The organism is Pontibacter sp. FD36 (assembly GCF_015686655.1).
Taxonomy (GTDB): domain Bacteria; phylum Bacteroidota; class Bacteroidia; order Cytophagales; family Hymenobacteraceae; genus Pontibacter.
On record NZ_JADPMP010000002.1, the window covers coordinates 230,687 to 461,372 of the forward strand.

The 230,686-nt window shown below is 47.9% G+C and carries 203 protein-coding genes, 2 tRNA genes and 1 pseudogene (2 of these 206 cut by a window edge); 112 read left to right on the forward strand and 94 right to left on the reverse strand.

Features of this window, described 5'->3' with window-relative positions; translation table 11 throughout:
• The 5 genes from I0P70_RS03435 to I0P70_RS03455 form a co-directional block, all read left to right on the forward strand.
• Positions 1-115, forward strand: partial view of a 2-dehydro-3-deoxyphosphooctonate aldolase gene (locus tag I0P70_RS03435; protein ID WP_196114790.1) — the final stretch only. The gene continues 371 nt to the left of window position 1, outside the view; only the last 115 of its 486 coding nucleotides appear in the window; its start codon lies beyond the left edge, outside the window; the stop codon is at positions 113-115.
• Between the two features lie 19 nt (positions 116-134).
• Complete coding sequence (locus I0P70_RS03440) at positions 135-698, forward strand: DUF4256 domain-containing protein (RefSeq protein WP_230391965.1); 564 nt, start codon at positions 135-137, stop codon at positions 696-698.
• A gap of 73 nt (positions 699-771) precedes the next feature.
• Positions 772-1,506 carry an acetolactate decarboxylase gene (locus I0P70_RS03445; protein ID WP_196114791.1) on the forward strand — a complete coding sequence of 245 codons (735 nt, stop codon included), beginning with the start codon at positions 772-774 and terminating at the stop codon, positions 1,504-1,506.
• 368 nt (positions 1,507-1,874) lie between these two features.
• The gene (locus I0P70_RS03450) at positions 1,875-4,460 is read left to right on the forward strand and encodes a DUF5686 and carboxypeptidase regulatory-like domain-containing protein (protein WP_230391966.1); all 2,586 of its coding nucleotides are present in this window, start codon (positions 1,875-1,877) and stop codon (positions 4,458-4,460) included.
• Positions 4,461-4,700: 240 nt separating this feature from the next.
• A complete protein-coding gene (locus I0P70_RS03455) occupies positions 4,701-5,948 on the forward strand; it encodes an aspartyl protease family protein (RefSeq protein WP_196114793.1) in 1,248 nt (415 codons plus the stop codon).
• Between the two features lies 1 nt (position 5,949).
• Here I0P70_RS03455 and I0P70_RS03460 read toward each other — a convergent pair whose 3' ends face one another.
• Positions 5,950-6,228, reverse strand: a complete 279-nt coding sequence (locus I0P70_RS03460) for a hypothetical protein (protein ID WP_196114794.1) — start codon at positions 6,226-6,228, stop codon at positions 5,950-5,952.
• A gap of 551 nt (positions 6,229-6,779) precedes the next feature.
• On the opposite strand from I0P70_RS03460, the gene I0P70_RS03465 reads away from it, so the two are divergent.
• The 8 genes from I0P70_RS03465 (at position 6,780) to argH (ending at position 15,712) form a co-directional block, all read left to right on the forward strand.
• Positions 6,780-7,448, forward strand: a complete 669-nt coding sequence (locus tag I0P70_RS03465; protein ID WP_196114795.1) for a GNAT family N-acetyltransferase — start codon at positions 6,780-6,782, stop codon at positions 7,446-7,448.
• A 6-nt stretch (positions 7,449-7,454) separates the two neighbouring features.
• Complete coding sequence (argG, locus tag I0P70_RS03470) at positions 7,455-8,651, forward strand: argininosuccinate synthase (protein WP_196114796.1); 1,197 nt, start codon at positions 7,455-7,457, stop codon at positions 8,649-8,651.
• Positions 8,651-9,652 carry an N-acetyl-gamma-glutamyl-phosphate reductase gene (gene argC / locus I0P70_RS03475; protein WP_196114797.1) on the forward strand — a complete coding sequence of 334 codons (1,002 nt, stop codon included), beginning with the start codon at positions 8,651-8,653 and terminating at the stop codon, positions 9,650-9,652. The genes argG and argC overlap by 1 nt, the downstream gene beginning before the upstream one ends.
• Positions 9,653-9,960: 308 nt before the next feature.
• Entirely contained in the window at positions 9,961-11,109 is a 1,149-nt protein-coding gene (locus I0P70_RS03480) for an aspartate aminotransferase family protein (RefSeq protein WP_196114798.1), read from the forward strand.
• A complete protein-coding gene (locus I0P70_RS03485) occupies positions 11,109-12,059 on the forward strand; it encodes an acetylornithine carbamoyltransferase (RefSeq protein ID WP_196114799.1) in 951 nt (316 codons plus the stop codon). The genes I0P70_RS03480 and I0P70_RS03485 overlap by 1 nt, the downstream gene beginning before the upstream one ends.
• 299 nt (positions 12,060-12,358) lie before the next feature.
• Complete coding sequence (argB, locus tag I0P70_RS03490) at positions 12,359-13,156, forward strand: acetylglutamate kinase (RefSeq protein WP_196114800.1); 798 nt, start codon at positions 12,359-12,361, stop codon at positions 13,154-13,156.
• Positions 13,149-14,213, forward strand: coding sequence for a M20 family metallo-hydrolase (locus I0P70_RS03495; protein ID WP_196114801.1), 1,065 nt, complete (start codon positions 13,149-13,151; stop codon positions 14,211-14,213). The genes argB and I0P70_RS03495 overlap by 8 nt, the downstream gene beginning before the upstream one ends.
• A gap of 167 nt (positions 14,214-14,380) precedes the next feature.
• Positions 14,381-15,712, forward strand: a complete 1,332-nt coding sequence (gene argH / locus I0P70_RS03500; protein ID WP_196114802.1) for an argininosuccinate lyase — start codon at positions 14,381-14,383, stop codon at positions 15,710-15,712.
• 88 nt (positions 15,713-15,800) lie between these two features.
• On the opposite strand, the gene I0P70_RS03505 is transcribed toward argH, so the two are convergent.
• Positions 15,801-16,487 carry an MCP four helix bundle domain-containing protein gene (locus tag I0P70_RS03505; RefSeq protein WP_196114803.1) on the reverse strand — a complete coding sequence of 229 codons (687 nt, stop codon included), beginning with the start codon at positions 16,485-16,487 and terminating at the stop codon, positions 15,801-15,803.
• A gap of 198 nt (positions 16,488-16,685) precedes the next feature.
• Here I0P70_RS03505 and I0P70_RS03510 point away from each other — a divergent pair, with 198 nt between their 5' ends.
• The 5 genes from I0P70_RS03510 to I0P70_RS21305 all read left to right on the forward strand — a co-directional run bounded on the left by I0P70_RS03510 (position 16,686) and on the right by I0P70_RS21305 (position 21,606).
• Positions 16,686-17,408 (forward strand): peptidase-C39 like family protein, encoded by a 723-nt coding sequence (locus I0P70_RS03510; protein ID WP_196114804.1) that lies wholly within the window; start codon positions 16,686-16,688, stop codon positions 17,406-17,408.
• Between the two features lie 3 nt (positions 17,409-17,411).
• Positions 17,412-18,890 carry a RimK family protein gene (locus I0P70_RS03515; RefSeq protein ID WP_196114805.1) on the forward strand — a complete coding sequence of 493 codons (1,479 nt, stop codon included), beginning with the start codon at positions 17,412-17,414 and terminating at the stop codon, positions 18,888-18,890.
• Positions 18,880-20,136 carry a glutamate-cysteine ligase family protein gene (locus I0P70_RS03520; protein WP_196114806.1) on the forward strand — a complete coding sequence of 419 codons (1,257 nt, stop codon included), beginning with the start codon at positions 18,880-18,882 and terminating at the stop codon, positions 20,134-20,136. The genes I0P70_RS03515 and I0P70_RS03520 overlap by 11 nt, the downstream gene beginning before the upstream one ends.
• Positions 20,130-20,855: an N-formylglutamate amidohydrolase gene (locus I0P70_RS03525; RefSeq protein WP_196114807.1), complete on the forward strand. Its 726-nt coding sequence runs from the start codon at positions 20,130-20,132 to the stop codon at positions 20,853-20,855. The genes I0P70_RS03520 and I0P70_RS03525 overlap by 7 nt, the downstream gene beginning before the upstream one ends.
• Positions 20,856-20,997: 142 nt before the next feature.
• Complete coding sequence (locus I0P70_RS21305; protein ID WP_230391967.1) at positions 20,998-21,606, forward strand: YqaE/Pmp3 family membrane protein; 609 nt, start codon at positions 20,998-21,000, stop codon at positions 21,604-21,606.
• A gap of 458 nt (positions 21,607-22,064) precedes the next feature.
• On the opposite strand, the gene I0P70_RS03535 is transcribed toward I0P70_RS21305, so the two are convergent.
• Together I0P70_RS03535 and I0P70_RS03540 are read right to left on the reverse strand one after the other, a co-directional pair.
• Positions 22,065-23,447 carry a hypothetical protein gene (locus I0P70_RS03535; RefSeq protein WP_196114808.1) on the reverse strand — a complete coding sequence of 461 codons (1,383 nt, stop codon included), beginning with the start codon at positions 23,445-23,447 and terminating at the stop codon, positions 22,065-22,067.
• Entirely contained in the window at positions 23,437-23,625 is a 189-nt protein-coding gene (locus I0P70_RS03540; protein ID WP_196114809.1) for a hypothetical protein, read from the reverse strand. The genes I0P70_RS03535 and I0P70_RS03540 overlap by 11 nt, the downstream gene beginning before the upstream one ends.
• A 431-nt stretch (positions 23,626-24,056) precedes the next feature.
• On the opposite strand from I0P70_RS03540, the gene I0P70_RS03545 reads away from it, so the two are divergent.
• The 3 genes from I0P70_RS03545 to I0P70_RS03555 all read left to right on the forward strand — a co-directional run bounded on the left by I0P70_RS03545 (position 24,057) and on the right by I0P70_RS03555 (position 26,388).
• Positions 24,057-24,368, forward strand: a complete 312-nt coding sequence (locus I0P70_RS03545) for a hypothetical protein (protein ID WP_196114810.1) — start codon at positions 24,057-24,059, stop codon at positions 24,366-24,368.
• 170 nt (positions 24,369-24,538) lie between these two features.
• Positions 24,539-25,657 (forward strand): three-Cys-motif partner protein TcmP, encoded by a 1,119-nt coding sequence (gene tcmP / locus I0P70_RS03550; RefSeq protein WP_196114811.1) that lies wholly within the window; start codon positions 24,539-24,541, stop codon positions 25,655-25,657.
• Positions 25,654-26,388 carry a DUF5131 family protein gene (locus I0P70_RS03555; RefSeq protein WP_196114812.1) on the forward strand — a complete coding sequence of 245 codons (735 nt, stop codon included), beginning with the start codon at positions 25,654-25,656 and terminating at the stop codon, positions 26,386-26,388. Before tcmP ends, I0P70_RS03555 begins: the two co-directional genes overlap by 4 nt.
• A 116-nt stretch (positions 26,389-26,504) precedes the next feature.
• Here the strand turns inward: I0P70_RS03555 and I0P70_RS03560 are convergent, their stop codons facing one another.
• Entirely contained in the window at positions 26,505-26,795 is a 291-nt protein-coding gene (locus tag I0P70_RS03560; RefSeq protein WP_196114813.1) for a hypothetical protein, read from the reverse strand.
• Positions 26,796-26,900: 105 nt separating this feature from the next.
• Between I0P70_RS03560 and I0P70_RS03565 the strand changes: the two genes are divergently transcribed.
• From I0P70_RS03565 to I0P70_RS03580, 4 genes are all read left to right on the forward strand, one after another.
• Positions 26,901-27,119, forward strand: coding sequence for a hypothetical protein (locus I0P70_RS03565; RefSeq protein ID WP_196114814.1), 219 nt, complete (start codon positions 26,901-26,903; stop codon positions 27,117-27,119).
• A 259-nt stretch (positions 27,120-27,378) separates the two neighbouring features.
• Positions 27,379-28,539 (forward strand): RES domain-containing protein, encoded by a 1,161-nt coding sequence (locus tag I0P70_RS03570; protein WP_196114815.1) that lies wholly within the window; start codon positions 27,379-27,381, stop codon positions 28,537-28,539.
• Positions 28,540-28,636: 97 nt separating this feature from the next.
• On the forward strand, positions 28,637-29,467 hold the full coding sequence (locus I0P70_RS03575; RefSeq protein ID WP_196114816.1) for a DUF6602 domain-containing protein: 831 nt from the start codon (positions 28,637-28,639) through the stop codon (positions 29,465-29,467).
• Between the two features lie 65 nt (positions 29,468-29,532).
• Positions 29,533-30,468, forward strand: coding sequence for a DUF2971 domain-containing protein (locus I0P70_RS03580; protein WP_196114817.1), 936 nt, complete (start codon positions 29,533-29,535; stop codon positions 30,466-30,468).
• Between the two features lie 57 nt (positions 30,469-30,525).
• Here the strand turns inward: I0P70_RS03580 and I0P70_RS03585 are convergent, their stop codons facing one another.
• Entirely contained in the window at positions 30,526-31,236 is a 711-nt protein-coding gene (locus I0P70_RS03585; protein ID WP_196114818.1) for a hypothetical protein, read from the reverse strand.
• A 95-nt stretch (positions 31,237-31,331) separates the two neighbouring features.
• Between I0P70_RS03585 and I0P70_RS03590 the strand changes: the two genes are divergently transcribed.
• On the forward strand, positions 31,332-31,496 hold the full coding sequence (locus I0P70_RS03590; protein ID WP_196114819.1) for a hypothetical protein: 165 nt from the start codon (positions 31,332-31,334) through the stop codon (positions 31,494-31,496).
• Positions 31,477-31,827: a hypothetical protein gene (locus tag I0P70_RS03595; RefSeq protein WP_196114820.1), complete on the forward strand. Its 351-nt coding sequence runs from the start codon at positions 31,477-31,479 to the stop codon at positions 31,825-31,827. Before I0P70_RS03590 ends, I0P70_RS03595 begins: the two co-directional genes overlap by 20 nt.
• Before the next feature lie 134 nt (positions 31,828-31,961).
• Here I0P70_RS03595 and I0P70_RS03600 read toward each other — a convergent pair whose 3' ends face one another.
• Genes I0P70_RS03600 through I0P70_RS03610 form a run of 3 tightly spaced genes read right to left on the reverse strand, consistent with a single transcriptional unit; the run spans position 31,962 to position 34,873 of the window.
• Complete coding sequence (locus tag I0P70_RS03600) at positions 31,962-32,735, reverse strand: hypothetical protein (protein WP_196114821.1); 774 nt, start codon at positions 32,733-32,735, stop codon at positions 31,962-31,964.
• A gap of 18 nt (positions 32,736-32,753) precedes the next feature.
• Positions 32,754-33,836: a DUF262 domain-containing protein gene (locus I0P70_RS03605; protein ID WP_196114822.1), complete on the reverse strand. Its 1,083-nt coding sequence runs from the start codon at positions 33,834-33,836 to the stop codon at positions 32,754-32,756.
• Positions 33,836-34,873, reverse strand: a complete 1,038-nt coding sequence (locus I0P70_RS03610) for an adenine-specific methyltransferase EcoRI family protein (RefSeq protein WP_196114823.1) — start codon at positions 34,871-34,873, stop codon at positions 33,836-33,838. Before I0P70_RS03610 ends, I0P70_RS03605 begins: the two co-directional genes overlap by 1 nt.
• Before the next feature lie 510 nt (positions 34,874-35,383).
• Here I0P70_RS03610 and I0P70_RS03615 point away from each other — a divergent pair.
• Together I0P70_RS03615 and I0P70_RS03620 are read left to right on the forward strand one after the other, a co-directional pair.
• Positions 35,384-35,749, forward strand: a complete 366-nt coding sequence (locus I0P70_RS03615; protein WP_196114824.1) for a DUF3846 domain-containing protein — start codon at positions 35,384-35,386, stop codon at positions 35,747-35,749.
• A gap of 11 nt (positions 35,750-35,760) precedes the next feature.
• Entirely contained in the window at positions 35,761-36,288 is a 528-nt protein-coding gene (locus I0P70_RS03620; protein WP_196114825.1) for a hypothetical protein, read from the forward strand.
• Between the two features lie 30 nt (positions 36,289-36,318).
• Here I0P70_RS03620 and I0P70_RS03625 read toward each other — a convergent pair whose 3' ends face one another.
• Complete coding sequence (locus I0P70_RS03625) at positions 36,319-36,846, reverse strand: hypothetical protein (RefSeq protein WP_196114826.1); 528 nt, start codon at positions 36,844-36,846, stop codon at positions 36,319-36,321.
• Positions 36,825-38,192, reverse strand: a complete 1,368-nt coding sequence (locus I0P70_RS03630) for a tyrosine-type recombinase/integrase (RefSeq protein ID WP_196114827.1) — start codon at positions 38,190-38,192, stop codon at positions 36,825-36,827. The genes I0P70_RS03625 and I0P70_RS03630 overlap by 22 nt, the downstream gene beginning before the upstream one ends.
• Positions 38,193-38,368: 176 nt before the next feature.
• Between I0P70_RS03630 and I0P70_RS03635 the strand changes: the two genes are divergently transcribed.
• Positions 38,369-39,316 carry a DnaJ C-terminal domain-containing protein gene (locus tag I0P70_RS03635; protein ID WP_230391968.1) on the forward strand — a complete coding sequence of 316 codons (948 nt, stop codon included), beginning with the start codon at positions 38,369-38,371 and terminating at the stop codon, positions 39,314-39,316.
• A gap of 32 nt (positions 39,317-39,348) precedes the next feature.
• Complete coding sequence (locus tag I0P70_RS03640; RefSeq protein WP_230391969.1) at positions 39,349-39,705, forward strand: hypothetical protein; 357 nt, start codon at positions 39,349-39,351, stop codon at positions 39,703-39,705.
• Here I0P70_RS03640 and I0P70_RS03645 read toward each other — a convergent pair.
• Positions 39,691-40,440, reverse strand: coding sequence for a pseudouridine synthase (locus I0P70_RS03645; RefSeq protein WP_196114828.1), 750 nt, complete (start codon positions 40,438-40,440; stop codon positions 39,691-39,693). The genes I0P70_RS03640 and I0P70_RS03645 overlap by 15 nt on opposite strands.
• A 94-nt stretch (positions 40,441-40,534) precedes the next feature.
• Here I0P70_RS03645 and I0P70_RS03650 point away from each other — a divergent pair, with 94 nt between their 5' ends.
• Entirely contained in the window at positions 40,535-40,735 is a 201-nt protein-coding gene (locus I0P70_RS03650) for a hypothetical protein (RefSeq protein WP_007656593.1), read from the forward strand.
• Between the two features lie 2 nt (positions 40,736-40,737).
• Here the strand turns inward: I0P70_RS03650 and I0P70_RS03655 are convergent, their stop codons facing one another.
• Both I0P70_RS03655 and I0P70_RS03660 read right to left on the reverse strand, forming a co-directional pair.
• A complete protein-coding gene (locus I0P70_RS03655) occupies positions 40,738-41,001 on the reverse strand; it encodes a hypothetical protein (RefSeq protein WP_196114829.1) in 264 nt (87 codons plus the stop codon).
• Positions 41,002-41,032: 31 nt separating this feature from the next.
• The gene (locus tag I0P70_RS03660) at positions 41,033-41,221 is read right to left on the reverse strand and encodes a hypothetical protein (protein ID WP_196114830.1); all 189 of its coding nucleotides are present in this window, start codon (positions 41,219-41,221) and stop codon (positions 41,033-41,035) included.
• Between the two features lie 409 nt (positions 41,222-41,630).
• Here I0P70_RS03660 and I0P70_RS03665 point away from each other — a divergent pair, with 409 nt between their 5' ends.
• The 5 genes from I0P70_RS03665 (at position 41,631) to I0P70_RS03685 (ending at position 44,801) form a co-directional block, all read left to right on the forward strand.
• On the forward strand, positions 41,631-42,041 hold the full coding sequence (locus I0P70_RS03665) for a hypothetical protein (protein ID WP_196114831.1): 411 nt from the start codon (positions 41,631-41,633) through the stop codon (positions 42,039-42,041).
• 47 nt (positions 42,042-42,088) lie between these two features.
• Entirely contained in the window at positions 42,089-42,370 is a 282-nt protein-coding gene (locus I0P70_RS03670) for an excinuclease ABC subunit C (protein ID WP_196114832.1), read from the forward strand.
• 117 nt (positions 42,371-42,487) lie between these two features.
• Positions 42,488-43,507: a cation diffusion facilitator family transporter gene (locus tag I0P70_RS03675; protein WP_196114833.1), complete on the forward strand. Its 1,020-nt coding sequence runs from the start codon at positions 42,488-42,490 to the stop codon at positions 43,505-43,507.
• A gap of 82 nt (positions 43,508-43,589) precedes the next feature.
• Entirely contained in the window at positions 43,590-44,270 is a 681-nt protein-coding gene (gene msrA / locus I0P70_RS03680; protein ID WP_196114834.1) for a peptide-methionine (S)-S-oxide reductase MsrA, read from the forward strand.
• A 96-nt stretch (positions 44,271-44,366) separates the two neighbouring features.
• Positions 44,367-44,801, forward strand: coding sequence for a phage holin family protein (locus I0P70_RS03685; protein ID WP_196114835.1), 435 nt, complete (start codon positions 44,367-44,369; stop codon positions 44,799-44,801).
• A 107-nt stretch (positions 44,802-44,908) separates the two neighbouring features.
• Here I0P70_RS03685 and I0P70_RS03690 read toward each other — a convergent pair whose 3' ends face one another.
• Positions 44,909-45,271 carry a DUF779 domain-containing protein gene (locus tag I0P70_RS03690; protein ID WP_196114836.1) on the reverse strand — a complete coding sequence of 121 codons (363 nt, stop codon included), beginning with the start codon at positions 45,269-45,271 and terminating at the stop codon, positions 44,909-44,911.
• A 62-nt stretch (positions 45,272-45,333) separates the two neighbouring features.
• Positions 45,334-46,866 (reverse strand): aldehyde dehydrogenase family protein, encoded by a 1,533-nt coding sequence (locus tag I0P70_RS03695; RefSeq protein WP_196114837.1) that lies wholly within the window; start codon positions 46,864-46,866, stop codon positions 45,334-45,336.
• A gap of 122 nt (positions 46,867-46,988) precedes the next feature.
• On the opposite strand from I0P70_RS03695, the gene I0P70_RS03700 reads away from it, so the two are divergent.
• Positions 46,989-47,912: an AraC family transcriptional regulator gene (locus I0P70_RS03700; protein ID WP_196114838.1), complete on the forward strand. Its 924-nt coding sequence runs from the start codon at positions 46,989-46,991 to the stop codon at positions 47,910-47,912.
• Positions 47,913-48,093: 181 nt separating this feature from the next.
• Here I0P70_RS03700 and I0P70_RS03705 read toward each other — a convergent pair whose 3' ends face one another.
• The 10 genes from I0P70_RS03705 to I0P70_RS03750 all read right to left on the reverse strand — a co-directional run bounded on the left by I0P70_RS03705 (position 48,094) and on the right by I0P70_RS03750 (position 58,517).
• A complete protein-coding gene (locus tag I0P70_RS03705) occupies positions 48,094-49,227 on the reverse strand; it encodes a lipopolysaccharide assembly protein LapB (RefSeq protein WP_196114839.1) in 1,134 nt (377 codons plus the stop codon).
• Positions 49,228-49,297: 70 nt separating this feature from the next.
• Positions 49,298-51,850 carry a DNA gyrase subunit A gene (gene gyrA / locus I0P70_RS03710; RefSeq protein ID WP_196114840.1) on the reverse strand — a complete coding sequence of 851 codons (2,553 nt, stop codon included), beginning with the start codon at positions 51,848-51,850 and terminating at the stop codon, positions 49,298-49,300.
• 67 nt (positions 51,851-51,917) lie between these two features.
• Positions 51,918-52,160, reverse strand: a complete 243-nt coding sequence (locus tag I0P70_RS03715; protein ID WP_196114841.1) for a hypothetical protein — start codon at positions 52,158-52,160, stop codon at positions 51,918-51,920.
• 147 nt (positions 52,161-52,307) lie between these two features.
• The gene (locus I0P70_RS03720) at positions 52,308-53,078 is read right to left on the reverse strand and encodes an SDR family oxidoreductase (RefSeq protein ID WP_196114842.1); all 771 of its coding nucleotides are present in this window, start codon (positions 53,076-53,078) and stop codon (positions 52,308-52,310) included.
• A 10-nt stretch (positions 53,079-53,088) separates the two neighbouring features.
• On the reverse strand, positions 53,089-54,108 hold the full coding sequence (locus I0P70_RS03725) for a metal-dependent hydrolase (RefSeq protein ID WP_196114843.1): 1,020 nt from the start codon (positions 54,106-54,108) through the stop codon (positions 53,089-53,091).
• Between the two features lie 6 nt (positions 54,109-54,114).
• Entirely contained in the window at positions 54,115-55,281 is a 1,167-nt protein-coding gene (locus I0P70_RS03730) for a hypothetical protein (protein ID WP_196114844.1), read from the reverse strand.
• Positions 55,282-55,448: 167 nt separating this feature from the next.
• Positions 55,449-55,521: transfer RNA gene (locus I0P70_RS03735), tRNA-Thr, on the reverse strand.
• Positions 55,522-55,543: 22 nt separating this feature from the next.
• Positions 55,544-55,616, reverse strand: a tRNA-Thr gene (locus tag I0P70_RS03740).
• A 130-nt stretch (positions 55,617-55,746) separates the two neighbouring features.
• Entirely contained in the window at positions 55,747-57,921 is a 2,175-nt protein-coding gene (locus I0P70_RS03745; protein WP_196114845.1) for a DUF349 domain-containing protein, read from the reverse strand.
• A gap of 26 nt (positions 57,922-57,947) precedes the next feature.
• Complete coding sequence (locus I0P70_RS03750; RefSeq protein ID WP_076421796.1) at positions 57,948-58,517, reverse strand: YqgE/AlgH family protein; 570 nt, start codon at positions 58,515-58,517, stop codon at positions 57,948-57,950.
• 275 nt (positions 58,518-58,792) lie between these two features.
• Here I0P70_RS03750 and pdxH point away from each other — a divergent pair, with 275 nt between their 5' ends.
• The 4 genes from pdxH (at position 58,793) to I0P70_RS03770 (ending at position 62,701) form a co-directional block, all read left to right on the forward strand.
• Positions 58,793-59,443, forward strand: coding sequence for a pyridoxamine 5'-phosphate oxidase (pdxH, locus tag I0P70_RS03755; RefSeq protein WP_196114846.1), 651 nt, complete (start codon positions 58,793-58,795; stop codon positions 59,441-59,443).
• 29 nt (positions 59,444-59,472) lie between these two features.
• On the forward strand, positions 59,473-60,771 hold the full coding sequence (locus I0P70_RS03760) for a DUF1015 domain-containing protein (RefSeq protein WP_196114847.1): 1,299 nt from the start codon (positions 59,473-59,475) through the stop codon (positions 60,769-60,771).
• Positions 60,737-61,318, forward strand: a complete 582-nt coding sequence (locus I0P70_RS03765; protein WP_196114848.1) for a Maf-like protein — start codon at positions 60,737-60,739, stop codon at positions 61,316-61,318. The genes I0P70_RS03760 and I0P70_RS03765 overlap by 35 nt, the downstream gene beginning before the upstream one ends.
• Before the next feature lie 195 nt (positions 61,319-61,513).
• A complete protein-coding gene (locus I0P70_RS03770) occupies positions 61,514-62,701 on the forward strand; it encodes a class I SAM-dependent rRNA methyltransferase (protein ID WP_196114849.1) in 1,188 nt (395 codons plus the stop codon).
• A 320-nt stretch (positions 62,702-63,021) separates the two neighbouring features.
• Here the strand turns inward: I0P70_RS03770 and I0P70_RS03775 are convergent, their stop codons facing one another.
• The 7 genes from I0P70_RS03775 to sdaAB form a co-directional block, all read right to left on the reverse strand.
• Complete coding sequence (locus I0P70_RS03775) at positions 63,022-64,413, reverse strand: rRNA methyltransferase (protein ID WP_196114850.1); 1,392 nt, start codon at positions 64,411-64,413, stop codon at positions 63,022-63,024.
• Positions 64,414-64,465: 52 nt separating this feature from the next.
• The gene (locus I0P70_RS03780) at positions 64,466-64,867 is read right to left on the reverse strand and encodes a (deoxy)nucleoside triphosphate pyrophosphohydrolase (protein ID WP_196114851.1); all 402 of its coding nucleotides are present in this window, start codon (positions 64,865-64,867) and stop codon (positions 64,466-64,468) included.
• Between the two features lie 37 nt (positions 64,868-64,904).
• Positions 64,905-65,897: an acyltransferase gene (locus I0P70_RS03785; RefSeq protein WP_196114852.1), complete on the reverse strand. Its 993-nt coding sequence runs from the start codon at positions 65,895-65,897 to the stop codon at positions 64,905-64,907.
• 87 nt (positions 65,898-65,984) lie between these two features.
• Entirely contained in the window at positions 65,985-66,974 is a 990-nt protein-coding gene (locus I0P70_RS03790; RefSeq protein ID WP_196114853.1) for an NAD(P)H-dependent glycerol-3-phosphate dehydrogenase, read from the reverse strand.
• A gap of 16 nt (positions 66,975-66,990) precedes the next feature.
• Positions 66,991-68,391 (reverse strand): efflux RND transporter periplasmic adaptor subunit, encoded by a 1,401-nt coding sequence (locus I0P70_RS03795; protein WP_076421803.1) that lies wholly within the window; start codon positions 68,389-68,391, stop codon positions 66,991-66,993.
• Positions 68,392-68,400: 9 nt separating this feature from the next.
• Positions 68,401-69,879, reverse strand: a complete 1,479-nt coding sequence (locus I0P70_RS03800) for a TolC family protein (protein ID WP_196114854.1) — start codon at positions 69,877-69,879, stop codon at positions 68,401-68,403.
• 14 nt (positions 69,880-69,893) lie between these two features.
• Positions 69,894-70,571, reverse strand: coding sequence for an L-serine ammonia-lyase, iron-sulfur-dependent subunit beta (gene sdaAB / locus I0P70_RS03805; protein WP_196114855.1), 678 nt, complete (start codon positions 70,569-70,571; stop codon positions 69,894-69,896).
• Positions 70,572-70,914: 343 nt separating this feature from the next.
• Here sdaAB and I0P70_RS03810 point away from each other — a divergent pair, with 343 nt between their 5' ends.
• The 3 genes from I0P70_RS03810 to I0P70_RS03820 all read left to right on the forward strand — a co-directional run bounded on the left by I0P70_RS03810 (position 70,915) and on the right by I0P70_RS03820 (position 74,085).
• Positions 70,915-71,883, forward strand: a complete 969-nt coding sequence (locus tag I0P70_RS03810; RefSeq protein WP_196114856.1) for a tryptophan 2,3-dioxygenase family protein — start codon at positions 70,915-70,917, stop codon at positions 71,881-71,883.
• 171 nt (positions 71,884-72,054) lie between these two features.
• Positions 72,055-73,632 (forward strand): NAD(P)/FAD-dependent oxidoreductase, encoded by a 1,578-nt coding sequence (locus I0P70_RS03815; RefSeq protein WP_196114857.1) that lies wholly within the window; start codon positions 72,055-72,057, stop codon positions 73,630-73,632.
• Positions 73,633-73,722: 90 nt separating this feature from the next.
• Positions 73,723-74,085 carry a CoA-binding protein gene (locus I0P70_RS03820; protein WP_196114858.1) on the forward strand — a complete coding sequence of 121 codons (363 nt, stop codon included), beginning with the start codon at positions 73,723-73,725 and terminating at the stop codon, positions 74,083-74,085.
• Between the two features lie 143 nt (positions 74,086-74,228).
• On the opposite strand, the gene I0P70_RS03825 is transcribed toward I0P70_RS03820, so the two are convergent.
• Both I0P70_RS03825 and I0P70_RS03830 read right to left on the reverse strand, forming a co-directional pair.
• Complete coding sequence (locus I0P70_RS03825) at positions 74,229-76,739, reverse strand: ABC transporter permease (protein ID WP_230391992.1); 2,511 nt, start codon at positions 76,737-76,739, stop codon at positions 74,229-74,231.
• A gap of 112 nt (positions 76,740-76,851) precedes the next feature.
• Complete coding sequence (locus I0P70_RS03830; protein ID WP_196114860.1) at positions 76,852-77,571, reverse strand: ABC transporter ATP-binding protein; 720 nt, start codon at positions 77,569-77,571, stop codon at positions 76,852-76,854.
• Positions 77,572-77,715: 144 nt separating this feature from the next.
• Here I0P70_RS03830 and I0P70_RS03835 point away from each other — a divergent pair, with 144 nt between their 5' ends.
• Complete coding sequence (locus tag I0P70_RS03835) at positions 77,716-78,435, forward strand: arylesterase (protein ID WP_196114861.1); 720 nt, start codon at positions 77,716-77,718, stop codon at positions 78,433-78,435.
• A 184-nt stretch (positions 78,436-78,619) separates the two neighbouring features.
• Here the strand turns inward: I0P70_RS03835 and I0P70_RS03840 are convergent, their stop codons facing one another.
• From I0P70_RS03840 to I0P70_RS03850, 3 genes are all read right to left on the reverse strand, one after another.
• Positions 78,620-79,792: an efflux RND transporter periplasmic adaptor subunit gene (locus tag I0P70_RS03840; RefSeq protein ID WP_196114862.1), complete on the reverse strand. Its 1,173-nt coding sequence runs from the start codon at positions 79,790-79,792 to the stop codon at positions 78,620-78,622.
• 1 nt (position 79,793) lies between these two features.
• Positions 79,794-84,191, reverse strand: coding sequence for a CusA/CzcA family heavy metal efflux RND transporter (locus tag I0P70_RS03845; protein ID WP_196114863.1), 4,398 nt, complete (start codon positions 84,189-84,191; stop codon positions 79,794-79,796).
• A 103-nt stretch (positions 84,192-84,294) separates the two neighbouring features.
• Entirely contained in the window at positions 84,295-84,618 is a 324-nt protein-coding gene (locus I0P70_RS03850) for a DUF6660 family protein (protein WP_196114864.1), read from the reverse strand.
• A 291-nt stretch (positions 84,619-84,909) separates the two neighbouring features.
• Here I0P70_RS03850 and I0P70_RS03855 point away from each other — a divergent pair, with 291 nt between their 5' ends.
• From I0P70_RS03855 to I0P70_RS03865, 3 genes are read left to right on the forward strand one after another with little or no spacing between them, the layout of a single operon-like run.
• The gene (locus tag I0P70_RS03855; RefSeq protein WP_196114865.1) at positions 84,910-85,443 is read left to right on the forward strand and encodes a sigma-70 family RNA polymerase sigma factor; all 534 of its coding nucleotides are present in this window, start codon (positions 84,910-84,912) and stop codon (positions 85,441-85,443) included.
• A 19-nt stretch (positions 85,444-85,462) separates the two neighbouring features.
• A complete protein-coding gene (locus I0P70_RS03860; protein WP_196114866.1) occupies positions 85,463-86,347 on the forward strand; it encodes a hypothetical protein in 885 nt (294 codons plus the stop codon).
• A 12-nt stretch (positions 86,348-86,359) separates the two neighbouring features.
• Positions 86,360-87,487, forward strand: a complete 1,128-nt coding sequence (locus tag I0P70_RS03865; RefSeq protein WP_196114867.1) for an outer membrane beta-barrel protein — start codon at positions 86,360-86,362, stop codon at positions 87,485-87,487.
• Positions 87,488-87,552: 65 nt separating this feature from the next.
• Here I0P70_RS03865 and I0P70_RS03870 read toward each other — a convergent pair whose 3' ends face one another.
• Positions 87,553-88,305 (reverse strand): RNA methyltransferase, encoded by a 753-nt coding sequence (locus tag I0P70_RS03870; RefSeq protein WP_196114868.1) that lies wholly within the window; start codon positions 88,303-88,305, stop codon positions 87,553-87,555.
• 75 nt (positions 88,306-88,380) lie between these two features.
• On the opposite strand from I0P70_RS03870, the gene I0P70_RS03875 reads away from it, so the two are divergent.
• Positions 88,381-90,765 carry a BamA/TamA family outer membrane protein gene (locus I0P70_RS03875; protein WP_196114869.1) on the forward strand — a complete coding sequence of 795 codons (2,385 nt, stop codon included), beginning with the start codon at positions 88,381-88,383 and terminating at the stop codon, positions 90,763-90,765.
• A 98-nt stretch (positions 90,766-90,863) separates the two neighbouring features.
• On the opposite strand, the gene I0P70_RS03880 is transcribed toward I0P70_RS03875, so the two are convergent.
• Positions 90,864-92,942, reverse strand: a complete 2,079-nt coding sequence (locus tag I0P70_RS03880; RefSeq protein ID WP_196114870.1) for a thiamine pyrophosphate-dependent enzyme — start codon at positions 92,940-92,942, stop codon at positions 90,864-90,866.
• A gap of 207 nt (positions 92,943-93,149) precedes the next feature.
• On the opposite strand from I0P70_RS03880, the gene hemF reads away from it, so the two are divergent.
• Genes hemF through I0P70_RS03900 form a run of 4 tightly spaced genes read left to right on the forward strand, consistent with a single transcriptional unit; the run spans position 93,150 to position 97,992 of the window.
• A complete protein-coding gene (gene hemF / locus I0P70_RS03885; protein WP_196114871.1) occupies positions 93,150-94,049 on the forward strand; it encodes an oxygen-dependent coproporphyrinogen oxidase in 900 nt (299 codons plus the stop codon).
• A 2-nt stretch (positions 94,050-94,051) separates the two neighbouring features.
• Entirely contained in the window at positions 94,052-94,639 is a 588-nt protein-coding gene (locus I0P70_RS03890; RefSeq protein WP_196114872.1) for a phosphatase PAP2 family protein, read from the forward strand.
• 43 nt (positions 94,640-94,682) lie between these two features.
• Complete coding sequence (locus I0P70_RS03895) at positions 94,683-97,055, forward strand: TonB-dependent receptor (RefSeq protein ID WP_196114873.1); 2,373 nt, start codon at positions 94,683-94,685, stop codon at positions 97,053-97,055.
• 4 nt (positions 97,056-97,059) lie between these two features.
• The gene (locus I0P70_RS03900) at positions 97,060-97,992 is read left to right on the forward strand and encodes a DUF4249 family protein (protein ID WP_196114874.1); all 933 of its coding nucleotides are present in this window, start codon (positions 97,060-97,062) and stop codon (positions 97,990-97,992) included.
• Positions 97,993-98,063: 71 nt separating this feature from the next.
• On the opposite strand, the gene I0P70_RS03905 is transcribed toward I0P70_RS03900, so the two are convergent.
• Positions 98,064-98,651 carry a riboflavin synthase gene (locus I0P70_RS03905; RefSeq protein ID WP_196114875.1) on the reverse strand — a complete coding sequence of 196 codons (588 nt, stop codon included), beginning with the start codon at positions 98,649-98,651 and terminating at the stop codon, positions 98,064-98,066.
• 242 nt (positions 98,652-98,893) lie between these two features.
• Here I0P70_RS03905 and I0P70_RS03910 point away from each other — a divergent pair, with 242 nt between their 5' ends.
• From I0P70_RS03910 to I0P70_RS03920, 3 genes are all read left to right on the forward strand, one after another.
• Positions 98,894-99,556: a protein-L-isoaspartate(D-aspartate) O-methyltransferase gene (locus I0P70_RS03910; RefSeq protein ID WP_007652520.1), complete on the forward strand. Its 663-nt coding sequence runs from the start codon at positions 98,894-98,896 to the stop codon at positions 99,554-99,556.
• A 189-nt stretch (positions 99,557-99,745) separates the two neighbouring features.
• Positions 99,746-100,276, forward strand: coding sequence for an acyl-CoA thioesterase (locus tag I0P70_RS03915; protein ID WP_007652522.1), 531 nt, complete (start codon positions 99,746-99,748; stop codon positions 100,274-100,276).
• A 15-nt stretch (positions 100,277-100,291) separates the two neighbouring features.
• Positions 100,292-100,945 (forward strand): hypothetical protein, encoded by a 654-nt coding sequence (locus I0P70_RS03920; protein WP_196114876.1) that lies wholly within the window; start codon positions 100,292-100,294, stop codon positions 100,943-100,945.
• A gap of 82 nt (positions 100,946-101,027) precedes the next feature.
• On the opposite strand, the gene I0P70_RS03925 is transcribed toward I0P70_RS03920, so the two are convergent.
• From I0P70_RS03925 to alaS, 4 genes are all read right to left on the reverse strand, one after another.
• On the reverse strand, positions 101,028-102,137 hold the full coding sequence (locus I0P70_RS03925) for a TlpA disulfide reductase family protein (RefSeq protein ID WP_196114877.1): 1,110 nt from the start codon (positions 102,135-102,137) through the stop codon (positions 101,028-101,030).
• Between the two features lie 79 nt (positions 102,138-102,216).
• Positions 102,217-103,674, reverse strand: a complete 1,458-nt coding sequence (gene gatB, locus I0P70_RS03930; protein WP_196114878.1) for an Asp-tRNA(Asn)/Glu-tRNA(Gln) amidotransferase subunit GatB — start codon at positions 103,672-103,674, stop codon at positions 102,217-102,219.
• A gap of 146 nt (positions 103,675-103,820) precedes the next feature.
• Positions 103,821-104,054: a hypothetical protein gene (locus I0P70_RS03935; RefSeq protein WP_196114879.1), complete on the reverse strand. Its 234-nt coding sequence runs from the start codon at positions 104,052-104,054 to the stop codon at positions 103,821-103,823.
• A gap of 4 nt (positions 104,055-104,058) precedes the next feature.
• Positions 104,059-106,692 carry an alanine--tRNA ligase gene (alaS, locus tag I0P70_RS03940; RefSeq protein ID WP_196114880.1) on the reverse strand — a complete coding sequence of 878 codons (2,634 nt, stop codon included), beginning with the start codon at positions 106,690-106,692 and terminating at the stop codon, positions 104,059-104,061.
• A 203-nt stretch (positions 106,693-106,895) separates the two neighbouring features.
• On the opposite strand from alaS, the gene I0P70_RS03945 reads away from it, so the two are divergent.
• The 3 genes from I0P70_RS03945 to I0P70_RS03955 all read left to right on the forward strand — a co-directional run bounded on the left by I0P70_RS03945 (position 106,896) and on the right by I0P70_RS03955 (position 109,391).
• Entirely contained in the window at positions 106,896-107,243 is a 348-nt protein-coding gene (locus I0P70_RS03945; RefSeq protein ID WP_196114881.1) for a MerR family transcriptional regulator, read from the forward strand.
• Positions 107,244-107,261: 18 nt separating this feature from the next.
• Positions 107,262-108,383 carry a DNA-processing protein DprA gene (gene dprA / locus I0P70_RS03950; RefSeq protein ID WP_196114882.1) on the forward strand — a complete coding sequence of 374 codons (1,122 nt, stop codon included), beginning with the start codon at positions 107,262-107,264 and terminating at the stop codon, positions 108,381-108,383.
• A gap of 231 nt (positions 108,384-108,614) precedes the next feature.
• A complete protein-coding gene (locus I0P70_RS03955; RefSeq protein WP_196114883.1) occupies positions 108,615-109,391 on the forward strand; it encodes an aminotransferase class IV in 777 nt (258 codons plus the stop codon).
• Positions 109,392-109,460: 69 nt separating this feature from the next.
• Here I0P70_RS03955 and I0P70_RS03960 read toward each other — a convergent pair whose 3' ends face one another.
• Positions 109,461-112,103, reverse strand: a complete 2,643-nt coding sequence (locus I0P70_RS03960) for a SusC/RagA family TonB-linked outer membrane protein (RefSeq protein WP_196114884.1) — start codon at positions 112,101-112,103, stop codon at positions 109,461-109,463.
• Between the two features lie 125 nt (positions 112,104-112,228).
• Here I0P70_RS03960 and I0P70_RS03965 point away from each other — a divergent pair, with 125 nt between their 5' ends.
• Together I0P70_RS03965 and I0P70_RS03970 are read left to right on the forward strand one after the other, a co-directional pair.
• The gene (locus I0P70_RS03965; protein WP_230391970.1) at positions 112,229-113,296 is read left to right on the forward strand and encodes an oxidoreductase; all 1,068 of its coding nucleotides are present in this window, start codon (positions 112,229-112,231) and stop codon (positions 113,294-113,296) included.
• Between the two features lie 85 nt (positions 113,297-113,381).
• Positions 113,382-114,098, forward strand: coding sequence for a 3-ketoacyl-ACP reductase (locus I0P70_RS03970; protein ID WP_196114885.1), 717 nt, complete (start codon positions 113,382-113,384; stop codon positions 114,096-114,098).
• A gap of 60 nt (positions 114,099-114,158) precedes the next feature.
• Here the strand turns inward: I0P70_RS03970 and I0P70_RS03975 are convergent, their stop codons facing one another.
• A complete protein-coding gene (locus tag I0P70_RS03975; RefSeq protein WP_196114886.1) occupies positions 114,159-114,953 on the reverse strand; it encodes a thymidylate synthase in 795 nt (264 codons plus the stop codon).
• 217 nt (positions 114,954-115,170) lie between these two features.
• On the opposite strand from I0P70_RS03975, the gene I0P70_RS03980 reads away from it, so the two are divergent.
• Positions 115,171-117,165 carry a monovalent cation:proton antiporter family protein gene (locus tag I0P70_RS03980; RefSeq protein WP_196114887.1) on the forward strand — a complete coding sequence of 665 codons (1,995 nt, stop codon included), beginning with the start codon at positions 115,171-115,173 and terminating at the stop codon, positions 117,163-117,165.
• Between the two features lie 41 nt (positions 117,166-117,206).
• Here I0P70_RS03980 and I0P70_RS03985 read toward each other — a convergent pair whose 3' ends face one another.
• Positions 117,207-117,806 (reverse strand): DUF4136 domain-containing protein, encoded by a 600-nt coding sequence (locus I0P70_RS03985; protein ID WP_196114888.1) that lies wholly within the window; start codon positions 117,804-117,806, stop codon positions 117,207-117,209.
• Positions 117,807-118,043: 237 nt separating this feature from the next.
• On the opposite strand from I0P70_RS03985, the gene I0P70_RS03990 reads away from it, so the two are divergent.
• Positions 118,044-119,333 carry an acetyl-CoA hydrolase/transferase family protein gene (locus tag I0P70_RS03990; RefSeq protein ID WP_196114889.1) on the forward strand — a complete coding sequence of 430 codons (1,290 nt, stop codon included), beginning with the start codon at positions 118,044-118,046 and terminating at the stop codon, positions 119,331-119,333.
• Positions 119,334-119,393: 60 nt separating this feature from the next.
• A complete protein-coding gene (locus I0P70_RS03995) occupies positions 119,394-120,239 on the forward strand; it encodes a DUF1206 domain-containing protein (RefSeq protein ID WP_196114890.1) in 846 nt (281 codons plus the stop codon).
• 10 nt (positions 120,240-120,249) lie between these two features.
• Here I0P70_RS03995 and I0P70_RS04000 read toward each other — a convergent pair whose 3' ends face one another.
• Together I0P70_RS04000 and I0P70_RS04005 are read right to left on the reverse strand one after the other, a co-directional pair.
• Positions 120,250-120,438 (reverse strand): hypothetical protein, encoded by a 189-nt coding sequence (locus I0P70_RS04000; protein ID WP_196114891.1) that lies wholly within the window; start codon positions 120,436-120,438, stop codon positions 120,250-120,252.
• 82 nt (positions 120,439-120,520) lie between these two features.
• Positions 120,521-120,688, reverse strand: coding sequence for a hypothetical protein (locus I0P70_RS04005; RefSeq protein ID WP_196114892.1), 168 nt, complete (start codon positions 120,686-120,688; stop codon positions 120,521-120,523).
• 302 nt (positions 120,689-120,990) lie between these two features.
• On the opposite strand from I0P70_RS04005, the gene I0P70_RS04010 reads away from it, so the two are divergent.
• Positions 120,991-122,349, forward strand: coding sequence for a sigma-54 dependent transcriptional regulator (locus tag I0P70_RS04010; protein ID WP_196115033.1), 1,359 nt, complete (start codon positions 120,991-120,993; stop codon positions 122,347-122,349).
• Positions 122,350-122,411: 62 nt separating this feature from the next.
• Here the strand turns inward: I0P70_RS04010 and I0P70_RS04015 are convergent, their stop codons facing one another.
• A complete protein-coding gene (locus tag I0P70_RS04015) occupies positions 122,412-123,509 on the reverse strand; it encodes a PAS domain S-box protein (protein ID WP_196114893.1) in 1,098 nt (365 codons plus the stop codon).
• A 531-nt stretch (positions 123,510-124,040) separates the two neighbouring features.
• On the opposite strand from I0P70_RS04015, the gene I0P70_RS04020 reads away from it, so the two are divergent.
• The 3 genes from I0P70_RS04020 to alr all read left to right on the forward strand — a co-directional run bounded on the left by I0P70_RS04020 (position 124,041) and on the right by alr (position 130,458).
• Positions 124,041-128,000 carry a PAS domain-containing hybrid sensor histidine kinase/response regulator gene (locus tag I0P70_RS04020; RefSeq protein WP_196114894.1) on the forward strand — a complete coding sequence of 1,320 codons (3,960 nt, stop codon included), beginning with the start codon at positions 124,041-124,043 and terminating at the stop codon, positions 127,998-128,000.
• A 126-nt stretch (positions 128,001-128,126) separates the two neighbouring features.
• On the forward strand, positions 128,127-129,299 hold the full coding sequence (locus I0P70_RS04025; RefSeq protein ID WP_196114895.1) for an amidohydrolase: 1,173 nt from the start codon (positions 128,127-128,129) through the stop codon (positions 129,297-129,299).
• A gap of 7 nt (positions 129,300-129,306) precedes the next feature.
• Positions 129,307-130,458 (forward strand): alanine racemase, encoded by a 1,152-nt coding sequence (gene alr / locus I0P70_RS04030; protein WP_196114896.1) that lies wholly within the window; start codon positions 129,307-129,309, stop codon positions 130,456-130,458.
• Here the strand turns inward: alr and I0P70_RS04035 are convergent.
• From I0P70_RS04035 to I0P70_RS04110, 16 genes are all read right to left on the reverse strand, one after another.
• Positions 130,455-131,300, reverse strand: a complete 846-nt coding sequence (locus tag I0P70_RS04035; protein ID WP_196114897.1) for an ion transporter — start codon at positions 131,298-131,300, stop codon at positions 130,455-130,457. The genes alr and I0P70_RS04035 overlap by 4 nt on opposite strands.
• 9 nt (positions 131,301-131,309) lie before the next feature.
• Positions 131,310-132,698, reverse strand: a complete 1,389-nt coding sequence (locus tag I0P70_RS04040) for a TIGR00341 family protein (protein ID WP_196114898.1) — start codon at positions 132,696-132,698, stop codon at positions 131,310-131,312.
• Positions 132,699-132,740: 42 nt separating this feature from the next.
• Positions 132,741-134,087, reverse strand: coding sequence for a DUF2254 domain-containing protein (locus tag I0P70_RS04045; RefSeq protein ID WP_196114899.1), 1,347 nt, complete (start codon positions 134,085-134,087; stop codon positions 132,741-132,743).
• 114 nt (positions 134,088-134,201) lie between these two features.
• Positions 134,202-134,576, reverse strand: a complete 375-nt coding sequence (locus I0P70_RS04050; RefSeq protein ID WP_196114900.1) for a Crp/Fnr family transcriptional regulator — start codon at positions 134,574-134,576, stop codon at positions 134,202-134,204.
• A 13-nt stretch (positions 134,577-134,589) separates the two neighbouring features.
• On the reverse strand, positions 134,590-135,498 hold the full coding sequence (locus I0P70_RS04055) for a universal stress protein (RefSeq protein ID WP_230391971.1): 909 nt from the start codon (positions 135,496-135,498) through the stop codon (positions 134,590-134,592).
• A gap of 100 nt (positions 135,499-135,598) precedes the next feature.
• Positions 135,599-136,315, reverse strand: coding sequence for a sulfite exporter TauE/SafE family protein (locus I0P70_RS04060; RefSeq protein WP_255530906.1), 717 nt, complete (start codon positions 136,313-136,315; stop codon positions 135,599-135,601).
• A gap of 4 nt (positions 136,316-136,319) precedes the next feature.
• Positions 136,320-136,781, reverse strand: a complete 462-nt coding sequence (locus tag I0P70_RS04065; protein ID WP_196114902.1) for a FixH family protein — start codon at positions 136,779-136,781, stop codon at positions 136,320-136,322.
• 41 nt (positions 136,782-136,822) lie between these two features.
• Positions 136,823-138,229 carry a cytochrome c oxidase accessory protein CcoG gene (gene ccoG / locus I0P70_RS04070; RefSeq protein ID WP_196114903.1) on the reverse strand — a complete coding sequence of 469 codons (1,407 nt, stop codon included), beginning with the start codon at positions 138,227-138,229 and terminating at the stop codon, positions 136,823-136,825.
• A 221-nt stretch (positions 138,230-138,450) separates the two neighbouring features.
• Positions 138,451-139,635, reverse strand: a complete 1,185-nt coding sequence (locus I0P70_RS04075; RefSeq protein WP_230391973.1) for a c-type cytochrome — start codon at positions 139,633-139,635, stop codon at positions 138,451-138,453.
• 8 nt (positions 139,636-139,643) lie between these two features.
• Positions 139,644-139,838: a hypothetical protein gene (locus I0P70_RS04080; protein ID WP_196114905.1), complete on the reverse strand. Its 195-nt coding sequence runs from the start codon at positions 139,836-139,838 to the stop codon at positions 139,644-139,646.
• A 90-nt stretch (positions 139,839-139,928) separates the two neighbouring features.
• Positions 139,929-142,115, reverse strand: a complete 2,187-nt coding sequence (ccoN, locus tag I0P70_RS04085; protein ID WP_230391974.1) for a cytochrome-c oxidase, cbb3-type subunit I — start codon at positions 142,113-142,115, stop codon at positions 139,929-139,931.
• 144 nt (positions 142,116-142,259) lie between these two features.
• Positions 142,260-142,445, reverse strand: coding sequence for a cbb3-type cytochrome oxidase assembly protein CcoS (gene ccoS, locus I0P70_RS04090; protein ID WP_196114906.1), 186 nt, complete (start codon positions 142,443-142,445; stop codon positions 142,260-142,262).
• A gap of 135 nt (positions 142,446-142,580) precedes the next feature.
• Entirely contained in the window at positions 142,581-144,989 is a 2,409-nt protein-coding gene (locus tag I0P70_RS04095; protein WP_196114907.1) for a heavy metal translocating P-type ATPase metal-binding domain-containing protein, read from the reverse strand.
• Between the two features lie 315 nt (positions 144,990-145,304).
• Positions 145,305-146,009: a Crp/Fnr family transcriptional regulator gene (locus I0P70_RS04100; protein ID WP_196114908.1), complete on the reverse strand. Its 705-nt coding sequence runs from the start codon at positions 146,007-146,009 to the stop codon at positions 145,305-145,307.
• Between the two features lie 173 nt (positions 146,010-146,182).
• Positions 146,183-146,713: a plastocyanin/azurin family copper-binding protein gene (locus tag I0P70_RS04105; RefSeq protein WP_196114909.1), complete on the reverse strand. Its 531-nt coding sequence runs from the start codon at positions 146,711-146,713 to the stop codon at positions 146,183-146,185.
• Between the two features lie 37 nt (positions 146,714-146,750).
• Complete coding sequence (locus tag I0P70_RS04110; protein ID WP_196114910.1) at positions 146,751-148,496, reverse strand: murein L,D-transpeptidase; 1,746 nt, start codon at positions 148,494-148,496, stop codon at positions 146,751-146,753.
• A gap of 323 nt (positions 148,497-148,819) precedes the next feature.
• Between I0P70_RS04110 and I0P70_RS04115 the strand changes: the two genes are divergently transcribed.
• The gene (locus tag I0P70_RS04115) at positions 148,820-150,727 is read left to right on the forward strand and encodes a M1 family metallopeptidase (RefSeq protein WP_230391975.1); all 1,908 of its coding nucleotides are present in this window, start codon (positions 148,820-148,822) and stop codon (positions 150,725-150,727) included.
• 145 nt (positions 150,728-150,872) lie between these two features.
• Here the strand turns inward: I0P70_RS04115 and I0P70_RS04120 are convergent, their stop codons facing one another.
• Positions 150,873-151,376, reverse strand: coding sequence for a ferritin-like domain-containing protein (locus tag I0P70_RS04120; RefSeq protein ID WP_007660101.1), 504 nt, complete (start codon positions 151,374-151,376; stop codon positions 150,873-150,875).
• Positions 151,377-151,726: 350 nt separating this feature from the next.
• Between I0P70_RS04120 and I0P70_RS04125 the strand changes: the two genes are divergently transcribed.
• Positions 151,727-152,626, forward strand: a complete 900-nt coding sequence (locus I0P70_RS04125) for a cyanophycinase (protein ID WP_196114911.1) — start codon at positions 151,727-151,729, stop codon at positions 152,624-152,626.
• Here the strand turns inward: I0P70_RS04125 and I0P70_RS04130 are convergent.
• A complete protein-coding gene (locus I0P70_RS04130) occupies positions 152,623-153,552 on the reverse strand; it encodes an isoaspartyl peptidase/L-asparaginase family protein (RefSeq protein ID WP_196114912.1) in 930 nt (309 codons plus the stop codon). The genes I0P70_RS04125 and I0P70_RS04130 overlap by 4 nt on opposite strands.
• A 168-nt stretch (positions 153,553-153,720) precedes the next feature.
• Between I0P70_RS04130 and I0P70_RS04135 the strand changes: the two genes are divergently transcribed.
• The gene (locus I0P70_RS04135; RefSeq protein WP_196114913.1) at positions 153,721-154,098 is read left to right on the forward strand and encodes a DUF3127 domain-containing protein; all 378 of its coding nucleotides are present in this window, start codon (positions 153,721-153,723) and stop codon (positions 154,096-154,098) included.
• A gap of 154 nt (positions 154,099-154,252) precedes the next feature.
• On the forward strand, positions 154,253-154,873 hold the full coding sequence (locus tag I0P70_RS04140) for a helix-turn-helix domain-containing protein (protein WP_196114914.1): 621 nt from the start codon (positions 154,253-154,255) through the stop codon (positions 154,871-154,873).
• A 451-nt stretch (positions 154,874-155,324) separates the two neighbouring features.
• Here I0P70_RS04140 and I0P70_RS04145 read toward each other — a convergent pair whose 3' ends face one another.
• The gene (locus I0P70_RS04145) at positions 155,325-155,795 is read right to left on the reverse strand and encodes a toxin-antitoxin system YwqK family antitoxin (RefSeq protein WP_230391976.1); all 471 of its coding nucleotides are present in this window, start codon (positions 155,793-155,795) and stop codon (positions 155,325-155,327) included.
• Between the two features lie 270 nt (positions 155,796-156,065).
• On the opposite strand from I0P70_RS04145, the gene I0P70_RS04150 reads away from it, so the two are divergent.
• Positions 156,066-157,481, forward strand: coding sequence for a PhoH family protein (locus I0P70_RS04150; RefSeq protein ID WP_230391977.1), 1,416 nt, complete (start codon positions 156,066-156,068; stop codon positions 157,479-157,481).
• A 36-nt stretch (positions 157,482-157,517) separates the two neighbouring features.
• On the opposite strand, the gene I0P70_RS04155 is transcribed toward I0P70_RS04150, so the two are convergent.
• Positions 157,518-158,099, reverse strand: a complete 582-nt coding sequence (locus I0P70_RS04155; protein WP_196114915.1) for an SRPBCC family protein — start codon at positions 158,097-158,099, stop codon at positions 157,518-157,520.
• Between the two features lie 198 nt (positions 158,100-158,297).
• On the opposite strand from I0P70_RS04155, the gene I0P70_RS21565 reads away from it, so the two are divergent.
• The 4 genes from I0P70_RS21565 (at position 158,298) to I0P70_RS04175 (ending at position 165,728) form a co-directional block, all read left to right on the forward strand.
• Positions 158,298-158,747 carry a YkvA family protein gene (locus I0P70_RS21565; RefSeq protein ID WP_370583174.1) on the forward strand — a complete coding sequence of 150 codons (450 nt, stop codon included), beginning with the start codon at positions 158,298-158,300 and terminating at the stop codon, positions 158,745-158,747.
• A 352-nt stretch (positions 158,748-159,099) separates the two neighbouring features.
• On the forward strand, positions 159,100-161,427 hold the full coding sequence (locus I0P70_RS04165) for a S46 family peptidase (RefSeq protein WP_196114917.1): 2,328 nt from the start codon (positions 159,100-159,102) through the stop codon (positions 161,425-161,427).
• Between the two features lie 364 nt (positions 161,428-161,791).
• Positions 161,792-164,125 carry an FtsX-like permease family protein gene (locus tag I0P70_RS04170; RefSeq protein WP_196114918.1) on the forward strand — a complete coding sequence of 778 codons (2,334 nt, stop codon included), beginning with the start codon at positions 161,792-161,794 and terminating at the stop codon, positions 164,123-164,125.
• Between the two features lie 109 nt (positions 164,126-164,234).
• Complete coding sequence (locus I0P70_RS04175) at positions 164,235-165,728, forward strand: S41 family peptidase (protein WP_196114919.1); 1,494 nt, start codon at positions 164,235-164,237, stop codon at positions 165,726-165,728.
• 6 nt (positions 165,729-165,734) lie between these two features.
• Here the strand turns inward: I0P70_RS04175 and I0P70_RS04180 are convergent, their stop codons facing one another.
• Together I0P70_RS04180 and I0P70_RS04185 are read right to left on the reverse strand one after the other, a co-directional pair.
• Positions 165,735-166,589: an SDR family oxidoreductase gene (locus tag I0P70_RS04180; protein WP_196114920.1), complete on the reverse strand. Its 855-nt coding sequence runs from the start codon at positions 166,587-166,589 to the stop codon at positions 165,735-165,737.
• Entirely contained in the window at positions 166,586-167,572 is a 987-nt protein-coding gene (locus I0P70_RS04185; RefSeq protein WP_196114921.1) for an SDR family oxidoreductase, read from the reverse strand. The genes I0P70_RS04180 and I0P70_RS04185 overlap by 4 nt, the downstream gene beginning before the upstream one ends.
• A gap of 139 nt (positions 167,573-167,711) precedes the next feature.
• On the opposite strand from I0P70_RS04185, the gene gndA reads away from it, so the two are divergent.
• The 4 genes from gndA (at position 167,712) to I0P70_RS04205 (ending at position 172,726) form a co-directional block, all read left to right on the forward strand.
• A complete protein-coding gene (gene gndA, locus I0P70_RS04190; RefSeq protein WP_196114922.1) occupies positions 167,712-169,604 on the forward strand; it encodes an NADP-dependent phosphogluconate dehydrogenase in 1,893 nt (630 codons plus the stop codon).
• A gap of 149 nt (positions 169,605-169,753) precedes the next feature.
• Positions 169,754-171,232, forward strand: a complete 1,479-nt coding sequence (gene nirK, locus I0P70_RS04195) for a copper-containing nitrite reductase (protein ID WP_230391978.1) — start codon at positions 169,754-169,756, stop codon at positions 171,230-171,232.
• A gap of 20 nt (positions 171,233-171,252) precedes the next feature.
• Positions 171,253-172,056 carry a formylglycine-generating enzyme family protein gene (locus I0P70_RS04200; RefSeq protein WP_230391979.1) on the forward strand — a complete coding sequence of 268 codons (804 nt, stop codon included), beginning with the start codon at positions 171,253-171,255 and terminating at the stop codon, positions 172,054-172,056.
• Between the two features lie 10 nt (positions 172,057-172,066).
• A complete protein-coding gene (locus tag I0P70_RS04205; protein ID WP_196114923.1) occupies positions 172,067-172,726 on the forward strand; it encodes an SCO family protein in 660 nt (219 codons plus the stop codon).
• Between the two features lie 287 nt (positions 172,727-173,013).
• On the opposite strand, the gene I0P70_RS04210 is transcribed toward I0P70_RS04205, so the two are convergent.
• Positions 173,014-173,886: an SDR family oxidoreductase gene (locus I0P70_RS04210; protein WP_196114924.1), complete on the reverse strand. Its 873-nt coding sequence runs from the start codon at positions 173,884-173,886 to the stop codon at positions 173,014-173,016.
• Positions 173,887-174,007: 121 nt separating this feature from the next.
• On the opposite strand from I0P70_RS04210, the gene I0P70_RS04215 reads away from it, so the two are divergent.
• Entirely contained in the window at positions 174,008-174,412 is a 405-nt protein-coding gene (locus tag I0P70_RS04215; protein WP_196114925.1) for a nuclease A inhibitor family protein, read from the forward strand.
• An 88-nt stretch (positions 174,413-174,500) separates the two neighbouring features.
• Here the strand turns inward: I0P70_RS04215 and I0P70_RS04220 are convergent, their stop codons facing one another.
• Positions 174,501-175,955: an NAD(P)/FAD-dependent oxidoreductase gene (locus tag I0P70_RS04220; RefSeq protein WP_196114926.1), complete on the reverse strand. Its 1,455-nt coding sequence runs from the start codon at positions 175,953-175,955 to the stop codon at positions 174,501-174,503.
• Positions 175,956-176,036: 81 nt separating this feature from the next.
• Here I0P70_RS04220 and I0P70_RS04225 point away from each other — a divergent pair, with 81 nt between their 5' ends.
• The 3 genes from I0P70_RS04225 (at position 176,037) to I0P70_RS04235 (ending at position 178,714) form a co-directional block, all read left to right on the forward strand.
• Positions 176,037-176,864 carry an SDR family oxidoreductase gene (locus I0P70_RS04225; protein WP_196114927.1) on the forward strand — a complete coding sequence of 276 codons (828 nt, stop codon included), beginning with the start codon at positions 176,037-176,039 and terminating at the stop codon, positions 176,862-176,864.
• A 96-nt stretch (positions 176,865-176,960) separates the two neighbouring features.
• Positions 176,961-178,190, forward strand: a complete 1,230-nt coding sequence (locus I0P70_RS04230; RefSeq protein ID WP_196114928.1) for an NAD(P)/FAD-dependent oxidoreductase — start codon at positions 176,961-176,963, stop codon at positions 178,188-178,190.
• Positions 178,191-178,270: 80 nt separating this feature from the next.
• Entirely contained in the window at positions 178,271-178,714 is a 444-nt protein-coding gene (locus I0P70_RS04235; RefSeq protein ID WP_196114929.1) for a PA2169 family four-helix-bundle protein, read from the forward strand.
• A 338-nt stretch (positions 178,715-179,052) separates the two neighbouring features.
• Here I0P70_RS04235 and I0P70_RS04240 read toward each other — a convergent pair whose 3' ends face one another.
• Positions 179,053-180,909 (reverse strand): DEAD/DEAH box helicase, encoded by a 1,857-nt coding sequence (locus tag I0P70_RS04240; protein WP_196114930.1) that lies wholly within the window; start codon positions 180,907-180,909, stop codon positions 179,053-179,055.
• Between the two features lie 660 nt (positions 180,910-181,569).
• Here I0P70_RS04240 and I0P70_RS04245 point away from each other — a divergent pair.
• The 5 genes from I0P70_RS04245 to I0P70_RS21570 all read left to right on the forward strand — a co-directional run bounded on the left by I0P70_RS04245 (position 181,570) and on the right by I0P70_RS21570 (position 189,851).
• Positions 181,570-182,106, forward strand: coding sequence for a hypothetical protein (locus I0P70_RS04245; protein ID WP_196114931.1), 537 nt, complete (start codon positions 181,570-181,572; stop codon positions 182,104-182,106).
• Between the two features lie 176 nt (positions 182,107-182,282).
• Entirely contained in the window at positions 182,283-185,681 is a 3,399-nt protein-coding gene (locus I0P70_RS04250) for an exodeoxyribonuclease V subunit beta (RefSeq protein ID WP_196114932.1), read from the forward strand.
• A gap of 85 nt (positions 185,682-185,766) precedes the next feature.
• Positions 185,767-186,321 carry a DUF4287 domain-containing protein gene (locus I0P70_RS04255; protein WP_196114933.1) on the forward strand — a complete coding sequence of 185 codons (555 nt, stop codon included), beginning with the start codon at positions 185,767-185,769 and terminating at the stop codon, positions 186,319-186,321.
• Between the two features lie 55 nt (positions 186,322-186,376).
• Complete coding sequence (locus I0P70_RS04260) at positions 186,377-186,799, forward strand: VOC family protein (RefSeq protein WP_196114934.1); 423 nt, start codon at positions 186,377-186,379, stop codon at positions 186,797-186,799.
• 151 nt (positions 186,800-186,950) lie between these two features.
• Positions 186,951-189,851, forward strand: a complete 2,901-nt coding sequence (locus I0P70_RS21570) for a PD-(D/E)XK nuclease family protein (protein WP_196114935.1) — start codon at positions 186,951-186,953, stop codon at positions 189,849-189,851.
• Between the two features lie 97 nt (positions 189,852-189,948).
• Here the strand turns inward: I0P70_RS21570 and I0P70_RS04270 are convergent, their stop codons facing one another.
• Positions 189,949-190,167, reverse strand: coding sequence for a hypothetical protein (locus I0P70_RS04270; protein ID WP_196114936.1), 219 nt, complete (start codon positions 190,165-190,167; stop codon positions 189,949-189,951).
• A gap of 30 nt (positions 190,168-190,197) precedes the next feature.
• Complete coding sequence (locus I0P70_RS04275) at positions 190,198-190,704, reverse strand: PKD domain-containing protein (protein WP_196114937.1); 507 nt, start codon at positions 190,702-190,704, stop codon at positions 190,198-190,200.
• A gap of 215 nt (positions 190,705-190,919) precedes the next feature.
• Between I0P70_RS04275 and I0P70_RS04280 the strand changes: the two genes are divergently transcribed.
• The 4 genes from I0P70_RS04280 (at position 190,920) to I0P70_RS04295 (ending at position 195,198) form a co-directional block, all read left to right on the forward strand.
• The gene (locus tag I0P70_RS04280) at positions 190,920-191,972 is read left to right on the forward strand and encodes an aromatic acid exporter family protein (protein WP_196114938.1); all 1,053 of its coding nucleotides are present in this window, start codon (positions 190,920-190,922) and stop codon (positions 191,970-191,972) included.
• 232 nt (positions 191,973-192,204) lie between these two features.
• Positions 192,205-192,822, forward strand: a complete 618-nt coding sequence (locus I0P70_RS04285) for a hypothetical protein (protein WP_196114939.1) — start codon at positions 192,205-192,207, stop codon at positions 192,820-192,822.
• A 148-nt stretch (positions 192,823-192,970) separates the two neighbouring features.
• A complete protein-coding gene (locus I0P70_RS04290) occupies positions 192,971-194,068 on the forward strand; it encodes an N-acetylmuramoyl-L-alanine amidase (RefSeq protein WP_196114940.1) in 1,098 nt (365 codons plus the stop codon).
• 533 nt (positions 194,069-194,601) lie between these two features.
• Entirely contained in the window at positions 194,602-195,198 is a 597-nt protein-coding gene (locus I0P70_RS04295) for a hypothetical protein (RefSeq protein WP_196114941.1), read from the forward strand.
• A gap of 77 nt (positions 195,199-195,275) precedes the next feature.
• Here the strand turns inward: I0P70_RS04295 and I0P70_RS04300 are convergent, their stop codons facing one another.
• Positions 195,276-196,535 (reverse strand): ectonucleotide pyrophosphatase/phosphodiesterase, encoded by a 1,260-nt coding sequence (locus I0P70_RS04300; RefSeq protein WP_196114942.1) that lies wholly within the window; start codon positions 196,533-196,535, stop codon positions 195,276-195,278.
• Between the two features lie 172 nt (positions 196,536-196,707).
• On the opposite strand from I0P70_RS04300, the gene I0P70_RS04305 reads away from it, so the two are divergent.
• Positions 196,708-198,087: an MBL fold metallo-hydrolase RNA specificity domain-containing protein gene (locus I0P70_RS04305; RefSeq protein ID WP_196114943.1), complete on the forward strand. Its 1,380-nt coding sequence runs from the start codon at positions 196,708-196,710 to the stop codon at positions 198,085-198,087.
• 7 nt (positions 198,088-198,094) lie between these two features.
• On the opposite strand, the gene I0P70_RS04310 is transcribed toward I0P70_RS04305, so the two are convergent.
• Together I0P70_RS04310 and I0P70_RS04315 are read right to left on the reverse strand one after the other, a co-directional pair.
• Complete coding sequence (locus tag I0P70_RS04310; protein ID WP_196114944.1) at positions 198,095-198,556, reverse strand: RES family NAD+ phosphorylase; 462 nt, start codon at positions 198,554-198,556, stop codon at positions 198,095-198,097.
• Positions 198,553-198,981 (reverse strand): antitoxin Xre-like helix-turn-helix domain-containing protein, encoded by a 429-nt coding sequence (locus I0P70_RS04315; protein ID WP_196114945.1) that lies wholly within the window; start codon positions 198,979-198,981, stop codon positions 198,553-198,555. Before I0P70_RS04315 ends, I0P70_RS04310 begins: the two co-directional genes overlap by 4 nt.
• Positions 198,982-199,212: 231 nt before the next feature.
• Here I0P70_RS04315 and I0P70_RS04320 point away from each other — a divergent pair, with 231 nt between their 5' ends.
• The 3 genes from I0P70_RS04320 to I0P70_RS04330 all read left to right on the forward strand — a co-directional run bounded on the left by I0P70_RS04320 (position 199,213) and on the right by I0P70_RS04330 (position 201,645).
• On the forward strand, positions 199,213-199,926 hold the full coding sequence (locus I0P70_RS04320; RefSeq protein WP_196114946.1) for a hypothetical protein: 714 nt from the start codon (positions 199,213-199,215) through the stop codon (positions 199,924-199,926).
• An 85-nt stretch (positions 199,927-200,011) separates the two neighbouring features.
• Positions 200,012-200,728 (forward strand): tetratricopeptide repeat protein, encoded by a 717-nt coding sequence (locus tag I0P70_RS04325; protein WP_196114947.1) that lies wholly within the window; start codon positions 200,012-200,014, stop codon positions 200,726-200,728.
• A gap of 38 nt (positions 200,729-200,766) precedes the next feature.
• Complete coding sequence (locus tag I0P70_RS04330) at positions 200,767-201,645, forward strand: OmpA family protein (RefSeq protein WP_196114948.1); 879 nt, start codon at positions 200,767-200,769, stop codon at positions 201,643-201,645.
• Positions 201,646-201,740: 95 nt separating this feature from the next.
• On the opposite strand, the gene I0P70_RS04335 is transcribed toward I0P70_RS04330, so the two are convergent.
• Positions 201,741-202,313 (reverse strand): cupin domain-containing protein, encoded by a 573-nt coding sequence (locus I0P70_RS04335; RefSeq protein WP_196114949.1) that lies wholly within the window; start codon positions 202,311-202,313, stop codon positions 201,741-201,743.
• Positions 202,314-202,456: 143 nt separating this feature from the next.
• Here I0P70_RS04335 and I0P70_RS04340 point away from each other — a divergent pair, with 143 nt between their 5' ends.
• A complete protein-coding gene (locus tag I0P70_RS04340) occupies positions 202,457-203,437 on the forward strand; it encodes an AraC family transcriptional regulator (RefSeq protein WP_196114950.1) in 981 nt (326 codons plus the stop codon).
• Here I0P70_RS04340 and I0P70_RS04345 read toward each other — a convergent pair whose 3' ends face one another.
• Positions 203,438-203,980 carry a DUF2062 domain-containing protein gene (locus tag I0P70_RS04345; RefSeq protein ID WP_196114951.1) on the reverse strand — a complete coding sequence of 181 codons (543 nt, stop codon included), beginning with the start codon at positions 203,978-203,980 and terminating at the stop codon, positions 203,438-203,440.
• Between the two features lie 205 nt (positions 203,981-204,185).
• On the reverse strand, positions 204,186-205,289 hold the full coding sequence (locus I0P70_RS04350) for an AI-2E family transporter (protein ID WP_196114952.1): 1,104 nt from the start codon (positions 205,287-205,289) through the stop codon (positions 204,186-204,188).
• A 25-nt stretch (positions 205,290-205,314) separates the two neighbouring features.
• On the opposite strand from I0P70_RS04350, the gene I0P70_RS04355 reads away from it, so the two are divergent.
• Positions 205,315-206,742 (forward strand): DEAD/DEAH box helicase, encoded by a 1,428-nt coding sequence (locus I0P70_RS04355; protein WP_196114953.1) that lies wholly within the window; start codon positions 205,315-205,317, stop codon positions 206,740-206,742.
• A 405-nt stretch (positions 206,743-207,147) separates the two neighbouring features.
• Here the strand turns inward: I0P70_RS04355 and I0P70_RS04360 are convergent, their stop codons facing one another.
• Positions 207,148-207,432, reverse strand: a complete 285-nt coding sequence (locus tag I0P70_RS04360; RefSeq protein WP_196114954.1) for a hypothetical protein — start codon at positions 207,430-207,432, stop codon at positions 207,148-207,150.
• 110 nt (positions 207,433-207,542) lie between these two features.
• Here I0P70_RS04360 and I0P70_RS04365 point away from each other — a divergent pair, with 110 nt between their 5' ends.
• The 4 genes from I0P70_RS04365 (at position 207,543) to I0P70_RS04380 (ending at position 213,184) form a co-directional block, all read left to right on the forward strand.
• A complete protein-coding gene (locus I0P70_RS04365) occupies positions 207,543-209,798 on the forward strand; it encodes an RND family transporter (RefSeq protein ID WP_196114955.1) in 2,256 nt (751 codons plus the stop codon).
• A 60-nt stretch (positions 209,799-209,858) separates the two neighbouring features.
• Positions 209,859-210,443 carry a hypothetical protein gene (locus I0P70_RS04370; protein WP_196114956.1) on the forward strand — a complete coding sequence of 195 codons (585 nt, stop codon included), beginning with the start codon at positions 209,859-209,861 and terminating at the stop codon, positions 210,441-210,443.
• A 162-nt stretch (positions 210,444-210,605) separates the two neighbouring features.
• Positions 210,606-212,546, forward strand: coding sequence for an AAA domain-containing protein (locus I0P70_RS04375; protein ID WP_196114957.1), 1,941 nt, complete (start codon positions 210,606-210,608; stop codon positions 212,544-212,546).
• 122 nt (positions 212,547-212,668) lie between these two features.
• A complete protein-coding gene (locus I0P70_RS04380; RefSeq protein WP_196114958.1) occupies positions 212,669-213,184 on the forward strand; it encodes a peptidylprolyl isomerase in 516 nt (171 codons plus the stop codon).
• Positions 213,185-213,259: 75 nt separating this feature from the next.
• Here I0P70_RS04380 and I0P70_RS04385 read toward each other — a convergent pair whose 3' ends face one another.
• Positions 213,260-213,847, reverse strand: a complete 588-nt coding sequence (locus I0P70_RS04385) for an ACP phosphodiesterase (protein ID WP_196114959.1) — start codon at positions 213,845-213,847, stop codon at positions 213,260-213,262.
• 131 nt (positions 213,848-213,978) lie between these two features.
• Between I0P70_RS04385 and I0P70_RS04390 the strand changes: the two genes are divergently transcribed.
• Positions 213,979-214,473 carry a pyridoxamine 5'-phosphate oxidase family protein gene (locus I0P70_RS04390; protein WP_007658579.1) on the forward strand — a complete coding sequence of 165 codons (495 nt, stop codon included), beginning with the start codon at positions 213,979-213,981 and terminating at the stop codon, positions 214,471-214,473.
• A 138-nt stretch (positions 214,474-214,611) separates the two neighbouring features.
• Positions 214,612-215,349, forward strand: coding sequence for a spheroidene monooxygenase (locus I0P70_RS04395; RefSeq protein WP_196114960.1), 738 nt, complete (start codon positions 214,612-214,614; stop codon positions 215,347-215,349).
• A gap of 1 nt (position 215,350) precedes the next feature.
• Here the strand turns inward: I0P70_RS04395 and I0P70_RS04400 are convergent, their stop codons facing one another.
• The 3 genes from I0P70_RS04400 to I0P70_RS04410 form a co-directional block, all read right to left on the reverse strand.
• Positions 215,351-215,968, reverse strand: a complete 618-nt coding sequence (locus I0P70_RS04400) for a LysE family translocator (RefSeq protein ID WP_196114961.1) — start codon at positions 215,966-215,968, stop codon at positions 215,351-215,353.
• Positions 215,969-216,033: 65 nt separating this feature from the next.
• Positions 216,034-216,729 carry a DUF1003 domain-containing protein gene (locus I0P70_RS04405; RefSeq protein ID WP_196114962.1) on the reverse strand — a complete coding sequence of 232 codons (696 nt, stop codon included), beginning with the start codon at positions 216,727-216,729 and terminating at the stop codon, positions 216,034-216,036.
• Positions 216,730-216,838: 109 nt separating this feature from the next.
• A complete protein-coding gene (locus tag I0P70_RS04410; RefSeq protein WP_196114963.1) occupies positions 216,839-217,492 on the reverse strand; it encodes a DsbA family protein in 654 nt (217 codons plus the stop codon).
• Between the two features lie 292 nt (positions 217,493-217,784).
• Here I0P70_RS04410 and leuS point away from each other — a divergent pair, with 292 nt between their 5' ends.
• The 3 genes from leuS to I0P70_RS04425 all read left to right on the forward strand — a co-directional run bounded on the left by leuS (position 217,785) and on the right by I0P70_RS04425 (position 223,182).
• Positions 217,785-220,556: a leucine--tRNA ligase gene (gene leuS, locus I0P70_RS04415; RefSeq protein ID WP_196114964.1), complete on the forward strand. Its 2,772-nt coding sequence runs from the start codon at positions 217,785-217,787 to the stop codon at positions 220,554-220,556.
• A gap of 123 nt (positions 220,557-220,679) precedes the next feature.
• The gene (locus I0P70_RS04420) at positions 220,680-221,528 is read left to right on the forward strand and encodes a universal stress protein (RefSeq protein WP_196114965.1); all 849 of its coding nucleotides are present in this window, start codon (positions 220,680-220,682) and stop codon (positions 221,526-221,528) included.
• Between the two features lie 4 nt (positions 221,529-221,532).
• Positions 221,533-223,182 carry a cation:proton antiporter gene (locus I0P70_RS04425; protein WP_196114966.1) on the forward strand — a complete coding sequence of 550 codons (1,650 nt, stop codon included), beginning with the start codon at positions 221,533-221,535 and terminating at the stop codon, positions 223,180-223,182.
• A gap of 41 nt (positions 223,183-223,223) precedes the next feature.
• On the opposite strand, the gene I0P70_RS04430 is transcribed toward I0P70_RS04425, so the two are convergent.
• From I0P70_RS04430 to ispG, 4 genes and pseudogenes are all read right to left on the reverse strand, one after another.
• Complete coding sequence (locus tag I0P70_RS04430; RefSeq protein WP_196114967.1) at positions 223,224-223,730, reverse strand: MarR family winged helix-turn-helix transcriptional regulator; 507 nt, start codon at positions 223,728-223,730, stop codon at positions 223,224-223,226.
• 268 nt (positions 223,731-223,998) lie between these two features.
• Positions 223,999-224,343 (reverse strand): annotated as a pseudogene (locus I0P70_RS04435) (MmcQ/YjbR family DNA-binding protein).
• A 10-nt stretch (positions 224,344-224,353) separates the two neighbouring features.
• A complete protein-coding gene (locus tag I0P70_RS04440) occupies positions 224,354-224,518 on the reverse strand; it encodes a DUF6728 family protein (protein WP_007658564.1) in 165 nt (54 codons plus the stop codon).
• Positions 224,519-224,630: 112 nt separating this feature from the next.
• Positions 224,631-226,604, reverse strand: a complete 1,974-nt coding sequence (gene ispG, locus I0P70_RS04445) for a (E)-4-hydroxy-3-methylbut-2-enyl-diphosphate synthase (RefSeq protein ID WP_196114968.1) — start codon at positions 226,602-226,604, stop codon at positions 224,631-224,633.
• A gap of 265 nt (positions 226,605-226,869) precedes the next feature.
• Here ispG and I0P70_RS04450 point away from each other — a divergent pair, with 265 nt between their 5' ends.
• Entirely contained in the window at positions 226,870-227,241 is a 372-nt protein-coding gene (locus I0P70_RS04450; protein WP_196114969.1) for a hypothetical protein, read from the forward strand.
• Between the two features lie 52 nt (positions 227,242-227,293).
• Here I0P70_RS04450 and I0P70_RS04455 read toward each other — a convergent pair whose 3' ends face one another.
• The gene (locus I0P70_RS04455) at positions 227,294-229,486 is read right to left on the reverse strand and encodes a glutamine synthetase III (RefSeq protein ID WP_196114970.1); all 2,193 of its coding nucleotides are present in this window, start codon (positions 229,484-229,486) and stop codon (positions 227,294-227,296) included.
• Between the two features lie 268 nt (positions 229,487-229,754).
• Between I0P70_RS04455 and I0P70_RS21575 the strand changes: the two genes are divergently transcribed.
• A protein-coding gene (locus I0P70_RS21575) for an alkaline phosphatase family protein (RefSeq protein ID WP_196114971.1) crosses the window boundary here: on the forward strand, positions 229,755-230,686 show its 5' portion. 907 nt of this gene lie beyond the right edge of the window; 932 of the gene's 1,839 nt are visible here — the first part of the coding sequence; it begins with the start codon at positions 229,755-229,757; its stop codon lies beyond the right edge, outside the window.

Consider the following 230,686-nt stretch of genomic DNA (forward strand, 5'->3'; position numbering starts at 1 on the left):
CGACAAGTACAGCATCACCTACGAAGGACTGGCTGAGCCAATCATACTGTACATCAACATGTATGATTCTGACAAACTGAAAGTACCGGTTGGTTTTACCTTGAAAAGTAAGTAATAATCAAGTAGATATAACCATGGCAAATACAAAAGAATTATCACCCGAACAACAGGAGGGATTGCTCAGCACCCTGAAAGCTCGCTTTGAAAAGAACATGCAACGCCATGCAGAGATAGCCTGGAACGATGTGCTAGCCAGACTGGAGGCGAATCCCGCTAAACTATGGTCGCTGCACGAAATGGAGCGCACAGGAGGTGAGCCGGATGTGGTAGGGCACGATCAGCAGACTGGAGAGTACATCTTTTACGACTGCGCAGCGGAGAGTCCCAAAGGGCGCAGAAGCGTGTGCTACGACCGCGAAGGACTGGAGTCGAGAAAGGAGCACCGGCCAGAAAACAACGCCGTAGACATAGCGTCAGACATGGGTATTGAACTGTTAACAGAAGCTCAATACCAGGAATTGCAAAAGCTTGGGAAATTCGATCTAAAGACGTCGAGCTGGATCCAAACGCCCACTGAGATCAGAAAGCTAGGAGGTGCTCTTTTTTGCGACCGACGCTATGATCAAGTTTTCGTGTATCACAACGGAGCACAATCGTACTATGCCGCCCGGGCTTTTCGGGGCTCCCTAAGAGTTTGATCCGAAAATTTGAGAACAGATAGCTGAACTGCCCATTCTGAGAATTACCCGCTATTATATGCTATATTTGAACATGAAACAGCTACTTCTTCCAACGATCAGCCTGCTGGCCATGCTATACCTGAGCAGCTGCACGACTGATGCTGCCCAGCATGATGCAACTACCACAAGTGACGTGCAGGTAGTGGGTGCCATGCGCAACGTCATGTGGAAAGGCGAACTGGCCGGAACCATTGACTTGGACTCCCTCTCAGACAAAACACACCTGTACGGACTGGGGCCGGTAGAATATCTCGCCGGTGAACTCCTGATACTGGATGGCAAATCTTATAAATCGGTGGCGACGAGCGATACAAGTATGCGGGTAGAGGAGACCTTTGACGTTAAAGCCCCGTTTTTTGTCTATGCGCAGGTACCAAGTTGGCGGGAGCGCATGCTGCCGGACTCCATCCGTACGCTTCAACAGCTGGAGCTATACCTGGACAGCGAGACGCAGCACAGCACGCGGCCATTTGCATTCAGAGTAAGCGGCGAAGTAGAACAGGCTACCATCCACATCGTGAATTTGCCGGCTGGCTCAACGGTCAGTTCACCAGACGAAGCGCACCAGGGACAGGTAAATTATGAACTGCACCAGGTGGAGGCGGATCTGGTGGGCTTTTTCTCCACAGAGCACAAAGCCGTCTTCACACACCACGATACCTACATGCACCTGCATCTGATCACAAAAGACCGTTCCCAAATGGGGCACCTGGATGCAGTGACATTCAAGCCCGGAACGCTGAAGCTATACCTGCCGGAGGTATAACAAGACACACCATTCCAAAGCATTCATAACAGCTGCTATACCTGGAAAACTTCTCAGGTATAGCAGCTGTTATTTTTATGTGTTTTCTCAATTTTTTTCAGAAAATCATGCAACCAGTTGGGGTTAAATAGCATCTTAACTATATATTGCAGTAAGTATTCTTTTATGCGCTGCTTCTACTTTAATCCCTTTTTATGAAAACTAACTCTACGACCTTTCTGCGTTATTCTCTTTCCAAAGCCTGTATTCTAATCTGTTCCGGTTGCTGTACGCGGTGCTAGATTCCAATCTGTCTCTTCTAAATCAAACTTATTTATTTGACCGTCATTCCTATGCGTTTATTTTCCTGTTGGCTTACCCTCTTCTTTTTGCTGTCACAACTTTCGCTTTCTGCCCAGGGTATACGCGGCAGCATTAAGAACCAGCAAGGCGAGGCGCTGCCTTTTGCCTCGGTTTATATCACTAACCTCAACAACGGTTCCTCGAGTAATGCTAATGGTGACTTTGAGATCAAGCTGCCCGCAGGAAAGCATACCGTGGTAGTGAAGTACATCGGTTATGAAGCACAACAGGTGCAGGTCGAAATCTCGGATAGTTGGGTGCAGCGAGACTTTCGCTTAGGAGAGCAGTCCTTTGCGCTGAAAGAAGTGCAGGTGAAGGGCAAAGGGGAAGACCCGGCCTACACCATCATGCGTAAGGCCATCGCCAAGAAGAAATACCACCAGCTGCAGTACGACAGTTACAAGATGAAGGTATACGTGAAGGGTACGGGCGAACTAACCAATGCGCCTTTCTTCCTCAAGAACAAGCTCAAAGAAGAAGGCGTGAAGCTGAACGAAGCTTATACTATGGAATCGGTGAGCGAGATCAAGTTTGCGCAGCCGAACAAGTTTGAAGAGAAGGTGATTTCCATCCGAACATCCGGCGACAATAAAGGCACCATTTCGCCGATGTCGTTTGTGAGTGCGAGTTTCTATGATGATAAAGTAGTAGAGATGGTGTCACCGTTGTCGCGTTCTGCTTTTGCCTATTACAAGTTTCAGTACGAGGGCAGTTTTCAGGAAGGCAACATTGATGTCAACAAGATCAAGGTAACCCCGCGTTCACGTGGTGACAATGTGTTCGAAGGTTATATCTACATTATCGAGGGTTACTGGGCCATTCACAGCCTCGACCTAAAAACCAGCATGATGGGCTTCCCGATCAAGGTGAAGCAAAACTATGCCGAAGTGGCTCCGACCGTCTGGATGCCGACCACGCACCAGTTTCATTTCTCGGGCAAAGTGATGGGCTTCGGAGGAGAGTTCCGCTACCTGGCTTCCATCTCTGATTACCAGGTGGCGCTAAACAAAAAACTAGTGGCACCAAAAGAGATCATAGACGAGAAAGTAGAGGAAGTGCCGGAGGTGATTGCCGCTATCAAGTCAAACAACAGAAACCCAAACCTGGAAGCATTGGCTAACCAGGACAAACTGACGCGCAAGCAGTTCCGGCAGCTGATCGTGGAGCAGGAAAAGGAGGCCCTGAAAGAGCGTAAAGACCCGGAAGTGGTATCGGAGCGCAGGTATACGGTTGACAAGCTGGCTACCAAGCGCGACTCCGCCTACTGGGACTCCGTGCGTCCGGTACCCTTGAGTGAAAAGGAACTCAGAGGTTACCAGCGCGACGACTCACTCGCCCAGATCAGGTCGGCTGAGCTAACGGGAAAGGACTCCACCAAAGTGATCAAGAAGCGGAAATTCAAGCCGCTGGACCTCGTGACAGGTGGCGGTTACAGGCTTTCGCCGCGCACGCGCCTCAACATCGATCCGACGTTTACCAACGTGTATTACAACACCGTGGAGGGATGGAACGTGAACCTGAGTGGCAAACTGCGTCACCAGTACGATAGTTTGCGCCGCAGCTTTGAGGTGGCACCAACCCTCCGGTATGGCTTCGACAGCGAAACGTTCTATGCCAAGACAAGGCTGACGCATACAGTCAGGACTAAAGGTAAATCGCACCTGCTATACCTGGAAGGCGGTCAGTTTGTGGAGCAGTTCAACAGCGAGAACCCGATCCACCCGCACATCAACACACTCAGCACGCTGCTATTCCGCCGCAATTACATGAAGATCTACGAGAAGAGTTTTGTGGAGACCGGCTTTGAGTACAAGCCTTCGGTATGGCTGAAAGTAAGCGGCAACATGGAGTGGTCGCAGCGCAACCAGCTCTACAACAACACTGACCGCAGCTTCTTCTATTCAGATGCCGACAGGTTCTTTACACCCAGCACACCAGACAACATTGAGCTGGAAAGTACCGAGTTTCCGAAGCACGAGGCACTGGTGCTGCAGGCAAATGTGAGCTACCGTCCTGTGCAGCGTTACCGTCTGTACAACGGCCGCAAAATTCCAATCATGGAGCGATCGCCGGAGCTGTTGCTGATGTACCGCAAGGGCGTGTCAGGAGTGTTGGGGAGTGATGTGAACTTTGACCAGGTGCAGTTAGGCATCAACCATGCGCTGGCCTTTGGGGTACGGGGCAAGCTGGAGTTTGAGCTGCGCGGGGGCACGTTCCTCAACAGCAAGAGCATGTACTTCATGGACTACAACCACTTCGACGGCAACCGCACCATCCTGAGTAGCCTCAAGCCGGCCGGTTCTTTCCGCCTGCTCTACTACTACCAGTACAGCACTAACGGCAGCTACCTTTCGGCGCACACGCACTACCAGTTCCGCAAGTTCCTGCTCACCCAGATACCGGAGGTGCGTTTCACAGGTATAAAAGAGAACATCTTCTTTAACTACCTCAAAGCGCAGCACTCTCCGCACTACTATGAAGTTGGCTATTCGCTGGATAATGTGTTCCGAGTGTTCCGCATCGAAACGGCGGCCTCTTTCAATGACCGCAGCTTCCAGGAAATGGGTTTCAGGATAGGTATAGCCACGCTTCTGAAGTTTAATCAAAATTAAGCAACGTAATAGGAACTGAAGCGCTGGCTATACCTGTAAAGTGACAGCTAACACCACTTGTCAACTTCAGCTATAACAGCGCTTCTCTGTTACGTTCTGTACCATAAAAGTGCTTTCAGGAAAGAAAAAAATCTACGTCATGTTGCACTAAAGCAATATTATTCAGTATCCATGCCATCTTGATCTAAAATCTACGTATACTAATATGACTGATTGTCTGTGTCTTATGTAGATTTTATCATGACAAGGTTTTCCCGCTTCATCCTGCTTTGTCTTTGCTTCTGTCTGTTGTTTTCCGAAGCAATAGGGCAGGCCTTTGCCAGCGATACGGTTTACTTTACATCAAAGCGAAAGAGCATTACCATTCCCTTCAAGCTGGTTCACAATCTGATCATCATCCCGGTGCAGATCAACGACTCCAAACAGCTCAACTTCATACTGGACTCCGGTGTGAAAAATACACTGATTACCCGCCTGCATTACTCTGATTCCCTCAGCCTGCATGAAGCCGGTCGTATTACGATACAGGGTCTGGGCACCGGGCACGAAATAGAAGCGCTTTACTCAAAAGGAAATTTCATGCGCATGCCGGGCATCGTGGGAATGAACCACGAGGTGTATGTGCTGATGGAAGATGTTTTCAATCTGTCGACCCGTATGGGAATGTCCATACACGGTATCATCGGTTATGATATCTTCCGCAATTTTATTGTTAAGATCAACTACAGCAGCAAAACACTAACGCTCTACCGACCCGATATTAAACTCAAAATTCCGAAAAAAGGGGAAGTATACCCGCTTTACATCGAAAATACCAAAGCCTATGTGGAGGCGGGAGTGCGACAGCACAACGGTGATTCGATTAAAGTGAAGCTGGTGATCGATACGGGGGCAAGCCATTCGGTTTCGCTCTACCTACCCACGAACGATCGCCTGCAGTTGCCGCCCAAAGTGATGGAGGCCTATCTGGGGCGAGGATTAAGCGGCGACATCAACGGTAAGATCGGGCGGATCAACAGCTTTTCACTTGGAAAGTATGAGCTGCAGGATTTGCCTGCTTCCTTTCCGGACGAGGAGTCGATCAAAGTAGCGCTCAACCTGGCGAACCGTAACGGCAACTTGGGTTCCGATATACTGAAAAGATTCACCGTGATTTTTGACTATCCGCACGAGCGCATGATACTCGTTCCTAACCGCAAATATCGCGACCCGTTCTACTACAACATGACAGGTTTCGAGATTAGTACACCCTTGCCTGGTGCTAACTTTTACATTGTGTCGCATGTGATAGACGACTCCCCGGCTAAGGAGAGCGGACTGCTGCCCGGTGATCAGCTCATTAACATCAACGGCCGCGATTGCAAGGAACTGGCGCTGGATGAACTGCTCGAACTCTTTGACACCAAGCCAGGCCGCAAGCTGAGAATGAGGCTGAAGCGTGACTCTAAATTAGTTAACGTGGAAATGGTTTTGCAGAGCAGGATCTGATTTAGGCCTGCTGCATATCCGTGTATACCTGCACCCCCAGCAACACCACAGCCATCACGATCAGGGCAATGCCTACATAGAACCTTACCTTAGGGACAGGTGCTGCTACCATGTTTCCGGCTGCATCAGGTTTGCTAAAGCGCAGATTCGACAAGATAAGTCCGTTTCCGAAGCTGAGCCAGATGGCAGCCATGAGCGGGTCACGGGTCAGGAAAAGGGAGGCAGTGCCAATAGCAGAGAAAAGGATGCCGATGATGACACTTAAAGACAGATTTTTCATGGTGCCGCAAGATACACAAAACCCGTCTTTTCAAAGGTGCCCTTACCTCACTGTTGATTGAATAATCCGGATTTAAGGTGAAGTCTAAGTAGTACGGGAGGTAAATGTTGTAACATTTTATCAGATTGTGTAAATTTTACAATAAACTACAACTCTTTGTTGTTTAATTCGATATTATTTCAAAACCTTTGCTTTCCATAACAGGCAGAGGCCTGTTTAACAGATCGAACCGAATTTTTAAAATGAAAAAAAAGCCGACTTTATCATCAGCGATGGTAAATCACCTTTCTCCGAAGGGTGCGTCTTTTTCTATCCTGTCTGCCAGGATAGTTTTGAGGGCCATTAACGCCGTGGTCCGCTACAGGCCCTAGGCCGACGTGCTTCCCGACTGCTTACGTGGTGGTCATTCTTCCCCATTTCTTATAGTGATAACATGTTGCCTGACAAAGGTATGCGTAGCTGCATAACCTTTCCACAGCATTGTTTCCGATTGTTTTAGTTCTGTATCAGCTGGTTATGCACAGCCATAGCCGGGGTATATATTTTCCAAAATGAATCCATCACCTTTTATCATTACCGTTGCCGATGTGCAACACACAGGCTACGCGGCGCAGATCTGCGACGAAATGGAGTCATCTGCCAAAGCCAGAGGGACAGGTATAGCCAAGCGTACCTCGGAATACATTGCCCAGAAAATGCTGGAAGGCAAAGCCGTGATCGCCCTGGACATGAACGGTGTTTGGGCGGGCTTCTGCTACATCGAAACCTGGAGCCATGGCAAGTATGTGGCTAACTCTGGCCTGATTGTGTCGCCGGAGCTACGTAAAAGCGGACTGGCCAAACTGATCAAACAGAAAATATTCGAACTGTCACGCACCAAGTACCCGGATGCCAAGATCTTCGGTCTGACCACGGGCTTGGCCGTGATGAAGATCAACTCTGACTTGGGCTATCGTCCGGTTACCTACTCCGAACTGACTGACGACGACGCTTTCTGGAGTGGTTGCAAAAGCTGCATTAACTACGAGATTCTGATGATGAAGAACCGCAGCAACTGCCTCTGTACCGCCATGCTCTACGATCCGGCGCGTGAGCAGAAGCCAATTGCGCGTGAGCAACTACAGATACTGACGCCGATCGATGAACCGGCTATACCTGTTGGTTACGGCACTTTTGCGCAAGGCCACACAAATCCAAATACTAACCCGACAAGCATTTAAGATAGCATGAAAAAGAAAGTTGTTTTAGCCTTCAGTGGCGGTCTCGACACCTCTTACTGTGTGAAGTACCTGAAAGAGGAAAAGGGCTTGGAAGTACATTCTGTTTTGGTAAACACCGGCGGCTTTTCAGAAGAGGAATTGCAGCAGACCGAGCAGCGTGCCTATGACCTAGGCGTAACGCAGCACACGAATCTGGACGAGACAGAGTACTACTACCAGAGCTGTATCAAGTACCTGATCTTTGGGAACGTACTGAAGAACAACACCTATCCGCTGTCGGTGAGCGCGGAACGTGTGACCCAGGCCATGGCCATTGCACGTCACGCCAAAGCCCTGGGAGCTGATTACGTGGCGCATGGCAGCACAGGAGCCGGCAACGATCAGGTGCGCTTCGACATGATCTTTCATGTGATGATCCCGGAAATTGAGATCATCACGCCGATCCGTGACATGAAACTTTCCCGTGAGGAGGAAATAGAGTACTTGAAGCAGCACGGTGTAGAATATGACTTTGTGAAAGCGCAGTATTCGATCAACAAAGGTATCTGGGGCACATCGGTTGGTGGCAAAGAGACACTGACTTCGCATCAGCCATTGCCTGAATCAGCCTATCCAACGCAGCTGACCAAGGAGCAGCCGGAGCGTGTGACCCTGCATTTTGAGAAGGGTGAGCTGACAGGTATAAACGACAAGGTATACGACAGTCCAGTACAGGCAATTCAGGCGCTGCAAAGTATAGCCGGCCCATTTGCCATTGGCCGTGACATCCACGTGGGTGACACCATCATCGGTATAAAGGGCAGAGTTGGTTTTGAGGCTGCGGCCCCAATGGTGATCATCAAGGCCCACCATACCTTGGAGAAGCATGTGCTCACCAAATGGCAGCTTTACTGGAAAGATCAATTGGCGACCTGGTACGGCAACTGGCTGCACGAGGGGCAGTTCATCGACCCGACCATGCGCAATATCGAAACCTTCCTACAGGAAACGCAGGAGAATGTAACTGGCAAGGTACACGTGCTGCTGGCACCATACCGCTTCCAGGTGGAAGGTATAGAGTCAGAGCATGACCTGATGTCATTGAAGTTCGGTAGCTATGGCGAAATGAACAATGCATGGTCGGGTGAGGACGTGAAAGGTTTCTCGAAGATTTTCGGTAACCAGGCCATGATGTACCACAAGATCAACAACACAGAACTATAATGAACGTGATAATAAAAGCAGGTATAGTAGGCGGGGCGGGTTACGCCGGAGGCGAGCTGTTGCGTCTGCTCTTGCTGCATCCGAACGTGGAACTGGCTTTTGTGCAGAGCCGCAGTCAGGCGGGTAAGTCGGTATACGCCGCACACCCCGATCTGCTGGGCGAAACCGAAATGAAGTTCTCGGCTGATGCGGCTATACCTGTCGACGTGCTTTTCTTGTGCGCCGGTCACGGGGAGGCTGCTAAGTTTCTGGCCGAAAACGAGATACCTGCCGATACCAAGATCATTGATTTAAGTCAGGATTTCCGCTGGAATGAAAGTACTTCAAGTGATTTGATTGAGGCCGGAGAAAGAAGCTTTGTGTACGGCTTGCCGGAATTGCAGCGCGAGCAGATACAGCAGGCGCAGCACATTGCCAATCCGGGTTGCTTTGCCACAGGTATACAACTGGCTTTGCTGCCGCTTGCCAAGCAAAACCTGCTGAACGCTGATGTACATGTAAGTGGCATTACGGGCTCAACGGGTGCCGGACAGAGCCTGAGCGCGACGTCACATTTCAGCTGGCGCACCGAGAATGTCTCGACCTATAAAGTGATGGAGCACCAGCACCTGCGCGAGATCAAGCGCAGTTTGCAAAGCCTTCAGGGAGAAGCCCAGCCAGAGATTCACTTTGTCCCTTACCGCGGCCCTTTTGCAAGAGGCATTTTTATCACGGCCTATTTGCAGACGGACCTATCGCTAGAGGAAGCCCAGGCTTTATACAAGGACTATTACAAAGGGCATCCTTTCACGCTAGTCACCGACCAGAACCCAGACCTGAAGCAGGTAGTGAACACGAACAAATGTGTGCTATACCTGCAGAAGCATGGCCAAATGCTCGTCATCACGAGCCTGATCGACAACCTGCTGAAAGGAGCTGCTGGTCAGGCCGTGCAGAACATGAATCTGGTTTTCGGGCTGGAGGAAACGACGGGATTGAAGCTGAAAGCAACTGCGTTTTAAATTAAAATTTATTGCGCGAGCGTCTTCGCTCGTGCTCTCTATAATACCCTCGCTCGCCTCTGGCGAGTGTGAGCTATCCGGCGGACTCTGGCCGCTTTTATCTGTGCCCGAAGGCACATGTGGAGAGACGCCACTGAATAACTCACACTCGCCAGAGGCGAGCGAGGGGCTGAACTTAAGAGAGCTGATTTTAAAAGCACCCTTTAACAATAAAAAATAACCATCAACATTTTAAGCAACCATGCTACAATACCCAAGAACCCTGTTTTACATCTATTTTCTAACCTCTTACATCTAATTCCATAGCCATGAACCTCTTTGATGTTTACCCGCTCTTCGATATCGAACCTGTAAGAGCCGCCGGTCTTTCTGTTTGGGACAAAGAAGGCCGCAAATACCTCGACCTTTACGGCGGTCACGCTGTTATCTCCATCGGTCACTCTCACCCGCACTATGTCAAGCGCATCGCGCGTCAGCTATACGATATTGGTTTCTACTCCAACGCTGTTCAGAATCCGCTGCAGGTAGAACTGGCAGAGAAACTGGGCAAACTCAGCGGCTACGTAGACTATAGCCTTTTCCTGTGCAATTCCGGCGCCGAAGCGAATGAAAATGCCCTGAAGCTGGCCTCCTTCCAGACAGGTCGCAAAAAGGTCATCTCCTTTAAGGCATCTTTCCATGGCCGCACCTCAGCTGCTGTTGCTGCCACTGATGACCCGAGCATCGTAGCGCCGATCAACCAGACCGAAAATATCATTTTCCTTCCTTTCAATGATGTGACTGCCTTTAATGAGGCCTTGCAGCAGCATGGACAGGAACTGGCTGCCGTGATTGTGGAAGGTATACAGGGTGTAGGTGGGGTAAACATCCCAAGTGTGGAATTTCTAAAAGCATTGGAGGCTGGCTGCAAGCAGGTGGGCGCATTGCTTATTCTGGATGAAGTACAGTCAGGTTACGGACGCTCCGGTAAATTCTTCGCGCACCAGCACGCCGGTATTACTCCAGACCTGATCACCGTTGCCAAAGGTATGGGCAATGGTTTCCCGGTGGGAGGCGTACTGATTAGCCTGGAAATAGAGGCGCGTCATGGATTGCTGGGTACCACTTTTGGAGGCAACTACCTGGCCTGTGCAGCGGCTATTGCGGTGTTGGAAGTGATCGAAAAGGAAGAGTTACTATACAACACCACCATTATGGGGCATTACCTGCGTGAGAAACTCGAAGGTATGCCGGGCGTAAAAGAAGTGCGTGCAATGGGTCTGATGATTGGCATAGAACTGCACGAGCCGTGCGCAGGTATACGCAAGCTGTTGCTTAACGAGTATGGCATCTTCACGGGCAGTTCTTCTAATAAGAATACACTACGCTTGTTGCCGGCACTCACCATTAGCAAATCAGAAGCTGATCAATTTTTGAAAGCATTTTCCACGATCCTCAGCAAAAAAGTAACCGCCTAATGAAGCAATTTACTTCCGTACACGATGTGCAGGACGTAGCCGCCTTGGTGAACGAAGCACTCGAACTCAAAAAGAATCCTTACGCACATAAAACGCTAGGCCAGGACAAAACCCTTGGACTGATCTTCATGAATCCAAGTCTGCGCACTCGCCTGAGTACCCAAAAGGCAGGTATGAACCTGGGAATGAATGTGATGGTGATGAACCTCGACAAAGAAGGCTGGGCACTGGAAACCCGCGATGGCGTGATCATGGACGGCACTACGGTGGAGCACATCCGGGAGGCCGCCGCTGTGATGGGGCAGTACTGCGACATCATCGGCATCCGTTCTTTCCCAAAGCTACAGGATAGAGAAGAGGACTACAGCGAAGACTTGCTGAACAAATTCATCGAGCTGACCGGCGTTCCGATCGTGAGTCTGGAGTCTGCTACCCGACACCCACTGCAAAGTCTGGCCGACTTGGTGACCATCAAAGAGCAGGCGGCTGCCGGTAAGAGACCGAAGGTAGTATTGAGCTGGGCTCCACACATTAAGCCTATTCCGCATTGCGTGGCCAACTCCTTTGCGGAGTGGATGCAGCAGGCGGATGTGGAACTTGTGATCACAAACCCGGAAGGCTACGATTTGGCAGATGAGTTTACAAAAGGCGCACAGGTGCTACACAATCAAGATGAAGCGCTGCAAGGTGCGGACTTTGTGTATGTGAAAAACTGGTCAAGCTACGAGCAGTATGGCAAAGTGCTGACAGACGGCGAAGGCTGGATGATCACCAACGAAAAGCTGGCCCTGACGAACAACGGTAAAGTAATGCATTGTCTGCCGGTGCGCCGCGGTTTGGAATTAAGCCACGAAGTGCTGGACGGACCGAACTCACTGGTGATCGAGCAGGCGAACAACCGATTATATGCGGCGCAGGCTGTATTGAAGCGGATGCTGGAAGGGAAATGATTTAGTGGTTTTTGCTTGAGTGGTTGAGTGATTATAGGCTTTACACTCACCCTATAGCCCTCGCTCGCCTCTGGCGAGTCTGAGCTATAGGGCGGACTCTGGCCGCTATACCTTATACCGCAGGCACAAGTGGCGGGACGCCACCGGATAGCTCACACTCGCGGGACGCGAGCGAGGGTATAAGGTAATACACGGCTTTATTCCATGAACAGATTGGAAACCCTTCAATCACTAACTCGCCGAATCACTCATACACTAAATCACAAACTCACTCATTCACCAAATCACTCAATTACAATATGTACATCATAAAAATTGGCGGAAATGTTTTGGATAACCCGGAGCGGCTGCAACGTTTTTTGATTGATTTCGCTGCGCTGCCTGGTCCAAAATTACTGGTGCATGGTGGCGGCAAAATTGCCTCTACGATTGGACTGCAGCTGGGTATACAGCCCGCATACGTAGAGGGCCGCCGCCTGACCGACGCGGGAACACTCAAGCTGGTGACGATGGTTTATGCTGGACTCATTAATAAAAACGTGGTAGCCCAACTGCAGGCGCTCGGCTGTAACGCTATCGGTATGACCGGGGCCGATGCCAATGCTATACCTGCCACCAGGCGCCCTGTTAAGAAAGTTGACTATGGTTTTGCCGGTGACATAGCAGGACCGGAGACTGTAAACGCAAATGCAATAAAAGCGCTTTTACAGGCTGGTCTCACGCCTGCGTTTGCTCCACTCACACATGACGGTCAAGGCAGTTTGCTCAACACCAATGCCGATACCATCGCCTCGGTGTTAGCTACGGCACTGGCCCCACACTACGAGGTGAAGCTGGTATATTGCTTTGAGAAAAAGGGTGTGTTGGCTGATGCAGAAGATGATGATGCTGTTATTCCACACATCGATCAGCACAGGTATAGCAGCCTGAAGGCCGATGGTGTAGTGAAAGATGGGATGATCCCAAAACTCGACAACGCTTTTGCTGCCTTGCAACATGGCGTCAGTGCGGTACTGATCGGGGAGGCAGAGGCTTTACCTTCTCTTGCTACAGCGCAGGGATTCTCAGGCACGACTATCGCTTTGAAACATGGATAAGAAGAACCTATACCTAGAGGCACTGGACCTATTGCAGCAGCTGATCGTTATACCTTCTTTTAGTAGAGAAGAAGACAAAACAGCTAATGCAATTACTTCTTTCATGGAATCAAGAGGAGTGGAGGTGCACCGGAAGCTCAACAATGTATGGGCTTTTAACAAACATTTCAATCCGGTACTGCCTACGCTGCTGCTTAACTCACACCACGATACCGTAAAACCCAACACCGGTTATACCCGCGATCCATTTGCAGCTACTATAGATGATGGGAAACTGTACGGTTTAGGAAGCAATGATGCCGGGGGCTGCCTTGTGTCGTTATTGGCGACTTTTCTATACTTCTATGAGCAGGAAGGGCTTCGATATAACCTGGTGTATGCCGCTACTGCTGAGGAAGAGATATCAGGCAGAAATGGTCTGGAGCTTGTACTGCCGGAGCTGGGAGAACTGGAAGCAGCCATCGTGGGCGAACCAACTTTGATGCAACTGGCTGTAGCCGAAAAAGGCTTGTTAGTACTCGATTGTGAGGCTAAAGGTCGCTCCGGCCATGCTGCCCGCGAAGAAGGTTTGAACGCCATCTATGAAGCGCTCCCGGATATCATCTGGTTCCAGACGTATCGTTTCCCGAAAGTGTCGGAGCATCTTGGGCCAGTAAAGATGTCGGTGACGATGATAGAGGCAGGCACACAGCATAACGTGGTCCCGGACAAGTGCAGGTTCACTGTAGACGTGCGCCTGACCGATGCCTATAGCATGGAAGAAGTGCTGGAGGTAATCCGGCAGCATGTGAAAGCTGAAGTAACGCCTCGTTCCATGCGACTGAAGCCTTCCTCTATACCGATGGAGCACCCGCTGGTACTGACTGGTATAGCCCTGGGTCGTAGCACCTATGGTTCACCTACCACTTCTGACCAGGCGCTACTTTCTATACCTTCGCTCAAACTCGGTCCCGGCGACTCTGCCCGTTCACACATGGCGGATGAATACATCTACCTAAATGAAATAGAAGAGGGTATAGGCTTATATATAGATATTCTGGAGCAGGTAATTAAATAGAAATCAATTTCAACTCGAACAAACCTGAGATATGAGTCGAAGGGAGCGAGCATAACTCTGAGAGATCTGGATTCCGATAGTTTTTCCTGATTAACTCCAGATTTCTCACTTTGTTCGAAATGACATAAAGGAAATTCACTCATTCACCAATTCACTCAATCAAAAACATGAAACTCTGGCAAAAGAACACCGACGTCAAAAAAGAGATCGAGCAGTTTACCGTGGGGCGTGACCCTGAATTTGACATGCAGCTGGCTGCTTTTGATGTGCTGGGATCTTTGGCGCATACGCGTATGCTGGAGCAGGTAGGCTTGCTGGAGAAGAATGATCTGGATGCCCTGCAGCAGGAGATGAAGGCGATCTACCACCGCATCGTGGCAGGTGATTTTGAGATTGAGTCGGGAGTAGAGGATATTCACTCCCAGGTAGAGCTGGAACTGACACGCAAGTTGGGGGAAGCCGGAAAGAAGATCCATAGTGGCCGTTCGCGCAACGACCAGGTACTCGTTGATCTGAAACTATACCTACGCTATGAACTGCAGCAATTGGTAGGAGAGGTGAAGTCGCTGTTTGATGTGCTACAAGAGGAGAGCGAGCGCCACAAAGACAAGCTTTTGCCTGGTTATACCCACCTGCAGGTGGCTATGCCATCTTCTTTCGGCTTGTGGTTTGGTGCTTATGCCGAGAGTCTGGTAGATGATGTGCTCTTGCTGCAGGCGGCTTACAAAGTGACTGACAAAAACCCACTGGGCTCTGCCGCCGGTTATGGTTCATCTTTCCCGCTCAACCGCCAGATGACAACTGACTTATTGGGTTTCAGCACCATGAACTACAATGTGGTGTATGCGCAGATGGGCCGTGGTAAAACGGAACGTGTTGTCAGTACAGCTATTGCCTCGGTTGCCGCGACGCTGGCGCGCATGGCCATGGACCTGTGTTTGTACATGAGCCAGAACTTCGCTTTTGTACGTCTTCCGGATAACCTCACCACGGGCTCCAGCATCATGCCGCATAAGAAGAACCCGGATGTGTTTGAGATCATGCGTGGCAAGTGCAACAAGCTGCAAGCGCTGCCGGCCGAAATTTCCATGCTGCTCATCAACCTGCCCTCTGGCTATCACCGGGAGCTACAGCTACTTAAGGAATCACTTTTCCCAGCTATCACTGAACTGAAAGACTGCCTGCAAATGATGACTTTCATGCTGCCGCAGCTTGAAGTGCGTGATCAGATCATGGACGAAGAGAAATACAAATACGCTTTCAGTGTTGATGCCGTAAATGCGGAAGTACTGGCAGGTATGCCTTTCCGGGATGCCTACAAAGTAGTGGGAGAGCGAATAGAAGCAGGTACTTTTGTTGTTCCTGAAGCAGTGCGCCATACCCATGAAGGAAGCATCGGGAATCTCTGCAACAGCGAAATCGCCACTTTGATGAACCAGGCCATAGCCGACTTCAATTTTGAAAGAGCCAACAAAGCTATCAGCGAACTGGTAAAGTAACAGAGTCGGCAGCTTTTGACATCAAAAAAGGGAAGCAAGAAATTATCTTACTTCCCTTTTTCATAAATCAGGTAGCCTAGCTGACTTTTTAATTCCAGTGATAATTCTGGGGCTTGATGTTCTTCAACTTGCGGGTAGCTTGCAGCAGCGTAGCGATCAGCAGGGCTATAAACACCGACATACCGATTACCAGGTATGAGAGTACTTTCAGCGTTTTAACCTGTCTGTCGGCCGACTGGTACAGTTCTTTTCCGACTTCTCCCTGCAGCGCGATCAGCTCATGCAATGGCTCCAGCAGGTGCAAAAAGGCCTGATGGCCCTCCGTGCGGTACAGGTTTTCAGCTTTGGCTTTGTCGCCTGCACTGCTTAACTGCAAAATACGATCCTGCACAGCCACGAGCTTTTTAAACTCTATCTTATACGTAGCCAGACCTTCGCTCTCGCGCTCAATCAGGTATGTGCTTTCAAATTTGTTTATCAACGACTCGATCTCTTCCGTATTTGCCAGCACCAGCTGATGCAGGCTGTCCTGCTCTGATGCAGCGGTAGACAGGATGTGGTCTTCGAGTGTCAGGCGGTTCTGATAGTAGCGTTCCATCACATCCGATATAACCAGCGAAGGCACCAGGCGATCATGGTATACTTCACGGAACTGATTACTTACACGACCAATGCTGTAGCTGGCAAACCAGTTAGCCAGGATGATGATAGCAAACACTGAACCCAGCGCAAATGCTACTTTATCACGTTTTGTTATCCGATAGGCCCAGTTCATAACAGGTAAGTTTTAGGTAAAAGACAATATACGTTTTATGGCTTAGATTCCCCAATGAAACACGTTTAATTACACGCAATAATTGTGCTGGACTTGCGGCATATTGTTAATTCTTCTTTCTAAAATACAGATAACTTCTTGCATGGTCCGCGTATAACAGGCACACTGATATAAAGTGCAACGCAAAAGTAGCTGCCTGTGATACCGATCAAGATCCATACGCAACCTGATGATTCCACTTGCGGACCTACAAGTTTGCATGCGGTTTATCGCTATTTCAAAGATCCCATCTCACTGAGTGAAGTGATCAAGGAAGTGCCCTACCTGGACGAAGGCGGAACGCTGGAGGTGCTGTTGGCTTGTCATGCCCTGGAGCGCGGCTACCGGGCCCGCATCTATACCTACAACCTGCATATTTTCGACCCCACCTGGTTTCAGCTCAGCAATGATGAGATCATTGCCAGACTGGAGGAGCAGTTGGAGTTCAAGAAAGGCACCAAATTCAAAAGGGCCACCATGGCCTACATTGATTTTCTGCAGCGGGGTGGTGAACTGCGCTGCACCGACCTGACCAAGGGTCTTTTGAAAGAGTATTTTGAGCGGGACATTCCGCTGCTGACGGGGCTTAGCGCAACTTACCTTTACCAGAGCGCCCGCGAGTTCACCGACGAAAACGGCAACTCCATCTACGATGACGTGCGAGGTTACCCGATGGGACACTTTGTGGTGCTATGCGGTTTTGCAGAGGATCAGAAACACATTGTGGTGGCGGACCCTTACCAGGAGAATCCATTCTTTCAAAACAATTATTACGAGGTGAAGGCATCGCACCTGCTCAACTCCATTATGCTGGGCATGGCTACCTACGATGCCAACCTGCTAGCCATACAGCCCGCAAAATCTGAACCTATCGACGAATAAATCATGCGAAAAATAGTAGTTGTGGACTATCCCAAAGACTGGGATGTGGCGATTGAAGACGTGGAAGTAGTGGATGTGCAAACCTACCTGACTGATACTACCTATACTGATATAAAAAATGCCCGTATTTTTAACCTGTGCCGCTCTTACAGATACCAGAGCGCGGGTTACTACGTATCGCTTCTGGCTGAAGCCAGGGGGCATAAACCCATACCGAGCGTAGCCACCATGCAGGACCTCAAGAGCCCGACCATTGTGCGGGCCATTACCGTGGAGCTGAATGAACTAATCCAGAAGACGCTGGGAAGTCTGCGGTCCAAGTCCTTTACCTTGAGCATTTACTTCGGGCAGAACGTGGCCAAGAAATACGAAAAGCTCTGTAAGCATTTGCATGACCTGTTTCAGGCGCCCTTGCTGCGTGCACAGTTTGTGTACAAAGACGAATGGGTGCTGCAGAGTATTTCGGCTATACCTATCAACGACGTGCCGGAGCACCATTTGCGCTACCTGCTCCGTTTTGCCAAATCGTACTTTGCCCGCCACCGCTTTTCAGGCGCCAAAATCGGCCGCAACAAAATCTATGACCTGGCCATCCTGGTTGACCCGGACGAAAAAGAGCCTCCATCAAACAAAAAAGCGTTGCAGCACTTTGTAGAGGCCGGTGAAGGAATGGGCTTCTATGTGGAGATGATCACCAAGGATGATTACCGCCGTCTGCCAGAGTTTGATGCCCTGTTCATCCGCGAAACGACTTCTGTTAATCACCATACTTACAAGTTCGCCCGTAAAGCCTACGCTGACGGTTTGGTAGTGATCGACGACCCGATTTCGATCCTGCGCTGTACTAACAAGGTATACCTGGCGGAGTTGCTCACTAAAGCCAAAGTACCGATACCGAAGACCATGATCATCCACAAAGACAACCGCGAACTTGTAGAGCAGGAACTGGGTATACCCTGTGTGCTGAAGAAGCCGGACAGCTCTTTTTCGCAGGGTGTCGTAAAGGCCAAAGACAGTGCAGGTCTGCAGCGCGAGCTGGATGAAATGCTCGTCGACTCAGAGCTGATCATCGGGCAGGAGTTCACACCGACCGACTTTGACTGGCGTATCGGGATCATGGACAAGCAGCCACTTTACGCCTGCAAGTACTACATGGCCAAGGGACATTGGCAGATATACAACTGGAACGGCAAGAAGAAAAACGACACAGAGGGTGATCACGAGACGGTGCCTTTTGAAGAGGTGCCGTTTGTGGTGCTGCACACAGCCATAAAGGCGGCAAACCTGATCGGCAACGGGCTGTATGGGGTGGATATAAAGGAGATAGACGGCAAGGCCTATGTGATAGAAGTAAACGACAACCCAAGCATTGACGCGGGCTGTGAGGACCAGATCTTAAAAAAAGAACTTTATACCGCTATCCTTAAATCCATAAAGAAACGCATAGATGACAACAAGAACGTTAGAACAGATGAGTACTAAAACCGCGACGCTGCACCTGTTTGAAGGCTATGGCGTGGAAATGGAATACATGATCGTAGACCGGGACACGCTGCAGGTACGCCCTATCACGGATCAACTGATCTATGATGAGATGGGTGCCTACGTGTCGGATGTAGAGTTCGGTAAAATGGCCTGGTCCAATGAACTGGTTTTGCATGTAGTGGAGCTCAAGACGCAGACCCCTGCCCATACCTTGATCGGCCTGGAAAATGACTTTCAGGAGCATGTGAAAAAGATAAATCAGATGCTGGAAAAGCATAATGCTATGCTGCTACCGACGGGAGCGCACCCCCTGATGGATCCTTTCAAAGAAACCAAACTGTGGCCGCACGAACATAATGCCGTGTACGAAGCCTATAACCGTATTTTTGACTGTCGCGGGCATGGATGGGCTAACCTGCAGAGTACCCACCTGAACCTGCCTTTTGGCAACGACGAAGAATTTGGAAAGCTGCATGCTGCCATCCGTATGGTATTGCCGCTTATACCTGCGCTTGCAGCTTCATCTCCAGTGCTGGACGGTAAGGTATCCGGTATGCTGGACACCCGCCTGGAGGTATACCGTCACAACCAGGATAAGATTCCAGCCATTGCCGGCAAGGTGGTGCCCGAGGCTGTGTTTACGCAAAAGGACTACCAGGAGCAGATCCTGAACCGCATGTATAAAGCGGTGGCACCTTACGATCCGGAGGGTGTGCTGCAGGAGGAATTCCTGAACTCACGCGGTGCCATCGCCCGCTTTGACCGCAACGCCATTGAAATCCGCATCATTGATATACAGGAGAGCCCGGTGGCTGACCTGGCCGTGTTGCAAGCTGTCGTAGCGGCCATACAGGCGCTGGTAGGGGAGCGCTGGGTAGGTGTAGACAAACTAAAGCAATGGAACGAAACCCGACTGTCTGAACTTTTCCTGCAAGTAGTGCGCAGCGGACAGGAAACCGTGATCAATGACCGCGATTTCATCGACTGCTTTGGCTTTGATTGTGAAGATAATTGTACCGTGGGTGAGCTTTGGAAGCACATCGTGGCCGAAACGCTCAATCTGGAAGAACAACCCCATGTAGCCCACGCCCTGAATGTAATCCTGTCACGCGGCTGCCTTTCCAAGCGTATTGTCGAAGCCTTGGGGGAAAATCCTGGCGAGGAGGACATTCATCGCGTATACCTGAGCCTTGCCCGCTGCCTGGGACAGGGCGGTGTATTTATACCTGATAAGCCATGCTGAGACTATTACTCACTTGCGAACACGGAGGAAACCTGATCCCATCTGCCTATGCACCACTCTTTCAAGGTCAGGAGGAAGTGCTGAAAACGCACCAGGGCTACGACATTGGAGCATTGGAGCTATATCAGACCATGAAACCAATAGCTGATGTGGGATTCTACTCTGAAACAAGCAGGCTGCTGGTAGAACTGAACCGTTCGCTTCACCATGCCAGGCTCTTCTCTGAATTTACGCAGGTGTTGCCGCCCGCTGAGAAGGAGCGCCTTCTTGAAAAACACTACAAGCCTTATCGGGAACAGGTGGAGCAAATGGTTTCTGATTTTGTGTCAGCGGGACGTCGCATGCTGCATGTGGCGGTCCATACCTTCACGCCGGTGCTGGATGGGGAGGAGCGGCAGGCTGACATCGGCTTACTCTATGATCCCAAGCGTAAGCACGAGCAGGCCTATAGCAAGGAGTGGAAAGCCGCTCTGAACAAAGCCGACAAAGAACTGCTGGTCCGTTTCAATTACCCATACCTGGGCATATCCGATGGCTTCCCGACATACCTGCGGCGCAAGTTCACAGCAGATGAATATGTGGGCATTGAGCTTGAAGTTAACCAGAAATTCCCGCAGCAAGGGGGTGTCCGCTGGCAGGAAATACAGGCTTTATTGGCCACCACATTGCAGGAAGTAGTGCTCCGAAATAGGGCCCTGCTATCTGAGAATGCTATTTAGAGAACAAAATAAGCTGTAATACAGTACTGTATGTTATATATGAAGAGTTTTGCATATAACCATAGCACTATCTCTTTCTGTAGTTTACACCCTTTACCAGGGATCAATCTTTTTATTTTTAATACTTTAAAAACCTAAAACTATGAAGATCAAAAGTTTACTTAATCTGGTATTTGTTCTGGTAGCGGCGCAACTAATGTTTGCCTGTAGCTCAGCCAAGTACTACGAGTTTGCCGGCCACAAGCAGGCCCCTTATCATGACATGAAGAAGCCTGCGCCACAGCAGGAGGTAGCCCCTGAAATATCGCTGAGCGAAGTAGCCATGGCTGCAGCCGAAGAAAAGGCCACTGAGAAAGCTGACGAGGAACCTGTACTGGAGGCTAGTGTTGCTGCTATACCTGCCGCTCCTGTTGCACCAACTCCTAAGGTAGCTCCGATTGCCCCTGCTTCTGCAGAAGAACTGACGGTGACTGAGGCTGAAGCGCTGGCGATGGCGAAAGAGCGTTTGGCCAACATGACCAAGGCGGAGAAGAAAGAGTTTAAGAAAGAGGTGCGCGAAGCCCTGAAGCAGGACCGCAGTGGTGGCGGTGTGAGCATCATCAAGATTATTCTTGCAGTACTGCTTCCGCCATTGGCCGTTTTCCTGCACGTAGGTCTGGGCACACAGTTCTGGATCAGCCTTATCCTGACGCTTCTCTTCTGGATTCCGGGTGTGATCTACGCACTGCTCGTCGTGACAGATACCATCTAAACTTACCGAATTCATTATTGATCAAAAGCACTGCCTCCCGGGGCAGTGCTTTTTGTTTTATACCTGCTTAACCCCCGGTGCACGTTTGCGTTTTATACCTGTAGCTGACCTTTATACCTTTACAGGCATGGAATACAAGGACTACTCCTGTTTTACAATATATAATGCTGATAATGATTTACTTAATCAATTGGTGTTATAGATGTACAACTAAAATGTACAACTCAATCAAAATTCCATTTATAAAACAGAAATTCTTTTACAAAATTGATACTATTGTAATATTGTAGCTGATTTGAGAGTAGAAAACATTTAAAAATCTTATAACAAGATGTAGTATAAAAGATTGACCAAGGAAGGTGAATAATTTTTATGATTATTACCTTCTTGGTCAATCTTGCTAAAAAGGGTAGGAAAAGGTAAAGAACCTTACTTTAGCAGATGTTATTGCGGTAGGTTTAACAACTTACTGATAATTTTAAACTGATGTTAAGTCTCTGAAACTCTGCCATCATCACGGCTTTTATACCAGCGCAATCACTATCACAGCAGATAATGCTATCGTGAATTGTCGAAAAGTCTCGATAGCCAGCGTTCCATACAGCAGGTACTATAACAGTGTAGAATATCTGGCTTTCCAGTCGCTGCGCCAGCATACAGTTGTTAGCATAGTCTTTCTTGCTACTAACGTTTTCTGCCCACATACCCATCTTCATTTCTCGAAACATCTTGTACATACCATTGTATTCCTCTTTCAGAAACTGGTATGCAAGCTTCTTGTGTTCGCTTTTCAATTTCCCTAATTCGTAAGGCAGATAGTTTCCAAAGAACCCCGTATAAGCCACTGGTTTTGCTTGGTCACGAGTGATTTGGATACCCTTAGCTGAGAAGTATTCTATAATTGTCTCATAAATAGTACCATCTGCGCATTCTTTCTGAAAATTTAATACATCAAGATGGTTCTGGTATTTCGAAACGATAGGTGCTGCCTCTACCAGTTCTGGTGTAAATTGCTGTAGTATGGCTGGCGTAGCTATACTCATAAAGACTGGCTGTGAGTTCACGATATCCACGCATTTAAGCTTCTCCCCAATTCGGTTGTCGAAGTAGAGAAATTTGCGAATCTTCTTAGGCATGTTCGTGATTTTGGTATGTACACGTTTGCCAAAAAGGTCAATGTTGGCTTGGTCTAACGCACTGTTGTTAAATATTTCTACTACATCCGAAGCACTTAGCTTTAGCTTAAATCTTCTGTTACTGCTGTTTACCTTATCCAGATGCTTCTGCACTGCTTTACGACATGCATCTGTGTCATGTAGCATAATGCGGTAGCTGGAACGAATCATTTCCTCTCGCCACACATCTTGGTTAGACTTCTTATACCTAAGCCTATTGAAATTGGCAATCATGTTCTGAATAACTCTCTGGTTGGATATCTTGACCTGTTTAAACATCTTATCGCCTTTGAGCATCCATTTAGGCAGCGCATACTTCTTAGTATGATTACCTATTCCGCTTTTGTTATACTTCCATTTTTCATCAGATTCCAGATAGTTAGCAGCTACAAGACTTTTGATTATCTCATGGTAGTCTTCACCCAATAAGGTTCTTCGCTCACTTCTGTTGATGAACACCCATTTGCCTTTACTTTTGCTTCTGCCATCATCAAAAACGATATTATTGATTAGCTTCTTTACTATCAAAGTATAGAAGTTCAACACTTTGTGTGTGATGATTTCTGCTCCTGGTCTACCAGTAAGCACTGCATTTAGCCTATTGATTTCAAGGTTTGCTGGAACGAAATGATACTTATGATTCTGATTATTTGTATTAGAAGACATTGACCATTGACCTTATTTTTTGGTGGTCAAAGCCATCTAAAAGCATGTTAATCAGGTAATCTGTTGAAATATTTAATCTGGTGTTTTTGCTGATTTCCTTTCTTAGCCTATTTAATTTTTCTCTTGTAGCAGTATTTACTCTAACAACTGTTACTTCATTTTCTTTTATCTCTTTCACTTGTTAATATTATATTTTTTATTATATATAATATTATACACGCTACATCGGATAAGTTTAATTATAAAATGAATTAAATTTAAGATAAGTGTCATTCCTCATTTTTGGGATGAGGAATGACTATTGAAGTAGTTGAGATACATAAAGATTTAGAATGATTGAAATTTCTTTGTTTAGAAAAAATTAGGTATGATGTTGTAAGATATTATACCAATATTTAGGTATGATAAGTGGTAATATGTAATAGGGTAATATGTCCGTTTTTTTAACTATTAATCTTATAATTAATGATAGTATAGTATATCATTAACTTGTATAAAATTGGCTCTGCATTTCGACTGTTTCCTCTGCGTTTTAACAACATCAAATATTTTATCACTAAAACTTAAACATTTTCTTTTTCCTGTGTATAAAAAGAAAACAATCATTACATGAAGAAAAAGAATACGCAGAGTCAGTCTACTGATAGAGTTTTTACATCCTCTGAAGCAATAATAAAATCAGTCTTATCACATAGTGAATTGCAGGAATTTGCTTCTACTTTCATCAATTACGAAGGCTACAAGGGCTTAAACCACACTTTAATGGTAAGTGCATTAGTTACAGCTACTATAAATGACACGTCAGAATCATCGTTGTCTGTTAATAATGTGTCTATCAAAGAACTTGCAGAAGAGTTTTATATTTGGCTACTGCCGCACGTGAGAAAGATTAGGATTAATGAATTGAAAAAGGATATTTAGTGATTAGCTATCAAGCATCATAAGAGAATGTCTAAAGAGCAGAAGAGCCATTAGTTATTGAAAATTTTCAAACCTGTGAAGCCATTAATAGATAAACTAAGATATTTATAGCTATATTTATAATTATTCTTTATCTGTGAATAGGGTTTGAAAAGGCTAACATATCAATTATGGCTACTAAAGATTTACATGAGATTCCATTTGATGAAAGTACGATTGCCAAACTTGAAATCTTTGAAGACTACGCAGAAGCATGGATACCAACCTTTGTAATGCAGGGAAAACCAGTAATATGCATCTTTGACTTTTTTGCTGGAACTGGTTATGACAAGAATGGAGTGCCTGGTAGCCCGATAAGGTTATTAAGAAAAATACAGCAGCACTTACCTAATATCTTGGATAAAAAAGTCAAAATACACTTATATCTAAATGAATTTGAGCCAAATAAGAAAGTACAGAAGAAATTTAATCAATTAAAGGAATCGTGTGGAGAGTTTCTTAAATCAAACAAAGAAATAGAAGATGTATTGAGTATTCATTATTTCAATAAAGATTTTGAAACTATTTTTCCTTTGCTCTTACATCATATTAAGGTTTATCCATCATTAGTTTACCTTGACCAGAACGGTGTTAAGTTTCTTGCTCACCGATATTTCTTAGAGTTAGAAAAAACTAAACAAACAGATTTTCTATACTTTGTTTCAGCATCCTATTTCTGGAGGTTTGGTGATACTCAAGAATTTAAGATGCACATAGATATTGATATGGCTGAAGCAAAGAAAGACCCTTATAAGCTTATTCACAGAAACTTAATCAATCAGCTAAAGAAAAAGCTTCCTCTTCATACAAAAGTAAAACTCTATCCTTACTCTCTCAAAAAGGGAGCGAATATACATGGCATAATTTTCGGAGCATCACATCAATTGGCTGTAGCAAAATTTCTTGGTATTGCATGGAGAAGAAATGAGTTGAATGGTGAAGCTAACTTTGATATTGATGATGATAATAAAAAAGACCAACTTGACCTATTTGAAAATAACAAGCTTAAAAAGTTAGATAACTTTAAGGAAAATGTAAGAAAGAAAGTACTTGCGAAAGAACTGACTAATAATGTTGAGGTGTTTAACTTCGCTTTAAATGAAGGACATATAGGCACCCATGCGGCAGATTGTTTGAAAGCAATGAAAAGGAAAGGTGAAATAAGCTATAATGGCACATCTCCGCTGGTTACTTATGAGAAAGTTCATAAGGAGAAGAAGATAATAGGTTATACAATTGTGGGAGAATGAAACAAAGTAAAATTGAATGGACAGAAGCGACTTGGAATCCCTCAGTAGGTTGTGATAAAGTTTCATCTGGATGTAAGTACTGTTACGCAGAAGTAATGGCTAAACGTTTGAAAGCTATGAAGGCGATAGGCTACGAGAACGGCTTTGATTTTACTATTCTGCCAGACCGAATTGATGCACCATTGAAGGTTAAAAAGCCTACTAAGTTTTTTGTCAATTCCATGAGTGATTTGTTTCATGAAGACATGCCTGTGTCCTTTTTGGATAAAATTTTTGATACAATTGAAAGAACTCCCCACCATACTTATCAGATATTAACCAAGAGAGAAGAAAACTTAGAAAAATATTTTCAGGATAAAGCTGTTCCAGATAATGTATGGTTAGGTGTAACAGTTGAGGTCGCTAATAAGAAAAACCGAATAGATGTATTAAGAAGAATAGGTGCTAAAATCAGGTTTATCTCTATAGAACCACTGTTAGAAGACCTTGGAGAATTAGATTTGACAGATATACATTGGGTGATTGTAGGTGGTGAAAGCGGAGCCAAAGCAAGACCTATGAAACAAGAATGGGCAATTGAAGTTAAAAAGCAATGTGAAAAACAGAAAGTGTCGTTTTTCTTCAAACAATGGGGTACATGGGGGGAAGATGGAATGAAACGAAGTAAAAAAAACAATGGCAGATTGTTGTTAGGTAGAGAATGGAATGGAGAACCCTCCCATATTGAATAGTTTGTTTTTATTTATTAGTTAATGTTTTAATATAAGCCACGAACAGATGGGCAGTTAGCTAAATTATTAGATAATTTAAAACACATATCAAATCTGAATATTTTCACTCCATCTTATTAATTCATTGACACCAGTTCCACTTCTACTGTGTAGCTGCTTAGAAAATAAATTGTACCACCGAACTCAGCGGTATCATATACACAAGCCTTCATATCCAGGATATCATAATTCTCTGGCTCCTTCACTTGGTCTAATGCATTTAGAACTTCCTCTACAAGCCTATCCTTGGCGCATAGGATACCGCATTTATGCATCATCTTAGGCTCTATTTTGAATCGGATATGGAAGGTGGCTATGTCATTTACATACTCATAAACATCATCTTCAAATTCTTGCTGTTCTTCCATAGTTCGGCTGTTTTAGAGTATATATCCATCTTGGACATGGCTGTGCTTCAGCATAGGCATACACGAGTTTGATATATACTTTGTATAAAATAGACAAACAATACTATGCCACGATTTACAGAAGAAGAAGTAGAGAGATATGTTGACCAATTCTTTGAACAGCTACCAGATAACCAAGATTATCAATCAGACCGTGTTAGGGGAGCAGTCTATTTTGCTCTTACATGTGACCAGTTCAGAGAGGAAATAGCAGAACCTATGTTAGACGTTAAGCGAATTTTAGCACAAGCTGAAGAGTATATTCAGAGCAAGATTGAAGAATGATTATATGTGCCTTCCTGTGTTGCTCTGTTGTTCTACAGGTTATAATGATGGTTATATTGATATTTGTTAAACAAAGCTGGTGTTGCAACTGAAATTATTATATTGTATTAGCAAAATGTTATGGAGGATGACATTGTGATAGTGGTTAAAACATTAATAAACTTAAGAATGAGCAAACAAGACCACTTCTATACATAGTGACAATAATTTTGAGTTTACCCTATACTATTGAATGCCATCATTTTAGACCAGTACATTAATGATTGACAAAATCGCCAATAACGAGACAAATAAAGAAGAACTGAACCTACATCCTACTAAGGACATCTTGGAGAAATTAAACTATTACCGTTCATTGTTCGGCAAAGTTCAAGACTTGACAGATGATGAATTTGATAATCTCAAACAGGATGTAGCAAAATTCTTTAATTTAAAAATTGGAGGCAACACACAAGACCCACCACAGCGACTTGTTAGAATATCAAATAACAATAAAATTTTAGCTGCACAGGGAAAAGAGTTGAGTTATCTAACGGATATTTCCCAATTACTTGCTCCACCAATTCAACATTGTGGATTTGGGCGATGTAATATTCCCAAACAACAGGTGCTATATTGTGCTACAACTGAAGCAGGTGCCTATTGGGAAATAAAACCGAAGCATGGTGACGTAATTACTCTTTCGCACTATGAATTGAAGCCGAATGCAAAAGTGAATTGTGTTATTGTTACGAGAGACAAAACTGCAAATCCTGAAATTCAGCATCAGCTACAAGAGGTGTACTATATTTTAGAAGACTTTTTCGTAGATGCATACAGTTTGGAGGTTGATAGAAGCAGACCAAGAGACTATCTTTTCAGTGCATTGTTGTCGTCAGAGCAGTTATTTTATCCAGTCGTTGCAGATAACAATTTTGAAGCTATCATATATCCGAGTGTCCAGAAGAAAAAGTTCGGAGACAACTTTGCAATTAGAAATGAATTAATACTTGAACGTTACAATCTCATTGGTGTTGAAACACGCTTTATTCTTGACGAGTATGAAAATCTTGACCCTGCATCAGACGAGGTAACTACAGACCAAGTTATTGGGTCTTTTGGAACAACTGAATTTGACTTTAAGACAGGGGAAATTCTATACAACGAAAAAGCGGATGAAATCTTTAAATTATTTAGAATGATTCAAACTGGACCAAATAAGCAGGTCCGATACGAGCATGAGGGTATTCCTAAAAACTTAGCATTTAATTTGTCACCTAAGAAGGGGGAAAAGTTGAAGGAAAACACAGTAGTTTCGAAAATTGGAAGAAATGATAGAATAAATGTTGTCTATCAAAATGGAACTCGCAAAGACAATATAAAATATAAAACAGTAAAAGACGATATAATTAGTGGCAAGTGTAGAGTCGCAAATTATTAAAGCAACATGTAACAAAGTACAGACTTAGTTTGGCTGCGCTTAATTCACCTCATATAACAGTTATTTAAATCATATACATTGCTGACAAAAATATGTGATGAATAGTATATACCTTAAACTGCTGACAAGTAAGATTGAAGCATTCATTAAAGACTTTCATTCTTCTAAAGATATTTTTGAAGACATAACTAAACGCAATAAACTTATTCATGCTGGTGAGTTTGGTATGTGCCGTGAAAGAATATGTAATGAATTGATTCAGTTTACTATCCCAAGTAAGTATAAAATAGATACTGGTTTTCTTTTAAACTCTAATGATGAAGTTTCATCACAGTGTGATATAGTAGTATATGACAGCAACAATACACCTTTCATACAAAATGGTTATGAAAATAGGTTTTTTCCTGTTGAACCTATTATAGCAATCGGAGAAATAAAATCTAAGTTATCTGTTGCATCCTTAGGTGATGCTTGTGTTAAACTTGCTCGGAACAAAAGAATAAAGCAGGTTAATAAGGTATTCTGTGTTAATAACGGCAACAAAAGAAGCTTTCAACCTAACATAGACTGTCATGACACATTATTTTCTTTCATAATCTGTGAAGAGATTGAATCCTTTCACCCTGATAAAGCAATGAGAAGTTTAAATAAGGTGTATGAGGAAAATGATTTAGAATACGAGTATAGACATAATGTGATTTTGAGTATCAAAGATGGCATATTGGGATATAAGAACCAGTTTACCGATTTGCCCAATGAGATTCCACCAGGTCAATTTATGTATATGCCTTCGTTTCTTAAGAAGGATTTCGAAAATATGTACTATAACAAAGGAGCAATAAAAAACATGATTTATTTGTTGTCTTCATTATCAAATTTCAGCATGAATGTAAATATCTATTATCCTGAACCTTCATCCTATACATGAAGCATTCACATTCTACTGCATCTATGATGTTATCTACGCTTTACCTGTTATAAGCCACTTTATAAATGAAAATATTTAAATATCTGAGTCCCGAAAGGATTGATGTTTTAGAAAATCAAGTATTGAGATTTACTCAAGCCAATTATTTGAACGACCCGTTTGAGCATCTGCCGTTTGTTTCTCAATTAGTTGATGAGGCTTATACTGAGAAACTGTACAATGAGAACATCAACCCGATTCTACAGCAGTTTGCGAACAGGAAGCTATGCATTAACGACATTCCAGAAGAATTAAGAGATGCTGTTCCAGATAATGTAAAGGAGGAAGTGTTTAGTTACTCGATGGAAGAAGCAATGAATTTAATACCAGCATTTCACCCAAAAAATCTTTTAAACCTTTTTACAAAGGAGGGTAAAGAATTAGGAGTAGACTATTCGTCTCTATTGAAAGATAGCTGGAACAATAGATTTGGTGTCTTAAGTCTTACTAAAAGTTGTGACAACTTAACTATGTGGTCTCACTATTCAAGAAGCCACGAGGGTTTTGTAATAGAGTTTGATTCCTCAAACGAGTACTTCAATAGTGGTAAAAATAAAGGAGGTGCAGTAGGGAAGCTTCAAGAAATCAAGTACACAAAAGTAAGACCTAAACTGACCCTTATTGATTCAAAGTTAGGTGAAAACGAGCTATTAGGATTCTTTATTGAAAACATCTTACTAACCAAAAGCATTCATTGGGAATATGAGGAAGAAGTACGCTTAATTCAGAGTTTATCTGACTCAGATAAAACATTAACTTATAATGAACAAGAGATACATCTTTTTGGGTTTGATTCTTCAGCAGTAAAATCTGTTTTCTTAGGTGTCAACATTCACGATATTCTCAAGAACAAAATACTCCAAACGCTTACTGAACACCGATATAATCATGTTAACATCTACCAGGGAAAGTTAAGTCAATCAGAATATAAAGTAGAGTTTAAACGTATGACTATCTCATAATACTGGTGCATAAGCCTTACTCTACAACAATCCTCTCATGCACCAGGTATAATGATATCATCTGCTATATGGAAATTCGTCAAAACCTAAGACGATTTTGTTCTTCGTTACATTCATCACTATAGAGGTGTCAATAAGGTTGATAGAGATGGCATAGGGTGTAAGCTGAACGGCTGCGTTTTCATCTAAATACTTATAAACACAGACATGTAATTTGTCCTTATGCTCCCCTTTTAGCTGTTCAAATTCGTCTATTGTCCATCTGATTTGCTTTTCTAATTCTGCTGCTTCCCACTTATAATCAAAAATTAAGTCGCTGATGGTATCGCTTTTAATTAGCGTAATTCTATAAGTGTTATCTCGGGTATCATACTCGTATATAGTGGTATCCAGGTTGTGGCTGATAACTTTGAAGTTGAGGCTATTGAAGATACTTCCCATCTCACATAGGTCGCACTCAAACATATTTCCACCAGATACGCAATTACAAACAGAGTTTAATGGCACAGAACACTCAATTAGCCATTTATCATTTTTATCCATCGGCTCTTCCAGTAGTTCCAGGTTTATCCAAACATACTCATTGTTGTCTTTTATTGCAGGTGCCAATTTATCTGACGTATAGGGAAAAATATGGAGGTAAATAGCTTCTGATTTCCTACCGTTTGAACCGTGTAAACCATACCTATCAGATGTCTTGTCATAGGTCTTCTTTATCTCTAAGCTGTTGCTTTTGTATAGCACTTCGTTATTTAATATGTGTTCCATTGATTTCTTCTTTTTACTATATATCAGAATAGTCAAGGCTGGTAGAGAAGGGGAGAAGTGTACTTTTTAGATATATATCTTAAAAGATAATTAAGATGAAATCAGTTACAGTTAAGGTTAGCAGGGCAGTAAGCGAGCAGCTTGATTTGCTCAAAATCATAGCTTCTCGTAAATACAATGCTCGATTTTCAAAAGGTAAATTGATTGCTATTTCTCTCAAGAACCTTCAAAAAATAATGAATGAGAAGGACGAACAGTAGTGGCTACCAAAATCCTATGCTGTTCAACCATGAGGAAAATTTGTATGAACTGGATGTACCCCAAAAACTGGAAGTACAAACCGAACATGGAGTTTATGAAATCGTTGTGAATAGTATTATCAAAGAAAAACCTAATCTATTTAACTGTGTTACGAGTTACGAAGACTATGACTATGTTTTGGAGCAGTTTGTAAAAAATCAGAGTCATATCTTCGATTCTCCTATAAAAGTGTTGGTGCTATATTACGACCAGGAGCAGGAATGGCATGCTACATTAGCGTTATATGTGAGCGTACTAAAAATCGGTGATGTGTATTTTAGTTTGGAATAAAACAACTCTAAATCAGTGAATTCAGGCACGCCAGCTTTTTGATTAGAAAGTAGGATACACCTTCATAATGAAGATTACTTTGTTAAGTATATGAATGTTACTAAGGTATTTTTAAAGTCGCAAAAAGCACTAAACTAACTTTCTTCTCTGTTTATTTTGAAACTATGACCGCTAAACTTAAAATGATATTTACCAATCTCATTCAGAAAATTTTTAATTTCAATATCTTCTTCTGAAACAATTTTAGTGTAATCATTTAAGCTGATTTCTCTTAAATAGGCTGAAATGTTTAGATAATGATTTAAGGATTTTATAACCAAACTTATTTCTTTTGGAACAGACGTTTCATTTATGTTTTCGAATAGATGATTATGTCTAAGTGTTTTACTTGGTCTGTCCGTACAATGACCATGCGCATATTTATTTCTCCAAGAAGTTAACATTCTTATTCCTTCATATGGAGACTTGCTCTTTATAGACTTATTAGTTAAGGATATTGCTAATAATTGTAGTTTTTCAGGTGGGCTTAGCTTTTCTACAACCTCAGCGACATCATTATCTAAATTATAAACTATCATTTTATTCAGCTTATCTTCAAGATGGATTGAAGACATAAAAATAGCAAGTTCACATTTCAGTTTAATTTTCTGCTCTATATACCACTGAGGTTCTAATATTGACCAAATTTCTAATTCTGTTTCTTTGGATATTTTACCTTTCAGTTTTGCATAGTTTTCCTGACAATATATTTCATACTCCTGTTCTGCCTTGGGATGAACGTACAGGAAAGCCTCCAAATAGTTTACTAATTCTTTTATAGCATCAACAAGTTGGTAATTAACCAAAGAAGAACGCCAGTATGGAGGTGGCATTTTTAAATGATTGACAGGAGTTTGGTCAGAATTCATAAATGGATTTTATGGCTTCTATTTACCTGATTTTCTATTGTTATCTTCTTTACAAAGCATTTGGCAATTATCAGCAGTGGTTTTACCACCCTGGCTCCATGCAATAACGTGGTCACCTTCCATTTCGTGAAACTCGAATTTCTCACCACACTTTACACAAATACCTTCTTGTTTTTCGTAAGCTTCTCTTTTCTGATTGTCGGTAAATGCCCTCAAACTAAGGTGTTTTTCCTTTCGAGTTAGTACATATGTATAGATGCCTTTCTTATTTGTAACATCTTCATCTTGCATTAGAAGTGTTATCTCTTCTTCAAGCTTCTTTGAATCAAAGTTTTGTTTATAATATTTATTGTAAAGAAAGCCCCATTGAACACCCTTCATTTCTGGTCTGTATTTTGGAAATACTGCTTTTATCCAATTAATTACACTTTGAAAGTATAGCCATAACTCATTAGCGTTTGGTTCATGTTGATGCTGTGCCATATATTGTTTAATAGCATCATCACTAATCCATTTTATAGCAGTTTTTAAATAATCCTGTCTTATAGGTTTACCAACTATATAACGGCTCCCGATTGCATATGCAGGACAGCCAGTTTTACTAAAATATCTTTTAGCATCAGAAACCCACGAACCAGAATAAACTGCATTTAATAATTCTTGGTCTGTTAATATTTTACCCGCAATGTTGATAGTCTTAAACCATTCCAATTTTTCTGTGTCCGTTCCACTACATAGATAGACTGTAAGCTCATAGTTTAAGATTTGTTCTTTTTCATCTTTTTGTAGATTATGAAAATACCTATCATTAAAAGCGAAATCACCTTCTACAAATTGACTTATTGAAATTGTACGCTGCTGACCATCAATAACTTCAAAAGTTCCATCTTCCTTTACAGACCAGTACATTATATTTAGAGGGTAATCCTTTATAAGAGTATCTATAACCGCATCCCTTTCCTTGGGTTCATAAATGAATTCTCTTTGATAAGGTGGTCTTATATCTAATTTACCTCCATATCCTAAAACACCATTTTCATCGTTATCTTCGAATCCATCAGTCAATTCACGAACAGTTACTTTGATAGGTTGTATATCCATTATCTCTTATTCTTTATTAAAAGACGTACATAAGTTGGTTTGTAAGAATTTCCTATTTTAATTGCAGCCCTACGGTTCAAATCACCTGGATTTTTAACATCTTCTTTAGTATATGTTTTTGTCCTAAGACCTGAAGTGTTTTCTCTGTCGGTAATGCCTATTATCTCAAATTGGTCTGGATTATATTTGTCAAGAAACGTAAGAGGTACACCCATTGCGCCATGATAATCAATAGGGATTTCAGCAACCTTACTTACTTCAATTGCATCATAATTGTCATAATTCGGATATTCTTCGCTTGAGTATGTTTTGTAAAGTATAATATCTTCGTGTCGTTTAGAAATATCAAGATTTGTAAACCAACATGCGTTGCCTAAACTTCTCCAATTAACACCATTCTCATCTCTCCAGCTTCTATACTCTCTCTGTTCGTAATTATCTGGGACCACAAATTTTTCAGGATGTGTATACCCTAACCAAATTTTGTTTTCTTTGATTAGATTGAATATTTCTTTGTAAGAAATGGCGTTCTGATTACCTATGATTATAAACTTTTTATTGTATTCTATAAGTTGAGATACATATTCTCTGAAAAGAGAAAAAGGAGGATTGGTAACTACAATATCAGCTTGCATTAAAAGGTCAATACTTTCTTTGCTGCGAAAATCACCATCTCCTTGCAGATTTACAATTCCAATTTCATTCGGGTCTGGTATGTTATTATGGTTTATGTCACCATTGTATTCTAAATAAACAGCCTGTTCAGATTCGTTTTGACTGAACAAGTCCATACTTTGATTTTTATAGCAGGTCGTGATTAACTTTTTTAATCCCAACTTTTCGAAGTTGTAAGAAAAGAAATGGAAGAAGTTACTTATTCGTGGGTCGTCACAGTTACAGTAAACAACTTTGCCTTTGAAATGCTTTTTGTAATGTTTTAATTCTCTTTCAATATCAGGAAGTTGAGTATAAAATTCATCATTTTTAGAAGTTTGTGCCTTACGTAAGTTCCTATTTGCTGCTTCTGCCTTAGCCATCTGTAATACAGTATATTTAAGTAATATTTAGTAATCTAAATATATAACATAAAGCTGTAACAGCAAACCCTCCATTCCACACTAACCCCCAACCAGACCTGAAGAAGTTAATCAAATGCACAAATCTTTCCGTGTCACATAAACCTCTTTATGCTGCTAATTCCACATTATTTGTTCTTATGAGTTGTACAAATTTAATTAGTTGACCATACTGGACTATTGTACAGTTACTTATGTATTATGTTGGAGTAGTATCCCTACTACAACTGTCTTCTATGGTCGTTTTAGTAATATGATATTATAAAGAACTTTCATCTCAGCACATCACATCCTTCTTTACAATCATTCCTAAGCTTTACAATTTACCAGTCATAATAATCTGCAAATACTGGTGCTTAATCCACTTTTTACAATTCACATCTTATTGTAAAGAATCATCATTATATCAACTTTCGCTGGATTTAAATAGTACTATTGCAAGATAGGCGATAAGCATAGTATATTTGCAATATGAAAAATCAACAACTAACGAAAAAACAGCAAAGGTTTATCAAAGCAGATAAACAAAGAACATCGGTAAAGCCAAAAACAGATATGTATTTAGATACACTGATTCCTGTTGCTGGAGAAATAAAAGACATCAAACCAAGTAACGGAAAACGGTATACTTTAGAAGAGATGCAGGAAATGGTAGGTGGTTATATAGACATCATACCATCAGCTACTGGTGAATTCTCTTATGTGGTTAACGATAATGGAAGGTACTGTAAAGAATTTAACCCTACTGCTACCATGCACTTTACTTTAAGAAGTGGTTACAGAGAGAACCCGTTATTCGGTAACATAGCAATCATTTCAAAGAATTATTTAAGATAAACATAAACAAGATGAAGAACATATTATTTGAACAAGTAGAAAACGATATAAAGAACGGTCATATTCTTTTATCAGACGAAGGTGATTATAGTTATGATACCTTAGTTAACCTTGCTTATGCTAATAGATTAATATCTACTGCTGTAGCTATTTTAGAAGAAGTCGAGATGGAAGAAGGAGTTGATTTATCTTCTTATCATGAACCTTTAGATGAAGTTTATGAAGAGTTAAAGCCACTTTACAGAAGCGATTTAGATGAAGAATACTATAATGAAGATGAAGATGATAAAATTGAGATGGAGACTGTAAATTTATGTCAGAAGATGATAACAAAGGAATTAGAAGATGCTGTTGATTTAATTTGCAGTAGAGTAAGTGGGTTTAAAACAAAGCTGATTTTTCAGTATGATGGTTATTTTATGGCAAGGTTTGTAAATAGTGATGAAACTGCTGCTATTGTTGCTATACTTGATGATATATCCTTTGTAGAGGGTGTGCAATGGAGGGGTAATATTTTAGTGTGTAGAATAGTGTTGTAATGAAAAAGGGTGCTGATTTAGCACCCTTTTCTATATCTTGTATTCGTATTTATTTCTGAATTCGTCATCAATCAGTAACTCTTTCTCATGTATCTCTCTATACTTGGCTTTCAAGTCGCTTTCTAATACAAATTTAGCTCTACCTTCTACATCATGAGATTTCAAAGCACCAGATTTAGTCCAGTTATTAAGTGTCTGCCTGGTTTTGCCTAAAATTTCCTCAAGGTCAGACAGCTTATATTTCGGTTGGTGAAGGTCTTTTACTGTTTGACCACTATATATTTCTTGCTTCTTCTTTAGAATGATATCACTAAAAGTGTTATTTAGTCTTTGTAATGTAATTCTATATATATTAAGAGTATCTATTTTATGCTCTAACTGACTCTGCAATTCAGTATCATTAAATTTTGATACTCTTATGGTAAGTAGCATATCTATGTACTGTTCAATCAAATTTCTATCTATACGCTCGTGGCTAATCTTATCTAAGATTGTAGTTAGGTCGTGTAGGTTTGCAATGTTCAAATCTTCTTTCATTAGGCGAATACGTTGTTCCAAACTTGATTATGTTTTTCCTGCGTTTGTTGCTTGTTAAATTTGATGTACTTAGCAAAGCTTTCTGAATTATACACGTGACCACTGATTGACTTCACAGTTATCTCGTCAACACCGCTGCTCAAAAGCATGGTGATTCCTGTTCTCCTCATCACGTGACTACTAATCATCTGATTCGGCTCTAAATACTCCGTAACACGTTCGTTATTTCTGGTTCTTACTCTTTTAAAGGTAGTCCAGTCGTTTGTGATATATTCTTTACCTTCTACAGCTGCTATAGCAGTTTGAGTAGCTAAATAATCTTTAAAATAAGAAGCTAATCGTTTAAGTTGATTGTTGAAATTCTGTTCGGACCAAGTCGGAAGTAGCGTTTTCTTCTTACCTCTGTACTTCTGAATTATATTGATGCAGATATCGGTAAGCTTAATAGTAATGTTTCTCTTGGTCTTGCCTACTTGGCGTTTTACATACCAACCACTACCATCAATTAGTAAATCATCTTCTGTTAGCTGCATCAAATCGGAGATTCTAAAGCAGGTCATACATCCAAATACGAAGATATCACGTGCTTTTTCTAATCTATCTTCTTGTAGCTGCCAATAACCTCTTCTTTTATACTTTTTTGTTAATTCAGCACCTTCTGTAAGTTTAATTGCCATTTCATACATTAATTTGAGTTCATCTTTATAAAAAACGAACATGTTATCTTCTGTATGTTCTTCTTTTGTGACCTTCCAATTCGTTAAGTTGACATAATGTGGTGTTATCTCAGCAGCATAAGCCCACCTCAAAGCAGTTCTGATGAATATTACATCACGTCCTAAAGTTCCATCAGTATTTTTCTTCGTGTACCATGCCCAATTACAATAAGCTTTATAGAATTCATCATTGATGTTATTCCAATCAAAACAATAGTTTGTATCTTCTTGAAATTGTAGCATCTTAGACTTTACCATATCATAATTCCTAAGACTACCAGCAGATAATTTTCTTCCTTTTGATGTTTTTCGTACACCTGTTCTACTTGCATCAATAAACTTATCTATAACCTGAAGAAAAGTTAGGTCTTTGCGCTCTTCCTTTAACGATGGAAGTTTACCTGTCCTAATAAAGTATGATATTTGTTTTGGGGATAGTGTTGGGTGATTATCTATCGCATCCTGTACGTCATTTAACTTCTTTCGAATATCCTTATTCAATTCATCATAATCATCACCATATGATTTCATTAGGTAACCAGTGCTGGTGAGCGATTTTGCTCTGATACCCGTAGATACACGTAGTATTTCTTTGTTACGGCTTGCGTATATGACAACGTAGCCACGGTGAAGGGTAGGTTTTGCTATCATGCTTACCACTTTGTATTAGCAGTGATATTCTATTGTTTTAATCATTAGATGTACAACCATTATGTACAAGAATTCTGTCAAATATAAGCTAAAAACGTAAATGTACAACCAAATTGTAAAACTGAATTTGGTTCAATAATGTTTTAAATTTACGTTTAAAAGAAATTTTTCTAAAAATGTCAAATGATATAAGCTACAAGGACTATTACAAAATACTGGGCGTAGAGAAATCTGCCTCGCAGGCTGAGATCAAAAAGGCCTACCGTGCTTTAGCCAAAAAGTATCACCCGGACAAAACCAAAGGCGACAAAGCAGCCGAGGAGAAGTTCAAGGACATCAGTGAGGCCTATGAAGTATTAGGAGATGAACAGAAGCGCAAGCAGTATGACGAGTTGGGCGCCAACTGGCGACACTTCCAGCAGCAGGGCGGTCAGTATCAGGGGCGTCCCGGCGGTGGCTATGGCGGTGCTTATTACGAAGGCGACATGGGCGACATGTTCGGTGGGAGCAGCGGATTCTCTGACTTCTTTGAGCAGTTCTTTGGCGGAGGGTTCTCGCAGCAGGGAAGCGGTTACCGATCTGGCAGACGAGCACCTAAAGGGCAGGATTACGAAGCCGAAATGCTTATCACGATGCAGGAAGCCTATAGCGGTACCTCCCGTTTGCTGACTGTCAACGGCCAGCAATTGCGAATTACGACCAAACCCGGGGTTTCTGACGGACAGGTGCTTCGGATCAAAGGGAAAGGTGGGGCAGCTATTGCTGGGGGCATAGCCGGCGATTTGTACATACGTGTACAGGTACAGCCTTTGCCAGGCTTTGAGCGGCAGGGCGATGATCTGCATACCAGATTGAACCTCGACATGTATACCGCCATACTGGGAGGAGACGTACAGGTCAATACGTTGACCGGTAAAATTAAACTCAAAATACCAGCCGGCACGCAAAACGGGAAAACGCTTCGCCTGCGGGGAAAAGGCATGCCTGTCTATGGGAAAGCAGACCAGCACGGCGATTTGTACGTAAAAATAGAAGTACAGCTGCCTGTGCATCTCACAGAAGAGGAGCGGAGCCTGATGGAGCGGCTTAGAGAACTGCATCAACGCAAGACCGCCAGCGTATAACAGTAAGAGTACACCATTAAGCCCAGCTTGCCATGTTAATGACCATCGACCATATCAGTATCCATAACCCCATCGAAGATTTTGTTGATAGCCTGGCAGATCGTAACCTGACCTGCTATGCCAGCGACTTACTGGAGCAGCAGGGATGTCAGAGTCTGCAGGAACTGAGCGATGCCGTGAAGCGGGCTACGGAAGTGTGCAATTGCATGCATGTGCCGCTTCAGGAAAATTTTAAAGTGGTGTACCGCTCACGAAACGGCGAAGTGGTGCAGGACTGGCGGCTCTCGCGCATGGCCTATCTACTCACCGCCCTCAACGCCGATTCCAGAAATGCCTTTGTCGCCCAACTGCAACTTGAAATGGTGAAGCAGATGCTACATCATACCTGATTCAAGGAAAGAACCCGTTACTAAATTTTCATTCTGCAGCACATCCTCCCAGCCAAACTGCAGGCACAAATGCTGAAAATGTTTGGGCAGCGGAGCCTTGAGCTCAATTATATTATCATGCACAGGATGCGCGAATGCCAGGGTGGCTGAGTGCAGTAGCATGTAAGGTGACTCGAGCTGCTCTCGGAACATCTGGTTATGACGCCAGTCGCCGTGCCGCTTGTCGCCTACGATGTAATGTCTGATGTGCGCAAAGTGTTTTCGGATCTGGTGCATGCGACCGGTTTCCGGTTGCACCTTCACAAGCGAATAACGGGCTGTGCTGTAGCGCCCAACAGGTATAGACAACTCGACAGTAGCCAGGCGCTCATAATGCGTCACAGCATCTTGTGGCGCTTTGTGCTTATGGTCCTTATCCGGTCGTATGGGGCTGTCGATCGTGTCTTTTTCAGGGGTATAGCCGCGCACGATGGCATAGTATACCTTGTTTACCTGTTTCTCTTCAAAAGCGTTTACAATGGGCGCAACTGATTTCGGATTTTTGGCAAACAGCAGCACTCCAGAGGTACCTCGATCCAGACGGTGTGCGGCATATACCTGGTAACCCAATTGGTCGCGCAGCATTTGCAAGGCAAACTCTTTCTTTTCCTCAGCAATGCGTGTGCGGTGCACCAGTAGTCCATTCGGTTTGTTCACCGCTACATAGCTTTCGTCTTCGTATAAAATCTCTAGCACCTTAAATTATTTTTCAGGCAAAGATAGCCATATATTAAGAATTGACCTGAAAGCTGCCTATACTTGCCGAAAATCGTCAAAAAGAAATTAAAGCATGGCCATATCGTTTGACAACCTGCGGAGAGGGAAAAAATATGTGTTGGAGAATTACGGGGAGCGCTTCGAGTTTCAGGTGCTGGACATGCCGGAGGAGGGAGCCTACCGTGTGAAGGATCTCCATACCCTGGAAGTATTCATGCTGCACGACCTGATCAGGTATGGCCGTGGCAAAGACTTTGACATGCAGGAACTCTAAGATCAGGTACTTCGTGTCACCTTGCCCTTCAGGTCCCAATGACTTCGTAGCACTTTCCCGGTTTTGCTATCACGTACGATCTTGCGTACATAGCGCTCCCCTGAAATCGCACCATCCTCCAGCCGCTTGCCGATAAACAAGGTAACCGCCTCTCCGTTTTCGTTGGTGATGAGGGTCAGGTCTTTGCCATTGTAATGCTGGTCAAGTCTGCTGTCAGGCGTATAGAGCTTGTTGAGCTTTTCGATCAGTTTTGGTCCAAGCGCCATGAATCTGGAAGGTATAGTTTAGTTTCGTTGATTAATTCACTGAAAGCAGGTTAAGTTGTGCGCACCAGACTTGGGCATCTTTCGGGTTATGAAACACTTCGTACTCTACGGTGTTCACACTCAGGTCATTAATTTGCTTGAGAATCTTGTGTGTTAATAATTCCTGAAACACATCCATCGGTGTCACACGGGCAAATTTTTTAAGAGACGTATGTTTCATCCGACTAGCTGCCAGTTGAGCTAATGCGCGCTGCATCGAAAGGTCTGGTTGAAACCCAATACTGTTGTCTGTCACCCAGCTTACTGCCTGGTTTTTAATAGCCATTTCAAATCCTTTGTCATAACATTGGATAAGTTTTGATTCACAAGGGGGAAGGTGCCACTTCAGGTAGATTTGATTGGTATCCGGAAGGTAACTTATATGACAGTAATTGTCTTTATAATGATTCATTTAAGTTTATTATCGAATGAGCGGTGTTAATACAATACTTTAAAAGGGGTTTAAAGTTCAAAAAACGTTATATTTAAGAGTGTATTATTAGGATAGTTTAATGATTGACATGGCTAAAGTAACATTAGGTCTATTTAACAGGTAAAAAATACAAGAAGATATATAAGCGCTAATTGTTATGTTGTATGTGCATGAAAATCAGGACTCTTTGGTGCATCAGAGTGAATTTCTGGAGATCAGGGTTAATCAAAGGGAGAAAATTTTGCTGTCGAACTGGACAGGCTGGCTGAATACCGAGAAAGGACACACAGGCTGTTTAAAAATACTTGACTATGTAAATGAGTATAAAATTACCAAGATACTGAATGACAACTCGAAAGTGACAGGGCACTCAGGTGACACGAAATGGATGAACGAGGTCTGGATACCGAATTTGCGTGAGGCAGGCATAAAATACTTTGCCTGGATCTACTCTTACGAATTCTTTACACAGCTCGAGATTGATAATACAGTGGACAGAAGCACTGGAATTTCCATGCGCACTTTTTTCCTTCCGGAGGATGCCCGCCAGTGGCTGCAGGTTTTCTAACCAGGCGATGCATCTCTCGTATACCATGAAACAAACTTACCTTTTTTATGCAGCCAGACCAGCACGCAAATCACTTCTATGTTTACATCATAGGCGACCAATCGCAGCCTCAGTTGAACATTGGCGTTTCTGAAAATCTTCTACAGCAAATTTCACTTCAGGGTGCTTACGATAGTCAGCCTAAACTGGTGTACTACGAGCATTATGACCGGGAAGAAATAGCGCGGGTACGTGAGCGCCACATCAAATCCTCGGGCCCTGATGAGCACCTTCGCCTCGTTGAATCCATGAACCCAAATTGGCTGGACCTGGCAGATACCTTAAGCTGATTTTTACTCCTCTTTTCAAATTACGTTATACACTATGTTTGCCTTCGGCGTCTGTTCCTTGTACCTTGTAAGGTATAGGGTGGTACGACATGTACCTACCGAAAACAAGCCAACACAATGATAAAACTGCTGCAGCAGCAAAACGAGAACATACGCATGCAACTGCTCGTGCTGGTTGTAGGTGTGCTGCTGCTGCTTGCCAAATTCCTGGCATTTTATCTGACTAACTCCAACGCCATTCTGACTGATGCCCTGGAGTCCATTATCAATGTGGTGGCGGGCGGCTTCTCGTTGTACAGTCTTGTGCTTTCAGCCCGGCCACGGGACCTGAACCATCCCTATGGGCATGGCAAAATAGAGTTTGTGGCCGCTACCCTGGAGGGTTCTCTTATCCTGGTGGCAGGTGGGGCTATCATTCTGAAATCAGTGTATAACCTTTTTGAACCTCAGGTTATCTCCCGGCTCGATGCAGGTATATACCTGATTGCATTTTCTGGCATTGTCAATTATATAGTGGGCTACCTGACAGAGCGTCACGGGAACAAGGCAAAATCCATGGTGCTGGTTGCCGGAGGCAAACACCTTAAAACAGACGCCTATTCAACTGCCGGTATTTTGATAGGTCTTTTGCTCCTGTCTCTGACCGGGCAGGTATGGCTTGACAGTGCAGTCGCTATTCTGTTCGGAGCCTTTATCTGCTATACTGGTTACCGCATTTTGCGTGTGTCTCTGGCAGGTATAATGGATGAGGCGGACTACGAGCTGCTGAAGCGCATTGTACAGGTGCTGAATGAGAACCGGCGAGAGAACTGGATTGATATTCATAATCTGCGTGTCATCAAGTATGGTAACACACTGCATATAGATTGCCACCTGACCGTGCCCTGGTACCTGACGGTGTTGGAGGCCCACAAAGAAGTAGAGGCTGTCGGCATGTTGGTACGTGAGCATATTGATCCTGATATTGAGCTTTTCATTCACACAGATCCCTGCGTAGAAGTGTCCTGCCCGGTTTGTACGAAATCAGATTGTGATGTAAGGCGTGCTCCCTTCAGGAAGCGAGTAGAATGGGATTTGGATAAAGTGATAGCTGATAAAAAGCATGGCATTCAAAACCCGGACAGCAGTGAAAGGTAGGAGGGGTGAGGTACTTAAAATTTTAACAAAAACTTATACCAACCGGTTAAATTAGCGTAGCCAATAGTAAGGCTTGTGGCGTATGGAACGAAAATATACTTACCTGTTTTTTCCCTTATTACTGCTGCTCTGGGCTTGCACGGAGTCTGGGGGAGAGCAGCGGACTGTTTTGCAGCAGAGTGCTTACAGTTACGGCGACAGTGCAGATACACTCGGACTTAGCAAAGCGACTTTCGCCGGAGGCTGTTTCTGGTGCACAGAGGCTTATTTTGAACGGCTCAAAGGCGTGGACCGTGTGGAGTCCGGCTATACGGGCGGGAGTGAAGAGCGCCCAACATACGAACAGGTTAGCAGCGGTAAAACAAGTCATGCGGAATCGGTGCAGATCTGGTACAGGCCAGATGTGATCACTTACCGGGAACTGCTCGAAGTATTCTTCGCCACACACGATCCCACTACACTAAACCGCCAGGGCCCCGATGTTGGCAAGCAGTACCGATCGGCCATCTATTACCACGATGAAGAGCAAAGGAGACAGGCCCGTAACTATATGCGCGCATTAGAAGATGCCGGTACTTTTCGTAACCGGATCGTAACGGAGCTCAAGCCAGCCAGTAAATTCTGGATTGCCGAAGATTATCACCAGGATTATTACCGCAATAACCCGGATGATCCTTATGTAATATCGATCACCCATCCCAAGGTTTTAAAATTCGAAGATGCCTTTCGCAGTAAGCTTAAACCCAGTTACATCAAACAATAGCTGAAGGGCCATCCAAGCTTTTGATCACAGTAAAAACATCTATAAGCGTTTATATCCGTATTAGGACAAAATCTTGTCACTAAAACACTATAAACTATGGATTTTATACTCAACTTACTGGTAAGTGCCGGTGTTATTGTGTTATTGGCCTACATCATGCCACAAGTGCATGTTAAGAGTTTTCTGACAGCGCTCTGGGTGGCTTTTCTGATTGGTTTGTTCAATGCAACCATTGGCTGGCTGCTGCGCGGCGTGCTTAACCTGGTTTCATTTTTCCTGCTGGAAGCCATTATCGGACTGATTGTGACCGCGCTTATGATTAAACTGGTTGATAAACTGGTAGGTAACTTTAAGGTTGATGGCTGGTGGCCAGCTTTTGCAATAGCCATTGCCACAGCTATTGCCTTAGCGCTCCTGGGTTGGGCCCGTGGTGGAGACGATGATTACGCCATGCTTAAGACCAAACCTAATATTGAGCAGTTTTATGCTAAGCAAGGTAGTGAGTCTAACGGTTATACTATTTATCTGTAATAGGGAAATCATAAGGCAATAAATAGCACAGTAAGAGGCGGTATCAGATTCTATGATACCGCCTCTTACTGTGTTAGCTATACAAGGTATAGCAGGGAAGGCCTGCACTATATTGCTTGCAATTGCTCCATTTCTTCATCAGTGAAAATTCTGGACCTGATATGGAAGCGTAGGCCCAGCGGTATTTCTAAGGAGAAACTAGATCCTCTACCTGGCACAACGTCCAGGGTGAGCTGCGTATGCTTCCAGTATTCAAACTGGTCACGGTTCATGTAAAAATTGCAGCCGTATACCTGCCCGAGCAACACATCACTGTCTCCAGTTTTAAATTCACCTTCTTCAAAGCACATAGGCTGCGACCCATCGCAACAGCCGCCGCTCTGGTGAAACATCAGCGAACCATGCTTCGCTCTCAGTTCATCAATTACTTTTTTGGCTTCTTCGGTAATTTTTACGCGTTCTAAATCCATATTTTCATATAAAAAGGAATCCCTGCTTAATTAACGAGCAGGGATTCCGGTTTTACTATCTCTTAAAAGAAACCAAGCTTATTCTTATCATAGGAAATAAGCATGTTCTTGGTCTGGCGGTAATGATTGAGCATCATTTTATGCGTTTCACGTCCAAAGCCTGACTTCTTATACCCGCCGAAAGGAGCATGTGCCGGGTAAGCATGGTAGCAGTTTACCCAAACTCGTCCAGCCTGTATGGCACGTGGTATCTGGTAGATCTCATGTGCATCGCGTGTCCAAAGACCTGCACCCAAGCCATACAGCGTATCGTTTGCGATGGAAACTGCCTCCTCAACAGTTTTGAAGGTAGTGACTGAAACAACCGGACCAAAGATCTCTTCCTGGAAAACCCGCATCTTGTTATTGCCCTTAAAGATCGTAGGCTCAATGTAATAGCCGTTCTCAAGACCATTGTTTAGCTTGGCTATACCTCCGCCGCAAAGAACTTCTGCACCTTCCTGCTTTCCGATGTCCATGTAAGACAAAATCTTTTCAAATTGATCGTTAGAGGCCTGTGCACCCATGGTGGTATCTTCAGCAAGCGGATGCCCCACCTTAATGGATTTTGTTCTGGCCACGACACGCTCCATAAAGCGGTCGTAAATGCTTTCGTGCACAATCAAGCGCGATGGACAGGTGCAGATTTCGCCTTGGTTCAGGGCAAACATGACAGCACCCTCCACACACTTGTCAAAGAATTCGTCATCTGCGTCAGCTATGCTAGGCATGAAAATGTTCGGCGATTTGCCTCCCAACTCCATAGTAACAGGTATAAGATTCTCGGATGCGTACTGCATAATCAGGCGGCCAGTGGTTGTTTCGCCGGTAAAGGCAACTTTGGCAACGCGAGGGGAGGTGGCAAGTGGTTTTCCTGCCTCTGGTCCGAAACCAGTAACGATGTTGAGCACCCCTGGAGGCAGCAGGTCATGAATCAACTCCATCAGCACCATAATGCTGGTCGGTGTCTGCTCAGCTGGCTTGAGTACTATGGTGCAGCCAGCGGCCAGGGCAGGGGCTATTTTCCAGGTCGCCATTAGCAGCGGAAAATTCCAGGGTATAATCTGGCCTACTACGCCGAGTGGCTCCTGTAGATTGATGCTGATCGTTGTTTCGTCGAGTTCAGACATGGAGCTTTCGTCTGCTCGAATCACACCGGCAAAGTAACGGAAGTGGTCGATGGCCAGCGGAAGGTCTGCTGCACGGGTCTCACGGATGGCTTTGCCGTTATCAATAGTTTCAACCCGGGCCAGCATTTCCAGGTTTTTCTCCATGCGGTCGGCAATGGCGAGCAGAATATTACTGCGTTTCGTGGCAGATGTTTTTGACCAAGATGTAAAGGCATGGTGCGCAGCATCCAGCGCACGATCAATGTCGTCCTTAGTGCCACGTGCAGCCTTTGTAAATGGTTTGCCGTCAATGGGAGAGAGGTTGTCAAAGTATTCCCCATTTGCCGGTGCTACCCACTCACCACCGATGAAGTGTTCATACTTTTCTTTGAATTGAGGGCGTTCCAGCACATTTTGTGCTTCAGCTGTCATATCTAAAGTTGCCATAAAATAAAGGTTTTGGTTACATGGCTAATCTCCTGACTTATATCTTTTTAAACTAAACTTATTGTCTCAAAAAATGTATCTTTAATATCAGAATAAGACAGGATTATAGCCGTTTAAGATATATGCCCATAAAACATCAACTTCAACAGCTGCCCACACTAAAAGAACAGGCGCTCACAACGCTAGTGGAGCATCGTTCAGCTTACACACTTGAGAGCTGCGAGCTAAATGTTTTTGAAACGCATCAGGCCGCGGAGAAAGTGAGCCTCGTTTTCGATAATCTGGTCCTGACGAGTATGTTGCGCGGCAAAAAAGTAATGCACCTGTTCGGGAAACAGGGTTTTGATTATCTGCCAGGCGAATCGGTCATTGTGCCACCCAATGAGCTGATGAAGATCGATTTTCCTGAGGCAGAGCGTGATAACCCTACACAATGCATTGCACTTGCTATATCACAGGAGCAAATCCAGACAACTGTCGCTTTGCTGAACGAGCGTTTCCCGAAGGTAGAGCGGAATGCTTGCTGGAGTATTGACCAGGAAATGTTTCACCTGGTGAACAATCAGGATCTAGCTGATATCATTAACCGGCTAATCCGGATCAGCATCAATGAAAAGAACAGAGAAAAGGATGTTTTAGCTGGCTTAGCGCTGCGCGAGCTGCTTGTGCGACTGATGCAGACGCAGGCCAGGCAGCTTTTTGAGTCAAATTATGTGAGTCTGGCGACCAACAACAGATTTGCGCACATCATTAAATACATCAAAGAAAGTATTCGGGAGAAGATCGATATAGACAAGCTAAGCGACAAAGCCTGCATGAGCCGGGCAAGTTTCTTCAGGAAATTCAAAGAAGAATTTGGCTATACACCAGCCGATTATATTTTAAAGGAGCGTATCAGGCTTGCGAAAGACTATCTCCGCAATCCACTTAACTCTGTCACGCAAGCTTGCTACATGGCAGGATTTCAAAATCTGAATTATTTTATCCGTGCTTTTAAAAAAGAAGTCGGGCTCACACCAAAATCATTTCAGCAGCAGCATATTTAATGATTAGCGTTTAGATCACTCTACTTAACATAAAGTATATTATCAGTGACACTTATTATAGAGTATTGTTACTCGTATATAATCAGTCTTATAATTTATATTATGTTAAGTAATAGATGTGGCAATAAGAAAGGGAGCCTGTAACAAGCTCCCTTTCGTTCTTTTATCTTAGCGAGTAAGATTAGTTTTTCAGTTTCTTACCGATTCTCTCTGCATCAGCAGTACGCTTTAAACGTGTATACACACGCTGCAGGTTGGCAAGTGTTGCCTGATCTTCCGGCTGAATTTCGAGGGCTTTCTCGAAGTATGGCAATGAAGCTTCGTAGTGCTTGATAGCCTGCTTCTCCAATGCCGGACCTTGCTTCTTGTAAGTCGCGTAGTCCATTTTGGCAGCTTTGTTGTTGAACTCACTACCCTTATTGTACTCCAGTACACCCAGGTTAAAGAAACCGTCGAAGTTATTTGGATCTACTTCTACTGCTTTCTTATAGTTTTTGTAAGCAGCGTCGATGTTTCCTTTGCGCTCTTCCAGGTTACCACGAACGGCATAAAGGCTGGCATTCTTCGGATCAGCTTCGATAGCTTTGTCCAGTTTAGCCATTGCCTCGTCAGCACGGTCGTTTTTCAGGTAGTAACGCAGTTCTTCCTGCATCAGGTATACACTGTTCGGGTGCTTCTCCAGGCCAGCAGCAATAGACGCCATTACTTCTTCGTCGCTCGCTTCTACGGCCTGCTGCAACTGAATTTTGTTTTTGTAAACATCTTCAGTTGTATGACCAATACCGATCAATTTATCATAATACTTAATGGCTGAGGCATAATCCTGCTTGGCTGTTGAGGCGTAAGCAGCATAAAGCACGGCTGTTGTATCTGTAGGATTTACCTTCGAAGCCATGTCATACTTGGCAATGGCATTGTCCCAGTCCTGGTTGTTGTGAAACTCAACTGCCTGGTTCAGGATCTGACCGTATAGGATCTCCATACGCTCTGGTACCATCTTGCCGAACTGACCGTTCTCACCGTCAATCTCCAGCGTTTTGTTGAATGAAGCAAGCGCTACTTCCGGGGTTTTCTCTGTAGCCAGTTTTCCGTAGATTGGGTGGCCGATCAGGTCCTGGTTGATTACACCATGATAGAACCAGGTTTTGGCTTTGTCTTGCGTCTTTTTGTGCTCTGTGGCTTTATTGATGTCTTCTAGCGCTTTGTCAAGCGTACCGTTCTTGTGATTAAGCACGGCGCTATTCACGGCTGAGTTCTGAGCGACAGCAACCTGAACGCTTACGGCTGCCATGGCTGTCATCAGTATTTTTTTCATACTATTCAGAGATTGGTTTTTGTTTGTTTGTTAAACGATTAATAAATAAAATAAAATTCCATTTTACAGATTAAACTTCATCCTCAGCTGCTTCCGGATCTATCTGATTATCAGGTTGCAAGGAGTCTTCCGGTTTCAGTTCTGACTGCTCCATCAGGGCTTCAGTTACTTCTTCCTCGTTCTCCATCTCCACTTTTGCCACGGATGAAATCTGGTCGCCTTCTGTCAGTTTAATCAGTCGTACGCCCTGTGTAGCGCGGCCAATCACACGTATATCAGCTACGCGAAGTCGGATTGTGATACCTGAACGGTTAATGATCATCAGGTCATCCGTATCTACCACGCCTTTGATAGCCACCAGCTTGCCGGTTTTGTCCGTTACGTTCAGGGTCTTCACCCCTTTTCCGCCGCGGTTCGTTATACGGTATTCTTCCAGCAGTGAACGCTTTCCAAATCCGTTTTCAGAAACTACTAGCAGTTCTGTGTTCTCGTTTTCTACACAAACCATACCAACTACCTTATCGTCAGCTCCGGCCAGTGTTACACCGCGCACACCGGCAGCGTTTCGACCCATTGGTCTCACCTGGTGCTCGTTGAAGCGGATGGCTCGTCCGGAACCCAGCGCAATGATGATTTCGCTGTTGCCTGTGGTCAGCTGTACGTCCAGCAGACGGTCGCCGTCATTGATCGTGATCGCATTGATACCGTTGGTACGTGGTCTGGAGTATGCTTCCAGCACGGTCTTTTTGATCGTGCCTTGCTCAGTACAGAATACCAGATTGTGGTTCAGCACGAAATCCTGGTTTTTCAGGTCACGCACATTGATCACCGCACGTATCTTATCGTCCTTCTCAATGTTGATCAGGTTTTGGATAGCACGTCCTTTGGTGGTCTTCCCTCCTTCCGGAATCTCGTACACTTTCATCCAGAACACACGACCGAACTCTGTGAAGAACAGCATGTGATGGTGGGTGCTGGCAACAAACAGGTGTTCTGTGAAGTCACTCTCTTTAGAGGCGGCCACTCCACGTGAACCAACACCACCTCGGCTTTGGCTACGGTACTCACTCAGTGAAGTGCGCTTAATGTAACCTTCATGCGAAATGGTGATCACCATGTTTTCTTCCGGAATCATGTCCTCGTAAGAAATATCGCCGGTAGAAGCCTCGATGCTGGTACGACGTACGTCGCCGTAGCGCTCTTTTATTTCATTTAACTCGTCTTTGATGATCTGCATACGCAGGCTTTCATCATTCAAAACAGAAGTCAGGTAGTCGATCAGTTTCATGATCTCGGCATACTCTGCCTGGATCTTGTCACGCTCCAGACCGGTCAGACGCTGCAGACGCATGTCAAGGATAGCACGAGCCTGAATTTCAGATAAGGCAAAACGCTCCATAAGGCTATTGCGGGCAACCTCAGGGTCACGGGAAGAACGGATCAGGTTGATCACTTCGTCCAGGTTGTCCAGGGCGATCAGCAAGCCTTCCAGGATATGGGCACGCTTTCTGGCTTCGTCCAGTTCGTACTGTGTTCTGCGGATCACCACCTCGTGTCTGTGTTCTACGAAGTGATGGATCAGGTCTTTCAGATTCAGCGTCATCGGGCGGCCTTTTACCAGGGCCACGTTGTTCACGCCAAACGAAGACTGCAGCTGCGTATACTTGTATAAGTTGTTGAGTACTACGTTAGGTATGGCATCGCGCTTCAAGTCATACACGATGCGCAAACCGTCACGGTCAGACTCGTCACGCAGGTCAGCTATACCTTCGATTTTCTTCTCGTTGATCAGGGCAGCAGTCTTCTCAATAAGAGAAGCCTTGTTCACCATGTAAGGAATCTCCGTTACGATGATCTGCTCTTTGCCCGTAGCAGTTGTTTCGAAATTAGCGCGTCCACGCATCAGCACACGACCACGGCCTGTTTCAAAAGCGGCCTTCACGCCATCATAGCCATAGATGATACCACCAGTCGGGAAGTCCGGCGCTGTGATGTAGTGCATCAGTTCAGCTATCGTGATCTCCCTGTTGTCAATGTAAGCGATTGTACCGTTGATGACTTCGGTCAGGTTGTGTGGCGCCATGTTGGTGGCCATACCTACCGCGATACCGGAAGTACCGTTCACCAGCAGGTTCGGGAACTTAGCCGGCATCACCGATGGCTCCTTCAGGGAGTCGTCGAAGTTCGGCACGAAGTCTACCGTGTTTTTATCGAGGTCAGTGAGCAGCTCGTCGGCTATACGCTTGAGGCGGGCCTCTGTGTAACGCATCGCAGCTGGTGAGTCACCGTCAATGGAGCCGTAGTTACCCTGACCGTCAACCAGCGGGTAACGCAGCGACCACTCCTGAGCCATACGCACCATGGTCTCGTATACCGAGGAGTCACCGTGCGGGTGATACTTGCCCAGCACCTCTCCTACGATACGCGCTGACTTCTTGTAGGACTTGTTATAGGATACCCCCAGTTCAGACATACCGTACAGCACACGGCGGTGTACTGGCTTCAGGCCGTCTCTCACATCGGGTAAGGCTCTGGAAATGATAACAGACATTGAGTAGTCGATGTATGCACCGCGCATCTCGTCTTCAATGTTGATCGGTATTATTCGTTCGCCTTCGTTCATGTTCAAGGTCTAAATAATAGTTTTGTGTTGGTTGATATACTTTTCAGGCGAAAGCCTGTAACGTTCATTAGTTTTTGCGCTGGCTCTTGTCGTTGGTGCGCTTGTGCACCTCCCCTGTTTGCTTCGGCAGCTTTTCGCCTATTTTGGGGTTTTGTTTTTTGTGAATGGGCTGGCCGCGGAATTCCTGCTCACCGTGTGCATGCACCATCCGTACCTGGCAGGGACCGATAGGACAAAGTGGTTTGCAGGAGGATACAGTCAGAAGCAGCAGAGCAGCGCTAAAGGGTAAAAGCAGTCGGATTTTTGCCATGCATGTTGGGTTATGAAGAGCACTGGAAACAGTTGTTGCGCTCTTGCAGCCTTATCATACAAAAGTAGTAAAATTTGGATTAATAAACCAGTGTTTCAGGGGATAGTTTAGCTGCTCTGAGCGCGGCTTTTATACCTGCTTTACACCTCAGGCGGGGTGAAAGCCATTGATCGTAAAACCACCGTCTACGGCCAATGTCTGACCAGTGATATAGGCTGCTGCCGGCATGCAAAGGTAGGCCACGGCACCTGCTACATCCTCGGGTTTTCCAATCACGCGCATAGGCGTTCGGATCAGTACCTCGTGTAGGTACTTTTCATCTTGCAGCACAGTCTGGGCGAGCGGCGTGCTGATGTACCAGGGTGCAACGGCATTGACACGGATTCCGTCCGCAGCCCACTCCCCTGCCAGGTTTTTGGTAAGTTGCACCAGTGCAGCCTTGGTCATGCCGTAAATGGCACCTGTTCGCACATGCGTAAGTCCTGCCACCGAAGTAACATGAATGATATTGCCCTGTTCAGATGCTTTAAGCAGCGGATAAAAGCCGCGACTCAGTTCAAAGGCTGAGCGCAGATTAGTGCTCATCACAAAATCGTATTCTTCAGGGGTATATTCTGTTACCGGCTTGCGTATGTTGGTGCCCACATTGTTGACCAGTATATCCAGCGCACCCCAGAGAGTTTGCACTGTGTCCTGCAGCTTCTGGCGACCTTCTGCAGTGCTTACATCAGCTACGAGCACCTGCAGTCCTTCAGGAAACTTTTCCTGTAACTGCTGCAGGTCTGCTTCTTTGCGTGCCACAGCCAGCACTTCGGCTCCTAAGGCAATAAACTCTTCTACAATCGCGGCGCCTATACCTTTGGAGCCTCCTGTTACAACGGCTTTTTTGCCACGGAGCAACCATCTTGCTGATGTCATACGCATTGACTTAATCTTTATTTCCCAGAATACGATTTAGATAGGCTTTGAGGTAGTCACCGTCTATTTTCGGGCGGTTGTTTATTTCTTCAAAGTTTAGTGAGCCATCCTGCTCCCGCCAGATATGGTAAACGAACACATACTGTCCTTTGCCTTCCTGCCAGCCATCAAACTGACCGAATCGTAAATCTTTGATGTATATACCTCGCTCAACTTCTTCTACCGCATGATAGCCTTTGGTGATCTCCAGCAGGCGCTCCATCTTCGGATGGCCCCGGTATTCGTCCAGTAAATGTTCCTGCCGTGGCTCAAAGCTATACCTGATATCCCGGTCCTGGTCCAACAAGGAGTAGAAGCCAGTATAAAAGCCATCGTCCGTAGCCGCAGTGACAGACCAGAGAAGGGTGTTCAAAGGAGTGGCTTTCACGATCTCAGATTCAAAGCGTATACCTTGATCTTGCAGGCTTTCAGTGAACGCATTTTTAGCATAAGCCTGAGCTCCAAATGAGAAGAGGATGTAGAGGGAGCTGATAATCAGACCAGCATTGTTCCAGCGTCGACGCTTGGGATTTCGCCTGTCATAGAACATGACGGCAATCACGCAGATCAGAAAGGGTACGGTATACAGCGGGTCTATCACAAAGATGTTGTAGAATGCTACCCCGTAGTTGCTGAAGGGCCACAATAACTGAGTCCCCCAAGTTGTAAAGCTGTCCAGTATGGCGTGGGTAGTGAAGCCCAGAAAAAACAGCAGGGTCCAGTCGCGGAAGCTGGCATGTTCGTTCTTGTAAAGTCGCCAAAGCATCCAGCCCAGCAATGGGGAGGCCACAATGGCAAAAAAGAAAGAATGTGTGACAGATCGATGGAAGCTTAACTGACCCACCATGTCCAACAGCGGATTGGCCAGTACGTCCAGATCAGGTATAGTGCCGGCTATGGCGCCCCAAAGCAGAGCCTTGTTGCCCAGCTTGCGGCCAGCCACCGCCTCGCCTACGGCGGCTCCCAGTACGATCTGTGTTAGTGAATCCATCTGCTACTACTTAATGATGGGGGCACGCTTGAACTCCTTTTCTCTGTCGAACAGGAAACGGTAGGTTACATAGGTTTTCAGAATGCGGCTTCCGACCTGCTCCACTACCTTCATCATTTTCGGGTTGAAGTCCCCGATCCAGTTCATTTGCAAATCATAGTATGGGATATTTGGATTACCCTGTACCAGTTTGGCTGCAGACACCACCATGGCTGCCTCTACGCCTTTGCCCTGGCACTCTGGTGTGATACCGAATACAATGCCATACATCGTCTTGCAGGACCCTCTCCAGCGATAGTAGGCAAATTTGATCTTGCCCCACAGGTCCAGTTTTCCATTCACGTGCTTGAATAGCTGATTCAACTCAGGTATAGCAATGAAGAAACCGGCAGGCTCCCCGTTGTGGTAAGCGAACCAGATGATTTTTTCATCCAGGATCGGCTTCAGGGCTTTCATAATGGATTTTGCCTGTGCTTCGCCCATGGCCTTCACACCTTCATGTTTTACCCAGCCCTTGTTGTATACGACACGAAAATCCTCGGCATACTTGTCAAGGTTGTTTCTGTCAAGGTGCTGGAAGGTATAGCTTGGGTCAGCCAGCACGCGCTGTGCTTTTTCGTGATACTCAGGTGCCAGTGGGTCGTCTACTGTACGGTAGTAAACGTATTGATTGAAGTAAAGCTCAAAACCATAGTTCTCAAACAGTTTTTGGTAATAAGCATGGTTGTAATTCATACAATAGGTAGGCTCGTAAAAGCCGTCCACCAGAAGTCCCCACCACTTGTCGCGTTCGCCGAAGTTGATGGGACCATCCATGGCTTCCATTCCTCGTTCCTGCAACCAGTTACGGCAGGCGTCGAATAGTTTGTTAGCTGCTTCCTGGTCATTGATACAGTCGAAGAAGCCCATGCCACCAGTAGGCTGTTCAAAGGAGTTTGCTGTTTTCCTGTTGATGAATGCAGCTACCCTGCCGATGGTTTCACCTGTCTCGTCCTGCAGAATCCAACGGATGGCTTCGCCGTCACGCAGCAGTTTGTTCTTTTTGGGATCAAATACCTGGTGCACGTCCTTGTCAAGCGGCCGGATGTACTTTGGGTCTTTGCGGTATAGCCTGACCTGCATTTTCAAAAACTCTTCAGCCAGTTCAGGTGTGTTTACTTCTATCAGTTGCATGGATCGGATTCAGTACTTGGATGAATCCCCAAAATAAGTCATAAAACTTGAAAAAGCATATATAGCATCAGTTGCTTCAGGTCAAAACATTGCAAAGGAGAGGCAGTGAGGGGATTGGGAAGGGCTAAAAACAAAAAAGGCTTCAGATTTCTCTGAAGCCTTTTAAGAGCCCCCAGTCGGAATCGAACCAACGACCTACTGATTACAAGTCAGTTGCTCTACCAGCTGAGCTATGGAGGCGGTAAAAGTACAAATAAAGTTGAGCCCCCTGCCGGGATCGAACCAGCGACCTACTGATTACAAGTCAGTTGCTCTACCAGCTGAGCTAAGGAGGCGATACTTTATTTGTGTTGCCCTATCGTTCTAAAGCGTTGCAAAGGTATAATATAGTTTTTAATATACAAACACCTCCTGCAGGATTTTTTGCCCTTTTGCGATAAGCTTTTGAGTATCAAACAGAAATTTTTATCTTCTGAAAGCGGCCAGCTGCCGCTGCAGGATGTCTATTCGTTTCTGCGTGTCTTCTATACGGCCTTCATACTCCTCACGCAACTTGTCTGCATTCTTGGAACGCGCAAAGAAATCGAGGTTGGTACGAAGCGTCTGGATGTCATTCTGCAGTTGTGATATCTCCCGACGCAGCGTCTGCTCTTTCTGGTACAGCTTCTGAGAGGCGTCCGGACTGTTTTTCAGACGGTCTACCTGCAGCTGCGCCAGCATAGTAGCACGATCATCGTAGTGCAGATCAGGCACGCGTTCCAGGTAACGCTCCATCAGTGACAGGAACTTCTCTTCTACCCTTGCGCTTACACGTTTGTTACCGGCATCCAGGGTGCTCCACTCCGCTACGATCTTGTTGTAGTCTTCCAGCGAGGTGGTTGTGTTAGGCTGTGCCAGTTCTTCTGTTACGCGGTCGCACAGGGCCAGCTTTTCTGAAGACAGTTTCTCCATTTCGGCCCCTTTCTGTTGTTCCTGCACCTGCTTGCGATCAAAGAACTCGTTGCAGGCGGCTCTGAAGCGCTGCCATATCTTGTCGGAATGCTTGTCCGGCACGCGGCCTATGGTCTTCCACTTCTTCTGGAGCTGGATCATTTTCTCCTTGGTGGCATTCCAGTCTGTGCTTTCTTTCAGGCTTTCAGCCTGTTCGCACAGCTCAGTCTTCAGGCGCAGGTTCTGCATTTTCTGTTCATCCAGCCCCTTAAAGAACTGATTCTTATGCTGGAAGAATGCTTTATAATTGCTCCAGAAAGTCTTGTTGACTTCTTCTGCGTATTCTTTCGGTACGAGGCCGGCATTGTCCCACTCTTCTTTAAGCTTCTGGATCTCATCGGTTTTGTCGCGCCACTCGTTGATGCGGTCAGTGTTGAAGCTTTGGAACTCCTGTAGACGATCCAGCAGGCTACGCTTCTTCTCCAGGTTAGCCAGCTCAACAGTTTTGCGCTCTTCCATGTAAGTGCGACGGTGCTCGTGCACTTTCTCAGAGGCCTGTATGAAGCGCTCCCAGATTGTGTCGCGCTGCTCATTAGGCACCGGGCCAATGTTCTTCCATTCTTCGTGCAAATGACGAAGCTCCTGCAGGGCTTTGTTAATGGAAGGCTCGTTCTGAAGGGCTTCGGCGCGCTCGATTAACTGCACTTTGGCGTCCAGGTTACGGCGTCTGTCCAGCTCCTTCATTTCGAAGAACATGCTGCGGTTGTTATAGAAGATGTCTAGCAGGGCGTGATACGAATCCCATAGCTCCTGCGCTTCGCCTGGCGGCACCGGACCTATGCTCTTCCACTCACTCTGTAGTTTCTTCAGTTCATCGCTGCTGTTTTTGGTTTCTGCTGATTCCACCAAGGTACGCAACTGTTGCAGCAGTTCACGCTTGCGCTCCAGGTTTCGCTGGCGCTGCTCCTCGCTGTGCTGACGCTCCTGGTAACGTGCCTCGCGGTAGGCAGTATAGAGTTGCTCCAGCTCGCTATGCTCCATCGGTGCATGGTACTCAAAGTCTTCTTCGGTACCTCCCTCCTGACGGAATCGGTCTAGTGCCTGGTTTTTCTCAACCTGGAATTTATCTTCATACTGGCGATGGATTTCCTGGATCTTCTTGTACTTGCGTTTTGCATCAGGTCCTTTGAGAAGCTGGGCCAAATGGTTGCGCAGTTCCTCCATCGACATTTCACTGTAATCTGTGTGGTCATCCTCGTCCAACTCTTCGTCGTCATGATGATCATCAGCTGCTGGAGACTTTGTTTCTGCCGCCGTCGTTGAGGCGGTTGGTGAAGAGTCTACAAGTGTTTCTGCTTGTGCAGGTGTTTCCGTTTCAGACGTAGTAGCTGATTCGGTTTCAGATGCTGCAGCTGTTTCCGCCTCCGGCAGGTTAGCATCTGCAAAGGCTTCTGTTATTTTTTCTGTTTCTGACGTTTCTGCCTCAGAAGCCAGTTCTGGTTTTATTTCAGGCTGTTCTTCTTTGGGCACACCTTGTTCCGTTGGATTGTCCTGTGCGCTTTCTTTTTGTGCGTTGATTTCGGCGAGGCGCTGTTCTACAATGTCCATCGGCGACGAGGCCTGCTGCTCGTTGGCTTGTGCTTCGTCTTGTGGCCGGGGCTTGTTGGCCTCAGCTCCGTTTGCGTCGGTGTGCTGTTTATCAGTTGTCATGACTTCAGGTTATAGTCCACGTTTTGTCAGTTCAGGCGGGGGTCTACGGGGTAGTTTGACAGTACCTTGTATTTCCCGCCCATTTGGCGCAGTATGTTTCGCCAAAGCGTATCTGCTTCCAAATTAAATAATTTATTCGCAGCATTGTTGTTCACGATCCAAACATTTTTGTCGATCTCCTCCTGCAGCTGGCCAGGTGTCCATCCGGAGTAGCCAAGAAAGAACTTGATATCTGCCGGTGTTACCTCTCCTGTGCCGATCATGGTGCGCAGCGACTCAAAGTCGCCACCCCAATACAGATTGTCGTCCAACTGCACTGCCTGCGGCAGATCCGGTATCTGGTGTACATAATGCAAGGTGTTGTATTGCACAGGTCCCCCTATACCTAGTTCGGCTTCAAATGAATCATTATAAATATCAACCACATCAGACAGCTTAAGGTTTGACAATCGGTTGAGTACCAGCCCAAATGTCCCCTCTCCTTCCACGTGACTGCAGATCAGCACCACAGTTCGCTCAAAGTTCGGGTCTCCAAGGTATGGCTCCGATATTAGTATGCTGCCGTTTTGTGGCTTATTTTCGCTTTCTTCCTCCATTGTTCTCCAGGGTTTAGTTGCTTTACCTTACAAAAACTACTGGCCTGGCAGGCCTGGCAATCGCTATTTATACCTTCTTACGGAAACAACACATTAGGGTACAGTTCACTTCCTTTAACAAAGCCATTCAAAACATTTGATAACGGGACGAAACCTGTAAGCACTGGAAATAAGTCTTCTAATTTTATAAAATATTTTTAAATTATTGCAATATTAATTAAAATTTAAGCCTCAGCCGATTATTTTATAATTTTGAGCAAAACATCTAGTCCTCTATGCCGCTACAGCATGACATTGCCTCTATCCGGAAGAATTACTCCCGGCAGGCTCTTACTGAAGAATCCGTTTCCAATGACCCGCTTGACCAGTTTAAGGTATGGCTGAATGAGGCTATCCATTCGGAGGTGCTGGAGCCTACGGCGCTGGTGCTTTCTACCGTGTCGGCTGATTGTCGCCCTTCGTCACGTGTGGTGCTTTTAAAGGAAGTTTCTTCGGAGGGTTTTGTGTTTTTTACCAATTACGAAAGCCGCAAAGGACAGGAAATGGCGGAGCGGCCTTATGGCTCGATGACCTTTTTCTGGGCGGAGCTGGAGCGGCAGGTGCGCATTGAAGGCACTATAGAGAAAGTGGCCCCGGAGGTATCGGATGTGTACTTCCACAGCCGTCCGCGCGGCAGCCAGATCGGGGCCTGGGCCTCGCCGCAGAGCCGTGAGATAAACAACCGTGAAGAGCTGGAACAGGCAGAGGCGAAATATGAACAAGACTTTGCCAGTCTGGATGTAGTACCCCGTCCGCAGCACTGGGGAGGCTATGTGCTGAAGCCGGAGCGTATTGAGTTCTGGCAAGGCCGCCCAAACCGATTGCACGACCGCATCGTGTTTGAACAAGCCGACACCCGATGGAACCGCAAAAGGCTCGCACCCTGATTCTATACCTATACCTGTAAACGAACCTGATGGCTGAAATACTACCCATAAAAGCATGGCGCTACAAAGAAGAGCTGAGCCAGTCGATTGATGAACTGACCTCTCCCCTTTTTGATGTGGTGTCAGCGAAGCAGCGGGAGGCGCTGTACCAGAACCCGATCAACAGCATACACCTTTCAGTACCTCGCGGCGATACGCCCGCTGACACTGCGGCAGACATGCTGCAAGAGTGGAAAGCAGCGGGTACAATTGTGCAGGACCCGCTACCGGGCATTTATGTGTACTACCAGTATTTCAGGCTTCCGGGCAGCGACCGCGAATACTGCCGCAAGGGTTTTATCTGTCATATCAAAGCCTACGACTGGAACGAAGGTATGCTCCTGCGCCACGAAAATACTATACCAAGTGCTGTGAATGATCGCATAGACCTGCTCGACAAAACCCTGATGAATACCAGTGCCACTCATGGGCTCTACACCGATCCTGATTTCGTGCTGGAACGTTACATGGATGAAAGTATTCAATCGCCACTTTATGTAACCGAGGACTACCAGGGGGTGCGTGACGTACTGGCCGTGATTCATGACCGTGACGTGATCAGGCATTTCTTGGCGGTACTGGAGTCGCGACAGGTACTGTTGGCCGATGGACATCACCGTTACGAGGGTTCGCTGGAGTACCGCAAAAAGCGCATGGCCGACAATCCTAACCACACCGGTATGGAGGCTTACAACTACCACCTGATGTACCTGACCAACACCGAAGCCGACGATCTGCGCATATTACCGACACATCGGGTGCTGGAAAATATAGATCTGACGGACGAAGAGTTTTTGGAGCGCCTGCGGGAGTACTTTGTGGTAACCCCGAAAGAGGATGCTTACGAACTCAACGAGGTGATCGTAGGCAAGAACTGGGCTTTTGGTCTATACCTGTCAGGCAATGCCTACAAGCTGCGCCTGAAGCCGGAAGTGCACCAGCAGATCGACTGGCCGGTACCGCAGGAAGTAAAGGATCTTGACCTGACCGTAATGCACTATTTCGTGTTTGAGAAGGTGCTGGGTATTGGCCGCGAGGCACAACGCGATTATCCTGGCCTGAGCTACGTGCGCAACTTCACCGCCTGTGTCAGCCAGGTTGACTCCGGTAAAGCTCGTCTGGCCCTGATCACCAACGATGTGTCGATGGAACAGGTGAAACGCGTTTGTTACAGTGGTGCCATCATGCCGCAGAAGTCCACCTTCTTTTATCCGAAAACGATCTGCGGATTTTTATTCAGCTCAATCAAAGAAAATGAATTTATCTCGTCCGATACTGCTTGCTTCTAACTCCCCGCGCCGCAAAGAACTCCTGGCCGGGCTCGGGCTTCAGTTCGAAGTGCAAGTAAAGGAAGTACACGAGGATTTCCCGGAGCACCTGCAACGCGAGCAGGTAGCCGAGTTTCTGGCTTCGCACAAAGCCGACGCCTATACCTCCGACTTACAAAATGAAGTGCTGATCACGGCCGATACGATCGTTTGCCTGGGTGATCGCATCCTGAACAAACCAGTTGATGCCTCGGAAGCGTTTGAGATGCTGCGGGCCTTGTCAGGGAAGCACCACGAAGTGATTACGGGCGTCTGTATACTCACAAAGAATTCAAAGACCATCTTCCATGACGTGACCAAGGTCTATTTTAAGAAGTTAAGTGACGAAGAAATCAATTACTACATCGAGCACTATCAGCCTTTCGACAAAGCGGGTGCCTACGGTATACAGGAGTGGATCGGCAAGATCGGTATCGAGAAGATCGAAGGTTCCTATTTTAATGTAGTAGGCCTGCCTGTTCAGAAACTCTATACCTACCTGAAAGATTTACAGGTGATCGCTTTGTAAGTTTGCTATTCACTGTTTTCTCCGATTGCAGGTATAGCAAGGATCAATTTCTTCTCTAAAAACGGAACGATATTTTACCTATACAGCTTAATCTGTTTCATGCTGCATGGGTTAATTACCGGAATTATTAATTATCATATTAGCTCTTAATTTCATTGCCGAATCAGCACATTATCAATTACTATATAAATCTAGATGTCTCTTACCAAATTATACCTGGCCAAAGGAAAAGAACACTCCCTGAAGCGTTATCACCCGTGGGTTTTCTCTGGCGCCATAAAAAAAATTGAAGGAACGGAGCCGGAAGAAGGCGACACGGTGGAGGTATACTCCAATCAGCGCGAATTTCTGGGCATGGGCCACTGGGCTCCGGGCTCTATAGCGGTGCGCGTGTTTTCTTTTGAGCAAGTTGAGCCGGACTATACCTTCTGGAAAAGCAAGGTGCAGCAAGCCTATGACTATCGTAATCGTCTTGGACTGATCGACAATCCGCATACGGATGTATACCGTCTGGTATACGCCGAAGGCGATGGCGTACCCGGGCTGATCGTGGACATGTACAAAGACACGGCCGTGATCCAGACGCACTCTGTGGGCATGTATTCGGTGCGCGAGCATGTTGCCAAAGCGCTGCAGGAAATCTACGGTCCGCACCTGAAAGCGGTGTATGACAAGAGCGCCGAGTCATTACCGGCGAAGTCGCCGGTACAGGCTGAGAATGGCTATCTGTTTGGAGAGTCAAGCGGCGGCGTAGTGGTAACCGAGAACGAGAACCAGTTCTTTGTAGATTGGGAAAGCGGTCAAAAGACAGGCTTCTTCATAGACCAGCGCGAAAACCGGGAACTGCTGGCCCGCTACGTGAAAGACAAGTCAGTGCTGAACACCTTTTGCTATACCGGTGGTTTCTCAGTATACGCCCTGAATGCTGGTGCCAAAGAAGTACACTCGGTGGATGTATCCAAAAAAGCCATTGAACTGACAATCAAAAATGGTGAACTGAGTCAGGCACCTGACCGCCATGAAGCCTATGCCGTAGATACGTTCGAGTTCTTGAAAGGTAAGGAAGATCGCTACGATGTGATCATTCTGGACCCACCGGCCTTTGCCAAGAGCCAAAAAGTGCGTCACAATGCTGTGATGGGCTATAAGCGCCTGAATGCCGAGGCGATGAAGCGCATCAAGCCGAGTGGCATTCTGTTTACATTCTCTTGCTCACAGGTGGTAGACAAATACCTGTTCAACAACACGGTGATGGCAGCTGCCATTGAAGCTGGACGCAACATCAAGATCATGCACCACCTCTCCCAGCCCGCCGACCACCCCATCTCCATCTTCCATCCCGAAGGTGAGTATTTGAAGGGGCTGGTGCTGTTTGTAGAATAAGGACAGTTTAGGAGTTTGTGAGTTGATAATTCTGACTTATTCATCACGATAAAATAAGGAAACCCGCCTTTTTAGAGGGTTTCCTTATTTTATGGCTCTCAACTTTAGGGGAAGTCTACATCTGCCGTGAGCCGACATACGTGAGCTTGGAATAAGTTTAGGCTAATGGTGGTTTAATCAGCTTTATTTAACTTGACCTACCTAAAAAAAACATAAGTGCCTAATTGCCTATGCACGATTCGGACAGGTCGCGACCTGTCCCTACAAAGAAACGTTAATGCTGCGTAGAACCACGGCGCTACAATCCGACCTTATAACTCCTAAACTCCCCAGCTCTCAAATTCTAAAACTTGAGGCAATTCCATGCGGATGCGCCATTCTTTTGGGTAGTAATTATTGAGACGGTTGCCAACTTGCTTTGCCCAGCCGAGGGGCAGGTTTTCAAATTGCAGCAAGATCCAGTCATTGCTGTTACCGCTAATGCCAATGTCTTCTTTACGAAGATAACGCAGGGCCGATTCCAGGTCGAGCTCTTCCGAGCGGAAAGAAGCTTTGTTGAGATATTGTGACAGTGCCAGGGCTTGCAACGGCTTCAGCTTTTTGCCTTTCGCTTCGGCTATTTCTGTGCCTGCGTAGATCACATATAGGTTTTGGTAGAGTTGGTCAACTTCTTCGAACAGATTTTCAGGTATAGCCGAAATCACTTCACCGTACTGTACCCATGCAAAGCGCTCCGGTTCCATAAGCCAGTCGTTGACCATCGCCTGTTCTTTCTTACCGGCGTGTGTCAGTTTAAACTTTTTCTTTTTGGATGATCGTTGCGGTTCTTCATACTCTTCTGCCTTTCGGATGACTGACAAAAAGAAACCTTCACCCTGTACCTGATGCGGGTAGAAACGATAGCCAGCAATACCGTCGAGGGAAGTAGCTTCTACTCCCCATGCCGGATCCAGTGTGAGTGATAGCGGCTGCGCATTTTCCTGACCAGCCAGCCAGGCAATGTTATGTTCGTTTTCCGCCAGATTCCAGGTACAGGTACTGTAGATCAGGATACCGCCCGGTCGCAGGGCTTCCCATACATCCATCAGGATGCGCTGCTGCCGCTGAGCGCATAGGTTCACGTTCTCTTCTGACCATTCATTCATTGCCTGCGGGTCCTTTCGGAACATGCCTTCGCCACTGCAGGGGGCATCTACCACCATCACATCAAAAAACTCCGGTAGTCGGCCAAAATCACGCGGGTCATTGTTGGTGACCACCACATTGCCGCTACCCCACTTGGTCACGTTCTCTGCCAGTATGCTGGCACGGCTGCGGATGACTTCATTGGCGACCAATAGGCTGTCTGGTGAAATTAAGCTTGCGATGTGAGTTGACTTGCCACCAGGCGCTCCACAAAGGTCCAGCACACGGAGTGACTGGCTCAGGTCTACGTGCTGACGAAGCGCTTGCTCCAGAAACATGGAACTTGCCTCCTGCACATAGTAGGCACCGGCATGCAGACGCGGGTCCAGCGTGAACTGTGGTCGCGAAGGCAGGTAAAAGCCCGTCTCTGTCCAGGGGACCCGCGGCAGGTTAGGCTGCCCCTGCAGCTTATTTTTGTTTAAACGGATGCTGACCGGCGCAGGCTGTTGCAAAGCTGTCTCGAAGCGGGTATAGTTCGCTCCCAGTTGCCCTTTCATGCGCTCGACAAATGACTGAGGTAATTCCATACCCTAAAGGTACGGCTATTTGGTCTTTCGTGAAAAGAAGTGGTATGTGTTGTTAGGTCGGTTGCTCATTTATTAGCGCCAAAAACTCCTGCACAATGGGAATATCAGCCGGGCACCAATCGTAATTCGACAGATCCTGTGGCATTACCCAGTGATAAGAGCGGTGTTCTGTGAGCTTGATTGTTCCGCCGTCGTATTGGCAAAGGAAAGGTATAAGTTCGATCGTTTTATCATCGTATTCCTGTACAACAGGTGTAAGACGCTGCACCGGGGTGATGCTCAGGTTTAGTTCCTCCTGGATCTCACGTTTTAGACAGGCGATCTCAGTCTCACCATTTTCTATTTTTCCGCCCGGAAATTCCCATAGCATGGCTTGCGGCATTGTTTCATTGCGCTGCGTGATCAACACGCGACCATATTGTTCAATCAGGGCACAGGTAACTTTTGTAATCATAGCTTAAGTTGATAAAGTGGCAGAAATGTATTGACTTTTAATGTGATATTTTTTTACTCAGGTAAGAGTCCAGCAAAAAGAATAATTGGCCAGCTAGTAAGCAAATAGCCAGGTTTAGTATTATATCCGAGTCATCCTGTACTAGTCCGAAGTATAGCACCTGCACCAGAAAAACATGGTAGGATGCTTTTCCAATGTAAGCCATTAAGCGCAGTACCACATGGTCCGACTGCTGCGGGAAAGCCAGAATGACCAGGTAAATAAGTAAAGTGGCGTATGGGAAAGTTAGGAACAGTTGTGATTGCCATTCGGGTCTTATATATGGCAGACTGATATCCTGATACTGATGAAAGTACAGGTATATGCCACTGGCAATACCGGCCAGTATCAAAAACAAGCTATTCCTTTTCTGAAAAGGGGTGGTAATCAGTCGTGAAAGCCACAGGCCTAACGCGATGGCAGAAAAGTAACGGAACAAGGCTGCATCGTACAGGTAGCGGTCTGTTTGGAAGTAGGCCATCCGGTAAGCTACAAGCTGGAAAATAATTTCTGTCAGCAGTAGTATGATACTGGTGCGAATAGGCCAGCGATGGAAGGTATAGCCAATCAGGGGAAGCGCGATCAAAGACTGCAACAAAAGCGTGATAAAGTAATTGCCTTTGCCTGAAACAGGCAGTACGCCAATCAGGTTTTTCCAGCCCAGGGTATAGACTTCTCGTGCGTATACCTGTTCTGATACATAGCCCGCAACTAAGGCGATGATATAGATCAGCAAAAGCGGGAAAATGATGCGCAGGGCCTTCTTCTGAAAATAATGCGGGGTATATAGCTGATCGAAACGCAGTGTTTTGCTGCCGTAGGACATCCCCAGGTTCAAACCCATCAATACCATAAAGACAGGTACAGCCTGCCAGATATGAAACACAGCATAGCTGCCAACCAATTGCTCCCGCGAGAACGAGTGCAACAGCAGCACGGCGATAATGGCCAGTCCCTTCAGGATATCAATTTGCTGGAAATGCTGTTTCATGTATCAGGCCCGACCAATCAATATGGGCTTTAAACGCGAAAGGCACACCACAGGGTATGCCTTTCGTGCTATATGGTCTGTTACGGCTTAGGTGAGTTTTTCCTTCAGTATCTCAAACTCCACAGCCGGTGCGATGCGCTCGTACAAGATCAGGTATACCGCTGTCGTGATTGGCATGTCTACTTTTAGCTTTTTGTTGAGCTCGTAAATGCTTTGCACGGCATAGTAACCCTCCGCCACCATGTTCATCTCAATCTGTGCCGACTTCACGGTATAGCCATGTCCGATCATGTTACCAAAAGTACGGTTACGGCTGAATTGTGAATATGCTGTCACGAGCAGGTCTCCCAGGTAGGCTGAACCGTTCAGGTCGCGGTGGATCGGCATGGCGGCATGCAGAAAGCGTTCGATCTCCTGCATGGCATTTGACACGAGAACCGCCTGAAAGTTATCGCCATAGTTGAGGCCGCGGGCTATACCGCAAGCCAGCGCAATGATGTTTTTGATCACAGCACAGTACTCCACACCGTCCAGGTCGTCAAGCGGATTGGCTTTGACGTAGCGGTTGCGCAGCAGTTCGCAGAAGCGTTCAGCTGTGGGCAGATCGTGTGAACCGATGGTCAGGTAGGACTGCTTTTCCATGGCCACCTCTTCGGCATGGCACGGACCGGCAATCACCAGTTGGTGGCTGTTCGGAACGTCGTACTGCTGGCCCAGGTAATCAGTGATCAGGATGTTCTGCTTCGGGATCATCCCTTTGATGGCAGAGATCAGCACTTTGTCTTTTAGCGCATCCTGCTCCAGGCCGCTCAGTGCCTCCTGTACGAAAGCAGCTGGTACGGCCAGAATCACCCAGTCCGCCACGGCAACTACATTGCGCAGGTCCGTTGATGGCTTAACATAGTTAAGGTCATAGGTCACGCCACTCAGGTAGCGTGGGTTGTGACGGTAATTGATCAGGTGTTGCACGTCGTTTTCGTTGCGCATCCACCAGTGTACCTGTGATTTATTTTCTGAAAGGATCTTCACCAGGGCTGATGCCCAGCTTCCCCCTCCTATAACTGCAATTTTTTCCAAACCGGATGTTTATTTGTTATTCACCATTCGCTTCAGCCAAAGCTGATTTGTTTAGTGACTTCTCGTCTTTCACGGCCACTTTAGCTCCGTCTTTCAATGTTTTCGATACAGCTCTGAAAGGACCGGATACTATTTTCTGACCTTCTTCCAGACCGCTCAGAATCTCGATGTTCTCGAAGTCGCTGATACCGGTTTTCACCTTTACTGATTTAACAGTATTATCGTCTGCATACACAAACACAACTTCTTCAATTGGTCCTGAAGGTGCTGCCGGAGCTGGTTCCGCGTTATTATTTGCGTTTTCACCATTACCGTTTTCTCCTTCAGCATTCTCTCCTGTTGATCTGGCTGGCGTGTTCGAGCGAGTCGTCACAGCGGACAAAGGTACAGATAAAACGTTATTTTTGCGTGCTGTGATGATGTCAACCGAAGCTGTCATGCCCGGACGGAAAGGACGGGCGTTTTTGTCAGCAAGGTGGCTGTAAGATTCGTTCAGCAAACGGATACGCACCTCAAACTCAGTCACGGCTTCCAGTGAAGCGGCGTCTTTTGCAGTATTGGCAATAGAGGTCACAATGCCTTTGAACTTCTCGTCGCGACTGGTATATGAGTCAACTTCCACAATTACGGAGTCTCCCATACCTACCCGGATGATGTCGTTCTCGTTCACGTTCACACGTACCTCCATGTTGTTGAGGTTGGCAATGCGCATGATCTCTGTACCGGCCATTTGGGAAGTACCTACCACACGCTCTCCTCTTTCCACATTAAGTTTTGACACCGTTCCGCTTACCGGGGCGTAGATAGTGGTTTTATTCAGGTTCTCACGGGCGTCATTCAAAGAGGCCAGCGCATTCTGAACACTGAATTCAGCGGCACGTACGCTCTGAGCCATGGACTCGATCTCCTGCTTACCTGCTTCGTACTGTGATTTGATCTGCTGAAATTCTGCTTCGGATATCACCTTCTGGTCAAACAGGCTCTTGTTACGCTGAAAGTTCTGCTCGATCTGAACAAAATTAGCTTTTGATTGCGCTAAACGGGCTTTTGACTGCGCCAGGTTAGCACGAGCCTGGTTTACGCCAGCTGTCTGCATGTCTACCAGCGACTGGTAGTTGTCAGGACGTATGCGTACCAGCAGCTGACCTTTTACAACGGAGTCGCCTTCCTGGACGGTCAGTTCAATGATCTCACCTGATACATCCGGGCTTATTTTTACTTCAGTTTCAGGTTGTACTTTACCTGAGGCACTTACTTTCTCTACAATCTCGGAGCGCTTCGCTTCTGCCAGCACTACCTCTGTTCCTTCTTCCTTGCCAATCCAGCCTGCCTTTTTAGCTACCAGAGCTAGTACAAGAATCAGAACCAGAACGCCTATCAGGGTGTAAATAAGCTTATTCGATTTTTTCGCTGCCATAATTTTATATTAGAAAGAGAGGTCTTTGCCTTGGTAGAAATCCAAGACTTTTAGTTTAAAGGTATATTCGTATTTCGCCTGTACCAGGCTGGACTGAGCCGAGCGGTAGGTGTTCGCTACTACATTGAAATCTACTGTGTTGATCACACCACCCTGAAGTCTTAGTTCAGCATTGCGGAAGTTTTTCTCAGAGGCGTTTACCTGCTGGCGGGCAGCTGCGTAGCGACGCTGTGCCGCGATGGCATCCACATAGGCCTGCTCGATCGTCTGACGCAGGTTGTTACGGGCAATGTCCGCATTGAGCTGTGCATTTTGCTGCTGTATTTTGGCTCGCTGCACGTTGGTGCGGACCTGCAAACTGTTTAGGATCGGAATCTGTAATGACACACCCACCTGCGTGTTCAGGTTGTCGTCCCACTGACGGAACATACCGTAATATTCATCAATACGTCGTGTCTCCACATTATCAAACCAGAGTGTCTGAGAGGCAGAGCCTGTTTCGTTCAGGTATACAACCTGGGGTACACGGCCTACCACTTCCCTTTCGATAGCCAACAGTCTGCGGCTGGTGCTGGCATATCTGCTACCTGCACCTGCAAAAAGGCTAAGACGTGGGAAATAAGCACCACGAGCCAGACTAAGACCTGTATCGGCACTGCGCAAGCGCAGATCGGTGGCACGAATGGCAGGGAGCGTCTGCAGGGCCACATCGTATACCTGGCTACCATCCACGATGACTGGGTTCTCATCAGGCTCCGGAATGTCTGGTATTTCTACCTGAAACTCTTCTGTGGTCGGGATATTCAGCAGTTGCATCAGCGTGAGCCTTGCTATATCGCGTTGATTCTGTGCTGTAATGTAGTTCAGTTCGTCTGTTGCCAGCTGCGACTCCAGATCCAACACAGCATTTTCGGCCACGCTGCCAGCTTTCAAAAGCGCTTGTGTACGGGTGAGTTGCTGAGTGGTAAGGTTGCGCTGCAAATCCGACACATTCATCTGTTCGTTGGCAAACAGGATGTTCAGATAAGCGGTTACGATCTGGATTGTGATATCATTTTGAGCAGAAAGATAGTCTTGCTCACTCGCCTCGAGGTCTAAACTGTTCTGCTTGATCTGATTAACCTGCTGAAAACCTGCAAACAGCGGCATTGACGCGTTAATCGAAACATTGGAAGTTCGGGCGTTCTGCGTCTGCAGGCTAAAGCTTACCGGGTCCTGAAAGGAACCTGTGTTGAAGCTGTAGTTACCATTGGCATTGATACTGGGCAGCCGGGCTGCACGTGACTGGTTCAGGTCAGCCTTGCTTAAATCTCGGTTCAGACTGCTCTGACGCACATTCAGGTTGTTTGCCTTCGCATAATCAACCGCTTCCTGCAGCGACCATACGCCATCACCTCCTGCACCTTGCTGCTGCGCCATGGCGGAGCCAAATCCACCAACTGTTAATCCCAGGGCCAACAATAGCACCTTGTTTGACATTTTTTTCATAGTATGATTTCTTCTTAAAGGTCGATATTAGGAATGTAAATCACATGCTTTACCCAGCTTAGTTGTTTCAGGTACTCGAGTGTGATAGGTTTGATGCCGGAGTCCATCTCGATGAATTGGCGTGCCATTTCATTTCTGCCTTTTCGCGACACGTTCATGGTGGCAATGTTACAATCATCCTGCGCGATCACGGTTGCGATAAAGGCGATACTGCCCTTCACATCATCCGCGTCAATGATCAGCGTGTGCAGATTGGCCGAGAAGTTTGCCGTAAAGCCGTCTACCTCTACAATCTTGATCACACCGCCGCCACGGCTCTGCCCAATCACTTCCACCTGCCGGTCTCCTGCTTTCAGGTTCAGCTTGATGGTATTGGGGTGCATGGTGGATGCGTTGCCTACCGAGCGGAAGGTATACTTCAGGCCGCGTTCTTTGGCATGGTCAAAAGCTTCCTTGATGCGTTTGTCATCAGTTTTAAAATCCAGCAGGCCGGCTACAATAGCACGGTCAGAGCCATGGCCCTCGTAGGTTTGGGCAAAAGAATTATAAAAAGTAATGATAGCTTCCTCGGGAGCCGTTCCTAAAACCCGGATGGCCGCACGTGCAATGCGCACTACGCCAGCGGTATGGGAGCTTGAGGGACCTATCATAATGGGACCAATCATATCAAAAACACTGCTTTTTTCTGCCATGGGGATAAAGCGGGTAAATATCGTAAAACCCAAATTTAACAATTAAGGCTTATTATAACATTTTTTCGCCGGTATATTCTGGTGATTTCTACCAACAGTCGCTTTTGCTCTATTAATATCGGTATTCGGCCCATCAACTGTATCGAATTGCACGGCTTTGTAAGCCTTCAAAACACATGATGCTAATGGTAAAAAAATGGTTGCCTGGCATCATTGGATTTATTTTGGCAGATTATTGTTTTCATGGAAGGAGTGATAAATATGGGGCCGTCTTCAAAATCTATGCGATTGTTTTACTTTATTTGTAGGCTAATGGCGTCTCATAAACCCCCATCTGTATATCATGGAGCAACAACCTTTTAAGCCGGAAGTGCTGGAGCAACTTCGCAGACTGGAAGCCAAGTACGTGCCGCTCGGGCAGGATCTGGCCGCCTATCTGGAGGGACTTTACTACACGGATTACCTCAACTACTGGGATTATATTCACCTCGATACCCTGTTGAGCCTGCAGAACCCTCGCACGACCATACCGGATGAAAAGATCTTCATCATGTACCACCAGATAACCGAGCTCTACTTTAAGCTGTGTCTGGAGGAGTACCGGCAAATAGGTGAAGACAAAGGTATTACAGGTGAAATGCTCTTCAAACGATTGAAGCGTATCAACCGCTATTTTGAAAACCTGATCGACTCCTTTGATGTGATGGTGGACGGTATGGACCCGAAGCAATTCCTACAGTTCCGGATGGCACTGATGCCAGCCAGTGGTTTCCAGTCGGTGCAGTACCGCATGATTGAGATAGCCTCGACAGAATTGCGCAACCTTACGGATAAAGAGAAACGCAAAGCATTGGGCTTGCAAAGTACGCATGAGGAACTGATGGGCTGTATCTATTGGAAAGAAGGCGCCACCGAAGTGTCATCGGGTGCCAAAACGCTCACGCTGATCCGATTTGAAGAAAAGTATACGCAGCAACTCATTCAGTTTGCTAGGCAGTATGAAAACATGAATGTCTGGGCTGTCTACAAGCGTTTGTCTGAGGAAGAACAGCAAAACCCTCGCCTGATCCGTCAGTTACGCGAGCTCGACAGCAATGTGAACGTAAACTGGCCGCTGATGCATTATAAGTCAGCCGTACGCTACCTGCAACGCGACCCGGAGGTGATTGCTGCAACGGGCGGAACCAACTGGCAGAAATACCTTCCTCCCAAGTTCCAGAAGCGCATTTTCTACCCGGAGCTTTGGTCTGAAGAAGAGCTTGAAAACTGGGGCAAGGGCTGGGTCGAGAAAGTACTGAATGGTGATATTTAGAATTGCTGATTGTATTTCCACCAATTTTACACTTAGTTGTAACCAATCACGAGCCTGTTCTCAGTTTGAAGTTTTGGACTTCGATTTAACTCGAAGTGTTACACCGTTACTCATATTGAGCTAAACAATCAACAATTTAAACTTTAAGGATAAATACCTTACTAACTGTAAATGAATAAGAAAGAAGTTGAAGTTGTGCTGTCGCCTGAGGTGGCGTACAACGACGAAGTGCTGGAGCTGGAGCTTATTAAAAGTGCCGGTGTGAAGCCGGAAGATGTAAAGCATATTCACCGCATCAAGCGTTCTATTGATGCCCGCGGGCGGCAGGTGCTGCTGCGGGTCAGAGCCGATATTTATCTGGATACTCCACCTGCTGATATTATCGCACCAAGGTATAGCTACCCTGATGTAAGCACTGAAAAGAAGGTTATTATTGTCGGTGCTGGTCCGGCTGGTCTGTTTGCTGCTCTGCGTTGCATTGAGCTTGGTCTGAAGCCTGTTGTACTGGAGCGTGGGAAAGACGTCCGTTCGCGTCGCCGCGACCTGGCAGCTATCAACAAAGAGCATATCGTGAATCCTGACTCGAACTATTGTTTCGGAGAAGGCGGTGCTGGTACGTATTCGGACGGCAAGCTCTATACCCGATCCAAGAAGCGTGGTGATCTGCAGCGTATACTTGAAATTTTCGTGCAGCACGGTGCTACCCGCGACATCCTCTTCGATGCCCATCCCCATATCGGTACAAACAAACTGCCTCGCATTATCACCACCATCCGCGAAACTATAGAGGCTGCCGGAGGCGAAGTGCTTTTTGACAAACGCGTGACAGATTTTATTGTGGAACAGGACGAGATGAAAGGCGTCGTGACGCAGGATGGGCAGGAGTATTCCGGTGAAGCCGTAATACTGGCGACTGGCCATAGCGCCCGCGACATCTTTGAACTGCTGCATCACAAGGGCATCACCATTGAGGCAAAGCCTTTTGCCATGGGCGTGCGTGTAGAACATCAGCAAAAACTAATTGACAGCATACAGTACAAGTGCGAAGACCGCGGTTGCTGGCTGCCAGCCTCTTCCTATGCGCTGGTGCGCCAGACGGTATACGATAACAAGCAGCGCGGCATTTTCTCGTTCTGCATGTGTCCGGGTGGATTTATCGTACCTTCTGCCACATCTCCTGGCGAGGTGGTGGTGAATGGTATGTCCCCGAGTCGCCGCGACTCTAAGTTTGCCAACTCAGGTATAGTCGTAGCGATAGAGCTGGAAGACATGGAGCTTGACAAGTACGGTCCACTTGCAGGATTGCGTATGCAGGAAGCCCTGGAGCGCAAAGCTTGCGAAATGGCAGGCGGTACCCAGAAAGCTCCCGCCCAGCTCCTTCTCGACTTTACCCGTCAGAAAACCGGTGGAGCCCTGCTGGAGACTTCCTACCAGCCCGGCCTGACACCTGTTGACATGAACAAACTGTTCTCCCCTGCTATGGCTTACCGTTTGCGGGAAGGTTTCAAGGCCTTTGGCAACAAGATGCGCGGCTACCTGAGCAATGACGCCCAGATCATTGGGGTGGAAAGCCGTACCTCCTCCCCTGTGCGGATACCCCGCGATAGAGAGACCCTGGAGCATGTGCAGGTGAAGAACCTGTACCCATGTGCAGAAGGTGCCGGTTATGCAGGAGGTATTGTGTCAGCGGCAATGGACGGGGAACGCTGCGCCGAAAAAATAGCAGCAAAAGTGCTCCGACAGGTATAGCAAATTGGATTGTATATGTCTTATACCTGATTGCCCTGTAACGTTTCAGGACGTATAGCTGTTAAATAGAGGGAGCAAAATATCTGAATTATGAAAAAGACACTTGTACTGGGTGCTACCGATAATCCTTCCCGCTTTGCCTATAAGGCTATACACCGACTGCAACAGCATGGTCACGAAGTGGTGCCAGTGGGCATTCGAAAAGGAGAAGTCGGCGGTCAGCCCATTATTACTGATAAGACACAAAAGATTGATGGCATTGATACGGTTACGCTATATGTAGGACCGCAGAATCAGCCGACGTGGTATGATTATATTATCTCACTGCAGCCGAAGCGCATTATCTTTAATCCGGGTACTGAAAACCGCGAACTGGAACAAATGGCTGAAGATGCAGGTATAGAAACCATGCACCATTGCACGCTGGTTATGCTGGCTTCCAGCACTTATTAAAATTTTTTCAAAATATTTTTTGGAGGCTGTAACTTCCGGAAAAGCCGGGCGTATAATCCAATATAATCAAAGTTTGCAGATGGCATTTGTTGTCTATGCAATCTTTAGAAAAAGGGATCTTTCAAGAGATCCCTTTTTTGTTTTTATGCCTCCCTTCTCAGCACTTCCAATGGTGGTCTGTTCAGTACCCCGCGGCTGTTAAGCAAACCCACTGCCACAGTAAGCAGTGTCACCAGCACAAAGATGATCAGCAGCGGCCAGAGCACTGGCACAAAGTCCATTTCAAAGCTAAATACAGCCAGGGCCCATGCGGCACCAAAGGCGATCACGCAGCCTACAGCGGCAGCCAGTACCCCCAGCATCATGTATTCCATCAGCGTTATACCTAGTATCTGCTTTTTGTTGGCCCCGAGTGTACGCAGGAGCACACTCTCCTGTACCCGCTGATATTTACTTACATTCACAGATCCTACCAGCACCAGCAAGCCCGTGAAAATACTGAAGAGCGCCATAAACTGGATTACAAAAGAGATCTGGCTGACCACTTCCTCGAGTGTGCGCAGGATCAGGTCGAGGCCGATGGCGGATACGTTCGGAAAAGCCTCCACGACGCGTCGTTGAAACTGCGCGGCTTGTTGCTCGTTGTTGCTGCGCGTCATTAACACATGAAACTGTGGCGCTTCTTCCAACACACCTGTAGGGAAAAGTACCTGGAAGTTGGTCTGCACCCTGTTCCAGTCCACACGCCTAATATGGGCTACGCGGGCAGGTATAGTTGCTCCCTGCACATTGTACAGCAGCGAATCACCGACTTTAACTTTTATCCGCTCGGCATAGCGCTCCTCCAGTGACACTGGCACTCTGCCACTGCCGTTATACTGGTTTTCGCTCCAGGCGCCCTCCTGTGTCTTTTCAGAATCGCTCAGCCGGTCACGGTACGTCACCCTATACTCCCGCGTGAAGTTCCATGGTCTGATTTCCAGCGTGGTATCCTTGCGTACATCTGCCAGTGTCAGGTTATTGATCTGTTCCAGCCGCACTGTCACGATTGGGTCAAAGTACAGGATCGGAAGTCCCTCCTGTTTTGTCAGGTCAGCTACCTGCTCACGCTGTGCATTCTGAATGTCAAACAATACTAGGTTCGGCTGCTCCTCAGTACCTGAAAGCGATACTTCGCTAAGTAGTGTTCGCTGCACCATGAAAAGCGTGCCGATCAGGGCCGTACCTAAACCGATGGAAACCACCAGTAGCAAGGTCTGGTTGTTTGGTCGGTATAGATTGGCCAATCCCTGACGCCAGACGTAGCCCCAGTGCGACGGGAAGAAGCGTTTGACAGTCCACGACAGGCCTTTTGCGAGCAGAGCCAGTACCAGGAAGGCTGCAATGACCCCACCCGTGAAGTATAAGGCCTGCCACCAGGTGCCCATTTGCCAACGTGAGAAAACAACGACAAAGGCCAGTATCAGACCATATACGGCCCAACGGAGCGGGTCTTTCTGATTGGTCAGGTGCTCCACCGTGGCACGCAGGGTAATCAGCGGCGACACCTGCCGTATGCTTAATAGAGGCAGCAGCGCAAAAAGAACCGACACGACCACACCCAGCAATATACCTTGTGCAGCAGCAGTTACGGAGAAATAGGCGTCTACCGATACCGGCAGGAAGGAGCCAAATAGCTCTGGCAGCACCAGTTGCACGACGCTACCTAAGGCCGCACCAGCAAGTCCGCCCAGCAAGCCCATGCCCATTACCTGGAACAGGTATACCAGAAAGGCCTGCTTGCCGCTCATACCCAGACAGCGAAGTATGCCGATGGTTGCCAGCTTGTCACGCATGTACACATGCACGGCACTCGCAACCCCTACGCAACCCAGCAGCAAGGCCACAAAGCCTACCAGCGCCAGAAAACGGGCCAGTTCATCATAAGAGCGGCCCATACTCTTTTTGCGGGTCTCTACCGTGTCGTAGAACATACCTAGTTCCTCAAACCGCGGATCTAGCTTGTTGCCTAGCGTATCGGGCTGTACATCATCATTCAGGTCGTAGTAATAATAATAAGAAACCCGGCTGCCGCGCTGTATCAGGCCGGTTTCGGGCAGGTATTGTCTAGGAATGTACACCACAGGCGCAACAGCAGCCGTCATGGCGGTCTGGCCAGGTATACGGTGCAGGGCACCTTCGATAGCAAAAGTCAACGCACCCACCCTGATCGAGTCGCCGGGTTGGGCCTCGTATTGCAGCATCAGGTTGTAATCCACCAGCGCTCTCCTGTCTTCACGGAAGCTACGGCTGGCTGCTACCGGGTCGGTTTCAATGGCTCCGAAGTAAGGAAACTCTCCTTCCAGCGCCCTTACCTGCACTAGTCGGGTATCGTTGCTCTTCACAAAGTATACCATCGACATCATGCGGTTCTCGTCAGAACGCTTACCCAGTGTGCTCACCGAATCGATAAGGGCCATGGAAAGCGAATCGGGCTCTTTGTTCATGCCCATCACCAGGTCTGCGCCTATAAGGCCACGGGCCTTTTCGTCAATGGCTACCTGCAGACTGTCGCGGAATGAGTTGATGGCCACCAGCGCGGCTATACCCAGCACAATAGACGACAGGAACAGCACCAGCCTGCCCCGGCTGCGGCGGGTATCGCGCCAGGCCATCTTGAGCAGCCAGGATATGTTCAGTTTCGGTTTATCCGGATTTGGCTTGTTGTCAGACAAGGTATACTTGATGTTTAGTGAGGTAAGATTCTATAAACTCGATGCTTATACCTTAGGAAAGGTTGGAGTCCTCGGATTGGTGAACTGTTTCAGGAGCCCCTGTATCAGACACCACATGCCCGCCCTTAATGCGAATAATGCGTTGCGTCTTTTCGGCCAGTTCCAGATCGTGGGTTACGAGTACCAGCGTAGTACCTGCTTCTCTATTCAGGTCAAACAGTAGGTTTTCAACCTTATCGCCTGTCTCCTCGTCCAGGTTACCGGTTGGCTCATCTGCAAAGAGGATGGTGGGGCGATTGGAGAAAGCCCTTGCAAGCGATACTCGCTGCTGCTCTCCACCTGAAAGCTGAGTCGGGTAATGGTCGTGGCGCTCAGCCAGTCCCACGCGGGCCAGCAAATCCATGGCTTGTCGCTGTACATTGCGCTCACCGCGCAGCTCCAGCGGCACCATCACATTTTCTAGCGCCGTGAGTGTAGGTATAAGCTGGAAGTTCTGAAAGATGAAACCCACGTACTGGTTGCGCACCTGCGCCCGGGCGTCTTCGCTGAGGTTGTCGAGGCGCACGCCATTGAGAACAACAGAGCCGCTACTGGCCCTGTCAAGTCCGGCACAAAGTCCCAGCAAAGTGGTTTTGCCGCTTCCGGAAGGCCCCACGATAGAACAGGTGTCTCCGGCCTGCAGTGTAAAGTTGATGCCCTCCAGCACCGTCAGGTGACGGTCGCCGCTGTCGTAGGTTTTCTTCAGGTTGTTGATTTCTAGTATAGTAGACACGTAGGTAGTGTTTTTATGAAATTGAACGACGGGTATAGCGTAGTAGGTATAGCTACTGCTGCACTATTCCCGAACCTAATAACTTATACAGGTCGTTATAGGTTTTAAGATTGATAGAACTAAATTTAGCAAAAAATAAGCTACATGAACAAAACGAGCAAGTATATCTCCTTATTCCTCGCCCTCTTCCTTACCCTGTCGGGCTGCGAGCAGGCCACTACCACCGAGCAGGTGGCAACAGAACAACAGACACAATTAGACACCACTACCACAGCTGAAGCCTCTAAAAACGAGCGTATCAAGACCATTGTGTTTTTTGGCAACAGCCTTACGGCTGGCTACGGGCTGGAACCTGACCAAGCCTTTCCGGCGCTGATCCAGGAGCGAATCGATTCCCTTGGCCTCCCTTATAAAGCCGTAAACGCAGGACTGAGCGGTGAGACCTCTGCCGGTGGCAAAAGCCGCATTGACTGGCTGCTGAAACAATCAATCGATGTATTTGTGCTGGAACTGGGTGCTAATGACGGCCTGAGAGGTATAGACCCGGCTTCGACCTATGATAACCTCGGGACAATCATTGACAAGGTGCGTGAAAAGAATCCGGAGGCGGAGATCATTCTGGCAGGTATGCAAATGCCGCCGAGCATGGGCCAGCGCTATACCCAGGAGTTTCAGGAGGTGTTTACCCGACTGTCCAATGACAAGAATGTAGCGCTTATACCTTTCCTGCTGGAAGGTGTGGCAGGCGACCGGGCGCTTAACCAGGGCGATGGTATTCACCCGACTGTAGAGGGACAGCGGATACTTGCAGATAATGTGTGGTCCGTACTGGAGCCAATTTTAGTGGCCAAACGAGCCTCCTAAGGCACTTTCTGAAAAATAAATAATTTATTTTCAAAGTTTTGTAACCAATTGTAACACTAGTCACGTATAAAAGCATGGCTAAAAGTTGAAAGTTTAATTAATAATTAATCCTTTCAAAAAATAACAGCGCCGGTCCCTTCATTGGAGCCGGCGCTGTATTTTTTTACATGGATGCTATACCTGGCTACTCTTCTGCCACTTCCGATTTCATCTTCTCGGCCAGTACATAGTAGGCGCCTTTGGTAACTACCTGCGCCGTGGCAGGCATCTCTTTCAAAGGCTTCACTTCCATAAAGCCGTTCTCGGCTATACCTGTCTCCACTTCCTGCATGCGAAACGTACTAGGACCTTCTTTCACAAAAACATAATGCTTGCCCTTGTAGCGTACCACTGATTCTTCGGGCAGCGCGGGCAAATCCTGTTTTCCGGCCAGAATCTGTGCGTTCACATACATACCCGGCAACAGGTTGGCGTTTTTGTTGTTCTCCAGTTCGGCATGCACCGTCACCATGCGCGAATCGCCTTCAAATGCTCTGCCTAATGCAAAGATCTCCGCCTCCAGCGGCTCTCCGGCTACATTTGGCATGGTAAACAGTACTTTCTGTCCTTCTTTCATTTTGCTGAAATCCCGCTCGAACACGCTGAGTTCTAGGTGTAGGTGGTGATTGTTCACTAGTTCGAACATCTGCTGGCCCGGTTGTGCATAAGAACCCATGTTCACGTCGATAACACGTACAAAGCCATTAATGGGCGCCGTGATGGCCATGGTAGAGGTGATCTGCCCTGCTTCCACGTTTCTAGGCGATATGCCCATGGCAGACAGGTGGGTGGCAAGTGCCTTTAGCCGGGCCCGTTGCACCTGCACGTCTGACTCGGCCTGCTCAAATCGCTTGCGGGAGCCCACCTGCTCTTCACTGAGCGTACGCTGGCGATCGTAGTCCTGCTCCGCAAAACGCAGCTGGTTGCGGGTGGTCAGGTATTCTTCCTGCAGCTTAATCAACTCCGGGTTTTGAATCGTGGCAAGCACCTTGCCTTTCTGCACGTACTCCCCTTCTTTTACAGGTATAGAGCGCACTACGCCTCCCATTAAAGGATTGATACTGGCTTTGTTCTGTGGAGGCAGTTGAAGTTGTCCATTAGCTGTCACGCGGGCCGAAAGCGGCTTATTTTCGATCGTGCCCAGTTCAATGCCGCCAACCTTTTGCTGCGCTTCGGAAAATGAAACGACAAAGGGCGATGCGGTGGTGGAAGTTTCCGTTGTAGCAGCCTCTGGTTCCTCGGCTGGTGCCTGTTTAGAGCATGCCGCTAGACTAAGCAGTCCGCACAGGACGATGATTTTTATGTTATATGCTGTCATGTTATTCTATTCCTGCAGTAAATTCTAAACTGATAATGGTTTGGTTGTAGTCACGGAGGGCGTTCAGGTAATTGCTACGCAACTGGTATGCCTGATCGAGCGCCTGCACATATTCCACATAGTCGATGTCGCCGGTGCGGAAGCTGAGTTCGGCGGCCTTATTCATCTGGTCAGCCTGGCGTAACGCTCCCTGCTCAAAGAATGCCAGGGTGTTCCCATGCTTCTGCAGTTCCTGCGCCAGATTCTGTAGTTCGGTCAGGAGTATCTGCTGCTGATACCGCACCTGGCTCTTCACGGCCTCCTCGTTCATCTTAGCCGCCTTGATGCGCGATCGCTGTGCCCCGAACCAAAGCGGAACGGCTATACCTACCTCGTATCCCGTAAAACGGTCTCCGGAATTATATATCCGGTTAGGGTTCTCGCGCGGCACTTCACCTATAAAGGTTTGATTGAAGTAACCGACTGTAAAGTCTGGCAGCAGACGCGATTGCTCCAGTTGTTTCTGCCGTCCTGCTGCCTGTGTCGCGCTTTGCAGAAAGGCGATATAGGGATTGGAAGCCAAAGCTGCACTGTCCGCCTGCAAGATCAATTCCCGCCTGCTCAGTCTCACCTCTTCAAATTCCAAAGGCTCCTGTGCCTGTAGAAGCTGACGGAGTCGGCGCTCGGCTATCTGCTGGTCGGCCTGTGCTTGTTGCAGCTCGGTTTTTATACCCAAGCTGCGGGTCTCGGCCGTGGCCTGCTCCAGATAACCGGTTTCTCCTGTTTTGAAGCGAATGGTGGCGGCCCTGGTAAAGCGACCATATAGACTGTCCTGTTGCTGTAGCAGGCGCAGGCGCTCGTTGTGGTACTGCAGTAGGTACCATGCCTGCTTCACGTCCCGAATCAGCTCCCGCTCCACGATCTGCTTCTGCGCTTCAGCCTGTTGGATGGTGGCGTCAGCCAATCGTGCCTGATCACGGTATACCGTCGGGAAGGCAAACTGCTGGGAAGCGGATATATATTCATCTTTATTGATGGTGCTGATCTGGCCCCTGCTATAGGAGAGGTTGGTCTTTGGGAGATCGGTCGCCGCGCCGCGCAGGGCCTGCTCGCGCTCTACACCATAAGCTGCACTTTTTAAGCCAAGGTTGTGCTCACGAGCATAATTTATACTCTGCTGCAGGTTCAGCGGCCCTTGGGTAGACTGCGCTATACCTTGTGCCGGGTAAAGAAGACTGCCAGCTACCAGAAGGAGCGCAATCAGGTGGGCAGATACAGGTTTGCGCTGTAGCTCCTCTTCCGTGTATTTTTCATTCGAAGAGAAAATGTAATAGAGCACCGGCAGTACCACGAGAGTCAGCAGCGTAGAAGTGAACAGGCCTCCTATTACTACTGTAGCCAGCGGACGCTGCACTTCGGCTCCGGCTGAACCTGAAAGGGCCATCGGCAGGAAGCCCAGCGCGGCAACAGATGCTGTCATCAGTACCGGGCGAAGACGAACACTCGTGCCGAGCAGCACCCGCTCGTAAACATCGGTCATACCCTCCCGCTTGAGTTGGTTAAAGTAGCCGATCAGTACGATTCCGTTTAGCACTGCCACTCCAAACAGGGCAATAAAGCCCACGCCTGCCGAGATACTGAAAGGCATGTCGCGCAGCCAGAGGGCAAAGATGCCGCCGATCGCTGACAAAGGTATAGCGGTGAAAATAAGCAGACTTTGCTTCACGGACTTAAAGGCAAAGTACAGGAGCAGCAGGATCAGCAGAAGAGCCGCTGGTACAGCTACTGATAGGCGTTGCTTGGCGTGCACGAGGTTTTCGAACTGACCGCCGTAAGTAATGAAATAGCCAGCCGGAAGCGGCAGTTCACGGCTCAGTTTGTCCTGTATCTCGGTCACAATCGACTCCACATCCCGCTCGCGCACGTTGAAGCCCACCACAATACGGCGACGGCCTTCTTCACGTGAGATCTGCATTGGTCCTTCTTCAAAGCGGATATCGGCCACCTGTTGCAAGGGCACTTGTTCGCCTTGTGGTAGCCCAACAAACAGGTTCTCAATGTCATTTAGGTCACTGCGGGAGCCTCCTTCCATGCGCACGACCAGGTCAAAGCGGCGGTCCCCTTCGTAAATAGCGCCGGCAGTCTGTCCGGCAAAGGCCGTACGGAGCACCGCATTCACGTCAGCTACCTGCAAGCCATACTGCGACATGCGGGCGCGGTTGTAGTCCACCACGATCTGCGGCAGCCCCGTCACCTCTTCCACATAAATGTCCTGCACGCCGGCTACGGGAGCGATCAGTTTATCTACCTGATCGGCCAGCTCCGAAAGCTGATCCAGATCCTCTCCGAATATTTTAATAGCCACATCCTGACGCGCACCCGTCATGAGCTCGTTGAAGCGCAGCTGGATGGGTTGCTGAAAGCCGTAGTTCACACCCGGCAGCACTTTCAAGGCTTCATCCATTTTGGCTGCCAGTTCCTGTCGGGTGCTGGCGCTGGTCCACTCGTCTTTATCTTTGAGCAGGATCATAACGTCTGCCGCCTCTATCGGCATCGGGTCCGTTGGAATCTCTGCAGTCCCTATTTTCCCGATCACCTCGGTCACTTCCGGGAACTGGGTTAATAGAATTTCACTGGCTTTAGTCGTCGTTTCGATAGTTTGGCTGAGAGAGGCTCCGGGTACCAGGCGCAAGTCCATCGCAAAGTCACCTTCTTCCAGGTCTGGCAAGAACTCCCCGCCCATGCGGCTGAACACAAACAAACTAAAGGCAAACAAGATCAATGCAGCCCCTATTACCAGCGCTTTGCTGTGAAGGGCAAAGGTGATGACCGGACGGTATACCCGCTCCAGAAAGCCCATGATCCGGTCGGAAATGTTCGGCTTGTGCTTTGTCGTCTTGCTCAACAAGAGAGTAGAAACCATCGGCACATAGGTGAGCGACAGGATGAAAGCGCCCATAATAGCAAAGCTCACGGTCTGCGCCATCGGCTTGAACATCTTACCCTCTATACCTACCAGCGCCATAATTGGCAGGTATACGATCAGGATGATCAACATACCAAAGGCGGCTGAGTTCATGATGTTGGAAGCAGCGCCTTTCACTTCCAGGTCCATCTCTTTCTGGGTCAGGCGGCGCAGTGGCAGGTCCTTGTTCTTGACCACAATGAAGTGAAGCACGCCCTCCACAATAATCACAGCTCCGTCCACGATCAGACCAAAGTCAATAGCACCCAGACTCATCAGGTTACCTGACACGCCAAATACGTTCATCATACCCAGCGCAAAGAGCATAGACAAAGGTATAACCGATGCCACAACCAGTCCTGCCCGCAGGTTGCCCAGCAACAACACGAGAACAAAAATCACGATCAGTCCACCTTCGATCAGGTTGGTCGCCACGGTGTTGATCGCTTTCCCTACGAGGTCACTGCGGTCGAGATACGCTTCAATTATTAGGCCTTCCGGTAGTGATGACTGTATAGTGGCAACTTTATCCTGCACATTTTTGATCACTTCAGACGAGCTGGCTCCTTTCAGCATCAGTACGATGCCGCCGACCACTTCGCCTTCGGTATTGCGGGTGAGGGCTCCATAGCGAACCGGGTGGCCGTACTGAACCTGTGCTACGTCACGGACAAGCACCGGCATGCCATTTCGGTTGGAAACCACGATCTTCTCGATGTCTTCCAGGGTGTTTACCAGTCCGAGGCCGCGGATAAACAGGGCACTCTGGTTTTTTTCAATGTAGGCAGCACCCGTATTTTCGTTGTTCTGCTCCAAGGCTCCGATTACATCCGTCACGGTCAGGTTCATGCTGCGGAGGCTGGCCGGATTTACGGCTACTTCATACTCTTTCAGAAAACCGCCAAAGCTACTCACATCGGCCACACCGGGCGTGCCAAGCAGTTGCCGGCGTACTATCCAGTCCTGGATGGTGCGGAGTTCAGTTGGGCTGTATTTTTTTTCACTGCCCGGTTCTGTGACCAGCACATACTGGTAGATCTCGCCGAGGCCGGTGGTGACAGGGGCCAGTTCTGGCGTCCCCATCTGTTCGGGAATCTGTCTGCTGGCCTCTCCCAATCGCTCGTTGATCATTTGCCTGGCCAGGTATTGATCCACTTCGTCTTTAAACACAACTGTGATCACAGAAAGACCGAAGCGCGACACAGAACGCATCTCGATTACATCCGGCACATTGGCCAAAGCCATTTCGATGGGGGTGGTGATGAAGCGCTCGACTTCCTGGGCCGCGAGTGTCGGCGATGAGGTGACCACCTGCACTTGGTTATTGGTGATGTCGGGTACTGCGTCAACGGGCAGCTGCGTCAGGGAGTAAGTTCCCCAGACGATCAATGCCAGTACCATCAGCCCCACCACCAGTTTATTATGAATCGAAAAATCGATGATTTTATTAAACATGGTAAGCTTGATTTTAATCAACAGAAATAGGTATGCAACTAAGCCTCAAGCACTTTTATGGCTTGTGGTTATCATTAAGCTGCATTTTATCTTGATAGAAGAATCAGGCCACCAGCCGTGGAGGGTGCCACCAGGTAGAGGCGATCTTTATTTCGCGCAACTCCGGGTAAACAAGAGGCTTGGTTTGAGGAATGAAAGGAACACGGAACACGATATGCTCGGGCTCAACCGTGACCGTGAATGTGGCGCAACAGCCGCAGCTGCAGAATAGCGGGCAAGTGTCTTCGTGAAAGGGTGACTCGCCCGTGGTGTCCGCTACGTCGGTCAAATTGGGAAGGTGCTCGTGACTATCCATAATCTTATCTGTGCACGGCAGGCAGGCCGTCCAGAACAGGAAGATTGAGAAAAGGATTGCCACGAACTTCATTTCTACAAATATAAGGTATTCTGCTCTAAACAGGTTCCAGGTATACCTATTCAGAACAATTCTTAAAAAGCGAAAGTCTGAAGCTAGTGCTAATGTCGAAATAGTTAAATAAAATCTAGTTGGCAGTCAGTATTTTATAGTCAACGATGCCATATTCTGAAAAAAATATGAGAAATTTATTTTTGATTAGGCAACCTCCGGGTGGGTATCTACATCTAAGAGGTAAAGAGAGACAAAAACAGCTCACTTAAGGCCAGAAAAGCGACATCATTTGATAAAATTTTACCCAGCGTGACGGAACAGGAGTTAATAGCAGGTTGCCAGAAGGCCGAAAGTAAAGCGCAGAAATGCCTTTACGAGCGCTTCGCCTCACCGATGTACGGTGTGTGCCTGCGTTACCTCAAAAACCAGATGGACGCGGAAGAGGCTTTGCTGAACGGGTATATGAAGGTATACCAGAATATAGACAAGTTTGAGGGCAAAGGTAGTTTCGAGGGTTGGGTAAGACGCATCATGGTGAATGAAGCTCTTGGGTTTTTGAGAAAAAAAGAGTCGCTATACCTGTCTGTTGAAGACGACCACATACAAGTGGCAGGCAGCATGGGAGCCGATCACGATCTGGCTGAAGGCGAACTACTGGATTTGTTGCGCACTTTACCTGCCGGCTACAGGGCAGTTTTTAACCTGTATGCAATTGAGGGATATTCTCACAAAGAAATAGCCGACATGCTGAATATCACGGAAGGCACTTCGAAATCGCAGCTAAGCAAAGCACGTGCTATGCTGCAGCGAAGACTGACCGGTCAGGAAGCAGTCGCCAGCTAATATAAAAGGAGGTTCAATTATGAAACCAGAAGACATAGACAAACTATTCAAAGAGCGATTGGGCCCTTCTTCGCCCACGCCTCCTGCCGATCTTTGGAACAGATTGCAGGACCGGATAGAAACTGAGATGCCTGGCACCCAAAAGGAGGATGCGAAGTCCCGAGGCTTTATGTGGCTCTCCTACTCTATTGCGGCAGCTATTGCACTGGTGCTTTCGGTGGGCGTCGTGTTCTACAATGTGCAGAACGGCACTGTTCCAGTTGACAGAGATGGCCTGGCGGACCGCAATGGTCTGAAACCTGAGCAGCCGCTTATTATCACAGCACCTGCCCCAGCAGACGAGCAACTGGCACAAGTAACTGAAGAACCAGCCACTACCCCATCAGCAGGTGAAGAATTGGTTGAGCCTGTCAGTCCAGTTGAAACTGCTGCTACACCACTTACGCAGCCAAAAACGGTTAAGAAGCAAGTGATTGCCAAAGCAGAACCCAGAGCTGAGACAAAAAAGACCAGGCCTGAAATCAGTGCAAAAAGCGTTGCTACAACGCAACAACTGGCGGCTCAGGTAGAAAAGCCAGCTATACCGGATGCTCCTCAGAAAGGAGACTACTATAACACAGGAGAAACAACTCCGGTTGCTTTTGCCGCCAACACAGTGGATATGAATGCTCAGCCAGTAGAAATTATAATAAAGCGGGCTGTCCATGTACAGGAGGTTGAGGTCGATGAAGAGTTGAGCGGCTTCGAAAAGAAGCAGAAACTAGCCAAGAACATCTTCAAGCAGGTTCGTAACCTCTCAAACGGAGAGAAGGTTGAGTTGTCTGAACTCGGCATAAACGCAGACAGAATTGCACTTGAAACTCAAATTGGAAAACAGAAAATATCAAAAGTAATTAATCTCTAATCTTTTAAAACCATGAAAAAGATACTACTTCTCGTAACGGCCATTATCATGGCTGCAGCCACCGGTGTGTCTGCCAAAGGCGGCCAAACCATAGGCGAACGACTCGGCCAGCAGGATACGATCGTTGTGAAAATGGCCAACGGCGCTAAAATGGTGCTATACCTTCAGAACATAGAACAGCTAAAAGCTTTCGAAAACTATAGCCTGGACTCCCTGATGCGCGTGCTGAATAAGTATGTAGACCAGGTAGACCGCATGGACGGTGCCAACAAGGAGCTGAAATCGCAGGAGACCACCGTTGTGTTTGGCAAAGATGACAATGATCCGGAAACTGTGACGATTACCGTGCAGGAAACCGGCCAGGATGGGAAGGTAAACAGAGAAAAACACGAGATCCGAATCAACAAGAACATCAAGATTGATGTGGAAATAGAAGAAAAGGATGGCAATACCAAGGTTGACGTGAACATGCCTAACCGCGCCGAGAGGGACAGCATACGGACAAGCAACGTGAAGAAGTCTTACAAAGCTACCCGCTTCAATTTTGACTTGGACCTTGGCCTGAATAACTTCCTGAACACTAATAGCCAACAGGTACCAGACCTGAAGCCGCTGGGTTCACGCTATGTAAGTATAAACTGGCACCTCAATTCACAGATCGGTGGTCGCAAAAGCCCGCTATACCTGGTGTCAGGACTTGAGTTCGCTTTCAACAACTACATGTTCGACCGCAACTTCGTAATTGAGGAGGATGTAAATGATGTGACCTTCTTCCGCCGTGAGATGGAGATCAACTATGACAAAGTGAAACTAACTCACTCATCTGTAAACGTTCCGCTGATGCCAATGCTGAAGTTCAAGCGCCAAAACGGCAAGGAAGGATTTAAACTTGGTGCAGGTCCGTTTGTTGGCTACCGACTGGGTGCCCACTCTAAGTTTAAGTTTGAGGACAGCGGTAGAACGCAAAAAGAAAAGGTGCGCAGCAGCTACAACCTGAGTGACTTCCAGTATGGCCTGACCGGCGTGATAGGCTACGGCAACCTGGACCTCTTCGTGAAATACAACATGAACGACTTGTTCAAAGAGAACCGCGGCCCGGACGCCAACGTAATCAGCTTTGGTTTAAGGCTGTTCAATTAATAAGCTGTTAATTAGGTGATTATATTGTTTGCAAAAGAGGCCTCTTCACAGAGGCTTCTTTTGTTTTAAAGGCCGGTGTTACGCATAAAGTTATCGATGATGATAGCGGTAGCTGTAGCCACATTCAGCGACTCTGCCTCTCCGAAAGCAGGAATCTTGATAAGCCTGTTTACTTCGCTGGCAACTTCCGGGCGTATTCCATTCGCCTCATTTCCCATCACCACCACGCCTGTTGGCTGCAGTTGCATACGGTGCAGGTTATCGCCATCCAGCGAAGCGCCGTAGACAGGCACATTCTCCGGAAGCTGGTGAAGCCACTCACCCAGGTTGAGGTAATAGGCCTTAACACGGGTAAAGGAACCCATGGTGGCTGAAATGGTCTTGGGATTATAGAAATCAGCACAGTTTTCGGAACACACAATGGTCTGGATGCCGTACCAGTCTGCAATCCGGATGATGGTGCCCATGTTACCCGGATCGCGAATGTCGTCGAGTGCCAGAGTAAAATCGCCAGGCTGGAACTGCAAGTCAGGGAGCTGGTGCATGCGGGCTACAGCCAAACCAGCATTATTACTTGAAAAAGTACCCGCCCTGGTCAAATCCTGTTCCGTAACAAGTTCGTATCTTGTACCTTTGCTTAGCCTGTTTCCATGCTCCTGCAGGAAATCCTGGGTTATAAACAGGTGCTGTATCTCAAAATCTGAGTTTAACAGCTCCAGTACGCTTTTAGCTCCCTCCACCACAAAGGCTTGGTGTTGGTTGCGGTATTTTTTTACTTGCAGGGAGGTAACGTATTTTACAATTGCTTTCGACAACATAGAGCGGAGAATCGTTTGAGAACACGATATTATATATTCGGGCTGGTAATTACAATTTTAAGTTTCACCGCCTGCGTGCCGACCAAAAATCTGGGCGAGAACGAGCAGCTCTTGTTAGGTATAGAACCTAAAGGGATCGAACACGTCAGCCAGACTGATATAGAGGCGGTTTACCAACAGCGCCCTAACCGGACTTTCCTTGGCTCTACGCCTTATCTGGCCATCTACAACTTCGGGAAGCGATTTTACAGTCCGGCCCGCATCGACGAGCGCATTGAAAAGCTACGTAGAAAACGCGCAGAGAAAACAGCCCAAGCCGATGACTCCACGAAGGTGCGCCGAATCCAGGACCGTTTTGACCGCCGCATTGCCCGCCAACGTGATCGTAAAGAAAAGGGTAATCTGCTCATGCAAATAGGTGAACCTCCTGCCATCTATGACTCCCTGCTGATGGAGCGCACCATGGACCAGGTGGATATTTACATGAATACTAAAGGTTTTTTTAATCATGAAGCGGACTACGAAAAACAGGTAAAAGGCAAAAAGGTATACATTACGATCAACATCGCTGAAAATGAGCCTTACCGCTACAGTGCGCTCAACTACACTATACCCGATGACTCTCTGCTCCAGATTGTGAAGCGATACGAGGACAGGTCGCTACTTAAGGTAGGTGATGTGTATGATGAGCAGTTGCTCACACAAGAGCGGGATCGCCTGCATGAGATGATTCGCCACAACGGATATTTTGACTTTTCACGTGCGTATATAATATTTGAACCGGATACCAGCTATGGGGGGAACACGGTGCGATTGCATACCATTATTCAGAATCCGGAGAATGGCACGCGCCACAAAGCTTATACTATTCAGAACGTGTACTTTAAGACCGATGCGGACCGGTTTGGTTTGGCGCGCGACACGCTGGAATATAACAATGTAAAATACCTGGCATACGACCACAAGTACTCTTTTAACATACTTGACAATAAAGTTTCGGTATACCCTGGTCAGCGGTATAGCCAGTTCAGGACATCCCTTACACAGCGGCGACTGACCGAGATGGATGTGTTTCAGTTTACCAATGTAAGCTACAACAAAATCACAGATGCGACCGACTCAACAGCTGGTAACCAGTTGAATGCCTTCATTAATGCCCTCCCCTCCAAGAAATTTCAGGAAACGGCTGAATTGGGTATGAACTTTACTGAGCGCAGACCGGGTCCTTTTTCCAGCATCCGACTGAAGACACGCAATGTTTTCGGAGGTGCCGAAAACCTGGAATTCGGTATCCGTGGTGGTTTAGAAGGACAGTTTAGTATTGCAACTGACGAAACGGTCATGATACGGGAGTTTGGTGGTGATGCTGCGCTTACCTTCCCATTGTTTATACTCCCTTTCGGAGGTAAGAATATATTGCAGGACTTCAATCCCAGGACCAGATTGTATACAGGCTATACCAATGTAAATCGTGCTGAGTTCCAGAGAAGCATTTACGAAGCCTCTCTTGACTACATCTGGTACAAATATCCGCGACCGCTTCAGACACCAACTGTGCAGTATGTGTTTTCACCGGTCAATATCAATATTATTCAGGTTAATCGTATTGATCCCACTTTTGATGAAGACCTGCGAGAATTGAGTCAGCTCAGCCGCTCTTTTGTGGAGAGTTTCAAAAGCGGATTTATTTCTTTTGTTGGCTTTAACCTGATTTACAATACAAACGACTTTCTGCAGTCGCGTAATGCCCGCTACATGCGTGTGCTTACTGAGGTGGGCGGGCTTACAGCCAAACTGGGTGTTTTGCCTGAAACAGGTAATCTGAGGCAGTTCCAATATGCCAAATTAAACACCGATTACCGGCGCTATTTGCCACTGGGAGGACAGCGCTTTTTTGTTTATCGTGTAAATGCTGGTGTAGGCGGTCCCCTATTTGGTACTAATGCCCTCCCCTATGATAAATACTTTTTTGCCGGTGGTGCTTCAAGTGTGCGTGCCTGGCAGGCCCGTCGTCTAGGTCCTGGCTCCTATCGGCGAGTGATTACAGAAACTGAGAATGGAGAGGAGACTGATAGAAGATTCATTGCCGAACAGCCCGGTGAAGTATTACTTGAAGCCAGTGCTGAGTACCGTTTTAATATGGTCGGCTTCTTAAACGGTGCTGTATTCGTTGATGCTGGTAACGTGTGGATGCTTAAGCCAGATAACCGTCCGGGGTCTGAGTTTCAATATAATCGCTTTTATAAAGAGCTGGCGGTAGGTACTGGCTTTGGCCTGAGACTAAACTTCTCAGTTGTGATTCTTCGATTTGACTTTGCCACACAGGTATACGATCCGGCCGGAGACCTCAACGGCAACAAGTTTGTCATCCGTGATTTCCGCTTCTCCGACTTTTTCCGCCAGGTTGATCCTGCTAATCGAAGAACTAACCTCAATATAGGCATTGGTTATCCATTCTAAAACCTAGCCATTGGCCATTGCTTTTCATGCTAATAGCCTATAAACCAAAAGCCCCGCCATGATCTGACGGGGCTTTTGGTTTACAGTTATGATTGAGACTAGTAGTTCAGCAACTCTTCCAGAGCCGCCGCAACCTTTTCCGGGTTAGGAAGCATCATCTTCTCCAACTCCACATTCAAAGGTATAGCTGGCAGATTAGCAGCACCCAGGGTATAGACAGGAGCATCTAGCTGCTGGAAGCATTCTTTAGAGATGCGACCGGCCAGTGATTCTGCAAAAGAATTCATCAGCGGCTCCTCGGTGAGCACCAGTGCCTTGCCGTGACGACGCACAGAAGCGACTACGGCCTCAAAGTCCAATGGATTGAGCGTACGCAGGTCCAGGATCTCAACGCTGCCCGGGAATTGTTTAGAAGCTGATTTAGCCCAATAAACGCCCATACCGTAAGTGATCACCGTCATGGAGTTGCCCATGCGGATCTCTTCGTCTGAGGCGTGCTGCACCACATTGGCCTTGCCAAGCGGCAGGATGTAATTTTCATCCGGCTCTACGGTCTTAGCGTCTTCGGTGCCTGCTACTTTAGACCAGTACAGTCCTTTGTGTTCCAGCATCACAACCGGGTTCGGATCCAGGAAAGCAGCTTTCATAAGGCCTTTCATGTCGGCAGCATTGCTTGGGTATACCACCTTAATGCCACGAATAGTCAGCAAGGTAGATTCAATGCTGCCGGAGTGGTAAGGACCACCTCCTCCATATGCACCAATCGGCACACGAATCAGCGACTGTACCGGAAACTTGCCCATAGAGAGGTAACAGCTCTTAGATAGTTCTTCCACCAGCTGGTTCATTCCCGGCCAGATATAGTCGGCAAACTGTATTTCAACAATGGCTTTGGCGCCCACTGCTGACATACCTGCGGTAGATCCGACAATGTAAGCTTCCTGAATCGGAGTGTTGAATACACGGCTGTCACCGTATTTCTTAGCCAGCAAAGCAGCTTCGCGGAACACACCACCGAGCTCTCCTCCCACGTCCTGCCCGTAAAACAAAGCTTCCGGGTAATTGCGAAGGATATCATCCACGGCATGAAGGGCAGCGTCCACCATGATGGTTTTATCAGCACCTGATGGGTTGCGCTCACCTTTTTCTACTGTTACCGGGGTTGGGGCAAATTCGTGCTGGTCGAAGGTATTAGGATCAGGTACGGGAGCGTCCAGTGCACGCTGGTAATCAGCAGCCACAGCCTTTTGAGCTTCCTGTTCAAGCCACTGAACTTCTTCAGACGTAACATCTGCATCCAGCAGCGCCTGACGCAGCTTCGGAATCGGGTCGTTGATGCTATGTTCCTGCAGGTTATTGCCACGGTACCACTCGCGGCGCACACCGGAGGTATGGTGACCCAGCAGAGGTACTTTAGCGTGAACCAGTATCGGTTTACGCACTTCGCGGGCATACTCAAATGCCACCCGCATGCCTTCATAGGACTCTGCAAAGTCAGAACCATTCACGCGCAGGCGTTCCATCCCTTTGAAACCGGCTGCATACTCGTAGGCATCCATAGCACGCATTTCCTTGCCTGTGGCCGAAATACCCCAGTCGTTGTCCTGCACCAGGTATACGATTGGCAGATTCTTGAGTACCGCCATCTGGAAAGCCTCGGCCACTTCTCCCTCCGTCACAGAGCCATCTCCCAGTGAGCACAGCACTACTGGCTTCTCCTCACTATTCGTCAGTCCCTGCGATTCGAAATAGGCAATGGCGTGTGCCATACCGGTGGCAGGTATAGCCTGCATGCCAGTGGCAGAGCTTTGGTGTGGAATGGTCGGGAAGCCTTCGCGACGCAGCGAAGGGTGTCCGTAGTAGGTGCGGCCACCTGAGAACGGGTCACCGGCTTTGGCCATCAGCTGCAACATGAGCTCGTAAGGCTGCATGCCTATACCTAACAGCACTGAATCATCGCGATAGTAGAGCGAAGCGTAGTCGTAGGGCTTCAGTTGAAAGGCCGTGGCCAATTGTATGGCTTCGTGACCGCGGGATGTGCTGTGCACATACTTACTGCAAATGGCCTTGTTTTCTTCGTAGGTGTCTGCCATTGTCTTGGCAGTTATCATCAGTCGGTAAGCTTTTTTAAGAATGCCCGTGTCAATCTTAAATGCCTCCATCAGTTCTTTTGACATAGGTTGCGCGTAGTTGTTGCCCGAAGTTAAGGAAAAATGTGCTTTTTCTGAAATCCTTACGAATGTTCGGTAGAGCGGGGTTTATTTGGTAATTTTACGGTTTCCGGACAAAAAGACCTGGTGTCAAAGGACATAGGACTTTAGCCCTCTGTTCCGGAATTTTGTGTTTTTTGTCAGATGACACATTAACGAAGTAATAAAGATAATATGTTCAGAGAAGAAGTTGAAGCTTTTATGCGCCAGTTCCAGCTGGATCTGGTGCGCGACCTTGAAAACTGTGATGGCGGTGCTACTTTCCAGAAAGATGAGTGGCAGCACGAACAGGGCGGTGGCGGCATTTCCCGTATCATTGAAAACGGGAACGTGCTCGAGAAAGGCGGCGTCAACTTCTCTGCTGTGCAGGGCGAACTCTCTCCTCAATTCCTTAAAATGCTGCAGATGCCTGATCCGAAATTCTTCGCGACGGGGGTTTCGGTGGTGATGCACCCGCACAGCCCGATGGTGCCGATCACCCACATGAACGTGCGCTATTTTGAGGCGGGTAACGGTACAGCCTGGTTTGGCGGCGGCATTGACCTCACACCTATTTATGTGGATGTGAAGCAGGCAAGGGAGTTCCATGAGGCCATGAAAGCCGTATGTGACAAACACCACCCCTCCTATTATCCGGAGTTCAAGAAATGGGCCGATGATTACTTTTACAACGAACACCGTCAGGAGACTCGCGGCGTAGGCGGTATTTTCTTTGACCGTCTGATGGCTACTGATGAGATCAGCCTGGAGCAACGCTTTGCTTTTGTTCGTGACGTGGCCTATGCATTTGCACCATTCTATACGAAGATCGTTAACGAAAACCGCAATCTACCTTATACTGAGCGTGAGAAACAATGGCAACTGATCCGCAGAGGCCGCTACGTGGAGTTCAATCTCGTGTACGACCGTGGCACCAAGTTCGGACTGGCCACCAACGGTCGCATTGAGTCTATCCTGATGAGTCTGCCGCTCCATGCCTCCTGGGTATATAATCACAAGCCGGAACCGGGCGGACCTGAAGAAAAGACGCTGGGTTATCTTAAAAAGGACATTGACTGGATCAACATAGCCTAAGCATGCTGGAGCAACTGGAGAAGCTGGACCAAGAGCTGTTTCTATACCTGAATGAGCAGCATAGCCCTTTCTGGGACAATGTTATGGTCACGGTTTCAGATAAATACTTCTGGATCCCCTTTTACCTCTTACTGATCGGCTACATCGTCTGGCGCTATAGGCTACAGAGTATCCCGATGCTGTTGATGGCTGTGGCAGGTATAGGACTGGCCGATTATGTGGCTTCCGGCATTTTTAAACCTTATTTTGCGCGTCTGCGGCCCTGCCACGATCCAGAAATATCGGCCATGGTAAACCTGGTGCGCGGCTGCGGCGGTCAGTTTGGCTTCCTCTCCTCCCACGCTTCCACGGGTTTTGCGCTGGCGGTGTTCTTTAACCTGATTCTATCGGATCGCTATCTGCTTTTCAAAGTCTTTCTGGTGATGTGGGCGGTAGTGGTGTCATATAGCCGGATCTACCTGGGTGTGCACTATCCCGGCGATACGCTGGGAGGCGCTCTGGTGGGCACGGGTACGGCGATGTTAGCCGTGGTGGGCTATCGTTTTTGGCTGCGAAAATATACCCGCTTTCAGCATAAACCTTTGGCATGATCCGCTGTTTCTGACGTATTGTTAGAAGAGCTGATTTCCGGACTTGCAACTACGACACTTTTTATACCTGCTTCTGCCGCTTTTACTCCTGCCTCTGCTGCCTGCATGGGCTCAGGACAGTTTTGTGCTAAGCGGCCGCGTGCTCGACGCCCGTACAGATGAGCCCCTGGCCGGTGCTTCCATTAGTCTGAAAGAGCGCCCTTCTATCGGCACGGTCTCGGAACCGGATAGCAGGTATAGCCTAAGTGCCCCGGCAGGCAGCTATACCTTGGTTATCCGTTACATTGGCTACAACAACCAGGAAGTATCACTGCAGCTGTTCCGTAACGAAACACTTGTCATCCGCTTAGAGCAGGCCAGCTACAACACCCGTGAGGTGGAGGTGATCGGGACCCGCATCAAGCCGATTACCCAGACCGCTAGGATGGGTGAACTGGATATACCGATGACTTCGGTGAAAACGCTTCCAGTGCTGTTCGGAGAGACTGACATCATGAAAACCGTGCAGCTGATGCCGGGGGTGCAGTCGGGAGGCGAAGGCAACACGGGTTTTTATGTGCGGGGCGGTGGTGCGGACCAGAATCTCGTGCAGCTCGATCAGGCGGTGGTTTACAACCCGGGACATTTGCTTAATTTCTTCTCCGTTTTCAACAGCGACGCCATCAGCAATGCAACCCTGATCAAAGGCAACATGCCAGCCAGGTATGGCGGGCGTCTGTCGTCGGTGCTGGATGTGGAGCTGCGTGAAGGTAGCAAAGATAGTCTGCAAGCCGAAGGCGGCATTGGCCTGATCGCTTCCCGGCTGACGGTGCAGGGCCCACTGGTCAAAGACAAGGCCTCGTTCATTTTCTCTGCCCGCCGCACCTATGTGGATGTGTTGTTCGGGCCATTTCTGCGAAACACCGAACAAGGTGGGGTGCCCTATTATTTTTATGATTTCAACGGCAAGCTCTCCTATACCTTGTCACCGAAGGACAAGCTATACCTGAGCGGCTATTATGGCAAGGACGTGGGATCGCTTACGCTTTCTTCAGGTCGCTTTGTGGCCGATTTCCAGTGGGGAAACGCTGCCGCCACTGCCCGCTGGAACCATCAGTTTTCAGATAAGCACTTCGTGGATGTGACAGGCACACTGAGCGACTATGCCTTTGATTTCAATTGGGATTTTGGTGACATTACAACATCCGTTGAGACCGGGGTGCGGGATTATACCCTCAAAACCGACTTTGTCTATGCTCCTTCCGTGCGCCATGAGTTGCAGTACGGCCTGCACTACACCCACCATACCCTGCGCCCCCGTACCGGAAGCGCCGAAACGGCCGAAGGAGATGTGTTCTCTACCGACCGGATCCTTTCCAAAACGGCTCATGAAGCGGCAGTCTACCTATCCGATGACTGGAACGTGACGGACCGGCTCTTGCTGAGCTTAGGTATACGGGGTAGTTACTTTGCACAGATGGGGCCTTTTACTTTCTATACCTTTGATCAGAACGAACGACCCGTTGATTCGGTCGCATACGCAGCGGGAGAACGGGTGAAAACGTTTCAGGCCCTGGAGCCTCGGGTGTCGTTGCGCTACAGCTTAGGGGCTGATGCTTCTGTTAAAGCTAGTTATGCCCGTTCGGCACAGTACCTGCACCTCGTTTCCAATGCCTATACTACCCTGCCACTGGACGTATGGGTGCCGAGTTCGGCGATAGTGGAACCGCAGCGAGCCACGCAGTATGCAGTGGGCTACTTCCAGAGTTTCCGTCAAAATATGTATGAAGGGTCTGTGGAACTCTATTATAAGACCATGGAAAACCAACTGGAGTTCCGTGAGGGTTTCGTGGCGGGACCCAGTAACCGTGATCTGGAGTATGAGTTTGTGCGTGGAAGCGGCGAATCTTATGGAGCAGAGTTTTTCCTGCGACGGAATTACGGTGATTTGCAAGGCTGGCTGGGCTATACCTTGTCCTGGACCGATCGCACCTTCCCAGCTATCAATCAGGGCCGTACCTTCCCTGCCCGTTTCGACCGGCGGCATGACCTCTCTCTAGTGGCCACCTATAAGTACAATCCCCGCTGGACATTTGGGGGCAGCTTTGTCTACGGCACCGGACAGGCTACTACCATGCCCGAGCGGCGCTATCTGATTGAGGGAACGGTTAATTACCAGTACGGGGACCGCAACGGATTCCGGATGGAGCCTTTCCACCGATTGGACCTTTCGGCTACGCTGGAAGGGAAGGCGAAGCGCCGGTTGCAGTCGAGCTGGACCTTTGCGATCTACAATGTGTATGGCCGCCGCAATCCCTTCCTGTACTTTATTGATAGCGAAGGGGCGCCTTACAGTACAGAGACCCGGGTGCAGGCAAAAAAAGTCTCACTGATTCCTATTCCGCTGCCATCAGCCACCTGGAATTTTAAATGGTAATGCTATGCGATTCAGAAATCTCCTCTTACTTGTCCTGATCACCTTCCTGCTTTCCTGCGAAGAAAGTCTGACAATCGACATACCTGCCGGGCAGGAGCAACTGGTAGTAGAAGGGCATATTGAACAGGATGCACCGCCTGTGGTGGTGCTCACGCGCAGTATGCCGGTGTTTGCTGGCTCCTCTCCCGCTGATATCGAAGCCAGTTTCGTGCATGGGGCGCAGGTGGAGGTGAGTTCGGGCGGGCGCAGCTATACCTTGAAAGAAGTGCCAGCCGCTGCTTTTTGGCCTGAGCTGCGGCGGGTGGTATCAGAGCAGTATGCTATACCTGAGAATCAGCTCACGAGTGGCAGTAGCTTTATCTTCTATGTCTATACCTCTGATGAGTTGCGGGGCGAAACCGGCATGAGCTATCAGTTGCGGATCAGTCACGAAGGACGGGTACTGACCTCCACTACGACCATACCCCATCTCAACCCACTGCAGGAGCTCTTTCTGCAGCCTCACCCCGACCCAAGTCAGGACAGCTTATTCACTCTCTTTTACCGCTACCGCGACCCGGACACCCTGGGAAACAGCGTACGCTACTTTACTAAGCGCAACAGCGAACCCTTCTACCCCGGCTACTTTACCTCTGTTTTCAATGACGAACTGATCAATGGGGTGCAGAACCTGAGTTTCCCGCTTGACCGGGGGGAGCCCCGTGGCCGGGAGGTTGATCTGGACACTTACAGTTATTTCGGGAAAGGCGATACGATCCTAGTGCGTTGGGCTGCGATCGATCTGGCTCACTACCGCTTTTGGTATACCTTAGAAAATGAGCGTAACAACAATGGCAGTCCCATTGGCTCCCCCAATACCACCCGATCAAACATCAACGGCGGATTGGGCGTTTGGGGCGGTTATGGGGTGACGTACCACCAGATTGTGGTAAAGTGATGACTGAGGCTTTGCTTTAGTGACCCTGCCCAAAAATTTGCAGGATTATATTCCCATTCACTCAATCAAAATTAACTTTTACCCAACAGCCTGGCTACATACTTGCCGATTATATCAAACTCCAGATTAACGGTGGAACCCGGCTTTACCTGGTGCAGATTGGTATGTTCGTAGGTATAGGGGATTATCGCAACAGAAAAACGGTCTTCCTGTGAGTTAACGACCGTCAGGCTGATGCCATTCACTGTAACTGATCCCTTTTCTACCGTCACATTTCCCAAAGTAGAATCGTAGCGGAAGGTGAAAACCCAGCTGCCGTTTTGGTCTTCTACGGACTCACATACTGCTACTTGGTCCACGTGCCCTTGCACGATGTGTCCGTCGAAGCGGCCGTTGGCACTCATGCATCGCTCCAGATTCACCTTGTCACCCACCTGCAGGCTGTTCAGGTTTGTTTTTTGCAGCGTCTCGTCGATAGCAGTCACAGTGTACTTGTCGCCCTCTATGTTCACCACCGTCAGGCAAATGCCGTTGTGAGCCACACTCTGGTCGATCTGTAGCTCCTGTGCGAAAGGCGCTGACAGCGTGAAGTGCTTGTTGGTGCCTTCTTCCTGTATGGCCTGCACCTGGCCCATGGCTTCTATTATACCTGTAAACATAGTTTTTCGGACTTGATATCTGAATTCAAAATTAACCATGATTTTGCTGAAAAGCATACTTGCTATACCTAAATCCACAACTGGCCGAGATTAAATTGCTTTAGTGTTAGGTAACTCTGCCCTCCTATGCTTATTTTCGCATACGGCATTTCTATCTGTTTTCAGAAAAAGAATGCCGCTAGCTGAATCAGCTGGCATGGCAAGTGCCAATCATTCGTAACTAGTATTATAGGAAAAGGGAAATGCAGGTAGATTTGTACAAACACAAAGGCATGCGCCGCGCCTTGGTAAAACAATTGAGAGACAAAGGTATACGCGATGAACGGGTGTTGGCTGCAATTGAAACAGTACCCCGGCATTTTTTCTTCGAGAAAGCCTTTCTGGAACAAGCCTACCAGGACAAAGCATTTCCGATTGGAGAAGGACAAACCATTTCGCAGCCTTACACGGTGGCTTTCCAGACGGAGTTGCTGAAACTTAAACCAACCGACAAAGTGCTTGAAATCGGGACTGGCTCGGGCTACCAGTGCTGTGTGCTCCTGCAGCTTACGCCTAAAGTTTACACCATCGAGTATAACAAGCCGCTCTACGAGAAGGCGGTGAAGTTCTTCAAGACGTATGGCTTGTTCCCGCACACCTTCCATGGCGACGGCTCACAGGGTTTGCCTGCCCACGCACCATACGACAAAATCATCGTGACGGCCGGAGCGCCAGGTATACCCAAAACACTGGTGAGTCAGCTCACTATTGGCGGTATTCTGGTAATCCCGGTAGGTGGTGAGTCGAGCCAGAAAATGCTGCGCATCACCCGCACCGGCGAAAATGATTTTACCCGGGAGGAATTCGCTGATTTCAAATTCGTACCGCTTCTGGGTAAATCTGGTTGGGAAGCTGATAATTTGTAGCGCCTTGGTCTTAAAGCCAATAAGGGCATAAATTATCTATTTAAAAAAGAGGATTAGTCTCTCCAGCGATAGCGCTGTGAATTATAGACTTGCCTCGCTCCTGCCCAAACATTTTGAAGCAATTGCCTTATTGGTCTTTTTGTTTGGACCTTCGTGACCTATCTTTGCGTCAGAATTTATAGAACAGACATGCGTAAACAAAAAAAAGTAAGCGAATCGTACGTGATCATGACTGAGTTGGTGTTGCCAAACGACACCAATACCCTGCATAACCTGATGGGCGGTAAAATGATGCATTGGATGGACATCGTGTCGGCTATCGCTGCACAGAAGCATTCCAACCGCATCGTGGTGACGGCTTCGGTGGACAACGTATCATTCGCCGAAAGCATCAAATTGGGCAATGTAGTTACGCTCGAAGCTAAAGTTACCCGTGCCTTCTCTTCATCTATGGAAGTGCACATTGTAGTTTATGCGGAAGACATTCCTTCGGGCAAAAAAGTGATGTCAAACCAAGCGTTTTTCACCTTTGTGGCTGTAGACCAGTCTGGCAAAGCGATCGATGTGCCGGAAGCTATACCTGAAACCGAGGAAGAGATCAGGCTGTATGATGGTGCCTTACGCCGTCGTCAGTTACGCCTGGTATTGGCTGGCCGTATGAAACCGAGCGAAGCCAATGAATTACGCTCTATCTTTGATCTTAAGGAAGATGCCGAATAATTTATACCTTACCAAATGGCAGCCCTGACACCAGAACAACTGAACGCAGAATTTCTGAAGCATTTCATGCCCGAAACGCTCTACCTGATCGAGCAGGACGAGGTGCCTGTTGTCAGTGCGGCTGAATCTATTGCAGAACCTACGGCTATACTCGTCCCTACTGAAGCACCAGCAATTAAGCCGGTTCGTGAAACTGCCGCTCCCATTCCAACAAGTCCGGCGACTGTTGCAACCGCTACCCTTAAACTACCTAAAATAGAAACAGCCCCTCAGCCAAAGTCTTTTGATTTTATCGGTGAGAATCGCAAAGGTCTGATCGTGTTGGTCACACTTCCAGATGCAGCGTTTAAGGTATTACCACAGTCGCAGTTTCTGACAAAAATACTGGCAGCTATTGGTTTTGGTCCTTCGGATGTTGCCTTTGTAAATAATGTGTCCGGAGCGATTACGAAGTTCGAAGCGCTGCGCGAGACCACCCAGACAAAGTATATCATCAGTTTCGCCAGCCGCCTTGACACTGACCTCCCGCACGAGAAGTTCATGCTTTATAATCCTGTGCCGGTAGACGGTGTACCAGTCGTATTCTCACAGTCGCTGGCTGTGTTGGATGGTGATCAGGAGCAGAAAAAGTTACTGTGGGCAGCGCTGCAGCGAGTGTTTAAAAAGTAGTACCTATTACATAACCATAAAAAGCAAAAGCCCTTCCTTGACAGAAGGGCTTTTGCTTTTTATCTCAGGTATGGATTCTGGTTTACTGTACCAACGAAGCAATTTTAGCTTCCAATTCTTCTCCTCTCAGGCCTTTGGCAATGATCTTTCCTTCTTTGTCGAGCAGAATAGTCTGTGGAATGGCATCTACCTGGTAAAGTTGAGCAGCTGAGCTTTCCCAACCTTTCAGGTCGGAAACCTGTGGCCAGGTCAGTTTGTCATCGGCAATAGCCTTCAGCCACTTTTCACGCGACTGATCCAGCGAAACGCCGAAAATCTCGAATCCTTTGTCTTTGTACTTGTTGTACATCTTCACCACATTCGGGTTTTCCTTGCGGCATGGAGCACACCAGCTTGCCCAGAAGTCGATCAACACATACTTACCTCGCAGCTGAGACAAAGCCATGCTGCCACCTTCAGGTGTTGGCAGTGTAAAATCAGGAGCTACCGAACCCACAGCAGTTGTGCGCATCGCACTCAGGCGATCGTTTAGCGTCTTGGTGTATTTCGACTCAGGTATATGCTGGGTGTAGAGCGTGAGCATACTATCAGCGAAAGCAAAATCCAGTTGTGGATTTACCAGACTAAGCGTGCCGAATGCAGATACTACAGACTCCGGATGTTTTGCAATGAAGTTTTTGACCTCCTTTTGCAGGCTCAGGTACTGCTGGCGATAGCCTTCGGCTTCTTCCGTCTTGCCTTCGGAGATGGCGCGGTTGAACTGCTCGCTCAGGGCCATTTCCTTCTGGCGGTTTTCATTCACCATTTTGTTCAGGCGCTGGAAAAGCTCGGAGTCCTCTGAGTTCTCAAAACTGGCTGTATTGTTCAGGTCGCGGGCATCAGCTTGCACTTTGATGTTTTTATTTTCGAGAACCATCATCAGGGCATTTTGCTGATCAAGTCCGAGGCGGTAAAGTGTAGGCTCTTCTACCTGACCCTGAAATGAAAATGTACCATCCTGACTGATATCAGCCGTATCGCGGGCAATGAATTGCTGCTCTCCCAATTCAAACAAAAAGATCTGACCAGGTGTGGCATTTTGCAATTTCCCTTCTATAGTATAGGCGCTGCCATTGGTCGCCGTCTTGTTGCCCTGGCAACTAGCCATCAAGGCAGCTGCTGAAGCCAGTACTATATAGTTCTTTAGGTTCATATTTCTATGGGTTTAGATGTTCGTACAGCGGAACACCAGGCAAGATGAATTAATACCTGGTGTATCGCGATACGTAATATTATGCATTTAATCCCTCTTGCAGCAATTGGTTGGCCACTTTAGGGTCAGCTTTGCCTTTGGTTTTCTTCATGATCTCTCCCATGAACATACCTACCAGTGATTTCTTACCAGCCTTATACTCCTCCACTTTCTGCGGATTAGCGGCAAGCACCTCCGAAACGATCGTCTTAAGGGAATCAGTATCAGACTCCTGCAGCAGGTTCTGCTCTTCAGCCACCTGGTGCGCAGGTATACCTGGGTTCTCCAGCATGTATGGGAAAATCTTCTTGGCGGCTACCGAGTGGCTCACCTTGTTTTCGTCTACTAAGGCGATGATCTCGGCAATGGCATGCGGTTGTAATGGGAAATCCTTGATGTGAAGTTGTAGCTCGTTCAAGTATGACTTTACAGGACCGGTTACCCAGTTGGCAGCGCCTTTGTAGTTCTTAGTATGCTTGCAAAGCTCATCGTAATATAAGGCGATTTCCTTCGCATCTGTTAAAACACCAGCGTCATACTCCGACAGGCCAAATTCCTCTGTAAAGCGCTTGTACAGCTCCTGTGGTAGACTTGGCATGGTTTCCTTAATACGCTCCAACCACTCCTGCTCGATCACCAAAGGTGGCAGGTCTGGCTCAGGGAAGTAACGATAGTCATTAAGCGTTTCCTTGGAACGCATAGCCGTTGTCGTGCCCGTGTTCGCGTCGAAGTTGCGGGTTTCTGAATCAATCTTGCCGCCGTTCTCGATGACCATGATCTGGCGCTCGATCTCGTGCTCGATAGCACGCTGCACGTTGCGGAATGAGTTCATGTTCTTCACCTCTACCTTGGTACCCCAAAGCGGCGAATCTTTCAGCATCACCGAAATGTTGGCATCGCAACGCAATGAACCTTCTTCCATGTTGCCGTCGCAGATCTCGAGGTAGCGCACCAAACGACGAATCTCAGTCAGGTAGTTATAGGCTTCCTCCGAATTGCGGATATCGGGCTCTGATACAATTTCAATCAAAGGCACACCAGCACGGTTCAGGTCGATCAGCGTTTCAGTTTCACCAGGCAAGTGCATCGATTTACCTGCATCTTCCTCCATGTGAATGCGCGTAATGCCAATGCGCTTATCATTGCCTGCTGCGTCTTTCACATCCAGGTAGCCCGCCGTGCAAATAGGCGTTTTGTCCTGTGTGATTTGGTAGCCTTTTGGAAGGTCTGGGTAGAAGTAGTTTTTGCGGGCGTAGATGTTGTAGCGTCTGATCTCGCAGTTCGTCGCCAGTCCCATCTTCACGGCCATCTCTACCACGGACTTATTGATACGTGGCAAAGTACCTGGGTGCCCCAGTGTGATCACACTCAGGTTCGTGTTTGGCAGCACGCCATATTCCGTAGAGTCAGATGAGTAGGCCTTACTGTCTGTCAATAGTTGGGCATGTACTTCCAGACCGATAATCGCCTGGTATTTGTCTCTTATTGCTTTATCCATGTTTCTTTATTGGAAAGCTATTTTTTTATTTGTCTAAATCGGGATATCTACTAATTAGTAAATGGCTTATTTCCGGTAACCATCATAAAGATGATGTACAGAACCAGACTGTTTATCAATAGTAAACCCAGTAGGTATAGCCATTGCTATTTCTTGTTTTGCTCTTGCTGCTGAAAGCTCTTTAAAATGTAGTACATCCCAACGGGAGCTATCAACAATCCGATAGCAGCAGGTCCAAAACCAACTAGTTCTTTTGCAGGGCTTTTCAGTTGCATATACCTGGTCAGTAAGTTTAGCGGAACTGCTGAGCCCACTGCCCAAAGTATAAAGGTATAAAATGATTTAGCCTTCTCTAAATAGGGCGTTTCTATACCTGCCATTTACCTATTGCAGTAGTCCTTTCACTAATTCCTGCGCTTTCGCAGGCACAGCCTGCAGACCAGCAACTTCCTTACCGCCAGCCGTAGCATAGAAAGGCTGTCCACCGCCACCGCCTTTGATTTCTTTGGCGAGTTCACGCACCATTTGGCTGGCATTCAGTTTGCGGTCCGAAACCAGATTATCCGATAACATCACAGCAATCTGTGGTTTTCCGTCGATTTCAGCAGCCAGCACCAGCACCAGATTGTCAACTGCCTGGCGCATGTCGAAAGCCAGTTTCTTCAGGTAATCTGCTGTGCTCACGTCAACTTTCTCGGCCACAAAATTAACACCGTCAATAGATTGGGCTTTCTGCACCAGACTTTCTTTCAGGCTGGTCAGCTGCTTCAGTTCAAATTGCTCGAGTTGCTTTTGTAGGGCTTTGTTGTCTTCCTGCAGTTTCTGCACGGCTCCTGATATATTGCTGTGCGTACCCAATACTTCACGAACCGCATTCAGCTCGTTCAGCTGCTGCTGCATATACTCTTCTGCAGAGCCAGCTGTGGTTGCTTCGATACGACGCACTCCAGCTGCTACTGAACTTTCAGAGAGAATCTTGAAATAGCCAATTTCGCCAGTATTGTACACGTGCGTACCACCGCAAAGCTCCACCGAGTGGTCGCGGTCGAAAGCAATCACACGCACAAACTCACCGTACTTTTCTCCGAACAGCGCCATGGCACCCATTTCTTTGGCCTCAGCGATCGGGATGTTGCGCTGCTCTTCCAAAGGTATAGCCTGGCGCACGCGCTGGTTCACGATGGTTTCTACTTCACGCAGCTCTTCGTCCGTTACTTTAGAGAAATGCGAGAAGTCAAAACGCAGTACTTTTTCGTTTACCAGGGAGCCCTTTTGCTGCACATGGTCCCCTAAAACTTTACGTAAAGCAGTATGCAGTAAGTGCGTAGCAGAGTGGTTCTTACGAATCAGGTTGCGACGCTCAAAATCTACCTCGCTTCTGAAAGTGGCTTCCACTTGCTGCGGCAATTTAGCTGTGATGTGCAGTATTAGGTCGTTCTCCTTTTTAGTGTCCAGTACCTCGATTTGTTCTGAATCAGAAATCAGGTAACCTGTATCGCCTACCTGTCCGCCGCTCTCTGCATAGAAAGGTGTGCGGTCTAGCACCAGGTGGTACTCACTCTTATTTTTAGTCTTTACCTGACGGTAGCGTACAATATGCGAGTCGGCCACGTCATGCTCGTAACCCAGGAACTCCGTCTCCACATCAGGCTGAATGATCACCCAGTCGCTTTGCTCGGAAGCAGAGGCGTTGCGGGAACGGTTTTTCTGTTGCTCCATCTCCACACCGAAACCAGCCTCGTCCACTTTCAGACCTTTTTCACGTGCAATCAGGGCAGTCAGGTCTAGCGGGAAACCGAAAGTATCATAAAGTTCGAAAGCAGTTTTGCCATCGATAGTATTGTTATTCTCTTTGAATTTAGATTCTAAAGCATCAAGACGCTTCAAACCGTTTTCCAAAGTGCGCAGGAAAGCGTTCTCCTCTTCCTCGATTACGCGCTGCACGAAGCTAAGCTGAGCCTTCAGTTCCGGGAATACCGTTTCCATCTGGTCGGCCAGTACGGCAGCCAGTTTGTAGAGAAAAGGCTTTTTGAAATCTAGGAAAGTGAAGCCATACCGAACGGCACGGCGCAGAATGCGACGAATCACGTAACCTGCCTTGTTGTTCGACGGCAATTGACCATCGGCAATTGTAAAGGCAATAGCACGGATATGGTCAGACATCACACGAATGGCTATGTCTACTTTCTCGTTTTCGCCATATACTACACCCGCTTCCTTAGCAATGTATTGAATCAGCGGCTGGAACACGTCAGTGTCGTAGTTAGAACGCTTGCCCTGGATGGCCATGCACAAACGCTCGAAGCCCATACCTGTATCCACGTGCTGCGCAGGCAGTTTTACCAGCGAGCCGTCAGCAAGACGGTTGAACTCCATGAATACGTTGTTCCATATCTCTACTACCTGTGGATGGTCAGCATTTACGAGTGTTTTGCCGTCTACCTGCGCGCGCTCTTCGTCGGTACGCAAGTCCACGTGTATCTCCGAGCACGGACCGCAAGGACCTGTATCGCCCATCTCCCAGAAGTTATCCTTCTTGTTGCCCATTAGAATGCGGTCTTCCGCAATCATAGACTTCCAGATATCGTAGGCTTCCTGGTCCATTGGTAGATTCTCCGATTGGTCACCCTGGAACACCGATACATACAGCCTGTCTTTCGGCAGTTGGTATACCTCTGTGAGCAGCTCCCATGACCAGGCCAAAGCTTCTTTCTTGAAATAGTCGCCAAATGACCAGTTGCCCAGCATTTCGAACATGGTGTGGTGGTAGGTGTCGTAGCCTACTTCCTCCAGGTCGTTGTGCTTACCTGATACACGCAAACACTTCTGGGTGTCGGCTATGCGCTTGGACGGTGCTGGTTTGTTGCCCAGGAAGTAATCCTTGAAGGGCGCCATACCTGAGTTGATAAACATCAGGGTGGGGTCATCTTTTACCACAAGGGGTGCCGACGGCACAATCTGGTGCTGTCGTTGCGCGAAGAAGTCAAGAAACTTTTGTCTAATCTCAGCTGAGTTCATCTATGATTATTAAGCCTTTAGATACAATGTGCTATACTTCTTGTTTAATAACAAAAAATATAGAATTTTTGCCTTATAGAAACAGCCCTTTCGGGCAATGCTTACATGGGCCTGTATTAGGGCAAAAGTAGCAATTTTAGCCGTAATTCAGCGTGCTATAGCCGAAAATTAGTGCTGTAGCCCTATACCTTGAAACCGACACTATGCCTTATAAAGAAAAAGAAATCGAAAAGCAGTACTACACCATCGGTGAGGTCGCTGCCATTTTTGACGTTGCCCCTTCGCTGATCCGCTTTTGGGAAACCGAGTTTGACCAACTCAAACCCAAGAAAAACAAGAAAGGCAACCGCCAGTATACTGCCAAAGACATTGAAGAATTACGTTCAGTTTACCATCTGGTGAAAGAGCGTGGCTTTACAATACAAGGCGCTAAGGAAGTGCTGAAGAATAAATCGGTGCAGATAAAGGACAAGATTGAGATCATTAATTCGCTTGAGAAAGTGCGTTCTTTTCTAGTGGGAATCAAGGAACAGCTGAACACCAAAAGCTAAGCCTGCGTACCTTGGTGCATGTCACAGGAAGCTCAATTTGAAGTAGCCCTTTCGTTTTTGCCTTACGTCGGCGACCAGCTGACGAAGGTACTCGTGAGCTATTGCGGCTCCGCAAAAGCCGTTTTTGACGCGCCTGTGCCGAAGCTGATGAAAGTGCCGGGTGTGGGTGAACGTGTAGCGAAAAGCATTCGTGACAATGGTCGCCATGCCTTGCTGGAGGCGGATGAAGTGCTGAAAAAAGCAGCTGACAGGAGTGTTCAGCTTCTCTTCTACACATCGCCGCAGTACCCCAACCGGCTCAAGCAACTACCTGACGCACCTCCACTCCTCTACTTCAGAGGCAATACCGACTTAAACCATCGCCGCATCATCAGTATTGTAGGTACCCGCAAGCCAACAAGTTATGGGCAGTCGGTAACTGAAAGGATAGTTGAAGAGCTGAAGCCTTACAATGTGATGATCGTTAGTGGTCTGGCCTACGGCATCGACATTGCCGCGCACAGGGCCGCGTTGCAGGCAGGGTTACCAACGATTGGCGTGATGGCCTCCGGACCTGATACAATCTACCCCGGGGTACATAAAAAGTATGCGGAGAAGATGCTCGAACAAGGCGGCGTAATTACGGAGAACACATTTGGCACTAAACCTGACGCACCCCGCTTCCCGGCCCGCAACCGCATCATTGCAGGTATGTCCGACTGTACCATTGTGATCGAAGCGGCTTTCAAAAGCGGCACGTTGATTACCGCCGACATCGCCCACAGTTATGACAAGGAGGTAATGGCCGTGCCGGGTAACATTAATTCCCCGATGTCAGAGGGTACGAACTGGCTGATCAAATCACACAAAGCAGCGGTGCTCACCTCCACACAAGACCTGATCGAGTTACTCAACTGGGATGTGGAGGATAAACTGGCCTCCAAGCGAGCCGCCGCTATACCTGTCCTCGACCCAGCCGATTTCACACCCGAGGAAATGCAGGTGCTGCAGGTGTTGATTCAATCCGGCGAAGAGCAAATGGATAATTTAGGATGGAAGTCGCAAGTGCCTGTCAATCAACTGGCCTCGGTCCTATTATCGCTTGAGTTTAAAGGAATGGTAAAAGCGATGCCAGGAAAACGATTTGCGCTGATACGTTGAGTGAGAGAATGAAGCCAATTTTCAAACTGATGTCATTCAGCAGGAATCTTGGTTGCCAGTTCCGACGGTCTTTGCAACTTGCCAGCAAGATCTTTACCAGACGACAAAAGGATAGCGTAATTAGATAATTTACAAAAACATCATTCGCATAATCACCCAAAGACTCCTAAACTCACTAACATCCAAACTCCCTTGCTTCTCTACAACAATCAATTCCTTCCAGTACAAGACTTGAAACTCCCCATCCACAACCGGGCTTTCCATTATAATGACAGTTTTTTTGAAACGGTCATGGTCGTGGACGGGAATTTGCGATTTTGGCGGGACCATCAGGCTCGTATGCGGGAAGCCGCTGAGGCTTTACGACTAGCTATACCTGCTTATTTTTGGAATGGCGAACTTGAGGATAATCTATTGTATCTCGCAAGACAGCATAACTCTTCTAAGATGGGGCGTTTGAAGTTAAAAGTTTGGCGATCAGGAGGTGGTTTGTATACCCCGCAGACAAATGAGATAGAATGGCTAGCGACGGCAGAGCCAAAGCAAGCCATACCTGAAGCAGGTTTAATAATCGGTATTTGCCAGGGCGTACGTACCTGCTACTCTTCTCTCTCCCATTTCAAAGGTCCACATGCACCGCTTTATGTGTTGGCAGGTATAGAAAAACAAAACAAGGATTTTGATGATATGCTGCTACTGGATGCGAAGGGGAATGTATCGGAGTTGATATCTTCTAATATTTTCTGGCTAAAGCAGGGTGAACTTTTCACGCCAGCCCTGGAGACAGGCTGTGTGAACGGAATTCTACGTAGAAACATACTGCGTTGGAGTCAGCAGCAAGGTATAGCGGTACACCAAGTGATAGCCAAACCGGAAGCGTTGTTACAGGCGGAACTTGTATTCGCGTCGAATGTGACAGGTATACGAGGCATCATAAAGCTTGAGAACCATACCTTGCCACTTGATAATGAAAGGCTGCAGGCTCTCAAAGCTGGTCTGCAGGTATAGCTCAAAAGCTAAAAGATCATATAGGTACAGAAAAGGCTGCCCTGGGTATAGAACAGCCTTTTCTATAACTCAAATACTCAGATTTAAACCCAGAGAGAATGTACGGGGCTGAGGATAGTTTCCTCTGTCAATTCCGTTGGGAACTTCTGGATCCTGGCCACTGTACCTGGTTAAAACAAAAGCGTTTTGTACCGTGGCATTAACTTTCATGTCAACCTTGCTGCCTAGCAGTTTTCCGACATTGTAGCCCAGTTGAAGATACTCCAGGCGGAGAAAGGAGGCGTTCTCGAGGAAATGACTCGATTCTGAGTGGGAACCAATAAAGCCGTTTTCCAGATAGCTTCGGGCGGCGTTCGACAAGTAGTTATATGTATCGTTTGCATACAGCCAGCTACGCTGGGCATCAGCTTGATTGAATACCTCATGCCCAGCCGCACCACGCAAAAGGAAAGACATTTCCCAATTCCCATAGCCGCCATTGGAACTGAAGCCGAAATAGGTGTTGGGTTGGTTTGTGCCCATTATTTTTCTTTCGGCATAGCCATATTCGTTTTTTTCATACCCGCCCTGAATCGGTTTACCATTCTCTTCATACAAATGATTGAAAAGATTGAACACCTGTACGGGTTCATCTACGGCTAACCCAAGTCTATAATCATTGTCGGAGAAAGTGTACACCTTTAAATCGCCCATTCTGGTGAGCCGGTTCCTAAGAAAGGTGGCATGCACACCTACTTGTAAGTGGGCAGCTTCCTGCTGAATAAGGGTGTATTGGAGTGAAGACTCCATGCCTGTAACATTCAGACCACCCTGGCTCAGGTATCGGAGTGTAGTGCCGCTTCCAGAGGTCATTCTATTGTAGATAAGAAGGTCGCTTGACTTGTTTTGAAAGAAACTGATATTTCCCATGAACCTGTTTTGTAGCAGGCCGAACTCGAGCCCCAAGTTCTTCTGAAGTGTTTTTTCAGTTACAATCCTGGGTTGAGGACCAGTAAAGCCATATTCCAATATCCTGCCCTGCACTGGTGTCCATAGCAGTGTTCTGAATCTGTTTGGTTCATCCAGCCTGCTGAATCTACCCACGTCCGCCTTGAGTTTCAGGTGGGAAACGATATCCGAGTTAGCCATAAACGACTCTCTACCAACATCCCAGCCTATACCCATTGTCTTTGACTGATGCCTGAACTCATCCGCATTGTAGTTCAAGTCTGACAGGCTTCGGAAAGAGGCCTTGAAGGTATAGCGGTCGAGCAAGGTATAGCCGAGACTGCCATAATAGCTGAAGTTTTTCTCCTTGGACCGGAAGTTCCTACTCCTAGAATAAAGTATTTCACCTTGTTTTCCTTCTGTAGACCCAGATTTAATCTCTCGTTCGGTCTTTAACGCCCCAAACGTCAGGTCGAATTTGCCGCGCAAGGACGGTATAGCCTGATTCATGGAAACAAAACCCTCTGAGTGCGCAATGTTGGAAGTCAAACGGTGCGTAATTAAATTAATCGGGCTCCACTGGCGCGATGCCATCCCAAATGGCCAGCTGCTACTGTAATCGCTATCGGATTTGAGGTAAGCATACCTGTAGTTGACCGTAAGGGAGGGCAGAAAGTGAAGCTGATATTGCACATGAGCCTGTCCGGAGAGCATTTTAACCGTCTCTCGGTTCTCCTTCTGCTCCAGCAGGCTCATCGGGTTTACCTGTTCAATCAAAGCATACCCATCCGGATGCATGTGGGTAAAATATCCTCCGTATTCATTATCGGCATACACAGGCTGAGTCGGATCAAAAGCCAAGGCGGCAGGTATAGCCCGTTCGTCTGCCAGCCCCAATTCCTGTCGGGTGTTATGCAGAGATAGATTGAAAGTCAGGTGTTTCTGAAACAGACTGGGCTGTAGGTTGACGGCCAAGGTGTTGCGCTTATACCTGGTAGTTTCCAGTATTCCGTTTTGCTTCAACTGCCCAACAGACACCCGGTACGGCACTGGTCCCATTGCACCACTGAGACTTAGATTATTATTCAATCCGAAACCCGTACGATAGATCTCATCCTGCCAGTCTGTGTCGTGTTCACCCAACAACCTTTGCTGGTTAGGATATCGCTCGCGTATAAGGTTTCTGAATTCCTCCGCAGAAAATATATCGGCCTTTTTTCGCAGACTTGAAGCTGCGCCTGTCACATTGTATCGCAGCCGTATTTTATCATCCGCGTTTCCTGTTTTCGTCGTGATCATCAGAACCCCATTTGCGGCGGCCCCACCATAAAGGGCTGTAGCAGAAGCATCTGTCAGCAGCGAAACAGAGGCAATATCATCGGCACTCAGCCAATTCAGGTTACTAGCATGTAGGGAATGACTGAAAAGATCGATCAGAACGCCATCAATTACTACCAACGGGCTGTTGTTTCCAAATAAAGAAGTACCAGACCGAAGCACCATCTCTGCTCCTGTACCGGGCGCCCCTCCGGCGGGCACTACCCGCAAGCCTGCAAACCTGCCGATGATCGCCTGTTCCACAGAGGTGACAAATCCTTTATTGAAATCGGATGCGCTTAATTCGTAAGGCTTGTAGGTCGTTTGTAAAGTATCAGCTGCAGCCGAGGTAGAGTCGGCAACCGGATGGCTCTGACCTAAGCCAGTAGAAGCGGTTGTGATGAACAAGCCGAGAGCGACAGAGCTATACCTTAAGAAGCTAAATGATTTGGGTAAAATTTGTTTCAAATTGCGGATATGGTTGTTGTAAGAAAGGACTAAATATAGTAGTATCTTTAGTATGATGCAGCAAATCATGTAGCTATTCGTACGCATATTGCACGATGAATAGTAAAACTCTATAGGACCTCTAAATGATGAATAAAACTATCAATATCGGACTACTAGGCTTTGGGATGGCCGGTCGCGTATTTCATGCGCCCATTATATCGGTTGTAGAAGGCATAAAGCTTAGGAAAATTAAGGCAAACCGCCCCGAAAGTGTTGCTTTGGCCAATAGTATATACCCTGATGCTGAAGTTGTACCCGAAACAGGTAGTGTCCTGGAGGATGAAGCTATTGATCTGGTGATCGTCGCTACCACCAACGAAACACATTACAGCTTGGCCAAAGCTGCCTTACAAGCCGGAAAACATGTGATTGTCGAAAAACCCTTTACGGTTACATCGGAGGAGGCGAACGAGCTGATTGAGCTGGCACAACAAAAAGGAAAATTGCTGACCGTTTATCAGAATCGCCGCTGGGACAGTGATTTCAAAACAGTAAAAAAACTAATTGATGGTCAGTTGCTGGGACGGCTGGTGGAGTACGAAGCACACTTTGATCGCTTCCGACCTATACCTGCTTCCGAGACCTGGAAAGAAGAAGAGAAACCGGGTACAGGTATTTTGTATGACCTTGGATCACACCTGATTGATCAGACTCTGGTGCTGTTTGGTTCGCCTGAAACACTCTACGCCGACCTGCGGACTCAACGCAGTGGCGGGCAAATAATTGACAGCTTTGACCTGACGCTCTATTATGCCAATGGCTTGAAAGCTATACTTAAAGCAGGCATGTTGGTAAAGCAGCCAGGGCCTCGTTTTATCCTTTCGGGTGACAAAGGTTCTTTTGTGAAGTATGGCCTCGATGTGCAGGAAGCAGCATTAAAGGCGGGGCTCTCTCCTACAGGTACAGACTGGGGAGCTGAACCAGAAGAGATCTGGGGAAGACTGGACACCGAACTCAAAGGACAGCATCTGGTCGGGAAAATCCAGAGTGAACAGGGTGACTACCGCGGCTATTATGAAAATGTACGAGATGCCATTCTGGGTATAACTGAACTGGAGGTGAAGCCTGAGCAGGCGCTGAATACCATCCGGGTGATTGAACTGGCCATTCAAAGCAGCTCCGAAAAGCGTGTGCTCCCCTTCAAGCAATAGCTTATCTTAAGCAATCAGGTATAGCATATGAACCTTTACCACTTTCTGTAGTATATTTGTAGCTACAAACATTAAGGCTTACAACATGGAATCATTAAAAGGAAAAAGCGCCCTGATCACGGGTGCTGGTAAAGGCATGGGGCGGGCTATAGCGATTGCGCTGGCCCAGGAAGGTGTAAACGTGGGCTTGCTGGCGCGCACTACTTCTCAATTAGAAGAAGTGGCAGCAGAAGTGACGAAGCTAGGTGTAAAAGCTTCCGTTGCTACTGCCGACGTGACCGACATAAACTCAGTAAACGAAGCGGTAAAGGCGATTGGTACTGAACTTGGTCCGATTGATATCCTGATCAATAATGCGGGTACGGCTAAGTTTGGCAAGTTCCTGGAGTTGGATCCTGCTGACTGGGAGAACATTATTCGGGTGAACCTGATGGGGGTTTACTACGTGACACGTGCCGTGCTACCAGAAATGATTGAGCGCCAGACAGGCGATATCATCAACATTTCTTCAACGGCTGGCCAGCGTGGGGCCCCGGTAACGAGTGCCTATAGTGCCTCAAAATTTGCCGTAATCGGTCTGTCGGAGTCGTTGATGCAGGAAGTACGCAAGCACAATATCCGGGTGAGTACGCTCACGCCAAGTACAGTGGCAACAGAGTTGGCTATCGAACTGAAGCTGACTGACGGTAATCCGGAGCGCGTGATGCAGCCGGAGGATTTTGCCGAACTGATCGTGGCGCAGCTGAAACTAAATCGCCGCGTTTTCATCAAAGAGGCCGGCATCTGGTCAACCAATCCATAAAACAAAAGGCCCGAAGTTAAGCTTCGGGCCTTTTGTTTTATATCACTACATGTTAAGCTATTATACCGCCACAGGTGCCTTTATGCCTGGGTGCGACACATAGTTCTCCAGCTTGAAGTCCTCGAACTTAAAGTCGAAGATATTCTTCACATTCGGGTTCAGGCGCATGGTCGGCAGTGCGTGTGGCTCACGGGTGAGTTGCAACTGAGCCTGCTCCAGGTGGTTCAGGTATAGGTGCGTGTCGCCGCCTGTCCAGATGAACTCGCCCGGCTCCAGCCCTGTCACCTGCGCCATCATCAGCACCAGCAAGGCGTAAGAGGCAATGTTGAATGGCACGCCCAGGAAAACATCTGCAGAGCGCTGGTACAATTGGCAGCTCAGTTTTCCTTCTGCTACATAAAACTGGTAAAAAGCGTGGCAAGGCGGCAGTTTCATGTTCTCAATCTCCGCCACGTTCCAGGCGCTTACGATGATGCGACGGGAATCCGGATTGTTTTTTAACTGATTAACCACCTGCGTGATCTGATCAATATGGCGGCCGTCCGGTGTGGGCCAGCTGCGCCACTGCGATCCGTATACCGGGCCCAGGTCACCGTTTGCGTCCGCCCATTCATCCCAGATTGTGACCCCGTTCTCCTTTAAGTAGGAAATATTGGTATCCCCTTTCAGGAACCACAGCAACTCGTGGATGATCGACTTGAGGTGCACCTTTTTGGTTGTTACCAGCGGAAAGCCCTCCGCCAGATCAAAACGCATCTGGTAACCGAACACACTCAGCGTACCGGTGCCGGTACGGTCTTCTTTCTTTACCCCCTTGTCGAGGATGTGCTGTATCAGGTCCAGGTACTGTTTCATAAGGTATAGCGCTGTTTTGTGGTTCCGAACCCTAAATATAGCGCAAAAATAATCCGCCAGAAAACCTGTCGGCTGTTTTATAAAAACATTTGCCCAATGCCAGTCACCTTCCTTTTTTATATCAAAATCCTTTTAATACTTCACTATATTGCTCCATCTTTCAACCCAAGAAGGTTGATACTCGAATAAGAAAGACCGCTGGGCAAATTAAAATCGAATGGAAATTCCTTTACTATCTGACGTCGTTATTATTCTGGGATTGGCCGTGGTGGTTATTCTGCTCTTTCAGCGCTTCAGGCTACCAACCATTCTGGGTTTCCTGATGACGGGTGTGATTGCCGGTCCGCACGGCCTCAACCTGATTGCAGATGTACACGACATTGAGATTCTGGCCGAGATCGGTGTAATTCTGCTTCTTTTTATCATCGGGATGGAGTTTTCGCTGCGCAACCTGGCCCTGATCAAGCGGACTGTCTTGCTGGGAGGAGCTACCCAGGTCCTCGTCACGATTTTGCTGGTTGGCCTTGTCCTGATGATGTTCAACTTCACAGCAGCCGAAGGTTTCTTTGTTGGTTTCCTGTTTGCCCTCAGCAGTACGGCCATCGTGCTCAAGCTATTGCAGGACAAAGGCGAGATCAACAGTCCGCATGGAAAGGTGGTGCTGGGCATTCTCATCTTTCAGGACATTGTGGTCGTACCCATGATGCTGGTGGCGCCCCTGATGGCGGGCGGTTCCGAGAACATTGTGATCGAATTACTGCTTATGGTGCTTAAGGGTGCCTTTGTGATAGTGTTCGTTTTGATCAGTGCCCGTTATCTGGTACCTAAGCTGCTGTTTATCGTGGCCCAAACCAAGAGCAAGGAGCTTTTCATCCTCAGTATTGTGGTCATTTGTTTTGCGGTGGCCTGGCTAACGCAGAGTCTCGGCTTGTCGCTGGCGCTGGGGGCGTTTATGGCCGGTTTGATCATATCAGAGTCGGAGTATAGCCACCAGGCCACAAGTAACATCCTTCCTTTCCGTGAGATCTTCACCAGCTTCTTTTTCGTGTCGATCGGTATGTTGCTCGACTTTGGGTTCATGCTGCAACACTTGCCGCTGATCCTGCTGCTGACTGTCTGCACCTTTATACTGAAAGGGGTAATCGCTGCCATGGCCGCCCGAATATTACAGTACCCATTGCGCACCTCCATACTGGTTGGTCTTTCGCTTTTTCAGGTAGGTGAGTTTGCGTTTATTCTCTCCAAAACAGGTATAAACAGTGGTCTGCTCTCTCAGGAGGTGTACCAGTATTTCCTTTCTGTTTCGCTGCTGACCATGGCGATTACCCCTTTTGTGATCGGTTCTTTTCACACTATTGCCAATAAACTAAGTGCCCGCTGGGTACCTGTTAATAACCAGATACCCAATGCCCCTGCCAACGCCGATGCTTTAGATGATATGCACCATCTGGAAGACCACATTGTGATCATCGGTTATGGCATAAACGGACGCAACGTGGCCAAAGCGGCACGCCATGCCAGCATACCGTACGTGATTGTGGAGCTCAATGCTGTAACCGTAAAAGAAGAACGCCTGCGTGGAGAACCCATACTCTATGGTGACGCCGTACACGGTGTCATCTTATCGCATATCAATATACACAAGGCCCGGGTGGTGGTGATCGCCATATCCGACCCTGAAGCGACTAAGCGAATTATTTCCAGCATCAGAGAAGTGAGCGATAAAGTGCATATCATTGTCAGAACCCGCTTTGTGCAGGAGATGGAAGAGAACTTCCGGTTGGGAGCCGATGAGGTGATACCTGAGGAGTTTGAGACGTCGATCGAGATTTTTACCCGCGTGCTTTCCAAATACCTGATGCCACGAGATGAGATCGCCAACTTTACTTACAGCATCCGGGCCGATAATTATGATATGCTGCGCAGCCTGACAGGCAGCAAAACCAATGCTGGAAATATATCAACTGACCTGCCAGATATTGAAGTAGCCAGTCTGCGGATCTATACCAAGGATGACTCGCTGGTGGGTAAAACCCTTATTGAAGCCGATGTACGTAATCGCTTTGGAATCACGGTGGTAGGTATAAAGCGGGATGGCGATACGCTACTGGAGATCAATGCCCAGACAAAACTGAAACGCGGTGACGTGGTTTATGTGGTGGGCAAGCCGTCTGATGTGATGCGATTCAATAATTTTGTAAGGGCTGATTAAGTCTGAAAAAATAAACCCCGCTGCTTTGGCGGGGTTTCATATTAAGGATGCACAGCAGCAGGCAGCCGCTTGACAATTTCCTGCACCAGACTTCTCACCTTGCTGTAGTTCGCATCAAAATTCTTCACGGCGCCTTCCGTCCAGCCGCGCCAGAGCAGCTGTTTTGATTTCGGCTCAATCACATCCACAATGAGCGTGCCCTGCTTAAAGAGATCTACTGCGCGGTAGCCGGGCAGCTCCGCATTGCCATAACTATACCTGTAGCCAGACATATAGGCATAGCTGTACCCAAATCCCGGGCCATACAGTTCCGGTTTGTCCATCGCATCCGGTACCGATACGCTCACATCATAAGCTACTAACATATCTGGATTCACGGTAGTTTTGGTATAGCCCTTGCGCTGCAGTTCTTCCTCTATCGACTGCAGCAGGTGCTTGTGCAGATCCGCATCAAAGCCCTGTCCATAAGTCGGCTGAGCAGACGGTGTGGGTTGGTACCAGGCATAGGTGCTTTTTTTGCTTAATACGCCTTCTGATGAACTGATCGTGCTGGTGTTGTCAATGCCGGAAGTGGCCACGCAGGAACTGAAAAAGAGTGCGCACAGAACGAGGTATAGCGCTGAGGACAGTTTATTTTTCATGCTTTTCATAGTAGATGCTGGTGTTTGGAGGGCTAAGGCAGCAGGCTCTTCTCCTCCCCTCCTTACGCAAGCTCATTTTTAAGGGTGACAATTATCATCGCTTGCTTTCAAATTTATATATTCTTTTGCGAATAAATAAATATGCCGGCACGAAATAAGAGGCATTTCAAACCGAGCAAAAGACCAGCCGTAAGTTAAGCGATACGCTCAAGGCTTAAGATTAAAAACAAGGAACCCATGAATCAACCCCAATTGAAGTACACCTCAGCTGAAGAAGCACTTTCTGTTATCAAGTCAGGCGATCGCGTATTTGTGCATGGCAGTGCAGCCACACCACAGTACTTGCTGCACAAACTGGCCGAGCGCGCAGATGAACTGCGTAACGTGGAGCTAGTGAGTATATCCACTTTTGGTGACATGCCCTGCGCCGAAGAGCGATGCAGCGATGCCTTTTACATAAACTCCCTGTTCGTGTCAGCCAATGTGCGGGAGGCTGTAAACAGTGGCCGCGGCGACTATGTGCCCATCTTCCTGAGTGAGATTCCTAACCTGTTCCGCTCGGGCATTATGCCGCTGGATGTAGCCATCGTGCACGTGTCGCCACCCGACCGCCATGGTTTTTGCTCCCTGGGTGTTTCCGTTGACATCGCCCGCCAGGCTGTTATCAGTGCGCAGCATGTCATCGCGCAGGTAAACCCGCAAATGCCCCGTACCCATGGCGACGCCCTGATCAACATCCGCCGCTTCGATGCGCTGGTGGAGGTGAACGAGCCCCTGCCGGAAGTTGACTATAGTCAGCGCATCACCCAGACTGAGGAGACCATCGGCCGTTACATTGCCGAACTGGTAGAAGACGGCGCCACCCTGCAAATGGGAATAGGCGCTATACCTGACGCAACGCTCAACAGCCTGACAAATCACAAAGGCCTGGGCATTCATACAGAGATGTTCTCCAATGGTATCCTGCCGCTGGTAGAGCAGGGAATAATTACCAACGAATTCAAGAAGAAGCATCCGGGAAGAATTGCGACTGGCTTTATTGTCGGCAACCGCAAATTGTATGATTTTGTAGATGACAATCCGCTGATCACCATGCTGAGTTCTGATTATGTGAACGATGTCACTGTCATTCGCTCCAACCCCAAAGTAACGGCCATCAACAGTGCGATAGAGATTGACCTGACCGGCCAAGTAGTTTCCGACTCCATTGGTACCTACCAGTTTTCAGGTATAGGCGGTCAGATGGACTTTATCCGGGGTGCTGCCCTTTCCAAAGGTGGTAAGCCTATTATTGCGCTGCCATCTGTCACCAACAAAGGTATTTCGCGGATCACGCCTTATATCAATCAGGGTGCCGGTGTGGTGACGACTCGTGCCCACGTGCATTATGTAGTAACAGAATATGGGGTTGCTTACCTGTACGGCAAAAACCTTCGTCAGCGCGCCAGGGCCTTGATCGAAATCGCACATCCTGATCATCGTGCCCGTCTTGAGGAAGAGGCGTTCAAGCGGTTCAAAAACTTATAGCCAGGGTGCTAAACTTTAGCTTTAAGTTTGCGTGTATGGGAAGGTTACTATACATACCTTATGGACATCTCAATATCCCCTTCCCATATACCTTCCCCTCGTCCGGAGTGGGTCGTACGGTTTGCCCGCATTGGCCTGATTGCTAAAGGAGTTGTGTACTGCCTGGTTGGAGCGCTGGCTTTTATGGCGGCTTTTGAACTCGGCGGACAGACAGAACAGGGCGCCGGCAAGACCGGTGTCTTTCAGTTTATCATGGAGCAGCCTTATGGACAGGTACTGCTGGCTATTGTAGCGGCGGGTATGCTCTGCTATACCTTGTGGCGACTCATACAGGCCATCCGCGACACGGAAGACAAGGGCAATGATGCAAAAGGTATAGGCAAACGCATCGGCTACGCATTCAGTGGATTAGTTTACGGGGCGCTTGCCTTTACAGCAGCCCAGTTGCTACTAGGCAACGGCGGCGGAAGCAATGGAACAGATTCTCGGCAGACGCTTGCCCGCGAATTGCTGTCACAACCCTTTGGGCAGTGGTTACTGGGAGCCGTGGCTATCGGCACGATGATCATGGGGCTTTACCAGTTTTACAGGGCCTATTCCGGTAAGTATATGAATAAAGTGCAATCAGAACAGCTGAAACCGGAGGTTCGTACCTCTCTCGTCCGTGCCGGTCTGGTGGGCTACATTGCCCGTGGAATTGTCTGGCTGATCATTGGGTACTTGTTGCTGCGGGCTGCCATTAAAGCTAATTTCCGTGAGGCTGGCAGCAGTTCGCAAGCTTTTCAGTTTCTGGAGGAGGCTTCATATGGCTCTTACCTACTGGGTGTACTGGCCCTAGGACTGATCTGCTACGGCGTGTTCATGTTTGTGCGGGCCAAGTGTGAGGTGATCAGCACAAAGGGATAGCCGGATTTACTTAGAAATCTGCAGGATGCCGTGCTCCTGTAACGCCTTTTTCATACAGTCCATGGCCTTGGTTTTGCACCATGATCTTGTCATGGAAGTCACGTACCTTAACTGTGTCGTATTTCCAAAATTGTAGTTTAAAAGCAAGTATGGTATCTGCCAGCAAATTTTCGACAATGCCATACAGTGCAAAGCCCATTACAAAAACTGATAAGTCAGCTCCGCCTTAAAGGCCTCCTGCTATACCTGCCAGCCCAACCAGTTGCTGCATGATAGTCAGGCTACCCAGAATGAAGCCGACGCACGATGTTTGATACAAAGTTGACAAGAAGCGGAATATCTACCCTTCTGGCAAGCCTGTTCTGCACCAGCACGCTGAGCTTTCCGGCCACAAATATAAAGAGGTGCAGAAGAACGAATGAGATCATCAACTCCGTCAGTGTCATCATATACCTGTTGTACTGGTCAGCCAGTGAATTACGGATGCATGTGTCAGTTTCATGCTATCTTCTTTAAGTGTACTTTCCTGTATAGGTTTAGCTGTTTTAATTGAACAATTCTCTAAGTTAAGCTGCAACAGGCAGGGCCGTCCAGGCCTTCTTGTGTAAGTACTGAACCATGGCTGATTATAATATTATTTTGAAATGTTCATTAAGCGGTACAGTTAAACCAAAATTGAGTTGGATTCTGTTAACAGGATATAACTTTTCAGTTATATTTGACTCAAATTTTGCAATTATCCTACTACCTGATGACAAACGGTTCTTTTAAGATATTCATTCTGGATGACGATGTGTGGTACAGCGAACTGCTGGAATACCACCTTTCGCTCAATCCAGACTACGAAATCCATAAATTTCACTCAGCAAATGAATGCCTTGCCAGTATGCACCTGCGCCCGAATGTGGTAACGCTGGACTACTCGCTGCCTGATAAAAACGGATCGGAAGTACTCAGACGCATAAAAGAACAAAACCCAGATGTGCAGGTTGTGGTGATTTCGGGTCAGGAAGATGTAGCCACAGCTGTGGACCTGCTTAAGCTGGGCGCCTATGACTACATCGTAAAAGACGAAGACACGCCCGAACGCCTCTGGAACACAATCAATAAAATCCGTGAAAATGTATCGCTGCGCGAAGAGATTGACTACCTGAAAGAAGAGATCGGGCAGAAATACGACTTCGGTAAAGTGATCATTGGTAACAGTGACGCCATCAAGAAGGTGTTTAACCTGATGGATAAAGCCACTAAAACCAATATTACCGTGTCGGTGCATGGTGAGACGGGTACAGGTAAGGAGCTTGTTGCCAAAGCGATACATTATAACAGCACCCGCAAAAAAGCTCCTTATGTGGCAGTAAACGTAGCGGCTATACCTCGTGAACTGATCGAAAGTGAGTTGTTCGGTCACGAAAAGGGAGCCTTCACCGGTGCTGTGTCACGCCGCCTGGGTAAGTTCGAAGAAGCAAACAAAGGCACTATTTTTCTGGACGAGATTGGGGAGCTTGACATTAGTTTGCAAGCCAAACTGCTGCGCGTACTCCAGGAAAAGGAAATCACACGTGTAGGAGGTAATGCTGTCGTGCCGGTTGATGTCCGCATCATTGTAGCGACGCATAAAAACCTGGCTGAAGAAGTAAAGAAGGGACGTTTCAGAGAAGATTTGTATTACCGTTTGCTCGGTCTTCCGATTCAGTTGCCGCCATTGCGTGAGCGGGGTAGCGATATACTGGTTCTGGCAAAATTCTTCATTGATGCCTTTGCCAAAGAGAATGGTCTCGGACGTAAACACTTGTCGCCAGATGCACAGCAGAAGCTCCTCTCCTATGCTTTCCCGGGTAACGTACGCGAACTAAAAGCACTGGTGGAACTGGCTGTGGTATTAGCTGACGAAGATGCCATACAGGAGCAGGACATTAACTTCTCTGCCAGCCATACCGAGAAGGACTTTCTGGCTGAAGAGCGTAGCCTCAAAGAGTATACAACCGCCATCATTCAGCGTTTCCTGGACAGGTATGACTACAATGTATTACTTGTAGCTGACAAGCTGGACATTGGGAAGTCAACGATCTATCGGATGATACAGAGCAATGAACTTATCGTGAAGTAAGGTTAAGAAGTGGTCCAAAAGCAACCTGTTGAGAGTACTGCTTTCCAGAAATCAAATCTGGGTTAGTGCGTAGGTAATGTTATCGTGAAGATAGTTCCTTTGTCTACTTGACTTTCAACGCTGATCTGACCGCCCATTAGCCTGACCTGTTGGTTCACGATGTAGAGTCCCAGCCCGTTTCCTTCTGCTACTTTCGGAGCAAAGCGGCGGTGCATCTGAAACAGTTCCTTGCCTATGGTAGTGAGGTCCATGCCAATGCCATTGTCTTTTACCTCTATGGTAATCAGCTCGTCTTGTAATAAAGCTTTCACGCTTACTATAGTGGGGCGATCCAGGCTGCGATACTTCAGGGCATTGGAGATCAGATTGCGAATGATGCTGTTGAAATATGCCTTGATGGTATGAATCTGAAGGTTATCTGCTATTTCCAGTTCTACACTTGCATTGGCCTGACGGATTTCTTCCTGAAAGAAATTGACGATACGCTTGATGGTTTTGTTGACGTCTACCTCTTCCTTGCTCTCCTTACCCGTCGACTGCAGTGCGATCAGTTCATTAAGGTCGCGCAACATCACGTCAACTGACTCTACAGTGTGCAGTAAGTAGCGCTTTACCTGCTTTTCCTTATTCTCCGGCAGGTTGCCTTGCAGGAGCCGCGCAAAACCCAAGGCATTGGCGACCGGCTTTCGCATGTCATGGGCCAGTATTTTCCGAAATATCTCCAGCTCGTCGTTGTGTACTTTCAGGAGAGCTGTGTATTTCTCCAGCTCTATCTCCTTTTGCTTCTTATCTGTAATGTCTTTAGCGATGCCAAAGATGGCCAGAATGCGCGTGTCGTTTTTGAGCGGAAAATTTGTGACGTCCAGGTATTTGATGCCGTTATCCGTTACAATGGAAGTTTCGTAGCGCTGCGGCTTGTCTTCCTTCGAATCTTGGAAACGCTCCTGCGTAAAGGCCTTCCTGCTTTCTTCGATGAGTGGCTCAAAACTTTGCCCGATCAGCTCCTCCCGGTCATACCCCGTGATGCGACATACCTCCTCATTCACCATCATAAATTTCCCCTCTAGATCCAACAGGAAGATGGCATCCGGGTGGTTGAGAAAAAGTGTTTGGTTAAGTTTTTCGAACTGAAACAGTTCAAATTCTTTATTTATATCCATTGGTAAAGGGATACCTGATGTAGTCATATGGGCTCGTTATTTAATGTACGGCTGCTATCATGAATCGACGTGTTTTGTATACTTATCTCCTCAAGTTTTTTATCTGTCATCGGTTTCTCAACCCTAACCTCCAACAGTAGCGGATACTTCCTGTATTTAGGTCAATCGAGTGAGTAATGTAGCCCTTCAATTCAACGTTAACCGTCATGAAGTTAATACGGCATTGCATCCAGCAGCTAAATTTTGGCGTCTCAAGCGGAAGTTAAAAATATGCTGAATTCGATGTTGTTTCGTCAGTAACATAGGCTGTGCCAGAGCGTGGCTTGATACCGATCAACTGCAAAGCCTGAGGAAGCATTAGTTAAGTGGAGCAGCTATAGCTAGCATCATGGCAATAGTGTGGTTATGAGACATGTTATAAAATAATCCATATTGTGTTAAATTAAATCCTCACATTAATTGTTACTCCACTGAAAAGCGATAATTTGCGAATAAATCCGCCTCTCCTTTTACACGGGTTTTATTGATTGCATGATGGAAACTTCATATGAGCTGCAGGAATTGCAACAGGAGCTCGAAAAAGAAAGAAAAGCCCGGCAGGGAGCTGAAGCAAGAGCTGAAACCTTAGCCTGCGAGTTAGAGTCACTCCGTTCTCATCCGTCTGATACTACAACAGAGCTTGTGCAAAACGTCATGCACATGGTGCCGAGCATTGTCTATATCTACGATCTGGATCAGAACAAAAGCATCTACCTTAATAACTGCATTAAAACGATTCTGGGGTATACGCAACAGGAGCTGGATGCGATGGATGGACATTTCTTTATGTCTGTCGTGCAGGAAGCTGACAGGCCCCTTCTGCTGCAGCATACTTCCGGGATGCTGAGTGCCCAAGATGGCGAAGTGCGTGAGATTACGTATAGTGTGCGTGCCAGCGACGGGACGAGCAGAACGCTCTTCTGTCGGGAATCAGTGTATAAGCGCAATGCCGATGGCAAAGTTAGCCAGATCATTGGATCAGCCGAAGATATCACCAAACTGCGCCAGAAAAACCAGGAACTAGCCTATCAAAAAGAGTTCTATGAAGCTATCCTGAATAACCTTCCTTCGGATGTGGCCGTGTATGATAACCAGCTGCGCTACATTTTCGTGAACCCCGCAGCTGTGTCAGACCCTCATCTGCGGGAATGGATCATCAACAAAACAAATGAAGAGTACTGCGCTTACCGCAATGTGCCACTGCATCGCATAGAAACACGGGGCAAACACTTACTCAAGACGATGGAGGAGCGCCGGCAGGTGGTCTTCGAGGAAAAGCTTGTCGATAAGCAAGGCAATGCCAGCTACCATATTCGTAAGCTCAACCCTGTGCTCGATGAGCAGGGCGAAATAAAAATCATAATTGGCCACGGCCTCAATATTACTGACCTGCATCATGCGCAGCAGGAAATCAAATCCAGCGAGGCAAAGATCAGGGCTATTCTGGATGCCATACCGGACCTGATGTTTATCATAGACAAGCAGGGGGTATACCTGGAGATGCATAACGAACACTCCCAGTACGAGGTGATGCAGGCATCTGATGTGATCGGCAAAACACTATTCGATATGCTGCCTGCTCCTCTGAGTCAGAAGAGCTTTGACCTGCTGCAGAATGTGCTGGCAACCGGGCAGATGCACTCTATAAATTACGAGTTGAAGTCACGCTATTATGAGGGTCGCATTGTGAAGTACAATGATGAGCAGGTACTCACCATTGTGCGGGATGTTACTGAGGAGCGCAAAGCTGCAATCGAAGTAAAGGAGAAAAATGACTTTATCAGACTGGTACTCGACACCAGTCCTACCCTGATATATGTAAAGGACGGCGAAGGCAATTTCAAACTCGTAAACCAGGTGTGTGCGGCTCTGTTTGGACTGAATCCGGAAGACCTATTGAATCAAAATACGCATGACCTGCACCACGTTCCGCAAGAGCTGCATCACTATGACCATGTAGATCAAGTTGTGATACAGACAGGCCAGGAGTTGCGTGTGCAGGACAGCTATACCTTGCCTGATGGTCGAGTGGAGTGGTTTAATACCATCAAGAAGCCGCTTACAACGAATAATGGAGAAGTGCATGTGCTCGGCATCTCCACTAACATAACCGAGCAGTATAACGCCAACAAAAAGCTGGAGGAAAGCGAGGAACTTCACAGACTGCTCTCTGAAAATTCCCGTGACCTTGTTTGTCTGCATGATGCCGCAGGAACTTATCTGTATGTGTCCAATGCCGTAGAGGAAATGTTAGGCTACAAATCTGCTGAGTTAGTCGGTTTATCAGCCTACCAGATCATACACCCGGATGATGCAGAGAAGGTGCAGACCATGGGACATCGGGTCGCCCTAGAGGAGAAACACGACACCACGGTGCAGCATCGCAAAATGCACCGAGATGGCTATTACATCTGGGTAGAAACGAGCATCAAGCCCATTACGGATAGCGATGGGAACGTGATCAAAATACAGTCTTCGTCGCGTGATATTACAGAGCGTCGCCTGGCTGAAGAGGCGCTCAAGAAGAGTGAGAAGAAATATCGTGACCTGATCAAGTACAGCCAGGCCTACATGTGTACGCATGATATGCAGGGCGTTATCCTGTCTGTCAATCCTTACCTGGTGGAAATGCTTGGCTATGAGGAGGAAGAGGTAATCGGCAAAGAACTGAAACAATTCTTCCCGCTGCTGCACCGCCAGTACTTCCCGCAGTATCTGAAGCAATTTGAGGATAATACAGTTGTGAAAGGCATCCTGTGCATACTGCGCAAAGACAAAGAAGAGCGTTTCCTCAATTACCAGAACTACAAGGTGAGTGAAGATGGGCAGGAGCCCTATGTGATCGGTATCGCCCAGGACGTGACTGACCGCATTCAGACAGAGCGTGAGCTTAAGAATGCCAAGGAGGCAGCTGAGGAATCAGCGCGTGTGAAAGAGAACTTCCTGGCCAACATGAGCCATGAGATCCGAACGCCGCTAAATGGTATACTGGGTATGAGCGGACTGTTGCACAAGACGCAGCTGGACGAAACGCAGCTTAATTACCTCAAAATCATTAATCAGTCGGCTGACAATCTTTTGGTAGTCATCAACGACATACTGGATGTGGCCAAAATAGAGGCCGGCAAACTGGAACTGGAGTCCATTCCGTTCAGGATCGAAGAGACCGTGCAGGCTGCATATCAGACATTGAAATATAAGGCCGAGGAAAAAGACATTGCCCTTCAACTTGGTACATTGGATTTGCCTCATACCTTGCTGCAGGGTGACCCATACCGCCTGAACCAGATCCTGCTCAACCTTTTGAACAATGCCATCAAGTTTACAGAGGAAGGAAGCGTGACGCTGCAGGCCAAAACACTGGAAGAAACGGCTTCTACCCTCACGATTGAGTTTGCAGTCGAGGATACAGGTATAGGCGTGCCGGCTGACAAAAAGGACCTGATTTTCGAAGGTTTTACGCAAGCCTATTCCAGCATCACGCGCAAGTACGGCGGCACCGGACTGGGACTTAGCATCTGCAAAAACCTGGTAGAGCGACAAGGTGGTGATATCTGGGTAGAAGACAATCCGGAAGGTGGCAGTATCTTCCACTTTATGATCACCTATCCGAAAAGTGAAGTGGACCAGTTGCCGGAGGACGAAACAGTTGATATTGACTTTGGCAGCCTTGGTGCTGTGAAAGTGCTGCTGGCAGAGGACAATGAAGTAAACGTCTTCCTGGCACAGGCGATCATGGAAGAATGGGGTTTCCAACTGGATGTAGCTGTCAACGGCCTCGAAGCTGTGGAAATGGTACACCAGTCAGCTTATGACATCATCCTGATGGATATTCAGATGCCGGAGCTAAGCGGAATAGATGCCACCCTGCAAATCAGAGCCATGGCCGACGAGCAAAAGGCAGGTATACCAATCATCGCCCTAACTGCCAATGCTCTGAAAGGTGACGCCGAAAAGTACCTGAGCGCAGGGATGAATGATTACCTGTCGAAACCATTTGAAGCAGAGGTGCTTTATACAAAGATTGCCAGCCTGCTTCCTGAAAAGAGAAAAAGTGATCAGTTAGAAGGTGCGGCTATAGCACCACAGCAGGAAGAAATAGTGCCGGCTGAACCGCTCTACAGTATGGAGGTCATCCAAAAAATGTCTCACAATAACGAGGCGTTCATGAACCGCGCCCGCCAGCTCTTTGCAGATACCATACCTGTCACGGTAAAGGATATGCACAAAGCAATGGAGCAGGAAGACTGGAAGATGGTGAGTGCACTGGCCCACAAAGTAAAGTCCACGATCGATACCATGAAGATCGAGTCTTTGAAAGAAGTTGTGCGCTTTGTGGAGGCAAATGCCAAACAAGAGACAAATCTGGTTGAAGTTCGGGAAGGTGTTTCCAGAATCCGGGAGGTGATGCTGAAGGTTGTGGCTGCTATCAGCGCCGAAATAAGCTCTTAATCAAACGTATTATTTTATTGACAGCCTGCCCTGCCAGCCTTTTGTGCTGCCAGGGCAGGCTTTTTTTGTAAAGTTTTAGCGGTAACCTCCGTAAGCCCTACTGACAGCTATACCTATATTTAATTTATGCCCTCTACCCTATCTACGCACTCCATACCTGACTTGAAAGAGATCACAGCGCTACGGCACCATCTGCACCAGCACCCTGAACTTTCCGGACTTGAATTTGAGACAAGCCATACCTTGCGTGGTTTTCTGCAAAGCTACCAACCTGATGAAGTAATTACAGATTTAGGAGGCAATGGCTTTGCAGTGATCTTTAATGGAATGGATCCGGATGCCGGACCTACTGTACTCTTCAGGGCTGAATTGGATGCCCTGCCGATAATAGAGCAGAACGAACTGCCTTATACCTCTATTCAGAAAGGCGTTAGTCACAAATGCGGGCACGACGGACACATGGCTATTTTAGCAGGACTTGCCAGTTTGTTGCACCAGCACCCACTGGACAAAGGAAGGGTGGTCTTGCTGTTTCAGCCGGCAGAAGAAAACGGAGCAGGTGCCTGGGCTGTACTGCACACCCCTGCTTTTCAAGAAATAGCACCTGACTATGTGTTTGCGCTGCACAACATACCAGGCAAGCCTATGGGACAGGTAATCCTGCGGGCAGAGATATTCGCTGCGGCTTCTGTGGGACTCAAGGTACAGTTACATGGAAAAGAGTCGCATGCTGCGGAACCTGAGAACGGTCTGAACCCGGGAGAAGGTATGAGTGAACTGATACAGGCTTTTAATGCCCTGGTGCGTGATCCTCATTCCTTCCAGGACCTGACTTTGCTCACTGTGGTGCATGCCCGGCTGGGCGAAGTTGCATTCGGCACCAACCCGGGATTTGCGGCGGTAATGGCCACGCTTCGGGCCTTTGAACAGGAAGACCTGAACAAACTAAAATCCCTTGCGATAGAATCAGTTAAGCTGGTGTCTATCAAGTATGGATTAAGGTATGATCTGGAGTGGGTGGAGGAGTTTCCGGCTACCCGCAATAGCACGGAGGCAGTTGAACTGATAGAGCAGGCTGCCCGTTACCTGAATATGGAGGTCACGCAGGCAGCACAACCTGTACGTTGGTCCGAAGACTTCGGACACTTTACAAATAGGTATTGCGGTGCTCTTTTTGGATTGGGGTCCGGTCCGGATCAACCGCAGCTACACCACGCTGATTATAATTTCCCTGATGAACTTATATCTGCTGGTGCTTCCCTGTTTTACCGCATCGCAGCATCCCTTCTAAAAGATTAACCGTTTCATGTTCTATAGTTCCTATATCGAGATAAGTCGCTCAGCGCTGGCGCATAACATAGCATTTCTTAAAGCTCAGCTCAGGCCTGGTGTCCGTTTCTCTTCTGTCATTAAAGGCAACGCCTACGGGCATGGCATTGAGGAGTTCGGGCAGCTGGCCTATACCTGTGGCGTTGACCACTTTTCAGTTTTTAGCGCCGATGAAGCCTATCGCCTCCAGCAGGTGCTGCCCCACACCGCTACCATCCTGATCATGGGCTATATCGATGACGAGGAGTTAAACTGGGCTATCACACACAATATTGAATTCTATGTGTTTTCCCTGGATAGGCTAGAACTGGCTGGCAAGGCAGCCAAGGCTTTACAGAAGCCAGCCAGAATCCATCTCGATCTGGAGACAGGGATGAACCGCATCGGATTGAATACGGATGAACTGGAACGTGCTACTGACATTATTCTGAAGCAGCCTGATGCATTTGAGGTTGTTGGCGTATCCACACATTATGCAGGAGCCGAAAGCAGCGAAAATCATGACCGTGTAACAGCCCAGCTGCAGCGCTATCACATGGCCGTACGCATGCTGCAGCAGAAAGGACTCACTATTGAAACGCTGCACACAGCCTGTTCAGCTGCCGTGATGGCCTATCCCGAGACCCACCTGGACATGGTACGGGTAGGCATTATGCAATATGGCTTCTGGCCCAGCCCGGAGATCTACCAGCGTTACATGGGTATCAGCACGGACCGCAGCGACCCTTTGAGGCGGCTGATTAACTGGAAGAGCCGGGTCATGAGCCTGAAAGTAGTTCCGTCTGGTGAGTTCATCGGGTATGGTACGAGCTTTCAGGCAAGTACTGAAATGCTCATTGCCGCTATACCTGTAGGGTATTCCTGGGGCTTTAGCCGTAGTCTCAGCAACCAGGGACAGGTGCTGATCAGGTCGCACAGAGCACCGGTAGTGGGCATCGTGAATATGAACGTATTGATGGTGGATGTGACCGGTATACCGGACGTGGATCTTAAAGACGAGGTAGTGCTGCTTGGCAAGCAGGGCAGTGAGCACATTACGGTGGCTTCGTTTGCTGAATTGAGCACCCAGCTCAACTATGAGTTGTTAACCCGACTCCCGCTGAACATACCCCGGATCATCATTGACTAGATATTACTTCCAACTGCCTCTTCGCGGTGAAGTTCGTAGCCGCAGTTGTCACAAAAATTAGCCGTCAAAGAATGCCCCTCTTTGTAGCAGTTCGGGCAAACACGCGTCGTTGTGTTCAGACGTTCTGCATTGGCGAGTTCTACCGATACGATCCCTGTGGGAACAGCAATGATGCCATAGCCCATGATCATCAGACAGCTAGCCAGGAGTTGCCCGAGCGGTGTTACCGGGGTAATATCTCCGAAGCCTACGGTAGTGAGGGTCACAATGGCCCAATAGATGCTTTTCGGAATGCTGGTGTATCCGCTCTCTCTGCCTTCTATCACATACATCAGCGCACCAACGACTATTACCATCATGAGCACAACTCCCAAAAACACGGTGATTTTAGTCATACTGGCCCGCAAGGCTTTGGACAGGACCTGGCCTTCGTTGACAAAGCTGGTCAGGCGGAACACCCTGGCGATCCGGAGCAATCGGAACACGCGAATGACCAGTAGGTATTGGGAACCAAGTACAAAGAGGCTGAGATAAGTAGGGACAATAGCCAGGAAATCAATAATCCCGAAAAAAGAGAATACATACTTCAAAGGTCGCTCCGAGCTATAGATGCGGAGTATGTATTCAATCGTGAACAGGATGGTAAAGATCCATTCAAGCGTTTGAAACAGAGGTAGGTAGTCCCGTCTCAGGGACACCACACTTTCCAGCGACACCACCACAACACTTGCTATAATCAACAGGAGCAGCATGATATCGAAAGCTTTGCCGGCTGGCGTTTCAGCTTCGAAAATGATGCTGTACAGTTTATGCTTTAGCGTGTCACTGTTGTATGTTGCCATGGACCTGTTTTACAAAGAGGAAGAAACGCGTACGGAGTCTTTCCGGAACCGACTAGCCATATATTGCTGTATACGCTGCTCATACTCAGTTATCTTGGCAGGGTCTACAAATACAGCACTAGTGTTCTTAGTCTGGTTGGCAGGCTGCGGCTTTTTCCACCCGATCATGACTAACATAACTGTATCGAGCTTTGCTTTGTTTTCTGCTACAGACACGATCTCTCCTACCTCCACCTTATCGATCTCCGGGAAAATCAGTTTAAGCTCTCTGCTGGCACTTACCGGCGTGTAAGAGTTGGCAAGTCGCATGAGGCTGTCGGCCCGCTGGCTCTGCATCTTCTGAATTTCGATGGTCTTCAGGAAATCCTTGGTGAGGTTGTTGGTGATGTCGGATGCCATGCGGCGAACATCCTCAGCTGATACATCCAACTGCACCAGCTTTACACGGTGTTTTGAAAGCGAATTCTGGGCCAGCACCTGATCATAATGCTGGAGTAGGGAATCAGGCACAGGGTTGCCAACACTATAAATTTTAATTGTACTCAGCGTATCGGTATCCGTTACTTCCCACTTAATGATTTCATTATTTCGGTTGGCAAAGTCGCGCACGATCAGGTTCTCGATCTTCTTTTTGGTCTGAACGTTTTGATAAATGTTGTAGAGGAAATAGGCGCTTGGCGATACTACAATGAACAGCATCAAGGCCATGATGCGGGCTACCCGGCGCTCAGTGGCCTTGTCTACGTAATGTTTGATATCAAACTTCAGGTATTTTACGATCAGGAAAGTCGCCAGGCTGATAAAGACGGCGTTGATGAAAAACAGGTAGAAGCCCCCGAAAAAGAAATCGAAGCGTCCGAGCGCAAGACCATAGCCAGCCGTACACAACGGCGGCATCAGGGCAGTTGCAATGGCCACGCCAGGTATAGCATTCGATTTATCTGATCTGGAGATAGAGACAATACCTGCCACACCACCAAAAAAGGCGACCATCACATCAAGCAAAGTGGGTTTGGTACGGGCCAGCAGTTCGTTCGTAGGCTCTCCAAGTGGCGTGATCATGAAGTAAAACGTACTCACGATCAGGCCGGCTGCTGCCGCGAGTGAAAGGTTCTTAACAGAGGCCCATAACATTTCGCGGTCATTGATGCCTACTGATAGCCCCACTCCCAGAATCGGAGACATGAGTGGGGAAATAAGCATGGCCCCGATAATAACAGCTCCGGAGCCGGTATCAAGGCCAATTGAAGCCAGCATGGCAGAGCAGATCAGCATCCAGGTATTGTTACCGCGAACAGGAATCTTATCGTAAATTTCGCGGATAGTGCCTGGCTCATCGGTCTCGTGGATGATGTTAAGCACACTGTCCAGGGCTCTCTTAATCGAATCGAAAATCATAAACAGGAATTAGCAATTCCTGTAAAAATAGCTTTTTTTCGCTTAAGTCCCCAATTTAACACTTAGCATCGGGAGCGTTTGAGGTAGTACAGAGGTATCATTGAGGGCTTTTACTAGCTGATTTATCTTTATTCGATCCCCTGGATTCTTGGTCGTTTCTTCTGCATCTGACAAGAGTTGTTGCGCTTCTGTTGTGATGGGAGCCAGTCGCTTGGGGTTACTTTTTGCTGCTTGACTTAAGTTTTTAAGCAAGTTTAACAGTCTTAGCACAATGACAGGGTCTTCTCTGCCATATACCCGGATCGGCCCCAGACAATGACTCAGTAAATCCCTGTAATTCACTTCATCCAAACGCAGACGAAGTACATTATCTTTATCATGAAAGATTTTCTCGTCAGTCAGTTGCATCCGGATGATAAAGAGGTCGGTCAGGTAATCAATCGCTTTTATAGCGGTGCCTGGGTCGTTCACACTGGGGCTTAAAGCCTTGACAGCACTTTCGGTAATCTGTTTGAAACCATAGAGATAGTTCATATCTGCGAGCTCTTCCTGGTAATAACTAATATTGCCGTAAAGATCTTCGCAAAAAGCTTCTTTATCTTTCAGAATACCGGCCACTTTTGCGAATGGCAGGCCTTTGATCACAAAGTGGCCAAGGGGCTGCATGAATTCCAGCACCACATCATGCTTTCTACAAAGCTTGATAATCGCTTTCTTGTCGACTTTTTGCAGGTATCCGCTGAAGTCGCTGTTGAGTTCCCGCCAGTCTCCCGTTTCAAATATTGCCGGAAGTGCCTTTCCTTCATCTTTTAAGATTTCTTCACGCAATTTATCCAGGGTCAGTTCGTAGATGCTCTCCAGAATATTGCCGATCTGAATGGCGGCTGATATGGAATGGATGAAGTATACAAAGAAGGCCAGACAAAGGATGGTAAAGCACATCGCCATGAAAACCGCCAGCCCAGGCAGGTCAGCATCATAACTTTCAGAGCGGATATTTACCATGACAACCAAGGTATAGATCAGCGTTCCCAGGTATAGACCCAGCACTTTTTGATTTGACTTGGAAGAGATCAGCCCTGGTATGACACGGGGTGAAAAGTTTGCACTGGCCTGATTCAGGACCAACATCACCATGGTAAAACTGAAAACGATAAGAGAGAAGATGCCAGTGGCGATCGAACTCAGGATCATCGTGGCTGTTTCGCCGTGCGTGATGATGAAAAAAGGCAATTCATCTTTCAGGGAGTTGCTAATTCCCCTGGTTTCGAAATAGATCATCAGCACTGCAATCCCGAAAAAGAGCAGCGAGATGATAGTCGGGTAAAATCCTATACTGGTAAAGATGAACTGAATGACAAGCTTCAGCCGGCTTATGATTCTCTTCATAGTGCGGTGGCGGGGTTACATTGCTTTATTTTACTGTATGCTTTGGGTATAAGTTATAAAAACAAAAGAGCCGACAGCTTGACACTATCGGCTCCGGATCATAAGCGGGTTGGTTTATTCGAATGCTGTCTTTGTCAGGCTGGCTTCCCAGCTCATCATTTTGAGCAGGTACAGTCGAATCATCGGATTTTCATGAAGTGCTTTTTGCACGGCCTCCTTTTTAATCCTGATCAGGTCGGTATTTTCGAGCGTATAGGCCGTAAAACTGTAGGTGTCGTTGAGTAAGTCGGTGATGCCAAGCAGAAAATCCGGAGGGGCAATCACCTGCTCATCTATACCTGTCGCCTGATCAGCAAAAGCCACGCTTCCCTGGGTGACCAGGTAGAAAGCGGAAACCTCCTCCCCTTGCCTGAAAATACAGCGTCCACGCTCCAGGTGCTCCGGCTCGCCTTCGATCATTCCACTGCTGATGAAATCCCTTACTGCCATGCTGCTTTGATGTTTACTGATGTACAGTCTGCAGTTGCACCTGTTTTTGCTTGCTTGTACAGTTAACACAGCAACCCGAACAAGGTTTCTTTTTATGCTGACGGTAAGTCAGTAGTGGGATGCGTGTATGAAAGGCCATGGTCTTCATGTAGTTTGTGCTAAAGAGGCGTTCCATCAGGTAGTTGTCCTGTGTGGCCAGTATAAGCAGATCAGCCGAAGTCTCTTCCGAAAACTCGCTGATGCCCTCCAGTACGTCCTCTTCTTCCAGTAACCTGAAGGCTACTTTTCGTCCCTTCAGCTGCTTTTCTATTTCCAGCATAGCCGCCTTGTAGGAGCATAATTGGGAGCGTTCTTCTTCACCGTATACCTGCACAAGCGTCAGTTTGGCCTTCAGCTGCTGTGCCAGGTCGGCAATACGGAAGAGCACCTTTTGGTCCTGGTCTGTAAAGTCCGTTGCAAACACCAGGTTTTTCAATTTCCGATAGCGTATGGAGGCCGGGAGTACCATGACCGGACATGAAACAAGATCCATGACGACAGCAGCCAGTTCGGTCGCTTCCCTGTTAAGACCATTGTTTGCCCGTGTTCCGGCATCCATCAGCACCAGGTCGATCTGGTAGTCCTGCACGACGGATTGTATGCTATCGCTTACCTGACCTGGCCGTACCACGCAGTCAAATGGTGCTGCGACTTTAGAGGATTTGAATTCACGGCTAAACACACGCTCGGCAAAAGATCGAAGCTTTTGGATGCAGCTGCTTTGCTGCGTATAAGTCAGGTCGGCAGTTTTGCATGCATGGAACAGGTATAGCTCCGCCCCCAGTGCATGGGCCAGCTGGCCGGCGTAGTAGAGCAGGTCCTCCCCTGTCTCGTTCAGTTCCAGCGGTACCAGGATGCGTTTTGTGTGCGTTAGCGTTGTCATAGTGGTCATGTTTAGTATAGTAAAGGTATAGGTGGATCGCATAGGATACAGTGAGCTGCATCACCTCAAAAAGTGACTTTTAACAGTATTGGCTTTACAGCTATTTTGGCTTGGAGCAGCAGCTCATCTCGGTGGTATGCTGTTCTGTTTGCACTACTTTAGGACTCAGGTATGGTATACCCAGGCCAAGGCCGCGTACAATGAACAGCACAGCCAGTGCCATACCCACATAGGGAACGGCCCTGTTAAACATACCTCTCACCTTCAGGCTAATAAGTTTACCGGAGAGCGAGACGATATACATGAGCGGGAAAGTGCCCAATCCGAAAAGTGCCATATAGAGCATGGCACCACCTATACCCGGGGCACTGATGGCGCCTGCCAGGGCAATATATACGAACCCGCAGGGAAGCAGACCGTTGAGCATACCTACTATGAAAAGTGAGCCCAGTGAGTTTTTCTGAAAGTAGTAGCCAAGCTTTTTGCGAACCCAGCCCATCACTTTGTCTGTACCCAGTACACTGGATGCCTTGCCTTTGAGAGCGGCCGGCAGCACCAGCAGCAACAGGATCAAAACACCCGAAACAATGGAAACTGTTTGTTGCAGGCCTGCCATCTCAAGTGACTGACCAAAAGCGCCCGCGAGTGCGCCCAACGATGCGTATGTAACGATGCGACCACCATTGTACAGGAGCCGACCAGCGTAGTAACGCCAGCCGGAACTCCCGACAAATGGTAGCGCCATTGCTATAGGGCCGCACATCCCGACACAATGGAAACTGCCTAATAAACCAAATAGAAATCCTGCCCAGATCATGGCCTTACTTTATTTGGATGGTTTTTTCAGAATAATATGCTTCTGCTCCGTCGCTGAAGTTCACGCGAACTTTCCACAAACCTTTTTCAAGGTTTCCTACTTCTATGAGTTGGCTTAAGTCGCGACCCAACTGCAGCGGCATTTGCTGGTCCAGCTTATTGTCTGACGGGCGGAAAAGGGTCACCATACCGGTTAACTTCTTGTCGCTGTAAGTGGCGGGTACCTGCAATAGAATGGTCTGGCCCTCCTCCTTGTAAGTTAGCATTACATCACCCAGCGCCTGGGTGCGGCGCACGCGGTCGATCTGATCCTGGTATGCGATCTCCTGTGCGTAGTAGTCTTTGCTCACCAGGTCCACGTCCTGGTTCATGGCCTGTATCACAAAGTAGACGATGTAACCCATGAAGGATACCAGCCCGATTACAATGGCATAAGGCCAGAAAGTGAATTTTTTATCTTTAGTCATGATGATTGCGCTTGAATGGTTGCTTTAAAATGAAGCGGTAATTATTTGGCAGGTGCCAGGAACTTGGTGTCCTGCGTGGTGATCAGCTCACCTTCATGGTACACCCCGATCTCAATTTTGGCGTTCATGCCGGTCAACTGGCTCTGCGGGATCTCTGCGAAGAACACCCCATCTGCCTTGCCCTGGGCTGGCAGCACCAGTTCACTGCCCACCATCTGAATAGATCCATCCTTGTTTAGCAGTTTCAGGGTAAGCGGCATATCGGTATTCGTTTTATTGATTACCGAAATATTGTACAGGTTCTTCACCGTGCCCTGCTCTGTTTTCTGGTACAGCTGACCTGGTGTGCGCAGTACGGTGGCTTCTGCATCATCGCGGGTCAGTAGCAATGCAGTCAATGCAACTAACAGAAGCATCAACACGGCACTATAGCCCATCACCCGTGGCGTAAACAGCTTCCACTGGCGGCCTTCTGCAATAGCTTCCTCAGAATCATAGCGGATCAACCCTTCTGGCTTGTCGATCATGCGCATGATGTCATTGCAGGCATCAATACAGGCTGTACAGTTAATGCACTCCAACTGCTGCGCCCCGTTGCGGATGTCTATACCTGTCGGGCATACCTGTACGCACTGGTGACAGTCGATGCAGTCGCCTTCGGTACGCTCCTGCCCTTTGCGCAGTTTGCCCCGTGGCTCGCCACGGCCGTAGTCATAAGCTACTGTCAGACTTTTCTTGTCAAGCATCACACCTTGCAGGCGGCCGTATGGACAAACAATGGTACATACCTGCTCCCGGAAATAGGCAAACACCCAGTAAAATACACCGGTGAATACCAGCATGGAGCCGAAGCCCGCCAGGTGATTTGCCGGACTGTCAGTGATGATTTCTTTCAGGGCATCTATACCTATGATATAAGCCAGGAAGGTATTTGCGATGATAAAGGAGATCAGTAGGAAGACAGCGGTCTTGGAGCCCTTCTTCAGGATCTTCTCGCTGTTCCAGGGCATTTTATTCAGAGCCCGTTGCTTGGTGTAGTCGCCCTCTATCAGGTACTCGATGCGACGGAAAACCATTTCGAGGAAGATCGTCTGCGGACAGACCCAGCCACAGAACAGCCTGCCATAGATCACCGTGAAGAGGATGATGAACACGACCATGGCCAGAAAGGCCACCACCAGAATAAAGAAGTCCTGGGGCCAGAAGAGGATTCCGAAGATCACGAACTTGCGCTCCACAATGTTGAGCATCAGCAGTGGTAATCCATTGATCTTGATAAACGGCCCGGCAAACAGAAAAGCCAGCAAGCCATAGCTCACCCACTTTCTGTAGTCGTAGAGTTTCCCTTTGGGTTTTTTAGGGTATACCCATACCCTTTTACCATGCTCGTCTACTGTCGAGATATGGTCACGGAACTCGTCCGGAGCTGTTTGTAATTTAGTTGCCATGGCAGTTTAATTTGTGCGGATATTAATCCTGCCCGTTGAAATTTATAATGGTAGCCAGTAGCTGCTTTGTGCTGCTCTTTGCTGATACAAAATTCCGAATTCGTGCCTTGGTAAAAGATGACCAAAGTCATTCTTCCAGGTGATTGTCATCAGTAATCCCCTAAAACACAAAAAGCAGGCACTCTTTCGAATGCCTGCCTCTCATGAAGGGAGGTGTTGGTTTACTCTTTCTCGCCCTGAGCCTCTTTGGCATTAGGCGGGTTGCTGCCCTGCAGTGACAGGATGTAGCTACTTACTTCCAGCATCTGGTCTTTGGTCAGTTTACCCTGCCAAGGCACCATGCCTTTGCTTGGTACACCAAATTTCACTGTCTTGAAGATTTCGTTTACATCACCGCCGTGGATCCAGTATTCGTCTGTCAGGTTAGGGCCTACCGTACCTTCACCCGCCTGGCCGTGACAGGCCGCGCAGTTCTGTAGGTAGATTGCCTTGCCAGACTCAAGCGCACCGGCATCTGTCAGCACTTCAAAGTTTGTAACCGCATTCGGGTCTTCCACATTCTGAGCAGCAATCAGGGCTGCCTGCTGCATCTCCATTTCGTACTCTTCTGCCTGCAGTGCACCTGTGCGGAACACATGGTAGTGAAGCATATAGCCTACAGCAAACACAATCGTCACATAGAACATGTACTTCCACCATGGCGGCAGGTCGTTGTCATACTCCTGTATACCATCGAAATCGTGATTGGAGTGGATCTCATCCTTGGCCTTGCCCGTCATCACCGTAGCATCACCGCTCATCAGCGCGTATATACGACCTGAGAAAGTAGACTGAAATTCTTCATCCTTCAGCGAGTCGCCCATCATCGGTACGATCACCCGGAAAAGCATGACCAATACTACCACGATCAGCAGGATGATCAGGCCAACCAGACCGTAGATAAAATGCACGATCGGTGGCAGGTCCATAAAGGCGACATCCTGTACAGCAGCCGGTGTATCAGCTTTCACTGTTGTTGTAGCTGCCGTCTCTTCCGCCTGGGCAGGTGCAGCGGCACTGGCCTCTTTTATGTAGGCGATCACATGGTTGATGTCATCGTCAGAGAGAGAACCTTCGAATGCCGGCATCGGCATTTTTTTGAACTTCTCGTAAACAGCCACTGCATCTGCATCACCTGACTGGATCAGTTCCTGCGAGTTACTAATGAACTTATGCAGCCATTCATCCCCGCGACGCTCATGCACATCCTTCAGGGCTGGACCTACGATGTCGGCATCCATGCTGTGGCAGGCGGCGCAGTTTCCTTCAAATATTTTCTTGCCCTGCACTGCATCCTGCGCAAATGCCGCAGCACCCGTCATCAGGACAAAACCGGCCGCCAGTGCTAGTTGTCTCAGTTTATTCATGGGAGATTTCATTGTCTGTTCCCTCCTATTGTTTGGTCTTGATCTTCGTCAGTGCAGGCAAAGCTGCTCATGCTGCTCACATACTTCTTGTCCATCAGGGCCACATAAACCAGCAGACCCAGGAAGAACAAAAAGAAGATAGTAAATGAAATGAGCGGGTATATTTCAATGCCATCTATGGCTTGTAACACGTTCTTGTACATTGTCTTAGAATTTTAGACGGTTTGACTTTGTGACAAAGGACTTCTGGATTGAACGTCTGTCCTTTGTCATGCAGTCTTTTGTCAGGTTTACTATTCTTCTACTTCTTCAGCTTTCACCTTGATGTCGGTACCCAGACGCTGTAGGTAGGCGATCATGGCCACGATCTCGCTTTCAGGGCGCACTTCCAGGCCTTCTTTGGCTAGGTCGGCGGTGATTTCACGTGCCTGCTTCATCAGTTCTTGGTTTGCGTTGGCAATGTACTCGTCCTCGTAAGGCACACCCAGTTGCTTCAGCACTTCCAGTTTCTTCTGGGTAGTTGTCAGGTCCACATCCTGCTCAAACAGCCATGGGTAAGCCGGCATGATAGAGCCTGGTGACATGGAAGTCGGGTCGAGCATGTGGTGATAGTGCCAGCTGTGCGGATACTTACCGCCTACTCTGTGAAGATCCGGACCGGTACGCTTAGAGCCCCAAAGGAAGTTGTGGTCATACACAAACTCACCAGCTTTAGAGTACTCGCCATAGCGCTCTGTCTCTGATCTGAATGGACGAACCATTTGCGTATGGCAGTTCACACAACCCTCTTTGATGTACAGGTCACGTCCCTGCAACTCGAGTGAGGTATAAGGCTTCACGCTGGCGATGGTCGGCACGTTTGACTTGATCACGAAGGCAGGTATAAACTCTACCAGACCGCCAATCAGGATGGCAACTGTTGCCCAAACCGCCATTTGCATCGGGCGCTTTTCGATCCAGCTATGCCAGTGACCGGCATTGTGACTCACTTCTTTGACAATCGGAGGAGCGATGGCCGCCTCATTTGCCTCTAAAGCACCAGACTTAGCCGTCTTATACAGGTTGTAGATCATCAGGAACACACCGCTCAGGTATAGCACACCACCGATACCACGCAGGTAGTACATTGGCACGATCTGCAGCACAGTCTCCAGGAAGTTAGAGTACTGCAAAGTACCTTCTGCTGTGAATTGTTTCCACATCAGACCTTGGGTGAAACCTGCCCAGTACATAGGTATAGCGTAGAACAGGATACCCAGTGTACCTAACCAGAAGTGTGCGTTAGCCAGCTTCTTAGAGTGTAGTTGTGTTTTGTAAAGGCGTGGGAACAACCAGTACAGCATCGCAAATGTCAGGAAGCCGTTCCAGCCCAGGGCACCTACGTGCACGTGTGCTACGATCCAGTCCGTAAAGTGCGCGATGGCGTTTACGTTTTTCAGCGACAGCATCGGACCTTCAAAAGTAGCCATACCATAAGCGGTGATCGCTACTACCATGAACTTGAGTACCGGCTCTTCACGTACCTTATCCCAGGCACCACGCAGCGTGAGTAGACCGTTGATCATACCACCCCAGCTTGGAGCGATCAGCATCACAGAGAATACTACACCCAGTGATTGTGCCCAGTCAGGCAGTGAGGTATACAGCAAGTGGTGCGGACCAGCCCAGATGTAAATGAAAATCAGCGACCAAAAGTGTATAATTGAAAGTCTGTATGAGTATACCGGACGGTTCGCAGCCTTCGGCAGGAAGTAGTACATCAGGCCCAGGAACGGCGTTGTCAGGAAGAACGCAACCGCGTTGTGGCCATACCACCACTGCACCAGCGCATCCTGCACCCCGGCGTAGCCAGAGTAGCTTTTGAAGAAGTTTACCGGAATTTCGTAAGAGTTAACAATATGCAGTACCGCTACTGTCAGGAAAGTGGCAATGTAGAACCAGATGGCTACGTACATGTGCTTTTCGCGACGCTTAGCGATGGTACCGAACATGTTCCAGCCGAACACCACCCAAACCAATGTAATAGCGATGTCGATTGGCCACTCCAGCTCAGCATACTCTTTAGAAGTCGTAATGCCCAGCGGAAGTGTGATCAGAGCAGCTACAATAATCAGCTGCCAGCCCCAAAAGTTCAGTTTACTGAGTTTGTCGCTGTACATGCGCGATTTACAAAGGCGCTGCAGCGAGTAATACACACCCATAAAGATGGCGTTACCAACGAAGGCAAAGATCACCGCATTGGTGTGCAGTGGCCTGATACGGCCGAATGTTGTGTACTGGTTACCCATGTTCACATCGGGGTTGGCGAGCTGGAACGCGATCAGCGTACCGATAATCATACCGGCTACGCCCCAGAATACGGTAGCGATACCAAAGTCGCGAACGATCTTGTTGTCGTAGAAAAAGGATTCGATCCCCCCTGAATCTTGACCTACCCGTTTCGGGTTCGGCTCTAAGACAGTTGCTACATTAGTTGACATGTGCGGTGTCCTCCATTGGTTAAGATGTGTTGTATAATTCTGTTTGTTTGCTTGTTAATCATGTGCAAAATTGAGAATTCAGCTCCTCCGAAAAGATGACCAAAGTCATTCTTCTAGGTGATTGTCATCAGTAATCGAATTGACTTATGACTGCTTCTGACCTGGTTTTTCGGTTTTAGGCACGCCGTTGAACTCGTTTTCGAATAGCATGCGAACGGCTGGTGTATAGTCGTCGTCGTACTGTCCGGAGCGAACTGCCCACAGGAAAGCGGCCAGGAAACCAGCTGCTACAAGCACACTGACAGCGATAAGAACAAATATGATATACATGGTTAGTGAGTTAGTGAGTTAGTGAATGAGTGAGTGACTGAGTTAGTTATTGAATGAGTGAATTGGTTAAAGTGTGAATGTCTATACCTGCGAATATTATTCACTCATTCACCCAACCGCTCATTCACTCAATTATCAAAGTCCCGCTTTTTTAGCTGCGTACTTCACGGAGAGTGTGGCGAAGGTCATCACGCTGAGCGTACTGATCGGCATCAGGATAGCGGATACGATCGGTGTAAAGAGCCCCATCACGGCCATGGTCAGTCCGACCACGTTGTAAACCAGCGACACAGCGAAGGTCAACAGGATCAGCGTCATGGTCTTCTTGGAGAACTTCAGGAACAGGCTCAGTTTGTCAAATGACTCCGCATCCAGGATAGCATCGCAGGAGGGTGAGAAGTTGGTGACGCTGTTGCTTAGGGCTATACCTGCATCACTCTGCTTCAGGGCACCGGCATCGTTGAGACCGTCCCCTACCATCAGCACCTGTCGATGATCCTGCTCTTTCAGCTTCTGGATGTACTCCAGTTTCTGAACCGGCGACTGATTGAAGTTCAGTTCTGCTTCGTTGCCGAGCAGTTCCCGTAGTCGTGCTTCTTCGTGGTCGTTGTCACCGGAGAGCACAGCGATCTTTTTTTCTTTCAGATCGCCCAGCACGCTGCTCAAACCATTGCGGTATACATTGAAGAAGGTATAGTAACCCAGTACCACGCCATCTACAGACACATAAACTGTAGTTTTGAGGGTGTCTTTTTGCTTGTCTGCAGGTACGCCGAGGTATGCTGCAGAACCAACACGCACCAGCATACCGTTCACTTCGCCAACCAGTCCTTTACCAGTATATTCCTGGAAACCAGTCACTGGAGCTGTGCTGCCTTGTATAGACTCACTGATGCGTTGGCTCAATGGGTGCGTTGAGTGGCGTAGCACTGAAAGTATTGCTTGTTGCTGAGGCTCGGAAAGTGTTTTACCAGTGTAAGTTACCTCTGCCTCACTTGGCTCTGTAAGCGTACCTGTTTTGTCGAAAACGACTGTATCGATCTTGGCTAGTCGCTCTACTACGCCGGTGTTTTTGAGGTAGAACTTGTTGCGTCCGAACACCCGCATAGTATGGCCGTGCACGAATGGCGTAGCCAGAGACAGAGCACAAGGACAAGCGATGATCAGCACAGAAGTGAAGGCTTTCATCGCGATATCCATGTCACGCGGCACCCAGTATACGAGTGCACCGGCAGCCACCATCAATGTCACGATTATGAAGTACTTGCCTGCTATATTAGAGTAGGTGTGCAGGTACTGCTCTTCGTTCTTAGAGAAGACCGTGTCGTTCCAGAGTTGCGTCAGGTAGCCTTGTGATACCTCTTTTACCACTTCCAATTCGATGCTCTCACCTACCTGCCGTCCACCCGCGTAGATCACCTCTCCTACCACCTTCTCAACCGGCTCAGACTCACCGGATACAAAACTGTAGTCGATCATGGCACGACCGTGCAGCAGAATGGCGTCGGCAGGTATAAGTTCCTGGTTACGAATGCGGATACGATCTCCCACCTGAAGGTTTCGTACAGCGGTAGATGATTCCTCTCCGTTCTCTTTGAGCACCGTAATAGATACTGGGAAATAAGAGGTATAGTCGCGGTCAAAAGACAGCGTGTCGTAGGTGCGTTGCTGGAAGTACTTACCGATCAGCATGAAGAATACCAGGCCTGTGAAAGAGTCCAGGTAACCTGGTCCATGGCCAGTGAGGATGTCAAACAGGGATACAAAGAAGAGCGCTAATAGACCAGTTGAGATCGGCAGGTCGATGTTGACCATACGCTGCTTTATACCCTCCCAGGCTGAAGTGAAGAAACCACGTGCACTGTAGAAGAAAACAGGTATAGAAAGCAGGATGCTGAGGTAGCCAAAGAAAGAGCCGAAGCTGTGCTGCAGCCCCTGCGTAAAGTCCAGGTAATCCGGGAAAGCCAGCAGCATCACGTTACCGAAAGCAAAGCCGGCTATACCTAGCTTGTAGATAATGGTGCGGCTTTTTGTGGTCGTTTTCTTGCCATCTGTGTCGGCCAGCGTGATGGCTGGTTCGTAGCCAATGCGGGTCAGCAACTCCACTACTTCACGCAAAGAAGTCTTTTCGTGAAAGTAAGTCAGGGCGACTTCTTTGCGCATGAAGTTCACCGTCGTCTCGGCTATACCTGGGTTCAGCTTAAACAGGTTCTCCAGCAGCCAAATGCAGGAGCTGCAGTGCATCTGCGGAATATAGAAGGTCAGCTTACAGATCTTGTCGCTGCGGAAGTTAATCAGTTGCGCCTCCACACCCGGATCATCCAGATAGGCAAAACGGGCATCCGAAACCGGTTTTTTGCCAGTCAGGCCCGGGCTTTCCTCCAGGTTATAATAGGTGCAGAGATTGTTTTCTTCTAGAAGTTCATAAACGGCTTTACACCCATCGCAGCAGAAGGCTTTCTCGTGTGCTACAATGGGCTCGTCACCACAGGAATCCCCGCAGTGATAGCAGTTCTGAATATTGGTTTGGAGTGCGGCTTCCATCACAATTATCCTTTATTAATGTCTGGTACAAAGGTAATTGGGAGGCAAAGCCTAAAAGATGATGCATGTCACTTTCTGAACTGATAATGCTCAGTGCATACTCTGGCAGGATGCCCGACATTTGTAACATCAAACATGGTAATCAAGGCAGGCAGCAAAGTGCTCGAAGCCTTTTAAGATAATGTTTTGTGATTAAAGTTTAGTGTTTAGTATAAGGTGATTTTAGCTTAGAGGAGAGACTGAGCTACAATAACGGCAGGCGTGATACGGCTGCCGTTTTTTATTGCCCATACCTGATACTTTGCGCCAGCCGGCCTAGTCGTACATGTGGCTGATCTTGTAGAGCTTGTCGTGATCCAGAATGGTGATGGAGCTGCCTTTAGCGGAGATGAGTCCTTCGTCTTTGAACTCAGAAAGTAAGCGGATGGTCGTTTCTTTGGCAGTGCCTACAATAGAGGCCAGATCTTCACGGGAGATGGAAATGGTGAACTGATCACCTTCTTCGCGTTCCTGGTAGGTTTTCTGTAACAGCAGCAGAGCTTCTGCCAGACGCTCGCGCACCGGCTTGTAGGCCATCTGCACCATGCGTTCTTCTGCCTCACCCAAGGCATTGGAGATCAGCTTCATCAATCCACCCGCAAATTCTACGTTCTGGCTAATCAGCTCCAGGAATTGCGAGCGGGGTATAAAGCAGATCACGGCATCTTCGAGCGCAACTGCTGAGGCAGAATAGTTCGTGTCGGCCATCAGGGCACGGTAGCCGATCAGGTCGCCTGGTTTAGCGAGTCGCACGATCTGCTCTTTGCCGTCGCTCCCCAGCTTGGCGATTTTGATCTTACCGGAATTAATACAATAAAGTCCAGATGGTTTACCTCCCTCATGAAAGATCAGCTGCCCTTTCTTGTAAGCGAAACATGATTTCGTTTCAGAAAGGTGCGACAGTTCGGATGCTCTGCAGCAGCTCAATAGGGAGTTTGCTCGGCTCGAACAGTTCAGACAGTCAGGGTTGGTGAATTTCATAAGCAATCAGGATGCTGCAAAAGTATGCATTCGCCTGTTATATCGTATGCCTTCTAACATGGTTTTTTTGCATTTCGTTCTAAGGCTATACCTGTAAGTGTTTAAAGCTCAAAAAGAAAGCCCCTGCTTGAGAGCAGTGGCTTTCTGAAATTTTAAATTGCTTGAATTGATTACTACTTGATTATCAGCTTTCCTTTCATCAACGGCGTTTCGCTGGGGTACGTGTTCACGAACTCATACACCCCGGTTTTGTCAGGGGCCGTAAACTCCATTGTCACGGTCTGGCCGGGTAGTGCCAGTGGTGATGCAGCCAGCATCAGGGTGCTGTCGGGCAGGTAATTGCCGGAAGCACCCGCCTCGCTCCCTTTTCGGGCAACCTGTGTTGAATAGCCCTCTTTCGTAAATACGATGTTGTAGATCATCTTAGGATCTTTTCCCTCGTTTGTAAATGCCAGCCTGACATGCGAGCCGGCTTTCACCTCAATTGTGTCCTGATCGAAGGTCATACTTTCCAGTTCCTCGCCTCCTATAGCCCGGATACTTACTTCCTCAACATCCTGCAGTGTGGTATCCTGCTCCTCTTCCTGTTGCATCAGCGGCTCATCCGTTATTCTTTCAGGCCTGTCACCTGTCTCCTGCTGGTTGCCGCATGCGGAGGCAAACAGTAAGACAGAGAACAAACCAATTATCCATATCTGTTTCATAGCTCGATTGTTAAGATTGAGTGCTTATACCTGGAGTTTAGCTGAACAGCTCCTGCTCCAGTCTCTTGTCGTGTCCGTATATATCGTCACGGAAGTGGACGTTTCCATCTTCATCGACCCAACTGGTGAAGTATACCAGGTATACCTGTACCTTTTTAGGTAAAGTGATCCAGGTCTCTTCTCCCCCATTGATCGTCTCCTCAATGCGGCTTTCTGTCCACTCCGGCATGTCTTTCAACACGTATTTGGCCAGGTCCATGGGGCGCTGCAAACGTACGCAGCCGTGGCTAAATCCGCGCTGGGTCTGGCTGAACAGGGAGCCGGAAGGTGTATCGTGCAGGTAGATGGCATGCTCGTTCGGAAACAGGAACTTCATGGTACCCAGGGCATTCTTCGGACCCGGACGCTGTCGCACCATATAAGGGAAGGTCTTCTCAGTCACAGATGTCCAGTCGATAGACGATGGCGAGATTTGTTTCGGATTACGCTCTTTGGTTACAACTTCCATGTTTTGGCCTTCCAGGTAACTTGGGTTGCGGGCCATAGCCGGTGCGATCTCTTTTTCAACAATACTGTTGGGAATGTTCCAGTAAGGTGCAAGAACCACATATTCCATTTTATCGCTGAATATAGGCGTGGAATTCAGCTCCTTGCCTACGATCACGTTCATTTCCATTGTTTTTTTGTAAGAGCGCTCAGCCTCCGGACTGTTACTCGGATCTTCATAAACATACATCTTGTATTCTGGGATATTGACCCAAATGTATTTCTGATCCAGACTCTTAGGCACCAGTCGCTTTGGTATCCAGCGCCAGCGCTCCATGTTCATCATGATCTGCTGAATGCGATCCTCCACCGGCACATTCATCATGCGCAGCGTGTTGCCGCCTACTTTACCATCAGGGACGATGCCATGCAGTTCCTGAAACGATTTCACCTGCGCCTCTAGTTTATCATCAAACTTGCGCATAGCCGGATCGTTGGCATTGATCTGTGCACTGGGGTCAAGTCGCTTGCGGAGCGAAATGACAGCAGCGGCTGTATCTCCCTTCTCCAGTATTTTGCGATTGCCCAATTTTACTTTTGCCCAGCCGCCTTTTTCTTCCAGTTCGCGGTAGCGCTGCAGGGCGTCCCGTAGGTCGGTGTAGCCCTTGTGCAAAGCTTCAAACTCGTAATAGGGATAGGTACTTTCTCGCTCCTTCAGAATAGTCTGAAGTGCCTTATGCAGTTTAATTTTGTTGTTGCGCACGCCCCACTGCACCTGTTTTATGTTGCTCGGGTTGATGCGCCCACGGTAAAAGTCAGAGGCATAGTTGAAGTAAGTACCTGTCAGGGCAATGTCGATCTGTTGTTGCAGTTCCAGCCGGGCAGAGTCCTTACGGCCCATATCGTTGTAGCGGTTGATCATTTCGTCTATGGCGACCACCTTGTACTCTTTGGGATCAAGACCTTCTTTAGAGGCATTGTTTATTGTGGTCAACAGCTTCTCTGACTCAGGTACAAGATCAGATCCCTTGAACCAGGCCAGCCGGTATGCACGGTCACCGTAGAACTGGTAGATCAGGTCTTCGTGCTCTTTGAATTGCTTTTGCTGTGAAATATAGTCCTGAATGTATAGGCTGTCAGTTTCAGTAGCTGCCAGGGTATTGAGGCCTAGCATTTCTTTTACGCCCCCTGTTCCCTCTTCTTTGCTTTCGCCGCTCTGGTTACAGGAAGCTAAGCTGAACAGGCAAAGGAGGACAAGGCCTATTGGTTTTATTTTTCTTAGGATGAAAGGGTTCATGTGTGTTGGTTTAATGGCCTACTGTGTCAGGTTTATAATCCGGTAGAACTATATCGCCCTTTAAATTGTGCTATTTTACAGTAGTGGTTGCCTTTTTATCTTGATTTTGCCTTATGTACTTCAAACTGGCATAAAATGTTCTGTACAAGGCTGCATAGCGTGTTGAAAGCAGTCAGCCTGTTTCAGCTGCACAAAGCAGATCAACTTAACTGTCAAAACCGAGCCTCTATAACATATTACGTACTGCAAGCGCGTGTCGATACGTTTAGACGCTGATACTTTACAGTTCCTGACAAATAATGTATCTTACCACACCATAACTAATGTATACAATGACTCCATACCGTAAATTCTTACTTGGCCTGGGCTTGGCCGGAAGTCTGCAACTAGGCGCCTGCTCCACCCAGACCACTACGACAGATGAAACTATGACAGCAGAACAGCAAGGAATGGCCCAGGCGCCAAGCGATGTGCACAGCTTTGCCAAACCGGCAGAGGCTGTGGCACACCACCTGGACCTCGACATCGCCGTGAATTTTGATCAGAAAGTGATCTCCGGTAAAGCCTCTTACCAGATAGAGAATAAGGCAAAAGGCAACGAGATTATTTTCGATACCCGTGGTCTTGAAATTGAGCAGGTATATCTGGGCAAGGAGCAGACTCCTACTACCTTTAAGCTGGGCGATGAAAAGGAATTCCTGGGTCGTCCATTGATCATTGCGATACAGCCTGAGACAGACTATGTCACCATCCAGTATCGCACCACTGCCACTGCAGACGCGCTGCAGTGGCTTAATCCGCAGCAGACAGCCGGCAAGAAGCATCCGTTCCTGTTCACGCAGTCACAGGCGATCCTGGCACGCACCTGGATTCCGATACAGGACAGCCCAGGTATACGCATCACTTACAGCGCTAAAGTACAGGTGCCGAAAGAACTGATGGCCGTGATGAGCGCCGAAAACCCGCAGCAGAAAAACAATACCGGTAGCTATACCTTTGAAATGCGACAGGCAATCCCGTCCTACCTGATGGCGCTTTCCGTGGGCGACATGGTGTTTAAGCCGATCGGGCAACAGACAGGTATCTATGCCGAACCTGCTACGATTGATGCGGCCGTGTATGAATTTGCAGAGATGGACAAGATGCTGGTAGCGGCTGAAAAACTGTATGGCAAGTACCGCTGGGACCGCTACGATTTGCTGGTGCTGCCTCCTTCTTTCCCCTTCGGAGGTATGGAAAACCCGCGCCTAACCTTTGTAACCCCTACCGTATTGGCTAAAGACCGCTCCCTGACCAGTCTGATCGCGCACGAACTGGCGCACAGTTGGAGCGGTAACCTGGTGACCAACGGCACCTGGGATGATTTCTGGCTGAATGAAGGCTTTACGGTTTACTTTGAGCGCCGCATCATGGAGGAGATCTATGGGAAAGACTACGCTGACATGCTCAACGTGCTCGGCTATCAGGATTTGCAGCATACCCTGGAAGACTTGGGGCCGAATAGTGATGACACCCGCCTGAAACTGGACCTGGAAGGACGTGACCCGGACGAAGGACTGACAGATATTGCTTACGAAAAAGGTAATTTCTTTCTGCAGAACATTGAGCGGGTGGTTGGCCGTGAACGCTTTGACCAGTTCCTGAACAAATACTTCCAGACCTTTGCGTTCCAGAGCACCAACACGGACCTTTTCCTGGATTTCCTGCGCAAGGAGCTGATTCAGGGTGACGAGAAAATTGCTGAGCAGATCAACATCGAAGGCTGGGTGTATACGCCAGGGCTACCGGAAGATCATGCCAAACCAACCTCGAAGCGTTTCGCCCAGGTAGAAGAGTCATTCAAAGCCTGGCAAAGCGGCAAGCCAGCCAATCAGCTGCAAACCAAAGACTGGTCCAGCCACGAATGGCTGCACTTTATTCGCATGCTGCCTGAGCAGATGAGCCAGCAGCAGTTGGCTGAGCTCGACAAGGCCTTCGGATTTACGAACTCCGGCAATTCTGAAGTACTGGCCGCCTGGTTCATCCATACCATCCGCAACAATTATACTGCAGCGGATCAGGCCCTCGATAACTTCCTGACCAATGTAGGTCGTCGCAAATTCCTGGTGCCGATCTACAAAGCCCTGGCTGCTACACCTGCCGGTAAGAAAAAAGCACAGGAGATTTATGTGCGTGCCAAGCCGAATTACCATGCAGTATCTACCAACACACTGGATGCCATGCTGAAATAGGTATAGCAACCTTAAACAAAAAAGCCCTGCAGCAATGCGGGGCTTTTTCGTTGGTACAGGTATAAACGAAAAAAATCTGTCTCCTTCTGGCCAGCTTGGTTAGCATGGGGAAAGGACAGATTTTTTTCCTTATTTCGTTAGAGCTTTACTTTGCTCCTTTGTGTTCGGCTTTTACATTGATCTTGCTTTCAGCCAGATCAGTCAGCTTGAGGTCTGTGGCTTTTTCTTCTTCCAACGTGGTGTGCAACAGGTTCAGTATCTCTTTGTGACCTAGCTGCTTGGCATAGGTACAGAGGGTGCCGTAACCGGCGATTTCGTAGTGCTCCACACGCTGGGCAGAAGCGATCAGGGCGGCGTCCATCACATCAGAGTCAGCGTTTTCGGACATCATGTCCTGCGCTTCTTTGATGATTCCTTCCATCGCCTTGCATTTTTCGCCAGAGGCCTTCATGCCCAAAATATCGAAGACTTGTTCCAGTCGCTCTATTTGTTTCTCTGTTTCGCTTAAGTGCATTTCAAAAGCCTTCTTGAGCTGAGAGGACGAAGCCTCTTTCATCATTTTCGGAAGTGCTTTTGTAATCTGCTTTTCAGCGTTATAGATGTCCTTGAGCTCGTGGACAAATAAGTCGTTCAGGTTGTTTAGTTTCATAGCTTGGAAAGGTTTAGCGTCGTAAATAAATATAAGCCTGGGCTTGTGTGATTACTATACGGCAGGTTATTGCAGAGGTTTAGAAAATATAACTTTTATTAGATAAAATATATATAGCAAGATCGCATATCAAGGAGATATATAACAAATATGATATTCGTATTGTTTTGCCTATGCTTATTTTTTTGAGTGCAATTCAACTAAATGAAGAAATATGCCCTTAAATCAGAATAAAGGCTTTATGTCCGTAACGATTTTCAAAAATATAGGTAATCTTAGGGGAGGGTTATGATGGCTGCTGCAATCATACCTTCACTGTAACAATACAATTAGCATAAAAAGAAGCACCCGTGGATAGACCAAAAGGAAAGCTGATAGCCATTGGCGGAAACGAAGACAAAGGCTCATACCCCAACCCAAAACACAAAAAGAAATATTACCTCGATTTCTTTGAGCTGGGAATATTAAAGCGTTTCCTGAGTGAGATACCTGCCCGCAAACCTGCCATTGAAGTGATTACGACAGCATCGCTTATACCTGAAGAAGTGGGTGAACGCTATGAGAGTGCATTTGCCATTTTAGGCTGTGAGAATGTGAACATGTTGCACATCCGGGAAGAGGAAGACGCCCTGAAACCTGAATACCTGGAGCGGATCCGAAAAGCAGATGGTGTCATGTTCAGCGGTGGTGATCAATCCCGGCTTACCCGCATTTTCGGCGAAACAGAATTTCTGCAGATCATCAAGGACAGGTATTGGCACGAGGACTTTGTTGTCGCCGGCACCAGTGCGGGCGCCATGGCCATGTCAGAGATCATGATCAAGGGCGGCAGCTCTACCGAAGCATTGCTGCGAGGCTCCGTTAAGATGGGACATGGTTTTGGCCTGATCAACGGCGTGATCATCGACTCGCACTTTGTGATACGTGGACGCTTCGGGCGCCTGATGGAAGCCGTCGTGACGCACCCCAAAACAGTAGGTATAGGTCTTGGCGAAGATACAGGCGTCCTGATCACAGACGGCCACATGATCGAAACCATTGGCTCCAACCTGGTCGTGGTAGTTGATGGTCATGGCGTAAGATATACCAACATCAATGATATAGAGAACGGACGACCTGTTGCCATTGCCGGCATGATGATGCATGTACTGGCTAAGGGCAATGTGTTCAACATAAACTCACGTGCCTTTTACAAAGACATGGAAGATGTTGAGAAGAACGAAATGGCATCCGAGTCTAGCAGCAACTAGTTTTTATAAATAGAAACCCTGCCCTCCTTATCTCCGCTGGTTCTGTAGCCCCTGTACATCCCTTCAGAGTTAAAAGGTAGGGCGATGTTGCCTTTATTGTCTACTGCGATAAGGCCGCCCTCACCCCCAAACCGGACAAGCTTGTCCATCACTACTTCATCGCAGGCTTCCTGTAAGGTATAGCCTTTGTATTCCATCAGGCAGGAAACGTCGTAGGCGACCACCGCCCGAATAAAAAACTCTCCATGGCCTGTGCAGGATATCGCACAGGTGTCATTATTCGCATAGGTACCTGAGCCGATCACCGGGCTGTCCCCGATGCGGTTGTAGTTCTTGTTGGTCATACCGCCTGTGGAGGTAGCCGCAGCCAGGTCGCCATTGGCATCACGGGCTACAGCACCCACAGTCCCGAATTTGCGGTCCTCGGTATGGTCGAGCATGAAGATGTCGGTATCCCGTACATCCCGCCACTGCTTATAGCGGTGCTTGTCATAAAAGTACTCTTCCGGCTCAAAAGCGATGTCATACTTTCGGGCAAATTCCTCCGCCCCATAGCCACACAGAAACACATGGTCCGAGTGCTCAAGTATGGCCCTCGTAAGCCGCACCGGGTTTCGGATGCTACGTACGCCTGCCACAGCGCCTGCCTCCATGGTCTTGCCGCACATGATAGCCGCATCCATTTCATGTTTGCCTTCTTTAGTAAATACAGAGCCTTTACCGGCATTAAACAGTGGAGAGTCTTCCAGTAGCGCAACAGCCAGTTCTACTGCATCCAGGGCACTTCCCCCTTTTTCAAGTACCTGATAACCTTTGCTCAGGGCATGAGACAGGGCGCTTTTGTAGGCTTTCTCTAAATCGGGTGTCATAGATGCAGGCGTAATGGTGCCGGCTCCTCCGTGAATGGCAATTGCTAGGTTCTGCATAGGTATTTGGTGCGTTACAGTGGTTCCTACGCCAGCAAGCGCTTCGCTGTTTTGCCTGAGCTCTATTAAGGCGATTTTTTAAGAAAGCTGCCTTTTTTTAGTCCCGCCGAAACCAAAGATTTTGTATATTTGTAATTAGATCAATCTATTCATTCTAAAGTTTATTTTATGTCGTTTGATATTCAAGGAAAGCTGTACGAAGTGTTTGAAGAACAGCAGGTAAGTGAAAAATTCAGAAAGCGTGAGTTCGTGTTGGAGATTCCGGATGGTTCATTCACGCAGTACTGCAAGTTCCAGCTGACACAAGACAAGTGTAACCTGATCGACAACTACAAGCCGGGCGACGAAGTGAAAGTTACCTTTAACCTGACAGGCAAGCCATTCACTAAAAACGGCCAGACCATGTACTTCACCAACCTGCAGGCGTGGCGTGTAGAGGGTGCTGCCGCAAACGGTGGTTTTGGTGCTCCAGCTGGTGCTCCGGCACAGGAGTCAGCTGCTCCTTCTTTCTACAGTAGCGATGCAGACAACGATCTGCCATTCTAATAAATATTGCGTATAAAAAGAGCGAGCCCCCACAGGCTCGCTCTTTTTATGCTTTCTTGACGCTGCACGTAGCTTACATATTTAAGACAAGGCAGCTAACATCGCTTTTCATTTTATCATCAGGTATAGCCTCTATACCTACAGCCTTCTGACTATGGACGATTTACAGCGCCTGATCTGGCAGGGCGAAAATGATCAGGTAGACTTTAAACAACGGGTCACCCAGCCCGACAAAATAGCCCGCACCCTGGTTTCCTTTGCCAATACACGCGGTGGCACCATTTTGATCGGTGTGAAAGACAATGGCTATATCGTGGGCATCGACCCGGATGAAGAAAAACACACCTTGGAACTGGCAGCTGCATTCTACTGCGACCCTCCGCTGCAATTAGCTTATGAAGAAGTAGAGCTGGAGGGGCAAACGATTTTGAAAGTAACGGTGCCGGAAAGTGACCAGAAGCCGCATTTTGCTAAAGTGAAAGAGGATGACTGGCGCGGCTATGTGCGTGTGAATGATACGAGTGTGCAAACCAGTAAAATGGTAGAGAAGTCTATGCAAACGGAAGAGCCTGCTTTTGAGCGCATCCCACTCGATCGTCATGAGCGTGCCGTGCTTGATTACCTGGCGCTTAACCGGCGGGTTACGCTTCGACAGTATATGAAGATTGCGAATCTCTCTGAACGGAGGGCTTATCGGATGTTAGTGAAGCTGGTTATTCATGGGTATTTGCGGCTGCATGATAAGGAAAAGGAAGAGTATTATACTTTGAGTTAAGGTGTGTGTATGGCGCGAGCTTCCTAGCTTGTGTCGGGTATGGTGGCCAGGTATAGCTGTGGCTATTGCAGTTATAGTGAGTTTATTGTTCTATAGCTTCGCCTGTGCGGCGGGCACCTTTTCGCCTGGCCGGCGGGGCCTTACTTTTTTCCTTGATGAAAAAAGTAAGCAAAAAAATCAAGACGCTTTTAAACTCGCTGACCGCTCAAACACAAAATCGTCTTTTGTGCACTTTGCAAGTGTGTATGTTTCATAGCCAGCTTGCAAGTTAGTCTTGCTACACCTGCCAGTGGTTATTCACTACAGCGTTTATACCTGCATACTGGTAAAGGCAGCTAAGTACCCTTCGAATGGTGCAGGGGGATGACAATCGTGTACGAGAATCCTGAAAATCTTAAAATCCTGAAAATCCTGATTCAGACAGATTACAACCCAATTAATCCCCCTCCCATCATTTCCGGCTCAATTCCAGCTTGATCTCATTTCCCTTTTCATAGTACTCGGTGTGAGTAAGTTGGCCGGCGCGGTTGTAGACTTGCCAGGTGCCGAACCAGTAGTAGTGGATCACGCGCTCTGTTTCTACTACTCGTGCCATTCCCTGTTTTTCCAGTTCGCCGTTGTCGTGGAATAGCTTGACCAAGAACTCCTTGGAGTTGGGTTTGTGATACTCGATCTTACGGATGCTGCCATCCGGGTAATAGTAACGCCACTTGCCCCGCTCCTGCCCGTGCTTGAAACGGCCGTTGCGTAGCAGCGTGGTGTTGTCTGACAGGTATAGCTTCCAGCGTCCGTGGTGACGGCCCTCTTTGTCGAAACGGTTGTTCTTGAAGGGCCAGATGCCCTTCTTGGGCTTGGACTGCGCCTGCAGCGAAATCGGCATGGCGAGCAGCAGGATAAAAAAGAAGGTATAGTAGGTTTTCATACGACAAGCTTAATTGGTAAAGTTCGCATGGCACTGGCCTCAACAGATGATGTGTGCTTGAGCAAATATAAAAATAATTTTTCTTTTAACTAAATATTTAGTTGTACTAAAGAAACATGTAAATGGTTATGAATCAGGTATCTAAATTTTAAAGAAAATTATTTGCTGTAACAGAGCATGTGCGTAAAAATAAATAGCCTGTTTCAAAGATAGACTAAGCGCTATGTAATTGCGTAAAAAGAGTATGTTCAGCCCTTTAGCCCTTCCCTTATGCCCAAACAGACGAAGACAACCCAAGACAACACCGAAAAAAATTCCCGCACGGCCAGCAAGGTAAAAGCTTCGGCTAATAAGAAACCCTCTGACACAAAAGAAAAGAAAATATTCGTACTCGATACCTCTGTCATTCTCTACGACCACAGTGCAGTGCAGAACTTCCAGGAGCACGATGTGGCTATACCGATCACGGTGCTGGAAGAGCTTGACAACTTCAAGAAAGGCAACGATATCAAGAACTTTGAGGCCCGTGAGTTTATCCGTTTCATCGATAAGCTATCCTCTGAGCACATGCTGCAGGAGTGGATCCCGCTCAATGGCAAAACCAAAGGCAAGTTTAAGGTGATGATGAATGGCAGCGCCAAACTGGACGCTACAAAGATCTTCGGTGATAAGAACGATCACCACATCCTGAACTCCGCCCTGCACATGCAGCAGGACTTTCCGAAAAGCAAAGTGGTGCTGGTGACTAAGGATATTAACCTGCGTCTCAAGGCCCGTGCACTCAACCTGATCGCGGAAGACTATGAAACCGGCAAGATTCAGGATGTAGCTGGTTTGTATACTGGCAGTGACACCTTAGATGAGATTGATTCGGGTGTAATCAACGAGCTCTATGAAAAAGGCAATGCTGTCAGCGGCAAAGTGATCAAGGAAACGCCGCCTGACAATCACTACTATGTGCTCAAAAGCTTTAAGAACTCGATTCTCTCCTACTACAACCCAGCTGATGATCAGTTTGAGCGGGTTGACAAGCAGACGGCCTATGGTGTGAAGCCGCGCAACGCCGAGCAGACTTTCGCCATGCATGCCTTGTTAAATCCGCGCATAAAATTGGTGAGTATACAGGGCGTAGCCGGTACAGGCAAGACGCTGCTGGCTCTGGCAAGTGCCCTGGAGCAACGCCGTGATTACAAGCAGATCTACCTGGCCCGCCCGATCGTGCCGCTCAGCAACAAAGACATCGGCTACCTACCCGGTGATATCAAATCGAAGCTCAATCCTTATATGGAGCCGCTATGGGACAACTTGAAGTATATTCAGAACCAGTATGCCGAGAACAGCAAGGAGTACCAGAAGCTGAGAGAGCTGGTGGAGCTGGAGAAACTGGTGATCACGCCACTGGCTTATATCAGAGGTCGCAGCCTTTCGAACATTTATTTTATTGTGGACGAAGCGCAGAACCTAACGCCGCATGAAGTGAAAACCATCATTTCCAGAGCGGGAGAAAATACCAAGATCGTATTTACAGGTGACATTTACCAGATCGACACACCATACCTGGACTCGCAGAGTAATGGCCTCTCCTACCTGATTGACCGGGCCCGCAACCATCCCTTGTATGCGCACATCACCCTGCTGAAAGGCGAGCGATCTGAGCTGGCCAACCTGGCGAACGAACTGCTTTAGTTATACCTGTATCAAAGCAAAAGGCCGCTGCTATACCTAGCTGCGGCCTTTTCTGTTGGCTAATTGTGCTTTGCTTTCTGCTTTAGCCACAGGATCAAACAAAGCTTTGAGCGATAGCAGGCTTTGTTCTGTTTCCTGCTCGGTTTTCAGTTTCTTAAAGAAGCCTCTATATTTGTTATAAGGGTCGCCTGCCACTTTTGAGCGCTGTTGCCATACCACCCGTGTTCCTTCTTCCAACGGTTCGAGGCTGAAGATGCCAATGGTCTCAAAGTCCTCTCCTTTGGTGAGTTGTTTGTAGTAAAGTTCGGTTGGCGGGGTACTATCCGTAAAGTGCACTTTTACCATCCCCACCTTGTCGCCATTCCACTCCTGGTAGGCACCCTTGCCGGTGAGCGGACCACCATAAAGGCGGATCATGGTGGGGTCATAGGCTTTGTTCCAGGCATTCCACTTTTCCCATTCGGTTGGGTTGTTCAGGTAGGTGAATACCTGCTCTGGTCTGGCATTGACCACGATGGAGCGCCTGACCTCGTAGGAGTCAGGAAGCAGAAATGAACCGAGGTATACTGCGGCCGAAGCTATCAGCAACGACACCAGCACGATGAGTGGCGCTTTCATATACAATGCGACATGCCTAGAGGTGTATGGGATAATTTGATGCTAAAGGTACACCAATTTAAAGGAGAAAAAACAACACAGTCAAGCAAGTTTGTAAGAATATTTTTTCTGCATAATATAGCCTCCCTTTGCCTGAAACCACAGTTTATACCAATTAGCAGGATGTTGCCGTATAAGGGCCAAACAAAAGACATAAACATGATTCAGGAACTCATAAATAAAGGATTCAAACTATCGCAACACACTATTTTCAAAGGCTTTCTAGGCAAAGCCGGCGCCCTGGTATCCAAGCCTGTGAAACTGGGCATGCTGCTGACCACAGCTTATGGCAAATTGGTGGACGTAGAGAGCGACAAAAGCGGCTTCGATCAGGTAAAGGAAGTCATGCAGACGTTCATCCGCCTGGTGAAGGCCTACATTAACGGCTCGTACCGGGAAGTATCGAACAAGTCGCTGCTGGCTGGTGTGGCGGTACTGCTATACCTGGTTACGCCTCTCGACGTAATCCCCGACTTTATACCTGTGATCGGCTTCCTGGACGACATCAGCCTAATGGCTTGGTTCATCGATTCCTTTCAGAAAGAGATCTCCAACTTCAAAACCTGGGAAGGGAACAAGAACTTTGAGCCGACGATGGGAACGCTTTAAAGTTTAGGAGTTTGAGAGTTTATGATTTAAAAGGTGTAATTCTGTAGGGACGGGTCGCGACCTGTCCGAATCGTGCACAGGTATTTGAATATCCTGAACTGTCATCTCGACAGAATGGAGAGATCTGGATTATTTCAGTGTATTGGCACTAATCCAGATCTCTCACTAAAAGAGGCCCCCTACCCCCAGTTCGAAATGACACTTAAATTCTTAAGCAGAGCGTAAAGGTAGCAACCTATTCCTACAGGATTACTTCCCTAACTCCTAAACTCTCAGACTCCTAAAATCCCAATCTCCCAAACTCATATTTCTTACGTATCTTGGGTGTTCAAAACCAACTCTTATAAAAACCATGATCAGTAAGCGCATTATAGCATTTTTTGCTGCAGCCTGTCTGAGTCTGGGTATAAGCACGGCCAAGCCTGATGAAGGCATGTGGCTGCCTATGCTCCTCAAGCAGCTCAACGAAGCAGAAATGCAGAAAAAGGGCATGAAGCTCTCTGCCGAAGACATTTACAGCATCAATCAGTCGAGCCTCAAGGATGCCATCGTTTCGTTTGGCGGTTTCTGTACCGGCGAAATGATCTCTTCCGAGGGTCTTCTGCTTACCAACCACCATTGCGGCTATGGGCAAATCCAAAGCCACAGCTCTGTTGAGAAAGACTACCTGACCGAAGGCTTCTGGGCCATGAACCGTGAGCAGGAGCTTCCGAACCCTGGTCTATTTGCCACCTTTATCGTGCGCATGGAAGACGTGACGCAGCAGATTCTGGCAGGTATACCGGCTAACGTAACAGAGGCTGAACGCGAGAAAATGGTGCAACAAAACATCGCGAAGGTACGCCAGCAGGCTGTTGCCGGTACCCACTACGATGCTGTTATCCGTCCGTTCTTCTACGGCAACGAATACTACATGTATGTGACCGAGACTTTCCGCGACATCCGTCTAGTGGGTGCTCCTCCCTCTTCTATCGGCAAGTTTGGTGGCGACACCGACAACTGGATGTGGCCGCGCCATACTGGTGACTTTGCCATCTTCCGCATCTATGCCGACGAGAACAACAACCCGGCAGAGTATTCTCCGAACAACAAGCCTTACAAACCAAAGCATCACCTCCCAATTTCACTGAGCGGTGTGCAGGAGAATGACTTCACGATGGTGTTCGGTTTTCCGGGCCGTACGAACGAGTACCTGACTTCGCATGCTATTGAGGAAATCTACGAAACCTCAAATCCGCACAAGATCAAGATCCGAGACACGAAACTGGCTGTGCTGGATAAGGACATGAAAGCCTCTGACGCCGTGCGCATACAGTATGCCGCTAAGTATGCCAGCGTAGCCAATGCCTGGAAAAAGTGGATCGGTGAGAACCGTGGCCTGCGTAAGGCCAACACCATTGCCCGCAAACAGGAGCTTGAGAAGCAGTTCACCGCCTGGGCTAGTGCTGATGCCAGCCGTAAGCAGACGTATGGCAACCTAATCGCCGACTTTGAAAAGAACTACAAGCAGCTGGAGGGCATCACGATCGCCCGCGACTACATTATGGAGGCTGCCTGGGGTGTGGAGCTGGTGCGCTATGCCAATGACTTTATCAAATTAAACGAGCTGATCGAAGCAAAAGCACCGCAGCAGGAGATCAACGCCCAACTCGACCGCCTTGAAAAAGGTGTGGCTGGTTACTTTAAGAACTACAATGCGCCGACCGATAAAAAGGTATTCGCTGCTCTAATGGGCATGTATTACGAGAACCTGGACCAGAAACTGCATCCGTCAGCCTTCGCGATGGTGCGCTCGAAATACAAAGGCGATTTCAGCAAGTATGCGGACGAAGTATACAGCAAGTCGCTTTTCACTTCTGAAGCCGGTGTGCGTCAGGCGATCGCTGATATCAAAGCGGGCAAAACCAATCCATTGAAAAATGACCCGGCCTTCCAGCTGGCCAGCAGCATCAATGACTACTACCGCACGAACGTGTTGCCTACTTACACTAAGGTGAACGACAACCTGAACCTGCTGTACAGAACGTATATGACGGGCTTGCGCGATATGCAGCAGGATCGTAAGTTCTACCCGGACGCCAACTCCACCCTGCGTGTAGCTTACGGTAAAGTAGAGCCTTACGAGCCAGTGGATGGCGTGAAGTATAAGTATTTCACGACCCTAGAAGGCATCATCGAGAAAGCTGCCTCTGGTGCTGCTGAAGACTACGCTATACCTACCCGTCTGCAGGAGCTGTACGACAAGAAGGATTACGGTTCTTACGGCGTGAATGGTCAGCTTCCGGTTGCCTTTATCGCTTCGAACCATACCACGGGCGGTAACTCCGGTTCTCCGGTGATCAATGCCAATGGGCAACTGATCGGTACCAACTTTGACCGCAACTGGGAAGGCACCATGAGTGACCTGACTTATAACCCGGACCAGGTACGTAACATTTCGGTAGATGTGCGCTACATGCTTTTCATTGTAGACAAGTTTGCCGGAGCTGGTCACCTGGTAAAAGAGATGACGCTGGTTACTGATAACACGTCTGGACTGCCGCAGGTAGATGCACGCCGCAAAAGGGAAGTACCTGCTGAAGCTTCGCAGCTTTCTAAAAGAGAGCAGCGCAAAGCCGAGAAAGCCGCTAGAAAAGCAGCCAAGAAGAAAGAAAAAGAGGCTGCGGAAGTTGTAAACTAAGCAAGGGCGTAGCCCCTATTTCATAAATCCCCGTCTGAATCATCAGACGGGGATTTTTTATGCTATACCCCCTCTACAGGCTCTTCTAACAATGCTTCTGCACATCAAACACCGAATGAGATAAATTAAGTGCTGTAGTCTCTGTTAGGGTGAAAACTATTGCACTTCACTGTATCAGATCGATACAGTAAGTGTGCGGAATCGAACACGGTTTAATAAACAGTTGCCCAAAATTTAAATAAATTATTAATTAAAATACTGATAGTCATTTAGTTGCAACTTGGCACCAACTTTGGCAATAGGATTCAGAGGGATCTCCCTATAGTATTTGGTCTATTTTTATTAAAAATCAACACTTTACGTTGTGATCAGAAACAATCTAAAAATCGCTGTTCGGATACTCTGGAAAAACAAACTTTTTTCATTGGTCAATGTACTGAGCTTGTCACTGAGTATGGCGGTTGGTGTTATTCTATTTACTGGCCTAAAAGCCACGTATGATACAGACCAATTTCATCCAAAATTAAATCAAATAGTACGGATACTCACGCAGGAAACCAATGTGGAGGAACAAACCAAATGGGCAACAGCGCCATTGCCCTTGGCGCCTCAACTGAAAAGTATCTCCTTTGTTGAAGAAACGGTAAAAGTACGTTTGGCAGGAAAATATAATTTGCAAACCGACGGAGGTGATGTGCCTATTGACATAAAATTTTCAGAGCCTTCCTTTTTTGATGTTTTTGGCTTTAAATTGCTGTCAGGCAATGCACAAGGCCTTACTGATAATCCCACTTCCCTTTTTTTGACTGAAAAAACAGCAGAAAAGATATTTGGCAGCGCCAATGCTTTAGGGCGAACGGTTCGATTTGAAAGCTTAGGTACTTATACCGTTGAGGGAATTATCCAGGACCCACCTTTAGAAACACATCTGCCCATTGAGGCCATGCTTTCTATCAACGCTGCCGAAATGCTTGAACAAAAAGGAACAATTAGTACTAGTTCACATAATTGGGGAGACTTCAAGAGCTCAGCAATTTACGCTCGGTTAAAATCAGAAGATAATTTAGAGCAGTTCAATACAACGCTCCAAAACTATACACGGAAATTGGATAAGAGCAGTCTTCAATTTTTGGCACAGCCCTTAGAGGCTATTACTCCCCGAAACAATGACATTAAAAATGACTCTAATGCGGTCGGCACTTGGGAGGGTATAAAAATACAGCTGTTTTTAATTCTGGCCTTAACTCTTTTATCTGCTTTCAATTATATCAGTTTAACATTGGCGCGTGCCTTCTCCCGAGCAAAAGAAGTAGGTATTCGCAAGACGATTGGCGCCACAAGAGGTCAAATTATTGGTCAATTTTTAACTGAATCGACCCTTATTTCCTTATTTGCTTTGATGTTTACAATGCCATGTGTTGAAATTTTAACGCACTATATACCCGAAATGGATACGGCGTTTTCCTATGACACAATTTTAATTTTAGGCTTGTTAACCTACGCAGTTATCACAGGCTTAGTCGCTGGGGCACTTCCATCATGGCTATTGTCAGCGTTTCAGCCAATACAAGTTTTGCGTAAAATAAAGAACATTAAGCTGTTCCAGAGTATTGCTGTTTACAAAGCTTTGATTGTTGTACAGTTTTCAGTGACCATCATGCTGATGATATTGGTTGTCATAGTAGCCGATTACGATAGAAAACACAACGCCATCATTAACTCAACCGTGTCACCCCATGTGCTGACACTTGATTTAAAAGATGAAAATTATAAAAACTTACAAAACGAAGTAAGCCAGTTAAGCCAGGTCGAAACGACTTTGGCAACTAACTGGTATTATGAACCGATGAAATTGGGCAAGTCTTCTGTAACATTAAAAGATAAAACACTGGAAATGTATCATGTGAGCATTGACCCAAAAACAATCGAAACAGAAGGGATTAGCTTAAAATCTGGGCAGAACTTCCCTGAAAATATGCCCCAAAATAGGGAGCAATATGTGTTAATGAATGAAGCTGCTGCAAAATTACTGGAATCCGAATCGGAGACTTTAGTGGGGCAAACGCTATTACTGGATTCAGCCTATGTGCAAGTCATTGGCATCATGCCCAATGAAATTATTGGCGAAACAAGGCCTTTAGTATACCGGTATTTGCCAAATGAAATAGCTACTTTGACCATAAAAATAAAACCAAATACAGAACTGGAAGTGACCGAAGCTATTCAAACCTTATGGGAAAATCATTTTCCTGAAAAAACAGCAAATCTCTATAACTTAAAAGAGTACCATTATCCAGCGAAGATTAGTGGAGAAATGGAGTTTCTCGGAGGCTTAGCCCTCATCGTCATGATAATAGCTGGTTTGGGTATTTTAGGAATAGCCAGTTACTCCGTAGAAACACGCGTGAAAGAACTGGGTATACGAAAAGTATTGGGCGCAAGCAACAAAGAATTGGTGTGGGCAGTTACCAAAAATTTCAGCATTCTTATCCTGATTGCCGGACTTATTGGTGTTCCGGCAGGCATGTTTTGCGGTGATTTAATTAGACAAGATATAGGCAGTAGTCTGGTTGATTTAAGTTTTACAAATGTGAGCATAGGCTTTGGTTTGGTTGCCATATTCGGGCTTCTGACTGTCCTAACCCAAACCATTCGAGCAGCACATGTTGAACCTGTAAATGTTTTAAAAGTAGAGTAATAGGGTAAAATATTTGTTGGCAGGTTATGACGATGGCGTCGAATTAATTAAATTCATTATCTTTAATATTCTAAAAAGATAGCCCTTAATTAATCACACGCTACCCTTTATGAAAACATTCTTACCAGCCTTACTCACAGTCTTCTTATCTATAGCTTCAAGCAGCTCTTTACAAGCGCAGGATTGTAATTGTACTGATTCGTTTGACGCTACTGCGGATGCTTATGAGAAGAACTATTCCCTGTTTATCTATAAAGTCACAGACGAGAACAGAGACCTCTACAATGCACACAAGCAGGTCATTAGGCGCAAGGCCGAACAGGTGACTGATTTAAATGACTGTAAAGCCGTGTTGGATCAGTACCTGCATTTCTTTCGAGATGGACATACATACATCCTGCATTCGGGTAAGAAAGTTTATCACAATGAAAAAATAAAGCTTTCTGAGAAAGAGTTTAAGAAAGCCTACAAGAAAAAGAACTACAGTCTCCATCCAATCTTCGGTATTTGGGAAAATGGCAGCTATACCATTGCTATTGTTCCTAACACAGGAGAAAGCAAACGGGAAAGAGACTACGTAGGCGTTGTCCTGAAAAGTAGCAACCCCAACTGGAAGCAATCCGACGTTAAATTTGAATTGACTTCAAAAGCTGGTGGTTCCTATCAGGTAAATTTCATGATGGGAGATCATTCAGTCAATAATACAACCGCTCAGCAAATTGGAAGATCGCTGCTGGAAATAGATGGTTTGGGTGACTGGAACAAGGTATGGCCGGAAGAAAAGAGTCAACAGCCCAAGAAAGAGATACAAGCCAAGTATAACCAGTTTCATCTGGCCTATATTGACGACATCCCCTATCTGAGACTTCCTGACTTTTATTCGGTTGAGCGTTCCTATGTGGATAGTTTGATGAAATCGAATCACGAGAAGATCATGAAATCGGATTTTATGATAATTGATGTGAGGGGAAACAGCGGTGGTAATGATGGGACTTATTTTCCTGTATTGCCATACATTTTAAGCGGCCCAATTGAGTTACCTATCAATGGTTTTTGGCTTAGCGAATATAATACGCAAATGATTATAGAAGCTTTAGCAGCCATGAAAGGCTTATCAGTGGAAGAATATGCGGAGCAGAAAAAGGAAGAATATGACGGTTTTATGGCCAATAAAGGAACCGCTTATTTTGAAGATGATGGAGATTCTTGGACATTTAAAACTGACACACTCTATAATGGTCCGAAAAAAGTAATCATACTAGCCGACAATGCAACTGCAAGCTCTGGAGAGACTTTCATATATCGCGCCAACCAAAGCAATAAAGTGGTGGTGTACGGACAGAATACAGCGGGTGTAGTAGATGGTTTCAACGGCATACCCAAAAACGTCGGTTGTTTTGAAGTTGTATTTCCTTCTTCTTACCGGGCAAAAGACATCAAACAAAATCCGATAGACCCTTATGGCATCGCGCCGGATGTTTTTGTGAATGAGAAGATGGATGCGCTAGAATATGCTATCGAGCACATGCGCCATCTCATTAAGAATGAAAGTGCAGGAGCATCTCAAAATAAAGCACCCCAGCACGTTCCTGTAGGGCAGTAAATCGCGCTACAATGTGACCCTCCCCTTTTTGCGGGGCGTAGCGGCTGGCGGCGTGGCATCCACGATGTCCTCCTCTACGCCCTGTTTAAAGATCTTTTTGAGAATGTAGCTCTTGACCGAAAACGGCAGGATACGTCCCAGCCGGATCATGAATCTGTTTTTCCAGCCAGGTATAATAAGCCCTTTGTCTTTGTATAAACCATCTATTGCCTGTCGCGCCACTTCCTCAGGGGTTTTGGTCAGAATGCCTTTGCCCTTCTTGATATTTTGGTTGCGCTTTCGCATGGTCTTGGTGCTGGTGGGCCCCGGGCACAGGCAACTCACGTGAATGTTATAAGGCTCCAGCTCCATCTGCAGCGAACGGGAAAAGGTCAGAACAAAGCTTTTGGTTGCCGCATATACGCTCTTATAGGGAAGCGGCATGAGCGAAGCAAAACTGCCCACGTTCAGAATGTAAGCCGATTCGTGCTCCCTGAGTTTTGGTATAAACAAGTGCGTCAGCGCTACCACGGCATTGACGTTCAACTGAATCATCTGTAGGTAATCCTCCAGCGATGATTCCTGGAAATAACTGTAATTGCCTATACCTGCATTGTTGATCAGCACATCAATACTAAGCCCCTGCTCGTGGCACCAGTCATACAAGTACTGAATGGCATTGGGTGCGATCAGGTTCAGCTCGATCGTTTTGACGTCTACCCCAAACTGTTCCCGCAAACTGGCGGCAGTTTGCACGAGTCCCGAGTCCTGGAGCGCGACCAGGATCAGGTGCTGACCTCGTGCGGCACATTCGGTGGCCATGGCCTGGCCAATGCCAGCGCTGGCACCCGTTATTAAGGTATAAGTCTTTTCAGGTTTCATTTCTGTTGGAGTGATTGTAGCGTTCTCGATAGTCCTTCTTTTAGTGGTGTAATGGTATAGCCCAATTCTCTTTCTGCTTTGTGACTCGACACACTCCAATTAAGCAACAGCTTTCGGGTCCAGTCCGGAGTGAGCAGGGGTTTGGTGCCCGTCAGTTCTGCCAGCTTGACCATGACCCAACTTGTCCCGCGCAACAAGCCGCCAGGTATAGGGATAAGCTTTCTTTGCTTTCCAGTCAACCTACCTATAAGCGCAAATAATTGCTGATATGTGGCGTCTTCACCACCCAGCAGGTAACTCTCCCCGCTCCTGCCTTGCTCCATGGCTACCAGGTGCCCTTGCACCACATCGTCTACATAACAGTAATTGCCTACACTGTTGCCATCACCGGGCATGAAGCGCCACTTGCCCGCCAGGTATAGCCGCAGCAGTTTGGCAACGCCATTGCTCTCGGTCTCTTTGCCCGGGCCATATACCCGGGTTGGGTTCAGGATCACGACTGCCAGCCCCTGTTTCGTATAAGCTCGTGCGAGCGCCTCTGCTTCTGCCTTGGAGCTTTCGTAGCTGTTTGTATAAGGTATAGTGCGCCGGGTGTTTTCGTTTACAGGATGCTGAGGTGATGCAGCAGGTCCGTAAACACTGGCGGTGGAGGTGAGTATTACCTTTTGTACGTTTTTTTTCAATGCTGCAGTCAATACATGGTCTGTTCCTGTCACATTTACTTGTCGGTAGGTACGCTCGTCTTTTGCCCAGGGTTTGGCATAGGCCGCCAGGTGAAACACGACATTTGTACCTTCCAAGGCCTCCTCCAGTAGCTGTACATCCTGTAAGTCACCGACATATAGCTGCACACCCATAGCCGCCAGGTCAGCTGCTTTTTCTTTTGATCGGACCAGCGCTGATACCTTATCGTTTCGCTTGATTAATTCTTTTACCAAGCTATGACCAATGTAGCCGGTCGCACCCGTGACGAAAACTTCCATAGAGGGTGTTTACACATCCGGACACTTTAATGTTATAAGCCTGCAGTTATTTGCAAACTACTGGCTACAATTCCGTACAAAAACAACAACGTGTAGAACCTCCGGCTTGCCGGGAAGCGCATTTATAAAGCCAGCAACTATGATTTACATCGTGATGGGAGTATCGGGAAGTGGCAAAACCACTGTCGGGATTAAACTGGCTGACAGGCTCCGGCTCCCCTTTTATGATGCAGATGATTATCACCCCCGGCAAAGCGTCGATAAGATGCAGCAGGGCATTCCGCTGAACGACAGCGACCGTGCACCCTGGCTGGCGCAACTGGCGGATCTGATACCCACCTGGGAAGCTGAAGGTGGAGCCGTGCTGGCCTGCTCCGCCCTAAAGGAAGAGTACCGCAAGGTGCTGCAGACTGTACCGGACATCAGCTGGATCTACCTCGATGGCTCCCGCGATACCATCCTGAAGCGGTTGCAGGCCCGCCATGCGCATTTCATGCCTCCCACCATGCTGGAGTCTCAACTGGAAGCGCTGGAGAAGCCTGCCTATGGTATACACGTCGATGTTTCCTTAAGCCCTGAGCAGATCGTTCAGGAAGTCATGACAAAACTAGAGCATATGAATCCACATTCAGAATTTGGTGTGATTGGACTGGGCGTGATGGGCAAAAGTCTTGCCCTGAACCTGGCCAGCCGCGGCGTGCGTGTCGCGATGTACAATCGGCATGTACCGGGTAAAGAAGAAGGTATAGCCGAGCAGGTGGTTACCGAGAATCCTTCTTTCACCAATATAAAAGGCTATGATCAATTGGAGGAGTTTATACAGTCCCTGGAGAAGCCACGTAAAATTCTGTTGATGATCTACGCCGGTGCGCTGGACGCACAACTGGAAGCGCTTATGCCCCTACTTGAGCCTGGTGATGTGGTGATAGACGGCGGCAACTCTTTCTATAAAGACACAGCTAGACGAACCGCACTGCTGGCTGATAAAGGACTTAACTTTGTAGGTACCGGCATTTCAGGCGGTGAGGAAGGTGCCCGCGAGGGACCATCTATCATGCCGGGTGGCCCGCGTGTGGGTTATGAGCAAGTTGCCCGCTACTTGGAAATGATCGCAGCGAAGGATAGACAAGGCCAGCCCTGCACCACTTACATCGGTCCTGACGGAGCAGGGCACTTTGTGAAGATGGTGCATAATGGCATCGAGTACGCGGAGATGCAGGCCCTGGCGGAGGCGTATTCACTGCTGCGCGATATGCTAGGTATAGCCCCTGATGAAATTGCCTCTATCTTTCAGGAATGGCAGCAGAACGGATTAGGAAGCTATCTGCTGGAAATCACGATTGACATTCTGCAAAAGAAAGAAGGTGACGTGCTGCTGCTTGACAAGATACTCGACCAGGCAGAACAGAAAGGCACTGGTGGCTGGTCTGCCGCCGTAGCATTGGAGTACGGCGTACCTTACGATACCCTCTCAGCCGCTGTCATGGCCCGTGCCCTCTCCGCCATGAAAGCTGAAAGAGTAAAAGCGGCGGATCGTTATCAGAAACAAATCCCCAAAGTCACCATTGACAGCAGCAGCTTTGTGGCCAGTTTGAAGCAAGCGTATCAGGTTACCCGCATCATCAATCACGAGATCGGCTTTAACTTAATGCGGGAAGTGTCGGAGCAGCTGAATTGGGAGCTCAACTTCAGCGAAATTGCCCGCATCTGGACCAACGGCTGCATCATTCGCTCAGAGCTGATGGAAGAACTGGTCACCATCTACCAACAGGAACCGCGCTTGCTGATGGCTCCTACGCTGGTCGATAAAATACGCAACGCTCAGCAAAGCTTTGCCGCTGTAGTCGCATTAGGTCTGCAGTACGGAGTCCCGCTGCCGGTGCTCTCTTCGGGTTTGAATTACTTGTTAGGGTATAGCACAGCAGACTCTTCCGCCAACCTGATCCAGGCGCAGCGCGATTATTTCGGGGCGCATACTTACCAGCGCAAGGACAGGCCTGCAGGAGAGTATTTTCATACCCAATGGAAATGAATTCGGTGAGGATGAACGATGTTTAGACATATTTCAAAAAATATATGTCTAAGTGATATAAGTCACTTCTGCGACTGACCACTGTCATAAGAATAAAGGAGTTCGGGGTGTTCTTTTGTATCCATAAAGACACTCTAACAGCAATTCTTATGAAACGGTCACATTTACCAAAAGCAATACGGCTGGCCATGGTGGGCATTTTCTGCCTCGGCATCGCTTCATCTTGTGGCACCAAGACCACAAACGCCGAAATACTCAACTCTCTGAACGAAACGGCAACTCCTGGCGAGATGCCCGTGATCGAAGCAGAACTCACGGATGCCCCGCTTGTACCGGCTCCTATTACCCGTAAGCACCCTGCCAAAGTGGTGGTGCGCCTGGAAGTAACAGAAGTCGTGAAGAAACTGGCCGATGGCGTGGACTATACCTTCTGGACATTCGGTGGTTCGGTGCCGGGCAAATTTATCCGGGTGCGTCAGAACGACGAGGTAGAGTTTCACCTGATGAACCACCCCGACAGCAAAAACCCACACAACATTGACCTGCACGCCGTAACAGGCCCGGGTGGTGGTGCAGCCGCCACTTTCACAGCTCCAGGACAGGAAACAGTATTTAACTTCAAAGCCCTAAACCCTGGCCTGTATGTGTACCATTGTGCGACAGCACCGGTAGGTATGCACATCGCCAACGGTATGTATGGCCTGATCATGGTAGAGCCGGAAGAAGGTATGGAGCCTGTTGACAAGGAGTATTACGTGATGCAGGGCGATTTCTACACCAAGGGAGCCTTTGGAGCGCCTGGTCTGCAGCCATTCGATATGGAGAAAGCCCTGGACGAGAAACCATCTTACGTGGTATTTAACGGCTCTGTTGGCTCTATGACAGGCGACAATGCCATCACAGCCAAAGTAGGTGATAAAGTTCGCCTATTTGTTGGCAACGGCGGCCCTAACCTGGTTTCTTCCTTCCACGTGATCGGTGAGATCTTCGACACGGTATACCCTGAAGGTGGCACCAACCTGAACAAGAACGTGCAGACAACCCTGGTACCTGCCGGTGGTTCAGCTATCACAGAGTTTAAAGTAGACGTGCCGGGCAACTATGTGCTCGTTGACCACTCCATCTTCAGAACCTTCAACAAAGGTGCGCTGGGCATGCTGAAAGTAGAAGGTCCGGATAACCTGGCCATCTTCTCAGGACAAACCGAGCAAAAGATATACCTGCCAGAAGGCTCTACCGTGCAGGAAATGCCGAAGACAAATACACCGAAAGCAGCTTTTGCCTCAAACAAAGAGATGCGCATGGAGCTAGGCAAAACCCTGTACGCTCAAAACTGCCAGGCCTGTCACCAGGCAGAAGGCCAGGGCATCAAAGGCGCCTTCCCTCCGCTTGCCAAGTCTGACTACCTGAACGCCGACGTAGATCGCTCTATCGGGGTGGTAGCACACGGTCTGGAAGGTCAGATCAAAGTGAACGGTGAGGTATACAACAGCACCATGCCAAAGCTGAAGCTGTCAGACGAAGAGATCGCCAACGTGATGACCTTTGTGATGAACAACTGGGGCAACAAGGGTGGTGAGATCACACCAGAACAAGTGAAGAAGGCGAAAGCCAACTACAAGCACTAATTCATTAACGCTTTTCAATCATGCGACGACTTCTGACAATTCTGCTGATGCTCGGAGCCTGTAGTATAGCACAAGCACAAAAGGGCACTCCTGCCAACATGGTTCATGTGAAGGGAGGCACTTTTGTGCCGCTTTACGGCAGCAACAACCAGTCGGTATCAGTACAGGACTTTATCATGGATAAATACCCGGTTACGAATGCACAGTTTGAAGCATTTGTGGCGGAATACCCAAAGTGGAAGAAGTCGGAAGTGAAAGCACTTTTTGCAGACGCCGGTTACCTGAAGCACTGGAGTTCTGACCTGGGAGTGGGTACAAACGCTGATAAGCTTAAAAACAGCCCGGTGATCAACGTGTCCTGGTTTGCTGCCAAAGCCTATTGCGAATGCCAGGGCAAGCGACTGCCTACCGTGAACGAATGGGAGTTTGCCGCACTGGCCAGCGAAACGAAGAAGGACGCCTCCAGCGAGCCCAGCTTTTATCAGCGCAGCCTTGACTGGTACAGCCAGCCTAACCCGAAGTACCTGCCACCTGTTCAGAACGCTTTCAAAAACTATTATGGGCTGTATGGTATGATCGGTCTGGTGTGGGAATGGACCTCTGACTTCAACTCAGCCCTGATTGTGGGAGAATCCAGACAAAACGCCAGCCTGGACAGGCAGCTCTTCTGCGGTGCCGGTTCAACCGGAGCCAGTGATGTGAAAAATTATGTGGCCTTTATGCGCTACGCCTTCCGCTCCAGCCTCAAAGCCAACTATACCGTGGCGAACCTTGGCTTCCGATGCGTGCAGGATGTACCCGCTAAAACCACTGCTCAAAAATAATCAGATTGTTATGAAACGCTATACCTTATACCTGTTCGCCAGTATTGCCTTTAGCCTGACGGCCTGCCAGCAGGAAGTCGCAGAAAAAGAAGACAGCTGCTGCGCCAAGCCAGTCGCTGCTAACGAACTTCCGGATGGCACCGGCACGCTCGGTATACCTACTGCGGGGCTGACGGATATGTCGCTTTATCAACTGGAATCCGACTGGCAAAACCAGGATGGCCAGGAACTACAACTGCAGGAATTACAAGGTAAAGTGCAGCTAGTAGCCATGATCTATACCCATTGCAGCTATGCCTGTCCGCGCATTATCGCGGACCTGAAGCGCATAGAGATGGGACTGGAACAATACAAGCGGGAAGACATCGGCATCGTACTCGTGACCATGGATCCTGCCCGCGACACGCCGGAGCGTCTTTTGCAATTTGCGAAGTCCAATAACCTGGACCCCAAACGCTGGACATTGCTCACCAGTGAGCAGGACAATATCCGGGAACTGGCAGCACTGTTGAACATGAAGTACAAGACTGAGCTGGATGGCGAGATCTCCCACTCTAACATCATCACGGTACTGAGTGAAAACGGTGAGATCATCCACCAGGCCGAAGGGCTCGGAGTTGAACCTGATGAAACCGTCAACGCCATCAAAGGCTTGCTGCAAAAGATCTAAGGTATAGCTATGACAATGAAAACCCCTGGGCAACTCCTAACAGAGCAGTCCAGGGGTTTTTATATTTGGGGAGATTTATTATCAGATTATTCCGGCAAATAAAGTCCTTCTACTGATGCTTTCAGCTAAAGGAATTTTATGTCATTTCGACCTTAGGGAGAAATCTGAAGTATTGTTCAGACATATAAATGGTCCAGTTCTCTTCTATCGTCGAGATGAACGTGTGAATCAATCAATAAAAATTCACTCAATCACTCAATCACTCAATCGCTAAATCACTAAATCAATTACCCCTTTCCTCGCATCTGCTTCTCCATTGCGTCCCACATTTCCTGCGGAATCTGGTCGAAGGAATTGAATTCACCGGCACCGTAGAGCCACTCGCCACCGTCAATGGTTACAACTTCGCCGTTCACAAAGGCAGCGTAGTCTGACACCAGGTAGGCGGCCAGGTTGGCCAGTTCCTGGTGCTCCCCGAAGCGGCCGACAGGTATACGCTTCACCGGGTCGAGTTTATCAGCCAGTTGTTTCGGGAATAGTCTGGTCCAGGCACCTTCTGTTGGGAACGGCCCTGGGGCAATGGCATTGGAGCGGATGCCATACTTGGCCCACTCAGACGCAAGGGAGCGTGTCATGGCCAGTACACCTGCTTTGGCGCAGGCAGATGGCACTACATAGCCAGAACCGGTCCAGGCGTAGGTGGTCACGATATTCAGGATTGTCCCCTCCTGCTTCTGCTCGATCCAATGCTTGCCGAGTGCCAGCGTGCAGTTATAACTACCCTTCAGCACAATGTCAGTGATCACATCAAAGGCTTTGTGACTGAGACGCTCTGTTGGACTCACAAAATTGCCCGCTGCGTTATTCACAAGCACATCTACCTTACCGAATTTGTCGAGGGTGGCCTGTAGCATGGCTTCGATCTCGTTGTATTTGCGCACGTCGCAGGCGATTGGCAGTACTTGTCGGCCGGTTTCCTGCATCAGCTCTTCGGCGGCTTTATCGAGCACATCCTGTTTGCGGCTGCAGATCACGGCGTTGGCGCCAAGCTCCAGAAAATATTTTGTCATCGAGCGGCCTAGGCCTGTGCCGCCTCCGGTTATCACAATGGTCTTCCCTTTCAGGGCGCCTTCTTTCAGCATAGGTTCTGCCTTCATCATTTTATTTTGTTTGTTTTAAAAAGAGCTAACGTATAATTGTCAGTGCTGACTATCTAAAGATAAGAACCTCCAACGACAATCAGAGTAAAAGAAGCATTCTTTTGCTGAAGCATTTAAAACTATGGATCTAAAACAAATTGAAACCGAACTGAAAGAGGCTACCGACGGACTGCTCATGATAAGCGAAACGGATGCCCCTTTTGAATTTTATCAGGCCGAAGAATTTCAGGGCGAGACACTTGACGAAGAGACGGTGCTCAAACTGGCGGCCATGCCAGCTGACTATCCCTTTGAGGAAATGGAGCTCGGTTATTTTCTCAGGAACATGACGCATGCCAGACCCGATGCCGGTGACGAGGGCATGCAGCAGGCCAAACGCTTCCAGAACCTGGAAAAGAAGCTGCACGAGCTCCTGCAGGATGTTAAGGTATACCGGGTCGGTGAGACGCAGAAACTGGTGCTCATACTAGGCCGCACACCAGGCGGTGAGATTGCAGGACTTAAAACGATGGTAGTTGAAACCTGATGTAAAGAAAAGTCCCCGGCTAAAGCAGTCGGGGGCTTTTTTAACTTAGCTCTAAGGCTATATCTTTTGAAGTAGTAACAATGTCGAATTAAAAGTGATCCGCCACAAGCTTATTTGCTGCAATGATACCACTCAAACAAACACCCACTATCCCCTGCCCCGGATACACGGAATCTCCACATGTATAGGCGCCTTTGTGGTCGAGTCGGGCGTCTTTCATCTGCCAGGGTTTTATGTCGCGGTACTGAGGGTAACCGCCTACCATACCGTAGGCCCTTTGCGTCCAGTAGATCCAGGCGCCGGGAGTAGCCGAATCCTGATATAGAATATCTGCTCGTTTTAGCAGGCCTAACCCCTCCATCCTCTTGATGATCGCCTCTTCCAATTGTCTTTTGTTTTCGATGCGAAGCGCTGCCGGGTCAGGTACGTGTGTACTGATCGCTACGACCCTTTCTCCTTCCTGTGCTCTCTCACTGTCAGCTGGATGACTGTAACTCACAAAGAAGCTGCTGCTGCCAATGAGAGGTAAGCCTCCGGGCACATGTACCTGGTGGTGCAGCACAGGTATAGCAGGTGCTTCATAAAGGACCAGCGCCATGGTAAAGGCCCCGTTTAGCTTCGCAGAAGGCAGCAGGTAGGGCTGCAACTTTTGCCTTACCTGATCATTCTGAAAAAGCTGATAGGTGTCGTTTAGCGGTATGCCACTGATCACAAAGCGTGACTGGTAGGTACCAGCCAGGCAATTTACCTCATACCCTTTCGGCAAACTGGTAATCGTATGGACGTTGCGCCGGTACAGGATCGTACTCCCCTTACTGTGCAGATAGCGTTCAATCGCCCGAGCCAGACCAATCATGCCGCCCTTTACATAATAGTTGCCAAACAAGGTATAGCACAGGGCGGTCGCGCCGAACAACTCATTCACTTCCCCCAGGTGGTTCTGCGCCGTGATCAGCAATTGCTCGTTTACAAAATCTCTGAAGAGCTTATTGTCTAGCAGTCCATACCTGTTGAGCAAATCTTCCATCGTTCTGAAGGCACCGGGTAGCAAGGACAGCTGATGTAGACGAAAGCTCCCTATTGCCTGCCACAGATCTTTAACATTTGAGAATGGAAAGGTTCTTTGCTCCAGCGAAGTACGCCATACTTTCTGGCTGATTTGAAAACAGTGCTCCCAGAATGGTCGCTGTCCTTTAGGCCCAAACACTCGCTCGGCTTCTTCAATCCAATCATCGAGTTTGGCATAGCGTGTCAGCAGCTGTCCGTCTGGTAGATGCACCTGCATGGGAGTGTCAAGCTTTAGGAGCGGCAATTCTATACCTGTCACATCGAGGAGATAGCGCAGGGGCATGTGTTCGTCCAGGCCTACCAGCGTTGTGGCGCCCGTCTCAAACCAGTAGCCTTTTCGTTTATAAGAAGAAGCGCAGCCACCTGGGTATTTGGCTTGTTCCAGCACAGCCACTTTTAATCCCCTTTGGGCGAGCAGGGCTGCCGCTGTGAGTGAACCAAATCCAGATCCGATCAGGATGACGTCGTACTGCATGAATGTATAATTTTAGGCTTACCTTTGTCGCAACCGATAACAAGTGAGCTTACGGAATGTTACCTCCAAAACACCAAAGCGATGCAAAAGAAAGTTGACATAAGCGTGATGGGCTGCGGCTGGCTCGGCCTTCCATTGGCTCAACGATTGGTACGGTCCGGACTGCGCGTAAATGGCTCTACTACATCTGAAGAGAAGCTGGACATCCTCCGCCAAGCTGAAATAAACCCTTATCTGATCAACCTCTTCGATCCTGCACTGAACGAAGAGGTACTAAATGATTTTCTGCAGACAGATGTGCTGGTACTGAACATTCCGCCCAAACTTCGCGCTGATGGAGGCGAGAGTTACCTGCATCAGATGCATGTACTGAAGAAAGCCCTCCTGCAGTCGCCTGTCAGCCGGGTACTATTCGTGTCTTCCACCTCGGTATACCCTGAACTCAACCGCATCGTGACCGAAGAAGACACCAGCTTTACCGATGAACTGGACCCTGACAACACACTCTTGCATGTGGAGAGAATGTTCCAGGACAGTGAGCACTGGGTATGCACCGTGGTGCGCTTTGGAGGGCTCGTTGGAGATAGCAGGCAGCCGGGACGCTTCATGGCCGGCAAGCATGATCTGCCGAACGGGGATGCCCCCGTTAACATGATCCATCTGGAGGACTGCCTCAACATTTTAGAGCGCATCATTGCTGAGAAGAAATGGGGCCAGGTATACAATGCCTGCGCCGACGAGCACCCGAGCCGGCGTGACTTTTATGTAGCGGCTACCAAAGCCATCGGCTTGGAAGCTCCTACCTTTCAGGACATGGAAGAAACCAGTTTTAAACTGATCAACAGCCAGAAACTAAAAGACGACCTGGCCTATGTGTTCTCCCATCCCGATCCCATGGCTTTCTTTTAGTATCTTTGTAGAAGAATTGCTGATTGTTAATTGCTAATTGTTTTATCCACTTAGAGCAAACAATCAACAACGACCCATTAACAATTAAAAATCTTCATGAAGATAATAGTCATAGGTGGCGGTGCGGCCGGATACTTTGGGGCGATCGCCTGTGCGCAGGCTAATCCGAAAGCACAGGTTACCATCCTGGAGAAGAGCAACAAACTGTTGTCTAAAGTGAGGGTTTCGGGTGGCGGGCGCTGCAATGTGACGCATCACTGTTTTATACCTTCTGTTTTTGCGCAGCATTATCCGCGCGGTGCCAAACAGCTGAAGGAAGCATTCAAGACTTTTGGGGCAGCGGAAACGGTAGCGTGGTTTGAGAGCCGTGGCGTGAAGTTGAAAGCAGAGGCTGATGGCCGCATGTTTCCGATCACCGATAACTCCGAAACCATTATCGACTGTCTGCAACGCGAAGCCGCCAAGGCTGGTGTGGAAGTAAAAACAGGTATGGCCGTGGAGCGCATTGTACCTCAACCTGACAAAGGAGGCTATACCTTATACCTGAGCAATAATCGCGAACTGCACGCCGACCGGGTATTAGTTAGCTCGGGCGGTAATCCCAAAAGCCTGGGTTACGATTGGTTGCGGGTACTCGGCCATTCCATTCAGGAGCCTGTTCCGTCGCTGTTCACCTTCAATGTGCCGGGTTCGCCGCTCAAGGAATTGCAGGGTGTGTCCGTGCCCCTGGCCAGAGTGCGCATAGCTGGTCAGAAGCTCGAGTACGAAGGCCCCTTGCTGATCACGCACTGGGGTTATAGCGGACCGGCAGTGCTGAAGCTATCTGCCTGGGGAGCCCGCCTTTTTCATGGTATGAACTACCGCTTCACCGCCCTGGTGAGTTGGGTGCATGATCAAACGGAAGAAAGCCTGCGGGAGCAGCTGCAACAGTTCAGAAAGGCACATCCAAAAAAAGTAGTGACTACCAACCCGCTTTTCGGTCTGCCGCAACGACTGTGGAAGGCGCTCACAGGTATAGCAGGTATAAATGATGAAGTAAGGTGGGCTGAACTTCCTGCCAAGCATACAAACAAACTGGTAGAGGCACTGCTAAGAATGCCTGTTGAGGTGGACGGTAAAACGACCTTTAAGGAAGAGTTTGTGACCTGTGGTGGTATAGACTTGAGCCAGGTCAACATGAAAACGATGGAGAGCCGCCTTCATTCGGGCTTATACTTTGCTGGAGAAGTGCTTGACATTGATGGCATTACGGGTGGTTTTAACTTTCAGGCTGCCTGGACCACAGGCTACTTAGCGGGCAGGGCCATAGCCGCTTCCATATCCTAGCATAGCGATATATCCATTTTGGAAACAAAAAATTAGGGAATGCAGTACATCAGCATACAAAACCTAATAAAAATATCACTATGGAAATTAATAAAGAAGTTTACTCAACCGTACACCATCTCATCGAAAGATGCAAAGACGGTGTAAAGGGCTATAAAACTGCTGCCGAAGACGTAGAGGACCAGGACCTGAAAGAACTGTTCCGTAAGTATGCCGTGCAGCGCGACAGCATGATTACTGAACTACAGGATCAACTGCATAAAATGGGCAAGACAGACGATGAGTCCAGCTCCATCGAAGGCACCCTGCACCGTGCCTGGATTGATATTAAAGCCGCCCTCTCTTCAAAAGACAGAAAGCGTATACTGGAAGAGTGTGAGCGTGGCGAAGACTATGCAGTGAAAGCCTATGAAGAAGCCAAGGAGAAGAATTTACCGGGTGACCTCAAGCCAATCATTGAGCAGCAGTACCAGGATGTGAAAAACGCACATGACCACATCCGTTCACTGCGTGACAGTGCCTGATCATTTGTAATTGACAGATAAAACAGAAAGGAGCTTTTAGGGCTCCTTTTTTTGTGCTTCTGCTGAATGACAGACAGGTATAAAAGTAATAAGCCTGACATCCGTCTGATGTCAGGCTTATCATTTCTAACTGCGTAAAACAGTAGAATAATCTTCCAACCTTTTTATGATACCTTCTTTAACGGAAGGTTAGGACCAAGGTTACAGGTTCAGGAAAAATATTTTAAAAACAAAAAGGCTGACGTTTCAAGTCAGCCTTTTCTAACAATTTGAAGCTTTTTACACTTCAAGCTTTGTATATCCTTTTATACGAACTACCCGCAGGCAGGTTCGGTCAATTAGAATCTTTTTTTGCGGAATCCGCCACGATCACCACCGCTGCTGCGACGGTCACCGCCTCTGAAAGAGTCGCGGTCGCCACGGCCACCGAAACGGCTTCCACCGCCTCCGTATCCGCCGTCGCGACGGCCACCTCTGTCGCCTCCACGATCACGATCGCCACCGAAGCCACCGCGATCGCCACCGAAGCCACCGCGGTCACCACCGCCGAAGCGCTTGCCACCACGATCACTGAAGCCGAAGTCTTCTCTGCCACCACCGGCACCGCCTTCTTTCTTCTGCGATTTCTCTACGATCACCATGCGGCCTTCCACCTCGATGCGACCAACTTTCTGCAGGATGTCAGCTGTGTATTCAGTAGGTACCTCTACAAAGCTGAACTTGTCATACAGGTCAATATCGCCTACTTTAGAAGCAGGAATATCGGCGTTCTGGCTTAGCAGGTCGATCAGGTCTTTTGGATGCACACGGTCTTTCTTACCAATCGTGATAAACAGACGATCGAAACCGGCTTTTGGTCCACCAAGGCCTTTTTCAGCTTCTTTACCAGCCTCTTTCGTTTTAGCTTCCTTCAGGCTCATTTTGAGCAGGGCAGCCGCCACTTCCAGGGAGGTATAATCTTCGTTTACCAGTTTCTCGATGGTGTTAACATGCTTGGTCAGGTTGCCCTTCTCCAGCACTTCACGTACTTTGTCGAGGAACAGGTTGGTACGGATCTCGTTTACGTCTTCGTAAGTAGGTACCTGCTGCAGCTGCACATTCGCTTTGGTATAGCGCATGATGTCTTTCAGCTTGTACATGTCAGAGCGGCCTGCTACGAAAGAGAACGCCTTGCCTGACTTACCGGCACGACCTGTACGGCCGATACGGTGTACATAAGACTCTTCGTCCTGCGGCAGGTCATAGTTAAACACAGCCTCCACGTTGTCTACGTCAAGACCACGGGCGGCCACGTCAGTTGCTACCAGGATTTCCAGCATACCGTTACGGAACTTGCCCATCACGTTAGAGCGCTGGTTCTGGTTCAGGTCACCATGCAAACCATCGGCAAAGTAGCCACGGGCCTGCAGGTTGGTTACCAGTTCATCCACCATACGCTTAGTATTGCAGAAGATGATCACCGACTTCATGTTGTGCATGTCCAGGATGCGGGAAAGTACTTCCTGCTTCATAGAGTTACGCACTTCGAAGTATACCTGGTCAATGTTGGTTACGGTCAGCTCCTTGTGCACCACTTTCACGATCACCGGATCGTTCTGGTAGCGCTTGGTCAGCTCCATAATAGGTTTAGACATCGTAGCTGAGAAGAAGATCGTCTGGCGCTCTTCCGGCATTTTGCTCAGCACAAACTCGATGTCTTCACGGAAGCCCATGTCCAGCATTTCGTCCGCCTCATCCAGGATGATCTTTTTGATCTTGTCCAGTTTCAGCGTACCGCGCTCGATGTGGTCCATCACACGGCCTGGCGTACCGATCACGATCTGCACACCCTGCTTAAGGGCTCGCAGCTGACGGTCGTAAGCCTGACCACCGTAAATAGGCACGATGCTGATGCCTGGCTTATACTTAATAAGTTTCTGGATTTCTCCGGCTACCTGAATAGCCAATTCACGTGTTGGGCACAGGATAAGCGCCTGCACACTGCGATCGTTCTCGTCGATGCTTTCAATGGTAGGTATACCGAAAGCGGCCGTCTTGCCCGTACCCGTCTGGGCCTGGCCAATAATGTCGCGTCCTTCTAAAACTACCGGGATTGCTTCTGTTTGGATGGGAGATGCTTCTTCGAAGCCCATGTCAGCGATAGCACGCTGTACTTCCGGCGAAAGCGGAAGCTCGTCAAATCTGATTTTGTTCATTCTGATTATAATAACTTTTTACACTACGTCTGGAGACAGCCTGTCCATAAACCCTTCTTTACGAGAAAGAAGTCCGACAAGAATAAAAATCAACCAGGTTTTGCTGTAACAGCGGTGTAGCCAGTTTTACTTAAATCAGACTGATTCCAAATCGGCTGCAAAGGTACGCATAATAAATGAAATCATCGTCATGCGTGCTAATATATTATCAAATAAGCCAACATAAGTAGGTGTGTATTATTCGGTTATAAAATTGTTATGAGAAAATGGCGAACGATTATATTTATTTCAAAATCTTTTTTATTTTGCGTCAAAATATTCCAAATTATTATTGAAATAAGAAACACTGATTTCATTTACCCGTAAACAGACTACATTCACCCTTAAAATCAAGCCGTTAACTATTATTAAAATTTTTCATTGGTATATCCAATATATTGCACGTAGTTTAGTGTATTACAGGATCGAAACCAGTTAAATTTTAACACAAGAACTTAATCCTATTAAGAATTGATGGTCTTTGTGATCAATTCGTTAAAGGTTTAACTGCCGCCGCCCTATCCAATCAATTGAAAGCAATATTTTTAGAAATAAATGTGCAGTATATAACCTGCAGCATAAAAATACTTTAGATCTTTAACCCTTTAATCCTTTCTAATTATGTTACACTTCTCCAAAATCACAGCTAAAAGCAAGGACTTTCATCTAATCGCATCAGGCGCACTGGCTTTCAAGATTCACAACAAGATCCTGAAGGACGAAGATTTCATGAAGGGCGCCAAAGTATCACGCAACCTGCTGCAAAGCAATGCGGTTATCAAATCAGACAAAAGTGAGGCAAAGGTGTTCTTTGTGATCATCTCTGATCTTGATAAAATGAATGCTTCCAACCTGTGTAGTATGATAGCAAAGGAACGCGCAAAGGGAAGTTACGCCGTGTGCCAGGTGATTCCAATGTACTATAACGAGCCATCTTTCAAGGCGCTTAAGATGCTGCGTCAGAATTTTGATGAAGTGATCGAACTGAACAAACTGACGCTGGGCGGCGGCAAGGCGCTGATGAGCACAGAGCAGCAGCACTGTATTATCACTGATTACTCTATTTCCATGGCACGCATCATGCGCAATGTATGTGTGGGTGTACATGCTCCTGCCCCTGCTAAAGAAGAAAAGAAAGGCCAGGTCGTATACGCATAGCCTTTTACTCTAATATAGAAAGGCAACAGGCTCCTTCGCGTAAGCGGGGGAGCTTTTTGTATTTTATACCCTGATCTCCAAATATTTGCTACCAGCAGACCATAATTTTAAGGGCGGGCTCTGGCATAAACCATGTCGTAGGTGTATCTTTAGAATCCTTTAAAAAGCCTTCCGCTATGTCGCCAAATTTTAAGATACTCTCTTCATCAGCTGGTTCCGGCAAAACCTATACCCTGACCAAAGAATACCTGAAGCTTGCGCTGCATACTGCTGATCCGGACTACTACCGGTCTATCCTGGCGATCACCTTTACCAATGATGCGGCGGCTGAAATGAAGGAGCGTATTTTGGGGGCCCTGCGCAATTTCAACAACCCGAATCTGAGTGGAGGCGAACTGCAAAAGAGCGAGGACCTGCTTGAGAAGATAACGGATGAGCTGCAGAAGCGCTTCCCGGATGAGCACTTTGATAAAGAGCAACTACGGCAGCGCGCTGGGCTCTTGTTTACCCAGATCCTCTACAATTACAGCGATTTCTCTGTCAGCACGATCGACAGCTTCGTCAATAAGATCGTACAGGCTTTTACAAAGGAGCTTAATATACCCTATAACTTTGAAGTAGACCTGGACTCCCAGACGCTGGTGAGCACAGCCGTGCAGCTGCTGCTGGACAAGGTGAGTAACCGGAAAGATGACCTGCTCTCGGAAACGCTCGAGCAGTACGCCCTGGAAAAAGCCCGCGAAGGACGCAGCTGGAACACTTTGCCCGATGACCTGGCTGATTTTGCAAAGAACCTGCTTAATGAACAGGTATACGAAGCCGTGACAGACCTGCAGGGACTCACGCTCGAGGATTTCAGGGAGATCAGGAAACAGCTCAAAGAACTGCAGGAAGGTATACTGGCGGCTTTGCAGGAAGATGCGGGTAAAGCGCTGCAAGCGATTGAGCAGGCTGGCCTCTCCCCTGCTGATTTCTACCAGGGCAATCGCGGTTTGTACGGTTATTTCAGTAAGTTTAACCGCGAAGCTGATCTGACATACGGTAACAACTACGCCCGCCAGACGGTGGAGGAAGACAAGTGGTATGCCGGTAAGGCCTCCACTGCTACAAAAAACCAGATTGACGGGATACGGCAGCTGCTCACAGATCTCTATTATAGTATCGAGTCGATCAAAGAAGAATATGCCGGTACATTTACCCTAATCTCAGCGGTAGTGCCACACCTTTACAAAGTATCGGTGCTGAACGAGCTGGAAAAGTGCCTGCAGGAGATCAAGCTTGACCGTAACACAGTGCATATTTCAGAATTCAATAAGCGCATCATCGACATTGTGCTGCAGGAGCCTGTGCCTTTTATTTATGAGCGACTCGGTGAGAAGTACAACCACATCCTGATCGATGAGTTTCAGGACACCTCCGTGCTGCAATGGAACAACCTGCTGCCGCTCGTCGATAACGCCCTGGCTTCCGGACACTTCAGCATGGTGGTGGGCGATGCCAAGCAGGCGATCTATCGCTGGCGTGGCGGTGAGATGGAGCAGATCCTGCACCTTTACAAAAACAACACGCACCTGCTTTACGAAAACCGACGCCATGGGCACATGATCCGGGAGCGCTATGAATCAGTGCGTGAAAATCTGGCTCCTGATGAGCTGCAGCAGAATTTCAGAAGTCGCCGCGAGATCATCCAATTCAATAACAAGCTCTTTACCTTCTTTAGTGAACAACACAAGGTATACAGCACCTTCACCTCCATCTACGACGATAAGTTTGTACAGGAGGCGCCTGAATCCGGAAAGGCTGGTGGCAAGGTGCAGATCATGTTTACTTACCCCGACGACCTGAACTACAAATACGACTTGAGCAGCTGTGTCCGAACGGAAGAGCTCTACGATGAATACACCCATGCGCAGGAACTGAGCTATGATGCCAGCACCCTCAACATGGTGATCGAACTTGTACGGCAGGGTTTAGCGGATGGCTATACCTTGAAGGACATGGCTATCCTGTGCCGCACCAATGCCAAGAGTAAGCTAATTGCCAATTTCCTTAAGGAGAAACAGTACGATATCATCTCGCAGGATTCTCTTTCATTGCAGTTTGCAGAAGTGATCAATGTGATCATTGCCATGTTCCGGGTATTTAACCGTCCAAATGACACGCTGGCAAAATCAGAGGCGCTATACCTGATCCACACTGTGACCAGCGGCAAAGTACCAACTTCAGAACTGGCCCAGAAGATAGCCCAGATCTCTAACCAGCCCGATCCGCAGCTGTTTTTTGATTACCTGCGTGAATTAAAGTTTGATGTGAAGGAGCGTGAGACGGGCAACCTGTCGATCTACGAACTCACCGAGCAGCTGATCCGCATTTTCAATCTGCTGGGGCACAACAACGAGTGCGAGTACCTGTTCCGCTTCCTGGACCTGGTGCTGGAGTACAGCCTCAAGAACAGCAATAACCTGAACAACTTTCTGGCATATTGGGACGTGCAAAAGGAGAAGCTGAGCATCAATACGCCTAAAGACCGCAATGCCATTACGATCACCAGTATTCACAAAGCCAAAGGCCTCGCCTACCCAATCGTTATCATTCCGTTTGCCGACTGGAGCACCGAGCCGCAGACGAGAGCCCTGATGTGGAGCCGTCTGGCTGACGACAACAAGGTGATGGGCAAACTGCGCAGCGTGGCGGTGAACATCAGCTCACGCCTGGAGCATACCGAACTAGCTGACCAATATAATACTGAGATAGAGAAGACCTTTATCGAAAACCTGAACATGCTCTATGTGGCCTTGACCCGTCCAAAGGACAGGCTATACCTGATTGGTAACGGCAAGGACCTGATTGAGGAAAGAAAGGCACAGAAGGCATTGGAAGGAACAGCCAAAAATGTGAGTCACCTGCTCTACCGCTACCTGGTGGCTGAGGGGCTTTGGGAACCAGGCAAACTGTGCTACCAGGTATACGCCGGAGAGTCCAGGGCGCAAAACAGCGACAAACGCGAGATCGGCCCCGCCTATACCTTGGATTACCTACAGACAAACGACTGGGCAAAGCGCCTCCAGCTCAAGCAACATGCCAACAACGTCTTCGACTTCGAAACGCAGACCGAGCAGCGCATTCAGAACAAGAAACTGCACTACGCCCTCTCCCGCATTCTGACCGCAGCGCAGCTTGATGATGTGCTGCGCCAGATGGTATACCAGGGCATCATCAGCGACAGGGAAAAGAGTACCTTAAAAGAGCGTTTGCTCGAAGTCGTGGACCACCCGAAGATCAGCCATTACTTTTCGGAAAAGGTTATTGTGGAGCATGAAAAGGAACTGCTGGATGCACGCGCCTATCTCTATAAGCCTGACAGGGTGGTGTTTAACGGTGATCAGGTGGTGCTGCTGGAATTTAAATTACCACCGCCCCAGGAAGAGCACCGCAACAAGCTCGACCATTACGCTGTGCGCTTTAAGCAGCTTGGTTACGAAAAAGTAAAATGCCTGCTTTACTACTTCGATACTGAGGAACTGTACGAATGGTCCTATGGCGGCAAGAGCCTGCAGATGGGGCTGGCACTTTGAGAATGAATAATGAGTAATGTCTAATAACGGATTGCTCTTCATCATTTATAGAATAATTACTAATCATTGATTATACATTAATTACATGGACAAAGCAGCACAAACCATGATCGATAACCTGGAAAAGAACACAGGTAAGTCGCTTGAAGAGTGGACTCAGATTGTACAGAGTAGCGGTTTGCAAAAGCACGGTGAGATTGTGAAGTTTCTAAAAAATGATCACGGCTTTACCCATGGCTTTGCCAACATGGTAGCACTCAAAGCTAAAGGAACGGATGCCGGATCAGCTGAGAAGCCGGAAGACCTGATCGAAAAGCAATACAAAGGAAAAGAGCAGCTCCTGCTCATTTATGAAGCACTTGTTGCCCAGTTGAAGCAGTTTGGAAATGATGTAGAACTGGCTCCTAAAAATGCTTATGTGAGTGTGCGTAGTAAAAAGCAGTTTGCCCTGATCCAGCCCTCTACCAAAACCAGGCTGGACGTTGGTATTAACCTGAAAGGCAGAGAAGCGGAAGGCAGACTGGAAAACTCTGGTAGCTTCAATGCCATGTGCTCGCATCGCGTGCGACTGGAGCAGACAGATGATGTTGACGCAGAGCTAATCGGTTGGCTGAGGGAGGCTTATGAAGGAGCCAGGTAAAAGATAATATAGCGGTTTAGCTTTGAGAGAGATATTAAGAGATAAGAGGGAAATTATGGAACAGAGAATTACACTCATTACATTAGGCGTCAGGAATTTGCAGCGCTCCAGGGAATTTTACCAGAACATATTTGGCTGGCAGCCGCTCGAGAGCAGCACAGAGAGCATCATTTTCTTTCAGCTGAATGGCCTGCAGCTGGCGCTATTCCCACAAGAGTCGCTGGCAGATGATGCCGGTCTGGAGGCTGATGGCAAGGGCTTTAAAAGCTTTTCGCTGGCCTACAATGTGAGCTCCGAAAAAGAGGTGGATGACCTGGTAGCAGAACTTGCAGGCAAAGGTGTCCGCGTACTCAAGCAACCTGAAAAAGTGTTCTGGGGTGGCTACAGCAGCTACGTCGCCGACCCCGATGATAACCTTTGGGAGATCGCCTATAATCCCTTCATGAAGATGGATGAAACAGGAAACGTTCTGAGTTAAAATTTAGAAAGTTAAGAAGGCAGAAAGTTGTAGTGAAAGGTCTCTAATTGTCCGAATCGCGCAATTAATAATTTAACAATTCAGCAGCTTAACCATCCTACAAATTCCCAACTCATTAATTCACTCATCCACTCAATCACTCAACAAAAAAGTGCAGACCTTCCTTGAGCTAACGGCAAAATACGTTTACGAAAAGTATAAAGAGAACATCAGCGAGCTGTGCATCGTGCTGCCGTCGCGACGTGCGAGTTTCTTTTTTAAGAATGCCCTGGCACAGGCTGCACCCGAGCCCATATGGTCCCCGGAGGTGTCTGGTATGGAGGATTTCATTACCAAGCTGGCCAAAGTGGATGTGCTGGAGCCGATTAACCTGCAACTGGAGCTCTACGACCTGATGCGCGAACAGGACCCCAACCTCGATTTCGATCAGTTCATCACATGGGGCGGCACATTGCTCGACGACTTTAGCCGCATTGACCAAAACCTGGTGGACACTGGCAAACTCTTCGATTATGTGAGCGAGGCCAAGGCACTGGAGCGTTGGGACCCGGAGCGCCTCGGCAAAGACCTGACTCCTGCAGTTAAGAAATATTTCAGCCTGTGGGACAACATCGAGAAGACCTACCACAACCTGAAAAACCACCTGGAGGAGCGCAAGCAGGCTTATACAGGTATGGCTTTTAAGATTGTTTCTGATAATATCGAGCAACTGGCTAAGTCGCCGGAATGCGCCCAATACCTTTTCATTGGCTTGAACGCCCTGACTAATTCTGAGGAGAAGATCATCCGCACGCTGCTCAAGCACAACAAAGCGGAGGTATTGTTTGACTCCGACGACTTCTACATGGAGGAGGGTACGCCTAATCGTGCGGGCAGCTTCCTGCGCAGGTATAAGAGCACCTGGAATTTGCCGGAATGGCGCTGGCAGCAAAACCTTTTGCTCACGGACGAGAAAGAAATCAATGTGATCGGGGTGGCCAATGCCAGTATGCAGGGTAAACTGGCCGGGCAGCTGATCCAGGAGATCCGCACGCGCGATAAGCACGCACAGATCGCAGTGGTCATGCCCGATGAAACACTCCTGCTTCCCGTGCTGCACTCTATTCCCAACGAGGTGCCGAATTATAACGTGACCATGGGTCTCAGTTTTAAAGGCACGCCGCTTTACAACCTGATCGACCTGCTGTTCGACGTGCACCTGACCGGCGTGACACAGCTGCAGGAGTCGGGTTACAAGGTATACCAGTACCATCACCTTACGGTAACCAAGCTGCTCTCCCACCCTTTTATCCGCAGGTATGAGCTGTATATAAATGAGCAGTCCGACAAGCCGGAACTCCACGGATTTGTGCAGCGTGTGCTGGACCAGATCGTGCAGGACAACCGCGTGCTGATCACGGCAAACGACCTGCTGAGGATGGGCAAGCACGAACCGCTATTCGAAGTGTTGTTTACATCCTGGCGTGACTGCGACGACATCATTGCCTCGCTTTACAGGCTGATCGACCTGCTGCATAAAATGTACAGTCACCAGCCCAGCACCATCGAAACCGAGTACCTCTACATCTTCTATACCATAGTTAAGCGCCTCGATACGATTTTCGACTGCCGCGAGCAGAAGATATCGGTGCGCAGCTTCCGTAAGTTCCTCAACGAATTGATCGCCCGGCAACGGCTTCCTTTCAGCGGTGAGCCTATCTCTGATTTGCAGATCATGGGTATGCTGGAGACTCGTGCGCTGGATTTTGAGAACCTGATCATCCTGTCGGTGAATGAGAACACACTGCCAGCTCCAAAACGTCATGAGTCGCTGATGCCATTTGATGTGCTGAAGCAGTTTGGTTTGCCTACTTATGCTGAAACCGAGGGGGCTATGGCCTATAATTTTTACCGTCTGCTGCAGCGTGCCAAAACTGTGAACCTGCTCTACGTGCTGCCATCCGACACCTATGGCTCCGGCGAAAAGAGCCGTTTCATACTTCAGCTGCAGAACGACCTGGCGCTGCGCAACCCTAAGATCAAATTCAGCGACCTGACCGCTACGGTGGAGCTGCGTGATCAGAAAAAGTACGACGAGGATATTGTCATCCACAAAGATGCCCAGACGCTGGAGCAGCTGCGGCAGGAACTGAAGCGAGGCCTCTACCCTTCACACCTGAACATGTACATCAACTGTTCGCTGCAATACTATTTCAGCCGCATCGCTAAGATCAGGGAGATTGACGAAGTGGAAGAGCAGCTCGGCGCGGACCAGTTTGGTACCATCGTGCACCAGGTGTTAGAGGACTTCTTCCGGCCTTTTGAGCAGAATGGCCAGCCGATCGAAAAGCCACATGTAGAACAGATGCTCAAAGATCTGCCAGCTAAGGTAGAAGCCGAATTTAAGAAAGTGACACGAGGCGCTACGCCTGAGCGCGGCATGAACTTCCTGCTTTTCAAAGTAGCTGTGCAGGTGCTGGAGAAGTATCTGGAGAGTTTGCTGAAGTCTGATGATGAACTGCCGCTTTATGTGTTGCGCCTCGAAGAGCAGCTGGAAACAACGCTGCAGGTACAGGTGGGTGATGAGCTTATACCTGTGAAGGTAGCTGGTAAAGCCGACCGCATCGACCTGAAAGGCGCAGAACTCCGCGTGATCGATTATAAAACCGGCAAAGTAGAACGCAACCAGGTAAACGTGAAGCCGGATGATGTAGACCTGCACTTTATTACCTCGCCCAAGTACGATAAGGCACGGCAGCTGTGGCTCTACGAGTACATCCTGCAGCGCAACCTGGAGCAAAAACCTGAACTATTGCTTCGTAATGCAGGTCACTTAGACCCGGCACGCATTGTGCCCAGATCAGGGATACTATCATTCAGGAATCTGGATGCCGGTGTACTCACCGCCGACTTCCCATTTGATCAGGCGACCGGAGAGGACTTCATTACTTCTTCGGAGAAGCTGCTCACCCGGTTTGTGCAGGAACTACTCGACCCAAATGAAGTGATCCGGAAAACAAAAGAGCTGGAGATCTGCCAGTATTGTCCATACCGGGGCATCTGTGCGCGATAATTTTGCGAAATAAAGGTATCTCTTAAACAGAGGCATAAAATGAAAAACCTTCCCAGGTCTTTAGAATAAGACCTGGGAAGGTTAAGTCAAAAGGGGATTAATTAAGTAATTTTCTCTTGTAGATGACCCTTATTTCAAATCCATCTCCTAGAGTGTTGCCGCGGCCTACTACAACATATCCTTCGTTTTTCTCGGGTGTAAAGTAGGATGTGGAAGCCGTTACGTAATAATTAGAGGCCACTATACCTTCTTCTTCATTGTCACTCTTCGCGTAGAAATCAAATCGATGATTTAACTGCTCTGTATCCATCCGCAAATCAGGAATTTTGATGCTCAGCGGCAGTTTCTATTTATCTACATCCTTAAAAATTTCACTCGTAAATAGCAGTGGATCTTCCTCATCGGAATAGTAACGTTTACTGACAGACAGGTACATGTCGGTTGTTTCTTTTACAGATTGTGCATCCGTGCTGGTTCCGTCTACCCAGAAGCTGTCGGCATAGTTGATCAGCTGAACTTCATCTGCATAATAGTTACCCACTTTGATCACTTTTCTTACAGTGCGCACTGCATCTCCGTTTTTAGTTGTCAACCTGATGGTGTAAGTCCCCATCTCTTTGTAAGTGTGAGCGGGTTTCATCTCTCTGGACGTTTCGCCATCTCCAAATTCCCAGAAGTAACTATCCGCTTCACCAACCGCCTCAACCCTGACCATTTCTTTTACAGCGAATATTTCAGCATTATGACCAAATTTGTCGATCAGCTCAAATTCAATTGCAGGAAGGACAACATCTTCTTTCTCTTTACAGGAAAAAAGGAACAACAGTACAGCAATCAGGAAGTAGTTTTTCATCGTGTTTGTTTTACAGTTAGAAATAAAATCACGGGCGCTTCGAAGGCCATTTGACTCAGGCAGGACACAAAATTTATACCATAATAAAGTTTAAGTGCTATATATTTAAACTTTAATTTAAAATTAATCCCTTGAATGTCAGTTGTCACTGTTGAAAGTGTCATTTTTATCTAATCATATCTAACCAATTGCATCAGTTATAGTAGTAATCCTTTGTGAACCGCGTCATCGATATATTTGAGCGAGTAGGCCTGACCCTGCAGATTGTGAAAACGGCCTTTGCCGCTTCGCTTTCCTGGTTCATCGCCTCTACCCTGCTGCAGTCCGGATACCCTTACTTTGCGCCTATTGCCGCCATCATTACGGTACAGGTAACGGTACTCGACTCTGTGAATAAAGCGACGCAGCGTATAGTGGGCATTATTGGTGGCGTCTTGCTGAGCATGTTGCTTGGGCATTGGCTGAGCATCAACACTTTCTCTATCTTCCTGGTCATCATGCTGGGTATGGGCATCTCAAAAGCCCTGCGTATGAACCCGCAGATCATTTCACAGGTAGCCATCAGTTCGCTACTGGTTTTGGCTTTCGGACATACCGAAGAAGGCTATGCTTTCGAACGGATTGCTGAGACGGTGCTAGGTTCAGGTATAGCTGTTATCATCAATGCCCTGATCGTGCCGCAGAATGCTATTCCGGATGTGGAAAGAAGCGTGGTCAGGTATAGCAGGCTGTCAGCTGATACGCTGGTGAGGCTTAGCAAACTAATCGACTCATCCAGCAAGCGCATGCAGTTTGGGCGAGCTGAAGTAGATGCCCTTATCAGAGAATCAGCTGACAGCCGGAAAGCGCTTGACCTGGCCGAGCAAAGCCTGAAGTACAACTTCCTGCTCACGCACAAGCGTATAGCGCTGAACCGCCTGGCTGTCCATATAAACAACCTTGAAAGTATAACCATCCAGATCCGAGGTATCCGCAGAAGTCTGGCCGATCTGCAGAAAGTTAAACCCTTCCGATCGGCATTTGCAGGAAAAGAGCAGTTGCAACTCGCCATGGAGGTCACCGCCAACTGCATCGTTGCTTTTGGACAAAGCGTGGTTGATTCATCGGAAGAAAACATCGTGCAGCTAAAGAAACTGATGCGGCAGGCCCGCCTGGAGCAGGACCGTTGCCTGGAGTACCTGAAAGACATAAAATCGCCTGAGATGCAGCGGGACGTAGGCAGCATTCTCACTGACCTGAAACGAATTCTGACAGAGGCTGAAAGATAGATATCAGTGTTTGTTGCGCTCTTGTATTTTACCCCAAAACTTGAGCTACCATTCAAATAGAGAAAATTCTGTCAGCAGGAAAAAGGGCTTTACAAAGACCAGCAAAGCCCTTAATGTGGCAATTAAGCATGGAAGAAAAATAATATCTGACTTTTATAATATTATTTAAGCAAAGCATGCAACGTCTCATTGATTATTAGCATCTTACAACTACAAGAAAGCCTATAATCCTATGAAACAGCAGCCTTTATTCAGAGCCGTCGCCCTTTTGTGCCTGGCACTTTGCTTCTCTTCCTGTGATAAAGAAGAAGAAATTGTACCGGTGGAAATCATCATGCCATTGCAGGTCGGCAATGAATGGGTATATGACGTGATAGATTACAATACTGATGGCGATATTCTCACCACCAGTTCGTTCAGACGGCAGGTAGTGAAAGATACCCTGATCAGCAAAACCACCTGGTATATTTTGAGTAATGGCTCGATCGTACGGAATGACAAGGATGGATACGTGTACTATAGAAAGGACGCCAAAGAACAGTATATTACTTACCCTAGCCCCGAGATGTCGGGCATCGCTTATGGATACGAGTACCCGAATTATACCTTGTGGATCTACCACAGAAGAACATCAGGCCTTGTAGCTGTACCGGATTCACCGCATGCGAACCAGGCACTTGAGTTCAGTTTTGAAAGACAGACTTCCCAAAAAGCATCCTCTTCGCTGAGTACGACCTGGGTCAAAGAATACGTAACGCCTGACATCGGAATGATCCGAACGGACTGGTATTATGCCGACTCCGACAAGTTGATGCGCCGCTATGAACTCAAGAGTTACCGTGTGAAGTAGAGAAGTGCGGAGTCGCATTTAAAATGAATCAAAAATAATGAAGTAAAAAATACGAAGTCCCGTATATAGAGCCTCCGATATTATGCGTTGATCTTGAAACGGGACTTTTATACTTCATACATTTTTAGTAATATCGGATTCTTAACACATGCCGATAAATTTGATTGCATTGCGTACCTCTATTATCACCCTTCTATTATTATTATCCTCTTTAGCCGTTTTCGGTCAAAGCTCTAACCTGCAGGTAGTAGCGATGCCCGGCGACGGAATCTATACCTTATTGCGCCGCCACGGGCTCAATCCTTCCGAGCATCTTCAGAAGTTTGTGGAGATGAATAAGGAGCGATTTGGCAAAGACAACGGCCTGATTGCCGGCAAAGAGTACACCTTGCCTGAGGGTGCTACTTCAGCCGAAAACAACGCCGTGGCCAGCGACAATACACGTGTCGCCACTGAAACCAGTAAAGCACGAAGCGATGTAAGTGCCGCCCCAGCCAAGGTAGCTGCCCGGGTAATTGAAATGCCTTTGTTCGGGGAGAAGTATTCCCGTGTGGAAGTAAAGTCGAGCAAGCTACAGGGAGCGGTGTATTACCTCAGCTCCGGGCATGGCGGACCTGACCCGGGTGCCGTGGGCAAGTATGGCAGCCATGATCTCGCGGAAGATGAATATGCCTATGACGTAACCATACGCCTGGCGCGGGTACTGATGGAGCATGGTGCTACTGTGTATATGATCGTGCAGGACCCGGACAACGGCATACGTGACGAAGGAATTCTGAAAATGGACCGGAATGAGGTGGTTTACCCAAACAAACCAATCCCACTCAACCACAGTGCGCGCCTGCGTCAGCGAACCAATGCGGTAAACAGCTTATACCTGAAACACAAGGGCGCCTACCAGCGCATGCTGGCCATTCACGTCGATAGCCGCAGTGAAAGCCAGAACATCGATGTATTCTTCTATCATCACGAAAACAGCAAGGATGGGGAGCAATTGGCAAAGAACATTCACCAGACTTTCACGAACAAATACAGACGCTACCAGCCTAACCGCGACTACTCTGGAAATGTATCACAGCGCAGTAGCCTGTACGTGATTAAATACAGTCACCCCCCAACCGTATTTATTGAGCTCGGTAACATCCGCAATGTAAAAGATCAACGACGTTTTGTGATTCCGGATAACCGCCAGGCCCTTGCCAACTGGATCTATGAAGGCCTGCTAAGCGACTATTCACCCGAATAATAAATGCTATTTATTCGGGTGAATAGTCGCTTAGCCTAAACTGCCTCTATTAATATCAGGATAATGCTGTATACCGCAAATGCGGATAAGTCTACCCCGTTTTCTCCACTCCATCCTGCATTCCAATCATCTGTTGGCGCTTCATATTTCCTGTCCTTTACCACGACCGGAGTAGAGCGCTGCAAGAAATCATTATGTCATAATTCTTTTAGAAAGAAGTGACCTGTATGCACGCATTTATGTCGGCAACGACAATCTAAGGCATAAGCAAGATTTTGCAAGATGACACCATACAGCAGTGCCTGGCTGCATTAGCCAGCAAGCATGGCATGTTAACTCAAAACTTACTTCTGTTCACCAATCTCAGCTGTAAGTTTTGTGCAATTACTTTAATCGATCCGTTGATCGAAAACAGGCTTCTATATCCCAAGAAATACCTATTCTAAACAAAAGAGGTCTCCCTTCGTTTATAATTATAGGATTATTACAATGAATTAAGTACAATTAGTCACGAACTTTTAAAGACTACTACTATGAAACGAATTTATTTACTATCAGCTTTGATTATTTTTTTCTCAACTAATGTCTTTGCGCAAGATGTTGAAGACCTTCCCCGGCCTCAAACATCAGCCCCGGTAGCTAGTGATGCTATACAACAGGGAAATTGGCTTGTTGGCGCAAGTGTTGCCAATGTTGGTCACAACTTCAAGTCCAAAACCTTCAGCCTGGATGTAACTCCTAGAGCAGGCTATTTTATCAGTGATAATGCAGTGATTGGCGCTCAGGCTCAGTTAGGTTTGTCTATCTACAGTGGTGGCGAATCGTTCCGATACGGTGTGACGCCATTTGTACGCTACTATTTTCCTGAGGGCGCCTCTCCTACCGGCAGATTTTTTGGTGAAGCCATTGTAGGTATAGCGGGCAGTTCTGAAGAAGACAGTGATGGAGATTCCGTTTTTTCACGCGTATATGGTATTAGCGGTGGCTATGCGTACTTTGTAGCAAGAAACGTAGCGCTAGAAGGTATGCTTAACCTGGTCCGCAGCAATGCTAACGTAGACTTTGGAGGATCAGCTACTGGTCTTTCCATTAGTCTCGGCCTTCAGATTTACCTGCCTGCAGGTAATTAAGTCGCTATATTAAAAAGTAAAGCCCGCTCCAGTTCTCTGGAGCGGGCCTTAATTTTTAAGTCTGACATGACTTATATTTATTGCAGTACTTTCTCAACCAAATGTCTGCTACCGTCAATTTTATGATGGTAAGGCAATCCCAGTATTTCAGCAATCAGCGGGTATACATCCACGTTTTGGAAAGTATCTACTTTAACGCCTTGCTTGAAAGCAGGTCCCCAGGCATAAAAGGTAGCGTGCATTTCTTTCACTTTGGTGGCATCATAACCATGCTGTCCAGGGTGAGGCGGACGAGATGAAAAGTGGAACACTTTCGGTGCATCCGTCAATAGCAGGATATCTCCTACACGGCCATATTTGTCATCCTTTGCTCCATAGTGCAGGTGTTTTGGCATGTTTGATCTTTTGTATACCTGATACTCCTTTGCCTCTTTCTTCAGCTTCCGGTAAGTTGGCTTCACGGCTTTCTTATCTTTGGCATGCAACTCCACCACCATGCCGCCACCTGACACCATAAACTTCGCGGTGTCAATAGCCGCTGGCATAGGTAGCATATTTTTCGTATCCACTTCGAGCATGCCATGGTCTGACACAAACACGTAATTCACCGGCAGCCCTGTTTTGGCCACCGCCTCAGTCAGCATCTGCATGTGTTTGTCCAGCTCCAGTACAGCCTCTTTTGTCTGAGGTGCATCAGGACCATAGCGGTGACCTGCATGGTCTACCTCCGGCAGGTAAAATGTGATCAGGTGCGGACGCTTTTCAGCAGGCAAACTGAGCCAGTCCACTACTGTCTGGATGCGTCGCTCAATGGGCATCACCTCACTGTACTGGTAATGATACGTAGGCAGTATACCTTGCACCGGCGCCTCAGAACCTACCCAAAAAAAACTGGCCGCGACCATTTGCTGCTGTTCTGCCAGTACCCAAAGTGGTGTCCCCCCATACCAGCTGCCATCTTCCACTTTGCTGCGGTCACGCATGCTGTAGTGCTCCTTGCGCTGCGGATCGTAAAAGTAATTGTTGATCAGTCCGTGGCTGGCCGGGTATAGCCCTGTCACAATAGAATAATGGTTCGGGAAAGTTTTGGAAGGAAAAGCCGGCAGCATGGAAGCCGCCTCCACTCCTTCTGAACGCTTCGCCTTCAGGAACCTGGCGTCAAACTTATCTGCATAATCATACCTAAAACCGTCGGCCGAAATCAGAATGACGTAAGGTTTTTCCTGTTGCGCCAGGCTGTTATACCTGTCATGAATGACACGCTGCACCGTGTCTACTTGTGCGAATGCCAGTCCATGCCAGAGCAGGCAAACCAGCCATACGGAAATCTTTTTCATGGTGCGAAGATACGCTAAAACCAGTGTAGCTACCAGACCAAGGGCTTTATTTTAATGTTATGACATACAGCCATACCTGTAAAAAAACCTACCGTAAATTATCAAAAGAGACATTTGTCATTATTCAGCAGTCAAGGTTTGTATACCTTGCCTCACCGTAAAATCAAAACAGATGCTACACGAAATCCCTCCTTTCACACTGACCTTCCTAGGCGGCGCAGGTACGGTTACCGGCTCTAAAATGCTGCTTAAAACAGATAGACACCAGGTGTTAATTGACTGCGGTCTGTTTCAGGGGCTCAAACAATTGCGCCTGCTCAACTGGCAGGACCTGCAGTTGAATGTGGAAGAGTTGGATGCCATTATTCTGACACACGGTCACCTGGACCATTGCGGCTATCTGCCTGTACTAGCAAAGAACGGTTACAATGGCCCCATTTATGCCACCACTCCCACCCGTGACGTAACAGAAATAATACTCCGTGACAGTGCCAAGATACAGGAAGAGGACGCCGCGGAAGCGAACCGGAGAGGTTATTCAAAGCATCTTCCCGCCAAGCCCCTGTATACCTCTGAGGATGTAGACGTTACGTTGCCACTCTTCGAAACTCACGATGACAATGAGTGGGTGATCATCAACGAAGACTTCAAGTTCTGTTTCCGGAAAAGCGGACATATACTGGGTTCCGCCTTTATTGAACTCAAGTGTAAAGGACGCAAAATCGTTTTTTCGGGTGATATCGGTAGACGTCAGCCGCTCTTGATGGACCCACCCACCATTATCCGGGAGGCGGATTACCTCGTGCTGGAATCAACCTATGGCGACAGGCTGCACGAGCAGGCTTCGGCTTACGAGGAGCTGCAGGCCTACGTGAACCATACCATTGAGAAAGGTGGCGTGCTGGTGATCCCAAGCTTTGCCGTGGAGCGGGCACAAGAGCTGCTGCTTATACTGAATACACTACGAGAAGACCGCAGCATACCGCCTATACCTATCTATCTCGACACGCCGATGGGAATTGATGTGACGGAGCTATACCTGCACTATCGTGATTGGCACAGTCTGAGTGATGCGGAGTGCCGCACCATGATGCATAATGTACACGTGATCCGTGACTTTGAGCAAACGCTGCGTGTGCTCGACAAGCCAGGGCCGAAGATCGTCATTGCCGGCAGTGGGATGGTAACCGGTGGTCGGGTACTGTACTACCTGCAGCGACTGCTGGATGATGCTAAAAATACAGTGCTATTAGTGGGCTACCAAGCACCCGGCACGCGTGGAAGCCTGTTGCTGAGCGGTGCTACTGAAATTAAAATGCAAGGCAATTACTATCCGGTGCGAGCCGAGATCCAGCAGATCTCTTCACTTTCAGCGCACGGCGACCAGGCCGAATTGCTCTGGTGGATTAGCCACCTGAAAGACGCCCCCTTGCAGGTATACCTAAATCACGGGGAAGCACAGGCACTGGAGGCACTTCGGCTAAAAATAACAGACACCCTGGGCTGGAGCTGCACGATTGCCGAGATGGGCAAGACCTATGAATTACATTAAAATTTGATCATTTGATAAATAGGCGCTTGTCAAATGCAAAAGGCTCTGTTTTGATGATGCGCACTTTATGAAAATCAGGGTGGCGTGGGTTTACCAGGTAATTAAATGTGCCCTGTACGGTGGCGGAGGGAACCTTAAGTATAAGATTCGTACCTTCTGATACGTAACGATCCCCTATCTTCTGGGTGGCATTGCTGTGCGGGAATGATTTCCAGGAAGCTGCCAGGTCTTTTTCGTGTACTTCCCCTGAAGGAGCATCTTCCGGTAATTCGATTGTAACGAGGTGGTAGTCCTTAGGCACTATACCCAATGGCATATGCACGGCTATCTCTACCGTACATAAGGCAATGGATTCGCTCGTATAAAGCACAGCTGTGCCTTTGCTGTTCCAACGGCCACCTGCCAGTTCAGCACCTTTGCCAGACAGGTCATTGCAATACAGTTTTCTGCTGAGGCGGTATACGATCATGCCAGCACGCCATGCTCAATTCTGGTCAGTTCGTCGCGAAGCAGCCCAATGCCAAATGTGCTGTCAAGCAGTTCTTTCGGGCGTATACCTCCCAAGGCTACATTTTTTGCTTCCAGCCAGGCATCAAAGTCTTCTTTCTCTCCGAATACCTCCATCCCTTTGTTATACACTAAGGTGATCTCCAGGATTTTCTCGGAGTGCAGCGGATCGAACTTGCGCTGTTCTTTTTTGTAGCGCTGAAACGTACGCTCTGACAAGTGCAGAAACTCCGACCACTCTCCTATGCTAAAGGGAATTTTGTTCGCGATGTTCTGGAAGGTGGCGTACTTTATACCTTCACGCACAGTCGTGATCAGCATGAAGACATCCCGGTCATCGATCAGACTGTAGTTGATGCCGCTGTTTATTTTAAATGCTTTGCCCATTGTCATTTCCTTTTCTCAAATATACGCAATCTGTCGCAAAATATACGACAAGTTGCGCAACATATTTTAAGGCGTTCCTGATCAATCACATGAACATGCTATGTGCAGTCACAGAATAGGGCTATACCTTTGTCTAAATGGATAATAGTGCCAATGTTAGTTTGGGAGCGGAAAGAGAGGCACTAATCCGGGATTCGCATCGTTTGAAGCCAGAACCAAGCTCTATTACCCATGCGAAGCCACCTGATCGCTTTCGGACTAATTATAACAGGCACCATGGCCGCCTGCACTTCCCAAAATGCCATTACAGAAAACAGGCAGTCTCCCAAGCCTGAACTGACCCTTAACGACGTTATTCCAGCAAAAAGAAACCTGACACCTGAAGAAAAACAGAAGCAGAAGAAAACTCTGGATACGGATGCGAAGCGCTTCAAGAACCGTAAGGCAGCATCGGCTTACTATGTGTTTCAGGCTAAGCGCAATTTCAATGAAGAAAAAATAGATTCAGCGAGTCTGCTACTAAACAAAGCCTGGCTAATGGATAGCACCAACAATGAGGTATACTGGGCTTATGGGCTCGTGTACGGCCAGCAGAAAGTGTATGACAAGGCACTCTTTGTACTCTATCACGCACTGGAGAAAGACCAGCATAATCCACGCTTGCTGACTGACCTGGCTACCAGCCATCTGGGTCGTTTTTATGCAGAAAGTAATCCCCAGGACCTGATGCAAAGCAAGAAGCTGCTGGAAAGTGCCGTGCGCTACTCCCCTAACGCAGCCGACGCCTATTACAAACTCGCTATCAGCCACTACTACCTGCAGGAGTATGGCAAGGCGTGGGATTATCTGCACAAGAGTATCAGCAAAGACAAAGCTATGGCGGATGCCACCTTCATTGCGGCCCTGCTGGAAAAGCAACAGGATCCTGCAGGCAAATACGAGTAAATGAAAGGACATCATTTGTTATTTCAAGACAGGTGGCGTATTTTTAAACCAAGAAGGATTTACCTCACCTAGTTGATACCATCACATGAAAAGAATTTTCCTGGCTGCGGCCACTATTTTACTAAGCGCCTCCATGGCCTTTGCGCAGGAGCAACAACCTGCTTTGCACCCAAAAGTGCTCCCTATGTTTGGGCAGGTTGCCAAGACGGATGCCCAGCAGAAGGCCGATGAAAAATTCCTCACCAGTTGCGATAAGAACTTCGAGAGCCGCAAGGAGGCCAGTAACTTTTTCATGGACCGTGGCTGGGAATTCCTGAATGAAGGGCAGGTAGACACGGCCGTTTATCGCTTTAACCTGGCTTGGCTCCTGAACCCAGATAATTATAATACTTACTGGGCTTTCGGTCTGGTAGAAAACAGCCGGGGAAATACACGCGATGCGATTGGAATGTTTGACCGTGCGCTGAAGTACCAGCCAAACAATTCGCTGTTGCTATCTGATGTGGGAGCAGCCTATCTGCAGCAATTTATTTCTGACAAAAAGAAGAAAAACCTAAAGCAGGCAGCGGCCTTTCTTGACCGCTCTTTAAAGGCTGACCAGAATAACGCCTTTGCCTTGGCAAACCTTTCACAGGTATATTTCCATAACAAAAAATACGCCGAAGCCTGGGATTACCTGCACCGCGGCCGTGACCTGAACATGATGTCGCTTGACTACAACTTTCTGTCAGAGCTGATGGCTAAAATGCCGGACCCGAAAGGCATGTTCCGTATTGAAACAGAAGCTGAAGCCGCTAAATAAACACAACACGTAAGCACCATCCATCCTTAAAGATTGACATGAAAAAGAATTTCTACAAAGCTTCCCTCTTCCTTTTGGTCGGAAGTCTTTCGCTTTCATCCTGCGTTGTTTCTAAAAAGAAATACGAGGACCTGATGGCCCGCAAAAATGCCTTGGAGCTGGATAAATCAGATTTGGAGCAGCAGAAAAGCACCCTGGAGCAACAGAAGTCTGCCCTTGAAACCGAGAAAGCCCAACTGGAGCAGGAGCGCGCCGAACTGGAGCGCCAGAAAGCAGAGTATCAGCAGAGCCTGCAGCAGGCCCTGAAAGAGGGTAAGGCGCTAGGTGAAACCCTGAACATGAGCAAGTCACAAATTGACAAGCTGAATGCGGACCTGAAAGCCCGTGAGCAGCGTCTTGCCGAACTGCAGCGCATCCTCGACGAGAAAGACAAGGCAGTGAACGCCCTGCGCTCTAAAGTTAGCAACGCCCTGCTCGGCTTTAATGACAAAGACCTGACCGTTAACATCCGTAATGGCAAGGTATACGTGTCGCTGGCGGAGCAACTGCTCTTCAACTCCGGCTCTACCAAAGTGGACCCGAAAGGTGTTGAGGCACTGAAAAAACTGGCTACTGTATTGAAAGAACAGCAGGATGTGAACGTAGTAGTGGAAGGACACACGGATGATGTGCCGATCGCTCGCGGTACCGTAGGTATGCAGGACAACTGGGACCTGAGTGTACTTCGTGCCACCGAGATTACCCGTATCCTGACCCAAGCCGGTGTACAGTCTGATCGTGTGACGCCATCTGGCCGCAGTCTGTACGTACCACTCGACAATGCCAAAACAAAAGAGGCGCGTCAGAAAAACCGTCGTACCGAGATCATCCTCACTCCTAAGCTGGATGAACTGTTCCAGATCCTGGAGTCGGCTTAAGCAAGCGCTATACCTTAGACAAGAGCCAGTTCCGTAGCGGAACTGGCTCTTGTGCTTATAGGCGTTTCTTAAACGTACAACAAGCAGCTTTCCTGCTATGCTAGCTGCTCTGTAACTTGTGGCAGATAATACTTTTCAAGGTCTTTGTGTTTCCCACGTCGCCGGGCTTCTTTGGCAAGCAAACCCGCTAACCATATTTGGAAACGGTGTGGCAAACCAGCTGTATAGGATTCACCCATATGAAATAAAAGTGCTGTATGCCAGAAACTTTTCGGAATGCCATTTGCCCTTGTAAGTCCATCATGCGCCAAGCCATAGGCTATGCGTAAAGTTGCTTCAAACTGGCGGGCAGGCTTCACAGTGACAAGGAACACACATTTCCGGCAGGCATCTTCATTATAGAAGCGATGCAGGACATGCTTTGGTGCTACGGCTTTGTCACCTGGTAGAAGTTGGATCCGCTGCTTTCCTAACTGAATACTTAGGGTTCCCTCCAGTACTTCAAACTCCTCCTCAAATGTGGTATGGTAATGCAACCCATTTCCCCCTTTGGGCTCCATCTCCACTTGCACTAGTAAATAATCTCCATTCGTATCGGCGGCACTCTTTATAATGGTTACATCATAGCCTCCTAATGTACTTTTTAATTCTTTAGATAACTCTTTCATAGTAATACAATAAATATTGTTGGTATATTCGTATTACAAAAGTATGCTGTACAACCAAACTGCCAGCTACGCAATTGGGAGCGGCATCTACGAGAAAAGGATTATCATGCTATGATTGAAGGGTCGTTAGAGTTTTCCGGACTATGCGGATAAAGATTACTGACAGCAATTTGAATGATCTGCTGCTGTACCAAAACCAGCTTGCAGACAGCCAGCATACGTCTCAAATTGCTGCACCTCAACTTGCCCAGGATCCGCAGTTAGGCAAGTTTCTACAGCGGTATCTTCACTTTGATAATTTCAATATAGCACAGCTTTGCTGGCAACTGAACCAGGAACTAGAACTGCAGACAGATCAACTGGAAGCAGGTATAAATATGAATTTCATGCTGAGTGGCGGCATCTACTCAGAGTTTGAGACCTTGCCACATCCTATCCGCCTGAAGCCGATGGAACATAATTTACTTTTTACCTGTGACTCAAGCGGCACGCACCTTTTTCCAGCAGGCAGCTTGCTGCATAATCTACATGTAAGCCTCTCAACTGAATATTTTAAACGCATCTGCACGGAAGAGTTCCGGCTTTCTGATCTGTTGCTTAACAACATTGAGCGGCAATCTCCTATCCTGGCATCAACACATAATGGCAACATTACCAGCCACATGTTGCAGACGATCAAAGGCATTTTGGAATGCCCTTTTGAGGGTGCAGTGCAAAAACTCTATTTGGAGGGAAAGGTTCTGGAGCTATTGGCCTTGCAGTTCGAGAACTTGCAGAGTACAAAAGAGAGAGAAGCCAGGCTATTATCAAAGGAAACAGCCTTGGCAGAAGAGATTCGCCTATACCTGGAGCAGCACTACCTGGAGTTAGCCAGTTTGCAGCAGCTTGCCAAAATGTTCGGAACAAATGAATACAAGCTGAAGAAGGTGTTTCGGGAGCGGTTTGGGAAAGGGGTGTTTACATATGCGCAAGAGCTCAGGCTTGTGTATAGCTTGAATTTACTGGCTTCAGGTGAGAAAAATGTGGCACAAGTGGCCGAATTACTCGGATACAGTCATGCAAACCATTTCACGACTGCATTCCGAAAGCACTTTGGCTATCCGCCGTCGCTAGTCCGGAAGTAGCTAGACCTGATGCTCTGGTACAGCTTCTACAATTTCCACAACTTCAGGAACCTCAAAGACTGTCGTAGCTGGTTTGGGCATAACCCGCTTAAGCAAGGGAAGTAACGTCAGGTAGAGCATCCCTCCCACAGGTACAGCAAGTATAGCCCAGGCCGAAACAGCTGCTAAGTTGGCTATCCAAAGTTTATTCAGTGCAGCGAGCCAGTCCATTTTGAACATCGCTATCATCTCATCCAACGTCAGTTTCAGGTCATCCAGCCCAAACATGAAAATGCCCATCTTGATAAATGGGATGATCAGTAAGAGCTGCAGCGGATGTACAAGATAACTTACAAGTACCGTGGCGGCGATATTTAACCTGAATCGGGCAGCAAGGGCAGTTCCCATCACCGTTGTAACGCCTAGGGCTGGGAGTATACCTACCACAGAACCAAGCGCAACCGTAACAGCCAGCTTATGAGGCGTCATACCCTGACGGAGCAGGTTGAGCACAGGCTGTGCAATGCGGCGCTTGAAAAATGCGGTGATGATAGAGGTAGACAAACCTTGGCTAAATTAAAAAGATGTTGGATAACAGGACTATAAAGAAGACGCCCTAAACCTGTAAAGAGTTGCATGTGCTGCAGCATAAATTATGCCTGGTTCTCTTCAAAGATTAATACGGGAGCTCTGGTAAAAGTAACCTACTAAAGCCTGCTTTGTTTTGCTTATTTTAAAAAGCAGAGCAGAGTATTAAAGCTTTCACTATTTACTTCCGTATGTGCAGGAAACGAAGAATTTTGTCGATTGTGAGTGAATGTTCTTCTGTGCCATCTGTTCCCAACAAAAACGAAAAGGCTTGCAGCTCGGGGGTGTGATCAAAGTATATTTTGAACATACCTACAATTGGCACCGCCACAAACATACCCGGTAGCCCCCATAGCATCCCTCCTATAATAATACTCAGGATTGTGAAGAGTGGATTAATGTTTACCCGGCTGCCCGTGATGTTGGGTGTGAGGATATTGTTTTCTGTGAACTGCACAACCAGAAAGAAGAGAAGTACGGCAAGGGTTTTTTGCGGATCCCCCTGTACCACCAAGGTATAGAGCAGCGGAATGGCGCCACCGATCAGCGTGCCAAAATAAGGAATGAAGTTGATGAAGGCAGACACTATCCCCAACAGGATGGCATACTCTACACCAATAATGAGCAGACCAGTCGAATTGATAACACAAAGGATCAGGATAACGATCACGACTCCTCCCATATAGTGCTTAGTTACATCTGATATCTCATCGATCATCACCTTGACCTTTCCGTGCCGATCAGAAGGCAACGCTTTCAACAAAAAGTTCTCGAATTTATTTCGGTAGTAGAGCATCAGGAAAATATACACCGGCATCAGGGCAAATTTGGTAATGGTACTAGTAGTAGCCAGCAATATCTCAGCGATGGCTGAACCGCTCAGGTCAAGCGCATTGTTCACCTGCAGCCGAAGCCAACGCTCGTTCAATTGGCTGTCATCGCCAAACTTTCGGTCAATATGCGCTTGCAACTGATCGATGTTGAGCAGGGCCTTTTCTTTCAACTCAGGAAAATCTGTCAGGAATACCGAGAGCTGCTTGTAGAGTAGCACCATCAGCCCGGCAAAGAGGGCCATGGCAGTAATAATAGTCGCAAAGTTGGCCAATAGTCGGGGGATGCCCCATTTTTCCAGTTGCTTCACTACTGGGTATAGCAAGTAGGCAAACAGTAAGGCCATTACCAAAGGGTATAGAAACTCCCGTGCCTCCACCAGTACATAGACCAGTAGCACTAGAAATAGTAACCAATACGTCAGCTTCTTTATCCTCTTGTAATCGTTTGCCATACTCTTCTTACTGAAAAAATAGGAGATGGGATATATTGGAATCCGTACCTTTGCGCTTCACGTACGCATGCCTATGGCTTCTTTTGATCAACTGGGACTCTCCCCTGCGCTGTTAGAGCGCCTTGCTGAGTTAGAATTTCACACTCCTACTCCTATACAACTTGCCGCTATACCTCCGCTTCTCAAAGGGCAGGACGTAGCGGGGCAGGCCGAGACGGGCAGCGGAAAAACAGCAGCTTTCGGTTTGCCGCTTTTGCAGCAGATCGATACGAACAAGCAGGTTATACAAGCGCTGGTACTGGTGCCCACCCGCGAGCTGGCCGTGCAGGTACGTCATGAACTAAAGCAACTCGCCCAAAAGATCGAGAACCTTAAGATCAGCGCTTTTTACGGCGGACACTCTTTCTCTCAGGAGCGGGCCTCACTGGCTTTTCCACCGCAGGTACTCGTGGGCACGCCCGGCCGTTTAACTGATCATCTCTACCGCCAAACCGTTGATTTTGGTCAGGTACGCATGCTGGTGCTCGACGAAGCCGATAAACTCCTGGAAATGGGTTTTGCTGATGAAATTGATCAGATACTCGAGGTTATACCTAAGAAACGACAGGCAGTCCTTTTCTCGGCCACCATGCCCGACGAGGTAAAGCAGCTCATATCGGATTCGCTTAAAAACCCGCAGTTTGTGCAGGTGTCGCCCAACGCTATACCTGATCAGGTGCGCCTCACAGGTATAAAAGTAACGCAGCCGGATAAGCAGCAGGCCTTACTGCACCTTTTGCAAAGTATCAACCCGGCAGGTACGGTCGTGTTTTGCAATACCCGTGGCGCCTCCGACGATGTGGCGGCTATGCTGGCCAAGCACGGCTTCGGAGCCCGTTCCCTGCATGGCGGTATGGAGCAGCAGGACCGCGACAAGGCCATGACGCTTTTCCGCAACGGGACCACGCAAGTACTGGTTGCTACCGACCTCGCCGCCCGTGGACTCGATATTGCCGCACTCAAGAACATCATCCACTACGAACTGCCCGACGACGAAGCCGCCTACCTACACCGTAGCGGACGCACTGGCCGTGCCGGTCGAGGCGGCGAGGTCTATACCTTTGCCACCACCCGAGACGAGCAAAAACTGCGCGACTGGGGCTTGGTGCGCATGGACGAATGGCTGAATACAAATGAACTGGCAGCGCGTGTTGAGAAAGCAGAACCGGAGTCCACCGAAGCCTTTGCAACGCTTCACATTAATGCCGGCCGCAAAGACAAGCTGAGTCCTCGCGATATTGTGGGCGCCCTGATTGCCGCCGCTGGACTCAAAGCCGACCAAATCGGACGTATTGAAGTGCAGGACAGAGCCAGCTATGTGGCTATACCTGCTGATCGTGCACAGGAGATTGTGGAGGCGCTCACAACAGGCAAGATAAAAGGGAGGAAGTTTAGAGTTGGGTTGGTGAAGTAAATTCATGTCATCTCGAACATGCCCGAGGTGTGAGTCGAAGAGGGCCAGCCTAGCTCTGAAAGATCTGGATTGTTGCTGTATAAAGTCTATGAACCAGATTTCTTCCCAATGTCGAAATGATACCCCAGCTCGCGTCCCGCGAGTGTGAGCTATCATGCGGACTCTGGCCGTTTTTATTTGTGCCTCTAGGCACAAGTGGCGGGACGCCACTGGATAACTCACACTCGCGGGACGCGAGCGAGGGGAAGGGTAGTCTGATTTTAACCAAAATTCAGATTTCTCCCGATGGTCGATATGACACAATACTGTAGGAAACTATTCCACTCGAAAACTGTGGTATACCTAAACAAAAAAAGGGACCCACCGAATCATCAGCAAGTCCCTTTTTCTAAATATCCTACGAGCTTAGCGCTGTTCCTTTGTTTCCTTTGCTGCTTCAGCCTTCGGAGCGTCTTTTTTAGCGCAGCAGGATTTAGGTGCAGCAGCTGTAGCTTTGATGTCTTTATCTGAAGTGGCGGTAGCTGTCATATGGCAGGACTCAGCTTTTTCGCCTTTCTTTCCTTTTTTAGTTTTGCCATCTTTGTCGGTGTGCTCCATCTTACACTTGCCGCCTTCGCAGGCGAGGGCTGGGGTGGCTACGCCGGCACCTACAAAACCTGCGAGTGCGAGCGCTAGAACTAATCTTTTCATATCCGTTGGTTTATCGATTGTTTAAACAGAAATCAACCCTTTGTTGTTGAGTGAGTAAATATACACGTTCTACCTAATCACCAAAATGATCATCATCATTTTTTAGTCCCTTGAGCCACAAAACCAGCAGTTTACTTATACTTTCCGTCATCGCGATACTGACGGTACTCAGCGTCTTCTTCGCTTCCCGTTTGCGTTTCGATTACAACTTCGACAACTTTTTCCCGAAGGGCGATCCGGATCTAGCCTACTATTTTAGCTACCGCGATAAGTTCGGCAACGACAACGATTATTTGCTGATTGGCCTCGACAACGGCGGCAGCTTGTTCGAGCAGCAATTCCTACAAAAAGTCGATACACTGACACGCTTTATGCAGCGACAGCCGCATGTGGAATCGGTACTCTCTCCTACTACCGTCAAAAGTCCGATCATAGAACAGTTCGGTTACTTTGAAATCCCTTACCTCCACCCCGACGAGCCTGAGCGCTACACCCAAGACTCTTTGCTGATCTACCAGAGCAGGGAACTGGTGGGCACGCTGTTTTCTGAGGACGCCACGGCCGTTTCTCTTTTTATACAAACCAGCGACAACTTGGCAAAGGAACCCGGCGACTCCTTGATCGCGGCCATGTATGGTGAGATCGAGCGACTGGGTTTGCAGGAGCATCATGTGGCCGGAAAGGTACTGGCGCAGTCGGTCTTTATTGAGAAGATGAAAATCGAGTTGGCCATTTTCATGTCAGCTTCTATCCTCTTGGTCATCCTGTTTCTCTGGATCGCATTCCGATCGGTTTGGGGTGTGCTGGTGCCATTGGTTGTGGTACTTCTTTCTGTACTCTGGAGCCTCGGGGTGATGGGACTGTTCAACAAACCCATCGATGTAATGACAGTGCTGTTACCGACCATCATGTTTGTGGTAGGTATGTCCGATGTCATACACATCATGTCGCGCTACATCACCGAGATCGGGCAGGGTGCTTCTAAACTTCAGGCGCTGCGGGTTACGATCCGGGAAGTGGGTATGGCCACCTTACTTACGTCACTCACCACGTCAGTAGGCTTCCTGACCTTACTCACTACTTCGATCGTGCCTATACGGGAGTTTGGCTTATATACCGCCATTGGCATTGCGCTAACTTTTGTATTGGCTTTCACCATGCTCCCAGCTATTCTGCTATTGAATAGAAAGTCTAACCCGCTTCGTGCCCGGCGCACGGACTTTTCGTGGCCGATGCTATTGCGACGGGTTTATACCTTTGTTTTGCGCAGCCCATACCCCATTCTCTACACCAGCATGGGTGTGGTGCTGGTTTCCCTGATCGGCATTAGCATGATCAAAGTAGATACGACTTTGCTTGAAGACCTGGGGGATGATGACCCGATTATCAAGGACTTCCAGTACTTTGAGGAGAAGTTCTCCGGCGTGCGCCCTTTTGAGTTGCACCTGATCGCCGGTCCTGACAAAAGCATGTATGATCTGGAGGTGCTGCAGGAGATCGATCAGTTGGAAACTTACCTTTACCAGACCTACGGCCTCAACTTCATCACCTCGCCCGCCACAGTGGTACGTGCCATCCATCGCGCGCAGAACGGCGGTCTGCCAGACTACTATACCTTGCCCGCCAACGAGAGGGAAATGCAACAGGTACAACGGCGACTGGCGGCTTTCAGCAAACGAAGCGAACTGCGGGCTGTCGTAACGACAGACCAACAGGAAGGTAGACTGGCTGGCAAAATGACCGACGTGGGCAGTGTGCGGGCCGCCGAGCTCAACGACTCGTTGGAGTCTTTTATCGACCAACACATCAACCTAGAGCTACTGCAAACACGCATCACCGGCAGCGCCGTCATGCTTGACAAAAACAACGATTACGTGGTGAGCAACATGCTGCAGGGCTTGCTGATCGCCTTTTTGGTAGTCGCTATATTGGTGGGCCTTATTTTCCGTTCGCTGAGGATGATACTGATCTCGCTTGCGCCCAACATCATCCCTTTGCTGATGATCGGGGGCATTATGGGCTATTTGGGCATCAACATGACCGTGTCGGTTTCTATTATCTTCACAATCGCCTTTGGCATCGCCGTGGACGATACTATCCACTTCCTCGGCAAACTCAAAGTAGAGCTGCGCAAAGGCAAAACATTGCCCTATGCGATCAAAACGACTATGATTTCGGCGGGGAAAGCTATCATCATTACTTCCTGCATACTGGTGGCGGGCTTCATGACTTTGGTGCTGTCCTCCTTCGATGCCACCTTTTATGTGGGAGTATTCGTGAGCCTCACGCTGGTGTTTGCTGTGGTGGCCGACCTCTTGCTTTTGCCCGTGCTGATCCTCTATTTTTACAAGCCGAATGGAAAATAATTTGTGCCTAATCCAATAAGGATGGCCATATTTGCGTGATAGAGTAAAGCATTCCTTATTATGATGATGAAGAAACTACTGGCTATTTGCTTTTGCTGCCTTTGGTTTGTGGGCGCGCAGGCACAGGAACAAGCACCACCGCAAGAAGATAAGCTCAGCCGACTGATGGGCGAGCGTGAACAGTTGATTCTGGAGTACCAGTACTACAGCCAACAGAACAGCAACTTCTGGGGCAAGCAATCCAAGAAAGACCTTCTCAACATCATCGACACGCTCAAAGAAATCATCCGTAAAGACTCTGAACTAATCGCGGCTGTGAAAGAGGCCAGCGTGCGTAAAATCGCTGAGAGCACCGTAGAAAGCCAGCGGGCCGGTAAAATGATCCAACAGGACGAGCGCCTGATCAACAACCAGATTACCGACCTGAAAGGACAGATTAGTACGCTGGAGAGTCAGGCGAAGAAGCGTGAGCGTGCCATTCTGGACCTCAAAGAGCAACTGAAAGCCACTGACGAGGTGCGTTACGGCAAAGACCGTGTGATCGCTATACTGGGTGGTGCCGCGTTCATTATGTTCCTCTACGCGGTGTTCCTGCAGATCAGGCTGAGCACCAAGAAGACACCTAAAAAACGTAAGAAGGCCTAAGGCCGTATAGCTGCCACATGTATAAGCAACAGCCTGTAGCAGCGGAATTATTTAGCACACGTCTTTTGTTATAAAATGATACCTTTTCAGGTATAGACAAATAAGACAAAAGCTACGGAAAAGGCTGGCTCTTCGTACCCAGCCTTTCTTTTTTAGATAAGAATGATCGATATTTTTGAAGAACTACGGCAGGTACAGGACTTGCTGAAAATTGAACAGGAAGAAGACCGGCAGCAATATAAGCTGAAGGCACTGAAGAGCACGATCACGGAGCGCAAGGAAATGGGTCTTTGCTGGTATCCGATCGTCATTTCAAAAGAAGAGATCGGTTTTGGCAACAAGGTGGTGATCGAACTGGAGCGTACCTCCGACCGTGACCAACTGCACCTTTTCCAACCCGGTAAAACAGCTTCTCTATTCATCAACAACGGTGAGAAATCAAGTCTGAGCGGCGTGGTATTGGGCGTTAAGCGCAATAAGGTGATCCTAGCCACTAATAAAGAGGACCTGCCGGACTGGGTGGGAACTGGGCGTATGGGCATCGAGCTGACCTTCGACGAGATCAGCTACCGTGAGATGGAGTTCGCCCTGAAAAAGGTGCAGGAAGCCAAAGGAACACGTCTGGCCGAGCTCCGAGACATTATGTTAGGTATAAAACCCGCCACTTTCTCAGACGAGAAGCTGGAGGAGATACAAGTGCTGAACGAGTCGCAGAACGAAGCCGTGCAGAAGATCGCACAGGCCAAGGATGTGGCCATCATTCACGGACCTCCGGGTACGGGCAAAACTACGACGCTCGTACAGGCCATTCTCCATACCCTGAAATCGCAGAAGCGCTTGCTGGTTACGGCTCCCTCTAACACAGCGGTTGACCTTCTCACCGAAAAACTCGCCAACGAAGGGGTAAATGTGATTCGCATTGGTAATCCGTCACGTGTGTCGGATGTGCTCTTGGAGCATACCTTGGATGCACAGGTAATGGCGCACCGGGCTTACAAAGACCTCAAAAATCTGCGCAAGACGGCCGAGGAGTACAAGCGCATGGCCTACCAGTTTAAGCGCAAGTTCGGGCATCAGGAGCGGGCACAGCGCCAGCTTTACAAATCAGAGAGCCACCGCTTGCTCGTCGAGGCCGACAACGTGGAGCACTATATCACGGATGACTTGCTCGACAATGTGCAGGTGATCACCTGTACATTAGTGGGCGCGGCCAACAAAGCCATTCGCCACCTGACTTACGACACGGTATTCATCGACGAAGCGGCGCAGGCCCTTGAGCCGGCTTGCTGGATTCCGATCAGCCGCACGAACCGTGTGGTGCTAGCTGGTGACCACTGCCAGCTGCCTCCCACTATCAAGTCTATTCAAGCGGACAAAGGTGGATTGAGCGTGACCTTGTTTGAGAAGTGCATCAATCGGCAGCCGGAGGTATCGGTGATGCTGAAAACGCAGTATCGCATGCACCACCACATCATGCAGTTCTCCAACCAGCAATTTTATGGAGGGGAGCTAATAGCGCACGAGAGTGTGCACAGTGCCGAACTGCACGGGTATAGCACAATCTTCGCATCTGACATGGCCGTGGAGTTTATCGATACGGCCGGCTGCGGGTATAATGAGGCAGAAATGCCTGATACCATGAGTTCGGCTAACCCGGAAGAGGGCGACCTTCTGATCAACCACCTCTCCAACCTTCTGAAAGACTACGACGAAGGAGATGAAGTGGCGCCTTTGAAGATCGGGGTGATCGCACCTTACCGTGCCCAGATTAATTACCTACAGGACAAAGTAGAGCATACGCCGCGCCTGCACGAGCTGCATCAGAAGCGACAGTTGAGCATCGGCACCGTGGACAGTTTTCAGGGGCAGGAGCGCGACATCATTTGCATGAGCCTAGTGCGCAGCAACGAACGCGGCGAGATCGGATTCTTGGCTGATGAAAGACGCATGAACGTGGCCATGACCCGCGCCCGACGTAAGCTGATCATCGTGGGTGACAGCGCCACGCTTTCGACCAATCCGTTTTTTGCGGAACTGATTGCTTACGTAGAAAGCATCGGGGCCTATAAAAGTGCTTGGGAGCTAACAGAGAGCCTGCCTTAGCGTAGGTATAAGTTTATATTTTATTTATTCATCATCAGAGAGTCGTTCAAATAAAACCGGGTCGGCTATGCTTCTCCGGTTAATCTTTCTACCTTTCTGATACCAAACCAAAACACACAATTATGAAAATTGAGAAAAACAGAGTGGTGACGCTCTCTTACGAGCTCCGTATTCAGAACGAAAACGGCGAGCAAACCCTCGTTGAAACTGCCAATACAGAAAATCCAATGGTGTTCATATACGGCATGAGTGGCCTGCCAGATCAGTTCGAAGAGAACCTTGACGGCAAGAGCGCTGGTGACGACTTTGACTTTAAACTGGACTCGAACGTCGGTTACGGAGAGTTTGACCAGAATGCGGTGGTAGAATTACCGATGAGCGTATTTGAAGTGGAAGGTGGTATACCTGAGAACATGCTGGAAGTTGGCAATTTCATTCCGATGGCTGACAGCGAAGGCAACCAGCTGCAGGGCCGTGTAGCTGAACTAAAAGAGAATGTAGTGGTAATGGACTTCAATCACCCGCTTGCTGGTAAGGAGCTATTCTTTAAAGGCAAAGTAGAAAAAGTGCGTGAGGCAACATCCGAAGAACTGGATCACGGCCACGTGCATGGCGAAGGCGGTGTACATCATCACTAAGAATCACTTACTATAAAAAGGAAGGAGTCGCAGGTATAGCGGCTCCTTTTTTTGTGCCTGTTCTCAGACTATACCTTATTTCAATTCCGGCAACACCTCCTCTACATAAGCGATCAGTTCTGGGAAGAATAAGGAAAAATCTTCCCCATATAAGATATAGTTCTCTAGCAACTCCTCTCCTGCCCTCTCCATACCTGACTCAAAAGAAGTGCGTCGGCTGAGTCCGCCCAAAGCCTGCGCTATACCGGACACCTCAGCATAAGACAGGAGCCAGTTCTGCCGCATCATATAAGGGAAAAAATACTGGACACGCTCCGGTAGGTTAGGCAGGTGCTGGTTGATCAAGGTATAGATGCGGGTGGTATACGGCTCCAAAGATTCATTAGAGAATTCATCAAAACGGCTGGCCAAAAAATGGTCGAAGTACAGGTCAGCCACCACCGGGGCGTACTTGCGAAAATGGGGCCTAAGGCGGGCTTTGGTCTCGCTAACCACCGGATGGGTGTCTGTATAGGTGTCAATCAGGCGGTGCAATTTGATGCCCCGGGCAATGCCGGCCGGGTATAGCTCCAGTTGTTTTCCCTTTACAGCATCGGCAATAAAATTGCCCAGCAAAAGCTCTTCGTCGTCGCCTGAGAGGAAAATATGGGCAAGGTAGTTCAAGGGTTCGGGGTTTTGTTCGGTTGCAATATAAACATCTTATACTTGCTTCGGTTGTAAAGGTATAGCCAAAACGGGCATAAACACTTTAGCGCATTAGCCCGTACCACTTAAACACATACAACCTAAAAACTATGAACAACGACAGAACAGAAAAACTGCAGACACTGATAGATAAAATAAAGGACGTCGACACTGCCATGATGTCGACGATGGACGAGGACGGCAGCATCCGTAGTCGTCCGATGCGTAACCAGCAAATCAAGGACGATGGGGCTATCTGGTTCTTCACAGGCTATGAGTCCGGTAAGTCCCACGAGATCAAGAACGACTCGCATGTGAACCTGAGCTATGCCAAGCCATCGGACAACCTGTACGTGTCGGTTTCAGGCAAAGCCACACTCACCAAAGACAAGGCAAAGATTGACGAGCTTTGGACCCCAGCCATGAAAGCTTGGTTCCCAGAGGGTAAAGACGACCCGAATATTGGCCTGATTAAAGTAACCATCGACAAAGCGGAGTACTGGGATTCACCAAACAGTGCTGTGGTGCACCTGATTGGTATGGCGAAAGCAGCCATTACCGGAGAGCGTTACAAGACGGGCGACCATGACAAAATGAACCTGTAGGTATAGCTCAAAAAATTTCCTGAGACACCTGCCAAACATTTCGGTTCGGCAGGTGTTTTTGGTTTATTCGTTTTGTAAATTGCATTTAGAGTTTAAACAAGCTCTTATACTAGTCCTCCTTTTAAATACCCGAATCCCGTGCGACAAATTATCCCACAGTCCGATAGACTTACCACCCTGACGCTTTTTGGTTTTCGGAAAGGCCATATTCGTTGGGGCTTGGCCCAAATGGGCACCAAAGGCGCTGAACTTAATCAAATACCCGGTTTATTGTTTCATAAATTACTGGGCAGCGGCCATGGCAAGGGTTTCAGCATCAAGCCCAATTTCAGAAGGTATGGCTTGATGTGTACATGGGAAAGCGAGGAAGCGGCTGACGAATTTTTGGAGCGCTCTGAGTTGATGCTGGAGTACCGCCTGCATGCATCTGAGATCTGGACGGTAAAACTTCTGCCCACACAGGCGCATGGCCTGTGGGATGGCGTGCAGCCCTTTACGCCGCAGCTGTCCGAAAAGCAACACGATGGACCAGTGGCAGTGCTAACCCGAGCCTCGATCAATTGGCGGGCCTTACCGCAGTTCTGGCGCTTTACCCCAAAAGTGAGCAAGGCGCTCGAAGAGGCGAAAGGGCTGATCTGTTCGATCGGGCTTGGCGAATTGCCCCTTATCCGGCAGGCTACTTTCAGTGTCTGGGAATCAATCGACGCCATGAAGTCCTATGCCTACAAAGGGGATCTACACAAAGAAGTCATCAAGCTCACCAGATCTGAGAAGTGGTATAGCGAGGAGCTATTTGCTCGGTTTATACCTGTAGAGAGTCATGGATTGTGGAACGGCGTGAACCCGCTGGCCTCGGTACTCAAAGCTACCGAATAAGCTATACCTTCAGCATACCTATTAGCCCGAACCCGATAATAAAGAGGCTGCTGAAGATATTGAGCACTTGAATGGTTTTGGGGTTTTGTATATACCTGCCCAGTGATGCGCCAAAAGTCGCCAGCATTGTTTGAATAATGATGCTGCCCAGAAATATGGCAATAGACATGCTTAAAACCTGCCATACCCCAAAGCTGGGCTTGACCAACTGGCCTGAGAAGCCAAAAAAAGCAATAATAGTGAGCGGATTGACTACCGTAAGCAAATAAGTAGAAGTCAGATAACCAAAATCCCCTTTTTGTAGGGCGGAGTTATTGGGATCATTTGCAGTGGCGTTAATTTTAAGACTGCCGACCAACATCCACAAACCGAATATGATCAGGACACCGGAAGCTAGCCAGGAAAAATATACCTGATTCATATTGAGGTAACTCACGATGATAGAGCCTACCGTAAAAGCCACCAGTGCATAGGTTAAGTCTGCCAAGGCTGCGCCCACCCCACTCAGCATGCCGCTCCTGAAGCCATATACCAAGCCTCGGTTTATAATTAAAATAGCGATGGGACCAACGGCTACAGCCAAGGTCACCCCAAATACAAATGCTTTTATTGAATCCATTTCTGTCTATTAGTAGATTACAGAATGGAGACGCTCGCATCTTTAAAAAGACGCAGGGTTTGCAATTATTTTCGCGTACGGTTCAGGATGTCCTCCATCAAGTCGACCTGGATCTGTTGAATTTCCAGCAAGCGTTGGTTCTGGTGCACGATCAGGTGGTCGATCTTTTCATGCAGCAATCGTATCTCCAACTCAGCCTTCAGGTTCACTTTGTAATCGTACTCGGAGCGCTGCCGGTCTTTCGCCTCTTTGCGGTTCTGCGACATCATGATGATGGGCGCTTGTATCGCTGCCAGGCAGGACAGGATCAGGTTAAGCAGAATGAAAGGGTATGGATCGAAAGGGCGTGTAGCCAGCAGGTATACGTTGACCATCATCCAGAGCAATATGAATCCGAAGAAAGCCATAATAAACGTCCAGCTGCCGCCAAAAGAAGCTATTTTGTCCGCCATGCGGTCCCCGAGAGGCAGGTTCTCTAGTATTTCCTCCTCGATGTTGGTAGATAGCAGCTCGTTTTCCTGAATACTTTCCAGTACCTCTTTTTCCAGCTCCGAGATCTCACCTAGCTCTTTTTCCAGTAATTGTTCCAGATACAATTTGCGGTACTTATTCAGATTCCCCACAGCCACATAAGCTTCATCAGTAAAATCGGGATAGTCGGCTTGGATTAGCTTAAAGATAGGTCGCCTGATAGTAGCTCCCAGCACCAATTGGTTTAGAGGGAGTTGCCTTTTGGTGAGATGGCAAACAGCGGTTTTCAAGTCCTGCGAATTATGTGGAGACAGACTTAGATTTGTACGTAAATCGCCGGACAGATATAAAAAAACGGACCGACATTTAGTGCCGGTCCGTTACGCTGCTATTATATCGTTACTTAGGCTGAGCCCCTTTTAGCGCTTCTTTCAATTTGGCTTCCAGGGCATCATACAGACGATAGCCTCGACTCAGGAGACTCAAGTTGTGCCCGACCAGCAGGTATAAGCTCGGGAAGGCATTGGCTTGTAAGTGTCGGGCGATCTGGAAATCCTGTTGCGTTTTCTCTTTCATTTCATCGGAGTGAAATTTCTCCAGAAAAGTATCTTCCGCTATACCTAATCCTAAGGCGATCTCGGCCAATACCTCCGCCTTGGTCACATCATTGTTACGGGCATAAAAGGCGCGTTGTACTTCTTCGGCCATTTCCAGCTCCTTCTCAGGTTGCAGGTAGCGCATGGTCACCACAGCGCGGCAAGCTGGCTCGGTGTCGTACACAAAGCTGTCTCGCTCAAAAAAATCGAAGTCAAAAGGCTGTTCCGTCGCTTTCTCTACTTCCTGCCAATGCTGTTTCACAGCGGCTTTCATTTCGTTACCCATCGGCTCCGTCGTACCCGGGCGCAAGCCACCGAGCACCAGCTTGAAATTGAGCTTGCCTTCCTGTTCTTTTTTGAGCTGGTGCAGCACCGGCGCAAATCCATAGCACCAAGAGCACATCGGATCCATCACGTAGATCAGGTGCGGCACATCCAGCAGGTCGTATTTTTCCATGTCGTTCTGTTTTGCTTCGAACTGCAAAGGTAATTCTTTGATGATTAAATGGCTAAATTGTTAAATGGTTATATGGCTAAACTGTTGAATTGTCATTTCGACCTCAGAGAGAAAGCTGGGAAAACCCGAGGATAAAGATAAATTCAAATCTCTCCATTCTTTCGAGATGACAGCTGAGAAAACTAGTCTTTGAACCACTATCAATCAACAATCAACAATTTAGCCATTCAACAATTTAACAATTTAAAGTATCTTAGCAGCTTGTTTAGATCAAGCGAATTCACGATAAACTATGTCAGAGTATAATTTCAATCAAATTGAGAAGAAGTGGCAGCGTTACTGGGAAGAAAACCAGACTTTTAAAGCCACTGAAAACACCGATAAGCCGAAGTATTATGTGCTGGATATGTTCCCTTACCCTTCGGGTGCGGGTCTTCACGTAGGTCACCCACTCGGTTACATCGCCTCTGACATCGTGAGCCGCTACAAGCGTTCCAAAGGATTTAATGTGCTGCACCCCATGGGCTTTGACTCCTTTGGTCTACCAGCCGAGCAATACGCCATCCAGACTGGTCAGCACCCGGCCATTACAACGGAGCAGAACATTGCACGCTACATCGAGCAGCTCAAGAACATCGGCTTCTCTTACGAGTGGGAGCGCGAAGTGCGTACCTCCGACGCCAGCTACTACAAGTGGACGCAGTGGATCTTCATGCAGTTGTTCAACAGCTACTATGACCATACTGCTGACAAAGCAGAGTCCATCGATAAGCTGGTTGCTGCCTTTGAAGTAAACGGAAATGCTAACATCAATGCAGCTTGCGACGAAGACACCCCTGCCTTCACGGCCGAGGAATGGAAAGGCATGAACGAGCAGGAGAAGGCGGAGATACTTCTCAGGTATAGACTCACTTACGTGGCTGATGCGGTAGTAAACTGGTGCCCAGCTTTGGGTACGGTCCTAGCCAATGATGAAGTTGTTGGCGGTGTATCAGAGCGCGGCGGCTACCCAGTGGAGCGCAAACTGATGCGTCAATGGATGATGCGCATCACCGCCTATGCCGAGCGCTTGTTGCAGGGACTCGATACCATCGACTGGCCGGAGCCGGTGAAGGAAATGCAGCGTAACTGGATCGGAAAGTCCGTAGGTGCCGAGCTGGACTTTGCCATCGAAGGCGGTGCTTCCGAGAAGATCAAGGTGTTCACGACCCGTATCGATACGATTTACGGTGCCACCTTTGTGGTGCTGGCACCGGAGCATGAACTGGTAAACGAAATCACAACGGATGCCCAACGTGCGGAAGTGGAGAGCTATGTGAACGTAGCCAAAAACCGCTCTGAGCGCGAACGTATGACCGATGTGAAAACCGTAAGTGGTGTATTCACAGGAGCCTACGCCATCAACCCAATCTCTGAAGAGCGTGTGCCGATCTGGATTGCGGACTACGTACTAGCAGGGTATGGTACCGGTGCTGTTATGGCCGTTCCGGGGCACGACTCCCGAGACTATGCTTTCGCAAAGCATTTTAATTTACCGATACGTGAAGTGGTAGCCGGTGGGAATCTGGAAGAAGAGGCCTATGCCGGTAAAGAAGGAAAGATTATCAACTCCGGTTTCCTGAATGGACTGGAGGTAAAAGAGGCGATAAATTCAGGTATAGCCAAAGCCGAAGAACTGGGTGTGGGCAAAGGCCGCACCCAATACCGCATGCGCGACGCGGTGTTTAGCCGTCAGCGCTACTGGGGAGAGCCTGTTCCAGTATACTTCAAAGACGGCATACCGCAGTTATTAAACGAAAGTGATTTGCCACTGGAGCTGCCAAAAATCGATGCCTACCTGCCGACCGAGACAGGTGAGCCGCCGCTGGGCCGCGCCGTGGACTGGAAATATCAGGATCAGTACGAATTCGAACTGAGCACCATGCCGGGCTGGGCCGGTTCAAGCTGGTACTGGTACCGTTACATGGACCCGCAAAATGACCAAGCCTTTGCTGATAAATCCAAGGTGGAATACTGGCGCAACGTGGACCTATACATGGGTGGAGCTGAGCACGCTACAGGGCACCTCCTCTACTCCCGCTTCTGGAATAAGTTCCTTTGCGATATGGGTCTGGTGGTAGAGCAAGAGCCATTTAAAAAGCTGATCAACCAGGGGATGATCCAGGGTCGCTCGAACTTTGTATACCGTGTGAAGGACAGTAACACCTATGTGTCGTATGGTCTGCGCAAGGATTACGACATCACCCCACTGCACGTGGATGTGAACATCGTGGAGAATGATGAACTGGATCTGGAAGCCTTCAAAGCCTGGAGACCTGAGAACGCCAATGCTGAGTTTATACTCGAAGATGGCAAATACATCTGCGGCGTCGAGATCGAGAAGATGTCCAAGTCGAAATACAATGTCGTGAACCCGGATATAATTGTGGAGCGAAACGGAGCTGATACCCTGCGCATGTATGAGATGTTCCTGGGGCCACTGGAGCAGTTCAAGCCTTGGAATACCAATGGCATGGATGGCGTAACGAAATTCCTGAAGCGCTTCTGGAAACTCTTCCACGACAATGAGGGCAACTTTGCCGTGTCGGATGACGAGCCAACTGCTGAGGAGCTGAAGTCGCTGCACAAAACGGTTAAGAAGGTAGAAGAAGACATTGAACGATTCTCCTTCAATACCTCCGTATCGACTTTCATGATCTGTGTGAACGAACTGACAGCCCTGAAGACGAACAAGCGCGCCATCCTCGAGCCATTAACGATTGCACTGGCTCCTTATGCGCCACACATCGCTGAAGAGCTTTGGGAGAAGCTGGGACACAGCCAGAGTATCACTTTCGCTTCATTCCCGGCTTGGGATGAAAAGTATTTGGTGGAGAATACCTTTGAGTATCCCGTATCCGTGAATGGTAAGACGCGCGGCAAGATTGCCTTCGCCACTGACACACCACGTGAAGAAATGGAAAAAGCGGTGTTGGCTGACGAAACGATTACCAAATTCATGGAAGGAAAAACACCAAAGAAAATTATTATCGTCCCTAACAAAATCATCAACGTGGTGGTATAAGGATTTCCATCTTACCACTAACTTTTCCAAAAGCCGCTCAGACCCCAAATTTGGCGGCTTTTGGTTTTCTATACCTAACTAAAAGCCCAATGTATACCGTATAGACTAGTAAACCCCTCTGCTATGCTGCGTATACTTGCACCCACCGATTTTTCGACCGATGGCTACAATGCTACGCTGGTTGCTATGCAGCTAGCTAAAGCTTTGAGAGCTGAAGTAGTGTTTGTGCACGCCATGGCAAAACCGCCTGTTCCGGCAGCTTCTCCTGAATCAATCTTCCGGAGTGTTTACTCGGAAGAAATGCGGAAAACGCAAGTTAGGCTCCTGGATGAGGCACAACATCTCCTGGATATTCTTGATCTGCGTCACGCCGAAGTCAGGTATAAGACTTTGGTCGTACCAACACCATTTGCAGACGCCATGCTACAGGTAATCGCAAGCGAAAACATAGACCTCGTGGTCATAGGAAGTCGCGGTAGTAGTCAATTAAAACAAATTCTGATCGGAAGCAACACCTTAGAATTGATGCGCTTGAGTCCTGTTCCACTGCTTGTTATACCTAGTTACGACGTGTTTGACGGGTTCGAAAATATAACGATCCTGCTTGAGCAAATGAAATTGCCGGAACGGGCAGGTATAGAGATGCTCGACAGCATTGCGCAGACTTACAACGCCATGTTGCATTTTCTGATACTAACGAAAGATGGGCAACAGGTGCAGGATGTATCCGAATTGCAAGAGCAACACTCCTCCTGGCAACAAGTCTTAAAAAGGCCACATACCACCAACTTACTGGCAGACTCTGAAGCTCCAACAGGTATGCGCGCCCACATCGCAGCCACCAATTCCAGTTTAGTTGTGCTGATGCCTGAGAAGCTAAGCATCTGGGAGGCCTTGTTCTCCAAAAACTTGAGTGAAGAACTAGCCGCCAGAGCACATATGCCATTATTGATACTTCCACATAAAGTATAGCCCTATGCAGGACGTATTGAGCAATCCGTTTTTTGAGCTGTCAGTCATACTGGCCATTGCCGCTTTGCTCGGTGCCATCGGACTCATGCTCAGGCAACCGCTCATTGTTATGTTCATTGCACTAGGTATACTGGTTGGTCCCTCCTTTCTTAACCTGGTGTCGTCATCAGACATGGTGCATCTGCTGGCAGAACTGGGCATTGCTTTGCTCCTGTTTGTGGTTGGTCTCAAGCTGGACCTCTCCCTTATCCGCTCAACAGGTATGATCGCCCTGATGACGGGACTGGGACAAGTCATTTTCACATCTGTGTTCGGTTATCTAATAGGTATAGCACTAGGCTATGATTCCATCACGGCGCTCTACATTGCAATTGCCCTGACCTTTTCCAGCACCATCATCATCGTGAAGTTACTTTCAGACAAAAAAGAAATCGACTCCCTGCATGGGCAGATCGCGATTGGTTTCCTTATTGTGCAGGATATTGTGGTGGTGCTGCTAATGATTATGCTCTCAGCCATGAATGCGAAGACCGGAGCCCATCCTGTACTCGGTATCCTGCAGGTGGTAGTAACGGGCAGTGCTATTGTTGCGGTCATAGGTTTGCTGATGCGCTTCGTCATTCCATCACTAGTTCATTATCTGGCAAGGTCCCAGGAATTGCTGGTGCTTTTTTCCATAGCGTGGGCAGTGATCGTAGCGTCCGCCTGCGACTACCTTAACTTTAGCCGGGAGGTTGGTGCGTTTCTGGCTGGTGTCTCCCTTGCCTCTACCCCATACCGCGAAATGATCAGTGGCCGTCTTGTCAGCCTGCGGGATTTTCTACTCTTGTTCTTTTTTATCAATCTGGGAGCGCAACTAAACCTGGGTTTGCTGGGCGAACAGATAGGTCCTTCCATCCTCTTCTCCGTTTTTGTGTTGGTTGGTAATCCGCTGATCGTTGTTGCTATCATGGGTATAATGGGCTACCGGAAGCGCACCAGTTTCCTGGCGGGTCTGACAGTCGCCCAGATCAGTGAGTTCTCGCTTATTTTTGCTGCACTCGGTCTGAACATGGGCCATATCCAGGAAAGCACCGTCGGTCTGATCACATTAGTCGGACTGATCACGATCGGGCTGTCTACCTACATGATTATCTACTCGCACAGACTCTATGATGTGCTGACACCAGTATTAAGCATATTTGAACGCAAGAGACCCTACCGTGAAAGTGAAGCAGAGCAAAGCATGCCACAGCAGGTTGATGTAATTTTGTTTGGGTTGGGGCGCTATGGTGGCAACATAGCGCTGACGCTCTTAAAGGATAATATTCACCTGCTATGCATTGATTTTGATCCGCAGCAGGTGCGTTACTGGCAGAAGCAGGGATTGTCAGCCTTATACGGTGATGTGGAAGATCCGGAGTTACCTGATAGGCTTCCTCTAAGCTCCGCAAAATATGTAATCAGCAGCTTATCAGATGTCAATGCCAATATAGCACTCGTCAAGCAGTTGCGCTCTAGCGGTTATACAGGCGTTATCGCTCTCACAGCCCACCGCCAGCCAGACGCTGAACGACTTCATGCTTCAGAAGCCGACGTTATACTGTCTCCATTTGTCGATGCAGCAGAAACGATTCCTGCACGCCTGCATATGGCTGAAAAAATAAAAGGATAGCCTGATGGCTATCCTTTATGTCATACTGCACAAATTAACGCCTATACAGCTTCGTTGAGCGTGTATGCACCTGTGAGGCGTTCCTCCGCAGAGTTGATTGAATCACGGACTTTTTCGAGCAGACCAGCAAGCGTCGTGGCTTCCTCTTCTGTCAAGCCCTGTATCAGGTTGTCAAGCTTGTAAAGTTCGTTGCTGATCTGATCCAACAGGTTGAAACCTTTGTCGGATATAACAATGTTGACCAGTCGTTTGTCTGATACATTGCGCTCCACGTCCACCAGACCTTTGCTTTTAAGTCTGCCGACGAGCCGGGAGGTATCCGACATTTTGTCGAGCATGTGGTTGCGCAAAACAGACGTTGACACAGGTTTAGGGTAGTGTTCACGTAATATCCGCAGGATATTATACTGCTGCCCTGTCACTTCGAATTTTTTAAAAAACTCTTCGTAGCTGTTCAGCATTAAACTGTTTGTTAGGAAAATGTTCAGGCTGGCTTTCTGCCATTCGTTTCTGTAAGCGAATATGCCTACACTGCGTTGAGATTGCATAGTGAGATAGGGTGAATAGTTGCGAAATTGTTCTTAATATACATATAATCTTTTATATGTGTTACAATGTTCGCAGTAACCGCTACACATCAAAATGTACATTTAAATTGTTTTGAAAGCGCTTTATGACTAAACACTCAAAAACAGGCAGTGAAGTATATCTTATGTTACAATCCAATGCAGGTTTATGCAGGATTTTTTAACTGACAGGCAAATATTGGGGTTAAAAAAATATTAAAGCCAAACGATTTTTTTTGAAATTTATTGCTCAGGAAGGCTTCTTTCCCTTTGTTAATTTCGAAACGACCAGACTATAAGAATTATCAATCAGGGATTTAAGAAAACCAGATGTTAAACCTGCCTCGGGCAGCACAGTATTCCAGTGCTTTTTATTCATGTGGTATCCTGGTAAAACCTGCTCATAATGTTCACGCAACAAAATGGCCTACTCAGGATCGCATTTCAAGGCTATACCCTTCGCATAATCAGACAGACTACACAGCGCAAACATTTTGCCGCTTACCTTAAATACAAGCGTGTCTTCATCAAAAGGCATCTCCTCGGTAGCACCGGGCTTGGCCAGGCAGTAATCTCTGAAATCCTCGATGTTCAAAGCAGTAAGTTTACCAGTGCTTGATCACAAAATATACCATAGCAGCCAAAAACATCAGAATTGAGATCTTGTTGATGGTGTGCATGGCCCGTAAATTAAAATTTGTCTTACGTTTCGGGTCTTTTTTACGGAAGAAGTAAGTGGCCACTTCCGTAAAATCAAATAATCCTTTCATTGTGCGGCTTCTGTATTTTATAAAATGGATGTGGCTACAGGTATAGCCACATTCTACTAGGTATAACAACTACTGCAACTGAATGATTGCGAGTAGGACTCAGTTGCTTTCTCTACTCCTCCAGCACGAGCGGTTCGATCCATTTTTCGTCTTCCCGAATCAGCTCGATCAGTTCATCCACTGCTCTGTCAGCTGGTACCGACTTCTTGACTACCGTCTGGCCTCGATACAGGGCGATCTTATCTTTACCCACGCCTACATAACCATAGTCAGCGTCAGCCATTTCACCGGGACCGTTCACGATACAGCCCATAATCCCGATTTTGACACCTTTCAGGTGGTCAGTGCGCTTGCGGATCATGGCGGTGGTCTCCTGCAGATCGAATAAGGTACGACCGCAGCTTGGGCAGCTGATGTACTCGGTTTTGCTCATGCGGGTACGTGCAGCCTGCAGTATACCAAAGCTTAGGTTGTTCAGCTTCTCGATCGTATGCAGCAATTCGCCCTTTTCCTGCTCAGGCAACAGTTCAGAACCCAGTATGATGCCGTCGCCAAGACCGTCGATCAACAATCCGCCTACATCAGTCGAAGCATATAGCTGTACCTGATCTGGCGTAAGTTCACCATAAGAGCGCTTGATGACGGCGGGTGTGTTGATTCCGTTGTTCATGAGGCGGAAAAAGCACTTACGCAGTTCCGGCATAGCATGCTCATTGGTGGTATGCAGCATCAGTACAACAGTACTGTCTGTTTTTAGCCGATCTAGTAACTCCGTGGTTAACTCACTAATGGTGGCTTCCACAAAGTTCAGCTTCGGATGCAACTGATTGGTCTCCAGGTACTGCTTCACGGTTAGCAAAGGGTGCCGGTGTTCCTGCTCCTCTGCTAATTGCCATGGCACATAATTAATGATTTCCTTCAGTCCATTGGGCAGCATGAAGTTGATGGGGTGGTCACCTGTGTAGATGTAGTCTGCCCCCAGGTCATTCATGTTGAATTTATCAAGCAGCATGGAATACAAGTGGCCTACGCTTTTCAGGTCGGCATACTGTATTTCGCGTAGTCGGCTCAGATCAGCTACCACCCGCGGCACATTCTGCCCTCCTACATTCTCTACTTCCTGCGTTTCGCGGCGGTGGTATTGAAAGGGATCAATTGGCACGTTACAAAGTGGTTTGATAGGCTGTGCTTTTTCTGCCCGGTGGGTATAGCGGTCAATAAGTGCTTTGGCCACAGGTGCCTCAGCTTCCGGCGCTTCTGTCAGCGATACGCGCACCGTGTCGCCCAGACCGTCTTCGAGCAGCGTGCCTATACCTACGGCCGACTTAATACGTCCATCCTCTGCCTCTCCGGCTTCTGTTACACCCAGGTGCAGCGGATAAGGCCTCAGTCCCTCCTCTTCCAGTTTCTGCACCAACAATCGGTAGGCCTGCACCATCACCTGCGTGTTCGATGCCTTCATGGAGATGACGATGTTGAAGTACTGCTCGTCTTCACAGATGCGCAGAAACTCCAGCGCACTTTCTACCATACCCAGCGGCGTATCGCCGTAGCGGCTCAGGATGCGGTCAGACAGGGAACCGTGGTTGGTACCAATGCGCATGGCCGTGCCGTGTTCCTTGCAGATGCGCACGAGCGGCACAAAGCGTTCGCGGATACGGTCCAGCTCTGCTTGGTAGGTTTCATCGTTGTATTCGATTACCTCAAATTTCTTCTTATCAGCATAGTTGCCCGGGTTGATACGCACCTTTTCGACAATACGGGCGGCCACTTCCGCGGCATTGGGTGTGAAGTGAATATCGGCTACCAAAGGGGTATTATATCCACGTCGGCGAAGTTCGGCCTTGATATGACGCAGGTTTTCGGCTTCCTTGATGCTTGGTGCCGTGATACGGATGTATTCGCAACCTGCCTCGATCATGCGGATGCACTGCTCCACAGAACCCAAGGTATCCATGGTGTCCACGGTGGTCATGGATTGCACTCTGATCGGGTGGTGGGCGCCCATCGGCACCTCGCCGATATGCACCTCAATGGTTTCTCTGCGTTTATACTCCGTCAGGCTGGGGCAATAGATCTTGTTCATATATAAGTGGGCCTTCGCTAAAGCTACGTTCTCTTAACTTAAATCAGGCCTGCTTTGTTCAACAGGCATAAGGCGTAAATTTAGCATCATTATTTTAAAGAGAGCTAAGAGCGGCAAGATTTGTAGCGCCATTTGATTGTGTTGTGAAGCTGCAGACCTTGCTCAGGTATGGAACAAATAGAAATTATCTGTATATTGAATATAAAACATCCGGATAAACGTTAAAGATGTTGCCAGTACATGATATTAAACCAGCTCAAGAGAAATGATACACATGAGTGCCTATATACCCAAAAATGCGGATGAAAAGCTCCGCTCCCTCCTGCACTGGGGCAGATTGCGGCAGGAGCAGCTAAGTGAGGCCTTTCTGATCACCAGAGATACGGTGCTGGGCTTCCTGAAACGGCAGATAGAGCACGGCAATTGGCGCGGCGTGCTGGAGGTGCTTAAAGGTAAACCGATGACCAAGGCAGGTAGGTATATGCTAGGCGAACTTCGCAGCAAAGTGGTCCGGAAGCTGATAATGCGCATGGGACTGCGGCCTGTAATTGCCACAGCACTGGTGCTTGTGCTTTTACCGATTATCCTGGCCAAAGTAACGGGAGAAGTCATCGGCTGGATCAGAAACAGACACTAACAAAAAAAGAGCACCTTAGGCAGGTGCTCTTTTTATCTATAAAGTATACAGATTAACGTCTGAACATCAGCTCGCGGTACTTTACCAGTGGCCAATCTTCATCATCCACCATCAGTTCCAGCTTGTCTACGCTGGTACGAATCGCTTCAAAGTAAGGCATTACCTTCTCGTTGTAGAAAATCGCCTTCTCCCGCACATCCTCCATCTTGTTGGCAACCTTACGCTGTTGGATCATGTCCACCGCATTGGTCTGAATTGTTTTGATATGGCGTGAGATACGTTTAATGGAATCCAAAGTAGATTCTGTGTACTCGTCTTCCAGGCCGAGGTCTTTCAAACCACGGATATTCTGGATCAGCTTGTTCTGGTAAGCAACCGCCGTCGGTATAACGTGGTTAAAGGCAAGGTCACCCATCACACGCGATTCAATCTGAATCTTTTTGATGTAATCTTCCAGCAGGATCTCGTGACGTGCGGCAATTTCCACTCTGCTAAAGATGCCATGACGAGTAAACAGGTCTTGCACCTCCTCGCGGTGGTATACATCCAGTGCACGCGGCGTAGATTTGATATTGGACAGTCCTCGCTTGGCAGCCTCTTCCTCCCACTCTTTGGAGTAACCGTTGCCTTCGAAACGGATAGCCTTTGAAGCAGCCACATACTCACGAAGCACCTGAATAATAGCCAGCTCCTTTTTCATGTCCTTGTTATCCATCAGATCATCCACAGCTACACGGAAATCGATCAGCTGATCAGCCACAATGGTATTCAGCACCGTCATGGAAGAAGAGCTGTTGGCAGAAGAGCCTACGGCACGGAACTCGAACTTATTACCCGTGAAGGCAAATGGAGAAGTACGGTTACGGTCTGTGTTATCGCGAAGGATCTCCGGGATCTTGTCTATACCTAATTTCAGGTACATGTTGTCGCCTTTCTCCATCGGCACCTTAGCAGTGCGCTCCAACTCTTCCAGTACCGCCGTCAGTTGCTGACCCACAAACACCGACATGATAGCCGGAGGTGCTTCGTTGGCACCCAGACGGTGATCGTTGCTGGCAGAGGCGATGCTGGCACGCAGCAGGTCGGCGTGCTTATGCACAGCCATCACTGTATTAATAAAGAAAGTCAGGAACTGCAGGTTTTCCTTTGGCTTCTTGCCAGGAGATAGTAGGTTCACACCCGTGTTGGTGCTCATCGCCCAGTTGTTGTGCTTACCACTACCGTTAACCCCTTTATAAGGCTTCTCGTGAAGTAACACTTTAAAGCCATGACGCTCAGCGACACGGTCCATGATGTCCATCAGAAGCTGGTTGTGGTCCACGGCCAGGTTAGCATCCTCGAAGGTTGGAGCACACTCAAACTGGTTTGGAGCCACTTCATTGTGTCGGGTACGCAAAGGAATACCCAATTTCAGGGCCGACTTTTCAAAGTCTACCATGAAGGAGTGAACGCGGCTAGGTATAGAACCAAAATAGTGGTCTTCCAACTGCTGACCTTTTGCAGGCGCATGTCCAAACAAGGTACGGCCGGTCATCACCAGGTCAGGACGAGCCTCGTACAGGGCGCGATCCACCAGGAAATACTCCTGCTCTATACCCAGGGTGGTGTTCACCTTCACCACATCCTTATCAAAATACTGGCAAACTGGAACAGCCGCCTGGTTAAGCAGGTGGAGGGATTTTAGCAAAGGCGTCTTGTAGTCGAGCGCCTCACCGGTATAAGAAACGAATATAGTAGGTATACAAAGTGTGCGGGTACCGGCATTCTCGATCAGGAAAGCAGGAGAAGACGGGTCCCAGGCGCTGTAACCACGCGCCTCAAAGGTATTACGGATACCGCCGCTTGGGAAAGAAGAAGCATCTGGCTCCTGCTGCACCAGGGCGCTGCCTTTAAAGCTCTCGATCGGGTCACCTTCTCCGGTTAGGTCGAAGAAAGAGTCGTGCTTCTCAGCCGTAGCGCCAGTTAGTGGCTGGAACCAGTGCGTGTAATGCGTCGCGCCCTTGCTCATAGCCCAGGTTTTCATGGCAGCAGCCACGGCATCGGCCAGATTTCGGTCTACCTTATCACCTGCATCAATTGTGGCGCAAAGCCTTTTGAAGTTTTCAGTAGACATGGTAGCACGCAGGGCCGAAAAGCCGAATACGTTTTCACCGAAGTACTCTGAAATTTTACTGGATGGCAGCACGACCTCTGCCGGTTTGCGCTGACTTACCAGTTCGAGCGCCTTAAAACGAAGAATTGCCATGGGTTAAAGAGGTTAGGGTATAAATTCTGACCAAAGGTATGTAGTAAATAGATACCTTGTATCAGATAGGGTATTATTTTTTAGGGTTCACCTTAAATTTTAACTAATAAATTGTCATACCCCCCTATTTTTAACAGGGGTACATTCCGGATAAGGTTAATATTATGCTTCCAGTATATAAATAAGGTCTGATATAATCTGAATGGGCTGAATTATAATCGGTGATCTGGCGTTTAGGAGAGGTTACATAAGTTGTATATTTGCAGCCGTGATACGAAGCCTTTTATATCAGCCACTCTACTTTCTGTTCTGGGTGCTTTATTTTATTGCAGCCAGAGCTACGTTTCTGCTTTACCACGATAACCGTACGCAGGAATTATCGCAGGCAGATCTTCTGACTATCTTTACAAAGGGACTTCGTCTGGACCTTTCTTTCAGCTCCTATGTCAGCGCTATTCCCTTTCTGGCAATTCTGGCTACTGCCCTATTCCCGGGGCTTCAGGTGCGCAGGTTCATCCGCTACTATACCTATACTATATTGGTACTACTGTCGGTGCTCATGGCGGTGGACCTGGAGCTCTATACCTACTGGGGTTTCCGGCTCGACTCCACGCCGATGCTATACCTGAACACACCAGGCGAAATGGCAGCCTCTGCAGCAGCGGCACCGATTATACTGTTAAGCATCATAGCGCTGGCTACCAGCCTGTTTTTTGCGCTGCTCTTTCGCTATACCTTTGATTATAAAATTTACCACCTCAATTTCTCAAAGCTGAAGTATGCCGGTATTGCGCTGTTGTTTACCGCTCTCTTGGTCTTGCCGATGCGGGGTGGCTGGCAGCAGATCCCAATCAACCAGAGTGTCGTGTATTTCTCGGAGAACCCTTATGCTAATCACGCCGGTCTCAATATGCCCTGGAACCTAATGGACACCATGCTGAAGTATAACGAGGAGACGCGCAACCCTTATCAGTACATGGAATATGAAGCCGCCGCTGCCAAAGTAGCTGAACTCTATACCTCCACTGCAGACTCTTCTGAGAAAATTCTTCGGGTAGAGCGACCCAATGTGCTTTTCATCATTCTTGAAAGCTATACCGCCAAGTATGTAGAGCATTTGGGTGGAAAGCCTGGCGTTACCCCCAATCTGGATAAACTGGCCAAAGAGGGAATCACTTTTACGAAGCTTTATTCAAGTGG

Coding starts and splice junctions, on each gene's coding strand:
- I0P70_RS03800 (WP_196114854.1), bottom strand. CDS start 69,879: ATGAAAAAAATGTCAAACAAGGTGCTATTGTTGGCCCTGGGATTAACA.
- I0P70_RS04310 (WP_196114944.1), bottom strand. CDS start 198,556: ATGATCGTATACCGCCTCAGCAGAAAACTGTATTGCAATGACCTGTCT.
- I0P70_RS04240 (WP_196114930.1), bottom strand. CDS start 180,909: ATGAACAAAATCAGATTTGACGAGCTTCCGCTTTCGCCGGAAGTACAG.
- I0P70_RS03985 (WP_196114888.1), bottom strand. CDS start 117,806: ATGAAAAATAAACTGTCCTCAGCGCTATACCTCGTTCTGTGCGCACTC.
- I0P70_RS04165 (WP_196114917.1), top strand. CDS start 159,100: ATGATCAGTAAGCGCATTATAGCATTTTTTGCTGCAGCCTGTCTGAGT.
- I0P70_RS04155 (WP_196114915.1), bottom strand. CDS start 158,099: ATGAAAGCGCCACTCATCGTGCTGGTGTCGTTGCTGATAGCTTCGGCC.
- I0P70_RS04370 (WP_196114956.1), top strand. CDS start 209,859: ATGATGATGAAGAAACTACTGGCTATTTGCTTTTGCTGCCTTTGGTTT.
- I0P70_RS04335 (WP_196114949.1), bottom strand. CDS start 202,313: ATGAAAGAGTTATCTAAAGAATTAAAAAGTACATTAGGAGGCTATGAT.
- tcmP (WP_196114811.1), top strand. CDS start 24,539: ATGGCTACTAAAGATTTACATGAGATTCCATTTGATGAAAGTACGATT.
- I0P70_RS04140 (WP_196114914.1), top strand. CDS start 154,253: ATGGACGATTTACAGCGCCTGATCTGGCAGGGCGAAAATGATCAGGTA.
- I0P70_RS03905 (WP_196114875.1), bottom strand. CDS start 98,651: ATGTTTACAGGTATAATAGAAGCCATGGGCCAGGTGCAGGCCATACAG.
- I0P70_RS04410 (WP_196114963.1), bottom strand. CDS start 217,492: ATGGAAAAATACGACCTGCTGGATGTGCCGCACCTGATCTACGTGATG.
- argH (WP_196114802.1), top strand. CDS start 14,381: ATGAAACTCTGGCAAAAGAACACCGACGTCAAAAAAGAGATCGAGCAG.
- I0P70_RS04225 (WP_196114927.1), top strand. CDS start 176,037: ATGCAAAAGAAAGTTGACATAAGCGTGATGGGCTGCGGCTGGCTCGGC.
- I0P70_RS03655 (WP_196114829.1), bottom strand. CDS start 41,001: ATGGCGCTTGGACCAAAACTGATCGAAAAGCTCAACAAGCTCTATACG.
- I0P70_RS04420 (WP_196114965.1), top strand. CDS start 220,680: ATGCTGCGTATACTTGCACCCACCGATTTTTCGACCGATGGCTACAAT.
- I0P70_RS03695 (WP_196114837.1), bottom strand. CDS start 46,866: ATGGCAACTTTAGATATGACAGCTGAAGCACAAAATGTGCTGGAACGC.
- I0P70_RS03635 (WP_230391968.1), top strand. CDS start 38,369: ATGTCAAATGATATAAGCTACAAGGACTATTACAAAATACTGGGCGTA.
- I0P70_RS03495 (WP_196114801.1), top strand. CDS start 13,149: ATGGATAAGAAGAACCTATACCTAGAGGCACTGGACCTATTGCAGCAG.
- I0P70_RS04135 (WP_196114913.1), top strand. CDS start 153,721: ATGTCGTTTGATATTCAAGGAAAGCTGTACGAAGTGTTTGAAGAACAG.
- I0P70_RS03640 (WP_230391969.1), top strand. CDS start 39,349: ATGTTAATGACCATCGACCATATCAGTATCCATAACCCCATCGAAGAT.
- I0P70_RS03890 (WP_196114872.1), top strand. CDS start 94,052: ATGCTGGAGCAACTGGAGAAGCTGGACCAAGAGCTGTTTCTATACCTG.
- I0P70_RS03620 (WP_196114825.1), top strand. CDS start 35,761: ATGAAGAACATATTATTTGAACAAGTAGAAAACGATATAAAGAACGGT.
- I0P70_RS04220 (WP_196114926.1), bottom strand. CDS start 175,955: ATGCAGTACGACGTCATCCTGATCGGATCTGGATTTGGTTCACTCACA.
- I0P70_RS03920 (WP_196114876.1), top strand. CDS start 100,292: ATGGCAGCCCTGACACCAGAACAACTGAACGCAGAATTTCTGAAGCAT.
- nirK (WP_230391978.1), top strand. CDS start 169,754: ATGAAACGGTCACATTTACCAAAAGCAATACGGCTGGCCATGGTGGGC.
- I0P70_RS04050 (WP_196114900.1), bottom strand. CDS start 134,576: ATGGCAGTAAGGGATTTCATCAGCAGTGGAATGATCGAAGGCGAGCCG.
- dprA (WP_196114882.1), top strand. CDS start 107,262: ATGTCACAGGAAGCTCAATTTGAAGTAGCCCTTTCGTTTTTGCCTTAC.
- I0P70_RS04200 (WP_230391979.1), top strand. CDS start 171,253: ATGCGACGACTTCTGACAATTCTGCTGATGCTCGGAGCCTGTAGTATA.
- msrA (WP_196114834.1), top strand. CDS start 43,590: ATGGAACGAAAATATACTTACCTGTTTTTTCCCTTATTACTGCTGCTC.
- I0P70_RS03590 (WP_196114819.1), top strand. CDS start 31,332: ATGAAATCAGTTACAGTTAAGGTTAGCAGGGCAGTAAGCGAGCAGCTT.
- I0P70_RS04425 (WP_196114966.1), top strand. CDS start 221,533: ATGCAGGACGTATTGAGCAATCCGTTTTTTGAGCTGTCAGTCATACTG.
- I0P70_RS03880 (WP_196114870.1), bottom strand. CDS start 92,942: ATGTCAAAAGAACTGATGGAGGCATTTAAGATTGACACGGGCATTCTT.
- leuS (WP_196114964.1), top strand. CDS start 217,785: ATGTCAGAGTATAATTTCAATCAAATTGAGAAGAAGTGGCAGCGTTAC.
- I0P70_RS04080 (WP_196114905.1), bottom strand. CDS start 139,838: ATGTACAAGAACGTGTTACAAGCCATAGATGGCATTGAAATATACCCG.
- I0P70_RS03745 (WP_196114845.1), bottom strand. CDS start 57,921: ATGACAACTGATAAACAGCACACCGACGCAAACGGAGCTGAGGCCAAC.
- I0P70_RS03995 (WP_196114890.1), top strand. CDS start 119,394: ATGGACATCTCAATATCCCCTTCCCATATACCTTCCCCTCGTCCGGAG.
- I0P70_RS03460 (WP_196114794.1), bottom strand. CDS start 6,228: ATGAAAAATCTGTCTTTAAGTGTCATCATCGGCATCCTTTTCTCTGCT.
- I0P70_RS04105 (WP_196114909.1), bottom strand. CDS start 146,713: ATGAAACAGATATGGATAATTGGTTTGTTCTCTGTCTTACTGTTTGCC.
- I0P70_RS04015 (WP_196114893.1), bottom strand. CDS start 123,509: ATGGATATAAATAAAGAATTTGAACTGTTTCAGTTCGAAAAACTTAAC.
- I0P70_RS04005 (WP_196114892.1), bottom strand. CDS start 120,688: ATGATGACACTGACGGAGTTGATGATCTCATTCGTTCTTCTGCACCTC.
- I0P70_RS03650 (WP_007656593.1), top strand. CDS start 40,535: ATGGCCATATCGTTTGACAACCTGCGGAGAGGGAAAAAATATGTGTTG.
- I0P70_RS04185 (WP_196114921.1), bottom strand. CDS start 167,572: ATGGAAGTTTTCGTCACGGGTGCGACCGGCTACATTGGTCATAGCTTG.
- I0P70_RS03505 (WP_196114803.1), bottom strand. CDS start 16,487: ATGAACTGGGCCTATCGGATAACAAAACGTGATAAAGTAGCATTTGCG.
- I0P70_RS04255 (WP_196114933.1), top strand. CDS start 185,767: ATGGACAAAGCAGCACAAACCATGATCGATAACCTGGAAAAGAACACA.
- I0P70_RS03605 (WP_196114822.1), bottom strand. CDS start 33,836: ATGGATATACAACCTATCAAAGTAACTGTTCGTGAATTGACTGATGGA.
- I0P70_RS03775 (WP_196114850.1), bottom strand. CDS start 64,413: ATGGAATTACCTCAGTCATTTGTCGAGCGCATGAAAGGGCAACTGGGA.
- gatB (WP_196114878.1), bottom strand. CDS start 103,674: ATGGATAAAGCAATAAGAGACAAATACCAGGCGATTATCGGTCTGGAA.
- I0P70_RS04325 (WP_196114947.1), top strand. CDS start 200,012: ATGAAAAGAATTTTCCTGGCTGCGGCCACTATTTTACTAAGCGCCTCC.
- I0P70_RS03520 (WP_196114806.1), top strand. CDS start 18,880: ATGAGTACTAAAACCGCGACGCTGCACCTGTTTGAAGGCTATGGCGTG.
- I0P70_RS03720 (WP_196114842.1), bottom strand. CDS start 53,078: ATGACATCAGCAAGATGGTTGCTCCGTGGCAAAAAAGCCGTTGTAACA.
- I0P70_RS03760 (WP_196114847.1), top strand. CDS start 59,473: ATGGCTGAAATACTACCCATAAAAGCATGGCGCTACAAAGAAGAGCTG.
- I0P70_RS03455 (WP_196114793.1), top strand. CDS start 4,701: ATGACAAGGTTTTCCCGCTTCATCCTGCTTTGTCTTTGCTTCTGTCTG.
- I0P70_RS04100 (WP_196114908.1), bottom strand. CDS start 146,009: ATGAAATTCACCAACCCTGACTGTCTGAACTGTTCGAGCCGAGCAAAC.
- I0P70_RS04075 (WP_230391973.1), bottom strand. CDS start 139,635: ATGAATAAACTGAGACAACTAGCACTGGCGGCCGGTTTTGTCCTGATG.
- I0P70_RS03555 (WP_196114812.1), top strand. CDS start 25,654: ATGAAACAAAGTAAAATTGAATGGACAGAAGCGACTTGGAATCCCTCA.
- I0P70_RS03715 (WP_196114841.1), bottom strand. CDS start 52,160: ATGGCAAAAATCCGACTGCTTTTACCCTTTAGCGCTGCTCTGCTGCTT.
- argC (WP_196114797.1), top strand. CDS start 8,651: ATGAACGTGATAATAAAAGCAGGTATAGTAGGCGGGGCGGGTTACGCC.
- I0P70_RS04210 (WP_196114924.1), bottom strand. CDS start 173,886: ATGATGAAGGCAGAACCTATGCTGAAAGAAGGCGCCCTGAAAGGGAAG.
- gndA (WP_196114922.1), top strand. CDS start 167,712: ATGATTTACATCGTGATGGGAGTATCGGGAAGTGGCAAAACCACTGTC.
- I0P70_RS03965 (WP_230391970.1), top strand. CDS start 112,229: ATGATGAATAAAACTATCAATATCGGACTACTAGGCTTTGGGATGGCC.
- argG (WP_196114796.1), top strand. CDS start 7,455: ATGAAAAAGAAAGTTGTTTTAGCCTTCAGTGGCGGTCTCGACACCTCT.
- I0P70_RS03610 (WP_196114823.1), bottom strand. CDS start 34,873: ATGGCTAAGGCAGAAGCAGCAAATAGGAACTTACGTAAGGCACAAACT.
- I0P70_RS03570 (WP_196114815.1), top strand. CDS start 27,379: ATGATTGACAAAATCGCCAATAACGAGACAAATAAAGAAGAACTGAAC.
- I0P70_RS21305 (WP_230391967.1), top strand. CDS start 20,998: ATGAAGATCAAAAGTTTACTTAATCTGGTATTTGTTCTGGTAGCGGCG.
- I0P70_RS03600 (WP_196114821.1), bottom strand. CDS start 32,735: ATGAATTCTGACCAAACTCCTGTCAATCATTTAAAAATGCCACCTCCA.
- I0P70_RS03865 (WP_196114867.1), top strand. CDS start 86,360: ATGAAAAAGATACTACTTCTCGTAACGGCCATTATCATGGCTGCAGCC.
- I0P70_RS04035 (WP_196114897.1), bottom strand. CDS start 131,300: ATGGCAACATACAACAGTGACACGCTAAAGCATAAACTGTACAGCATC.
- I0P70_RS03465 (WP_196114795.1), top strand. CDS start 6,780: ATGAATCCATCACCTTTTATCATTACCGTTGCCGATGTGCAACACACA.
- I0P70_RS03815 (WP_196114857.1), top strand. CDS start 72,055: ATGAATAAGAAAGAAGTTGAAGTTGTGCTGTCGCCTGAGGTGGCGTAC.
- alaS (WP_196114880.1), bottom strand. CDS start 106,692: ATGAACTCAGCTGAGATTAGACAAAAGTTTCTTGACTTCTTCGCGCAA.
- I0P70_RS04275 (WP_196114937.1), bottom strand. CDS start 190,704: ATGAAAAACTACTTCCTGATTGCTGTACTGTTGTTCCTTTTTTCCTGT.
- I0P70_RS04355 (WP_196114953.1), top strand. CDS start 205,315: ATGGGATATATTGGAATCCGTACCTTTGCGCTTCACGTACGCATGCCT.
- I0P70_RS03630 (WP_196114827.1), bottom strand. CDS start 38,192: ATGATAGCAAAACCTACCCTTCACCGTGGCTACGTTGTCATATACGCA.
- I0P70_RS04175 (WP_196114919.1), top strand. CDS start 164,235: ATGAAAACATTCTTACCAGCCTTACTCACAGTCTTCTTATCTATAGCT.
- I0P70_RS03565 (WP_196114814.1), top strand. CDS start 26,901: ATGCCACGATTTACAGAAGAAGAAGTAGAGAGATATGTTGACCAATTC.
- I0P70_RS03730 (WP_196114844.1), bottom strand. CDS start 55,281: ATGCAACTGATAGAAGTAAACACACCTGAACTGGCTGAAGAGTTTTTG.
- I0P70_RS04320 (WP_196114946.1), top strand. CDS start 199,213: ATGCGAAGCCACCTGATCGCTTTCGGACTAATTATAACAGGCACCATG.
- I0P70_RS03580 (WP_196114817.1), top strand. CDS start 29,533: ATGAAAATATTTAAATATCTGAGTCCCGAAAGGATTGATGTTTTAGAA.
- I0P70_RS04450 (WP_196114969.1), top strand. CDS start 226,870: ATGATACACATGAGTGCCTATATACCCAAAAATGCGGATGAAAAGCTC.
- sdaAB (WP_196114855.1), bottom strand. CDS start 70,571: ATGGCAGAAAAAAGCAGTGTTTTTGATATGATTGGTCCCATTATGATA.
- I0P70_RS03945 (WP_196114881.1), top strand. CDS start 106,896: ATGCCTTATAAAGAAAAAGAAATCGAAAAGCAGTACTACACCATCGGT.
- I0P70_RS03750 (WP_076421796.1), bottom strand. CDS start 58,517: ATGGAGGAAGAAAGCGAAAATAAGCCACAAAACGGCAGCATACTAATA.
- I0P70_RS03595 (WP_196114820.1), top strand. CDS start 31,477: ATGAGAAGGACGAACAGTAGTGGCTACCAAAATCCTATGCTGTTCAAC.
- I0P70_RS04095 (WP_196114907.1), bottom strand. CDS start 144,989: ATGGAAGCCGCACTCCAAACCAATATTCAGAACTGCTATCACTGCGGG.
- I0P70_RS04305 (WP_196114943.1), top strand. CDS start 196,708: ATGCTACACGAAATCCCTCCTTTCACACTGACCTTCCTAGGCGGCGCA.
- I0P70_RS03685 (WP_196114835.1), top strand. CDS start 44,367: ATGGATTTTATACTCAACTTACTGGTAAGTGCCGGTGTTATTGTGTTA.
- I0P70_RS04065 (WP_196114902.1), bottom strand. CDS start 136,781: ATGACTAAAGATAAAAAATTCACTTTCTGGCCTTATGCCATTGTAATC.
- argB (WP_196114800.1), top strand. CDS start 12,359: ATGTACATCATAAAAATTGGCGGAAATGTTTTGGATAACCCGGAGCGG.
- I0P70_RS04300 (WP_196114942.1), bottom strand. CDS start 196,535: ATGAAAAAGATTTCCGTATGGCTGGTTTGCCTGCTCTGGCATGGACTG.
- I0P70_RS03915 (WP_007652522.1), top strand. CDS start 99,746: ATGCGTAAACAAAAAAAAGTAAGCGAATCGTACGTGATCATGACTGAG.
- I0P70_RS03850 (WP_196114864.1), bottom strand. CDS start 84,618: ATGAAGTTCGTGGCAATCCTTTTCTCAATCTTCCTGTTCTGGACGGCC.
- I0P70_RS04430 (WP_196114967.1), bottom strand. CDS start 223,730: ATGCAATCTCAACGCAGTGTAGGCATATTCGCTTACAGAAACGAATGG.
- I0P70_RS03970 (WP_196114885.1), top strand. CDS start 113,382: ATGGAATCATTAAAAGGAAAAAGCGCCCTGATCACGGGTGCTGGTAAA.
- I0P70_RS03585 (WP_196114818.1), bottom strand. CDS start 31,236: ATGGAACACATATTAAATAACGAAGTGCTATACAAAAGCAACAGCTTA.
- I0P70_RS03810 (WP_196114856.1), top strand. CDS start 70,915: ATGGAGCAACAACCTTTTAAGCCGGAAGTGCTGGAGCAACTTCGCAGA.
- I0P70_RS03825 (WP_230391992.1), bottom strand. CDS start 76,739: ATGGCCTGGCGCGATACCCGCCGCAGCCGGGGCAGGCTGGTGCTGTTC.
- I0P70_RS04045 (WP_196114899.1), bottom strand. CDS start 134,087: ATGAAGAGAATCATAAGCCGGCTGAAGCTTGTCATTCAGTTCATCTTT.
- I0P70_RS04020 (WP_196114894.1), top strand. CDS start 124,041: ATGATGGAAACTTCATATGAGCTGCAGGAATTGCAACAGGAGCTCGAA.
- I0P70_RS03665 (WP_196114831.1), top strand. CDS start 41,631: ATGTTGTATGTGCATGAAAATCAGGACTCTTTGGTGCATCAGAGTGAA.
- I0P70_RS03560 (WP_196114813.1), bottom strand. CDS start 26,795: ATGGAAGAACAGCAAGAATTTGAAGATGATGTTTATGAGTATGTAAAT.
- I0P70_RS04380 (WP_196114958.1), top strand. CDS start 212,669: ATGAAAATTGAGAAAAACAGAGTGGTGACGCTCTCTTACGAGCTCCGT.
- I0P70_RS03675 (WP_196114833.1), top strand. CDS start 42,488: ATGATAAAACTGCTGCAGCAGCAAAACGAGAACATACGCATGCAACTG.
- I0P70_RS04440 (WP_007658564.1), bottom strand. CDS start 224,518: ATGAAAGGATTATTTGATTTTACGGAAGTGGCCACTTACTTCTTCCGT.
- I0P70_RS03870 (WP_196114868.1), bottom strand. CDS start 88,305: ATGTTGTCGAAAGCAATTGTAAAATACGTTACCTCCCTGCAAGTAAAA.
- I0P70_RS03515 (WP_196114805.1), top strand. CDS start 17,412: ATGCGAAAAATAGTAGTTGTGGACTATCCCAAAGACTGGGATGTGGCG.
- I0P70_RS04360 (WP_196114954.1), bottom strand. CDS start 207,432: ATGAAAAGATTAGTTCTAGCGCTCGCACTCGCAGGTTTTGTAGGTGCC.
- hemF (WP_196114871.1), top strand. CDS start 93,150: ATGTTCAGAGAAGAAGTTGAAGCTTTTATGCGCCAGTTCCAGCTGGAT.
- ccoS (WP_196114906.1), bottom strand. CDS start 142,445: ATGTATATCATATTTGTTCTTATCGCTGTCAGTGTGCTTGTAGCAGCT.
- I0P70_RS04295 (WP_196114941.1), top strand. CDS start 194,602: ATGAAACGAATTTATTTACTATCAGCTTTGATTATTTTTTTCTCAACT.
- I0P70_RS03670 (WP_196114832.1), top strand. CDS start 42,089: ATGCAGCCAGACCAGCACGCAAATCACTTCTATGTTTACATCATAGGC.
- I0P70_RS03485 (WP_196114799.1), top strand. CDS start 11,109: ATGAAGCAATTTACTTCCGTACACGATGTGCAGGACGTAGCCGCCTTG.
- I0P70_RS03845 (WP_196114863.1), bottom strand. CDS start 84,191: ATGTTTAATAAAATCATCGATTTTTCGATTCATAATAAACTGGTGGTG.
- I0P70_RS03840 (WP_196114862.1), bottom strand. CDS start 79,792: ATGACAGCATATAACATAAAAATCATCGTCCTGTGCGGACTGCTTAGT.
- I0P70_RS04120 (WP_007660101.1), bottom strand. CDS start 151,376: ATGAAACTAAACAACCTGAACGACTTATTTGTCCACGAGCTCAAGGAC.
- I0P70_RS03795 (WP_076421803.1), bottom strand. CDS start 68,391: ATGGCAGCGAAAAAATCGAATAAGCTTATTTACACCCTGATAGGCGTT.
- alr (WP_196114896.1), top strand. CDS start 129,307: ATGTTCTATAGTTCCTATATCGAGATAAGTCGCTCAGCGCTGGCGCAT.
- I0P70_RS04375 (WP_196114957.1), top strand. CDS start 210,606: ATGATCGATATTTTTGAAGAACTACGGCAGGTACAGGACTTGCTGAAA.
- I0P70_RS04260 (WP_196114934.1), top strand. CDS start 186,377: ATGGAACAGAGAATTACACTCATTACATTAGGCGTCAGGAATTTGCAG.
- I0P70_RS04110 (WP_196114910.1), bottom strand. CDS start 148,496: ATGAACCCTTTCATCCTAAGAAAAATAAAACCAATAGGCCTTGTCCTC.
- I0P70_RS03660 (WP_196114830.1), bottom strand. CDS start 41,221: ATGAAACATACGTCTCTTAAAAAATTTGCCCGTGTGACACCGATGGAT.
- I0P70_RS04235 (WP_196114929.1), top strand. CDS start 178,271: ATGGAAATTAATAAAGAAGTTTACTCAACCGTACACCATCTCATCGAA.
- I0P70_RS04350 (WP_196114952.1), bottom strand. CDS start 205,289: ATGGCAAACGATTACAAGAGGATAAAGAAGCTGACGTATTGGTTACTA.
- I0P70_RS03525 (WP_196114807.1), top strand. CDS start 20,130: ATGCTGAGACTATTACTCACTTGCGAACACGGAGGAAACCTGATCCCA.
- I0P70_RS04340 (WP_196114950.1), top strand. CDS start 202,457: ATGCGGATAAAGATTACTGACAGCAATTTGAATGATCTGCTGCTGTAC.
- I0P70_RS03900 (WP_196114874.1), top strand. CDS start 97,060: ATGCGATTCAGAAATCTCCTCTTACTTGTCCTGATCACCTTCCTGCTT.
- I0P70_RS04215 (WP_196114925.1), top strand. CDS start 174,008: ATGGATCTAAAACAAATTGAAACCGAACTGAAAGAGGCTACCGACGGA.
- I0P70_RS04330 (WP_196114948.1), top strand. CDS start 200,767: ATGAAAAAGAATTTCTACAAAGCTTCCCTCTTCCTTTTGGTCGGAAGT.
- ccoG (WP_196114903.1), bottom strand. CDS start 138,229: ATGGCAACTAAATTACAAACAGCTCCGGACGAGTTCCGTGACCATATC.
- I0P70_RS04455 (WP_196114970.1), bottom strand. CDS start 229,486: ATGGCAATTCTTCGTTTTAAGGCGCTCGAACTGGTAAGTCAGCGCAAA.
- I0P70_RS03535 (WP_196114808.1), bottom strand. CDS start 23,447: ATGTCTTCTAATACAAATAATCAGAATCATAAGTATCATTTCGTTCCA.
- I0P70_RS03835 (WP_196114861.1), top strand. CDS start 77,716: ATGAACAAAACGAGCAAGTATATCTCCTTATTCCTCGCCCTCTTCCTT.
- I0P70_RS03770 (WP_196114849.1), top strand. CDS start 61,514: ATGTCTCTTACCAAATTATACCTGGCCAAAGGAAAAGAACACTCCCTG.
- I0P70_RS03725 (WP_196114843.1), bottom strand. CDS start 54,108: ATGGATTCACTAACACAGATCGTACTGGGAGCCGCCGTAGGCGAGGCG.
- I0P70_RS21565 (WP_370583174.1), top strand. CDS start 158,298: ATGATTCAGGAACTCATAAATAAAGGATTCAAACTATCGCAACACACT.
- ispG (WP_196114968.1), bottom strand. CDS start 226,604: ATGAACAAGATCTATTGCCCCAGCCTGACGGAGTATAAACGCAGAGAA.
- I0P70_RS04010 (WP_196115033.1), top strand. CDS start 120,991: ATGACAAACGGTTCTTTTAAGATATTCATTCTGGATGACGATGTGTGG.
- I0P70_RS03615 (WP_196114824.1), top strand. CDS start 35,384: ATGAAAAATCAACAACTAACGAAAAAACAGCAAAGGTTTATCAAAGCA.
- pdxH (WP_196114846.1), top strand. CDS start 58,793: ATGCCGCTACAGCATGACATTGCCTCTATCCGGAAGAATTACTCCCGG.
- I0P70_RS04245 (WP_196114931.1), top strand. CDS start 181,570: ATGTTACACTTCTCCAAAATCACAGCTAAAAGCAAGGACTTTCATCTA.
- I0P70_RS04230 (WP_196114928.1), top strand. CDS start 176,961: ATGAAGATAATAGTCATAGGTGGCGGTGCGGCCGGATACTTTGGGGCG.
- I0P70_RS04115 (WP_230391975.1), top strand. CDS start 148,820: ATGTATACAATGACTCCATACCGTAAATTCTTACTTGGCCTGGGCTTG.
- I0P70_RS04180 (WP_196114920.1), bottom strand. CDS start 166,589: ATGAAACCTGAAAAGACTTATACCTTAATAACGGGTGCCAGCGCTGGC.
- gyrA (WP_196114840.1), bottom strand. CDS start 51,850: ATGAACGAAGGCGAACGAATAATACCGATCAACATTGAAGACGAGATG.
- I0P70_RS04025 (WP_196114895.1), top strand. CDS start 128,127: ATGCCCTCTACCCTATCTACGCACTCCATACCTGACTTGAAAGAGATC.
- I0P70_RS04290 (WP_196114940.1), top strand. CDS start 192,971: ATGCCGATAAATTTGATTGCATTGCGTACCTCTATTATCACCCTTCTA.
- I0P70_RS03545 (WP_196114810.1), top strand. CDS start 24,057: ATGAAGAAAAAGAATACGCAGAGTCAGTCTACTGATAGAGTTTTTACA.
- I0P70_RS03780 (WP_196114851.1), bottom strand. CDS start 64,867: ATGATTACAAAAGTTACCTGTGCCCTGATTGAACAATATGGTCGCGTG.
- I0P70_RS04130 (WP_196114912.1), bottom strand. CDS start 153,552: ATGCAGAACCTAGCAATTGCCATTCACGGAGGAGCCGGCACCATTACG.
- I0P70_RS04285 (WP_196114939.1), top strand. CDS start 192,205: ATGAAACAGCAGCCTTTATTCAGAGCCGTCGCCCTTTTGTGCCTGGCA.
- I0P70_RS04055 (WP_230391971.1), bottom strand. CDS start 135,498: ATGACAACGCTAACGCACACAAAACGCATCCTGGTACCGCTGGAACTG.
- I0P70_RS04205 (WP_196114923.1), top strand. CDS start 172,067: ATGAAACGCTATACCTTATACCTGTTCGCCAGTATTGCCTTTAGCCTG.
- I0P70_RS03910 (WP_007652520.1), top strand. CDS start 98,894: ATGCAGGTAGATTTGTACAAACACAAAGGCATGCGCCGCGCCTTGGTA.
- I0P70_RS03980 (WP_196114887.1), top strand. CDS start 115,171: ATGGAAATTCCTTTACTATCTGACGTCGTTATTATTCTGGGATTGGCC.
- I0P70_RS04040 (WP_196114898.1), bottom strand. CDS start 132,698: ATGATTTTCGATTCGATTAAGAGAGCCCTGGACAGTGTGCTTAACATC.
- I0P70_RS04000 (WP_196114891.1), bottom strand. CDS start 120,438: ATGGGCTTTGCACTGTATGGCATTGTCGAAAATTTGCTGGCAGATACC.
- I0P70_RS04400 (WP_196114961.1), bottom strand. CDS start 215,968: ATGGATTCAATAAAAGCATTTGTATTTGGGGTGACCTTGGCTGTAGCC.
- I0P70_RS04150 (WP_230391977.1), top strand. CDS start 156,066: ATGCCCAAACAGACGAAGACAACCCAAGACAACACCGAAAAAAATTCC.
- I0P70_RS03705 (WP_196114839.1), bottom strand. CDS start 49,227: ATGAAAAAAATACTGATGACAGCCATGGCAGCCGTAAGCGTTCAGGTT.
- I0P70_RS03575 (WP_196114816.1), top strand. CDS start 28,637: ATGAATAGTATATACCTTAAACTGCTGACAAGTAAGATTGAAGCATTC.
- I0P70_RS03690 (WP_196114836.1), bottom strand. CDS start 45,271: ATGGATTTAGAACGCGTAAAAATTACCGAAGAAGCCAAAAAAGTAATT.
- I0P70_RS04250 (WP_196114932.1), top strand. CDS start 182,283: ATGTCGCCAAATTTTAAGATACTCTCTTCATCAGCTGGTTCCGGCAAA.
- I0P70_RS03445 (WP_196114791.1), top strand. CDS start 772: ATGAAACAGCTACTTCTTCCAACGATCAGCCTGCTGGCCATGCTATAC.
- I0P70_RS03935 (WP_196114879.1), bottom strand. CDS start 104,054: ATGGCAGGTATAGAAACGCCCTATTTAGAGAAGGCTAAATCATTTTAT.
- I0P70_RS03990 (WP_196114889.1), top strand. CDS start 118,044: ATGAATCAACCCCAATTGAAGTACACCTCAGCTGAAGAAGCACTTTCT.
- I0P70_RS03440 (WP_230391965.1), top strand. CDS start 135: ATGGCAAATACAAAAGAATTATCACCCGAACAACAGGAGGGATTGCTC.
- I0P70_RS04315 (WP_196114945.1), bottom strand. CDS start 198,981: ATGGGCAAAGCATTTAAAATAAACAGCGGCATCAACTACAGTCTGATC.
- ccoN (WP_230391974.1), bottom strand. CDS start 142,115: ATGTCAACTAATGTAGCAACTGTCTTAGAGCCGAACCCGAAACGGGTA.
- I0P70_RS03860 (WP_196114866.1), top strand. CDS start 85,463: ATGAAACCAGAAGACATAGACAAACTATTCAAAGAGCGATTGGGCCCT.
- I0P70_RS03765 (WP_196114848.1), top strand. CDS start 60,737: ATGAATTTATCTCGTCCGATACTGCTTGCTTCTAACTCCCCGCGCCGC.
- I0P70_RS03820 (WP_196114858.1), top strand. CDS start 73,723: ATGAAAAAGACACTTGTACTGGGTGCTACCGATAATCCTTCCCGCTTT.
- I0P70_RS04060 (WP_255530906.1), bottom strand. CDS start 136,315: ATGATCTGGGCAGGATTTCTATTTGGTTTATTAGGCAGTTTCCATTGT.
- I0P70_RS04145 (WP_230391976.1), bottom strand. CDS start 155,795: ATGAAAACCTACTATACCTTCTTTTTTATCCTGCTGCTCGCCATGCCG.
- I0P70_RS03700 (WP_196114838.1), top strand. CDS start 46,989: ATGCCCATAAAACATCAACTTCAACAGCTGCCCACACTAAAAGAACAG.
- I0P70_RS03785 (WP_196114852.1), bottom strand. CDS start 65,897: ATGAAACAGCATTTCCAGCAAATTGATATCCTGAAGGGACTGGCCATT.
- I0P70_RS03975 (WP_196114886.1), bottom strand. CDS start 114,953: ATGAAACAGTACCTGGACCTGATACAGCACATCCTCGACAAGGGGGTA.
- I0P70_RS03480 (WP_196114798.1), top strand. CDS start 9,961: ATGAACCTCTTTGATGTTTACCCGCTCTTCGATATCGAACCTGTAAGA.
- I0P70_RS03925 (WP_196114877.1), bottom strand. CDS start 102,137: ATGAACCTAAAGAACTATATAGTACTGGCTTCAGCAGCTGCCTTGATG.
- I0P70_RS04390 (WP_007658579.1), top strand. CDS start 213,979: ATGAACAACGACAGAACAGAAAAACTGCAGACACTGATAGATAAAATA.